At 69.3% G+C, this 227,498-nt stretch carries 193 protein-coding genes, 1 tRNA gene and 42 pseudogenes; 97 read left to right on the plus strand and 139 right to left on the minus strand.

Translation table 11 applies throughout. From position 1 onward, the window contains the following. Nucleotides 1-335: 335 nt before the first annotated feature. From O7595_RS00005 to O7595_RS00030, 6 genes are all read left to right on the plus strand, one after another. A complete protein-coding gene (locus tag O7595_RS00005) occupies nucleotides 336-677 on the plus strand; it encodes a hypothetical protein (protein ID WP_269726661.1) in 342 nt (113 codons plus the stop codon). A gap of 223 nt (nucleotides 678-900) precedes the next feature. Further along, nucleotides 901-1,380 (plus strand): hypothetical protein, encoded by a 480-nt coding sequence (locus O7595_RS00010; RefSeq protein WP_269726662.1) that lies wholly within the window; start codon nucleotides 901-903, stop codon nucleotides 1,378-1,380. 78 nt (nucleotides 1,381-1,458) lie between these two features. Continuing rightward, nucleotides 1,459-4,005 carry a DEAD/DEAH box helicase gene (locus O7595_RS00015; RefSeq protein WP_269726663.1) on the plus strand — a complete coding sequence of 849 codons (2,547 nt, stop codon included), beginning with the start codon at nucleotides 1,459-1,461 and terminating at the stop codon, nucleotides 4,003-4,005. A 335-nt stretch (nucleotides 4,006-4,340) separates the two neighbouring features. Continuing rightward, nucleotides 4,341-5,249: a nucleotidyltransferase domain-containing protein gene (locus O7595_RS00020; protein ID WP_269726664.1), complete on the plus strand. Its 909-nt coding sequence runs from the start codon at nucleotides 4,341-4,343 to the stop codon at nucleotides 5,247-5,249. A gap of 2 nt (nucleotides 5,250-5,251) precedes the next feature. Beyond that, nucleotides 5,252-5,890, plus strand: coding sequence for a hypothetical protein (locus O7595_RS00025; RefSeq protein WP_269726665.1), 639 nt, complete (start codon nucleotides 5,252-5,254; stop codon nucleotides 5,888-5,890). 351 nt (nucleotides 5,891-6,241) lie between these two features. Next, entirely contained in the window at nucleotides 6,242-7,171 is a 930-nt protein-coding gene (locus O7595_RS00030; protein WP_269726666.1) for a DUF4238 domain-containing protein, read from the plus strand. 1,359 nt (nucleotides 7,172-8,530) lie between these two features. On the opposite strand, the gene O7595_RS00035 is transcribed toward O7595_RS00030, so the two are convergent. The 4 genes and pseudogenes from O7595_RS00035 to O7595_RS00050 all read right to left on the minus strand — a co-directional run. Then, entirely contained in the window at nucleotides 8,531-8,896 is a 366-nt protein-coding gene (locus O7595_RS00035; protein ID WP_269726667.1) for a hypothetical protein, read from the minus strand. A 615-nt stretch (nucleotides 8,897-9,511) separates the two neighbouring features. Further along, entirely contained in the window at nucleotides 9,512-10,144 is a 633-nt protein-coding gene (locus tag O7595_RS00040) for an RNA polymerase sigma factor (protein ID WP_269726668.1), read from the minus strand. Nucleotides 10,145-10,652: 508 nt separating this feature from the next. After that, complete coding sequence (locus O7595_RS00045) at nucleotides 10,653-11,183, minus strand: DUF6119 family protein (protein WP_269732315.1); 531 nt, start codon at nucleotides 11,181-11,183, stop codon at nucleotides 10,653-10,655. 64 nt (nucleotides 11,184-11,247) lie between these two features. Continuing rightward, nucleotides 11,248-12,249: pseudogene (locus O7595_RS00050) on the minus strand (DUF6119 family protein); the annotation flags it as partial. 145 nt (nucleotides 12,250-12,394) lie between these two features. Between O7595_RS00050 and O7595_RS00055 the strand changes: the two are divergent. Next, complete coding sequence (locus O7595_RS00055; RefSeq protein ID WP_269726669.1) at nucleotides 12,395-13,243, plus strand: hypothetical protein; 849 nt, start codon at nucleotides 12,395-12,397, stop codon at nucleotides 13,241-13,243. Here O7595_RS00055 and O7595_RS00060 read toward each other — a convergent pair. The 3 genes from O7595_RS00060 to O7595_RS00070 form a co-directional block, all read right to left on the minus strand. Next, nucleotides 13,231-14,088 (minus strand): aldo/keto reductase, encoded by an 858-nt coding sequence (locus O7595_RS00060; RefSeq protein ID WP_269726670.1) that lies wholly within the window; start codon nucleotides 14,086-14,088, stop codon nucleotides 13,231-13,233. The two genes, O7595_RS00055 and O7595_RS00060, sit on opposite strands and share 13 nt — an antisense overlap. Further along, entirely contained in the window at nucleotides 14,022-15,218 is a 1,197-nt protein-coding gene (locus tag O7595_RS00065; protein WP_269726671.1) for a JmjC domain-containing protein, read from the minus strand. Before O7595_RS00065 ends, O7595_RS00060 begins: the two co-directional genes overlap by 67 nt. Nucleotides 15,219-15,303: 85 nt before the next feature. Next, the gene (locus O7595_RS00070; RefSeq protein ID WP_269726672.1) at nucleotides 15,304-15,471 is read right to left on the minus strand and encodes a hypothetical protein; all 168 of its coding nucleotides are present in this window, start codon (nucleotides 15,469-15,471) and stop codon (nucleotides 15,304-15,306) included. Between the two features lie 530 nt (nucleotides 15,472-16,001). Here O7595_RS00070 and O7595_RS00075 point away from each other — a divergent pair. Next, nucleotides 16,002-17,051 (plus strand): AAA family ATPase, encoded by a 1,050-nt coding sequence (locus tag O7595_RS00075; RefSeq protein ID WP_269726673.1) that lies wholly within the window; start codon nucleotides 16,002-16,004, stop codon nucleotides 17,049-17,051. Continuing rightward, a complete protein-coding gene (locus O7595_RS00080) occupies nucleotides 17,051-17,602 on the plus strand; it encodes a guanylate kinase (RefSeq protein ID WP_269726674.1) in 552 nt (183 codons plus the stop codon). Before O7595_RS00075 ends, O7595_RS00080 begins: the two co-directional genes overlap by 1 nt. Here the strand turns inward: O7595_RS00080 and O7595_RS00085 are convergent. The 4 genes from O7595_RS00085 to O7595_RS00100 form a co-directional block, all read right to left on the minus strand. Beyond that, complete coding sequence (locus O7595_RS00085; protein ID WP_269726675.1) at nucleotides 17,586-18,458, minus strand: NAD(P)-dependent oxidoreductase; 873 nt, start codon at nucleotides 18,456-18,458, stop codon at nucleotides 17,586-17,588. The genes O7595_RS00080 and O7595_RS00085 overlap by 17 nt on opposite strands. Further along, nucleotides 18,455-19,120 carry an HAD family hydrolase gene (locus O7595_RS00090; protein WP_269726676.1) on the minus strand — a complete coding sequence of 222 codons (666 nt, stop codon included), beginning with the start codon at nucleotides 19,118-19,120 and terminating at the stop codon, nucleotides 18,455-18,457. Before O7595_RS00090 ends, O7595_RS00085 begins: the two co-directional genes overlap by 4 nt. A gap of 294 nt (nucleotides 19,121-19,414) precedes the next feature. Next, nucleotides 19,415-20,752: a DUF2399 domain-containing protein gene (locus O7595_RS33735; protein WP_443071539.1), complete on the minus strand. Its 1,338-nt coding sequence runs from the start codon at nucleotides 20,750-20,752 to the stop codon at nucleotides 19,415-19,417. Continuing rightward, on the minus strand, nucleotides 20,749-21,417 hold the full coding sequence (locus tag O7595_RS00100) for an SbcC/MukB-like Walker B domain-containing protein (protein WP_269726678.1): 669 nt from the start codon (nucleotides 21,415-21,417) through the stop codon (nucleotides 20,749-20,751). Before O7595_RS00100 ends, O7595_RS33735 begins: the two co-directional genes overlap by 4 nt. 213 nt (nucleotides 21,418-21,630) lie before the next feature. Between O7595_RS00100 and O7595_RS00105 the strand changes: the two genes are divergently transcribed. Continuing rightward, complete coding sequence (locus O7595_RS00105; RefSeq protein WP_269726679.1) at nucleotides 21,631-22,110, plus strand: diadenosine tetraphosphate hydrolase; 480 nt, start codon at nucleotides 21,631-21,633, stop codon at nucleotides 22,108-22,110. A 63-nt stretch (nucleotides 22,111-22,173) separates the two neighbouring features. Here the strand turns inward: O7595_RS00105 and O7595_RS00110 are convergent, their stop codons facing one another. From O7595_RS00110 to O7595_RS00120, 3 genes are read right to left on the minus strand one after another with little or no spacing between them, the layout of a single operon-like run. Continuing rightward, nucleotides 22,174-22,668 (minus strand): hypothetical protein, encoded by a 495-nt coding sequence (locus tag O7595_RS00110; protein ID WP_269726680.1) that lies wholly within the window; start codon nucleotides 22,666-22,668, stop codon nucleotides 22,174-22,176. Further along, nucleotides 22,658-23,467 carry an IS21-like element helper ATPase IstB gene (gene istB, locus O7595_RS00115; RefSeq protein ID WP_026244149.1) on the minus strand — a complete coding sequence of 270 codons (810 nt, stop codon included), beginning with the start codon at nucleotides 23,465-23,467 and terminating at the stop codon, nucleotides 22,658-22,660. The genes O7595_RS00110 and istB overlap by 11 nt, the downstream gene beginning before the upstream one ends. Beyond that, nucleotides 23,464-24,804: a Mu transposase domain-containing protein gene (locus O7595_RS00120; protein ID WP_269726681.1), complete on the minus strand. Its 1,341-nt coding sequence runs from the start codon at nucleotides 24,802-24,804 to the stop codon at nucleotides 23,464-23,466. Before O7595_RS00120 ends, istB begins: the two co-directional genes overlap by 4 nt. Nucleotides 24,805-25,334: 530 nt before the next feature. Between O7595_RS00120 and O7595_RS00125 the strand changes: the two are divergent. Next, nucleotides 25,335-26,522 (plus strand): annotated as a pseudogene (locus O7595_RS00125) (IS256 family transposase); the annotation flags it as partial. A 94-nt stretch (nucleotides 26,523-26,616) separates the two neighbouring features. Here the strand turns inward: O7595_RS00125 and O7595_RS00130 are convergent. The 4 genes from O7595_RS00130 to O7595_RS00145 all read right to left on the minus strand — a co-directional run bounded on the left by O7595_RS00130 (nucleotide 26,617) and on the right by O7595_RS00145 (nucleotide 29,413). Continuing rightward, nucleotides 26,617-27,219, minus strand: coding sequence for a group II intron maturase-specific domain-containing protein (locus O7595_RS00130; RefSeq protein WP_269732316.1), 603 nt, complete (start codon nucleotides 27,217-27,219; stop codon nucleotides 26,617-26,619). A 64-nt stretch (nucleotides 27,220-27,283) separates the two neighbouring features. Then, nucleotides 27,284-28,204: an IS3 family transposase gene (locus O7595_RS00135; RefSeq protein WP_269726683.1), complete on the minus strand. Its 921-nt coding sequence runs from the start codon at nucleotides 28,202-28,204 to the stop codon at nucleotides 27,284-27,286. Further along, entirely contained in the window at nucleotides 28,192-28,479 is a 288-nt protein-coding gene (locus O7595_RS00140; protein WP_269726684.1) for a transposase, read from the minus strand. The genes O7595_RS00135 and O7595_RS00140 overlap by 13 nt, the downstream gene beginning before the upstream one ends. Beyond that, entirely contained in the window at nucleotides 28,439-29,413 is a 975-nt protein-coding gene (locus O7595_RS00145) for a reverse transcriptase domain-containing protein (protein ID WP_443071540.1), read from the minus strand. Before O7595_RS00145 ends, O7595_RS00140 begins: the two co-directional genes overlap by 41 nt. Nucleotides 29,414-29,987: 574 nt before the next feature. On the opposite strand from O7595_RS00145, the gene O7595_RS00150 reads away from it, so the two are divergent. Continuing rightward, on the plus strand, nucleotides 29,988-31,229 hold the full coding sequence (locus O7595_RS00150) for an IS256 family transposase (RefSeq protein WP_269726685.1): 1,242 nt from the start codon (nucleotides 29,988-29,990) through the stop codon (nucleotides 31,227-31,229). Between the two features lie 464 nt (nucleotides 31,230-31,693). Here the strand turns inward: O7595_RS00150 and O7595_RS00155 are convergent, their stop codons facing one another. From O7595_RS00155 to O7595_RS00170, 5 genes are all read right to left on the minus strand, one after another. Then, entirely contained in the window at nucleotides 31,694-32,449 is a 756-nt protein-coding gene (locus tag O7595_RS00155) for a hypothetical protein (RefSeq protein ID WP_269726686.1), read from the minus strand. A gap of 77 nt (nucleotides 32,450-32,526) precedes the next feature. Beyond that, nucleotides 32,527-33,006, minus strand: coding sequence for an ATP-binding protein (locus O7595_RS33740; protein ID WP_443071541.1), 480 nt, complete (start codon nucleotides 33,004-33,006; stop codon nucleotides 32,527-32,529). Between the two features lie 306 nt (nucleotides 33,007-33,312). Next, nucleotides 33,313-34,413, minus strand: a complete 1,101-nt coding sequence (locus O7595_RS00160; protein WP_269726687.1) for a DUF917 domain-containing protein — start codon at nucleotides 34,411-34,413, stop codon at nucleotides 33,313-33,315. 22 nt (nucleotides 34,414-34,435) lie between these two features. Continuing rightward, nucleotides 34,436-35,983, minus strand: coding sequence for a hydantoinase/oxoprolinase family protein (locus O7595_RS00165; protein ID WP_269726688.1), 1,548 nt, complete (start codon nucleotides 35,981-35,983; stop codon nucleotides 34,436-34,438). A gap of 26 nt (nucleotides 35,984-36,009) precedes the next feature. After that, nucleotides 36,010-37,335: a purine-cytosine permease family protein gene (locus O7595_RS00170; protein WP_269726689.1), complete on the minus strand. Its 1,326-nt coding sequence runs from the start codon at nucleotides 37,333-37,335 to the stop codon at nucleotides 36,010-36,012. Nucleotides 37,336-37,481: 146 nt separating this feature from the next. Here O7595_RS00170 and O7595_RS00175 point away from each other — a divergent pair, with 146 nt between their 5' ends. From O7595_RS00175 to O7595_RS00195, 5 genes and pseudogenes are all read left to right on the plus strand, one after another. Next, entirely contained in the window at nucleotides 37,482-38,498 is a 1,017-nt protein-coding gene (locus tag O7595_RS00175; RefSeq protein WP_269726690.1) for a DUF917 domain-containing protein, read from the plus strand. A gap of 26 nt (nucleotides 38,499-38,524) precedes the next feature. Next, complete coding sequence (locus tag O7595_RS00180) at nucleotides 38,525-40,018, plus strand: helix-turn-helix domain-containing protein (RefSeq protein ID WP_269726691.1); 1,494 nt, start codon at nucleotides 38,525-38,527, stop codon at nucleotides 40,016-40,018. Between the two features lie 336 nt (nucleotides 40,019-40,354). Continuing rightward, entirely contained in the window at nucleotides 40,355-40,768 is a 414-nt protein-coding gene (locus tag O7595_RS00185; protein WP_269726692.1) for a hypothetical protein, read from the plus strand. Nucleotides 40,769-41,174: 406 nt separating this feature from the next. Then, nucleotides 41,175-41,938 (plus strand): annotated as a pseudogene (locus tag O7595_RS00190) (transposase family protein). 47 nt (nucleotides 41,939-41,985) lie between these two features. Continuing rightward, nucleotides 41,986-42,186: pseudogene (locus O7595_RS00195) on the plus strand (hypothetical protein); the annotation flags it as partial. Nucleotides 42,187-42,207: 21 nt separating this feature from the next. On the opposite strand, the gene O7595_RS00200 reads toward O7595_RS00195, so the two are convergent. The 8 genes from O7595_RS00200 to O7595_RS00235 all read right to left on the minus strand — a co-directional run bounded on the left by O7595_RS00200 (nucleotide 42,208) and on the right by O7595_RS00235 (nucleotide 50,545). Further along, nucleotides 42,208-43,434, minus strand: coding sequence for an IS256 family transposase (locus O7595_RS00200; RefSeq protein WP_269726693.1), 1,227 nt, complete (start codon nucleotides 43,432-43,434; stop codon nucleotides 42,208-42,210). Between the two features lie 171 nt (nucleotides 43,435-43,605). After that, nucleotides 43,606-44,844, minus strand: coding sequence for an IS256 family transposase (locus O7595_RS00205; protein WP_269726694.1), 1,239 nt, complete (start codon nucleotides 44,842-44,844; stop codon nucleotides 43,606-43,608). 96 nt (nucleotides 44,845-44,940) lie between these two features. Next, entirely contained in the window at nucleotides 44,941-45,687 is a 747-nt protein-coding gene (locus tag O7595_RS00210; protein WP_269726695.1) for a transposase, read from the minus strand. 232 nt (nucleotides 45,688-45,919) lie between these two features. Continuing rightward, entirely contained in the window at nucleotides 45,920-46,231 is a 312-nt protein-coding gene (locus O7595_RS00215; protein WP_269726696.1) for a hypothetical protein, read from the minus strand. Between the two features lie 29 nt (nucleotides 46,232-46,260). After that, on the minus strand, nucleotides 46,261-47,301 hold the full coding sequence (locus O7595_RS00220; RefSeq protein WP_269726697.1) for a hypothetical protein: 1,041 nt from the start codon (nucleotides 47,299-47,301) through the stop codon (nucleotides 46,261-46,263). A gap of 231 nt (nucleotides 47,302-47,532) precedes the next feature. Then, complete coding sequence (locus O7595_RS00225; protein ID WP_269726698.1) at nucleotides 47,533-47,829, minus strand: hypothetical protein; 297 nt, start codon at nucleotides 47,827-47,829, stop codon at nucleotides 47,533-47,535. 884 nt (nucleotides 47,830-48,713) lie between these two features. Beyond that, entirely contained in the window at nucleotides 48,714-49,364 is a 651-nt protein-coding gene (locus tag O7595_RS00230) for a response regulator (protein ID WP_269726699.1), read from the minus strand. Beyond that, entirely contained in the window at nucleotides 49,361-50,545 is a 1,185-nt protein-coding gene (locus tag O7595_RS00235; RefSeq protein WP_269726700.1) for a sensor histidine kinase, read from the minus strand. The genes O7595_RS00230 and O7595_RS00235 overlap by 4 nt, the downstream gene beginning before the upstream one ends. 291 nt (nucleotides 50,546-50,836) lie before the next feature. Here O7595_RS00235 and O7595_RS00240 point away from each other — a divergent pair, with 291 nt between their 5' ends. From O7595_RS00240 to O7595_RS00290, 11 genes are all read left to right on the plus strand, one after another. Then, complete coding sequence (locus O7595_RS00240) at nucleotides 50,837-51,598, plus strand: polysaccharide deacetylase family protein (RefSeq protein WP_269726701.1); 762 nt, start codon at nucleotides 50,837-50,839, stop codon at nucleotides 51,596-51,598. A 281-nt stretch (nucleotides 51,599-51,879) separates the two neighbouring features. Then, nucleotides 51,880-52,221, plus strand: a complete 342-nt coding sequence (locus O7595_RS00245) for a PadR family transcriptional regulator (protein WP_269726702.1) — start codon at nucleotides 51,880-51,882, stop codon at nucleotides 52,219-52,221. After that, nucleotides 52,218-53,225, plus strand: coding sequence for a hypothetical protein (locus tag O7595_RS00250; RefSeq protein ID WP_269726703.1), 1,008 nt, complete (start codon nucleotides 52,218-52,220; stop codon nucleotides 53,223-53,225). The genes O7595_RS00245 and O7595_RS00250 overlap by 4 nt, the downstream gene beginning before the upstream one ends. 424 nt (nucleotides 53,226-53,649) lie before the next feature. Continuing rightward, a complete protein-coding gene (locus tag O7595_RS00255) occupies nucleotides 53,650-54,885 on the plus strand; it encodes a cytochrome P450, cyclodipeptide synthase-associated (protein ID WP_269726704.1) in 1,236 nt (411 codons plus the stop codon). Between the two features lie 107 nt (nucleotides 54,886-54,992). Then, nucleotides 54,993-55,385: a nuclear transport factor 2 family protein gene (locus tag O7595_RS00260; RefSeq protein ID WP_269726705.1), complete on the plus strand. Its 393-nt coding sequence runs from the start codon at nucleotides 54,993-54,995 to the stop codon at nucleotides 55,383-55,385. A gap of 388 nt (nucleotides 55,386-55,773) precedes the next feature. Then, complete coding sequence (locus tag O7595_RS00265) at nucleotides 55,774-57,813, plus strand: AAA family ATPase (protein WP_269726706.1); 2,040 nt, start codon at nucleotides 55,774-55,776, stop codon at nucleotides 57,811-57,813. A 341-nt stretch (nucleotides 57,814-58,154) separates the two neighbouring features. Then, nucleotides 58,155-59,654: an MFS transporter gene (locus tag O7595_RS00270; RefSeq protein WP_269726707.1), complete on the plus strand. Its 1,500-nt coding sequence runs from the start codon at nucleotides 58,155-58,157 to the stop codon at nucleotides 59,652-59,654. A 51-nt stretch (nucleotides 59,655-59,705) separates the two neighbouring features. Then, on the plus strand, nucleotides 59,706-60,146 hold the full coding sequence (locus tag O7595_RS00275) for an SRPBCC family protein (RefSeq protein WP_269726708.1): 441 nt from the start codon (nucleotides 59,706-59,708) through the stop codon (nucleotides 60,144-60,146). Nucleotides 60,147-60,197: 51 nt separating this feature from the next. After that, nucleotides 60,198-61,559: a carotenoid oxygenase family protein gene (locus O7595_RS00280; RefSeq protein ID WP_269726709.1), complete on the plus strand. Its 1,362-nt coding sequence runs from the start codon at nucleotides 60,198-60,200 to the stop codon at nucleotides 61,557-61,559. 197 nt (nucleotides 61,560-61,756) lie between these two features. Beyond that, nucleotides 61,757-62,386: an ABC transporter permease gene (locus O7595_RS00285; protein WP_269726710.1), complete on the plus strand. Its 630-nt coding sequence runs from the start codon at nucleotides 61,757-61,759 to the stop codon at nucleotides 62,384-62,386. A 977-nt stretch (nucleotides 62,387-63,363) separates the two neighbouring features. Then, a complete protein-coding gene (locus O7595_RS00290; RefSeq protein ID WP_269726711.1) occupies nucleotides 63,364-63,834 on the plus strand; it encodes a YunG family protein in 471 nt (156 codons plus the stop codon). On the opposite strand, the gene O7595_RS00295 is transcribed toward O7595_RS00290, so the two are convergent. Together O7595_RS00295 and O7595_RS00300 are read right to left on the minus strand one after the other, a co-directional pair. After that, nucleotides 63,812-64,732 carry an IS3 family transposase gene (locus tag O7595_RS00295; protein ID WP_269726683.1) on the minus strand — a complete coding sequence of 307 codons (921 nt, stop codon included), beginning with the start codon at nucleotides 64,730-64,732 and terminating at the stop codon, nucleotides 63,812-63,814. The genes O7595_RS00290 and O7595_RS00295 overlap by 23 nt on opposite strands. Next, nucleotides 64,720-65,007: a transposase gene (locus O7595_RS00300; RefSeq protein ID WP_269726684.1), complete on the minus strand. Its 288-nt coding sequence runs from the start codon at nucleotides 65,005-65,007 to the stop codon at nucleotides 64,720-64,722. Before O7595_RS00300 ends, O7595_RS00295 begins: the two co-directional genes overlap by 13 nt. A 93-nt stretch (nucleotides 65,008-65,100) precedes the next feature. Between O7595_RS00300 and O7595_RS00305 the strand changes: the two genes are divergently transcribed. Continuing rightward, the gene (locus O7595_RS00305) at nucleotides 65,101-65,304 is read left to right on the plus strand and encodes a hypothetical protein (RefSeq protein ID WP_269726712.1); all 204 of its coding nucleotides are present in this window, start codon (nucleotides 65,101-65,103) and stop codon (nucleotides 65,302-65,304) included. 123 nt (nucleotides 65,305-65,427) lie between these two features. On the opposite strand, the pseudogene O7595_RS33745 reads toward O7595_RS00305, so the two are convergent. Next, a pseudogene (locus tag O7595_RS33745) lies at nucleotides 65,428-65,568 on the minus strand (helicase associated domain-containing protein); the annotation flags it as partial. 826 nt (nucleotides 65,569-66,394) lie between these two features. On the opposite strand from O7595_RS33745, the pseudogene O7595_RS00315 reads away from it, so the two are divergent. From O7595_RS00315 to O7595_RS00325, 3 pseudogenes are all read left to right on the plus strand, one after another. After that, nucleotides 66,395-67,345: pseudogene (locus tag O7595_RS00315) on the plus strand (TerC family protein); the annotation flags it as partial. Between the two features lie 484 nt (nucleotides 67,346-67,829). Further along, a pseudogene (locus O7595_RS00320) lies at nucleotides 67,830-67,985 on the plus strand (IS110 family transposase); the annotation flags it as partial. 35 nt (nucleotides 67,986-68,020) lie between these two features. Continuing rightward, nucleotides 68,021-68,212: pseudogene (locus tag O7595_RS00325) on the plus strand (L-threonylcarbamoyladenylate synthase); the annotation flags it as partial. 7 nt (nucleotides 68,213-68,219) lie between these two features. Here O7595_RS00325 and O7595_RS00330 read toward each other — a convergent pair. The 9 genes from O7595_RS00330 to O7595_RS00370 form a co-directional block, all read right to left on the minus strand. Further along, on the minus strand, nucleotides 68,220-68,861 hold the full coding sequence (locus tag O7595_RS00330; RefSeq protein ID WP_269726713.1) for a carbonic anhydrase: 642 nt from the start codon (nucleotides 68,859-68,861) through the stop codon (nucleotides 68,220-68,222). 83 nt (nucleotides 68,862-68,944) lie between these two features. Beyond that, nucleotides 68,945-69,829: a cytochrome c biogenesis CcdA family protein gene (locus O7595_RS00335; RefSeq protein WP_269726714.1), complete on the minus strand. Its 885-nt coding sequence runs from the start codon at nucleotides 69,827-69,829 to the stop codon at nucleotides 68,945-68,947. Nucleotides 69,830-69,835: 6 nt separating this feature from the next. Further along, the gene (locus O7595_RS00340) at nucleotides 69,836-70,429 is read right to left on the minus strand and encodes a redoxin domain-containing protein (RefSeq protein ID WP_269726715.1); all 594 of its coding nucleotides are present in this window, start codon (nucleotides 70,427-70,429) and stop codon (nucleotides 69,836-69,838) included. Nucleotides 70,430-70,528: 99 nt separating this feature from the next. Continuing rightward, nucleotides 70,529-71,245 (minus strand): Crp/Fnr family transcriptional regulator, encoded by a 717-nt coding sequence (locus O7595_RS00345; RefSeq protein WP_269726716.1) that lies wholly within the window; start codon nucleotides 71,243-71,245, stop codon nucleotides 70,529-70,531. Nucleotides 71,246-71,436: 191 nt separating this feature from the next. Then, a complete protein-coding gene (locus O7595_RS00350; protein ID WP_269726717.1) occupies nucleotides 71,437-71,922 on the minus strand; it encodes a hypothetical protein in 486 nt (161 codons plus the stop codon). A 115-nt stretch (nucleotides 71,923-72,037) separates the two neighbouring features. Then, on the minus strand, nucleotides 72,038-72,829 hold the full coding sequence (locus O7595_RS00355; protein ID WP_269726718.1) for a class I SAM-dependent methyltransferase: 792 nt from the start codon (nucleotides 72,827-72,829) through the stop codon (nucleotides 72,038-72,040). Next, nucleotides 72,826-74,394 carry a radical SAM protein gene (locus O7595_RS00360; protein ID WP_269726719.1) on the minus strand — a complete coding sequence of 523 codons (1,569 nt, stop codon included), beginning with the start codon at nucleotides 74,392-74,394 and terminating at the stop codon, nucleotides 72,826-72,828. Before O7595_RS00360 ends, O7595_RS00355 begins: the two co-directional genes overlap by 4 nt. Nucleotides 74,395-74,424: 30 nt before the next feature. Continuing rightward, the gene (locus O7595_RS00365; RefSeq protein ID WP_269726720.1) at nucleotides 74,425-74,736 is read right to left on the minus strand and encodes a hypothetical protein; all 312 of its coding nucleotides are present in this window, start codon (nucleotides 74,734-74,736) and stop codon (nucleotides 74,425-74,427) included. Further along, nucleotides 74,717-75,175, minus strand: coding sequence for a MauE/DoxX family redox-associated membrane protein (locus tag O7595_RS00370; protein WP_269726721.1), 459 nt, complete (start codon nucleotides 75,173-75,175; stop codon nucleotides 74,717-74,719). The genes O7595_RS00365 and O7595_RS00370 overlap by 20 nt, the downstream gene beginning before the upstream one ends. A 307-nt stretch (nucleotides 75,176-75,482) precedes the next feature. Between O7595_RS00370 and O7595_RS33750 the strand changes: the two are divergent. Together O7595_RS33750 and O7595_RS33595 are read left to right on the plus strand one after the other, a co-directional pair. Further along, nucleotides 75,483-75,900: pseudogene (locus O7595_RS33750) on the plus strand (DUF3179 domain-containing (seleno)protein); the annotation flags it as partial. A 121-nt stretch (nucleotides 75,901-76,021) separates the two neighbouring features. Then, nucleotides 76,022-76,255 carry a DUF3179 domain-containing (seleno)protein gene (locus tag O7595_RS33595; RefSeq protein ID WP_332328340.1) on the plus strand — a complete coding sequence of 78 codons (234 nt, stop codon included), beginning with the start codon at nucleotides 76,022-76,024 and terminating at the stop codon, nucleotides 76,253-76,255. 85 nt (nucleotides 76,256-76,340) lie between these two features. Here the strand turns inward: O7595_RS33595 and O7595_RS00380 are convergent, their stop codons facing one another. The 3 genes and pseudogenes from O7595_RS00380 to O7595_RS33755 all read right to left on the minus strand — a co-directional run. Beyond that, a complete protein-coding gene (locus O7595_RS00380) occupies nucleotides 76,341-76,532 on the minus strand; it encodes a hypothetical protein (RefSeq protein ID WP_269726722.1) in 192 nt (63 codons plus the stop codon). A gap of 391 nt (nucleotides 76,533-76,923) precedes the next feature. Further along, nucleotides 76,924-77,664, minus strand: a complete 741-nt coding sequence (locus O7595_RS00385) for a TetR/AcrR family transcriptional regulator (protein WP_443071800.1) — start codon at nucleotides 77,662-77,664, stop codon at nucleotides 76,924-76,926. Continuing rightward, nucleotides 77,665-78,293 (minus strand): annotated as a pseudogene (locus O7595_RS33755) (Tn3 family transposase); the annotation flags it as partial. It abuts the gene before it with no gap. Between O7595_RS33755 and O7595_RS00395 the strand changes: the two are divergent. Together O7595_RS00395 and O7595_RS00400 are read left to right on the plus strand one after the other, a co-directional pair. Beyond that, nucleotides 78,207-78,515: pseudogene (locus O7595_RS00395) on the plus strand (IS30 family transposase); the annotation flags it as partial. The pseudogenes O7595_RS33755 and O7595_RS00395 sit on opposite strands and share 87 nt — an antisense overlap. Nucleotides 78,516-78,522: 7 nt before the next feature. Beyond that, a pseudogene (locus O7595_RS00400) lies at nucleotides 78,523-78,813 on the plus strand (integrase core domain-containing protein); the annotation flags it as partial. 187 nt (nucleotides 78,814-79,000) lie between these two features. Here O7595_RS00400 and O7595_RS00405 read toward each other — a convergent pair. Then, the gene (locus O7595_RS00405; protein WP_269726725.1) at nucleotides 79,001-79,702 is read right to left on the minus strand and encodes an HD domain-containing protein; all 702 of its coding nucleotides are present in this window, start codon (nucleotides 79,700-79,702) and stop codon (nucleotides 79,001-79,003) included. Nucleotides 79,703-79,799: 97 nt separating this feature from the next. On the opposite strand from O7595_RS00405, the gene O7595_RS00410 reads away from it, so the two are divergent. Further along, the gene (locus tag O7595_RS00410; protein ID WP_269726726.1) at nucleotides 79,800-80,756 is read left to right on the plus strand and encodes a GlxA family transcriptional regulator; all 957 of its coding nucleotides are present in this window, start codon (nucleotides 79,800-79,802) and stop codon (nucleotides 80,754-80,756) included. A 277-nt stretch (nucleotides 80,757-81,033) separates the two neighbouring features. Here O7595_RS00410 and O7595_RS00415 read toward each other — a convergent pair. The 3 genes and pseudogenes from O7595_RS00415 to O7595_RS00425 all read right to left on the minus strand — a co-directional run. Beyond that, a pseudogene (locus O7595_RS00415) lies at nucleotides 81,034-81,639 on the minus strand (transposase family protein); the annotation flags it as partial. A 5-nt stretch (nucleotides 81,640-81,644) separates the two neighbouring features. Then, a complete protein-coding gene (locus tag O7595_RS00420; protein ID WP_269726693.1) occupies nucleotides 81,645-82,871 on the minus strand; it encodes an IS256 family transposase in 1,227 nt (408 codons plus the stop codon). A 111-nt stretch (nucleotides 82,872-82,982) separates the two neighbouring features. Then, nucleotides 82,983-83,144, minus strand: a pseudogene (locus tag O7595_RS00425) (IS5/IS1182 family transposase); the annotation flags it as partial. Nucleotides 83,145-83,328: 184 nt separating this feature from the next. On the opposite strand from O7595_RS00425, the pseudogene O7595_RS00430 reads away from it, so the two are divergent. After that, nucleotides 83,329-84,147, plus strand: a pseudogene (locus O7595_RS00430) (IS5 family transposase). Nucleotides 84,148-84,302: 155 nt separating this feature from the next. Here O7595_RS00430 and O7595_RS33600 read toward each other — a convergent pair. Next, a complete protein-coding gene (locus O7595_RS33600; protein ID WP_443071877.1) occupies nucleotides 84,303-84,722 on the minus strand; it encodes a hypothetical protein in 420 nt (139 codons plus the stop codon). Continuing rightward, nucleotides 84,699-84,888, minus strand: a pseudogene (locus O7595_RS33760) (MurR/RpiR family transcriptional regulator); the annotation flags it as partial. The gene O7595_RS33600 and the pseudogene O7595_RS33760, both read right to left, overlap by 24 nt. Here O7595_RS33760 and O7595_RS00445 point away from each other — a divergent pair. Then, a pseudogene (locus O7595_RS00445) lies at nucleotides 84,885-85,106 on the plus strand (MurR/RpiR family transcriptional regulator); the annotation flags it as partial. The pseudogenes O7595_RS33760 and O7595_RS00445 overlap by 4 nt on opposite strands. Before the next feature lie 87 nt (nucleotides 85,107-85,193). Here O7595_RS00445 and O7595_RS00450 read toward each other — a convergent pair. From O7595_RS00450 to O7595_RS00500, 11 genes are all read right to left on the minus strand, one after another. Continuing rightward, nucleotides 85,194-86,150, minus strand: a complete 957-nt coding sequence (locus O7595_RS00450; RefSeq protein WP_269726728.1) for an ABC transporter permease — start codon at nucleotides 86,148-86,150, stop codon at nucleotides 85,194-85,196. Further along, nucleotides 86,137-86,946, minus strand: coding sequence for an ABC transporter ATP-binding protein (locus tag O7595_RS00455; RefSeq protein WP_269726729.1), 810 nt, complete (start codon nucleotides 86,944-86,946; stop codon nucleotides 86,137-86,139). Before O7595_RS00455 ends, O7595_RS00450 begins: the two co-directional genes overlap by 14 nt. A gap of 31 nt (nucleotides 86,947-86,977) precedes the next feature. Next, nucleotides 86,978-88,030: an aliphatic sulfonate ABC transporter substrate-binding protein gene (locus O7595_RS00460; protein ID WP_269726730.1), complete on the minus strand. Its 1,053-nt coding sequence runs from the start codon at nucleotides 88,028-88,030 to the stop codon at nucleotides 86,978-86,980. 116 nt (nucleotides 88,031-88,146) lie between these two features. After that, nucleotides 88,147-89,511: a sulfate adenylyltransferase subunit 1 gene (locus O7595_RS00465; RefSeq protein ID WP_269726731.1), complete on the minus strand. Its 1,365-nt coding sequence runs from the start codon at nucleotides 89,509-89,511 to the stop codon at nucleotides 88,147-88,149. Nucleotides 89,512-89,513: 2 nt separating this feature from the next. After that, on the minus strand, nucleotides 89,514-90,464 hold the full coding sequence (gene cysD / locus O7595_RS00470) for a sulfate adenylyltransferase subunit CysD (RefSeq protein ID WP_443071542.1): 951 nt from the start codon (nucleotides 90,462-90,464) through the stop codon (nucleotides 89,514-89,516). Next, nucleotides 90,461-90,994 (minus strand): adenylyl-sulfate kinase, encoded by a 534-nt coding sequence (gene cysC / locus O7595_RS00475; protein WP_269726732.1) that lies wholly within the window; start codon nucleotides 90,992-90,994, stop codon nucleotides 90,461-90,463. The genes cysD and cysC overlap by 4 nt, the downstream gene beginning before the upstream one ends. Nucleotides 90,995-90,996: 2 nt before the next feature. Continuing rightward, nucleotides 90,997-91,854, minus strand: coding sequence for a glycosyltransferase family 2 protein (locus O7595_RS00480; protein ID WP_269726733.1), 858 nt, complete (start codon nucleotides 91,852-91,854; stop codon nucleotides 90,997-90,999). A gap of 49 nt (nucleotides 91,855-91,903) precedes the next feature. Beyond that, nucleotides 91,904-93,208, minus strand: a complete 1,305-nt coding sequence (locus O7595_RS00485) for an ATP-grasp domain-containing protein (protein ID WP_269726734.1) — start codon at nucleotides 93,206-93,208, stop codon at nucleotides 91,904-91,906. A gap of 5 nt (nucleotides 93,209-93,213) precedes the next feature. Beyond that, nucleotides 93,214-94,044 carry a sulfotransferase gene (locus O7595_RS00490; RefSeq protein ID WP_269726735.1) on the minus strand — a complete coding sequence of 277 codons (831 nt, stop codon included), beginning with the start codon at nucleotides 94,042-94,044 and terminating at the stop codon, nucleotides 93,214-93,216. After that, on the minus strand, nucleotides 94,041-94,916 hold the full coding sequence (locus O7595_RS00495; RefSeq protein ID WP_269726736.1) for a sugar phosphate isomerase/epimerase family protein: 876 nt from the start codon (nucleotides 94,914-94,916) through the stop codon (nucleotides 94,041-94,043). The genes O7595_RS00490 and O7595_RS00495 overlap by 4 nt, the downstream gene beginning before the upstream one ends. Next, the gene (locus O7595_RS00500; RefSeq protein ID WP_269726737.1) at nucleotides 94,894-95,697 is read right to left on the minus strand and encodes a hypothetical protein; all 804 of its coding nucleotides are present in this window, start codon (nucleotides 95,695-95,697) and stop codon (nucleotides 94,894-94,896) included. The genes O7595_RS00495 and O7595_RS00500 overlap by 23 nt, the downstream gene beginning before the upstream one ends. Before the next feature lie 239 nt (nucleotides 95,698-95,936). Between O7595_RS00500 and O7595_RS00505 the strand changes: the two genes are divergently transcribed. Both O7595_RS00505 and O7595_RS00510 read left to right on the plus strand, forming a co-directional pair. After that, nucleotides 95,937-96,098, plus strand: coding sequence for an IS110 family transposase (locus O7595_RS00505; RefSeq protein ID WP_269726738.1), 162 nt, complete (start codon nucleotides 95,937-95,939; stop codon nucleotides 96,096-96,098). Continuing rightward, nucleotides 96,098-97,159 (plus strand): IS110 family transposase, encoded by a 1,062-nt coding sequence (locus O7595_RS00510; RefSeq protein ID WP_269726739.1) that lies wholly within the window; start codon nucleotides 96,098-96,100, stop codon nucleotides 97,157-97,159. The genes O7595_RS00505 and O7595_RS00510 overlap by 1 nt, the downstream gene beginning before the upstream one ends. 10 nt (nucleotides 97,160-97,169) lie before the next feature. On the opposite strand, the gene O7595_RS00515 is transcribed toward O7595_RS00510, so the two are convergent. From O7595_RS00515 to O7595_RS00570, 12 genes and pseudogenes are all read right to left on the minus strand, one after another. Next, on the minus strand, nucleotides 97,170-98,105 hold the full coding sequence (locus O7595_RS00515) for a Gfo/Idh/MocA family protein (RefSeq protein WP_269726740.1): 936 nt from the start codon (nucleotides 98,103-98,105) through the stop codon (nucleotides 97,170-97,172). Beyond that, the gene (locus O7595_RS00520) at nucleotides 98,102-99,661 is read right to left on the minus strand and encodes an Ldh family oxidoreductase (protein ID WP_269726741.1); all 1,560 of its coding nucleotides are present in this window, start codon (nucleotides 99,659-99,661) and stop codon (nucleotides 98,102-98,104) included. The genes O7595_RS00515 and O7595_RS00520 overlap by 4 nt, the downstream gene beginning before the upstream one ends. A gap of 67 nt (nucleotides 99,662-99,728) precedes the next feature. After that, nucleotides 99,729-100,139, minus strand: a complete 411-nt coding sequence (locus O7595_RS00525) for a glyoxalase (protein WP_269726742.1) — start codon at nucleotides 100,137-100,139, stop codon at nucleotides 99,729-99,731. A gap of 70 nt (nucleotides 100,140-100,209) precedes the next feature. Further along, the gene (locus tag O7595_RS00530; RefSeq protein WP_269726743.1) at nucleotides 100,210-101,502 is read right to left on the minus strand and encodes an ATP-grasp domain-containing protein; all 1,293 of its coding nucleotides are present in this window, start codon (nucleotides 101,500-101,502) and stop codon (nucleotides 100,210-100,212) included. Nucleotides 101,503-101,527: 25 nt separating this feature from the next. Further along, nucleotides 101,528-102,829 (minus strand): MFS transporter, encoded by a 1,302-nt coding sequence (locus O7595_RS00535; protein ID WP_269726744.1) that lies wholly within the window; start codon nucleotides 102,827-102,829, stop codon nucleotides 101,528-101,530. After that, entirely contained in the window at nucleotides 102,826-103,635 is an 810-nt protein-coding gene (locus O7595_RS00540) for a polysaccharide deacetylase family protein (protein ID WP_269726745.1), read from the minus strand. The genes O7595_RS00535 and O7595_RS00540 overlap by 4 nt, the downstream gene beginning before the upstream one ends. Then, nucleotides 103,632-106,790, minus strand: coding sequence for an amino acid adenylation domain-containing protein (locus O7595_RS00545; RefSeq protein WP_269726746.1), 3,159 nt, complete (start codon nucleotides 106,788-106,790; stop codon nucleotides 103,632-103,634). Before O7595_RS00545 ends, O7595_RS00540 begins: the two co-directional genes overlap by 4 nt. Continuing rightward, nucleotides 106,787-107,581, minus strand: a complete 795-nt coding sequence (locus O7595_RS00550; protein ID WP_269726747.1) for a nucleotide sugar dehydrogenase — start codon at nucleotides 107,579-107,581, stop codon at nucleotides 106,787-106,789. Before O7595_RS00550 ends, O7595_RS00545 begins: the two co-directional genes overlap by 4 nt. Before the next feature lie 106 nt (nucleotides 107,582-107,687). Continuing rightward, a pseudogene (locus O7595_RS00555) lies at nucleotides 107,688-108,110 on the minus strand (hypothetical protein); the annotation flags it as partial. A 61-nt stretch (nucleotides 108,111-108,171) separates the two neighbouring features. Next, nucleotides 108,172-108,357 carry a hypothetical protein gene (locus O7595_RS00560; protein ID WP_269726748.1) on the minus strand — a complete coding sequence of 62 codons (186 nt, stop codon included), beginning with the start codon at nucleotides 108,355-108,357 and terminating at the stop codon, nucleotides 108,172-108,174. Nucleotides 108,358-108,635: 278 nt separating this feature from the next. Then, nucleotides 108,636-109,631 (minus strand): helix-turn-helix transcriptional regulator, encoded by a 996-nt coding sequence (locus O7595_RS00565; RefSeq protein WP_269726749.1) that lies wholly within the window; start codon nucleotides 109,629-109,631, stop codon nucleotides 108,636-108,638. 172 nt (nucleotides 109,632-109,803) lie between these two features. Next, the gene (locus O7595_RS00570; protein WP_443071543.1) at nucleotides 109,804-111,339 is read right to left on the minus strand and encodes an ISL3 family transposase; all 1,536 of its coding nucleotides are present in this window, start codon (nucleotides 111,337-111,339) and stop codon (nucleotides 109,804-109,806) included. Between the two features lie 295 nt (nucleotides 111,340-111,634). Between O7595_RS00570 and O7595_RS00575 the strand changes: the two genes are divergently transcribed. Beyond that, the gene (locus O7595_RS00575; protein WP_269726750.1) at nucleotides 111,635-112,252 is read left to right on the plus strand and encodes a hypothetical protein; all 618 of its coding nucleotides are present in this window, start codon (nucleotides 111,635-111,637) and stop codon (nucleotides 112,250-112,252) included. A 73-nt stretch (nucleotides 112,253-112,325) separates the two neighbouring features. Here the strand turns inward: O7595_RS00575 and O7595_RS00580 are convergent. Beyond that, nucleotides 112,326-112,532: pseudogene (locus tag O7595_RS00580) on the minus strand (transposase); the annotation flags it as partial. Between the two features lie 18 nt (nucleotides 112,533-112,550). After that, nucleotides 112,551-113,489, minus strand: coding sequence for a GlxA family transcriptional regulator (locus tag O7595_RS00585; RefSeq protein WP_269726751.1), 939 nt, complete (start codon nucleotides 113,487-113,489; stop codon nucleotides 112,551-112,553). A 196-nt stretch (nucleotides 113,490-113,685) separates the two neighbouring features. Between O7595_RS00585 and O7595_RS00590 the strand changes: the two genes are divergently transcribed. The 4 genes from O7595_RS00590 to O7595_RS00605 all read left to right on the plus strand — a co-directional run bounded on the left by O7595_RS00590 (nucleotide 113,686) and on the right by O7595_RS00605 (nucleotide 115,512). Continuing rightward, complete coding sequence (locus O7595_RS00590; RefSeq protein WP_269726752.1) at nucleotides 113,686-114,375, plus strand: DJ-1/PfpI family protein; 690 nt, start codon at nucleotides 113,686-113,688, stop codon at nucleotides 114,373-114,375. Nucleotides 114,376-114,446: 71 nt separating this feature from the next. Then, complete coding sequence (locus O7595_RS00595) at nucleotides 114,447-114,767, plus strand: hypothetical protein (protein ID WP_269726753.1); 321 nt, start codon at nucleotides 114,447-114,449, stop codon at nucleotides 114,765-114,767. Beyond that, nucleotides 114,764-115,231 carry a DUF2269 family protein gene (locus O7595_RS00600; protein WP_269726754.1) on the plus strand — a complete coding sequence of 156 codons (468 nt, stop codon included), beginning with the start codon at nucleotides 114,764-114,766 and terminating at the stop codon, nucleotides 115,229-115,231. Before O7595_RS00595 ends, O7595_RS00600 begins: the two co-directional genes overlap by 4 nt. A 2-nt stretch (nucleotides 115,232-115,233) precedes the next feature. Further along, nucleotides 115,234-115,512 (plus strand): DUF3817 domain-containing protein, encoded by a 279-nt coding sequence (locus O7595_RS00605; protein ID WP_332328341.1) that lies wholly within the window; start codon nucleotides 115,234-115,236, stop codon nucleotides 115,510-115,512. A gap of 138 nt (nucleotides 115,513-115,650) precedes the next feature. Here O7595_RS00605 and O7595_RS00610 read toward each other — a convergent pair. Continuing rightward, nucleotides 115,651-116,414, minus strand: a pseudogene (locus O7595_RS00610) (transposase family protein). A gap of 838 nt (nucleotides 116,415-117,252) precedes the next feature. On the opposite strand from O7595_RS00610, the pseudogene O7595_RS00615 reads away from it, so the two are divergent. Together O7595_RS00615 and O7595_RS00620 are read left to right on the plus strand one after the other, a co-directional pair. After that, nucleotides 117,253-117,435, plus strand: a pseudogene (locus tag O7595_RS00615) (transposase); the annotation flags it as partial. A gap of 52 nt (nucleotides 117,436-117,487) precedes the next feature. Next, on the plus strand, nucleotides 117,488-119,557 hold the full coding sequence (locus tag O7595_RS00620) for an ISAzo13 family transposase (RefSeq protein ID WP_443071544.1): 2,070 nt from the start codon (nucleotides 117,488-117,490) through the stop codon (nucleotides 119,555-119,557). Here O7595_RS00620 and O7595_RS00625 read toward each other — a convergent pair. The 3 genes and pseudogenes from O7595_RS00625 to O7595_RS00635 all read right to left on the minus strand — a co-directional run. Next, nucleotides 119,443-119,859 (minus strand): annotated as a pseudogene (locus tag O7595_RS00625) (transposase); the annotation flags it as partial. The gene O7595_RS00620 and the pseudogene O7595_RS00625 sit on opposite strands and share 115 nt — an antisense overlap. A gap of 162 nt (nucleotides 119,860-120,021) precedes the next feature. Further along, nucleotides 120,022-120,192: pseudogene (locus O7595_RS00630) on the minus strand (transposase); the annotation flags it as partial. A gap of 101 nt (nucleotides 120,193-120,293) precedes the next feature. Continuing rightward, nucleotides 120,294-121,223 carry a helix-turn-helix transcriptional regulator gene (locus O7595_RS00635; protein ID WP_443071545.1) on the minus strand — a complete coding sequence of 310 codons (930 nt, stop codon included), beginning with the start codon at nucleotides 121,221-121,223 and terminating at the stop codon, nucleotides 120,294-120,296. Nucleotides 121,224-121,430: 207 nt separating this feature from the next. Between O7595_RS00635 and O7595_RS00640 the strand changes: the two genes are divergently transcribed. Both O7595_RS00640 and O7595_RS00645 read left to right on the plus strand, forming a co-directional pair. After that, entirely contained in the window at nucleotides 121,431-122,375 is a 945-nt protein-coding gene (locus tag O7595_RS00640; protein ID WP_269732319.1) for an alpha/beta fold hydrolase, read from the plus strand. Further along, on the plus strand, nucleotides 122,365-122,652 hold the full coding sequence (locus O7595_RS00645; protein ID WP_269726758.1) for a hypothetical protein: 288 nt from the start codon (nucleotides 122,365-122,367) through the stop codon (nucleotides 122,650-122,652). The genes O7595_RS00640 and O7595_RS00645 overlap by 11 nt, the downstream gene beginning before the upstream one ends. Before the next feature lie 73 nt (nucleotides 122,653-122,725). Here O7595_RS00645 and O7595_RS00650 read toward each other — a convergent pair. Next, nucleotides 122,726-123,418, minus strand: a pseudogene (locus tag O7595_RS00650) (transposase family protein); the annotation flags it as partial. A 50-nt stretch (nucleotides 123,419-123,468) separates the two neighbouring features. On the opposite strand from O7595_RS00650, the gene O7595_RS00655 reads away from it, so the two are divergent. Together O7595_RS00655 and O7595_RS00660 are read left to right on the plus strand one after the other, a co-directional pair. After that, complete coding sequence (locus tag O7595_RS00655; protein WP_269726684.1) at nucleotides 123,469-123,756, plus strand: transposase; 288 nt, start codon at nucleotides 123,469-123,471, stop codon at nucleotides 123,754-123,756. Beyond that, nucleotides 123,744-124,664: an IS3 family transposase gene (locus tag O7595_RS00660; protein WP_269726683.1), complete on the plus strand. Its 921-nt coding sequence runs from the start codon at nucleotides 123,744-123,746 to the stop codon at nucleotides 124,662-124,664. The genes O7595_RS00655 and O7595_RS00660 overlap by 13 nt, the downstream gene beginning before the upstream one ends. A 93-nt stretch (nucleotides 124,665-124,757) precedes the next feature. Here the strand turns inward: O7595_RS00660 and O7595_RS00665 are convergent, their stop codons facing one another. The 7 genes from O7595_RS00665 to O7595_RS00695 all read right to left on the minus strand — a co-directional run bounded on the left by O7595_RS00665 (nucleotide 124,758) and on the right by O7595_RS00695 (nucleotide 134,848). Beyond that, nucleotides 124,758-125,246: a hypothetical protein gene (locus O7595_RS00665; RefSeq protein ID WP_269726759.1), complete on the minus strand. Its 489-nt coding sequence runs from the start codon at nucleotides 125,244-125,246 to the stop codon at nucleotides 124,758-124,760. 343 nt (nucleotides 125,247-125,589) lie between these two features. Further along, complete coding sequence (locus tag O7595_RS00670) at nucleotides 125,590-125,880, minus strand: barstar family protein (RefSeq protein WP_269732320.1); 291 nt, start codon at nucleotides 125,878-125,880, stop codon at nucleotides 125,590-125,592. A 5-nt stretch (nucleotides 125,881-125,885) separates the two neighbouring features. Next, the gene (locus O7595_RS00675; protein ID WP_269732321.1) at nucleotides 125,886-130,217 is read right to left on the minus strand and encodes a polymorphic toxin-type HINT domain-containing protein; all 4,332 of its coding nucleotides are present in this window, start codon (nucleotides 130,215-130,217) and stop codon (nucleotides 125,886-125,888) included. 454 nt (nucleotides 130,218-130,671) lie between these two features. Then, complete coding sequence (locus O7595_RS00680) at nucleotides 130,672-131,763, minus strand: hypothetical protein (RefSeq protein WP_269726760.1); 1,092 nt, start codon at nucleotides 131,761-131,763, stop codon at nucleotides 130,672-130,674. Between the two features lie 146 nt (nucleotides 131,764-131,909). After that, the gene (locus O7595_RS00685) at nucleotides 131,910-132,536 is read right to left on the minus strand and encodes an RICIN domain-containing protein (protein WP_269726761.1); all 627 of its coding nucleotides are present in this window, start codon (nucleotides 132,534-132,536) and stop codon (nucleotides 131,910-131,912) included. Between the two features lie 32 nt (nucleotides 132,537-132,568). Further along, nucleotides 132,569-133,201 (minus strand): RICIN domain-containing protein, encoded by a 633-nt coding sequence (locus O7595_RS00690; protein ID WP_269726762.1) that lies wholly within the window; start codon nucleotides 133,199-133,201, stop codon nucleotides 132,569-132,571. A gap of 66 nt (nucleotides 133,202-133,267) precedes the next feature. Next, nucleotides 133,268-134,848, minus strand: coding sequence for an AbfB domain-containing protein (locus tag O7595_RS00695; RefSeq protein WP_269726763.1), 1,581 nt, complete (start codon nucleotides 134,846-134,848; stop codon nucleotides 133,268-133,270). Nucleotides 134,849-135,339: 491 nt separating this feature from the next. Here O7595_RS00695 and O7595_RS00700 point away from each other — a divergent pair, with 491 nt between their 5' ends. Further along, on the plus strand, nucleotides 135,340-136,212 hold the full coding sequence (locus O7595_RS00700) for a hypothetical protein (protein ID WP_269726764.1): 873 nt from the start codon (nucleotides 135,340-135,342) through the stop codon (nucleotides 136,210-136,212). A 67-nt stretch (nucleotides 136,213-136,279) separates the two neighbouring features. Here the strand turns inward: O7595_RS00700 and O7595_RS00705 are convergent, their stop codons facing one another. Together O7595_RS00705 and O7595_RS00710 are read right to left on the minus strand one after the other, a co-directional pair. Beyond that, nucleotides 136,280-136,657: a fic family toxin-antitoxin system, toxin component gene (locus O7595_RS00705; RefSeq protein WP_269726765.1), complete on the minus strand. Its 378-nt coding sequence runs from the start codon at nucleotides 136,655-136,657 to the stop codon at nucleotides 136,280-136,282. Further along, on the minus strand, nucleotides 136,657-136,896 hold the full coding sequence (locus tag O7595_RS00710) for a hypothetical protein (protein WP_269726766.1): 240 nt from the start codon (nucleotides 136,894-136,896) through the stop codon (nucleotides 136,657-136,659). The genes O7595_RS00705 and O7595_RS00710 overlap by 1 nt, the downstream gene beginning before the upstream one ends. Before the next feature lie 107 nt (nucleotides 136,897-137,003). Here O7595_RS00710 and O7595_RS00715 point away from each other — a divergent pair, with 107 nt between their 5' ends. Continuing rightward, nucleotides 137,004-137,552, plus strand: a complete 549-nt coding sequence (locus tag O7595_RS00715; protein WP_269726767.1) for a hypothetical protein — start codon at nucleotides 137,004-137,006, stop codon at nucleotides 137,550-137,552. 75 nt (nucleotides 137,553-137,627) lie between these two features. Here O7595_RS00715 and O7595_RS33765 read toward each other — a convergent pair whose 3' ends face one another. The 3 genes and pseudogenes from O7595_RS33765 to O7595_RS00725 form a co-directional block, all read right to left on the minus strand. Continuing rightward, nucleotides 137,628-137,927: a hypothetical protein gene (locus O7595_RS33765; RefSeq protein WP_443071878.1), complete on the minus strand. Its 300-nt coding sequence runs from the start codon at nucleotides 137,925-137,927 to the stop codon at nucleotides 137,628-137,630. A 16-nt stretch (nucleotides 137,928-137,943) separates the two neighbouring features. Then, nucleotides 137,944-138,713, minus strand: a pseudogene (locus tag O7595_RS00720) (transposase); the annotation flags it as partial. A 618-nt stretch (nucleotides 138,714-139,331) separates the two neighbouring features. Continuing rightward, entirely contained in the window at nucleotides 139,332-140,306 is a 975-nt protein-coding gene (locus O7595_RS00725) for a threonine ammonia-lyase (protein ID WP_269726768.1), read from the minus strand. Nucleotides 140,307-140,380: 74 nt separating this feature from the next. On the opposite strand from O7595_RS00725, the gene O7595_RS00730 reads away from it, so the two are divergent. From O7595_RS00730 to O7595_RS00740, 3 genes and pseudogenes are all read left to right on the plus strand, one after another. Next, nucleotides 140,381-141,283, plus strand: coding sequence for a LysR family transcriptional regulator (locus tag O7595_RS00730; protein ID WP_269726769.1), 903 nt, complete (start codon nucleotides 140,381-140,383; stop codon nucleotides 141,281-141,283). A 387-nt stretch (nucleotides 141,284-141,670) separates the two neighbouring features. Beyond that, nucleotides 141,671-142,058 (plus strand): annotated as a pseudogene (locus O7595_RS00735) (transposase); the annotation flags it as partial. Nucleotides 142,059-142,288: 230 nt separating this feature from the next. Then, entirely contained in the window at nucleotides 142,289-142,855 is a 567-nt protein-coding gene (locus O7595_RS00740) for a hypothetical protein (RefSeq protein WP_269726770.1), read from the plus strand. Here the strand turns inward: O7595_RS00740 and O7595_RS00745 are convergent. The 3 genes from O7595_RS00745 to O7595_RS00755 form a co-directional block, all read right to left on the minus strand. Beyond that, complete coding sequence (locus O7595_RS00745; RefSeq protein WP_269726771.1) at nucleotides 142,773-143,603, minus strand: IS5 family transposase; 831 nt, start codon at nucleotides 143,601-143,603, stop codon at nucleotides 142,773-142,775. The two genes, O7595_RS00740 and O7595_RS00745, sit on opposite strands and share 83 nt — an antisense overlap. Nucleotides 143,604-143,787: 184 nt before the next feature. Then, nucleotides 143,788-144,009, minus strand: a complete 222-nt coding sequence (locus tag O7595_RS00750; protein WP_269732322.1) for an Lsr2 family DNA-binding protein — start codon at nucleotides 144,007-144,009, stop codon at nucleotides 143,788-143,790. Nucleotides 144,010-144,315: 306 nt separating this feature from the next. Beyond that, nucleotides 144,316-145,508 (minus strand): IS3 family transposase gene (locus O7595_RS00755; protein WP_443071546.1). Its coding sequence is split into 2 segments (ribosomal slippage): nucleotides 144,316-145,244 and nucleotides 145,244-145,508, totalling 1,194 coding nucleotides; the frame shifts between segments, so codons are not numbered across the junction. A gap of 153 nt (nucleotides 145,509-145,661) precedes the next feature. Here O7595_RS00755 and O7595_RS00760 point away from each other — a divergent pair. The 8 genes and pseudogenes from O7595_RS00760 (at nucleotide 145,662) to O7595_RS00795 (ending at nucleotide 156,204) form a co-directional block, all read left to right on the plus strand. Beyond that, entirely contained in the window at nucleotides 145,662-146,192 is a 531-nt protein-coding gene (locus tag O7595_RS00760; protein WP_269726773.1) for a DUF6584 family protein, read from the plus strand. A gap of 102 nt (nucleotides 146,193-146,294) precedes the next feature. After that, nucleotides 146,295-146,841, plus strand: a pseudogene (locus O7595_RS00765) (transposase family protein); the annotation flags it as partial. A 482-nt stretch (nucleotides 146,842-147,323) separates the two neighbouring features. After that, on the plus strand, nucleotides 147,324-151,013 hold the full coding sequence (locus O7595_RS00770; protein ID WP_269726774.1) for an ALF repeat-containing protein: 3,690 nt from the start codon (nucleotides 147,324-147,326) through the stop codon (nucleotides 151,011-151,013). Further along, nucleotides 151,013-151,450 carry a hypothetical protein gene (locus O7595_RS00775; RefSeq protein WP_269726775.1) on the plus strand — a complete coding sequence of 146 codons (438 nt, stop codon included), beginning with the start codon at nucleotides 151,013-151,015 and terminating at the stop codon, nucleotides 151,448-151,450. Before O7595_RS00770 ends, O7595_RS00775 begins: the two co-directional genes overlap by 1 nt. 387 nt (nucleotides 151,451-151,837) lie before the next feature. Further along, complete coding sequence (locus tag O7595_RS00780) at nucleotides 151,838-152,338, plus strand: hypothetical protein (RefSeq protein WP_269726776.1); 501 nt, start codon at nucleotides 151,838-151,840, stop codon at nucleotides 152,336-152,338. Between the two features lie 86 nt (nucleotides 152,339-152,424). Further along, the gene (locus O7595_RS00785) at nucleotides 152,425-154,638 is read left to right on the plus strand and encodes a S1 family peptidase (protein WP_269726777.1); all 2,214 of its coding nucleotides are present in this window, start codon (nucleotides 152,425-152,427) and stop codon (nucleotides 154,636-154,638) included. A gap of 90 nt (nucleotides 154,639-154,728) precedes the next feature. Further along, a pseudogene (locus tag O7595_RS00790) lies at nucleotides 154,729-155,154 on the plus strand (NF041680 family putative transposase); the annotation flags it as partial. 489 nt (nucleotides 155,155-155,643) lie between these two features. Beyond that, on the plus strand, nucleotides 155,644-156,204 hold the full coding sequence (locus tag O7595_RS00795; protein ID WP_269726778.1) for a CinA family protein: 561 nt from the start codon (nucleotides 155,644-155,646) through the stop codon (nucleotides 156,202-156,204). A 51-nt stretch (nucleotides 156,205-156,255) separates the two neighbouring features. Here O7595_RS00795 and O7595_RS00800 read toward each other — a convergent pair whose 3' ends face one another. Then, nucleotides 156,256-156,639, minus strand: coding sequence for a hypothetical protein (locus O7595_RS00800; protein ID WP_269726779.1), 384 nt, complete (start codon nucleotides 156,637-156,639; stop codon nucleotides 156,256-156,258). A gap of 297 nt (nucleotides 156,640-156,936) precedes the next feature. Between O7595_RS00800 and O7595_RS00805 the strand changes: the two genes are divergently transcribed. Further along, complete coding sequence (locus O7595_RS00805; protein ID WP_269726780.1) at nucleotides 156,937-157,593, plus strand: HAD family hydrolase; 657 nt, start codon at nucleotides 156,937-156,939, stop codon at nucleotides 157,591-157,593. A 727-nt stretch (nucleotides 157,594-158,320) separates the two neighbouring features. Here O7595_RS00805 and O7595_RS00810 read toward each other — a convergent pair. Together O7595_RS00810 and O7595_RS33770 are read right to left on the minus strand one after the other, a co-directional pair. Next, entirely contained in the window at nucleotides 158,321-158,587 is a 267-nt protein-coding gene (locus O7595_RS00810) for a SapC family protein (protein WP_332328342.1), read from the minus strand. A gap of 79 nt (nucleotides 158,588-158,666) precedes the next feature. After that, nucleotides 158,667-159,005, minus strand: a pseudogene (locus O7595_RS33770) (SapC family protein); the annotation flags it as partial. A gap of 48 nt (nucleotides 159,006-159,053) precedes the next feature. Between O7595_RS33770 and O7595_RS00815 the strand changes: the two are divergent. The 3 genes and pseudogenes from O7595_RS00815 to O7595_RS33775 all read left to right on the plus strand — a co-directional run. Continuing rightward, on the plus strand, nucleotides 159,054-159,932 hold the full coding sequence (locus O7595_RS00815) for an alpha/beta fold hydrolase (protein WP_269726781.1): 879 nt from the start codon (nucleotides 159,054-159,056) through the stop codon (nucleotides 159,930-159,932). Nucleotides 159,933-160,533: 601 nt separating this feature from the next. Continuing rightward, on the plus strand, nucleotides 160,534-162,096 hold the full coding sequence (locus O7595_RS00820) for a right-handed parallel beta-helix repeat-containing protein (RefSeq protein ID WP_269726782.1): 1,563 nt from the start codon (nucleotides 160,534-160,536) through the stop codon (nucleotides 162,094-162,096). Nucleotides 162,097-162,205: 109 nt separating this feature from the next. Continuing rightward, a pseudogene (locus O7595_RS33775) lies at nucleotides 162,206-162,590 on the plus strand (helix-turn-helix domain-containing protein); the annotation flags it as partial. Here the strand turns inward: O7595_RS33775 and O7595_RS00825 are convergent. From O7595_RS00825 to O7595_RS33780, 4 genes and pseudogenes are all read right to left on the minus strand, one after another. Continuing rightward, nucleotides 162,567-163,656 (minus strand): annotated as a pseudogene (locus O7595_RS00825) (IS701 family transposase); the annotation flags it as partial. The pseudogenes O7595_RS33775 and O7595_RS00825 sit on opposite strands and share 24 nt — an antisense overlap. Nucleotides 163,657-163,777: 121 nt before the next feature. Further along, nucleotides 163,778-165,664, minus strand: coding sequence for an AMP-dependent synthetase/ligase (locus O7595_RS00830; protein WP_269726784.1), 1,887 nt, complete (start codon nucleotides 165,662-165,664; stop codon nucleotides 163,778-163,780). A 144-nt stretch (nucleotides 165,665-165,808) separates the two neighbouring features. Continuing rightward, a complete protein-coding gene (locus O7595_RS00835) occupies nucleotides 165,809-165,991 on the minus strand; it encodes a zinc-binding dehydrogenase (RefSeq protein ID WP_332328343.1) in 183 nt (60 codons plus the stop codon). Nucleotides 165,992-166,164: 173 nt separating this feature from the next. Beyond that, nucleotides 166,165-166,839: a transposase gene (locus tag O7595_RS33780; RefSeq protein WP_443071801.1), complete on the minus strand. Its 675-nt coding sequence runs from the start codon at nucleotides 166,837-166,839 to the stop codon at nucleotides 166,165-166,167. A 244-nt stretch (nucleotides 166,840-167,083) separates the two neighbouring features. Here O7595_RS33780 and O7595_RS00850 point away from each other — a divergent pair, with 244 nt between their 5' ends. Beyond that, the gene (locus O7595_RS00850) at nucleotides 167,084-167,305 is read left to right on the plus strand and encodes an IS3 family transposase (RefSeq protein WP_269726785.1); all 222 of its coding nucleotides are present in this window, start codon (nucleotides 167,084-167,086) and stop codon (nucleotides 167,303-167,305) included. A gap of 51 nt (nucleotides 167,306-167,356) precedes the next feature. On the opposite strand, the gene O7595_RS00855 is transcribed toward O7595_RS00850, so the two are convergent. After that, on the minus strand, nucleotides 167,357-168,007 hold the full coding sequence (locus O7595_RS00855) for a hypothetical protein (RefSeq protein WP_269726786.1): 651 nt from the start codon (nucleotides 168,005-168,007) through the stop codon (nucleotides 167,357-167,359). 1,133 nt (nucleotides 168,008-169,140) lie between these two features. Here O7595_RS00855 and O7595_RS00860 point away from each other — a divergent pair. The 4 genes from O7595_RS00860 to O7595_RS00875 all read left to right on the plus strand — a co-directional run bounded on the left by O7595_RS00860 (nucleotide 169,141) and on the right by O7595_RS00875 (nucleotide 172,339). Continuing rightward, nucleotides 169,141-170,106 carry a hypothetical protein gene (locus O7595_RS00860; RefSeq protein ID WP_269726787.1) on the plus strand — a complete coding sequence of 322 codons (966 nt, stop codon included), beginning with the start codon at nucleotides 169,141-169,143 and terminating at the stop codon, nucleotides 170,104-170,106. Between the two features lie 5 nt (nucleotides 170,107-170,111). Continuing rightward, nucleotides 170,112-171,248: a sensor histidine kinase gene (locus O7595_RS00865; protein ID WP_269726788.1), complete on the plus strand. Its 1,137-nt coding sequence runs from the start codon at nucleotides 170,112-170,114 to the stop codon at nucleotides 171,246-171,248. Continuing rightward, the gene (locus O7595_RS00870; RefSeq protein WP_269726789.1) at nucleotides 171,245-171,922 is read left to right on the plus strand and encodes a response regulator; all 678 of its coding nucleotides are present in this window, start codon (nucleotides 171,245-171,247) and stop codon (nucleotides 171,920-171,922) included. The genes O7595_RS00865 and O7595_RS00870 overlap by 4 nt, the downstream gene beginning before the upstream one ends. 153 nt (nucleotides 171,923-172,075) lie before the next feature. Then, a complete protein-coding gene (locus tag O7595_RS00875) occupies nucleotides 172,076-172,339 on the plus strand; it encodes a hypothetical protein (RefSeq protein WP_269726790.1) in 264 nt (87 codons plus the stop codon). A gap of 440 nt (nucleotides 172,340-172,779) precedes the next feature. Here O7595_RS00875 and O7595_RS00880 read toward each other — a convergent pair whose 3' ends face one another. Together O7595_RS00880 and O7595_RS00885 are read right to left on the minus strand one after the other, a co-directional pair. Continuing rightward, entirely contained in the window at nucleotides 172,780-174,006 is a 1,227-nt protein-coding gene (locus tag O7595_RS00880) for an IS256 family transposase (protein WP_269726693.1), read from the minus strand. A gap of 371 nt (nucleotides 174,007-174,377) precedes the next feature. After that, the gene (locus O7595_RS00885; protein WP_269726791.1) at nucleotides 174,378-174,734 is read right to left on the minus strand and encodes a DUF1877 family protein; all 357 of its coding nucleotides are present in this window, start codon (nucleotides 174,732-174,734) and stop codon (nucleotides 174,378-174,380) included. A 406-nt stretch (nucleotides 174,735-175,140) separates the two neighbouring features. Between O7595_RS00885 and O7595_RS00890 the strand changes: the two genes are divergently transcribed. Next, entirely contained in the window at nucleotides 175,141-175,410 is a 270-nt protein-coding gene (locus O7595_RS00890) for a hypothetical protein (protein ID WP_269732716.1), read from the plus strand. A gap of 135 nt (nucleotides 175,411-175,545) precedes the next feature. Here O7595_RS00890 and O7595_RS00895 read toward each other — a convergent pair. Further along, nucleotides 175,546-175,934, minus strand: a pseudogene (locus tag O7595_RS00895) (NUDIX hydrolase). A 466-nt stretch (nucleotides 175,935-176,400) separates the two neighbouring features. Here O7595_RS00895 and O7595_RS00900 point away from each other — a divergent pair. The 3 genes and pseudogenes from O7595_RS00900 to O7595_RS00910 form a co-directional block, all read left to right on the plus strand. Further along, on the plus strand, nucleotides 176,401-177,618 hold the full coding sequence (locus O7595_RS00900; protein WP_332328344.1) for a CoA transferase: 1,218 nt from the start codon (nucleotides 176,401-176,403) through the stop codon (nucleotides 177,616-177,618). Nucleotides 177,619-177,761: 143 nt separating this feature from the next. Next, nucleotides 177,762-178,247 (plus strand): annotated as a pseudogene (locus O7595_RS00905) (GNAT family N-acetyltransferase); the annotation flags it as partial. A gap of 146 nt (nucleotides 178,248-178,393) precedes the next feature. Next, nucleotides 178,394-178,694: pseudogene (locus O7595_RS00910) on the plus strand (transposase); the annotation flags it as partial. Between the two features lie 110 nt (nucleotides 178,695-178,804). Here O7595_RS00910 and O7595_RS00915 read toward each other — a convergent pair. From O7595_RS00915 to O7595_RS00935, 5 genes and pseudogenes are all read right to left on the minus strand, one after another. Further along, nucleotides 178,805-179,038 (minus strand): hypothetical protein, encoded by a 234-nt coding sequence (locus tag O7595_RS00915; protein ID WP_269726793.1) that lies wholly within the window; start codon nucleotides 179,036-179,038, stop codon nucleotides 178,805-178,807. A gap of 145 nt (nucleotides 179,039-179,183) precedes the next feature. Next, nucleotides 179,184-179,471: pseudogene (locus tag O7595_RS00920) on the minus strand (transposase); the annotation flags it as partial. Continuing rightward, nucleotides 179,472-179,616, minus strand: a pseudogene (locus tag O7595_RS00925) (transposase); the annotation flags it as partial. It abuts the pseudogene before it with no gap. A gap of 310 nt (nucleotides 179,617-179,926) precedes the next feature. Then, nucleotides 179,927-180,643 (minus strand): Crp/Fnr family transcriptional regulator, encoded by a 717-nt coding sequence (locus tag O7595_RS00930; protein ID WP_269726794.1) that lies wholly within the window; start codon nucleotides 180,641-180,643, stop codon nucleotides 179,927-179,929. A gap of 188 nt (nucleotides 180,644-180,831) precedes the next feature. Further along, nucleotides 180,832-181,317, minus strand: coding sequence for a hypothetical protein (locus O7595_RS00935; RefSeq protein ID WP_269726795.1), 486 nt, complete (start codon nucleotides 181,315-181,317; stop codon nucleotides 180,832-180,834). Nucleotides 181,318-181,448: 131 nt separating this feature from the next. Here O7595_RS00935 and O7595_RS00940 point away from each other — a divergent pair. Both O7595_RS00940 and O7595_RS00945 read left to right on the plus strand, forming a co-directional pair. Next, nucleotides 181,449-181,871: pseudogene (locus tag O7595_RS00940) on the plus strand (hypothetical protein); the annotation flags it as partial. Nucleotides 181,872-181,992: 121 nt separating this feature from the next. Then, nucleotides 181,993-182,244: a hypothetical protein gene (locus tag O7595_RS00945; RefSeq protein ID WP_269726796.1), complete on the plus strand. Its 252-nt coding sequence runs from the start codon at nucleotides 181,993-181,995 to the stop codon at nucleotides 182,242-182,244. A gap of 135 nt (nucleotides 182,245-182,379) precedes the next feature. On the opposite strand, the gene O7595_RS00950 is transcribed toward O7595_RS00945, so the two are convergent. Then, a complete protein-coding gene (locus tag O7595_RS00950) occupies nucleotides 182,380-183,120 on the minus strand; it encodes a class I SAM-dependent DNA methyltransferase (RefSeq protein ID WP_269726797.1) in 741 nt (246 codons plus the stop codon). Between the two features lie 258 nt (nucleotides 183,121-183,378). Here O7595_RS00950 and O7595_RS00955 point away from each other — a divergent pair. After that, nucleotides 183,379-183,465, plus strand: a pseudogene (locus O7595_RS00955) (IS5/IS1182 family transposase); the annotation flags it as partial. 1,563 nt (nucleotides 183,466-185,028) lie between these two features. Here the strand turns inward: O7595_RS00955 and O7595_RS00960 are convergent. Continuing rightward, entirely contained in the window at nucleotides 185,029-186,060 is a 1,032-nt protein-coding gene (locus O7595_RS00960; protein WP_269726798.1) for a medium chain dehydrogenase/reductase family protein, read from the minus strand. Nucleotides 186,061-186,234: 174 nt separating this feature from the next. Between O7595_RS00960 and O7595_RS00965 the strand changes: the two genes are divergently transcribed. After that, complete coding sequence (locus O7595_RS00965) at nucleotides 186,235-186,900, plus strand: TetR/AcrR family transcriptional regulator (RefSeq protein ID WP_269732325.1); 666 nt, start codon at nucleotides 186,235-186,237, stop codon at nucleotides 186,898-186,900. 631 nt (nucleotides 186,901-187,531) lie between these two features. Then, nucleotides 187,532-188,413, plus strand: coding sequence for a serine hydrolase (locus O7595_RS00970; RefSeq protein ID WP_269726799.1), 882 nt, complete (start codon nucleotides 187,532-187,534; stop codon nucleotides 188,411-188,413). 259 nt (nucleotides 188,414-188,672) lie between these two features. On the opposite strand, the gene O7595_RS00975 is transcribed toward O7595_RS00970, so the two are convergent. Continuing rightward, nucleotides 188,673-190,220 carry a CATRA conflict system CASPASE/TPR repeat-associated protein gene (locus O7595_RS00975; RefSeq protein WP_269726800.1) on the minus strand — a complete coding sequence of 516 codons (1,548 nt, stop codon included), beginning with the start codon at nucleotides 190,218-190,220 and terminating at the stop codon, nucleotides 188,673-188,675. Continuing rightward, on the minus strand, nucleotides 190,210-190,575 hold the full coding sequence (locus O7595_RS00980) for a CATRA system-associated protein (RefSeq protein WP_269726801.1): 366 nt from the start codon (nucleotides 190,573-190,575) through the stop codon (nucleotides 190,210-190,212). Before O7595_RS00980 ends, O7595_RS00975 begins: the two co-directional genes overlap by 11 nt. Nucleotides 190,576-190,663: 88 nt before the next feature. On the opposite strand from O7595_RS00980, the gene O7595_RS00985 reads away from it, so the two are divergent. Then, nucleotides 190,664-193,435 (plus strand): CHAT domain-containing protein, encoded by a 2,772-nt coding sequence (locus tag O7595_RS00985; RefSeq protein WP_269726802.1) that lies wholly within the window; start codon nucleotides 190,664-190,666, stop codon nucleotides 193,433-193,435. A 299-nt stretch (nucleotides 193,436-193,734) separates the two neighbouring features. Here O7595_RS00985 and O7595_RS00990 read toward each other — a convergent pair whose 3' ends face one another. Together O7595_RS00990 and O7595_RS00995 are read right to left on the minus strand one after the other, a co-directional pair. Then, the gene (locus O7595_RS00990; RefSeq protein ID WP_332328097.1) at nucleotides 193,735-194,022 is read right to left on the minus strand and encodes a LysR substrate-binding domain-containing protein; all 288 of its coding nucleotides are present in this window, start codon (nucleotides 194,020-194,022) and stop codon (nucleotides 193,735-193,737) included. A gap of 121 nt (nucleotides 194,023-194,143) precedes the next feature. Continuing rightward, nucleotides 194,144-194,569, minus strand: coding sequence for a BrxA/BrxB family bacilliredoxin (locus O7595_RS00995; RefSeq protein ID WP_269726804.1), 426 nt, complete (start codon nucleotides 194,567-194,569; stop codon nucleotides 194,144-194,146). A gap of 333 nt (nucleotides 194,570-194,902) precedes the next feature. Between O7595_RS00995 and O7595_RS01000 the strand changes: the two genes are divergently transcribed. Further along, the gene (locus tag O7595_RS01000; protein ID WP_332328098.1) at nucleotides 194,903-195,145 is read left to right on the plus strand and encodes a helix-turn-helix domain-containing protein; all 243 of its coding nucleotides are present in this window, start codon (nucleotides 194,903-194,905) and stop codon (nucleotides 195,143-195,145) included. Nucleotides 195,146-195,428: 283 nt separating this feature from the next. On the opposite strand, the gene O7595_RS01005 is transcribed toward O7595_RS01000, so the two are convergent. Further along, a complete protein-coding gene (locus O7595_RS01005; protein ID WP_269726805.1) occupies nucleotides 195,429-195,755 on the minus strand; it encodes a plasmid stabilization protein in 327 nt (108 codons plus the stop codon). A 660-nt stretch (nucleotides 195,756-196,415) separates the two neighbouring features. Here O7595_RS01005 and O7595_RS01010 point away from each other — a divergent pair. The 3 genes from O7595_RS01010 to fdh all read left to right on the plus strand — a co-directional run bounded on the left by O7595_RS01010 (nucleotide 196,416) and on the right by fdh (nucleotide 201,942). Then, entirely contained in the window at nucleotides 196,416-197,462 is a 1,047-nt protein-coding gene (locus O7595_RS01010) for a 4Fe-4S dicluster domain-containing protein (RefSeq protein WP_269726806.1), read from the plus strand. After that, entirely contained in the window at nucleotides 197,459-198,505 is a 1,047-nt protein-coding gene (gene nrfD, locus O7595_RS01015) for an NrfD/PsrC family molybdoenzyme membrane anchor subunit (RefSeq protein ID WP_269726807.1), read from the plus strand. The genes O7595_RS01010 and nrfD overlap by 4 nt, the downstream gene beginning before the upstream one ends. 176 nt (nucleotides 198,506-198,681) lie before the next feature. After that, complete coding sequence (gene fdh / locus O7595_RS01020; protein ID WP_269726808.1) at nucleotides 198,682-201,942, plus strand: formate dehydrogenase; 3,261 nt, start codon at nucleotides 198,682-198,684, stop codon at nucleotides 201,940-201,942. Between the two features lie 7 nt (nucleotides 201,943-201,949). Here fdh and selD read toward each other — a convergent pair whose 3' ends face one another. Then, a complete protein-coding gene (selD, locus tag O7595_RS01025) occupies nucleotides 201,950-202,969 on the minus strand; it encodes a selenide, water dikinase SelD (RefSeq protein ID WP_269726809.1) in 1,020 nt (339 codons plus the stop codon). Between the two features lie 50 nt (nucleotides 202,970-203,019). Between selD and O7595_RS01030 the strand changes: the two genes are divergently transcribed. Then, nucleotides 203,020-203,112, plus strand: a tRNA-Sec gene (locus O7595_RS01030). Between the two features lie 35 nt (nucleotides 203,113-203,147). On the opposite strand, the pseudogene O7595_RS01035 reads toward O7595_RS01030, so the two are convergent. Together O7595_RS01035 and selA are read right to left on the minus strand one after the other, a co-directional pair. Beyond that, a pseudogene (locus O7595_RS01035) lies at nucleotides 203,148-205,007 on the minus strand (SelB domain-containing protein); the annotation flags it as partial. Continuing rightward, nucleotides 204,914-206,200: an L-seryl-tRNA(Sec) selenium transferase gene (selA, locus tag O7595_RS01040; RefSeq protein ID WP_269732326.1), complete on the minus strand. Its 1,287-nt coding sequence runs from the start codon at nucleotides 206,198-206,200 to the stop codon at nucleotides 204,914-204,916. The gene selA and the pseudogene O7595_RS01035, both read right to left, overlap by 94 nt. Before the next feature lie 478 nt (nucleotides 206,201-206,678). Here selA and O7595_RS01045 point away from each other — a divergent pair, with 478 nt between their 5' ends. Then, the gene (locus tag O7595_RS01045; protein ID WP_269726810.1) at nucleotides 206,679-207,149 is read left to right on the plus strand and encodes an ATP-binding protein; all 471 of its coding nucleotides are present in this window, start codon (nucleotides 206,679-206,681) and stop codon (nucleotides 207,147-207,149) included. 194 nt (nucleotides 207,150-207,343) lie between these two features. Here O7595_RS01045 and O7595_RS01050 read toward each other — a convergent pair whose 3' ends face one another. The 14 genes and pseudogenes from O7595_RS01050 to O7595_RS01115 all read right to left on the minus strand — a co-directional run bounded on the left by O7595_RS01050 (nucleotide 207,344) and on the right by O7595_RS01115 (nucleotide 217,414). Further along, complete coding sequence (locus tag O7595_RS01050) at nucleotides 207,344-208,555, minus strand: PP2C family protein-serine/threonine phosphatase (protein ID WP_269726811.1); 1,212 nt, start codon at nucleotides 208,553-208,555, stop codon at nucleotides 207,344-207,346. A 698-nt stretch (nucleotides 208,556-209,253) separates the two neighbouring features. Next, nucleotides 209,254-209,667, minus strand: coding sequence for a CBS domain-containing protein (locus O7595_RS01055; RefSeq protein ID WP_269726812.1), 414 nt, complete (start codon nucleotides 209,665-209,667; stop codon nucleotides 209,254-209,256). Nucleotides 209,668-209,958: 291 nt separating this feature from the next. Then, nucleotides 209,959-210,156: pseudogene (locus O7595_RS01060) on the minus strand (hypothetical protein); the annotation flags it as partial. Nucleotides 210,157-210,241: 85 nt separating this feature from the next. After that, on the minus strand, nucleotides 210,242-210,430 hold the full coding sequence (locus tag O7595_RS01065) for a hypothetical protein (protein WP_269726813.1): 189 nt from the start codon (nucleotides 210,428-210,430) through the stop codon (nucleotides 210,242-210,244). A gap of 57 nt (nucleotides 210,431-210,487) precedes the next feature. After that, nucleotides 210,488-210,738, minus strand: a pseudogene (locus O7595_RS01070) (IS5/IS1182 family transposase); the annotation flags it as partial. A 36-nt stretch (nucleotides 210,739-210,774) separates the two neighbouring features. After that, the gene (locus O7595_RS01075) at nucleotides 210,775-211,554 is read right to left on the minus strand and encodes a VOC family protein (protein WP_269726814.1); all 780 of its coding nucleotides are present in this window, start codon (nucleotides 211,552-211,554) and stop codon (nucleotides 210,775-210,777) included. Between the two features lie 56 nt (nucleotides 211,555-211,610). Then, nucleotides 211,611-212,840 carry a carboxylate-amine ligase gene (locus tag O7595_RS01080; RefSeq protein ID WP_269732327.1) on the minus strand — a complete coding sequence of 410 codons (1,230 nt, stop codon included), beginning with the start codon at nucleotides 212,838-212,840 and terminating at the stop codon, nucleotides 211,611-211,613. Nucleotides 212,841-213,346: 506 nt separating this feature from the next. Then, nucleotides 213,347-213,787 carry a PRC-barrel domain-containing protein gene (locus O7595_RS01085; protein ID WP_269726815.1) on the minus strand — a complete coding sequence of 147 codons (441 nt, stop codon included), beginning with the start codon at nucleotides 213,785-213,787 and terminating at the stop codon, nucleotides 213,347-213,349. Beyond that, nucleotides 213,784-214,353 carry a PRC-barrel domain-containing protein gene (locus O7595_RS01090; protein ID WP_269726816.1) on the minus strand — a complete coding sequence of 190 codons (570 nt, stop codon included), beginning with the start codon at nucleotides 214,351-214,353 and terminating at the stop codon, nucleotides 213,784-213,786. The genes O7595_RS01085 and O7595_RS01090 overlap by 4 nt, the downstream gene beginning before the upstream one ends. Beyond that, a complete protein-coding gene (locus O7595_RS01095) occupies nucleotides 214,350-214,496 on the minus strand; it encodes a hypothetical protein (protein WP_269726817.1) in 147 nt (48 codons plus the stop codon). The genes O7595_RS01090 and O7595_RS01095 overlap by 4 nt, the downstream gene beginning before the upstream one ends. A 106-nt stretch (nucleotides 214,497-214,602) precedes the next feature. Then, a complete protein-coding gene (locus tag O7595_RS01100; RefSeq protein WP_269726818.1) occupies nucleotides 214,603-214,803 on the minus strand; it encodes an SPW repeat domain-containing protein in 201 nt (66 codons plus the stop codon). Between the two features lie 650 nt (nucleotides 214,804-215,453). Next, complete coding sequence (locus O7595_RS01105; protein WP_269726819.1) at nucleotides 215,454-216,005, minus strand: copper chaperone PCu(A)C; 552 nt, start codon at nucleotides 216,003-216,005, stop codon at nucleotides 215,454-215,456. 219 nt (nucleotides 216,006-216,224) lie between these two features. Continuing rightward, a complete protein-coding gene (locus O7595_RS01110; protein ID WP_269726820.1) occupies nucleotides 216,225-217,196 on the minus strand; it encodes a TerC family protein in 972 nt (323 codons plus the stop codon). Between the two features lie 56 nt (nucleotides 217,197-217,252). Then, nucleotides 217,253-217,414, minus strand: a complete 162-nt coding sequence (locus O7595_RS01115) for a hypothetical protein (RefSeq protein WP_269726821.1) — start codon at nucleotides 217,412-217,414, stop codon at nucleotides 217,253-217,255. Nucleotides 217,415-218,001: 587 nt separating this feature from the next. On the opposite strand from O7595_RS01115, the gene O7595_RS01120 reads away from it, so the two are divergent. Then, nucleotides 218,002-218,883 (plus strand): universal stress protein, encoded by an 882-nt coding sequence (locus O7595_RS01120; protein WP_269726822.1) that lies wholly within the window; start codon nucleotides 218,002-218,004, stop codon nucleotides 218,881-218,883. 131 nt (nucleotides 218,884-219,014) lie between these two features. Here the strand turns inward: O7595_RS01120 and O7595_RS01125 are convergent, their stop codons facing one another. Then, the gene (locus O7595_RS01125) at nucleotides 219,015-219,290 is read right to left on the minus strand and encodes a DUF3040 domain-containing protein (protein WP_269726823.1); all 276 of its coding nucleotides are present in this window, start codon (nucleotides 219,288-219,290) and stop codon (nucleotides 219,015-219,017) included. Between the two features lie 95 nt (nucleotides 219,291-219,385). Here O7595_RS01125 and O7595_RS01130 point away from each other — a divergent pair, with 95 nt between their 5' ends. From O7595_RS01130 to O7595_RS01160, 5 genes and pseudogenes are all read left to right on the plus strand, one after another. Further along, a complete protein-coding gene (locus O7595_RS01130; protein WP_269726824.1) occupies nucleotides 219,386-219,679 on the plus strand; it encodes a DUF2180 family protein in 294 nt (97 codons plus the stop codon). A gap of 366 nt (nucleotides 219,680-220,045) precedes the next feature. Beyond that, entirely contained in the window at nucleotides 220,046-221,344 is a 1,299-nt protein-coding gene (locus tag O7595_RS01135; protein ID WP_269726825.1) for a cytochrome P450, read from the plus strand. Nucleotides 221,345-221,480: 136 nt separating this feature from the next. Further along, nucleotides 221,481-222,299: pseudogene (locus O7595_RS33605) on the plus strand (IS630 family transposase); the annotation flags it as partial. 218 nt (nucleotides 222,300-222,517) lie between these two features. Then, nucleotides 222,518-223,273 carry a hypothetical protein gene (locus O7595_RS01155; protein WP_269726829.1) on the plus strand — a complete coding sequence of 252 codons (756 nt, stop codon included), beginning with the start codon at nucleotides 222,518-222,520 and terminating at the stop codon, nucleotides 223,271-223,273. After that, nucleotides 223,270-225,006, plus strand: a complete 1,737-nt coding sequence (locus O7595_RS01160; protein ID WP_269726830.1) for a hypothetical protein — start codon at nucleotides 223,270-223,272, stop codon at nucleotides 225,004-225,006. Before O7595_RS01155 ends, O7595_RS01160 begins: the two co-directional genes overlap by 4 nt. Before the next feature lie 389 nt (nucleotides 225,007-225,395). On the opposite strand, the gene O7595_RS01170 is transcribed toward O7595_RS01160, so the two are convergent. Further along, the gene (locus O7595_RS01170) at nucleotides 225,396-225,866 is read right to left on the minus strand and encodes a hypothetical protein (protein ID WP_269726831.1); all 471 of its coding nucleotides are present in this window, start codon (nucleotides 225,864-225,866) and stop codon (nucleotides 225,396-225,398) included. A 764-nt stretch (nucleotides 225,867-226,630) separates the two neighbouring features. Between O7595_RS01170 and O7595_RS01175 the strand changes: the two genes are divergently transcribed. Then, nucleotides 226,631-227,437: an alpha/beta fold hydrolase gene (locus O7595_RS01175; RefSeq protein WP_269726832.1), complete on the plus strand. Its 807-nt coding sequence runs from the start codon at nucleotides 226,631-226,633 to the stop codon at nucleotides 227,435-227,437. Nucleotides 227,438-227,498 lie beyond the last annotated feature (61 nt).

Consider the following 227,498-nt stretch of genomic DNA (forward strand, 5'->3'; position numbering starts at 1 on the left):
GCGGGTACCACATCGCTGCGCGATGTGCAAGCGAACCACCTTGCTTCGCAAGGTGGTTCGCAACCCGCTTCGCGGGTTGCGAACTCCCCGGCTTCGCCGGGGAGTTGCGGTTCGCTTCGCTCACCGCGTCTCGGCTTCGCCGAGGGTCGGCCCTTCCGCTTCGCTTCAGGGCCAATACGGCCCGCGTTGCGGGCCGTTGGGGGCGGGTCCGCTGCGCTCCCCCGCTCCTGGGTCCTTCCGGCTTCGCCTCCAGGCCCCTGGGAGTCCGCTGACGCGGCCTCAGGCTGGCTAGAGGGGCAGGGGGTGCTCGTTCGTGTCAGCTGAAGAGTCTGCGGATGGTCTTTCCCACGCTTTCTCGTGGTCCCACGACCCGCTCCTTCGAGTGGATGAGCGCTGAAGAGTCTGCGGATGGTCTTTCCCACGCTTTCTCGTGGTCCCACGACCCGCTCCTTCGAGTGGATGAGCTCGGCCACGGTGATGCGGAGGCGGTGCTCCCCTTCGTAGCGGCCGTCGTCGAGGGTGACCAGGTACGCGCCGTCGCTGGATTGGAAGACGGCTCTGCCGGGGCGGTCCTCGGGGCGGCTGGGTCTTTGCATCTTTGCTGGTATGTAGTGGAAGGCCAGATCCTTGGCAGCCTGCTCGGCTTCTTGCCTGTCCCCTTCGATGTGCCGGCTTGAGGTCGGCCTCCACTGGTGGAGCTCGAGCACTGTGTGGGTCTCGATGCGCTTCGATTCGACGGTGTGCTCTTCCAGCAGCACGTACCAGGAGTGTGTCATGACGGGAGCATACGGCAGATAGGTGCTTCAAAATAGAGAGCAGATATAGTCTGGAGTTGATGGCACTCACCGATTGAGGAGTGTTGGAGTGCGCTTCGGGGATCCGCGGAGATGGCAGCAGGACATGGAGCGCCTCGCGACCGAGTTCGTGTCTGGCTTCGAGGCAGTGCATGGGTACCCGCCCGATGAGCACACGGTGTGCCTCGCCCCGGCGGGAGAGGGTGCGGTACTGAGGGAAGCTTTGGCCCGCCAAGGCGTGGCCGGTCCGCTCCTGGAGTACTACGGGCATCTCGGTGCGGTGGAGCTGCCCGACCTCGACAACGGGATCTGGATCGATGACGGTCCGTCATTCATTGCCCAAATCGAGACAGGCAACTATCCCAACCGGCTTACCAGCGCGGTTGATGACACGGTGTCGGTGTTCGCCACGGACGGAGGTGGAGGCATGTACGCCCTCAGCCACACCACAGGGCGCATCTACCACCTCACGGCCGGCGCCCTCATCCAGACACCTACGCCCTCGACGAGACCGGCTACGCCGTCGTCGCCGAAGGCTTCTGGGACTTCCTCGAGCAACTGCGGGTCCGCCTCGCCGTGGCCGTGAGAGAGCAGCGGGGCACGCTGAGGAAGGCGCACGGCCGGTAGCAGCGGACAGCAGTCTTGGAGGAAAAGGGACGTCTTGATGGTAAAGAAGAAACTCCGCCCTCATCAGAGAGAGGCCGTCGACGCGGTTGTCCGAGCGCTCGAATTGCCTGCAAGATCACTCGCGCCCGGGCGGGGGCTCCGGACCCAGGTGATCATGGCGACCGGATCCGGGAAGAGCCTTGTCGCCGTGCGCAGCGCGGAGGAGCTCCACGCGGGCTGTGTCCTTGTCCTCGTACCCTCACTGGACCTGCTCGCCCAAACCGAAGCCGCATGGCGCGAGGGAGGCCGTACGGACCCGGTGATCGGGGTCTCCTCCCTGCGGGGGGAGGACGTGCCGTTCCCCAACACCACGGACGTGGACGAGCTCGTGGAGTGGGTGAGGCCGTTCGACAGGGTCACCGTGTTCGCCACGTACGCCTCGCTCGGGCTGGGCACGCTTGAGCGGGCGCACGCCGCCGGCCTGCCGGCCTGGGACCTGATCGTGGTCGACGAGGCGCACCGGACATCCGGCCGGATCGGCAAGCCCTGGGCGGTCGTCCACGACAACACCCGCATCCCCGCCTTGCGCCGCCTGTACATGACTGCCACACCCCGGCTGTGGCAGCTGGACGAGGCCGGAGGTCAGGAACAGGAGCAGCCGGGCGCGGGCGTGCCCGGTGAGCTGGTGGCCTCGATGGAAGACCGCCCCGACTCGCCGTTCGGCAGTCGCTGCTACACGCTGACGCTCTCGGAGGCCATCGACCGGGGCATCTGCGCCCCCTACCAAGTCGTGTGCGTCGATGTCACCGACACACAGCTCCAGGCCGCCCAGCTCCTCGGCGCCGAAGGCCGGACAGACGAGATGCGCGGGGCCCGGCTCGCCGCCCTGCAGACCGCCCTGCTCAAGGCGTCCTCAGAGGAAGGCTTTAGGCGCACGCTTGTCTTCCACCACGTGGTGAAAGAGGCCGAGGCGTTCGCCGTCGGCCTCCCTCACGTGGCAGCGCAGCTGCACGACGCCGACCCGGAGCTGTACCCGGCGACGGTGTGGGCCGACTGGCTGTGCGGGGAGCACAAGCCCAGCCACCGCCGCCGCGTGCTGAACGGGTTCGCCGACGGAATCACCACCGACGGCACCGTGGTGGAGAAGGCGTTCCTCGGCTCGGTGAAGGTCCTCGGGGAAGGCATCGACACCCGAGACTGTGACTCCGTCTACTGGGCGGACGTACGCGGCTCCATGCCCGACCTCGTCCAAGCCGTCGGACGGGCACTACGCATCCAGCCAGGCGAAGGCAAGACGGCGTCGCTCGTGGTGCCCGTCCTGCTCGGGCCTGGAGAGACGCCGGACAACATGCTCACATCCAGGGCGTACGGCGGGCTGGCAAAGCTGTTGGAAGCCCTCCGGGCGCACGACACCCGCGTCGTGGAACAACTGGCCGAGCCGCAGGCCCAAAGCCGGTCCAGAGGCGTTCAGACACGTTCCAGCGGCGAAGAGGGTGAGGGAGCCGAGGATGGAGAAGAGCAGCGTGGGCTGTCGGCGGCGGCCCGGGCTCTGCTGAAGTTCTCCACCCCGCGCGACCCGGCGCAGCTGGCGGCTTTCATCAACCTGCGCGTCCTCAACCCCGAGCACGAGCACTGGCGACGCGGCATCGAAGCCGCCGCTATCTACGCCCGCGAGCACGGCGACCTGAAGGTCCCGTTCACGTACCGCGTCCCCAAGGGCGAGGAGCCCGAAGGGGGCGGGTGGCCGGCCTCGCTCGCCAACTTCCCCCTCGGACAGTGGACCGCCGACAACCGGCGCTTCTACGCCCGCGGCAGCATGGACGAGGACCGCACCGAACAGCTGGAGAAGCTGGGCATGGTCTGGTCACACTTCGACGTCGCGTGGGACGAAGGCCTCGTCGCCGCACGCGGGTGGGCAGCCGAGGCCGGCCACCTCCTCGCCCCGCTGGACGCCACCCACCAGGGCTACAAGGTGGGCATCTGGCTGAAAAACGCACGGGCCGCCGCCCGGAAGGCTGCCGAGATCGAGCAGCGGCGTGCCGAGGGCCTGCCGGTGGAATCGTCGGCCGGCGCACTGTCGGAAAACCGGCGCGAGCAACTGGACGAGATCGACCCCTCCTGGTGCCCCACCTGGCCCGTGGAATGGCAACGCGCCTTCCACCTCACCCGGCTCCACCTGAAGGCCGACGGCGCGCTGCCGATGGAGCCGGGCACCGTTGTCCACCAGAGCGAGGACTTGGGACGGTGGGTGCGGTCGGTGCGGCTCGGCTGGGACAAGCTCACCACCGTGCAGCAGTGGATGTGCGAGCAGGTCCTCGGGATCGAGCCCGCCAGCGAGGACGAGAAACCCAAACCCCGCACCAGCCAGGCCGACAAATGGGCCATGCACCTCACCGCCGCCCGGCAGTACTACCAGCGCGAGGGACACCTCCGCGTGCCCCGCAAACACGTCGAGACCATCGTGGTCGGCGGCAGTGAGGACCAGGAGCAGCAAGACGTGCCGCTGAAGCTCGGAGCATGGGTCGGGAACCAGCGGAGCAGGGCCGCGTCGCTGACCCCGGAACGGGTAGAGCAACTGTCCAAGGTCGGAATGCGGTGGGCGTAGACGTACGCGTGGGAGGCAGGCCCGCTGTCGTCGGGGATCAGCCAGCCGGACTCGCTCACGAAAACGAGGTCCTGGCAGCCGGTCACCACCAGCCCCAGTCTCAACCAACCTGATCAGCCCAGACCAATCCAGCAAACCCTGATCAAAAAAACCACTCCTGGACAGCACCATGCTGGCCTCGGGCAGGAATGGGCGGTGGCGAGCCGTCAGCCATTCGCGGACCGCCACCTCCCGAGGTCTCGGGAGGTGGCGGTCCGCCATGGGTCATTTTGTCGTACCCCGCCCGTAAGCTTCTGCCAGCGACGCGCGCACGATCGCGATTCGGGGAGGGGTTCATGGCACGGCAGCTGACGTACGCACAGCGGCTCGATCTGATCAGCAAATGGAAGAACCCTCCTGGGCCTTCTGAGCAGACCAGGCTGGAGAGGGCTGAACGCATGGTCAAGGGTGCGGTCAACCGGCACGAGTCGTTCCGGGGGCTCGACATCACGGTCGCGGCGAAGGGTTCCTACCCCAACAAGACCAACGTTCGCGGCGACAGTGACGTAGACATCATGGTGAAGCTCAACGACCCCTTCCACACCGAGGGCATGGCGTCGTGGTGGTTTGGCCAACCAGCTCGGTACACGGGCCCGTGGACCAAGGACAAACTTCGCCAGGAGGTCCACGCTGCACTCACCAACCACTTCGGGTGGGTCGACGCGGACCACAACATCGCCTTCTACGTCCCGGAGGTCGCCGGCAGTCGTCCGAGCATCGACGTGGTGCCGTGCTTCAAGTGGGTGGTCTACGACGTCACGGTCCCGGGAGGTAAGTACGAGGGAAGCATCGTCTACGGGCGCAACGGCAAGAAGGTCATCAACTGGCCCGAACTCCAGCTGGACAACGGCCGCGCGAAGAACACCAACACCAACCGGCGGTACAAGTTCGTCGTGCGAGTCCTGAAGAACGTGGAGAACGACCTCACGGCCCTGGGAGTGATCAAGGCCCTGCCGTCCTACTTCTCCGAGTGCCTGATCTACAACGTCCCAGATCGTGTCTTCCTCTCTGGCGACTTCGACGACGCAGTCCGCGAAAGCCTGCAAGAGGTCCACCGGCAGCTCACTAATACCTGGTTCGGCACCCAGCGCATGGTCGAGCCGAACGGGATCAAGAAGGTCTTCGGCGAAGGCCAGAAGTGGACCGAGAAGGACGCACGCGAGCTGATCGAGGGCGCTTGGCACTACCTCGGCTACGGAGACTGACGATGAACACGGCCGCCACTATCCGCACCGGCGCCACCATCGCCGCCACCCTCTACACGATCGTCCTGCTCGTCCTGGGCCTGTATCCGTCCGAGTTCCGGTACCTGTTCGCGTACATCCCGGCCATCGCGGGCTACGGCGTGCTCGTCTTCGACAAGTGGGCCTGGCACTGGCCCGTCATCCACCGCCTCACCGGCCGCCCCTGGGTCACCGGTACCTGGCGCGCGATCCTGTCCCCGAGCCCAGACAGCCACATCCCCGAAGGGGGAAACCGGGGCCCGATCACCACGTATATGACAATCGAGCAGACCTTCTGGAGCCTGCACGCCACGCTCCGCACGAAGGAGAGCACCTCGCGGTCGAGCAACGCGACTATCGGGGCCCCCGAGAACTCCGGCACCGCCGAGATCGGGTTCCTGTACGACAACACGCCCCGTGTAGAGCACCAGCACCGCAGCCCACGGCACGAGGGGGCCTGCCGCATTACGGTCACCGGGCTCAAGCCCAAGGCCGCCACCGGGCACTACTACACCAGCCGGTTCACCGCCGGCGACATGGACTTCACCCTGCTCGACCGCTCCACCGGCTACGGCACCTTCACCGAGGCCCAGGCCGCCGACCCGGAACACACCGCCGGCTGAGCGCGGCCACCGACACTTCCGGGAAGGGTGGTGAGGCGGGGGGGGCGGCTCCGGCTGCACTGCGCGACATCCGAAGGCACTCGCCGTACGACTGCCCGACGGACGTGTCGCGCTGCAGCGCGCTCGCCTCCGTCGTCGGCCCGCGCCTTGTCCCCCAGGCCGGGCGAGCGTTCACGAAGGCTGGCGACTCCTTCACGCCCACCGCCGGTGATGTAGGGGTGGAGGTCGTGGCGGGCACGACCCGGCAAACGCGGTCGTCACCGTGGTGCGGCTGCGCTGACAGGTGACGACGCCGGTCAGCGGTCTGGAAACCCGTGGCGGCTGGAGGGGGCACTTGGCAGAATCCACCGTGTGGCAACGGCACAGCAGACATCACGGCAGCACCTCGTCTCCCAGGTCCTGCTCAAGCAGTTCACGATGTCCGGGCCAAAAGGCAGCCGCTGGCAGTTGCTCCCGTTCGACCTGCACAATCCTGGACGCGTGCGCAAGCTGACAGGCACCGGCGCATGCGGGCGCGCCGAGAACTTCGTTGCCTTCGATTCCCCATCTGCCGAAGCGCTGTGGTGCGACGTGGAGAGGAGCGTGCCTGCGGCGCTCGCCGCCGTGCACGCCGGCACTCCGTTCGCCGACCCGCTTCACGTGGCCGCGCTGCGTGACCTGGTCGTGCTCCACTACGTCCGGTCGCTCCACTACCGCCACGTGCACACCGACGCGCTCGAGCGGGCCCGCACGCGCCTGGTCGCCAAGGTGATCAGCCAGTATCCGGAGCAGCTGCGCCGCGATGCACTGCGCGAGACGGGCCTGCATCTGTCCGGCCCGGCTTCCCTGGGCGCCTTTGCCGAACGTCTCATCGAACGGTCCTCGGTCATGCGCGACCACGAGAGTGGCAAGCTCTTCCGCACCAGCATCGAGGACACCTTCTACAAGATGCGGAACCTGGCGTCGACGCGGCGGCTGGAGGTGATCATGCCCGAAGCGGGCCAGTTCCTGATCGGCGACAACCCGGCCCTGACCCTGTCCGTGGAGGGAAGCAGCACTACGTACGGCATGGCATTTGGTGACGCTCAGACCCTCGTACTTCCCATCACCCCAAGGCACATGCTGTCCTTGGGCCCCGAGGACGTCATGCTCACCGTCCCCCAGTCCTTCGTCGACCGACTCAACGCCGTGCAGATCCACGCCGCCGACCGCTACGTGTATATGCACCCCGAGAGCGGCTTGGAGCCGTTCGTGGAACGCGCCGCACAGCGACGACCGGCCGGGGACCGCACCCCCACCTGACAGCCACCGGCCAGCCCCGACCACCGCAGCCGCAACCCGCCAACCAACCCGCACACACCCAGTCCACAGGCCCAAGCCACCCACCGCATCAACGGCCGGTCACAGGCGCGAGAGCCATCCTGGCCACCCGCCTCGCCAATGGCCGACAGGTGTACCGACATTGCAGCGCCGGCGTTGTCAGTGGAGGGAGTACCGTCGATTAGTTAGGCGACTGGCAGCGTGGCCGGTCGCCGACCGGAGGCGAACCACCGTCTCCCGCACGGCTGGAGGTTCCATGGCCCTGGACAGACGCCGAGTGCAGACCGCAGTGCTCGGCCACGCCGATTCCGAGCTCCCCGTGGTCCTTCCGATGGAAGCGATAGAGCTCGATGGCTTCAGGGCCCGCCATACCGGCCAAACTTACTGGTGCGGCGTGTGGTTGGGAGGGAGCGGCCAGCAGCTGACGACCAGGTTGTACACGGACCGGGCGTGTCACTTCGCCCATCACCCGCACACCACCACAGTGTCCGTGTGCCGGCGAAAGGCTGGGTGGGACGGCGCGCCTCCGCCGCTCACCGTAGCCGCCGCCGGACGCCTTCCCCGACCGCAACATCGACAGAGCCCGCTCCGCGTCGGGCAGGGCCCCAGGGGCTTCCGGCATGTCTGCACAGCGGCCGCGTCGTTGTCCGTAGGGACGCGTGCAGCATCCGCCCCACGGAAAGCGCGCCGGTGGCCCCGACCGCGCCCGGCCGGGGCCACCCCTCTCTCCCCACTCGGTCTCGCGGCAGCTCGGGCCGGTTACGCCTGCTCGATAGGCCCTGGTACCGGTCGGCGGCGCGAGCCCGCCACCGGGCCATGATCCCCGTACGCTCCCGCTCCTGCGCGGCTTCGCGTTCGGCCTCCAGCTCGCGGCGAGCCTGCTCGCACACGTGGCACAGGCCGCCCTCTTCGGGCCGGTAGCCCTCCTGGTCTGTGTGGTCGGGGTCGACGTCTCTCCCGCACGACGGACACGTCCACGACGCCGCCTTCCATGCTTCGAAGTTGCGCCGGCGCTGCTCGCGTTCCCGCTCGCGTTGGGCGTCCTCGATGGCGCGGCGCTGGTCGTCACGCTTGAGGTACTCGGCCTGGGTGTCGTGTTGGTCAGCGCGTCGGTCAGGGTCTGCCACTGGTTGCGGCCGAAGCGCCACCACACAGGCCCGTGTGGGCCCGTGGCCCGGAGCTGGTCGAGGTGGGTGGCGATAACCGGGACCGCGCCGGTGAAGGCGATCAGCACGGTACGCCGAAAGGACCATCAGCACGCTGTTCCGTGTGGTCGTTCACGCAGAACGCCCCCGCCGAAATCCGACGAAGGCGTCGATTACAGGGCGAACCGTTCGCAAGTCAGCCGCTGAAGATCTTCAGCGCGCAGGCGCCGCCCCATGAGGCCGCTGCCACGGCGAAGAGGTCCCGGGCCGTAGTCGAGTCCCCCACGCCCAGGAAGAAGACGCCGGCGGCGACGAACGCGACGGCGCCGACCACGACGAGCGCCGCGGAGCCGGTCCTGCCGATGAAGCGCACGACGCGCGCCCGAAGGGGCTGCTGCCGCCTCCGCTGCCGGCGGATCCGCCGACGCAGGGCACGGGCCTCGCGACGACGGCCCGCGGCCTCTCGCTCGACCTGGCTGAGGAAGTCCTCGAGCGTGCTGTTCAACACCACCGAGAACGGAAGATCCTGGCCCTCGTCGCCGCCGAGGTGCATCGTGGTCATAAGGCGTTCCTCCGTGAGTGCCTGCCCGCCGCCTGGGTTCGTCGCCTGACGGCGGCGGGCGCCGCGCGTTCGCGTCGGCACCTGACAACAGTCAGGCCGGGCCACCACTGTGAGTGGTGACCCGGCCCGGGTTGAGCGGGGATGCTATTCAACCGTCGCCGGAACCTCCGCCCTTAGCCCTGCCCGTGCCTGAGCGTTCCGGTACCACCGAGACGGCCGGGCGGGCGGCCGGGCGGCCAGGCGTGCCGGCAGGATCAAGAGAAGCGACTCAAAGGTGTTCCGCACCCAGGTCGCAGCGGCCAGCAAGGACGTGAGCACCTCAGCCACTAGGACGTGTGCCTTGATCGCAATCGTTTCCATGTAAGGTCCCCCGACTCCTTTCCGAAGTCTGTGCGTGTGCGCTCGGACGCGAACTTGGACTGGCAAGTCGCAGACCGCGTTCGAGATGGGCCGGGAGCGCCACTCCCGGACTTTGGGCACTCGTGCAACCCCCTTCTTGATCGTTTCGTCACCGTCCACCCCGTGTTGGGACGGTGTGGCAGACCGAGTAGCCGCCACTCGAAGCCGCGGGCCGCTCCATCGTCGGTGCGGGCGGCCCGTGCCTTCTGGAAGCGCCTACTCCTCCGCGAGAACACCGAGACGGACACCGACTCGGTGGGAGCGGAGCTTGGCCCGCGCGTGCCGGAGCGCATCGCGCACAGACGCATTCGTGACGGTCCCGCCCAGAAGCTCGGCGATCACCGGTGCCTTCAGGTCGTACGCCTCTGAGAGCACGAACACCTTCAGCTGGAGGTCGCTTAACTCGTCCGCCAGAACCCTCATCGCCGGAGCGAGGTCGACGAGCGCCTCCGCCTCAGCGCTGGGGTGCACCTCCTGGTTCTCCAGCAGGTACAGGTCGTCGCCGACGAAGTCCTCCGCCCGCTTGCGCAGTTCCTTCAGGTACGAGTGCGACTTCTCCCGCACCACCGCCCAGAGGTACGACTTGAGCTTGCCGAACCGGCCGTCGTCCAGCGGGCCCGAGTTCTTGAAACGGACGAAGATCGCTTCCCAGACCCTCGCCTCGACCTCGTCCACCGTCTCCCGGGAGCCGGTCAAGGTATAGATCAGCTTCCGCACCGAGGGGGCCAACTGGTGCATGAGGTCCCACTGGCGCTGCGCCTCGGGGCAGAGTGCCTCCGGAGGGTGCACTGCTTCACGCGTGCCGCGCGGATGCGGGATCCTCCTCTCCTTCTTGTCGCTGCCGCTCATCCTTGCCCTCTCGCGTGCTCGGGGTCCGACGGGAACGTGGCGATCCCGCTCGAGGACCTCCAGAGGTCCATCAGTCCCGCCGCGCTGAAGGTGTGAGAGGAAAAGCGGGAAATTCTTCGAAGCTGGGTGCAGCACCGCTTACCCGTGACCCCGATGGGGCCCTCCGGGCAGCGGAAGGCCCCCGCCCGGCAGGAGAACTGACGGAACGGGGGCCGCTCGCTACTGGGCTATCCGGCCCGCACGATGTCGAGCACGTACAGGTACTCGCGCGCCTGGTTGATGAAGTACACGGCCGTCAACGGACGGACGTCTCAGCGCTTGGGGAGCAGGGAGTTGAGCCACCACCTGGCTCGACGACCAGCTCACCCCGTAGCCAGGCCCCCTCCCCACTCTCCACCATCGACATCCGCCCCGGACAGAACCGACAACGGCGTTCTTCGACCGCGCCTTCGTGCCACCGACCGACTGCTACTCAGCAGCATGCAGGCGAGGGTGCAGGCCCCCTGCGTCAGCGGCGGATAGCGACGACTTCGACTTCCGCGTTCATCGCGCGCAGCCGCCTGACTGCCTGGAGCAGCGAGACCTGGGCGAATGCGAAGAGCGAGTCGACACGGATGTCCTGGCCGTCCTTCAGAAGGATCCCGAAAACCACCCGGAGCGTGCCGAAGTCGTTGAGCAGGCGGTGGTCCGGCGTGTGCGCGACGACCTGGTCAAGGAATTTGGTCCGTACTTCAAGGTCGCTGCGCAGCGTCTCGACGGCGACCACGCCCTGGGCGAAGAGGTGGTTGAGGGGGGCCGTGCTGACGGGTGCCTTCTTGATGCAGATCAATTGGTTCTCGGGGCCGAGAACGTCGCAAATCTCCAGGCCTCCTCCCCTGAACTTCCCCGTGACGATGTCTTTCTTGTCAAAGAGTAGATACCCGTCCGGCTTTGCCGCTTGGTGGTTGAACCAGTCCTCGTCGTGAGAGTCGCGGCCTTTGGAATCGAGTGGGCCTTTGGTCCAGCGCGGGAGGGTGACCGTCTGCGGCTGGGTGAACAGGGCGGTAAGTCTCTCTCCCGTTGGTGGTGACGCTGGCCGGGGTCAGGAAGTCGTCGTCGCTGAACATGGTGACCCGTACGTCGCCGAGGGCTTTGAGCCGTTCTCCCTCAGGCTTGTCCTGTACGAACTGCAGCAGGTGGTGCAGTTCCAGGTCGTTCGTCTCGATCGTGCGGGTGCCTCGTCTGGCGCGGAACGCCTGGGCAGCGCTGTAGCTTTCCTGGCACGAGTCAGGAATCCCAATGATCAGACGGGGACTGTCTGGGTCCGTAAGGTGCCTCTCCAGGATAGCCTGGGCCTGCACCGCCTTGTGGCTGCGGCTGTCGAGGGTGTGGACCCTGCTGACAAAACGCAGTTGCGGCAGCGGATCAGGTCTTGCACACACGTCCTCAATAGCCTGCAGGTCGCTCAGGAACTGTTCCACGGTGGTGGCAAGGGGAAGCTTGATGGTGGCCTGTGAGCACTCGACGCGGACCTGTCGTGTCCTGCCGGCCTGCAGGGAAGTCAGTGACAGCCCGCTGACAGTGCCACAGATTCGGCGGACGACGGCACCGAAGCGGTCCAGACCAAAGTCGTCGATCCGCTCGCCCCGTGACACCGAGTACTCATCGACCCGACCTCTGCCGTCCATGATCTGGTTGCGGATTTTGATGACCCCGTCGTCATCGAGGCAGCGGGTTGCGAACTCCAATCCGAACTCGTCGTCACGGAAATAGGGGTCCAGCATGTGCTGCCCCACCCCGTAGCTCAGCGCGTAGGTGCCGCGGCCGGTGCGTATGAGAATGACTCCCGCCGCGGCGCGGCTGCGCTCATTGACTTCCAGTCCGGTGATGGATTCCACCGCGCTGCACCAGTCGGCGCGCTCCCGAGGAACGCCTCCGGTGATCAGCAAGCCCTCCATCCCCTGACGGGTGAACTCCCTAGCCTGGTAGTCCTCACTGTCGAGGTATCTCTCGCGGACGAACGTGCGCAGTTCCGGGGTGGGGCCCTCGGAGGGCCTGAGCCGGTGGAGGGTGGACTTACGGGTGGCGGATCGGGATGTGCGGCTACTACCCAAGACGGCCTCCACACGCGCGAAGCAGTTGAAGACACTACGAAAGCAGACAGGGCGCCGTCTTCAACACCGAATGGAGCTATCCGTCCCCAAGTGACGCCAGCCTGTGGGGCCCAGATCTTGCTACGGTCCCGACTACAGCCCCGAAGGAGTCCACACAATGCCCTCTCCGACCACTGCGGTTGACCTTCGCGTCGAACCCGTCGAGGCGGTACTGGACCGCGTCGAAAGATCGCTCCAAGTGACGTTGGACCGGGACTCGGTCATCCGCAAGCGCCGCACAGTCGGGGCACCTACAGATCGTGATACCTGGGTACGGATCGAACGGCGCCGCATCGATCGGACCGAGGGGCAGGGATGGAATGGTACTGAGACGACCGCATTACTGGATGGTGTGGCTCTGCCCGAATGGCGCGAGTGCGTCGTATGGCGGGACGCAGATGGTCAGGTGATGTGGCGAGCAGATGAGACGGCCCTTCTGCCCGCTCAGCCGATCGGCACAAGTGTCCTCGCCGAGGATCCGCAGCTGCCGGAGGCATGGTGGCAGTCGCTCAGTTCTTCGCTCGATGCGCTCGCCGTGCAGCGCACGAGGCGGATCGCAACCCCGGATACCGTCACCATCACGCAGGCCGTCGTCACCGAGACCATCCTCAGTGTCTTCCCCGGAGACTTCGAAACCACGGTTCAGGGCTGGGTCCCGGCGCACGCGGATCTGAACTGGGCGAACATGACCTCACCTGAGTTCTGTCTCTTTGACTGGGAGGACTGGGGAAATGCCCCTCGGGGGTTGGACTCAGCGTCTTTGTGGGGAAGCTCGCTTGCCGTCCCGGCGCTGGCTGACCGTGTACGCCAGGAGCGGCGCCACGACTTCGAGAGCCGGGACGGCAAGCTGATGACCTTGTTCGTCTGTTCCAAGATCCTCGGCCCGTATGCCCATCCGGAGGACCCCCGACTGGGCCCAGCGCGGCGTATGGCTGAGCTCATCGTGGCGGAACTTCAAACAAGCTGAGGGGGCTGGCGGTCTCGCAGGAGGTTTCGGTAGGCGTCGACGGCGTGCTCGTTGAGGGGCAGGTCCAGGGCGTCGAGCAGTTTGCTGAGGTGTGCGGGGTCGTCGGACCCGACGGCAATGGTGCTGACGCGAGGAAGGCCGTAGGCAGCGCGGAAGGCCGCCTGCGCCGTAGAAGGCTCAGGGTCTGCAGGCTGCAGGAAGACTCGCGGATCGGCCCTGCCCCACACAGGGTCCCTCGGGTTGCCTCCGAATGGGCTCATTCCCCATCGTGCCCGTGGGCTCAGGCCCCATGCGTCGGCAGCTGCGCCAGCGGCCTCCAGGGTTCTGACACCCACCAGCAGTCCGGCGCGCACCATGAGCACGGACGGCGTGGGCATGCTCTTGTCGATCAGGCCGGGCAGGCTCGACGGATCCCAGGACGCGACACCCCAAGCCTTGCACATTCCGTTCGCGGCGGCTTCGGCCAGGGTGGCGCACGCCTGCGCCAGCATGTCCCGGGGGCAGCGGGCAGCCCGTAGCGAGTGTTCCGGGTTGTGCAGGAACACAAGATCGGGCGGACGTCCGAGGTCGCGGTTCGTTTGTTCCAGGGCGGAGCGAAGCCTGGTGGGCTCGATTGAACGTTCTACCCGGTTCGGCCCGAGGAAGTAGCCGACCTTCGTCGACACGGTGAAGTGCGGGAGGAGATCGCTGCCGATCTGGGCAAGTGTCTTGTGGGACGTGAAGCCGTGGTAGTTGAAGCTGGTGTCGAGTGCGTGGATGCCGACGTCCAGGGCGCCGGTCAGGAGGTGGCGTTGGTGACGAGACCGGTGTAGCCCGAGGACAATTCGGGGGTCAGCGGTGCGCATATCTCTTCCTCCACCAGGATCTCGGCAACTTTGGTCGCTTCGGCGCCGGCTATGGCGGTGGCCTGGTTGAGGTGGACGGGCTGGCCGCTCAGCAGCAGGCGTAGCGCGGGCAGGGTCTCGGCTGCGAAGGTGAGCTTCTTCCCGGAGGTCACGATGTCGACGGTCGCGCTGTTCTCTTCGATCTGGGGAGGGAAGTGCGTGGTACACACCGCGGCATCGAGTGCTCCGAGGGTGTCCACGTAGGGCACGTGCCGGCCAGGGATCGTCTCCCGCTCGTAGGCGGCCAGGTAGCTGGCCGGGGGCCGTTCGCCGATGAGGCGGGCGGCAGCGTCGGTCAGGGCCTGTACGTCGGTCCTGTCGCGGCGGTCCAGGTCGTGGCGGAAGATCTCGTGTTCCCGGGACCAGTCGGCCAGCCAGGTCAACCAGCCTGCCCCGGTGCGCTTGGTGATCCCGAAGGTGACGTGCAGGCTCTTCCCCGTGCCGCTGCCGGTGCGGGTGGCCTGGTGCCAATGGCCGCGGGGAATGTGCATGACGTCGCCGGGGGTCATGGTGCCTGCCCACAGGATGTCTTCGCTTGGTGAGTTGTTGGGGTCGGCGTCCCGGTACATGGGGACGTTCCTTGAGGTGCCGCGGACTTCCCATTCCTTTTCGCCGGCGAGCTGGACAATCAGGACGTCGTGGTCGTCCCAGTGGAGGGGGAAGCCGGCGGCGTCATTGGTCGTCAGGTAGGCGTTGACCTGGACGCGCTCGTGCGCCCACCACTGCAGGGCGCGGCAGGCCACTTCCATGGTCGGGTCGAAGACGTTGACCTGGTCCATGATGAGCGTCGCCCCGTCGCACAGGAGGTCTCCGAGGCGGTGCATGTTGACCATGGGAATGCTCTGGCCCCGGGGGCTGACGCTGTCGTTGTAGTAGATGGCCGGGTGGACTTCCTCTCCGTTGCGGAAGCACCGGAACTGCGGCCGGTTCAGGCTCCTGCGCATGGCGATGTCGAGGAGGCGGTTCGGGGTCAGTATGCGGGAGAGGAGTGCGGGGTCATCCACCCTGCCCCGGACGAAGCCCCTTCCCAACTCGCTGGGTCCGTTCCAGCCAAGCGCCGTTTCGATAGCGCTGATCAATCGGTGTTCCACCACAGCCCTCCCTCATGGATGCGACTACGCGATACGGCGAGCCGGGGGCCACGCAGGAGTGCGCGGGCCCCCAGCCGTCTGGGGGTTACTCGATGTCGTTCAGGTTGCCGTCGCCGCCCGGCCACGGTGCGTCGCCGGAGCTTCCTGCGTTGTCGGACCGCAGGCTGTCGTACCGGTCATGGACGGCGGCCAGCTCTTCCACCGCGAACAGCAGCCTGTTCTGGGGCGGTTGCGGCGTGGTGTCTTGTGCCACGTCGTGCTCCCTTCTCTTCGGTTCTCCCATCCGGTCTGGGACGGGAAGGCGTGCAGATTCAGGGCGTGCCTGGGTGGTTTGAGGAGCCCCGGGCTCGGCGCTGTGCGATCCTCAGCTGCCCGGGCCAGAGGCTCAGTGCCTGGACGGCCGGTGCAGTTGCTGGGTGCGGCAGGGCGCCTCGTCGTGCGCAGCGGCACCAGAGCGGTCAGCCCATTGCCCCGGGAGCGCGGACGCGGCGGCCCATCAGCTTCGTGGCCGTGCTGACGCAGAGCCGAGGTGCCCCGAATCCTTTTCGACGAGAGCCATCGTGTGAGGTTCTCCTTCTCGTACGGCACGTCGCTGAGACACCCGTGCAGGAGGCCCGTTGACGCTTGGGATCCGGGATCGGGTGGCCGTGCTGACCATCACACAGCAGGGAAAGGCCGCCTGGTATCACGTTCCGTTAGCCAGTCTGTTCGCCGTTCAGTCGCGCGCCTTTTCAACATCCGCTTTCACACGCGTTCATGAAGGGCAGACTTACGCTCGAGATCATGACGAGGGTGGGACGGGCGGTAGGAGACGTGGGTAAGGTCCGCGCGGGCTGGCGGCCGGAGAGGCTCCGGGAGCAGCGGGAAGCCCACGGGCTGACCCTGGAAGGTGCCGGAGAGCGGCTGCGTGAGGTGGCGAGGGTAGCCGGGGTGGCCGTTCCCGCGGCGAACTTCCAGACCTTGTGGCAGCACGAGCAGGGCGAGGTCTATCCGGGTCCGCACTACCGGCGTGCGTACTGCCTGCTGTACCGGGCCACCGAGCCCGAACTCGGCTTCCGCCACAGCCTGCCGGGTGAGAAGACGCAGATTCAGTTCACCCCGTCCAGTGGCTCGGATGCCGAGCCGCGCAACGGAACGCACCTCCTTGCTGTCGAGCGCGCGCTGCTGCAGATCAAGCCGGGCACCGAGGACACCGACAGCAAGATGCTGCACCAGCGCATCCTGGATGCCTGGAAGCGTCGGCACACGGGCGGGGATCCGAACCGCCCCACTCTGATACTGGTCGGCGGCTACGCCGGCAGCGGCAAGTCCGAGTTCGCGCGGTTCCTCTCCCAGCTCACCGGCTGGCCGGTCCTCGACAAGGACCCGCTCACACGGCCACTGGTGGAGCGACTGCTCACTGCCCTCGGCAGCGACCCGAACGACCGCCACACCGAGCTGTACCGGGAACAGGTGCGGCCGCTCGAGTACCAGTGCCTGCTCGAGGCCGCGTACGCGAACGTGGACTGCGCGATCAGCACGGTGGTCACCGCGCCCTTCGTCACCGAGCTCACGGACGAGCGCTGGCTGCAACGGCTGGTCAACCGGTGCGAGGCCCGAGGGGTTTCGGTCTCTCCCATCTGGATCCAGTGCGACGTCGAGACGATGCATGAGTATGTGAGCTTCCGTTCCGCCGCCCGCGACTCCTGGAAGCTCCAGCACTGGGGGGACTATGTGGCCGGCATCGATCCAGACCTTCGGCCGGTCATGCCCCACCTGGTCGTCGACAACCGTCTCGGTGCCGCGATATCGCTCACGGATCAGGTCCGCCAGGTCTTCGGGACGGTGTTCTGATGGAGCAGGGAATCCTCCTCTACGGGCCACCCGCGTCAGGCAAGGACACCATCACCTCGCTCCTCACGGATCTGGACCGCAGGTACGTCCCCTTCACCCGGCTGAAGATCGGCACCGGCCGCACCCACGGGTACCGGATGGCATCACGAGAGCGACTGCGGGAGCTGGAAGAGCGCGGCGAGGTCGTCTACCGCAACGACCGGTACGGAAACACGTACGTCGTGGACCAGCCGGGCCTTCGGGAGGCCACCTCCGAAGGCCGGGTCCCGGTGGTCCATCTCGGTCAGATCACCGGGGTCCGTGCAGTGGCCGACGGCTTCCCCGCCCGATGGTGGCGAGTGCTGCTGTGGTGCCCGCGCGCGACCACCGAGGAGCGCTCCCTCGGGCGAGGTGACGCGGACACGACCTCGCGGCTCGCAGCGTGGGACGCCACGGAGCGCGACGTCGTGGATAATCCGGGCATGGAATGGGACCTCCTCGTGCACACCGATGGCGTGTCCCCCCAGGTAGCAGCCGAGCGGATCCACGCGATGGTCACTGCGGCGGGATGACCGGCCCGCCGCTTCGTTCCCGGAGCCGGTCGAGCGCCTCCTCGATGCTCAGGTCGGCGTCGCGTGCCTCCTCCCAGCGGGAGAGGATGGCGGCCGTGGCGCGCAGCAGGTCGTCCGGCAGGCTGGCGTCTGCGATCAGCTGTGCTGCCTCTTCCATCTCCGGGGCCCAGCGCCAGGCGCGGGCGGCGGTCTTGGGGATGTAGCCCGGTTCTGTGAGATAGCTGTCCGAACGCTGCCCGGCGATATCCAGGAGCTCGTCGGCAACCCCGTGGGCTTCCGCTGCTCCGTAGGCGACGGCCGCGAGAACGCGGGAGGCCTTCTGGTAACTGGTGTAGGCGAGCTTGAGAGCGGATGCCTTGCCGATCTCCTCGCCCAGTGGATGGACCCGTACGTCGGTCCCGGCGAAGAGCTCGTTCAGGCGATCGATGGCCTGGGACGGGCCGGATGTGTAGAGGCGTGGCTGCTTGCCTCCGACAGGCGGTGAGCCGACCACGGCGGCGTCGACGACCCCGGTGCCCGGCAGGGCGTGCGCGATGCGCCGGACGCACTGGGGAGAGACGGCGTTCGCCTCGACGTAAACGATACCCTCGGGATGGTGGCCGGCAACCTCCCTGGCGATGTCCTCGGCAGCTGCCGGCGGGCAGAGGGAGATCACCACATCGCAGCGGGCGACCAGCTCCGCCATACCGTCGGCCGCCGTCAGCCCAGCCTCCCGCGCGCGCCGGATCGTGGCCGAGCTGCGACCAGTGGGGTCCCACAGCACCTGCGTCCCCGCGCGACGCAGCTGAGCCGCCACCGCGGCCCCCATGCTGCCCGGATGCAGAACTCCCACGGTCGTGCCGGTCGTCGGCTTCATGTTTCGCTTTTCCTCGGTCCGAGTGACTTCAGCAACTCGATGGCGGTGCGGGCGTCGGGAACCTGATGGTCCGGTTCGGCCAGCGTCTCCGGCCACGTGTCGCGGTCGACCCACACGGTGCGCAGCCCAGCAGCTTGCCCGCCGCCGATGTCGTTCACCGCGCTGTCGCCGACCATCCACGCGCGGTCGCCGTCGCGAAGACCGCCGCAGCGCCGTACCGCTTCAAAGAACAGAGCAGGATCCGGCTTGCGTACTCCCGCCTCCTCCGAGATACACACCGCATCAACGCGGTCCGCGATCCCAGTGGCACGCAGCTTGGCCCACTGGATGTCCGCGGCACCATTCGTCGCTACCCCGATCCGCCAGCCGACGGCTCTCAACTCCTCAAGGCCAGCCAGTACGCCGGGCGGGCAGGACACCGCAGCAGCGATGTCCGTGCAGTACCGGTCCCACAAGACATCGGCCGGCTCGCTCAGTCGAAACCGTACACGGACCGCCTCGAAGTGCTCGGGGGCAGCCCGCTCGGCCAGCAGATTCGCCAGCCATGCTCCGTCCTCCTGGCTGAAGCCGTAGCGGCCTCGGAAGGAAGCGGCCCAGTGAACCAGCGCGAGCTGCCGGTCCACCAAGGTGTTGTCCAAATCGAAGAGCACCACAGGCTGCACGCACCGATCCTAGGCGGAACGAATCGGCAGTTAGACAGAGCCAGGCCTTGCATGCCCTAGCGCATAACCGGCGTAGGTCTCCGGCCAGCCTGGGAAGGGTCCCCTGACGTCGCCGCTTCCCGGCTCACCGCCGCCCCAGGAAGATGCGCGTCGTCGCGGTACCAGTGACGCTGAGCAGGATGTGGCACATTGATTGTGCGGACCTGGCCTTCGTACGCGGGAGCCCCGGGTCTAGCTTTCTCAGGCCCGGCCAGTGTGCCGGGCCTTTGTGCTGTGATCTATCGGCAGACCCGCTTACCGGCCGTCGTTCCGCTCCCGCCGAGCCGTGCAGAGAAGCATGCCCGCCGCTGGATGCAGACCTGCGGATGTGTTTGGCGCACCAACCGCGATGTCAGTGAGCAGCATTGGGAGGAGATCCTCCTCATACACGTGTGCGGAGTGTTCCTTCATCGTCGGCACCAGGTGAGGGTCCCAAGGGGCGTCCGATTCCTGCAGGCGCAGATCGATGGTGCCGTGCTGGGCGGCGGACTCGTAGTCGGCTGCGTTCATCCGCCACGGGACTGCCCCTGGGGAAGCAGCGAGGAGGGCGCGCATGTGCGCCAGACCGGCTGGGTCGAAGTCCGCGCGGATGGCTACGCGCCAGCCGGCGTCGGACAGTGCGCCGATTGCTGCGCATTCGACCTGGGAGGGCGTACCGGCGGTGCATATCACTCGTGGCGTCGCAGCTGTGTCGTCCAGGAGGGCTTGGCTGCGTGCCGCGGATAGGACTGATGGGTTTTCTGTGACGAAGACCCACGTGTCTGCTGCTGGAGGAGGCTCCCATGCGATGTCGGCCAGTTCTCTCGGTGGGAGGGTGAACGTGGCGCTGGGAGGGACCCCCCAGCCGCTGGGGGTGACTCCGGTGATGATGAGTCCGCCGAGCAGGTCGTCGCAGTCCACCCCGAGGCGCGCCCAGGCCGAGCGAGGCGTGTTGCCAGAGCTTTTGGTGAGTGCGAGCACGAGTGCGGGCAGAGGTCCGCCGTCGAGTGCGTGAGGGTCTCCGGGGACGAGTGTGCGGCGGTCGATGCGGTGACCGGGCCGCGGCAGGCGTCCGACTACCTCCATCGCCTGATCCAGTAGTGCAGCGGGATCGGGCGCGTTGAGGATACGGGCGACCCATCCGAGACTGTGCAGCCGGGTGAAAGCGGTCGTGGGCTCCACAAGTTCGCGTACATGCTCGGGCAAGTCGACTGCGCGCGCCTCAATTTGGACACGGAGACGGTCGGCAGAGGCCATATGTTCGGCGCGGGCACGGGCTCTTTCCGCAAGGCGTCGGCCGCAGGCATGCGCAGCAACGGCGCCAGGGGTGAGCGCCGGCCCCCGGATGGTCAATGCGGTTGTGAGTTCGTTCAGATCGAGGCGGCGACGCTGGCCTGGCGCCAGTGCTCGTCCGCCGATCAGGCCTGCTGCTGCGGCGCGCTGCGCCGGTGAAGCGGGGATGGTCACGGTGACCGCGGGCCCGTCTGTGAGGGCTTCGTCTCCGCGTCGGTCAGCTGCTGCTGCAAGTGCTTCCCACAGCCAGGTGAGCTCAGGGGTGAGCAATGCGGTCAGGTCGGCTCCGGAGCATGCTCCGGAGCACAGGTGGCAGGTCATGCCGGCCTCCCTGCCGGGGGTGTGAGACTGGTGTCGCCGGGGAGTGGTGGCAGACCGCGGATCAGCATGGGGAAGGCGACGACGGTTCCGTCTGCGCCTGCTTCGAGGTCGTGGGCGTCGATGCCGTCCCATGCGCCGGGTGCGCCGTCCCACAGATAGGAGGTGCACAGGATGTCCAGGTCGAGTGCAGCGAGGTAGCGTGCCAGGCCTTCGCGGCCGCGCTCGTCGACTTCGGCGGGAACTTCGTCGAGGGGGACGAGGCGCAGGCCGGTGTCGGTGAAGCGATCGTAGTTGGCTGCGATGGCGGCAAGCATGGGTGCCAGTACGACCAGGCGTCGCTCGCCGCCGGACAGGCCGGTTCGTGATCCCCATCGTCGGGTGATGGGCGTGCCGTCGGGTCCGGGGCGCTCGACGAGGTAGTGGACGTCGACCCAGTCGCGGATGTCGACGGCTGCGGCAAGGCGTTCGGTCATGGTGGAGCCGTCGGCGGCGGCCAGCAGCGACTGCAGTGCGTGCCCGACTTGTTCTTTTTGCGTTTCGGTGCGCACGGCGTCGCTCACCTGGCAGGAGAGCTCATAGACAGTGCGGGTGGCGGCGTCGAGATCATCACGCAGCCCGATGTGGACTTGGACGCCGACTCCGGAGGATGCCTGGGCTGCTCGCATCTTGGTGTTGACGGACTTCTTCCAGTCCGTCAGGGCGGTCCACGCGGTGCCGATGGCGGCAGGCAGACGGCCGATGACGAAGTCTTGCAGGGCTGATGGGGATCTTTGAAAACGGCCGGGGTCGCTCCTGGCCTCACTTGCTTGTTCCTTGAACTGTGTGAGGAGATGGGGATCGAAGAGCGGCCCTTGATCACCGGAATGTAGGTTTTGGCCATGACTGGTGACTGGCGGAGGGACCGGATCGGGACTGCACTGAGGGGTGAGAACCCGACTGTGCTGCGACGGCTGACGTCGGGGTTCGCGGTGATCGGGGACGTGCAGTTCCTGCCTGGCTACTCGGTCCTGCTCGTGGACGAGCCGGATGTGCAGCGGCTGTCGGACCTGCCGAGGGCGAAGCGGCTGTCGTTCCTGTCCGACATGGACCAGCTCGGCGAATCGGTCGAGCGTGTCTGTCGGCGGCTGGACCCGGCTTTCCGGCGGGTCAACCTGGAGATCCTGGGGAACACGGACCCGTTCTTGCATGCGCATGTCTGGCCGCGGTTCGAGTGGGAGCCGACCGATGTGGTGGGTGCTCCGGTGTGGCTCTATCCGCGTGAGCGGTGGAGCGACGAGCGGTTCAGGCTCGGTCCGCAGCATGACGTGCTGCGGGATGCGATCAGCGGCGAACTGGACCAACTGCGCTCGGCAGCCTGAGTGTTGTGGGCCCGCCGACCGTCAGGTCGGCGGGCCCGGTGATCGGTGACGGTCAGCCGAAGCTCACTGGAGGCGTCTGAGCGGGGCGATGTCGGTGACGCGGTTGGTGATCGTGGGACGGGCGGCTTCCTGGGTGGCGAGCAGGGCGACGATCGTGACGGGCTGGTCGCAGTGCGGGCAGTTTCGGACGGCTGTCGGTGCCAGTGGGTCGATGGGGCCGGGGGTTGCCGGCTGCGGGGCGGGGAGGGCTCGGGGGTGTTCGCCGAGGCGGCGTGCCCGCTCTTCGTCCCGGGTGCGGTTGCGTTGTCTTTCCGACTCGCGACGGCATTCGGGCGAGCAGTAGATCTGACGGAGTCGGGGGTTGGCGGTGAACATGCCCTCGCAGACTGGGCAGGTGTGTGCGGCCAGGCTGGCGGGAGTGCGTCGGTGGGCGGCGCTCTTGCAGCGGGGAGAGCAGTAGATCTGTCTGGGGCTCGGCATGAACTCGCCGTGGCAGACTGGGCAGTTGGTGGACCTGGGGGTGAGCTGTTCGTCGTTGTGGGTGGGGTCAGGAGACACGTGCGTTGACTCCCTTGCGCATGGCGTCGGCCTGGTTCTGGTGGCCGCGGAGCCGGTAGGAGGGTCCGTCGATGCCGGCGACGGCAGCCCGGTGCAGGAGCCGGTCGAGCATGGCGGCGGCGACGGTGGCGTCGCCGAAGGCTCCGGCCCAGTCGGCGATCCCGACGTTGGTCGTCAGGATCGTGCTGGACTTGAGATACCTCTGGTTGATCACCTGGAACAAGGCCGAGGCGCCGTCCTCGGGTAGCGGCAGATACCCGAGCTCGTCGATGATCAAAAGCTTCGGACCTGCGAAGAAGCGCATGCAAGTCTTCCAGCGGCCTTCGAGGGCGGCCTTGTGGCACTTGGCGGCGAGTTCCGCGGCGGTGGTGAAGTAGACACGGTGACCGGCGTCGACGGCTGCTCGTCCGAGAGCGACGGACAGCATGGTCTTGCCCACTCCGGGAGGGCCGACGAACAGCACGTTGGAGGCGTCGTCGAGGAAGCGCAAGGTGGCCAGGTCGCGGATCAGCTTCTCGTCGACGCCGGGCTGGGCGGCGAAGTCGAAGTCGGCCAGGGTCCAGGGCTCGGGCAGGCAGGCGAACCGTTCCCGGGCGGCGAGCTTGCGGGCTTCGGTGGCCTCGACCTCGATCTCCAGGAGCCGTTCCAGGGCTGCGGTCAGTGACATTCGCTCGGTGCGGGCTTGGTCCAGGACCCGGTTCAACGCCTCAGCTGCGTCGTTGAGTTTGAGGTAGGACAGGTGGCCTCTGAGCTGCTGGAAGCGGCGGGCTTCGCTCACCTGCATCGGTGACGTACTCACTCCGGACTCTCCTCCTGCTTCGATGAGGGGACACTCCGCAGCCGGTCGGCCACGGCGGCATAGTGGGTCAGGTCGATCACGACCCGTTCGGCTGAACTGCCGGCGGCCGGTCCTTCGCGCAGACGCTCGGCTTCGGCCAGGGCTGCGGCTGACGGCGGTTTGCGGACCTTGGTCTTGCAGGGAGCCCGGTCGGAGAAGGAGGACAGCACCGCCCTCTCCAGGGCGATGACATGTCCGTCGTCCCGAATGGTCTGCCCGGCGCCTCGCGGGGCCCGGCGGTGGCAGGCGACGACGGCCCGGCCTGCGGTGACGATCCGCAGGTCGTCCTCGCCGAGCCGGTGCAGGACTTTGACCGTGACGCCGGGCAGGCCGGGCGGAACGGAGTAGAAGTTACCGTCGAAGCCGACCAGACTCTGCGGGCTGACGGTCCGCTCGACCTCCAGCTCGGCCGGGAACGGCCGCACCGGGATGTCGAGCAACGGTTCGGCCGCGGCGAGCTCGCCGACGGTGGTGACCGCTCCGTCGATCCGCCGGCGCCGGTCATCCATCCGGAGCGAGAGCTTGTCGACACCGGACTGGGCCTGCACGACCGTGAGCCCGTCGGGAACCGTGCGCCACCATCGTTGCGCGGCCGAGTGATTGGCCTTCTCCACCACTCCCTTGCGGTTGCCGCGACGGGGCGGGCAAATGTCCACCCCAGCCCCGTAGTACTTGGCGACGGCGGCGAACGCCGCAGTGACCTGGCCGCTGGAGGGATAGCAGACGGTGGCCATCCGGTCGAAGCGCCACCGACGGGCGGTTCCGCCCAGCTTGCGCACAACATCGTCCAGGGCCTGGACCAGATGGGGGAAGTCCTCCGACTCCGCCAGCACCGCCCTCCACCGGCCCGAATGCGCGAGAGCTCCGACGAGTAGATGCGCGTGCGCACCCACCCCCCATCCGTCAGGCGGATCGGGCAGCTCCAGCCAGTCGAACTGGATCTCCTCGCCGGGTGGATGCGCGATCACCGCGACGTTGCGACCGGTGGAGGCATGACAGGGCTCGCAGTGCGGCCGGACGCGATAGCGGCGAAGGGCGCGGGTGAACGTCGAGTACGCACCCTCGTAGCCGAGCCCCACCACCTCGTCGAACAGGGTGGACGCCCACAGGTGCGGGTCGTCGGCGAGGCGCTGGCGGCAGTACGGAAGGAACGGCACGAACGCGTCAGGCGCCTGACGCCGCGGGCCGGCGGTCCGCTCACCGTTCAGATAGGCCCGGATCGTCTTGCGGTCCCGGCCCAGATGCCGGGCGATCGCTGAGATCGTCCAACCCTGCCGACGCAGTGCATGAGCATCCACGTCTTCCTCCCGCGTAAGCATCCAGGCCCCCGGACAGGCCGAACTTGCGCACGCAGGCTTTCCGGATCAACCGCCAGATACGACGACACACCGGGCAAGATCACACAATGGGTGGGGAGATCAACAGAGCAGGTTTGCCCCACCCCTTAGCAGCAAGTGGGGAGATTCAAGAAGCGCCATCAACCCCCCGCTCCCGCATCGTCATCGAGGTCGACGGTGTACAGCACTACGGCCCGCCCCAACCCGCCCGACGCACAGGGACAGGTCAGATACACCGCCGCGCCTCGGCTGTACTCGGAGATGGTCGCCGAAGACCGGCGGCTGCGCCTGGCCGGGGAGTGTCATGAATCAGGTGGGCACTTGCTCAGAAGGGACCCCTGATGGGCACGGAGAACGGTCACCTGATCGAGGACGCTGACGGCGTGTCGGTTGCGGTGTTTGACAGGGACGTTGACGGTTCCGGTGTGACACCGAAGACGACGGCGGCGAGCCGGGAAGCGGCGGCCGCGCACGGGCTGAGCCCGAGGCTGATGGACGAGCTGGCCGAGCTCGCCGCGGACAAGGTCCGCGACGGCGGGCTCAGGCTGATGGGCGAGGGCGGCCTGCTGGTCGAGCTCACCCGGCACCTGATGCAGGCCGCCGTCGAGGCGGAGATGGACCTGCACCTGGCCGAGGAGGCCGGCCGCACCGGCGGCCGGGGCTCCCGGTCGGGGGGCAACGCCCGCAACGGTTACCGGAACCGGAAGGTGATGACGGAGGTCGGCAGCGTGACGGTGCAGGTCCCCCGGGACCGGCTTGGCACCTTCACCTCCGGCCTGCTGCCGAAGTACGCACGCCGCACCGGCGGCCTGGAGGAGATGGTCCTCTCGCTGACCGCGAAGGGGCTCACCTCCGGGGAGATCGTCGCGCATCTCGCCGAGACGTACGGCATGGAGACCTCCAAGGAGACGGTCTCCACCATCACCGACAAGGCCCTGGACGCCATGGCCGACTGGCGCACGCGCCCGCTCGATCCGGTCTACCCGGTCCTGTTCGTGGACTGCGTGAACGTGAAGATCAGAGACGGTGCGGTGGCGAACCGCCCCATCTACGTGGTGCTCGCGGTCACCTGCGACGGCCACCGCGAGATTCTCGGACTGTGGGCCGGGGACGGCGGCGAGGGCGCCAAATACTGGCAGAACGTCCTCGCCGAGCTGCAGAACCGCGGCGTCCGCGACGTGCTCATGCTCGTCTGTGACGGCCTGAAGGGCCTGCCCGAGGCGGTCAGCACCGTCTTCCCCGCCACGGTGGTCCAGCTCTGCATCGTTCACCTCATCCGCACCACGCTGAAGTACATCTCGCGCGCCGACTGGGACAAGGCCGCCCGCGACCTGCGACCCATCTACACCGCTGCCAACGAGGACGAGGCCCTCGCCCGGCTGGCCGAGTTCAGCGAGAAGTGGGAGGCCAAATACCCGGCCGCGGTCCGTGCCTGGGAACGGTCCTGGAGCGAGGTGGTGCCCTTCCTGGGCTTCCCGCCGCCGATCCGGAAGATCATCTCGACCACGAATGCGATCGAGAGCCTGAACGCGCGCTACCGGCGCTCGGTCAACGCCTGCGGGCATTTCCCGAACGAGACCGCTGCCCTCAAGCGTCTCTACCTCACCACGCTCGCCCTCGACCCGACCGGGAAAGGCCGCAAGCGGTGGACCAGCCGCTGGTTGAGTCGGCCCGGAGCGCGGTGCTGGTGTTGCCACCGGTCCGTTTCTCCGGGCCGCTCGCCGAACCCGGCGTGCGCCTCTCGACGCACCGGGCTCTCCACGGCCTCTGCCGTCAGGCGTGGTTCGCCTTCGCCCAGGGGGTCGGGATCGTGCCTCTGTAGCGGTAACGGGTGACCGTCACCGACGAGGGGTCGAACAACTCGATCCCGCCCATGCCGACCGGCCGCCATCTCCCGGAGGGGGTGACGAAGTGGCGGCGGAGCTGCTTCCAGCGCAGACGGTGCAGTTTTCTCAGCCACCGGAAGATTCGCCACTGGACGAAGTGCCTCAGGTTGCTGAGGGTGTGCTTGCACACCGCGTAGCGGAAGTAGTTCGTCCATCCTCGCAGGATCTGATTGATCCTGGTCAGGATGGTCCTGGGGTCGGCCTGCGACACCCTGTGGGTCATGGCACGTATCTTCGCCTTCACTGCCTTGAGGGGCTTCTCGGCGATGAAGGTGTAGACGTACCACTGGTCCGTGCCTCGCTTGCGGCGCCACTGGATGTGGAACCCCAGGAAGTCGAATCCGTCGCGCATGTGCACCACCCGCGTCTTGGCCGGCGACAAGCGCAGACCGAGCGGGGCGAGCATGCGGGCGACGTCATCGCGCAGATCCTCGACGTCGGATTTCTGGCCGTGCACGAGCACGACGAAGTCGTCCGCGTAACGGACGATCCGCCAGGTCGGCTGGCCCTTCTTCCGACATGCGTGTCAATCCCCCGGTTTCGTGGAGACCTTCCTATGCAGCCAGCTCCCCGGTGAAGCCGGCCCAGTAGTCGTGTTCGTAGTCGATCGGGCTCTTCCAGCCGCACACGCTGTGTAGTCGTCGAGCGTTGTAGAAGTCGGTGATCCAGGTCGCGATCCGGATCCGGGCCTCGGTGCGGGTGGCGAAGGTCCGGCGATGGACGTACTCGACCTTCAGCACGCTGTTGAACGCCTCGCTGACGGCGTTGTCGAAACATGATCCGACCCGGCCCATGGACTGGGTGACGCCCAGCTTCCGGCAGGCCCGGCGGAACTTCCGCGAGCCGTACTCGCTTCCGCGATCGCTGTGGAAGATCACACCGCGGACGTCCCCGCCGCGGGTGGCGGCGGCCATGTGGAGGGCAGCGACGACCAGGTCGGCATCGTGGCGGGCGCCCATCGCATAGCCGAGCAGGCGGCGGGAGAACAGGTCTATGACCGTGGCCAGATAGAGCTTGCCCTCGCCGGCGTCGATCTCGGTCATGTCTCCGCACCAGACCAGGTCGGGCGCCTCGGCGGTGAAGTCGCGGCGCACGAAGTCCGGGGCGGCCAGCCGTTTCCCCGGCCGGGTCAGCCCCCGCCGTCTTCGTACCTTCCGCGCGACCAGGCCGAACTCCGACATGATCTTCGCGACGGTGTTCACGGAGACCCGCCAGCCCTGCCTCACCAGCCTGATCCAGATCTTCGGCGAGCCGTAGGTGCCGCCGGAGTCGTCGAACTCCTCCTTCACCGCTTCGATCAGACGCTGTCTGCGCAGCTCACGCCGGGTGGGCCGACGGGTGCGGTGCTTGTAGAACCATGCCTCGCTCACGCCCAGAGCGCGGCAGGAGACACGGTGCGAAATGCCGTGCTCGGTCCTGAAGTCGCTGATCACCCCGACGACGGACGCCGGGTCCGCCACGGCTACTTCACCCACAGGACCATGCAGCGTTTGAGGACATCACGCTCCATGACCAGTTCCTTCTTCTCCCGCTTGAGCTGGGCGACCTCACGCCGCAGACGCTCCAGCTCGTCACTCCCGCCGGCCGGTGCGATCCCTGCCCGACGGGCGCGGGAGACCCAACTCGCCAGAGTGGTCTCGTTGATCCCCAGGTCTTCGGCGACCTCGGCGATCGTCTTGCCGGTCTCCGTCACGATCCGTACGGCCCCCTCACGGAACTCCGGATCGAACTTCCGTCGCTTCTCCGCCATGACTCCCAACTTCCCCTGCAGTCACGGTCTTCACGCTACGAGGGGAGGGACATGCGTGACGGCGGTAGGTGGTGCCCATGCTCCCGTCCGGCCGCCACGGCGCCATCACCTGCTCGTCAAGCACGGTCAGGGCGATGTTGGCCAGCAGGGGCGAGAGGATTCCGCCCTGTGGGGTGCCGGTGTCGGACTCCTTCAGCCCGGACTGCTCGGTGAGCACCCCGGCCTTCCGGAAGGCTTTCACCAGCGCGAGCACGCGCTTGTCCTTCACCCGGAGCCGCACCCGGTCCATCAGGGCCGTGTGATCGATCCGGTCGAAGCACGCCTCGATGTCCGCGTCCAGCACCCATTGATAGCCCCGGGAGCCGAACATGTGGATCTCGGCGATCGCGTCGTGCGGCCGCCGCCCGGGCCGGAAGCCGTAGGAGACCGGCAAGAAGTCGGCCTCGAAGATCGGTTCCAGCACGAGCTTCAGCGCCGCCTGGACCACCCGGTCGGCGATCGTGGGAATGCCCAACTTGCGGACCTTCCCCGAGCCGCCCGGCTTGGGAATCGCGCGCTCACGCACCGGCAAAGGACGGAACGTCCCCGCCTTCAGCGCGATGCGCAGATCGTCCAGGAACCCGGGCGCCCCGATGCGCTCCTCGACAGCGGCGGCCGTCAGGCCGTCCACGCCGGGAGTGTTCGCACCGCGGTTGCCCGCGACCCGGTCGAACGCCACGATCAGCGTCGCCGGGTCGTGCACGAAGTTGAACAGGTCGTCGAACCGGCGGCCAGGATCGGCCACCGCCCAACGGTGAAGCTTGGCCTGCATCTCCGATACCCGCTGACGCGGCCCGATGGGCAGCCCAGTCGGGGCACCGGCGTTCACCAGTGCGTCTTTCGGTCTTGCAGCATCCTCATCTCCTCGATACCGCTGCCGCCCTTCCCCATGCACCGGGCTCTCCCCGGTTCGGAGTACTACGGCGGCTCCGCCCCGCCCCTGGCCGCTCGGCCGACGACGGACCCAGCCCGTTCCACCGTGCTGGACACACGGCAGCGGGCAGACCAGGGACGGTTCCCGTGTCCACTGTGATTCGCTCGTCGAAGGAGGAGCCCGACTCTGCCCCAACGGCCTCGCTGCGAGTACGCCGCAGACCTTCCCCGCAGCCTCCCGGTCACCGGCTTCACGACTTCCGGGAGTTCCCCGTCCGCAACGGACGAGGACGCGCCGTTCCCGGCCCATATCCACCAGGTTCGAGCCAGTACGAGTGTTGAGGGGCGTTATGGCACCGGTTCCTCTCGTACTCCTCTCCGACCTGCTCACCGGACCTACGGCATCTGGCAGTTCTGCCGCACCCCGGCTTTGTCAGGACTGCTCCCACCGATGGCGTCCCTTGACGTGGTGTAGCCGATCACGGTTAGGGAGTGCGCCGGGGGCGTGCGCTGACAGCGATTCCGCTCCCTGCCCAGCAGGCGGGCCACCTGCAACTCTCCTTGGTGAACGGCCAGTTCAACCCGGGAGGTGCACGGTGGCCCTGTCCCAGTCTGACCTACTACGCCTGCTGGAGTCACTACGTTCGGCGGACGGGCTTGAACTCGTCCGCGGCGTGGCCGAGCGGATGCTCCAGGAGCTGATCGAGGCCGAGGCCACGGCCCGGATCGGCGCGGAGTGGAATGAGCGCACGGAGACGCGCACCGCGCTTCGCAACGGCCACCGCGACAAGACGGTCAGCACGCAGGCCGGCGACCTGGACCTTGCGATCCCCAAGCTCCGGTCGGGGAGCTTCTTCCCCGCGCTGCTGGAGCGACGCCGCCGCATCGACCAGGCCCTCTACGCGGTCATCATGGAGGCATACGTCCACGGCGTCTCCACGCGGTCGGTCGACGACCTGGTCAAGGCCCTCGGCGCGGACACCGGGATATCCAAGAGCGAGGTCTCACGGATCTGCCAGGACCTGGACGGCCAGCTGACCGCGTTCCGTGCCCGGACCCTGGACCACGTCCGCTTCCCGTACATCTACCTGGACGCCACCTACTGCAAGGCGAGGGTCGATCACCAGATCGTGTCGAGGGCAGTGGTGATCGCCACCGGGATCACCGAGGACGGCGGCCGCGAGGTGCTGGGCGTGATGGTAGGCGACAGCGAGACCGAGATGTTCTGGACCGAGTTCCTGCGTCACCTGCGCGAACGCGGTCTGACCGGGGTCCGGCTCGTGATCGGAGACCACCACTTGGGGCTGGTCAAGGCCATCCGCAAGGTCATGCTCGGAGCCGCCTACCAGCGCTGTCGCGTTCACTTCCTGCGCAACGTGTTCAGCGTGATCAAGAAGGAAGCGGCGGAGATGGTCGCCGCGACGATCCGCACGATCTTCGCCCAGCCCACAGCCGACGCGGTCCGCACCCAGCTCGACACCGTCGCCGACATGCTCGGCAAGCAGTTCCCGAAGGTCAGGGAGATGCTGCTGGACGCGAAGGACGATCTGACCGCCTTCGCCGCCTTCCCGGAGCGACATGGGAAGAAGATCCAGTCCACCAATCCACTGGAGCGGATCAACCGCGAGGTCAAGCGCCGCACCGACGTCGTCCAGGTCTTCCCCAACGATGACGCGCTCCTACGGCTGGTCACCGCCGTGCTCTTCGAACTGCACGACGAATGGATCGCCTTCCCCCGCCGCTACCTGCCCGAAGGAAGCATGGACCAGCTCTACCCCGCCGAGCGCTCCGAAAGCGCCCCCGCGCTACCCGACACCACCAACACGACCGCCGGATGATCGGCTACACCACGAGAAGGGACACGACCCTCCCACCCGCCCCGGCGTCTCCCGGGACAGGCTGTCCTCAGCTCCTACCGGACCACTGCGACGGCCCGGCGACGGTGGTCTCTCACCCCCATACGAATCAACAGCGCCTCACGGCGCACGAAAGAAGCCATGAACGCGTTCGACATCGCCTTCGGCGGCCGCCTCTCGGCCGAACGAGCGTGAGCCAACCAGACCAACGAGAAACCTCTACGCCAACGGAGTGGTGAACACCGCTTCGCGTGCCTCGAATGCCGGTGAACGCACTCTGAGAACGGGGACTGCTTGAGTCACTACGCTCGGCACATGGTCTTGAACTCGTCCGCGAGATCGCTGAGCGGCTGCTGCAGGAACTGATCGAGGCCGAGGCCACCGCCCGGATCGGTGCGGAGTGGGGCGAGCTCCGAGACCGCCCGTCCTTCGGTCGCCGTTGGGGTTCAAGGGCTCCATGTCATGCGGCCACTTGCTGCACCGAGCAGGAGGCCTAGGCTGCGCCCGGCGGCTGGTCGCGGGGCAGCAGCCGCTTCCGCCTCGTGCATCTCAACACCTTCGGGACGCTCTGATTGATCCTGGCATGCGGCATCCGGGGCTCGGATGAGGTATGCATCTGCGTCTTGTTGATACAGCTGGTGAGCCAAGTACCAGGCGAAGCGGGCCAGATCGTCCTCATTCTCGGTTAGCGCGTGAGCAAGCAGTGGTCGCTCCAGCTGAGGCCATTGGGTCAGCATGACGCCTCGTAGGGCAGCCGCGCGTATGGAGGGTTGCGGGGCGAAAAGGGCTGAGGTGAGTACTTCTCCCACGTCGGGACGGTAGCGATCGGAAGCTGATGCGGCGACGGCCGTGAGGACTGGCGCTTTGGCCTCAGAGCTCGTGGAGCGTAGCAAACTCAGGGCTTCCACTGCTGTGAAGCAGCGGAAGGCGCGGCGCACCATGGCTTCGGCCTCGGCCATGGCCCGTTGATGGACCTCCGGCTCGTCGGCGCTCACTTCCGCGATGGCCACGGAGACCGCATCTTCCGGATAGACGCGAATGACGGCGCCGTCGAGGCTGTACCACGTGGGCGTGGGGCCGAACCATTCGCTCTCCACTCGGCCGGCGTACGTCCAGCCGGTGCGCGCCGCGAAGCTGCCGAATGCTTTTTCGTCCAGGGCGTCTTTGAAAGGGATCCTGCGCCATCGCCACCAGTTGGCCATTGCGTTCCTTTCTGTTGAGCTCACGGTCGACGGGGGGGCACCGCTGCTGGTGGCGGAGCGGACACAGCAGCTGCGCGCTAGGACGCCAGTCGACGGTCTTCGCCTCGATCCGGATCCCAGCGCGCTTGTACGGCCTCCTCATGTCGCAGGAGCTCGCACCAGATGCGTTTGCCATGTGTGAGTGGGTCCTGGCCCCATCGGTCTGCCAGTGTTTGCACGAGCTCCAGCCCTCTCCCGTGCTCGTCCTGTTCCGTCGGGTTGCTTCGGCGGGCCAGCCTGGTCGAGGTGTCGGTGACTTCGACGCGCAGGACTAGGCGCCCCGCGCACCGGATGCGGAGGAGCAAGAGCCCGACCGGACCCTCCGCGTGCGTCACAGCGTTGGTGACCAGTTCGCTGACGAGCAGTTGTGCGGTTTCCAGGACATCATGGGGAATCAACCATTCGGCGAGTGTGTGTCGCACGAGTTGCCGGGCGTGGCAGGGGGCTCGATCTGCAGTAGGCAACTGGAAGTTCCTGCACCGTTTTTCGGTGTCGATGGGGTGGAGCGATGTCGTCATGGTTCTACCGATCGACGAGAGGAGGTGTCTCGCGGATCAAGCCTGGGACCGCGGCGTCGGTTGGGCGCTCAGCCGAGGGATTTGATCGCGTATCTGCAAGGGGGATGCGTATGGATCCCGTAGGAAAGCGAGGCACAGGGTGCGTTGTGTGTGGTGTGAGGGTGGATCATTGGCGATAGCCTTTGGGGTCGGGTGCAGGTGGTCGTGCCGTCGCTGGGTGTGTGTCCCCGCGCCTGTAGCGTAAGAGAGTTGATGTGCTGGCGCCGCGCTGCGGTCCCGAGGAGGACCGCAGCGCGTGACACTGCTTCAGTACGCGATATGTTCCAGGGGTTGCCATTGCTGGGTCAGGCCGAAGGCGGCCGGGCCGAAGACTTCGAGGGCGGCGGAAGTACGCATGATCGGCGGTGTGGAGATGCCGAAGACACGAACGCGCATCCCGTAGCGCAGGGTTTCAGTCGTGATTGGCATCGCCGTGTCAGCGTCGAGCAAGGTGATGAGGTCCGGCACGATCGCCACGACTTGGTTGTCCACGGTGGCCAACAGGTTCTCGTTGCGGAACTCCACGCGCATCGTGGCGGTGCCATCGCCGAACTCCTCGACGAGGGCGTGCCCCTGGGTGAACCCGTCGCTGACCTGTCGTACGACGTCGATCACCTTGCCGGTGAACAGCACTCGTCCGTGCTCGTAGGGGGTCTGCCGCAGCGTGTCGACGAGCGCGTCGAAGGGATCTTCGTGGCGGTGCTTGGCCTCGCGAATCGCCCTGCCCAGCGTGAGCGCCAATTGGAGTGTCCTGGGGATGGCAGTACGTTTGACCTGTTCTCCGGTCATAGGGTATTCGGCGATGTGGGCCGATCCTCCCATGCGGATGGTCAGCCCGCGTGCGTACCATTCGGTCCGCTGGTTGTCGGCGCCCGTCGTGACAATCGCCGTGTGGCCTCGCTCGTCCGCAATGGCCAGCGGGGACGCCGGTACCCCGTACACGCTGAAGGTCTCCATCTGCAGTTCGGGGAACGCTCGTCCCATTCCATCGGCGTCGATCACCGGTAGATCCGCGCGGGCGGCGACAACGAGCGGGATCATCGAGTTCAGCCCGCCGCATTCCATCGGGATGATCGCGTCCGCCTTCCGCCCGAGGTGCTCCTCGAGTCTGCGGAGCGCGGCGAGTGCCTCCCGGCCGTTGGGAATCTTCTCCAGCACCACCGTCGGTGCTCCCATCATCGCCGAGGCGATGACCAGCATGTCGTCGTCGAGTTCGGCGGGATCGAGGACGTGAATTCTGCAGCCGTCGGCCAGCGCTTGCTCAACCAAGAGTCGCCCGATCAGCGGGTCTCCTCCGCCGCCGGTGCCGAGTAGTGCGGCACCGGTCGCGAGATCGACCAGGTCTTCCTTCGTCAGTTCGTAAGCCACGACGGCTCCTTTTCGTGGGTCGTCAGGAAATGGCAGCGAGGTCGCCGACGGCTTTCACCCGGATGCGGGTAGCGTTGCCGGGCAGGTAGGCCAGCGGCACCTCGTCGACGTCGACGATGTGAACCGTGGAGGGATCGGCGCCCGCCGCGACTGCTTTGGCCACGGCTTCCTGGCGTGCCTGGTCCAGAACGGCGTCGCGGGTGCCGGGAGCAACGGAGAACACGCGGTCCACTTCCCCTCCGATCTGGGCCATCGCGGCACCGATGGCGTTTGCCACGGCGAAGTGCTCGGGCCTTAGCACCTTGCTCGCACCAGCGAGTTCGTCGGGGACGAGGATGCTGCCACCGCCCACCGCGACCACGGGCACCGGAGCCGGGCTCGTACGCATCCGGTCGACGACGTCCTGGACGCCGTCGGCGATGTGTTCGAGTGCTGTGCGCACCAGTGTCTTGTCCAGGTGGGCGACGAGGGAGCGGTCTCCGATGTCAGCGCGCCCCGCAGCCACTGCGATGTCGGTGGCCGTGAGGGTGTCCCCACCGAAGACGAGGGCCTGTCGAGTCACCTGGTAGCCCACGCTGTCCGGCCCCACCGTCACCGGTCCGTTCCGGCGCACGCGGCTGCCACCGCCGATGCCGATGGAGAGGACGTCAGGCATTCGGAAGTTGGTTCGCACGCCGGCGACTTCCACCTCGGTGGCTGCTTCTCGCGGGAACCCGGACTGAAGCATTCCCACGTCCGTGGTCGTCCCCCCGATGTCGACCACCACGCACTGGTCCGCGCCAGAGAGATATGCGGCGCCACGCATCGAGTTCGTCGGCCCGGAGGCGAAGGTCGCCACGGGGTAGCGGCGGGTGAAGCCGATATCCATCAACGTACCGTCGTTCTGGCTCAGGAACAGCGGCGCGGAGATGCCGGCCCGGTTCAGGGCGTCGCCCAGTGCCGTGCAGACGTGCTCAGCGACATCGCGAAGGCATCCGTTGATCACCGTTGCGTTTTCCCGCTCCAGCAGCCCCATCCGGCCGATCTCGTGGGACAGACTCACGTGGAGTCCCGCAAACCTTCCGGCGATCAGTTCCTCGGCCTGCCGTTCGAACTCGGCGTTCACCGGTGAGAACACCGAGGAGATCGCGATACTGCGGATGCCGTTCTCGACCGCGTCCTCGACCGCGGCCACCACTTCGGCCTCGTCGAACGGGGAGATGGTGCGCCCGTCAAACTCGTGTCCCCCGTGGCACAGATAGGATCTGCCCGCAATGGCCTTGACCAGACGGTCGGGCCAAGCCACCAGTGGTGGCAGTCCGGAGGTAGCGGGCAGTCCGAACCGGATCGCCGCCGTCGGCGCCAGCCCCTTCGCCTCGACGAGCGCGTTGACGAAGTGTGTGGTCCCGATCATGACGGCTTGGATACTCGCCGGGTCGAACTGAGCCTGCTGGCGCAGCATGTCGATGGCCCGCGAGATTCCGGTGGTGACGTCCGGTGTCGTGGAGGTCTTCGCCGTGGACCGCACCTGGCTACCTTCTGTGAGGACAGCATCGGTGTTGGTACCGCCGACATCGATCCCGATCCGCATTGCGGTTTCCTTCTCTTGGGAGTTGTTCACGTCGTTGCCAGTGCTTTCGGCGCCTCTATGGCGGTCGGCTGGGTGGAGATCGGCCGGACCAGCCCGGCCTTGCCGGCGAGTGTGTAGAGCACGATCGAGACGACGAGCGAGTTGAGGGCCCCGATCCCGATCGGGGCGTACCAGCCGATCAGAGCGGAAGCCAGCCAGACGGCCAGAGTGGCAGGCACCCAGGTGGGCTCAGTGGCGGGAAGAGACGTCCCGGCGGCTTCGAGCTCACCGCGGAAGCGCTTGACGATGAAGTACTCGGCGACCATGATCCCCGCGATCGGCGGGAAGGCGACCCCGAGCAGGATGAGGAACTCGATAAAGTGTCCGAGGATCCCCGCAGCCGCCAGCGCGCTGCCCACCAGTCCGACGCACGCGGTGACGACTCTACGATTGAGTGCACGTCCGGTCATGGTCGAGACGAAATTGACGACTCCGAGGGATCCGGAGTACAGATTCCAGTCGTTTATCTTGAGCGTCCCGGCGATGAGGATCAGTGTGCCGACCCAGCCAGTGGTCGAAGTGATGATGTTGACGATGTCGCTTGTCTTCAGGGCGTGAGCGAGGAGGACACCTGCCAGCGCCACCATGTACTCCCCCAGTGTCACTCCCACTAGCGTCTGCTTGACGACGTCGCTGGGCTTGCGGTTGAAGCGGGTCATGTCCGGGGTTATCACCATGCCGACCATGAAGCCGCCGGCGACGAGGGTGGTCCCGGCAGCCAGACTCAGGACCTCGCCGGGTGGGCCCTCAGTGACGAGTGCGCCGATGTCATGCCGTGACAGTTCGGAGACGATCGACCACCCAGCCAGCGCGAGGAAGGCGGGAACGGTCAGGTAGGCGGTCCAGGCCATCGAATGGAAGCCGAAGATCACCACTGCCGTGACCACGAGGCCGAAGAGGAGCGACAGCGCCCACACCGGCAGCCCCGGTATGAACTGGTGCAGCCCCTGAGCGGATACGGCACTCTGCACACCGAACCAGCCAATCAGGCTCAGCGCGATGACCAAGCCGATGAGGCTCGAGCCATACCGGCCGAAGCCCGTCCATCGAGCGAGCACCGATGTGCTCAGCCCCTCCTTCTGCCCGATCAGGCCGGTGCAGATCGCCACCACCTCGAGAATCACCGAGCCCAGCGTGATGGCCAGCAGGGCATGCCAGAACGTCATGCCGAATCCGAGCGCCGCACCGAGCAGGAACTGCGACAGAGCGGAGATCTGACCGAACCGCTGGACCGCGACGGTCCACCAGGAGTAGCGGGCACTTTCAGGGACACGTTCGAGCACATAGTCGTCCCCGGCCTGTCTTTGTTCCATGGAACACCTCTGTTCAAATCAGGATGAACTGGACCACTGCGGTTGTCTCCGACGCTAGGTCTTGAACGGGTGACTGTCAGTGGGCAGACTGTCCATCAATCCCAATTCAGGTGGGCAAAGTGCCCTCTCTGGTGAGGTGGCAAGCCATGAGCTGGAGTCTTGACACGGTCGATCTGCGGCCGCTGGCCATCGGTGCTGCGGTACTGGGCTCAGGCGGCGCCGGAGACCCCACCCTCTTCGAACTACTGGCCAGGGAAGTGCTCGCCACGCACGGGCCGGTCACCGTCTACGAACACGCCGACCTGCCGGACGAAGGCATACTGATCAGCACCGGCCTGGTCGGGTCCGTCACCGCATTCAGCGAGAAACCGAGCAACGGCTACGAGTGCACCCACGCGTTCACCCGCCTACGCGACGCACTCGCCCCGTCTCCTCCCGTGTACGTCTGCGGCTACGAAACTGCCGGCGTGAACGCCTTCCTCCCCCTGATCGTCGCCGCGCAGACGCAAACCCCCTTGGTCGACGTCGACTGCATGGGGCGAGGGCTGTCCTGGCTGGACCAGACCACCTATGACGCGGTCGGCATCCCGATCGCGCCGTTCACCCTCACCGACTCCCTCGGTCACACCATCCTCGCCGAGGCCATCACGGGACACGAAGCCGAGCGGTACATCCGCACCCTCACGGTGACCATGGGTGGCTGGTCGGCATTCGCCGGCTACCCGGTCGACGCCACTGCAGCAGGAACCGCGGGCGTCCACGGGGCTCTCGCCCGCGCGATGCGGCTCGGCCGCTCCCTGGACGCCGAGCCGAGCCGCCACCTCGGATCCGGACGTGTCAGCGAGGTGACGTGGCAACCCGGAGTCGAAGCCGCGCACGGCAGCATCGTCGTATGGCTGGGGCCACCCGACGACCGCCCACTGCGCATCGAAACCCGCAACGAGTTCCTCATGGTCCTCGACCGCGGCCAGATCGTCGCCACAGCACCGGACATCATCTGCCTCCTCGATCAGCGCACCAGGACGCCGCTGCTCACGGAGACGGTCACCACCGGCTACCAGGTCGACGTGCTCGTCTACCCCGCCCCCAGCCGATGGAACGAGCCGGCATTCTCCCCTCTCGCCTCACCCGCGGCATTCGGATACAGCTGGGCAGAGACGTGAACGGCCACCCCACAGTCCATCAGCTCATGGCCAGCCCAGTGCTCGACGGAGCCTCCCTGATCGGCGGCGCAGGCGGCCTTGAACAAACCGTGGCCGACGTACATGTCTGTGCCCCGACCGAACCGGACCTGGCACAATTCAGTGCTCATGCGGCCCTGATCCTCGATACCCCAAGCGGGTACCAACTCGAGACCATACTGCCCCGGGCCCGCGCATCCCAGGCGAGCGTGCTGATCGTGCGAACCGGACCGGCAGCGGTCCTCAGCTCGACCAGGTGGCTGGCCGATCGACTGGCGCTGCCTCTCATCGCCATGCCCGAAGCCACGCCTCTAGGCCTCGCGCAACGCCTGCACGCCCTGGTACACGGCGCCGAAACACACCGCGGACTCACCTGCGCTCGGCTCGCCGCTCAACTCAGTCGACGCCCCGCCAGCCCAGCAAGCACCGTGCGCGCCCTGAACACACTTCTACCCGCCCACTGCGCAATCCTGAGCTCCGAGGGAACCCCCCTGGCCGGCGACCCTCCGACCCGACAGCTCGATGACACCCTGCGCACAGCAGTTCCCGCGACGATCCGAGACGAAGCCGGTGTGCTCATCGCACTCCCGGCCGGCGCAACAGCCAGGCGCGGAGCACCACTCTGGCTGATCGCCGAAACCGCCGGGATGACCGACACCGAACTCCACACCATCAAAGCTGCCCTGGATATCGCCGCATGGGCCGTCACAGCCTGGTCGACAACCAACCAACTCGAAGCCGCACACAACGCCGCCTTCCAGGCCTCGGTGCTCACCGAGCTACTGACCGCTGGCGATCAGGTCACTCCCCAAACCGTCGAGCAGGCCCTGGAGGCAGGCTGGACCCTGGACGGCTGGCACATCGGCGTACGCATCCGCCCCACCGACACAACCGCTCGGCGGAGCCAAGCCACTACCACCCGTCTCCACCACGCACTGAAAGCCCACCAGCTCCCCGCTCCCCTGGTAGAACTCGGCGGCAGTTGGGCCGCGTGGCTAAGCGAACCGGACGAGCCCACCCCCAACCGATTCTCCGCCGTCATCGCCGCAGTCCGCCGCTCACTCACCTCCATGCCCGGCACCGCGCTGGTGGCAGGAATCGGCAGGGCACAACCAGGACCCACGGGACTGGCCAAGTCACTCACCGAAGCCTGGGAACTCGCCCAGATCGCCGGCTTCTCCCCCGGCCGGCACCGAATCGAGCACGCCGGCACGACCGACCCCCGGCGCCTCATCCTAGCCGTCGTGTCGGGCAACGAAACCGTACGCCGGAGCCACCTCCTACTCGGCGCGCTTCTGGCACCTGCCAACAAGACGCTCCTGGACACCCTGGAGACGTATCTGACCCTGGAGTCCTCAGCCTCCGCCACCGCCAAGAGCCTCCACGTCCACCGCAACACCGTACTCAAACGACTCGACCGGATCGAGAAACTACTCGACATGCGACTGGAAGACCCGGCCATCCGATTCGCCCTGCGCATCGCCTGCAGTGCCGCCCGCTGAGCTCGTTCATACGTGGTGGTGTCCCTCTTCGCGGTGCAGCCGATCAAACACTCGCAATACGCCGGGCATCGCCACATCGACGCAGCTTGAGGCCGCCCTTGACACTGACTGGTCGGTCAGCCGCCCGCGACGCGGGAGCCGCGCAGCACGAGGGGTGCCCGACGCCCGGCATGCCGCAGCGCCTCGAACAAGGTCACCTACACCACAACACGACACACAACCATCCATCGAGTCGCACAGGACCGACGAAGCGGGCAAGGGCGTACGCGTCCACCCGCAGCACTTCAGGTACCCCCTACGGAGAGCCGGTGCCCACGTGATGAGGGAATAGTGGGCATGACAGATTTCATCCGGGACGGACGGCTCTTCAGAGTCACCGGCTTCAACCCCTCGCATCGTCAGCTCTTTCTGACCAGTGAGGCCCTACTCATGGACCGGACCACGACGAGGATCGAGGTCTACATCGGGCATGTGGAACTGATGTTCCTCAAGCCCCTCTACCCGCACGGGCTCCACATCCGGCGGGCGACCGCCGCGGAATTCGCTGTGCTCCACGAACGGCACGGCATCCCGGCGCAGGACGCCACCTACACCTGGATGCTGGAGCGGGACGGCGACAGCTTCGTCGTCGGAGGCCACCCGTCCTGGCGGGAGGCCGAGTACGAGCTAATGGCCGACCGGACCTCGTTGTACGACGCGAGCAAGCCCTGGCCGCCGGAATTCCCGGTAGAATCGGGGCACGTCAGCTGAGCACCCGTCGGCCGCAACCGCCGAGGGCAGTGCCGCGCTATGGCGCGCCGCCACCCCTGCCCGGGACCTTCCGACATCCGCGTGACTCATCCCGTACAGCGCCGCCGGCCCCCTCCCAGCACCTCGAGCCAGCGATCCTCCGACCTGGGAATGGCGGACGACAACCTCCCCGACATCGAAGGTCGAGGAGGCCGCCGTCGAGTGCGGAGAGGCGGACTGTCAGGTGCGCTCGCCGACGACCGGCAATTGTCGACGCCTTCGACTCCGAGACGGCCGCCGAGACCCGCGGCGAACAGTGAGCCCTTTCCAACTTGCGGCAACAGCGAGCCAGTTGGGGTGACAACGTGGTGAAGCCCCTGGTAGATGGGTTTTCGACCAAGAGAACCGTCTCCACCAGAGGCTTCGCATGCTTGTCTACCCTTCGGGCGTCGACGTGTCCAGCTCTGCCCTGCGCTTCCTGTCCGCCCGTCTGCGGCAGCACCGTCGCGCGATCGGCTCCCGCTGGAGGCGTCTGAACCCCGGCCGCCAGGCCTGCTCGCACTCGCCCACCTGCGGATGGGAAACACGTATGCCCAGCTCGCGGCCGGATTCGGTATCGGAACCACGACCGCCTACCGGTATGCCACCGAGGCTGTCGAACTCCTGGCAGGCCTCGCGCCCACCCTGGCCGACGCGATCCGGGTCGCGTCGACGAAGGCGTTCGTAATCCTCGACGGCACACTCCTGCCGACCGACCGCATCGCCGCGGACCGGCCCTTCTACTCCGGGAAACACAAGAAACACGGGATGAACCTGCAGGTCCTCACGGATCCCTTCGGCCGGCTGCTGTGGGCCTCGCCGGCACTGCCCGGCGCCGTCCACGATGTCCGCGCGGCCCGCGAGCACGGCATCGTCGACGCCCTTGCCGCAGCCGACATCAAGTGCTGGGCGGACAAGGCATATCGGGGCGCCGGCGGGACCGTTCGAACCCCCTACTGGGGCCGCTGGGAAACCCCTTCCACCGGCCAGCAGGCCGTCAACCGGTCCCACGCGAAGATTCGCGCACTCGTCGAGCAGGCCATGGCCACCCTCAAATCCTGGCGGCTCCTCCGCAGGCTCCGGTGCTCGACCACCCGCGTCACCAGCCTCGTCCAGGCCGTCCTCGCCCTGCATCTGGCCAGCTCAGAGTGAGGATGGAAAAGGCTCACTGCTTTGACTATCCATAAGCGCAGTGTGATTGGGCGATGGAGCGCACCTTCTCCTGGCTCACCGCCCACCGCCGCCTCGCCCGGGACTACGAGACCATTCCGGCCCGGTCCGAGACCGTGATCCGCTGGGCGATGATCGGCATCATGGTCCGCCGACTCACCCGCGGCCGACCGGCGACGCGGCCGGGCCCGCAGCCGCTCGTACGCACAGCAACCGGACAGGCTGTTTGACTCAACTGAGCGATTCGAGGGTCATGTCCCCTGTGGTGGTGTAGCCGGACCGATCTGGTCGTTGTTGGGGTAGATCTTGTCCATACTGCCTTCGGGGAGGTAGCGGCGGGGGAAGGCGATCCACTCGTCGTGCATCTCGATGAGCACGGCGGTGGTGAGGCGTTCGAGGGCGTCGGGGTTGGGGAAGATCTGCACGACGTCGGTCCGGCGTTTGATCTCGCGGTTGATCCGCTCCAGCGGATTGGTCGACTGGATCTTCTTCCAGTGCCGATCAGGGAAGTCCGCGAACGCGGTCAAGTCCTCCTTCGCTTCCAGGAGCATGGACCTGACCTTGGGGAACTGGCGGCCGAGCATGTCGGCGACGGTGTCGAGCTGGGCCCGGACGGCTGCGGCGTCGGGCTGGGCGAAGACCGTGCGGATGGTGGCCGCCACCATCTCCGCGGAATCCTTCGGGATCACCGCGAAGACGTTGCGCAGGAAATGAACGCGGCACCTTTGGTAGCCGGCGCCGAGCATGACCTTGCGCACGGCCTTGACCAGACCGCTGTGGTGGTCGGCGATGACCAGGCGGACCCCGGACAGACCGCGCTCGCGCAGGGAGCGCAGGAACTCGCTCCAGAACGCCTCGGTCTCGCTGTCCCCGACCATCAGGCCCAGCACTTCGCGTCCGCCGTCCTCGGTGATGCCGGTGGCGATGACTACGGCCTGGGACACGATCTGATGGTTCACGCGGGCCTTGCAGTACGTCGCGTCCAGGTAGATGTAGGGGAAACGGGTGTGATCCAGCGGCCGGGTGCGGAAGACGGTGAGTTCGGCGTCCAGCCCGGTGCAGAGCCGGGACACCTCGCTCTTGGAGATGCCGCTGTCAGCACCCAGTGCCCTGACCAGGTCGTCGACGCTGCGGGTGGACACTCCGTGGACGTATGCCTCGACGATGACGGCGTAGAGGGCCTGGTCGATGCGGCGACGGCGTTCCAGCAGGCTGGGGAAGAAGCTGCCGGTGCGGACCTTGGGGATGGCCAGGTCCAGGTCCCCGGCCTGCGTGGTCAGTACTTTGTCGCGGTGACCGTTGCGCCAGGTCGTACGGGTGTCGGCGTGCTCGCCGGGCTCCGCGCCGATGTGGGCGGTGGCCTCGGCCTCGATGAGTTCCTGCAGGATCCGCTGGGCCAGGACCCTGATCAACTCGATTCCGTCCGCCGTACGCAGTGACTCCATCAGCCGAAGTAAGTCATGCTGGGACAAGGCCATCGTGTCACCTCTCTCAACGAGCTTCGCTACTCGGAGAGTTGCGCGATGGCCGCCTCATGACCAGGGGCTATGCGGAGATCGCTGCTACACCACTCGGCGGGACACCATCGATTCGGGTCACGTCCGCTGGAGTGGTGTATCGACGGCCACTCGGTGATCTCGTTTTTGAGGCTATGCGGTGAGTTCGGTGGGCACGACGGTCTCGTCGGTTTCTGACCCGATCGGGTGGAGGCGGGCCTTGGCGAGGAGCTCGCGGCCCATGTAGCGGCGAGCCTCGGTCCACTCATCGTTCTGTTCGGCCAGGACAGCGCCGACGAGCCGGATCACGGCGGTGCGGTCGGGGAAGATGCCGACCACATCGGTGCGACGCCGGATCTCCTTGTTCAGTCGCTCCTGCGGATTGTTCGACCAGATCTGCCGCCAGATCTCACGCGGGAACGCGGTGAAGGCCAGCAGGTCGTGCTGAGCTGCGTCCAAGTGGGCTGCCGCTTTGGGGAACTTGGCCTCCAGCGCGTCCAGGACGTGCCGCATCTGGGCCTTCACGGCATCGGTGTCGGGCTGTTCGAAGACCGTCCGCAGCAGGGTGGCCACCCATGGCTGGGCCGATTTCGGAACCTGGGTCAGCAAATTTCGGGCGTAATGGGTGCGGCATCGCTGCCAGGACGCGCCCGGCAGGACCGCGCCGATCGCGTTCACCAGGCCGGTGTGGGCGTCGGAGACGACCAGCTGGACACCGGACAGGCCACGGGCGGTCAGCGAGCGCAGGAAGGCGAGCCAGCCCGCGCCGTCCTCGGCGGTGGCGACGTCGATGCCGAGGATCTCCCGGTGTCCGTCTGCGTTGACGCCGACCGCGATCAGGGCGTGGACGTTGATGATGCGGCCGCCCTCGCGGACCTTCTGGGTGAGCGCATCGACCCAGACGAACGCATAGGGGCCGGCGTCCAGAGGCCGGTTGCGGAATGCGGCAACCTGCTCGTCCAGGTGTTTGGCCATCGCGCTGACCTGGGACTTCGACAGCTGGGTGACGCCGAGGGACTCGGCGAGTTTCTCGACTCTGCGGGTGGAGACGCCGAGAAGGTAGGCGGTGGCGACGACCGAGATGAGGGCCTGTTCGGCCCGTCGGCGCCGTTCGAGGAGCCAGTGCGGGAAGTAGCTGCCCTGCCGCAGCTTGGGGACGGCGAGTTCGACCGTCCCCGCGCGGGTGTCCCACTCGCGCGGGCGGTAGCCGTTGCGGTGGTTGACGCGTTCGTCGCTGACCTGCCCGTATTCGGCGTTGCAGAGCGCGTCGGCCTCCGCGGACATGAGCGCGTCGGCGAACGTCTTGACCATCGCGCGCAGCAGATCGGGACTCGCCGCGGCGAGGTTGTCCTCCGCGAGGGCGTGCAGGGGCAGACTGTCTGGTGCGGTCATCGTGCTGATCTCCTTCGAGGCTTCGACACTTCGAAGATCAGCCGGTGGCCGTTCATCTATGCGGGCACCATCCCAACGCCGGAGCAAACCCCCGGATCAGGTCGAACCCGTACACCACTTCCCTGGACGCAACCACGTCATGCGGTTGGGGCTGCAGCGGGATCTGCGGAAGATCCGCCAGGACTTCAGGCGGGCGACGCCGCGTTCGACGGGTGCTCGTGCCGCGGCCAGGGCTCGGTTGCGGGTCTTTTCGGTGGGGGTGAGTTCCTGGAGGGGCTTGCGCTTGATGCCGGTGGTCAGCCATGGGCCGGCGCCCTGGTAGGCGAGATCGGCCACGATCGGAACGCCCTGGCGCTCGCAGATGCGGATGATCCGGTGGGTGCGTGCGGCGGTCAGGTCGTGGGTGCGGCCCGGCAGGGCGGGCGAGAGCCATAACAGCTGGCCGCCGGGATCGGTGACGACCTGCACGTTCACGCCGTGGCGCCGGTGTTTGTGGGAGTAGTCGGCCCGGCCGTCGCCGACCCGGTCGCACTCGGCGAGGGTGCCGTCGAGTAGGACGAAGTCGGGTTCGTGCTCGCGCAGTGTCTTCAGCAGACCCGGCGCACGCGCGGCGAGCAGGTCGACGACCGCGCTGGTGTAGGCGTGGGCGGTGGACTCGCTGATCCCGAACCCGGCGGCGATCTTCGCCAGAGTGGTGTGTTCGCGCAGGTACACCAGTGCCACCATCGCGCGCTGCGACGGACGGAGCTTGCAGCGTCGGTCGCCCTCACGGGTGACGATCAGTATGGTGACCCACTCCACGAGTGCATGCGGCAGGTCGAGTGCGGCAGGATGGATGACCAACGAGGCCCCCGAGCAACGTGATTGAGACGTCAGACATCTCGATCAACAGCCCGGGGGCCTCGCTTGTTGCGTCACGGACCATCACCCGATCGGTGGCGACCTCGAAGAAGCTCAATGAGTGGGCGGAGAAGCGTGATAGGCAACCAGGTCTCGTCAGGGCGGTCAAGGGTGGTTGAATGTGCGGCAGCTCGGGCTGATGCTGACCGCCGTGATGCGGCGGCTCCGGCCGTGTTCAGCGGGGCGGCTCGAGGAGGTCCACGGTGGCCAGGCCGGTTTCGCCGTCGACGAGTTGGAGGGCGACCTCGGCGCGGGCGGCAAGGTCGAGCGGGTCGAGTCCTTCGGTGTAGGAGGCGTGGACGATGCGGTCAAGTCCGGCGCCCAGGAGGGGTGCGGCTGTCCGCAGGGAGGCGTCCAGTGCTACGCCTTGGGTGGCACCGCCGTGGAGGATGATGTTGCGGGTGCGGTAGAGGCGACGCATCGCGATGCGGAACGCGTGGTTGACCTCGGCGAGCTGCTTGCCCGGATTCTGTACGAGTGCGGCCATGCGCTGGGCGGCGGCGGTGTCGGTGTACTTCAGAGAGAGGGCCTCGGGCCCTCCGGCCCGGAGGGCGTCGGCGACGAGCCGGGCACGCTCGCGGTTGGCGGTGCAGGCGGCGATGGCCTCGGAGAGGGCGTCCGGCTGTCGACCTTGTAGAGGTGGCCCTCGTAGACGAGGGAGAGGACGTCGACGCCGCGGGCCGGGGGCTCGAGCGGTACGGGGGTGTCGTACCCGGCGACCCAGATGAACGGCAGCGGCAACACGCCTCCGCGGCGGCCGCGCAGGAACTCCGAGCGGGCGGTCATGCGGTCCAGGAGCTGGCGGGCCTGGTCGGCCGCGCCGAGAGGATCGAGCGCCTGGAGCTGGTAGACGAAACCCCCGCCGGAGCGGAAACCCGCGGTGCTGTGACCGTGTTCCCGGAGCCAGGCACCGACCTTGCCCTTGTCGAGCCAGTTCGGCAGCGACTCGGCGAGTTCGCGGTGGGGCACCTTGTCGAGAGCCACCAGGACGTCGAAGGCCTGCGTGCGGGAACGGGCGAGTTCCGCCGCGCTCTCAGCGATGTCGGTGGCCGTCAGCCGCGCGGTCCTGAGGCCGCGAGCCCAGTCGCGCAGGTGGAGGCCGCTGTAGCCGAGGTCCAACAGGTGGGTGGCCACGCTCCGGGAGAACCGCTCGGGCTTGACCCGCTTGGCTTCCTCGACGGCGATCGCCGTTACCCACCGGTCCAGATATCCGGGGCGCAGGTGCCCGATGACCTCCTTCAGCCGGCGCCGCTCCGGGCTGGGGTCGAGAAGGGGCTTGCTGAGCAGGTTCGTGACCTCCTTGCGGAGGTCTTTGTCGCCGAGACCGGCGTCCCGGCCGAGGATGGCCTTGAGCTCATGGCGCTGCCAGTCGCACGCGGAGGCGGAGAGCATGTTATGGGCCTGCCAGTGGCCGGCCTCCCACAGTTCCTCCAGCGCGAGGACGGAGCCTATGTCCCACAGCCGGCGGGGCCAGGGCGTACGCTCGTCGGCGAAGAAGTCCGACATACGCGCGAGGACATGGCGTGCGTAGGGGTCCTGGACTGCGGTGGAGACCATTCGGGCACCCTATCGGAGCCTGACCAGCAGAAACTGGCGAACAGGTCTGCCATGCTGCAATCGGTGCAGACTTGAAGGGGCACTCGCCATTTATGGCCACTGCCCCTCTTTTCTTTTGGTCCGCACACCGGTCGGCGTGCGGACCATTTGCTTTGCCGGGTCCTGGCGCCGGCGGACCACACGAGGCCCCGGAGCAGTTCCTGGTCCGGGGCCTCGTGGTTGCCGGGGCGGTCAGGCTCCGGTGCGCAGGTGTTCCTGCCGGGCCTGGACCATGCGGCGCCATGCGGAGCGGACGTGTTCTTCGCTCTCGGTCCAGCGGATGGCAGAGGGCCCCGGCAGGGGCAGGCCGGCCATGAAGTACGCGAAGTCGCCGCTGGCGGTGAGTTCGCGCAGGCGGTCGATGGTCGAGGTGGAGTGCTGGGCGGCAACGTCGGGGATGAGGCGCTTGTTCGCGCGGTCGCGCAGCATCAGGCAGGTGTTCACCAACCTCACGGCCGCCAGCGGCGGAGTGTGCTGCCTGTTCGACACCCGCGGCCCCGAGCAAGTGTGTTGGCTCAACGGTGAGACCACCCAGGAGATGGTCTCCGGTCCCGTTTTCCAGTTCGGCGAGCACTCGTGGCGACTTCGCCCGACCCCGAGATGTGAGCACAGGTATGATGTACCGCACCCTCTTCCGCCCCGGCCCGCTGGACGCCAACTACGCTCGAGCACTCGCGGACACGGCCCTGACGTGGTTGACGCCCCGGCGCAACAGCGCCATGTGAATCCTTGGCGCTGCGCGCGGGCCCAGGTCGGTCCGGTCGGGTTCAGGCGTGCCGCGACGCGGTGCACCTCACTGAAGGACGGCGACGAACGGACGGGGCTCCAGCTCACGGCCTGACATGCCGCGGGTGACGGCACGGCGGGCACAGGGCTGAGGCTGATTCCCTGGAGTTGACACCCTGACAATGGATCTTGCGGTCCAGGAAGGGGTGCCCAGGTGGTGCACCAGTCTCCGTACCCGTAGGAGTTCCGGAGGGACGCCGTCGAGCTCCCTCGCGCGGGCGGCGGCAGGCGCCGGCCTCATCTCCACCACGGCGCCGACTGGCGGCAAGCGCTGTGCCGGGTTCCGGGCGGCTCCTCCTCTGTCGCCGCCGCCAGGCCACCGAAGCGGCCCGCGCCGAACGCGCCCCGGGTGGTCGCCGAGATCCGCGGCATCCACGCGCCGAGCGCGGGGGACGCCTACGGCGTGCCGCTCGTTCGTGCCGACTGAGGGTCCGGAGACGGAGACCAACCGTGAACGCGTGGTCCACGGTTCGCCCTGCTGCCTGGCCGCCGCGATGGCCGCTCACCCACGCTCACGCCCGATCGCCACGGCCGATCTGCCAGGTCGTGGTCTCGCGCCTCGGACCGCCGGCCACGCGGGCCCGGGCTCAGAGTCCCGCGTCATGGACGAGGACGGCGATCTGGACGCGATTGCCGAGGCCGAGCCTGGTGAGGATGGTGGAGACATGCGCCTTCACCGTGGCGACGCTGATGAACAGTTCGGCTGCGATCTCGGCGTTCGTCCCGCCCCGCGCCACGGCCATCGCCACCTCCCGCTCCCGTTCGCGGAGGATGCCGAGGCGTGCTCGCGCCTCGCGGCGTCTGTCGTCGCCGGTGTCGGAGGTCAGCGTGGTGATCAACTGTTGGATCACCGTCGGCGAGAGCACCGGATCCCCCGTCACGACCTTGCGAACCGCTTCGACTATCTCTCGTGGCGGTGTGTCCTTGAGGAGGAAGCCGGCCGCCCCGGACCGCAGTGCCCGCAGGACGTATTCGTCGGAGTGGAACGTGGTCAGCATCATGATCTCGGGCGAGGTCGCGCCGCCGCTCCGCAGCGCCCGGGTCGCGGCCAGCCCGTCCATCTCGGGCATCCGGATGTCCATGAGCACCAGGTCGGGGGTGTGCTCCCTGACGAGCGGCAGTACCTCGCGGCCGTCGGCCGCTTCGGCGACGATCTCGATGTCTGGAGCACCGGCGAACAGCAGGCGCAGGCCCGAGCGGACCAGGGGATCGTCGTCGGCGAGCAGGATGCGGATCATGCGGACCACGGTAGCCAGGCCCGCAGCTCGAAGTGCTTCCCGCTGCGGCCGTGTTCCAGTCGCCCCCCGGCGAGCGCCGTGCGTTCGGCCAGACCGATCAGGCCCTGGCCGCTGCCGGGTATGGACGGCCGTGCCCCGGGCCGGGGGGCGCGGTTGCGGACCTCCACCGTCACGCCGTCTCCCGGACCGCCGCCGATCTCGAGCTGTACGGGGACACCCGGGGCGTGCTTGCGCGCGTTCGTCAGCCCCTCCTGGGCGATGCGGTAGACGGTTCTTCCGGTGAGCTCCGGGACAGCGTCCGGCTGCGCGATCCGCTGCTCGAGCTGCACGCACATGCCTGCCTGCCGCGATTCCTGCGCCAGCCTCGTGAGGTCCGCCAGCGCGGGCTGGGGACGGGGGGCGCCCGTCTCCTCGGCCGTGGGGGCCCGTAGCACGCCGATGACGGTACGCAGGTCCTGCAGTGCCCTGTGCGCGCTCTCCCGGATCACCCCGGCGGCGTGTTCGACTTCGTGCTCCGGGGCCCCCGGATGAAACTCGAGGGCCCCCGCGTGCACGCTCAGCAGGGACAGCCGGTGCGCCAGCACGTCGTGCATCTCGCGCGCTATCTCCTCGCGGGCCGCCCGCTGTGCCCGCTCGGCACGCAGGGCCGCCTCGGCCTCCGCCCGCTCGGCACGCTCGTGCAGGGCGCGGACGAATAGCCCCCACCCGACCACCACCGCCACCAGGGCCACGGACACCAGCCCGGGGATCAGCGTGTCGAGGCTCAGGAAGGGCCAGGCCCGGTACACGACCCCGGTGTAGAAGAGGGGCGCAGGGGCCAGAGCGAGAACCGCGACCCGGACCGTGGTCTGCGGCGGCCGGTGGACGGCAACCGAGAACAGCGCCACCATCGCCGGGACGGCGAGCGGGAGGAACGCGCCGGCCACGATCAGTCCGACGGCCAGTGGGGTCGGCCGTCGGTGCCGCCACAACAGGGCCAGGCAGGCGAGCACCGCGACCGCTTCCTGGACGGGCATGCGCGAGAGCTCCAGCATGTCGAGCGAGGTGCCGAGCGGCCCGAACGTGAGTTGCGGAAACAGTTCGTAGCCGCGGACGGTCAACTGAACCGCGACGACGGACGCCGATGCCGCGAGCAGGACCGTGAGCGCGTCGAGGACTCTCGCGGGGATGGGGAAGCGCATGCGTACAAGGTAGGCGACCCGTGCGCCACCGAACGCGTTCGAGCGGCGGTTGCGACTTTGGTAGGGGTCCGGCCCTCTGAGAACCCTACTTTCCGCGATCAGTTCCCGGTCTTATCGCCGATGTTCCGGCCTGCTCGTGCACCTAGCGTCGAGGTCCTCGACAGGGTTCGGCGCCGTCGGTGAACCGGCCTGGCTCGCCGAGGTGCCCGCCGCCGAGCGGACTGCCCGCTCGCACCCATCGCCCGAACGCTCCGCGTTCGGCGCCCCCCTGAAAGGAACGGGAACTTCGTCATGTCCCGGAACAGGAAGGCCGTCCTGCTGAGTGCGGTGGCCGCCCTCGCCGCTGTGATCGCCCTCACCGCGACAGTCCTCTGGCCCGATCGCATCTCGCCCTGGGATGCGAGGGTCCGCGCCTCGGTCCGCGAGCTCCCCTCCGGTGCCGTCGACTGCCGGGAGGCCAAGTGCATAGCCCTCACCTTCGACGCCGGCCCCGGCAAGGACACCCCGCGTCTGCTGGACGTTCTCAAGAAGGAGAACGTGCCGGCGACCTTCTTCCTCCTCGGCAAGAACCACGTGGTGCGACACCCGGGCACAGTGCGGCGTATCGCCGCCGAGGGCCATGAGGTCGCCAACCACACCTGGTCCCATGAGATCCTCACCGACCGGGACGCCGATGTGATACGCCGGGAGCTCTCCCTGACCCAGGAGGCCGTCGAGAGGATCACCGGACACCGGCCCACCCTGATGCGTCCGCCGCAGGGGCGTACGAACGCTGAAGTGGCCCGGATCTGCAAGGAGCTGGGTTTGGCGCAGGTGCTGTGGAGCGCCACCGCGAAGGACTACTCCACGACGGACTCGGCACTCATCACCCGCCGGATCCTGGACGCCGCCGAGCGCGACGGCATCATCCTGCTGCACGACATCTACGACGGGACCGTCCCGGCCGTGCCGGGCATCATCACGGAGCTGAAGGAGCGGGGCTACACCTTCGTGACCGTGCCGCAGCTCCTGGCACCGGGCGTCGCCGAGCCGGGCGAGGTCTACAAGCCGTGAGCAACTCCGGCCCCACTGCTCGGTGCGTTCGCCCAGCTCGGCCGCCGCCCAAGCCTCGCCGGCGCCGCCTCGGCCGGGAGACCGGGCTGAGGCGGCGCCGGCCGTTCGCCGCGTCGGAGACGGACACGGTCTGGCCGGCGTCGCGGGGATCTCCCGGCTGCGGCCGGCGAAGATCGGCGATGCTGGCCCCCAGCGGCCGTTGACATGGTGTCGGCATGTGGTTCACTCGTATGAGAACGAACTAGTCCAACTCTTCGAGTAGAAAGCAGAGTTGACTATCGATGGTCGCTGTGGAGCCCGGCTGGTTGCGTGGGGTGCTGCCACTGGCGCTCGCTGCCGTGCTCGCCGAAGGGGACCGGCACGGATATGCGCTGGTGCAGGAGCTGACTGTCCGTGGATTCGGCACGGTCCGCGGCGGCGCCCTTTATCCGGTGCTCGGCAGGCTCGAGTCCGAAGGAGTGGTGGAGGCGCGGTGGGAGCCGGGTGAGGGCGGGCCGGGACGCAAGGTCTACCGGCTCACCGATGTGGGACGAGCCCGGCTGCGTGAAGAGACCTCCGGCTGGAAGCAGTTCTCCTGCGCTATGGACCAACTCCTGGCCCGGGACGCGGAGGAGTTGCCGTGACGGATGAGATCGCCCGGTGGAGCGCGTGGGTTCGTCTGGGACTGGCTGCTCACTCGGTGGACAGCGCCCTCGCCGAGGAGGTACTGGAAGAGGTCGCACAGCACTGTGCGAACAGCGGTGAGAGTCCTGAGCACGCCTTCGGCATGCCGGAGGCGTACGCCGCCGCTGTGGTCGGCGAGCGCGTTCCACCCGAGGAGCGTCTCCGCCACCGGGATGGCCGGACACCCGAGGCGACGGCCCGCGCCGCACTCGCCCCGATCGGTACGGCGGCCCTGGTCGCCGGGGCCTGTCTGTGGGTCGCAGACGGATTCACGCTGGCTCTGACCCCTGCTGGACTGGTCGGCTCACCGTTCATCGCCGTGGCTCTGACGGCAGGTCATTTCGCGGCGTACACCGCGCGACCCCGACGGCGGGCCGCGGGATGGGTGCTCGTGGCCACCGCAACGGTGCTCGGTGCGACGGCTTTCACCGCCCTCCCCGACCTGGCCCTCGGCCACCTGCCCGCCCCTGTTCTGTGCCTGCTGGGCCTCGTGCTGCTCGGGTGGGCCATACAAGACACACGAATCGCTGACCCTGCAGGAGTCACCATGAAACCTCGGACGGACGCTCATACCGCAGTCGGGAGTGAGCAATGGCTCCGGCAACTGACCAAGCGGCTCGAAGAGCGCCACGCCGTGCCCCGCGCACGCGTCGCTGAGCTGACCAGGGAAGCAGCCGACCACCTCGCCGCCACCGAGCGCGCGCCGGACGACGAGTTCGGGCCCGTGGAACTGTACGCGCTGCGACTGTCCGAGGAGGAGTCCCCCCGCGCACGGTGGTGGCTGCGCAGCGACATCCAGAACGCGACCCTCGTTGTGATCTTCACCGGCTATCTGGCGGCCAACGTCGCCTCCGGCGGCCCGTTCTGGCAGACCGTCCTCGCGTCCGGCGCGCTCGCCGTGAGCCTGGCGCTCCTTGCCATCCCCCTGGTGCGCAGGCGACGCCGGAGCGCGCCCGGGCGATGACCGTGCCACCGGTGCGTGGGCTCGATGGCGGCTCAACTGACGGAGAAGCCCCGCCGACCGGTCCGCCTCGGACCCACGACTTCCGTGCAACGGTGCCCGGTGTCGAACCGGGGAGCGGGGGCCGCCGTGGTGTCCGGGGAGAGGGAGCGGGCAGCGCGAGAGCCCGACACCCCGCTTGCCGGGACGGCGAAATCGCGCACTCCCCGCGGCGCACCGACGCCGCTGGATGCGCCACCCGCCCGCCCGCCGCGTCGCGCGGTGGCTCACGCAGCGGCCGACGCGGCTGACGACGTGGACTCGGAGTTCACCGAAGCAGCCGTCCCTCCTGTCAGCCCCCGAGGTTCCCGACGCCCCGCCCCCCGGAAAGAGAATTCGCGAGCAGGCACTGTCCCCTCCTTGCCCCATCCCCTGAGAGATTCCCTGCATGTCCAGAACCGAGTCCGGCTTCAGCGTCCTGTCCGACGACTTCGCCGCCGCCCCCTACCGCTACTTCGCCGGACTGAGGGAACGCGCGCCGGTGCACTACGAGCCGGCGATCGACAGCTACTTCCTCTCCCGCTACCAGGACGTGAAGCGGGTGCTCACCGACCATGAGACGTTCAGCACCGAGACACTGCAAGTACGGGCCGAACCGGTGATGCGCGGACCGGTCCTCGCCCAGATGACCGGGGCCGAGCACACCGCCAAACGAAGAATCGTCGTCCGGGGCTTCACCGGGCAGGCCCTGCAAGAGCAGATGCGCGCCATCCACGTCAACGCCGCCGGACTCATCGGGCCCTTCCTTCCCCGTGGCCGGGTGGACCTCGTCAACGACTTCGGCAAACCCCTCGCCGTCCATGTGACGCTCGACGTCCTCGGCCTGGACAAGAAGGACTGGCAGCAGGTCGCCGCCTGGCACAGTGGGATCGCCGAGTTCATCACCAGCATCACCCTCACTCCAGAACGCCGCCGGCACTGCCTCGACTGCGCGGAGCGGATGGAGGCATACCTCGTACCCATCATCGAGCAGCGGCGCCGCCACCCCGGCGAAGACCTCGTATCGAAGCTGTGCACGGCCGAGGTCGACGGCATCGCCATGAGTAATCGCGATGTCACCGCACTGATCATCAACGTGATGGCAGCCGCTACCGAGCCCGCCGACAAGACCCTGGCCCTGCTCTTCAAGCACCTGATCGACAACACCGAGCAGATGGCCCAGGTCCGCCGGGACCCGTCCCTGCTGTCCGCCGCCATCGCCGAGACCCTGCGCTACACCCCGCCGGTCCAGCTCATTCCCCGCCGGTCGGAGAAGGACGTTGTGCTCGCCGGCACCACCGTTCCGGCAGGTGCCACCGTCTTCTGCATGATCGGCGCGGCGAACCGCGACCCGGACGCCTTCGCCGCACCGGACACCTTCGACATCCACCGCCTGGGCACCGCCCGCTCCTTCACCGCCGCCGCCCAGCACCTGGCCTTCGGTACCGGACTCCACCAGTGCGTCGGCACGGCCTTCGCCCGCGCCGAGATCGAAATCGTCGCCGCGATGCTCATCCCCCTGCTCGACCAGGTCCGTTACAGTCCCGGCTTCCGCTACCGGGAGACCGGCCTGTACACCCGCGGCCCCGCATCCCTGTCCCTCGACTTCACCCCCGTCCACGACGGCGTCCCGGTGCCCGACTGACAACGGGCACGCCTCGCCCCAGCCTCCAGCAGGCCTGCCGGGGTGACCATCCCCGGCTCCGCAGCAGGGGCCGTCCTGTCCCCGCACCCCTCCCGGAAGGGACCTCAGTGACACCGACCGACATCACCCGAGCCGTCAACGACCTGCTGTTCACCCCGGGCCTCAGCCTCGCCGAAGCCCTCGACCGGCATTTCACCCCCGACTACCGTCAGCGCACCGACGGCGTGTGGAGCGACCGCGCCGCCTTCGCCCAGCACATGACACGCCTCCGCTCCCTGGTGCGAAGCGGTCATATCGAGGTCCACGACGAGTTCCGGGACGGATTGCGTTACGCCGACCGCCACACCGTCACCCTCACCCAGCACAACGGCCGTACCTCCCGCACCGAGGTGTACCTCTTCGGCCAGCACGCCCCTGACGGGCGCTTTCAACGCGTGGAAGAAACCACCCTCCTGCTCACCGGCCACCCCGACGACCGGAACCTGGGAGTCATCGGCTGATGCCTGGCAGCTGCGGAAGGGTTCGGCAAGTGTGAACCCTGACCCGGCTCCGTCTCCGGGGCGGCGATCCGAGCCTTCTGCCAGCAGCCGGTACCCTCCCGAACCGCTGCGCAGGCGCAAGGTCCGGCCGGTGGCAGGTGCGACGCCCTTGTTAGGATCGCTAAAGGAGCGGCGGCCCTCCATCGACGGCGACCCTCCGACATGCCGTGGCGCGGTGCCGCGTCGACGACGGGCGAGGAACGACCGTCGTTCGTCGGGAGCGTGGCGGAGAGAGGGAGGGACCGGGGTCCGCCACCATCCATGCCTCGTCCCCGTGCCTGACGCCGCCAGACTCGGTGGATAACGCCCGGCATGACCGTCCGGTGCGGATACGGAGAGGGGAGCCGTCATGGGGTCCGTGGGGGAGAGACTGAGCAGCGCGCGAGTGCGGGCTTTCATCGGTCGGGAGGAGGAACTCGATCGCTTCGAGGAGGCGTTGACGGGCGATCCGCAGGCGCCCCTCGTGTTCTACGCGCACGGGCCGGGTGGCATCGGCAAGTCGACTCTGGTGCGGCGTCTGGCGGACCAGGCCCGTGCGGCGGATCGGTTGCCCGTCGAACTCGACGGACGTTTCGTCAGCCGCGACCCCGCCGACTTCGAGCGCGCGGCCGCCCCATTCGTGGATGTCCCCGGCACGGTCCTGTTCGTCGATTCCTTCGAGCACTGCCAGTGGCTCGAGAGCTGGCTTTGGCAGCACTTCCTCCCGCGCGCGGCGGACGGCGCCCTTGCTGTTCTGGCCGGCCGTCTCGCACCGCAGGCGCAGTGGAGCGCCGACCCCGCGTGGGCCGGGGTCCTGCACGTCACCGAACTGAAGCCGCTCGCCGAGGAACAGTCGCGCAGTCTGCTGGCCGCGGCGCGGCTCCGGCCCGAACTGCGGGACCGGGTGCTCCGCTTCGCCGGTGGCAACCCGCTGGCCCTGTCCCTCGCGGCCGCCGCAGGAGCAGGATCGGCGGGCTGGAGCAAGGAGGAGATCTGGGCTCCCTCGGCCGACGTCCTGCGATCCCTGCTGGTGGGTCTGATCGGCGAGGTGCCCACCGCTGCCCACCGCCGAGCCCTGGAGGTGGCGGCACAAGCACACTCCACGTCCGAGGAACTGCTGTCCTCGGTACTGCCCGAGGAGGATGCCCACCTGCTCTTCTCCTGGCTGAGGGACCTGCCCTTCATGGAGTCCACACACCGAGGGCTCCATCCGCACGACGCCGCACGCGGGACGCTGGCCGCCGACCTGCGCTGGCGAGCGCCGCATGCTTTCGCGACGATGCGCCGGCGATTGGCGGAGGAGTACCTGCGCATGCTGCGGGAGGCCCCCGAGGAGTACGTGTGGACCGTCACCGACGAACTCTTCTACCTCTTCAAGGAGGTGGAGACCCTGGCGCGTGTGCGCACCTGGTCTCGCGAGGACGAGGTGCACGACCGTCCCCTGCAGCCGGGAAACCTCGACGTCGTGATCCGGATGGCCGAGCAGACCGAAGGCAGGGCCTCCGCGGAGCTCGTCCGCTACTGGGCGCAACGCCAACCGCAGGCATTCAGCGTCTACCGTCTCGTGAGCACGGGCCGGATCGTGGCGTTCACGGCTCGACTCGTCCTGTCGGCCCCGCCGGATCCCCAGGACCTGGCCACCGATCCCGTCGTCGCGGCAGCCTGGCGGCACACCGACGCCACCGGGCCCGTGAACCCCGGCGAGCACATCGGCATAAGCCGCTTCTCGATCTACCCCGAGCGATACCAGATCCCCTCGCGCGTCATCGACCTGAGCAGTTCCCGGGCTCAGGCCGAAGCCGCCCGCGCTCGCAGACGCGCGTACGGCTTCGCCGTCTACCAGGACGCCGACGCCTGGGCAGTCCGCGTCAAGGGTTCCCTCGAGGACACCGGTGCGCGACCGCGAGTGGGTGAGCACACCTACGGTCTGTTCAGCGTCGACTGGCGCCAGGTGCCCGTCGAGACCTGGCTCCGCCGCTTCATATCAGCAGGTGACGCGCCCGCGAAGTCCGGACCTCCGGGCTTCCCCCGCGCCGCGTTCGACCAGGGCGTACGCGAAGCACTGGCGCACTGGCGCGATGCGGGTGCCTTCGGGGCCTGCGCGCTGATGCGCGCCCGCCTCGCTGCCGACCTCGCCGACCCCGTCGGGGAGTTGCGCGCCCTGCTGCGCCAGGCCGTCGACGAACTCGCCCGCGACCCGCGTGGAGTACGGGCCCGCGAAGCCCTGACCGCGGCGTACTTCTCCGGTGCGCCCACCCAGGAAGCCGCCGCCCGCCGTCTCGGCATGCCCTACGGCACCTACCGTCGCCACCTGCGCCAAGGCCTTGACCTGCTCTGCGAGACCCTGTGGCAACGGGAGCTGCATGGCCCCGACGAGAACCACGCGCGCACGACGTCGACGCACGAGTGAGAGCCGGGCCGGCGGCATCCCCCAAGGCCTCGGCCTCGGTCACGTCGGCGGTGACGCGTGCGACCGTGTCGGTGCGCAGGCGGGGCCCTGCGGTGCGCCGGTCGCCCTGTCCGCCAACCGGCAATGCGGCGGCGGAGGCGGAGGAAGCCGGACCGTCCCGTCGTCCGAAGTCGTTCGCGACCGCACGCCTGGATCTTCAGCCGTAGCGGAACGAGCACTCGGAGTGGTCCGGCAGTACCCCCACGGCAGTGCTCCTCGTGGACAGGTGTGGACAGCACTGGACAGTCAACGTCCCTGACGGGCATGGAAAGTGGACACCGCCCGGCGCAAAGCTGTGCGCCATGAACCTTGCACGTACGCAGGACCAGGCACCCCCCACCCGACAACCGGGAGCCGCGCTCGCGGCGCTCGCCGCCGCGCAGTTCACCGTCATGCTCGCCACCTCGATCGTGAATGTGGCGCTGCCGCAGATCCGTGCCGGGGCGAACCTGCCGGCCGACGGCGCCACCTGGGTGATCAACGCCTACGCCCTGGCGTTCGGGGCACTGCTCCTGGCCGGAGGGCGGGCGGCCGACCTCCTCGGCCGCCGCCGGGTGCTGATCGCCGGCCTCGCACTGTTCGCGGGGGCCTCGTTGGTAGCAGGACTCGCCGCCTCCGGTGGCGTCCTGATCGCCGCCCGCGCCGTTCAGGGACTCGGTGCCGCCGCCATCGCACCAGCCGCGCTCGCCCTGGCGATGGACGTGTTCCCGTCCGGCCCCGGACGCGGCAGAGCCCTGGGAGTGTGGGGCGCGGTCTCCGGCGCGGGAGGAGCGGGGGGCGTCCTCCTTGGCGGCCTGCTCACCCAGGCATGGGGCTGGCCCTGGATCTTCCACTCCGTTGCGCTCGGGGCGGTGCTGGTCCTCATCGCCGTGGCGGCCCTCGTACCACGGACGGCCGGTCGAGAGTACGCCCGATTCGACCTCCTGGGCACCGCCACCGTCACAGTCGCTCTGACCTGCCTGGTGTGGGGTCTGACCGCCGCACGCGGCACCGGCTGGACAGATGTGAGAGTCCTCGGCGCCCTCGCCGCTGCCGGCACGTTACTGGGGGTCTTCGGCGTGATCGAGATCCGCCGGCCGCACGCGCTGATCCCCCCGCGGCTGATGACCACCGGCCGCGTAGCCGCGGGAAACCTGCTGATGGCCCTCCTGGGGTCCGTGTGGATCGCCCTGTTCTTCTTCCTGCCGCTCTACCAGCAGCAGGTCCTCGGAATGGGCCCCTTGGCCACCGGAGCGGGCCAACTCCCACTCGCTGTGGCCAATATGCTCGGCGCCGCCGTCGCACCTCGCATCTCCGGTCGTATCGGCGGCACCGCAACGGTGATCGCGGCCTTGCTCACCGAGGCTGCCGGACTGCTGTGGCTGTCCCGGCTCAGCGCCGACGGAAACTACCTCGCCGACGTCCTCGGCCCGAGCGTCCTCGTCGGGCTCGGCCTGGGCATCGCCTTCGTCATGCTCACCGCACTCGCCGTGGACGGTGTTCCGCCGCAGGACGCGGGTCTGGCCGGCGGGCTGGTGAACACCACCCGCCAGGTCGGCGGCGCGATCGGTCTCGCAGCCCTGGCCACCCTGGCCGGTTCCGTCACTGCCCACGCATCCACCCACCAGCCCCCCACGGAGGCGCTCAGCGCCGGATACCGAGCCGCCTTCACTGTGTCGTCCGCGGTTCTGGCATTCGGCGCGGTCGTCGCCCTGACGCTCACCCGCCGCAGCCTTACTACCCGTGGCGTCCTCCCGCCCACCGCCGCCTCCACGACGTCCAGCGGACAGGGCCAGGCAGCCCGTTGCACACCCACCGGCTGACCAAGCCCACCCGCCGAACCAACCCCTCCATCCCATCGAGAAGGAAACCGCATGCACACCATCGACTCCACAGCCCCCGTCGTCGTCAGCCTGACGACGACCATCGAGGCCCCGCTGGCCACCGTCTGGTCGCTGCACACCGACGTCGACAACTGGCCGGCGTGGAACCCCGGCATCGAACAGGCCCGGCTCAGTGGGCCGGCGGCGGTCGGCTCCGACTTCTCCTGGCGCACCCACGGGATGAACATCACCTCCACCATCCACGAAATCGTCCCCGAACGGCGGATCGTCTGGGGCGGGACCGTCGAGGGAATCGTCGGCATCCACGCATGGACCTTCGAGCGGAACGGCGACCACGTCGTCGTCCACACCGAGGAGTCCTGGAGCGGAGATGCCGTCGACGCCGCGGTCGACGAACTCACCGCGGCCCTGAAGGCCTCCCTGGAGAGCTGGCTCGACTGCCTGAAGTCCCACGCCGAGCAGACGGCCTGAGGCCGGGTACCACCACACACCACGCACAACGATGAAATCCGAGGACCGACCATGACGAGCAAGCCCTATCTGACCGGCCACTACACCCCTGTCGCCGACGAGATCACCGCCACCGGTCTCACCGTCGAGGGCTCCCTGCCCCCCGAACTGACCGGCCGCCTGATCCGCAACAGCCACAACCCCAAGCCGGGCGTCACCCCCACCCACTGGTTCAAGGGCAGTGGCATGGTCCACGGCATCCGTCTCCGCGAGGGTCGCGCCCACTGGTACCGCAACCGCTGGGTGCACACTCCCGCCCTCGACGGTGCCCCGTATATGACCGCGCACGGCCCGGACCTGACCGCGAGCACGGCGGGAACCCATGTCATCGAGCATGCCGGACGACTGCTCGCGCTGTGCGAGGCGAACCTCCCCTTCGAACTCACCCCGGACCTGGATACGGTCGGTGCCCATGACTTCAACGGCCGGCTGCGTACGGCCATGACGGCACATCCCAAGGAGGACCCGGCGACGGGGGAGCTCCACTTCTTCGGCTCCTCGCCGTTCCCGCCCCACCTCGTGTACCACGTCTGCGACGCCAAGGGGGAGATCGTCCACAGCGCCGAGATCCCGGGCGCGACCGCCTCGCTCAAGCACGACTTCGCCATCACCCGCCGCCACGTCGTGTTCATCGAAGGCAACGTGACCTTCGACCCCGCCGAGCACTCCGGCATCCCCTACGGCTGGAGCGACCAGCAGCCCTCCCGGATCGGGGTCATGCCCCGTACGGGCGATGGTGCCCGACAGATCCGCTGGCTCTCCATTGAACCCGGCAACATGCTGCACGTCGCCAACGCCTACGAGGACGGGCAGGGCCGCATCGTCCTGGAAGGCCCCACCATGGACCGAGAAGGGTTCCAGCTCTCCTGGAACTGGTGGGTCGGAGCGCCCGGGCGGGGCGCTGAACCCAACACCCGCTCCTACACCCGCCGATGGGTGATCGACACCGGGGCCGGCACCGTCGACGAGCAGATCATCGACGACCTCGCAGTGGAGTTCCCGACCCTCAACGAGGACTACCTCGGGGCCGAGCACCGCTACCAGTACGCGGTGTCCTTCCCCGACCAGGAGGGTCTGGGGGGCTACGGCGTCGTCAAGTACGACCGCACCACCGGCGCTCGCCGCATCCACCAGGTCGGCGACGCCAGGCTGCCCAGCGAAGCGGTCTTCGTCCCTGCAGCCGGAGCCACCAGCGAGGACGACGGTTACCTGCTCACCGTCATCTCAGACCTCAAACAGGACGCCTCACAACTGCTGGTCCTGGACGCCGCAGGGCTGGACCGGGTCGCCACCGTCCACCTTCCGCGCCGCGTGACTGCCGGAATCCACGGCTCCTGGATTCCCGACAGCGCCCTGGACAACGGCGAGGACTGACCCACACGGCTCCGGAGCGCGACGGCCTCCAGTGGGCGGCTCCGGGCTGACGCTCCCGGAGCCGCCACCACCCCTTCGGGGCGGCACTGTCGGGTCAGGTCATCGCCCCGCGCGGTCCGGCCGCGCACACCGACACGAGTCGCCCGTGTCGTTCCCGAACCCCTCACACATCCGCAACCCACTCTGGAAGGCTCCTCATGGCCATCGCAGCTCCCGAAGCCCCGGTTGACCCGGGCGCCAGTGACACCCCGAGTCCTCTCGTGAACGAGGTCGACAACCGCGCGGCTTACGTCAGCTTCGGACTCGCCTATCTGTTCGGACACGGCGCCGCCGCAATCTCCCAGGGAGACAGCCCCTTGCTCGGCCTGCCGGGCTGGTTGCCCACCACACTCCTCGGCATCGGACTGGCAACCGGCATCACCCAGGCCACCGTCGCCGCCCTGCGAGCCCAGCGCGGAGCCACCGGGCCGGACGTTCTTTCATACAAGCTGCTCGGCGCCTCCTGGGTCGCCGCCTTCGCCGCCCTCTTCCTCGCCATCACCGGCCTGACGTCCGCCTTCGACATGCCGGAACTGCAGTCCGTCCTCTGGCCCGCCGGTTCCGGCCTCATCGTCGGCATGCTCTACCTCGCCGAAGGCGCCGCACGTCGCAACCTGCTGCACTACGGCCTCGGCGTCTGGCTGGCTCTGACCTCCTGCACCGCGCTCTTCCTCGGTACCCCCGGCCTCTACTGGGTCCTTGCGGTTGCAGGCGGCGGCGCCTACACCCTCGCCGGGGCCCTCGAACGCCGACGCCTCGCACAGCATGCAGGGCGTTCCCGGCACTGACGGCCCCACTCGCCCAAGGCGTCCTGGCGGCCGAGTCAACCGGTCCGCCAGGACGGTCGGCTGCATCCGCCCTGAGCCGTCCGGGGTTCGTTGGAGGTCCCAGTCGGCGGTTCCGACCTGCTGTTTGGCGGCTGCTCGTTGGTGTGCTGCTTCGTGCTCGACGAGTGGGATGTGGCCGACTCCACCGTGGATACGGCTGCGGTTGTGGCCGTCGACCCACTCGGCGGTGGGCAGCTCGATGTGCGAGAGCGTCCTCACGGCCGCCCGAGCCTGCTCCAGCTACGTACTGAACAGGCCGGTCGTGGACTCCACGAGCGCGCTGTCGTACGCGTCGCCCACCGAGCCCACCGAGGCGGCGATGTCGGCCCGGTCGAGGTTTTCGGTGAGCCGGAACCACCTCGCGATCCCGCGTCGGAATGGTGTGTCAGCCAGTCCGGGACGGGTGGCGGGCCGGCGGAGCCCGCTGCCACAGCGCCGTCGCCGTGCGCCGGTCCGCTTCCGCAGAGCGGCGCACGGCGACCGCCCTGGGACGGCGTGCGCGACGCACAACGTCGCGCATCAGCCGCTCGATGGTGCACGCCGGTGCCTATCAAGGACGTCCGAAACTTCGTCGCCGTCGCCGCGTCCGTCGACAGCCCGTGGTCCGCCCCTGTGCCACTGCCCGGCCACGGCGTCGGCACGTCCCACTTCCACGACACCGGACCTGAGGCGACGGACGCAGCCGGCTGCTGTGGGTCGACCGGGACCACCGACCCGGTGCCACTTGGGACGATTTCAAGCGCTCGCAGCCGCCTGAGCAACGCGATTTGGCCTCGAACGAGTCAATTGGCCCCACGGGAACGAGTCTTCTGGCCCCAGACAGCGATCTTCGAGGCTCCTCGTGAACGAGTCGATTGGCCCCGGTGGCTTTGATCGTGTCCGCCGACGGCGCTCGTCGATCCGGGCCGTTGTCAGTGTCGGCTGGAAGGATCACCGGCATGACACCGTTGCTTCTCACCGACATCGAGCGAGCCGTTCGCAGCAGTTGGAGTGCCGAGACGTGCACGCCTGAGTTCCGATCGCGCTGGAGCCCGGACAACCCGGCTCGGGACCAGTGCGGTGTGACGGCCATGGTGCTCAATGACCTGCTGGGAGGTGAGCTGATCCGGGGAGAAGTACACGTCAACGGCGAGCGTGTGGACTACCACTGGTGGAACCGCCTGGGCCTGGGCCTTGAGATCGACCTCACCCGCGAGCAGTTCGGGCCGGAGGAGACTGTCACCGAGGGTGTTGTCATTCCCCGACCGCCCGTGACCGAATGGCGCAGACTTCGTGAGGAGTACGAGCTTCTCCGCGATCGTGTCATGGACAAGCTCAACCGGCAGCAGTCGAGGATCTCCGGCGATACGTCTTGTCTGTCAATCCCCCGGTTTCGTGGAGACCTTCCTATGCAGCCAGCTCCCCGGTGAAGCCGGCCCAGTAGTCGTGTTCGTAGTCGATCGGGCTCTTCCAGCCGCACACGCTGTGTAGTCGTCGAGCGTTGTAGAAGTCGGTGATCCAGGTCGCGATCCGGATCCGGGCCTCGGTGCGGGTGGCGAAGGTCCGGCGATGGACGTACTCGACCTTCAGCACGCTGTTGAACGCCTCGCTGACGGCGTTGTCGAAACATGATCCGACCCGGCCCATGGACTGGGTGACGCCCAGCTTCCGGCAGGCCCGGCGGAACTTCCGCGAGCCGTACTCGCTTCCGCGATCGCTGTGGAAGATCACACCGCGGACGTCCCCGCCGCGGGTGGCGGCGGCCATGTGGAGGGCAGCGACGACCAGGTCGGCATCGTGGCGGGCGCCCATCGCATAGCCGAGCAGGCGGCGGGAGAACAGGTCTATGACCGTGGCCAGATAGAGCTTGCCCTCGCCGGCGTCGATCTCGGTCATGTCTCCGCACCAGACCAGGTCGGGCGCCTCGGCGGTGAAGTCGCGGCGCACGAAGTCCGGGGCGGCCAGCCGTTTCCCCGGCCGGGTCAGCCCCCGCCGTCTTCGTACCTTCCGCGCGACCAGGCCGAACTCCGACATGATCTTCGCGACGGTGTTCACGGAGACCCGCCAGCCCTGCCTCACCAGCCTGATCCAGATCTTCGGCGAGCCGTAGGTGCCGCCGGAGTCGTCGAACTCCTCCTTCACCGCTTCGATCAGACGCTGTCTGCGCAGCTCACGCCGGGTGGGCCGACGGGTGCGGTGCTTGTAGAACCATGCCTCGCTCACGCCCAGAGCGCGGCAGGAGACACGGTGCGAAATGCCGTGCTCGGTCCTGAAGTCGCTGATCACCCCGACGACGGACGCCGGGTCCGCCACGGCTACTTCACCCACAGGACCATGCAGCGTTTGAGGACATCACGCTCCATGACCAGTTCCTTCTTCTCCCGCTTGAGCTGGGCGACCTCACGCCGCAGACGCTCCAGCTCGTCACTCCCGCCGGCCGGTGCGATCCCTGCCCGACGGGCGCGGGAGACCCAACTCGCCAGAGTGGTCTCGTTGATCCCCAGGTCTTCGGCGACCTCGGCGATCGTCTTGCCGGTCTCCGTCACGATCCGTACGGCCCCCTCACGGAACTCCGGATCGAACTTCCGTCGCTTCTCCGCCATGACTCCCAACTTCCCCTGCAGTCACGGTCTTCACGCTACGAGGGGAGGGACACCCTCAACAGCTCCGGCGGCCTGGACGTCAAGCGCCTGCAGATGACGACCGGCGACTACAACGGCGACGGCCGCGACGACCTCGCCATCTTGAACCACCAGACCGACAACGCCGTCAAGATGTGGACCTGGACCGCCCGGCCCGACGCCCTCTTCAACGGTGGCCAGGCCGGCTGGGCATCCAACCCCGGCGCCTGGGCCTACACCTCCACCACGCTCGTCAACACCTACCACACCGGCAACTGACCATCTGTTCAGTGTGGGGTGCCCGGCCGATCAACGCGGCCGGACACCCCACACTCGCGGGCCCCAGGCCTGGACGAGGCCGGACAGACCCCTGGCCCGGCGCCGCTGTTCGTTCGTACGGGGTTATGTCCAGCGCATCCCGATTGCGGACAGCAGCTCCATCCGCTCCGGCGTCAGGGTCGCGGCCCGGCTGCGCTGGTTGCCGATCCAGGCCCCCAGCTTGTGCTCCCGCTCCTCCTGGTCTTCGCCGACGACGATCCGTTCGACGTGCTTCCTCGGGACCCGAAGGTGCCCCTCGCGCTCGTAGAACTGCTTGGCGGCGTTCGTAGTTCATCGCCCATTTGTCAGCCTGTGTACGGCGCGGCTGCGGCTTCTCCTCCTCGCTGGCGGGCTCGATCCCGAGGACCTGCTCGCACATCCACTGCTGCACGGTCGTGAGCTGGTCCCAGCCGAGCCGCACCGACTGCACCCACCGCCCGAGATCCTCGCCCTGGCGCACGACGTCGCCCGCCGTGGTGGGCAGCGCCTCACCGGCGTCCAGGTGCATCCGGACCAGGTGGAAGCACCGCTGCCATTCCGCCGGAGCCCCCAGTCCTCATCGACAAGCCCGTCCAGCAGGTGAGGAGAGATGCCGGCGACACGCACCCATATCGCCGTCGTACCACCCGGGTTGCTCGCCCGCGCGACCTGCGCAGTCAGAGGCGGGACTCGCTCACCGGAACGGGGGCGGAGGGACAACGGGCACCTCGACAGCTGCATCGGTCATCGGAACTACCCGAGCATGCCCGTTGACCATGCTGCCGCACCGGGAAACTCCAAGATCCCCGACAGAGTCAAGCTGAAGGATGCGCGGCCTCTCCGCGCCAGGGCCCTCCTTCTCCCCTCCCTGTTGATCCCGGCCGCACAGCGCGGTACTCCGGGCCCCGGGCGTGATCCCCACGCTCATTGACTCGCCAGCACAGGCGAAGGACATACCGGCGTGCAAGGGCGCTGTCGGCGGGTACACTGACGCGCCACGTCGAGCCGAATGCCGCACACTCATGTAGAAGGGCCGGTGCACCTCGCACCGGCCGTGGTGGAAGTGGCCGCTGTGCTCGAGGTCCCGGTCTGGCTGTGGGTGGCGTTCGCCGCGACGGTGGTCGTGTCGCTGGCGATCGACCTTCTGGCGCACCGAACCGCGCACGTCATCGGGTTCAAGGAAGCCGCCGCCTGGAGCGGACTGTGGGTGGGTCTCGCGCTCGTCTTCGGCGCCGTCGTCTTCCTCGTCCTGGGCACGACCGCGGGAACCGAGTACACGACCGCCTGGCTGCTGGAGAAGAGCCTGTCGGTCGACAACCTCTTCGTCTTCGCCGTGATCTTCTCCTACTTCAAGGTCCCCCGCGCCTACCAGCACCGCGTGCTGTTCTTCGGCGTCATCGGGGCACTGGTCTTCCGCGGCATCTTCCTCTCCCTCGGCGTGGCCGTGGTCAGCCGCTTCACCGCCGTGCTGTTCGCCTTCGCGGCCGTCCTCTTCTACAGCACCTACAAACTCCTCAAGGACGAGGAGGAAAGCTTCGACCCCGGACAGAGCTTCGCCGTACGCACGCTGCGCAAGATCATCCCAGTGCGGGATGAGTACGCGGGGACGAAGTTCTTCGTCAAAGAGGCCGGCAAGCGCGTGGCCACCCCGCTGCTTGCAGTCGTCACGGCGATCGAGGCCGCCGACCTGATCTTCGCCGTCGACAGCGTCCCGGCCGTCCTCGCCGTCAGCGACGACGCCTTCATCGTCTATACCAGCAACGCCTTCGCGATCCTGGGCCTGCGGGCCCTCTACTTCATGCTCGCCGGCCTGCTCGACCGCTTCCACTACCTCAACCGGGGCCTCGCGATCATCCTGTCCTTCATCGGCATCAAGCTCATCCTCCAGGCATCCCACAAGACGATCAGCCCCAGCGTCCCGGAGATCCCCTCACCGGTCAGCCTTGCCGTGATCGTCCTCGTGCTGGCTGGCTCGATCGTCCTCAGCCTGACCAGACCCATCAAGCACCCCGAAGCCATACCCGAACCGGGTCTTACGCCCGGCACGGAAGCCGGGGCCAGCCAGAACCCCATGTCGGACGGCGGCGCACCGGAGCAACTCCAGCCACTTCCCGACTCTCCAGTACGGGCATATCGTAAAAAAATGGTCAAGGAAGCGCGCGACACCGATACGCATGTGTGCCCAGCTTGTCAGCAGCCCGTCACCGCAGAGATCACACGCCACAAGACGCTGGGCGTCTTCGTACCCGTATGGGGGCCGGGGCCATGCCATAACCCTGACTGCTCAGAGTACGTGCCCAAGCCGCGCCACAGACCGCACCCCACCTCCCGGTGACTCATACGGTTTCACCGGCCAGGGGCCAGCGCCATCCCTACGTACGCCGTTCTTGCATCAGCTGCGTGATCCGTACGGGGCGATGCCTGCTGAGTACGGGGCAGCGCCCGGATACTGGACTGCGAGGCCAGCGCCTCCCGGAGCCGTTGGATCTCGAGCTGCTGGGCGGCGATCCTCCCGCACCTACTACGACCGTTGCCGGGCCCGCGGCAAAACCCACACCCAGGCCCTCCTCCGCCTCGCCCGCCACCGCATCAGCGTCCTGTTCGCCATGCTCCGCGACGGCACCTTCTACGAGTCACGCCTACCCGAGGCAGCCGCCGCATGACCACCTCGGGCTTGACGAAGGACATAGAGGCACCCCCCCATGACTGCGACGCAGCCCAGAACATGCTCGGACAGGCGGTCGCCGTGTATCTCGACGGGGGACCGACCCCGGCCGCCGTCCCTTCCTCGATCGTGGACATCACAGGCGACGCCCCGCTCCTGCTGCGCGCGGGCTCGATCGGCGCGGATCAACTACGGAAGGTCGTGCCGGAACTGCGGGAACGCTGACAAGGCGTCATGGCGCGGAGGCGACGGGCGTGTCAAGGCCGCGGGTGGTGACCAGCTGGGCGATGCCGTCGGCGAGCCGATAGGACAGGCCCACGACCGCGGCGTCGTCGGCTTCGACGGCGTCCGCGAGGATGCGGGAGCGGTCCAGCAACAGGTCCACCGTGTGCCGGATGTGCTCGGTGATGAAGTCGGTGTCCTCGGTGTGTCCGGCGGCGCGCGCCGCCAGCACGCTGGGGGTCACGCGTTCGATGACGTCCCGCACGTAGCCTCCGGCTGTTGTGCCGTCCTGGACGGCGGAGCGGGTGGCCGCGACCGCGCCGCAGGCGTCGTGGCCGAGCACGACGACCAGCGGCGATCCGAGGACGCTGACCGCGTACTCGATGCTGCCGAGCACTTCCGGCCCCATGACGTGCCCTGCAGTGCGCACCACGAACAGGTCGCCCAGCCCGCGGTCGAAGATGATCTCAGCGGCCAGCCGGGAGTCGGAGCATCCGAAGATCACCGCGAATGGGTTCTGGGCGGGGACGACCTCGGTGCGGCGGGCAGCGTCCTGGTTCGGGTGGTCCGGTGAGCCGGCGACGAAGCGCTGGTTGCCGGCCAGGAGCGTCTCGAAGGCTTCACGGGGCGTCGGAGTCTGGGCGTCGGTCATGGCCGCAGATTACGTCCCGCACGCGCGGGACGCTCGAGCGGCCTCTTGCCCGGAGTGTCTTGGTGCCAGGGCCACCTGGGTCCTCATCGGACTTCCGGGGTGCGCTGTGGTCCGGTGTCGGAGAGGTCGGTGTGGCGCGCTCGGCGGCGGATCAACAGTGCCGCGATGAACAGGAGCACGACGAGGATGGCGATGGAGGCTGGACCGAGGGCATCCACGCCGTCCGCGATGGCGCGTTGGAGGGTGCCGGCCGCGTCGATGACCGGGTCAGTCATGGACGGGGCGTCTTGGAGCCGGATCTCGTACCAGCCGTAGTAGCCGACGTAGGCGCCGACCAGGAGGAGCAGGCCGCCGCCGAGGCGGGGTGCGATCGCGCCGAGGCGGCGCAGTCGGGTGACGGCGGTGGTGCGGGTGAGGGCGACGGTCAGGGAGGCGGCGCCGACGATCAGGCCCATGCCGGCGGCGTAGGCGGTGAACAGGGCGACGCCTTCGCCGGTGGAGCCGGTGCGGAAGGCGGAGACGACGATGGCGAGGAAGGGGGCGATGGTGCAGCCCAGGGAGGCCGTGGCGTACGCCATGCCGAACAGTGCCATCGAGGGCAGGGAGCGGGTCACCTTCGGTGCCCGCCGGAGCTTCGGTGTAAGGGTCGGCAGCTGGCGGCCGGCGAGCAGCCATCCGCCCGCGGTGGCTATGAGAACGCCGAAGGCGATGGTGAACCAGGGCAGGTGCTGCTGCACCTGCCCCGCGACCGGCTGGATCGCCAGGCCGAACACACCGAAGAGAGCGGCGAATCCGAGAGTGATCGCGGCAGTTGCGGCCAGGGCCCGGCCGACGGCGGCGGTGCGGCTGGGGGTGTCGTCGCCGAGGACGAGGAGCGAGAGGTAGGCGGGGAGCAGGGCGAAGCCACAGGGGTTGACGGCGGCGAGCATCCCGGCGCCGAGTGCGAGGGCGAGAGGCAGGTCGGACATGGCGGTTCAGCCGGTGAGCCCGGCGACCTTGTCGGCCAGACCCTTGCCGGCCGGCAGCACGCCTTCATAGACGGTGGTGCCGTCCTTGTCGAGGATCACGTACCGGCTCTGCTCGGTGACCTTGAACCGCTTCCACACCTCACCCTTCTCATCCGAGAGCTGCGGGAAGGAGCCGGTGCCCGTGGCGGAGACGAAGTCCTTCATCGCGGCGTTCTTGTCGAGGCCGGCGACGCCGACGACGTTCGCCTTGCCTGCGTTGTCCGCGGCGACCTTGGCCGTCTCGGCCGCCTGGGCCTTGCACTTGGGGCACCACGGTGCCCAGAACCACAGGACGGTCGGCTTGCCCGCGAGCGTCCTCGCGTCGAACGGCTTGCCGTCCACCGTGGTGGCAGTGAAGTCCAGCGCCGCGGGCACCTTGGCCCCGCCCGCCCCGGTACCGCTCCCGTCCGAGCCGGCGGAAGGCTGGGCGGGGGACGATGCCGTCGACGGGGAGACTGCCCCCGCGTCACCGGCGGAATCCGAGCCGCCGTTCGCACCGCACCCGGTGAGAGCGAGCAGCGCAGCGGCGACGGTGGCCGGAATGACGGTGCGGGGACGCATTGATGACTCCTGTATGTCGGGGACCGGAGGGGAGAGTAGACCGCTTCCTCGGGTCGTGGGGGTGCTGATGGCCTTACGGTTCGGTGACGCATACGCGGATCAGCCCGCTGAGTCCTGGAGCCGCTCTCGGTCGAGCACGGTGATACGCCCGCGGGCGAGCCGGAGCATCCCGTCGTCGGCAAGACCGCGCAGCACTTTGGTGCAGGTCTCGCGGGAGGTACCGGCGAGCGCCGCGAGCTGCTCGTGGGTGAGGGCGATCTGCGGGTGGCGTCCGCCTGGCAGCAGCGGACTGCCCGGCGGCTGGGCGGTGCTCAACGTGACCAGGGTGGTCGCCACGCGCTGGGCGACGGTCTTGAAGACGCTGTCGGACAATCGCTGTTCGAGGTCGGACAGCCGGCGGCCGAGGATCGCGGTGATCCGGGCGGCGATCCGGGCGTCCGACAAGAGGAATTTGTGCACGTCGGCGCGGCTCATGACGCAGACGACGGTGTCGTCGAGTGCTTCGGCGTAGTTGTCGTACATGTGCTGTCCGAGCAGGACCATCTCGCCGAAGATCGTGCCCGGGGAGATGATCGCGGTCGTGAGCGCCCGTCCGTCGGCGGAGACACGGAAGATGCGAACCCGGCCCTTTTTCAGGATGAACAGGACTTCGGAGGGCTGGGTGGGCGAGTAGAGGATCTCGCCCGCGTGGTAGGTCTTCATCGGTGCCGCGGCGGCGATGGCTTCCATCTCCTGCTCGGAGAGGTCGCAGAAGATGTCGACCTCGGCCAGGCACCAGGTCCGCTCGGCGTAGTCGTCCGATACGGCGTGGTTCATGTGGTGCGTCTCCTCGCGTCTTCCCGGTGCCCATGGCGGTGGGGCTACGCCCCACGCCGGGCTGGCCAGCGCCTCGGCGCTGCTGGCCAGACAGTAGGGCACCGCACCTCCGTCGACGGCCATGCGGCGCGGTGCCGCGCCCGGCGGTAGGGCCGTGGGTTTGCTGGGGGTGGACGCGGCAGCCTCGCGGTTCATCGGCGGGCCGGGCCGCCGTGCCTGCCCGCCGCCTGGGCGATGGACGCGAACGTCGTTCCTGCCAGGAGCCCGAAGACAAGGTGGGCGCCGAGGCTGGAGGCGGTGACATCGTTCCAGGCGAAGACAGGCATGCCCATGTTGGCAGGCATGATCCACAGAGCGCCGACCGTCCACCACACGGCGCCGTAGACGAGTCCGAGGACGATCGCGGGGGCGATGCGCTGGGCGAACCGACCCAGGACGACGCCGAAGGCGACGCCGGCGAAGGTGGCGATCCCGAGGTGGATCAGCCAGCCGGCGAAGGCGTTGGTGGAGCCCAGGAGCCCCGCGACCATGGTGATCATCGCCGTGTCCATCATCGGCCGGGACACCGACATCCAGATGCCCATCCCGATGCCGCCGACCAGCCCGGCCGCGGCGCCCCACACCGCGTACACCGGGATAGCGGCCGTCTTGGGAGATGCCTGCACGGTAGTGGCCATGGTGATCGCCCTCCTATGTGCGACTGAGTTTCCTCTCTCGTCGCTGACGCTAGGACGCAGGGCACATGCAGGTATGTGAGGGCGCTTACGTACCCGGCGGTAGACCGCCGGGCCGTCAGGGCGATGGCTTCACGGCGGTCAGCAGGGCGTAGCCGAGAACGCCGTCGGTGACGGCGGCGCGGGCAGCGTCCAGCACGGCCGGGGCCGCGCCCACGTCGACGCCCGCGTCGGCGAGGCGGGTCGGGGCGGTGATACGGAGCAGGTCGAGGCGGGCCTGGATCTGGTCGATCATGCGAATCATCGCCTCGTCGTGCCGCTCCGTGGTGAGGGTGCGCAGCCCGGCAGCGGCGAGGAGCTCGGCGTAGTCGTCGAGCGGGCGGGCGTCGGCGATGCAGGCGATGCGGGCGGTCAGCCCGCGCAGTTCGGGCCGGAGGCGGTCGGTGTCGGCGGTGACGTCGGTGAGGCCGAGGCTTCCGCCGGGTTTCAGCACGCGGGCGACTTCGGCTGCTGCCCTGGGCTTGTCGGGAAAGGTGCACAGCGCGCACTCGGACACCACCGCGTCGAAGATGCCGTCGTCGTAAGGGAGATGCTCGGCGTCGCCGGTGGTGAAGGCGGCCCGGTCGGTGAGCCCTGCGGCTTCGGCGGCTCCCTGGGCGAGGGCGGTGTTGGCCGGTGCGTAGTTGACGCCGTCGGCCCTGACTCCGTAGACATCCGCGAGCAGGAGCGCGGTGGTGCCGCGGCCTGATGCGACGTCGAGGACCCGCAGGCCGGGAGTGAGCGCGAGCCGGTCGGCGAGGCGGCGGGTCAGCGCGGTGCCGCCGGGATGGTAGGAGTCCCCGAGCAGCATCGCGACGATGTCCTTCGAGTACGCGTCCGCGCAGCAGGACTTGATCTCCTCGTGGTTCACGGCCGGCGCTCCTCGCTCCCAATGCGGGTGGTCTTCGAGCCGTACGGGGTCGTCGTCAGCCGTCCCTCGAGGGGCAGCGCGTTCGGGGCCACCGGAGCGACGGGGACGCCGGACATCTCGGCGCGGACCTGTTCGCGGTAGCCGACGGAGTTGTAGGCGCAGAACGGGATGAGCCGGCCGTCGGGGGTGATCTCCTCGACGCAGCACTTCATCAGCTGCTTGACGTTGAGGGTGTAGGGGTCCTGGAAGTCCTGCACGACGATCATGAACGCCTTGTCGTTCAACTGCTTCACCGCCTCCGGCAGGTCGATGCCGCAGGCGTCCGCGCAGTCCAGAGCCTCGGCGGTCGCGCGGAGCTTGTCCTCGGTCGTCTCGGTCCCCATGAACGCGGAGGCCGACCACAGTTTCTCCAGGGCCTCGCGGATGCCGGCATCGGGCATGACGCGGTTGGTGACGTAATCGAGATAGTCCTCCACGTTCAGCAGCCGCGGGACGGGCACGACGGTGCGGTTGCCCGGTTCGCCGTCCACCAGGAGGTAGGTGATGGAGCGGCAGGTGGGGAAGCAGCACGGTACGGGGAAGAAGTCGCCCTTCCGGAACCAGGGGGGCCGTTGTGCGTTGATCAGCCGGATGACGTCCGGGTTGGTGAGCCTCTCCAACGGGTCGAACTCCACGTGCCGTCCGGAGTGGGTGACCGGCTGGAAGGCCACGGACCGTACGGCGGGGTGGTCGATGCCGTACTCGATGATCGCTCCGAGCTCGTGCTCATTCAGGCCGCGCTCCACGGCCGCGACTAGGGTGACGGTCAGCCCGGCCTCGGCGCAGTTGTCCAGCGCCCGCTGCTTGAACGTGCGCAGGTCCCGGCCGCGGATCTCCAGATGGGTGCGCTCGTCGAAGCCGTCGAACTGGAGGTAGACGTTCACCGACCTGCCGGGGACCTGGTTGCGTTTGCCGAGCTCGGCCACGAAGTTCTTGTCGGTGGCCAGGCGGATGCCGTTGGTGTTGAGGTTGACGTTCTTGATCGGGCGAGCCTGGGCGAGGTCGATGAAGTCGAGGATGTGCTTGTGGATGGTGGGCTCGCCGCCGGAGAACATCACCACCTCCGGCTCGCCCTCGGAGGCGACGAAGGCGTCGAGCATCCGCTCGCACTGCTCAAGGGTGATCGAGTAGCCGTCGCTCTGGTGCCCGGAGTCGGCGAAGCAGATCGGGCAGTCAAGGTTGCAGCCGGTATTCACCTCGATGACGCCCAGGCAGGCGTGCTGCTTGTGCTCCGGGCACAGCCCGCAGTCGGACGGGCAGCCGTCCTTCACCTCGGTCTGGAAGGTCAGGGGGATCGTGCCGGGCTTGTTGAACCGCGCCGAGGACAGGTACTCCTCCGCGTCCCCGTACACCAGCGCCTCGAACTCGCCGTGCTCACGGCAGCGTTTGCGCAGATACACCTTTTCCGCGCGGATGTTGACCTGCGCGTCGATGGGTGTCTTGCACAGCGGACAGATCGACTTGGTGAACTCCACGAACACCTCGTCCCGGTCCGCCTTGCGCCTCGGCGCCGGTGCCTGGGTCATCGCAGAACTCCTCTTCCATGGGGGATTGGTTCAGCGGACGTCGCCGCCCGGATCGACTTCTTCGTGTGGCTGGGGGCTGGCCGGGACGGTCATGCAGCACTCCTCCGGCCCGGCGCCCAGGCGGCGACGCGCTCGGCAGCGCAGGGCGTAGCCGGCGCCGGCGAGCAGCACGACCGCGCCGACGGTGATCAGCCACGGGTTGGCCAGGGCCCCTCCGACGGCGCCCATTGCTCCGCCGGCCACGAGCAGCGGACCCGCGCAGCACACCACCATCAGCAGCCCGGCACCTACGACGGTCGCGAAGCCGCCGAGACCGGACCGTTCACGGGATGCGGACTTCACGGCTCGTCTCCTCCCCCTCGTCGGAGGGCAGCGGGGCGGGCGACCGGCGGGCGGAGTGGATCAGGATGCCCGCGTAGAGCAGGGTCAGGGCGTCCTGGACGAGAACGAACCAGCTCAGCCGCTGCGTGAGGTAGAGGCCGAAGCAGCCGCAGTTGTCCACCGCTAGCCCCCGCGCGAACGCCTGCGCGGCCAGCACCGTCCACACCACCGATACACCCGTGTACACCCACACCGGCGCCAGGGCCTTCGAGCGAGGGCGGGCCAGGAAGCAGACGCCAGCCACCAGCTCGCCCGCGATCAGTGCCACGGCCAGCGCGGTCGCCCCGGCGCCGTCCACCAGCCCGTACGCGGCCAGAATCCCGGGCATGTGCCCGAGGGAGGCGAGCTGGCCGATCGCCATCGCCGTGTACACCGTCCCGAGCACGATCCGCAGCACCATGATCCGACCGTAGGCCGCCAAGGAGGGCGAGAACTGTAAGCGCGCTCACCGAAGCGCCGCCCGACACAGGGCACGATCGGCAGTACGAATCCCATCGGGTTCGGGAGGTGCCAGGTGACCGGCCAGTACGATCGGAAACCCCCTCGCCCGTCGCGGCGACAGGCGGGCCGTGGTCTGCGCCATCAGCCTGGTGCTCGCGGGCGGGGAGATCCTCGGCGGGAAACTGGCCTCAGACGGGCCCTCCGACCCGGTGACGGCCGTACAGCCGGGCCAGGACCCGTCACTGGAGGCGCTCGCCGGGCCCGCCGTGTCCGGCGGGCCCGGCAAGGACGGCATCCCCTCCATCGACAAGCCCCGGTTCATCCCTGCGAGCAAGGCCGGCTTCCTCGACGACGATCCGGTCTTCGGCCTGGAGTACCAAGGTGAGGTGAGGGCCTATCCGCAGCTGGTGCTGGTGTGGCACGAGATCGTCAACGACACCGTCGGCGGCGAACCCCGCGCGGTCACCTACTGCCCGCTGACCGGCACGGTCATCGCCTTCTCCGCCCTGCCCGGCGTCCAGGACCTGACGTTCGGTACCACCGGCAAGCTCGTCAACTCCAACCTGCTGATGTACGACCGGCAGACCGGATCGCAGTGGCCGCAACTGCTCGGACAGGGTCAGCGGCCCGCTCAAGGGCACGAAGCTGGACACCGTCCCGCTGGTGTGGACGACGTGGAAGCAGTGGCGGACCGCGCACCCCGACACCGAGGTGCTGTCCACGGACACCGGGGCGCTGCGCCAAGGGCCGGCCGATCTTCCCCGTACTCGCCTCCAGCGACCGGCTCGCCGACAAGGACGTCGTCATCGGCGTCCGCGTTGGCAAGGAGCGCCTCGCCATCGACAAGGACCTCGTCCGCACGCACCGGACCGTGCGCGCCGAGGTAGGCGGCACACGAGTGGAGGCCCGCTGGGACGACCAGCTCGGCACCGCCCACGTCTTCCAGCAAGAGGGTGAGCGGTGGGAGCCGGCGGACTGTCTGGACGCCATGTGGTTCGCCTGGTACGCGTTCTATCCAGGCGGCCAGGTGCGGACATGAGCAGGCTGCTGACCGCACTCGGGGTATCGAGATGCGGGTCAAAGGGGCAATGAGTTGATCTTGAAGCTTTTGACGGGCATCGGGATCACTCGGCGCTGTCGGTGTCCTCGGCGAGGATGCGGTAGACGGTGGCGACCGAGGGGCGCTTGCCCTGGTTCTTGCCCGAGGTGATGACGAGTTTGCGAGCGATCTCGGGGACGGGGACGCCGTTGGCTCGCAGGCTGCGGGCGTAGTCGGCCATATCGTCCGCCCTGCTGGGCGGTACTGCACCGGGCATACCCCACCTTCGTGGGCTTCGTGGTGGCCTCGGGCGCGGCGGCGTCGATCTCCGGGCCCAGCTCCCACGCGCGGCCGGGGCCGCGGTCGGCGGGGGTGCATGAAGCGGGGGGTGTGGTACTTGGGGGCGACCTTGCCGCCGCGGGTGCGGCAGGTGCTTCCGGCGGGCACCTCACAGGTGGGGCAGTCGAACTGTTCGATGATGGTGGCCGGTTCGGGGGGGCTCTGGCATGTCGCAGAACCGCTTCTGAGAGCACGGAGCGTGACTGCATTCACTAGAGGTGATCAGGGGGCTGGGTCGCTCGGTGGGTGAGCGGCGACGACGCGGCGGAAGAGGGCTTGGACGGCTCCGGTGACGTCGGTGTCGGTCTGGGTGTGGTGGCAGGGGCCGGTTAGGCGTGGGCGAGGAAGTCCGCGGTGAGTTCGGGGTCGGGCACGTCGAACTCACCCGCCACGTGGCCTTCCGTGAGGAGGGTGACGAGCAGGTCGCGGGCGGCGGTGGCGGGTTCCTCGCCGGTGGCGCCGCCGGGTTCGTGGAAGAGCTGATGGTAGAGCTCGTGGTGGTTCTGTTCGGCGGCGATCCAGGCGGCGACGAGTCCGTCGAGACGTTCGGTCCAGGTCAGGCCGGGCCGTTCCAGGAGGGCGGCGGGCCGCTGGAGCATGCGGTCCCACATCTCGGCCTGGAGGGCGGCCAGGAGTTCCTGTTTGGAGTCGAAGTAGAGGTAGACCGTGCCTTTGGCGACCCCGGCGCGGGCGGCGACCTTGCTGATCGTCAGGGCCTCGTAGCCGTCGTCCAGGAGCAGGGCGGACGTGGCGTCGAGGATCTGGCGGCGGCGGACATCCGGGGGCTGGAAGCGGCCGGTGGGCTGGGCGATCGCGGAGCTGGGGTGAAGTCGACGTCCAGTTTCGGGTCGTACGCGTCGGGCTGGACGCCGAGCTCGTGTGTGGAGTACTCGCCGAACCGGTTGATGTGCTCGGTCAGGTACGGCGAGATGCGGGCCAGGTCCTCCGGCTCGATCTCCCAGTCTTCCTCCAACAGCTGCCGGACGATCTCCGCGATGTCCAGGGCGTTGTGCCTTCTCCTGCTCGACCGGGTCGTTGTCCGCGATGACCCCTCGGTTGCCGAAGCCGATCCGCTGCGAGAAGCCGTTGAACGTTTCGGTCTTGTTCGTCGCCGCGGTCACCCGCCGGCGAAGCGCCGGATCGGAGAGGTACCGCAGTAGTTGCACGGTGCGGATCACGCGGCCGACCTCGCGGAAGGCGGCGTAGGTGGCGTTCTTCTTGGAGCCCGAGCGCAGCCGCTTGAGCAGCGTGGACGAGGAGATCGCTCCCTCCCGTACGGAGACGGCGACCTTCATCAGGTGCCGGAACTGGGACTCGATCAGGTCCCAGTCGATGACGTTCTTCCCCACCTCGCCGAACAGGGCGTCGATGTGCACGTACTCGCTGGTCTTGGCCGGCCGGTAGAAGGTCAGGCCCTTCCAGTTCCTGATTTGGGCATGAGGTCGAAGCCCAGGAGGTGCGCGAGCGCGAACACCGGCTGGGACTGCCCCTGGGTGTCCGCGTGCACGGTGGTCGGCTTCACCTCGGAGGAGTTCTTGAGCAGACCCTCGATGATGTAGACGGCCTCCCACACCCCGCACGGGAAAGCGCGCGGGTTCGCAGAATCTTGCCGCTGACCTGGGATCGCGGCAAGGAGATGTCGGCCCATGCGCAGTTCAGAGTCGAGACAGGCATTCCCGATTTCTCCGCCGATCCGCATAGTCCGTGGCAGCGTGGCACGAACGAGAACACCAACGGGCTCTTGCGCCAGTACTTCCCGAAAGGCACCGATCTCTCGAGATGGTCCGCCGAGGAAGTCGAGGCCGTCGCTCACACTCTCAACAGCAGACCCCGCAAGACGCTCGGTTGGAAGACACCCGCCGAGGCGTTCAACGAGCAGCTACAGTTGCTTCAACAAGCTGGTGTTGCAACGACCGGTTGAATACGGTCAATTCAGGTCCCGGAAGTTCGTCCGGGCGCTCGACCGCCACCGGATGGACGGATCGATAGGGAGGGTCGGGGCAGCCGGCGACAACGCGGCCATGGAGTCCTTCTTCAGCCTGCTGCAGAAGAACGTCCTCGACCGCAGGAAGTGAGCCACCTGCGAGGAACTACGGATCGCCATCGTGACCTGGATCGAGCGGACCTACCACCGCCGTCGCCGGCAAGCCGCACTCGGCCGACTGACCCCCGTCGAATTCGAGACCGTCATGACCACACCGGCCCTCCAGGCCGCGTGACTCAACCTGTCACCCGAACCAGCATCAGACCCGCCCGAGCCAAGACGACGAAGCGATCGCATCGAAGACGGCAACCAGCGAGTCTATTCGAACACGGGAGTTGGTCAGGCACTTGAGTAACAGCTACTCGTGATCGATCTTGAGTGAGTGGCCCCTGGGCTCACACGTGTCCATCCCGGAGACGGCGTCATGGGGTTGTCCCGGCACCCGCCGCTTTCCCCGCAGGCTGGTCACCCCATGCTGAGTGGGCGATCAGGTCGTGCCAGTCGGGCAGTGTGCCTTCCGGCAGATGGCGGCGCAGTACCTGGCCGGGGAAGCTCAAAGGGCTGGCCTTGGCCGGGTTCTCCAGGGCCTGCGCGACGATCGCGTCGGTGATCGCATAGGCCAGGTCGTCCCGGGGGAATGCGGCGTGGACACGGTCCGCGAAGCCTGGCGGCAGTTGCTCCCCGCCGCGTCCCAGCACGTCAACGGCGGCGCCTGCCTGGGTCAGCGCGACTTCCGGACCCTTGCGGTGCGCGATCCCGTCCGATGTGTGCAGCGCGATGGCGTCCCACACCACCGCGACCCGCGCCTCGTCTGCCCCGTGTTCCCGCAGGAACCGGGCGGCCAGGTCGGCCCCGTCCACCTCGAACCGCTGGCCTCCGTTGCCCTGCTCGCACAGGCCCAGATCGTGCAGGACGCAGCCCAGGAACACCACCTCGTCGTCGTAGTCGGCGCCGGGCCGCAGTCCCTGCAGGTCGGCCAGGGTGCGGGCGAACAGATAGCTGCGCACGCTGTGCCGGTACAGGAAGCCGGGCTCGGCGTCCGCGACGAACCGCAGCGCACGTGAGGTCAGCTCGGTACGCGGCAGGTCGAAGTCCGCACACGGGTCGGGGAGGGAAAGGTCCACAGTGGGCTCCTCAGCAGATCGGGGTTGCTCCGATCCTGCGGCAGCTCCAGCCCCCGGGAACAGTGGCTGGAATGCCAGCATGCGCTAACTTCTAGCCATGACGGTCATCGCCATCCTCGCTCTCGACGGCGTCCTGCCCTTCGAGCTGTCCGTACCCGGCCAGGTCTTCGGCACGGCCAACGAGGTCGCCGCCACCCGGCACTACCAGCTGCGGGTGTGTGCCCCCCACCCGACCGTCACCACCTCACCGGAACACGGAGCGTTTCAGATCCAGGTGCCGTACCGGCTGGACGCCCTCACGGAGGCGGACACCGTCATCGTCCCCGCCCACGCCGGTTTCCTCGACCCTCCGCCCGGCCCCGTGGTGACGGCCCTGCGCGACGCGGCAGCCCGCGGCGCCCGCATGGCCTCGGTGTGCGTCGGCGCGTTCACACTCGCCGCCACCGGTCTACTCGACGGGCACAAGGCCACCACCCACTGGCAGTACGCGGACGAACTCACCCGCCGCCATCCGCGCGTGGCCGTGGACAGCGGTGTCCTGTTCGTCGACAACGGCGACCTGATCACGTCGGCCGGCGTCGCCGCAGCGCTGGACCTGTGCTTGCACCTGGTCCACCGCGACCTGGGCGCGGACTGTGCGGCGGCTACCGCACGCCGCACCGTGATGCCGTTGCAACGCGACGGTGGGCAGGCCCAGTTCATCGAGCCGTCCCAGACTGCGGCGACCGGCACCACCCTGCTGGGCCCGACACTGCACTGGATGGCCGGCAACCTGCACCGCCCGCTCACACTGGCAGATATCGCGGGTCACGCGGCGATGAGCGTGCGCAGCCTCAACCGGCACTTCCGCGCGCAGACGGGCACCACGCCGAAGCAGTGGCTGCTGCGCGCTCGCGTCCGCCGCGCCCAGCAACTCCTGGAGACGACCGACCTCCCGGTCGAGCGCATCGCCGACGCGAGCGGATTCGGCTCCGCAGTGACGCTGCGACACCATTTCGCCCGCGTGGCAGGCACGTCACCGCACGCGTACCGCACTGCGTTCCAAGCACGGTGACGCCCAACGCGAACAAGTGAACCGCCGACTTGTATGGGGGTAGCGGGACGCGGTCGGGTTGGCCGCTCGTAGCGTGCCGTAGGACACCGTGCCGGGTGACTCGTGAACCGTCTGCCGCCCTCAAGGGCTGGCTCTCCCGGGGTATGTCGCCGGTCCGGTGTCCGTCCGCGGTCTGACTCAACAGAGGCGTGTCCCGGCCAGTTGGTTCCAGAAGTCGGCGTGTCGGCCGTGGATGCCCTGTCGTCCGACCGTGAGGAACACTGAGCCTTTTCCATCCTCACTCTGAGCTGGCCAGATGCAGGGCGAGGACGGCCCGGACGAGGCTGGTGACGCGGGTGGTCGAGCACCGGAGCCTGCGGAGGAGCCGCCAGGATTTGAGGGTGGCCATGGCCTGCTCGACGAGTGCGCGAATCTTCGCGTGGGACCGGTTGACGGCCTGCTGGCCGGTGGAAAGGGTTTCCCAGCGGCCCCAGTAGGGGGTTCGAACGTTCCCGCCGGCGCCCCGATATGCCTTGTCCGCCCAGCACTTGATGTCGGCTGCGGCAAGGGTGTCGACGATGCCGTGCTCGCGGGCCGCGCGGACATCGTGGACGGCGCCGGGCAGTGCCGGCGAGGCCCACAGCAGCCGGCCGAAGGGATCCGTGAGGACCTGCAGGTTCATCCCGTGTTTCTTGTGTTTCCCGGAGTAGAAGGGCGGGTCCGCGGCGATGCGGTCGGTCGGCAGGAGTGTGCCGTCGAGGATTACGAACGCCTTCGTCGACGCGACCCGGATCGCGTCGGCCAGGGTGGGCGCGAGGCCTGCCAGGAGTTCGACAGCCTCGGTGGCATACCGATAGGCGGTCGTGGTTCCGATACCGAATCCGGCCGCGAGCTGGGCATACGTGTTGGTCATGTCCCCTGTGGTGGTGTAGCCGGACCGATCTGATCGTTGTTGGGGTAGATTTTGTCCATACTGCCTTCGGGGAGGTAGCGGCGGGGGAAGGCGATCCACTCGTCGTGCATCTCGATGAGCACGGCGGTGGTGAGGCGTTCGAGGGCGTCGGGGTTGGGGAAGATCTGCACGACGTCGGTCCGGCGTTTGATCTCGCGGTTGATCCGCTCCAGCGGATTGGTCGACTGGATCTTCTTCCAGTGCCGATCAGGGAAGTCCGCGAACGCGGTCAAGTCCTCCTTCGCTTCCAGGAGCATGGACCTGACCTTGGGGAACTGGCGGCCGAGCATGTCGGCGACGGTGTCGAGCTGGGCCCGGACGGCTGCGGCGTCGGGCTGGGCGAAGACCGTGCGGATGGTGGCCGCCACCATCTCCGCGGAATCCTTCGGGATCACCGCGAAGACGTTGCGCAGGAAATGAACGCGGCACCTTTGGTAGCCGGCGCCGAGCATGACCTTGCGCACGGCCTTGACCAGACCGCTGTGGTGGTCGGCGATGACCAGGCGGACCCCGGACAGACCGCGCTCGCGCAGGGAGCGCAGGAACTCGCTCCAGAACGCCTCGGTCTCGCTGTCCCCGACCATCAGGCCCAGCACTTCGCGTCCGCCGTCCTCGGTGATGCCGGTGGCGATGACTACGGCCTGGGACACGATCTGATGGTTCACGCGGGCCTTGCAGTACGTCGCGTCCAGGTAGATGTAGGGGAAACGGGTGTGATCCAGCGGCCGGGTGCGGAAGACGGTGAGTTCGGCGTCCAGCCCGGTGCAGAGCCGGGACACCTCGCTCTTGGAGATGCCGCTGTCAGCACCCAGTGCCCTGACCAGGTCGTCGACGCTGCGGGTGGACACTCCGTGGACGTATGCCTCGACGATGACGGCGTAGAGGGCCTGGTCGATGCGGCGACGGCGTTCCAGCAGGCTGGGGAAGAAGCTGCCGGTGCGGACCTTGGGGATGGCCAGGTCCAGGTCCCCGGCCTGCGTGGTCAGTACTTTGTCGCGGTGACCGTTGCGCCAGGTCGTACGGGTGTCGGCGTGCTCGCCGGGCTCCGCGCCGATGTGGGCGGTGGCCTCGGCCTCGATGAGTTCCTGCAGGATCCGCTGGGCCAGGACCCTGATCAACTCGATTCCGTCCGCCGTACGCAGTGACTCCATCAGCCGAAGTAAGTCATGCTGGGACAAGGCCATCGTGTCACCTCTCTCAACGAGCTTCGCTACTCGGAGAGTTGCGCGATGGCCGCCTCATGACCAGGGGCTATGCGGAGATCGCTGCTACACCACTCGGCGGGACACCATCTACGTGTTTCCCATCCGCAGGTGGGCGAGTGCGAGCAGGGCCTGGCGGCCGGGGTTCAGACGCCTCCAGCGGGAGCCGATCGCGCGACGGTGCTGCCGCAGACGGGCGGACAGGAAGCGCAGGGCAGAGCTGGACACGTCGACGCCCGAAGGGTAGACAAGCATGCGAAGCCTCTGGTGGAGACGGTTCTCTTGGTCGAAAACCCATCTACCAGGGGCTTCACCACGTTGTCACCCCAACTGGCTCGCTGTTGCCGCAAGTTGGAAAGGGCTCACTGTCCCGTGATATTGCTCGGTGTCGACCCCCATAAGACCGTGTCCTATGTGGTGACGGCTCGTTGGATGGTTCATGGGGCGGGGTACGTGGAGTTGGATTGTTCCGGACGGGTTGTGGGAGATCGCGAAGCCGCTGATCCCGTTGTCGAAGGTACGGCCGCAGGGCGGCGGGGACGCAGGACACACCAGACGAGACGCTGTTCGCTGCGATCGTCTACGTATTGGTCAGCGGCTGTGCCTGGCGGGCTCTGCCGCCGTGCTTCGGCATCTCCAAGTCCACCGCTCATCGTCGGTTCATGATCTGGTCCAGGGCCGGCGTCTGGGGACGGTTGCACGAAGCGGTCCTCGACAGGATCGACGAGTGCGGCCTGCTGGACCTGTCCCGCACGGTCCTCGACTCTGCCCACGTGCGGGCCAAAAAGGGGGCGAACTCACAGGTCCGAGCCCCGTGGACCGGGGCAAGGCGGGTTCCAAGATGCACGTCCTGTCGGACGGACACGGACTGCCCCTCATCGTCGGCGTCTCCGCAGCCAACACGCACGACAGTCTCGGACTGAAGCCCATGGTGGCCGGTCTCCTATCGAGACACGACCCCCACCGCGGCTGGCACTACAAGCCCCGAAAACTGCACGCCGACAAGGCATACGACATACCTGAACTGCGGAAATGGTTACGCGGCAAGCGCATCGCAGTCCGGATCGCCCGCAAAGGCATCGAGTCCAGCGAACGACTCGGCCGACGTCGCTGGGTCATCGAACGCACCATGTCCTGGCTCACCGGCTACCGCAGACTCAACCACCGCTACGAGCGCCATCCCCGCAACTACCTGGCCTTCCTCGGCCTCGCCGCCGCCCTCTGCTGCTACAAACGACTCATCCGCCTCACCACATAGGACACGGTCTTAAGAGACGTAAAACGCCGGTTCCTCGCGTACTCCTCTCCACCACGCTTGCCGGACCCGCCCCATCTGGCAGTACTGGACACGTCCCGGCGTTGTCAGGGCCGCTCTCGCCCTCCCCGGCATCACCCGGATCAGGCTGCCCTCAGCTACAACCCCACTGCTGCGACAGCGGGTTGGTGCAGGTCTTCCACCCCCACTCGAACCAACAGCGCCTCACGGCGCAAACGGAAAGCGAGCCAGAACCCTTTGAAGTGCACGAAGCCAGCCGTGACGGCTACCAGTGACCGCTCGGCGGCGAGGTCGTTGGCGTACGCCTCGCGCTGATCGGCCGTCCACTGCCACGCCCCGGAGGACCACGACTCCTCCAAGGGAACCATGTGATCAACGTCGTAGTAGGAGACCCACTCACCCCCCGACAGCTTGCAGCCATCCCCCCGCTCGGGCTGTTTCACCGCCTCGGCGAGCATCAGCTCCTCCCGGGTATCGCACCCGTCATCGGCCTGCACCCCGCCGTTCCAGTGCTTGAACAACTTCCGGTCGTAGCCGCCCTCGTCCAGCAGCCGCACATCCGGGGTGCACCTTGGCGGCGAAGTACGCCAAACCGCGCGCCTGCGAGGAGGCGGCGCGCAGCCCGAGGACGGGCAGCGGCCGGGAGGCGGCGAGCAGCCGGCCGGCCCGCTCCACCGGCTCGGGTTCGGCGAGCATCGCCGCGAGGTGCCGGAGGTTCTCGAGGCATCGCGCACAGCATGGTCCGCAGGGCGGGTGACGTGCCCTTCCTGTCGAGTGTGGAGCTGGCCGGGGTCAGCCAGCCGTCCGTGACCCGGTTCGCCGTCGACCTCGGCTTCGACGGCTATCCGGCGCTGCGCCGGCATCTGCGCGAGGTCGCCCCGCCGGAGGCCGCCGTGCCCGACGAGGACACGCCCAACGAGTACCGGCAGGCCGTGCGGGCCGGGAAGATGAGCGACAGCCCGGCCGCACAGCTGCAAGCGCTCTTCGAGGGGCACCGGCTCACGCACGACGGTGGGCGCCTGCGGTTGTCAGCCCTTGACGAGGAGGCCGCGGCTGCGGAGGACCCATCGCTCCAGCGGGCTGAAGATCAGGAGGTCGATGGCGATGCCGACGGTGAGGATGAGGAGGATGGCGAGGAAGATGCCGGGTATGTCGAAGTTGTTGCGGCCGTTCTCCAGTAGTTGGCCCAGGCCCAGGCCGAGGTCGGGGGAGGAGGCGATGATCTCGGCGGCCATGAGGGAGCGCCAGGAGAAGGCCCACCCCTGTTTGAGGCCGGAGAGGTAGCCGGGCAGGGCGGCGGGCATCACGATGTGCCGGGCGCCGCGGAGTCCGGTGGCGCCCATGGTGCGGCCGGCGCGGAGGAACAGAGGTGGGACGTGGTCGATGCCGGACACCAGGCCGTTGGCGATGGAGGGGACGGCGCCGAGGAGGATGACGGTGAACATCATGGTGTCGTTGAGGCCGAACCAAAGCACGGCCGGTGGGATCCAGGCCACCGAGGGCAGGGACTGGAGTCCGGAGAGGATCGGGCCGATCGCGGCGCGCACGAACTTCACGCGGGCGACGAGGAGTCCGAGAGGGGTGCCGATGGCGAGGGCGAGGAGGAAGCCGAGCAGTCCGCGGGACACGCTCGTCCAGACGACTTCCAGGAGGGTGCCCTGTGCCCACATGGTGGTGAGGCTGTCCCAGACGGCGGACGGCGGCGGGAGTTTGTAGCTGTCGGTGGCCTCGGCGGTGACCAGGAGTTGCCAGACCGCCAGCACCAGGATCACGGCGGTGACCGGGGGCAGGATCTTCTGCAGCAGGATCTGGCGCAGTGGTGTGCGGGTGTTCTGGACGGTGTCGAGGGCGTCGAGCCCGGCCTCCAGGCCCGCGAGGTCGTCGGCGGGTGAGGCGCCCTTCGCGGACGGATTCCCGGACGCGGGGCCGCCGGTCCCGGTCCCGGCCTTGGTCACGGCCGGGTCGGTCGTGTCAGTGCTGGCCATGGCGGCGGATCTCCCCACGCAGTTCCTCGGTGATCTCGACGGACAGCTCCGCGACGGCGGTGTCCTCGATACGGCGCGGCTGGTGGATGCCGACGGTCCATTCACGGGCGACGCGGCCCGGGCGGGAGGAGAGCAGGACCACGCGCTGGGCGAGGCGGACGGCTTCGCGCACGTTGTGGGTGACGAACAGGACGGAGAGGGAGGTCTCGTTCCAGATCCGGGTCAGCTCGTCGTGGAGGACGTCCCGGGTGATGGCGTCCAGGGCGGCGAACGGCTCGTCCATCAGCAGGAGGTCGCTGTCCTGGGCCAGGGCGCGGGCCAGGGCGACGCGCTGGCGCATGCCGCCGGACAGTTCGTGGACCCGCTTGCGGTGGGCGCCGCCGAGGCGGACCAGTTCGAGGAGGCGTTCGGCCTCCTGACGGCGTTCGGCCTTGGGCACACCGCGGAGTTTGAGGGCGAGTTCGATGTTGCGTCCCGCCGTGAGCCAGGGCAGCAGGGCGTGTTCCTGGAACATCAGGGCGGGCCGGCCGCCGGGGGTCTCGATGGTGCCCGAGGTCGGGCGGTCGAGTCCGGCGACCAGGTTGAGCAGAGTGGACTTACCGCAGCCGGAGGCCCCCAGGAGGGTGACGAACTCGCCCCGGCCGACATCGAGGGTGATGTCGTCGAGGACGAGCTGCCGCCCGGCGGGTCCGGCGAAGGACTTCGAGACGTGCTCGAGGCGGGCGGCGGGGGCCGCCGTGCTGCCGGCGAACCGGTCGGCTCCGGCGGCGGCCTCGGTGGTGGTCGTGATGGCCATGATCGTCACCTCCTGGGGGTCGCTGGGGTGGTTACTTCACGCCGAGGCCGGCGTCGGAGACCTCGGGCCTGCCCTCGGCCTTCAGGATCTTGTTGAGGACGCTCAGGTCGTAGATGCCGTCGAGGTCCGCCTTCGGGAGCAGCTTCGACTCGACCGCCCACTCGGACTGGGTCTTCAGGGTCTCGGCCAGCGGGTCGTCGGTGATCCGGATCGACGGCCACGCCGGGTCGAGGACCTCGGCGGGCAGCGGCTTGCCGGACAGCTTCTCCAGCGCCTTGTTCGCGGACGCCTTGGCCTCGTCCGGGTTGGCGTTGATCCACGCGTTGGTCCTCACCGTGCCGCGCAGCACCGCCTCGACCGCGTCCGGGTGCTCCTTGAGGAACTTCTGGGACACGATGATGTTGGTGATGACGAACTTCCTCTCGGGCCAGATGCTCGTCTCGTCGAGGAGGACCTTGCCGCCCAGGGTGACCAGTTTGGAGGCGGTCGGCTCGGGCACCCAGGCGCCGTCGATGGAGCCGGACGTGAAGGCGTCGGGGGTGACCTTGTTGTCGGAGCGGACCACGGACACGTCGCCCTTGCCGGACTCGGTGTCGACCTTCCAGCCCTTCTCGTTGATCCAGTTGATCAGCGCGACGTCCTGGGTGTTGCCCTTCTGGGGCGTGGCGATCTTCTTGCCCTTGAGGTCGTCCAGCGTCTTGATCTTCTTCGGGTCGACTACGAGCTTCACACCGCCGGAGGCCGAACCGCCGATGATGCGCAGGTTCTGGCCGTTCGACTTGGTGAAGCCGTTGATGGACGGCGAGGGGCCGATGAAGCCGATGTCGATGCTGCCCGCGTTGAGGGCCTCGATCCCGGAGGGGCCGGCGTTGAAGGTGCTGGTCTTCAGCGCGGTGCCGCCCAGCTCCTTCTGGATGTGGCCGGCCTGGACGCCGATCAGGGCGGTGGCGTGGGTGAGGTTCGGGAAGTAGCCGAGCCTCACCTCGCCCACGGAGAGCTTCCTGCCGCCGGCGGCGGGAGCGACCTCGTCGTCCTTCTCGGCCTCGGCACCGTAACCGCAGGCGGTGAGCACCACGGCGAACAACGGCAGAACAGCCGCCGCGGAGAGACGGCGACGAAACGTGGTGCGAGTCCGCGGGCGCGGACGGCACCGTCGGGGGAAGCCAGCGTGCGGTGCGGCACCCGTGGCACTGTCGGTCATCAGAAGTCCCAGCCCTCGTCGTCGGGTTGGGGGTTCGGGGCGGTCGGGGCGGCGAACGCGTCGCCGGCCATGCCGGCCGCGAGGGTGGTGCCGTCTGCGGGGTCGATCAGCAGGAAGGAGCCGGTGCGGCGGGAGTGCGCGTAGGAGTCCATGGCCAGCGGCTCGGCGGTGCGGACCCGCACCCGGCCGATGTCGTTGGCCACCAGTTCCCCGGGCTCGGGGTGCTGGGACAGGTCGGCCAGGGTGAGGCGGGAGGGGATCTCCTTGACGATCGCCTTCACCGTGCGGGTGGTGTGCTTCAGCAGCACCCGCTGCCCCACGGTGAGCGGCTGGTCCGCGACATGGCAGACCGTCGCCTCCACGTCCTGGCTGGTGGCCGGGGCGTCGTCGCTGGGCACGATGATGTCGCCGCGGGAGATGTCGATGTCGTCCGCGAGGAGCAGCGTCGCCGACTGCGGCGTCCACGCCGCCTCCACCGGCACACCCAGCAGATCGATCCCGGCGATCAGTGACTGCCGACCGGACGGCAGGACGGTCACCCGCTCGCCTACCCAGAAGGTCCCCGCCGCGATCTGCCCCGCGTAGCCCCGGTAGTCCGGGTGCTCCTCCGTCTGCGGCCGGATCACGTACTGCACCGGAAAACGCGCAGGAGACAAGGAGTCACCCACTCCGGGTGCCGGACCGCTTCGGGCCTCCGGGACGGTCTCCAGGTGCTCCAGCACCGTCGGGCCGCCGTACCAGTCCATCCGCGCGGACGGCTCCACCACGTTGTCCCCGGCCAGCGCGGAGATCGGGACGGCCGTGATCTCGGGGACGCCCAGCTCGGTGGCGTACGCCGTGAACTCCTCGGCGATCGCGGCGAAGACACTCTCCGCGTAACCGACGAGGTCCATCTTGTTCACCGCGAGGACCACGTGCGGCACCCGCAGCAGGGCCGCGATCGCCGCGTGCCGGCGGGTCTGCTCGACCACCCCGTTGCGGGCGTCGACCAGGACGACCGTCAGCTCGGCGGTCGACGCGCCCGTCACCATGTTCCGGGTGTACTGCACATGCCCGGGGGTGTCCGCGAGGATGAACCGCCGCCGCGCGGTGGCGAAGTACCGGTACGCCACATCGATGGTGATGCCCTGCTCCCGCTCGGCCCGCAGGCCGTCGGTCAGCAGCGCCAGGTCCGGCGCCTCCTGGCCCCGGCTGCGCGAGGCGTGCTCCACGGCCTCCAGCTGGTCCGCCAGGACCGACTTCGAGTCGTGCAGCAGCCGCCCCACCAGGGTCGACTTGCCGTCGTCCACGGAACCCGCGGTCGCGAAGCGCAGCAGCGTCGTCTGCTCCGACAGCCCGGCGAGTTGCTCGGTGGTGCTCGTCATCTCTAGAAGTACCCTTCGCGCTTGCGGTCTTCCATCGCCGCCTCGGACAGCTTGTCGTCCGCGCGGGTCGCCCCCCGCTCGGTCAGCCGGGACGCCGCGATCTCCGCGATCACCGCCTCCAGGGTGGTGGCATCCGAGTCCACCGCCCCCGTGCAGGACATGTCCCCGACCGTGCGGTAGCGCACCAGGCGCCTCTCCGGCGTCTCCGACTCCTTCGGGCCGCCCCACTCGCCCGCGGTCAGCCACATCCCGGACCGCCGGAACACCTCCCGCTCATGGGCGAAGTAGATCTCCGGCAGCTCGATACGCTCCCGCCGGATGTACTGCCACACATCCAGCTCGGTCCAGTTCGACAACGGGAAGACCCGCACATGCTCACCCGGCGCGTGCCGGCCGTTGTAGAGCTGCCACAGCTCCGGGCGCTGCCGGCGCGGGTCCCACTGGGAGAACTCGTCCCGCAGCGAGAACACCCGCTCCTTGGCCCGCGCCTTCTCCTCGTCCCGCCGCCCGCCGCCGAACACCGCGTCGAAACGGTGCTCCTGGATGGCCTCCGTCAGCGGCACCGTCTGCAGCGGGTTGCGTGTCCCGTCGGGGCGCTCCCGCAGCTTGCCCGCGTCGATGTACTCCTGCACCGAGGCGACGCGCAGCCGCAGCCCGTGCCGCTCGACCGTCCGGTCCCGGTACGCGATGACCTCCGGGAAGTTGTGCCCGGTGTCCACGTGCAGCAGGGAGAACGGCACCGCCGCCGGCGCGAACGCCTTCAGCGCCAGGTGCAGCATCACGATCGAGTCCTTGCCGCCGGAGAACAGGATCACCGGCCGCTCGAACTCACCCGCCACCTCGCGGAAGATGTGCACCGCCTCGGACTCCAGAGCGTCCAGATGCGACAGCGCGTACGAACCGTCCGCACCCTGTCGTGTCGTCCCCACGGTGGTGGTCGTGGTGGTGGTCACAGCAAACCCCTCTCGGCCAGCAGCACACGGACCGCCTCGGCGGACTCGGCCACGCTCTGGTTCTGGGACTCGATCCGCAGATCGGGCGCCTTCGGCGCCTCATAAGGATCATCGACACCGGTCAGGCCGCTGATCTCACCGGCCGCCTGCTTGGCGTACAGGCCCTTCACATCACGCACCGCACACACCTCGACCGGAGTCGCGACATGCACCTCCACATAAGCGGTCCCCTCCCGCTGATGCCGCTTGCGCACCGCCTCCCGGCTGTCCGCGTACGGCGCGATCACCGGGGCCAGCACCAAAACACCGTGCGAGGCGAGGAGTTCGGCGACGAAACCGATCCGCCTTACATTGGTGTGCCGGTCCTCACGGCTGAAACCCAGACCCGCGGACAGGTACTCACGGATCTCGTCACCGTCGAGCAACTGGACCCGACGCCCCTCCGCCTCCAGCCGCGCCGCCAGCTCGCGGGCGATCGTGGTCTTGCCAGCACTCGGCAGACCCGTGAGCCAGATCGTGGCTCCGGTCACCTTCAGCTCGCAGGCAGGGCCGTGGCCAGGGAGTTGGCCGCCTGGAGCCCGAGGTTGAGCCCGGCAGCAGCCGGGTCATCGGCCCACGGCTGTACCCGGGCCGTCGCGGTGAGGCGCCGCAACGCGGCGGCCGAGCTGCTCCGGGGCGCTAACCGTCCTGCCCGCCACGCCTCCCGGAAGGCGATGCCCGCACCCTTGCTGTTGCGGTGGGCGACGCGCAGCGCGGGCACGAAGAAGACATGGCGTCCCGACCGCGACAGACGCTCGACGAGCCCGTTGTCGCTCGCGGTGACGACATCGGGGAAGCCTCCCGCCTCCAGGAAGACATCGGTCCAGACCGCCGAATTGCCTCCGGCGAAGAACGTCACGACGCTGTTCGGCGCGTGCTGCGCGTAGCGCACTTCGTACCGGTACTGGCGGGCTCGCGCCACCACACCGCTGTCGAAGGGCAGCACCCGGCCGGTCACGGCGGCGCGGTCGTCGGCCAGTGCGGAGCCCAGCACGTGGAACCAGTCGGGCAGCGGACGGGCGTCGTCGTCGAGGAAAGCGAGGACGTTCCCGGTCGCCGACTCCGCCGCCCTGTTCCGGCTCGCGGCGGCGCCCTTCCGCCGGTCGTTCCGCAGCACCCGTACGGGGACCCGGTGGTCCGCCCTCAAGCGCAGTGGTGTGTCCGACGCGTCGTCCACGAGCAGGACCTCGTGGACGAGCCCGGTGTCACCGGCCTCGATCGCGGCCAGCAGATGCCGGACGTCGTCGGGACGGTTCCGGGTGGCGATCACCACGGACACCCGCTTGGGGCGCGGTCGCCCCGGGGCAGCCGCCGGTGCCGGAACCGTTCCGGTGCGCTGTGCCGTCGTCACTTCGCTGCTCCTTGCCTCGCTGCTTGCGGATGGCTGTCTGTCGCACGTGTCACGCGGCGGCACCCCCGGAGGAGACGCCCCCGGCGGCCGTGAACGGGTCGAGGACCTCGTCCACCTCGTCCAGCAGGTGCGCCAGCGTCACGTCGGGCGCCCGGGCGGTGGCGTCCTCGGCCGGGGCGGTGCGGATGACAATGCGGGCGGCGGCCTCGCGGGCCAGCCGCACTGCGGTGGCGGTGTCCTCGGCGCGAGCCATCACATAGCCGCAGCGATCCTCGGACCAGCGCAGGTCGTGCACGGTGTCGCCCAATTCCACCTGCACGTCGACGTCGATCACACCAGGCGCCGCGGCGGCCTCGGCGGTTCCCGTCACCGAGGTGACCACGCCGGGTTCGGCGACGAGGAACCGGATGGCGGCCGCACCGTCGGCGGCCGGGACCGACGGCAGGGGGTTCCCGCCCTCGGCGAGGCGGTAGCAGGTCTCCTCCAGGTCGACGCCGTGGACGAGGCGGACGAGTTCATTGATACGGTCCCCGCCGCGACGGCTGTGGGACTCGACGACCCGTGGCCCGTCGGCCGTGAGGATCAGCTCGGTGTGGGCGGGCCCGTCCACGAAACCGACCGCGTCGAGGAGCTCCCGGACGGTGTCGCACACGGCGCCGTGGGCGCGCTTCGACAGCGCGGCGGGAACGACGTGCCCGACCTCGACCACCCCGCCCCCGGTCTCCTTGCCGGTGACGGCGACGATCTCGTGGCGGCCGGCGACAGAGAAGGTCTCCACGCTCAGTTCCTCGCCGACCAGGAGCTGTTCGACCATGAACTCGTCCAGGCCGAAGCGTTCACGCCAGGCCCACGCCTCATCGGTCTGGTCCGGGGAGGTGATCAGGCGGACGCCGAGGCTGCCGGAGCCCATGGTCGGTTTCAGGACAGCCCCGCCGTGCATCTGCACGAAGTCCCGCAGCTCCACCAGGGAGGGACGGACCAGGACCGGGACGGCCCCCGTGCCACACTCGTTGAGGAGCGCGCGCAGGGCGGGCTTGTCGTGCATCAGGCGGGTGGTGCGGGCGCCGTTACCCGGGGTGCCGAGCACGTCGGTGAGATGCCCCGCCACCGCCTGGGCGGCCTCGGCCTGGGTGAACACCCGCACGAAGGGCTGCCGTTCGTGCAGCGCGCGCACCAGGGCGGTGACGAGAGACACGTCCTGGTAGTCCACGAGCAGGAGCTGTGTGCAGTGCTCGACCACGGCGGGATCGAACGCGGACGGCTTCTGGACGTGTACGACCTCGAAGCCGAGTGCGGCAGCCTTCCGGACAATGCCGGACTTGCCGCCGATGACGAGGACACGGGGTGCGGACACGGAGGTCACCTCTGCGGGATGGTCGTGAGTACGGATTCCGGTGCGGAGGAGGCAGCTCGGGCCGCCTCCTGGAGTTCCTGCCACACCGCTGCGGTGTCCGCGGGGAGGCTGTCCTCGGAGGAGGCGGCAGGAGAGCGGGGCGTAAGCCCCGCCAGATAGGGGCGGAGGGCCAGGCCGACGAAGTCCGAAAGGCGGTCGGTGGCCTCTCCGCGGCACAGCGCCCGGTAGTCGATCACCAGGCGCCGGTGTTCCGGAACGGACGGCGCGAAGGCGAGCCAGTGGCGGTACCAGGCGGTCCACTTCGCCAGCGCCGAAGACTCGGTGACCGGCAGCCAGGGCCGGTCCCCCGTCCACCGGAGCATCGACCGCGCTGCCTCCAGCGGGTGGCGTACCAGGACCACGTAGCGGGCGTCCGGCAGGGCGGCGTCGAGCCAGGGCAGATGGAGGAGGTACTCGTTGTACTTGTCCCCCCAGCACGGAAGGTCCCTGGCGCTCTCGGCGAGGACGCGGCGGGCCAGGACGGCGGGGTCGTTGCCAGCCACGCCCTCGGCCACCTCTCGGGCGGCCGTTCGCAGGCTCTGCTCGACGCGGGCGCGCCAATGCTCGACGCCAGCGCCGTCCGGGGGCCGGCGAGCGAGCGCGTGCAGGATCTCGTCGGTGCGCAGGTGCCGGTCGGCGAGGTCGTCGGCGGTCAGCCAGCGGTGCAGCAGATACGGGAGCTTGCCGTTGACCGTGAAGTGGCCGCCCGCATCGTGGAAGGCGAGGTTCATGGCGTAGGCGAAGGCGGTCGTGCCGCAACGCTGCCCGCCGAGAAGGATCAAGGGTGATGTGGTCATGCGTGGGCCTTCGGGGTGGGTGTCGCACCGACGGCACGGGCCATCTCGCGCAGCGAGCTCATACAGATCGAGCTGGCCTCCAGGCCGCCCGAGGTGAACTCCTCTCCCCACGGCTCGTCGCGCTGCCGCTGGGTGAGGGTGCGTCCGATGCGCCAGTGGGTCTCCAACGAGATCCAGCCCTCGTAGCCGTCCTCCGCCAGCCGGGCGAGGATCGCGGGCCACGGCAGGTCGCCGTCGCCCAAGCGCACATAGGCGGTGCGGCCGTCGGGGTCCTTCACATGGACGTGGCGGATGCGGTCCCGGCCCAGCGCGTAGTCCTGCGGGAACGGCTCGGGGTCCCAGCCGCTGAAGACGCTGTTGCCCGGGTCCCACAGGATCCCGAGGCGGTCGTCGCCGAGTGCGTCGAGAAAGTCCAGGGTGTGGCGCATCGTGGGGCTGTTGGTCCGCATGCCCGTCTCCACCAGCAGCGGCACCCGGTCGGCGGGGACACCATCCAGGACCTCGTGGGCCGCCTTCGCCGCCCCACGGGGATCCGGGTCGCCCTCACGGTAGAAGGTGAAGACGCGGACGAAGGGGGCGCCGAGGATCTCGGCCCGCCGCACGGCGTCCACGACCAGGTCCCGCACGGCGGCGGTCTCCGCGTCGTCGCGCGGCACCCGGCACTTGAGTGCGGGAGGATCGAACCCGGCGACGCGCAGTCCCTGACTGGTCGTCATATCACGAACGACCCTGAGCTGGTCGTCAGTCATCCGGTGGGGCGGAACACCGCCGGAGGACCGGATCTCCAGCCCCCCGAAGCCGTGGCCGGCCGCCTCGGCCGCCGCGACGTGGATGTCCTGCGACACCTCGTCATTGATGACGGCGAGTTTCATGGGAGATCTCCTCTTCGGGAACTGGGTCGGCGGTGAGGCCGGTCTCGGCCGGTTCACGGTCGGGGGCGAACCATTGCCGGAGAAGGGCCGTGTCCTCCGGGAGCGAGGGGGCCCTGCTCTCCACCGTGACGGTGCGCAGGGCTCCGACGGCCGAGAGCAGCGGACGAGTGGGCATAGCGGACGGCGCGGCCAGCGGGAGATGGCGGGACGTGCTCGCCTCGCCCCGGGTGAAGCCCTTGACCTGGGCGTGCGTCGTCCACGGGGCGAGCAGGCCGGCGGCGGACAGCGGATCCGGGGCGATACGCGCGAGGCCCAGGGTGTCCAGCAGCACGGCGGTCCCGGCTTGCCGGCAGAGTTCGGCGAGTTCACCGACCGGTGCGTAGCCTTGGTGGGTCTCGACCAGGACGAGTCCGGGGTCACCCGTGCGTTCCGCCAGCGCCCCGATCTGGGCGAGTGTCAGGTCGATACGTCCGGGGGCCGTGCAGCCGTCGGCCGCGAAGACCTTCACCGGCAGTCCCTGCTCCAGCCACGGCAGCGCGGCGCAGTCGGCGGGCGGGTGGGCGGCGTCGCCGAGGACCGTGCTCACGCCGACGAAGCAGACGTCGGCGCCGGCCGCGCGCATCGCGTCGAGGCCACCGGTGTCCTCCCAGGCGTGTCCCTTCCCCGCGCGGACATCGACGACGGTTCCGCCCAACCGCAGGGTGAGGGCGGCGAGTTCGGCGGCGCCGAGGGCGGGGGCGGAGCCGGAGGAGAGCCCGATGAGCGGGGCGGGAATGCTCATCAGAGGACCATCCCTTCTGCAGCCCTCTTCGGTAGGGTTGTGACCTCTCGGTCCCAGTGGGTGCATGGCCAGTAGTGCGAGCCGTTCGACGGCCAGCATGAGTTCCGCCAGCCCCGCCGGGCCGAGGTTGTCTGATCGGCTTCAGGGACACGCCCCGCACAGGGCCGATTAATGAGCTCCCGGCAGACGACCTCACCACCGGGCAGGTGCTCTGTCGAAGTCACAGGAGTACGACCTTCGTGTTCATCGGCTGGGACTGGTCGACCGAGCCCCATGACGTGACCGTCATGGACGACGCCGGAAAGCGCATCGACCGGTGGGAACTGGCCCACACCGAGGAAGGGTTCGCCAAAACCCTGGCGAGGCTGGGAAGCGCGGCATCCCGGCAGATCTGCCCGTGATGATCGAGTCCAGCCGCGGCCTGGCCGTGGACCGGCTGCTCGCCGCCGGCCACCCGGTGGTGCCCGTGCACCCCAACGTCTTCCACGCCATGTGCCTGCGCTGGGGCGCCTCCAAGGCCAAGACCGACGCGGGCGACAGCATGAAGCTCGCCGACTACCTGCGCACCGACGGCGACCTGCTGCCCCGCCTGGAGCCCACCGAGCAGACCACCCTCGATCTCCAGGCCCTCACCCGGACCCGCGCCGGCCACGTCGAGGCCCGCGTCAGCGCCGTCAACCAGCTCGCCGCACTGCTGGATGCACACTGGCCCGGCGGCAAGGCGGTCTTCGCCAACCTCGACAGCGACATCGCGATGGCCTTCCTGGAGCGATACCCCACCCCGGCCTCCGCTGCCAAGCTCACCGCCGGCCGCCTCGAAGCCTGGTGCAAACGTCGCGGCTACTCCGGCAAGAAGCCCGGCAGCATCCAGATCGAGCGTCTGCGCGCCGCCCCGCAGGCGGCCTCCCGCATCAGCGAGGCAGCCGTCGAGCAGCTGGTCCAGGTCCAGCTGGTCCAGGGCATACGCACGACCATCCGCACGCTGGACAAGGCCATCGCGGAAGCGGTCGAAACCCACCCCTACGCGCCACTGTTCGCGACCATGCCGCGGATCGGCAAGGTCAGCCTCGGCCAGATCATCGGCGAGATCGGCCCGCTCCTGGAACGAGCCCGCACCAGCGAACAGCTCATCGCCGAGGCGGGCGTCGTTCCCGTGACCCGCGCGTCGGGCAAATCCCGCACGGTCGCCTTCCGCTTCGCGACCAACCGCAGAGCCCGCATCGCCCTGACCACCTTCGCCGACAACAGCCGACACAGCAGCGACTGGGCCGCCAAGATCTACAACGACGCCAGAGCCCGCAAGAAGCGACACCCCCCCCCCGCCATCCGCATCCTGGCCCGCGCCTGGCTGCGCGTGATGTGGGCCTGCTGGCGTGACGGCACCTGCTGCGACCCCGTGATCCACCAAGCCAACAACAAGATCGACACGGCCGCCGAGGCGCCCTTGCGGCATAGAGGTTGACTCAGGAAACTCATGCGACGGCCTCCGGTTCCCGAGCGACGGCTGTGAGGATCTCGGTGACGGCACGGGCGCCCTCCAGGTGGCACCGGAGGGGTGCGCACCCGGTGGCGACGGCTTCGGCCATCTCCTGGTAGACCATCCGGCGCAGTACGGCGGTGGGCACCCCGGGTAGTGTCCGCTCCGTGTCGCCGATCTGCGTGGTGACGAGCCCGTCTGCGACGCAGACCCCGCCGGCCGGCCCGAGGACCTGGAGCCGCTCGCTGCGTACGGCCGACTCCGCCGTGACGGTCAGCGCGAGGGTCGCCCCGCCCCGGAACACGATGTGGCCGGTGACCCGGGTGTCGATGCCGGGGGCGAACTCCCGGCTGGGCGCGAGCCGTACGGCCTCCGGGCGGCCGAGCAACTGGCAGGCGAGGTCGAGGTAGTGGACGCCGAGATGGGCAGCGATGCCGCCCAGGGCGGAGGCCGGGTCACCGCGCCAGCCGGCCCGGCGGTAGTGGGCGGGCGGGCGGAACCGCGACACCTCCAGGACACTCGTGACCGCAGGGTCGGCCCAGTTCGCCGTGAGGGCGGAGGCGGGCAGGCGCATGCGGTGCTGGAGCATCACGCCGACCGGCCGGGCGGACCGCCGCGCGGCTTCGGCGATCAGGTCGATCTCGGCGACGGAAACCGCCGGGGGCTTCTCCAGCAGCACCGCCTTGCCCGCCTCCAGGGCGTCGACGGCGAGAGCGGCCCTGCCGCCCGGCGGGAGGCACAGGGCGACCATGTCGATCTCGGGGTCGGCCAGCAGTCGCGACCAAGAGGCCGCCCGGGGCAGTCCCGCAGTGTCGACGGCGGGATCCTGTTCGAGGACCGCCACGGCATGGGCCTCGACGAGGCCCTCCATTGCCGTGGCGTGCTGGCGTCCGGCGGATCCGAAGCCGACGATGCCCACTCCCACGCTCATCGTGCGCCTCCTACGGCGGTCGCCGTGCGGTCGGCGGTCCATCCGAGGCTCTCCACCACGCGGGCGGGCACCGGTATCCCGTGTTCGCGCGCGGCCGCCTCGGCCGACTCCTCCTGCTGCTCGGGGAGATGCACGCGTGGCGCCCCCTGCGGATAGCCGTCCGCCACCGCCGCCGACAGCACCCGAAGCAGTTCGTCCACCGGCGGGTCACCGAAGGCGGAGGGCGAGAGGGCAAGGAACAACTGGGAGCAGTCCATCGCCCGATCGGGCTCTGCGCGCTGCTTGTGGACCAGGGGGCTCACGGTTCCGCCGGCCAGGATCCCGGCGAGGACCTCGGTGATCACGGCGACGCCGAGTCCCTTGTGACCGCCGAAGACGGGCACCGCGCCGCCGCGGTCCAGCTCCTCCGGGTCGGTCGTGGGCCGCCCCTGGCGGTCGACCAGCCAGGTCGGGGGAACGGGCTCCCCGCGGTGGGCGGCGTGGCGGATCTTGCCGCTGGCGACCGTGCCGGTCGCGAAGTCGACGACGAGCGGGCGCCCTTCGGCCCGGGGGACGACCATGCACACCGCGTCGTTGCCGAGCGTCGGGCGTCCCGCTCCGGGGGCGGCCACGCTCGGTCCGGAGATGTTCAGGACGAGCCCCACCACGCCGTGCCTGACGAAGTGGTCGCGGTAGGCAGCGAGCATCCCGATGTGGTTGTTGCCCCGGACGGCGACCGCCGCGATGCCGTGTTCGGTCGCCCGGCGGGCACAGTGCTCCGCCGCCGCGTCCGCCGCGACCTGGCCGAAGCCGCCCCGGGCGTCGAGGACCGCAACGACGCTGTCCCGGGAGATCCACTCGGGCTCGGCGGCCAGGTCGATCCCCCCGCGTGCCAACCGGTCGAGGTACATCGGGAGCAGCCCGACACCGTGCGAGAAGTGGCCCCGGAGGTCGGCGTCCACGAGGACGCGCGAGACCAGCGCGGCCCGCTGGGGGGCGACGCCCGCCGAGGTGAGGGAGCCCAGCACGGCGGCCGTAAGCGCCTCTGCGGAGAAGCGTTCCGCCTCGGCCGGAGGTTCGGGGCGGGTCGGTGGCTGCGGGGGGCGGTTGAGGTGGACGACCCGGTCGGCGACAGCCGCCGTCTCCGGGTCGTCCGTCACGAGCAGCACGGCGCTGCCCGCCCGGGCCGCGCCCCTGGCGGACGAGGCCACTGTGTCGCCCGCCCGGGGCTCGGGGTGGACGGCGTCGACGACGACCGCCGGCCGGGCGCCGATGCCGGGCAACCACTGTCCCGGGCGTACGACCGAGAGGCCCGCTGGGACGGCCGGCCCGACGTGCCTGCGCCGGGCGCTGCCGGACACCGCGATGGATCCGTACTGGGCGCGCCGCCGTCCGGCTAGCACCCCGACCAGCGCCTCGGCCGGCGCCCGGCCGTCGGCGAGCACAGCAACGATCTCGCCCGCGGCCACGCCGACGGTCAACCCTGCGATCAGAATGCGCTCGGCCCCTTCGGGGCCTTCCGCGACGATCAGGTCCACCACACGGAAGGCCGGCGGCCTGCCCGCTGCTTCGGTCATTGCTGGCTCCTCATGGAGTGCCGGTCGGATGTCGGTCGGCGGCACGTCCCGCCGTCGGTGCCTCGGGTCAGGACGTCTGGGGCTCCAGGAACTCCAGCCGGTTACCGAGCTTGTCAAACGCGTAGAAGCGGTCGTGGCCGGGGAAGTTGTCGTCCCATGTCACCTCGTGCCCGCCCGCCTCCAGTCGCTTGGCCAGGCTGTGCAGCGAGCGGACGAGGATGCCGGGGTGTGCCTTGCGGGCCGGGGCGAAGTCCTTCTCCACACCCAGGTGGACCTCCAGGCCGCCGCCGCGGAACCAGCAGCCGCCGCGCGCGGCGAGCACCGGGGGCTTCTGCAGTTCGGTCATCCCGAGCACATCGCCCCAGAACTGGCGGCACAGGTCCTCGGCACCCGGCGGGATGGCGAGCTGGACGTGGTGGAGCCCACCGAAGGCGTAATCGGTCTTCTCCTGGGCGGGGTTGGTGTTCTCGGCGGTCATGCCTCTTCCTTGTCTCTGGTCGTCCGACACGGTTCGCGTGTCACTGTTCGCTTGTCGCGGCCGACGGGTGTCAGCCGGAGTGCTCGGCAAGAATCTCGTGGCGCTCGGCCATACCGCTGCTGCGCACAGTGAAGGAGATCTTCCGCACACCTTCCCGAGCCCGCAGCAACGCCTCCTCCTGCGTGGCCCCCACGGCACAGACATGGGCGCCCCGTGCGAAGGACCCGGTCACTCCCTTGAGCCGCTTGCCGGGCTCACGCAGGACCTCGACGTCCACCACGCCGTTGAGCGCACGCGCCTCGTCCGTACCGGTCACCTCGACGATCTCGCCGACGGCGTCCGGGCAGGCGTACCAGATGGCCGCGGCCCCCGGCCGGTCCCCGGGGGCGCCGAGGGCGGCGCGCACGTCGTCGAGGACCTTGCGACCGACCGCCTGGCGGGCAACGACCTCGATCAGGTCGACGCCGGTCGTGCGGGCCCACAACTCCGGGATCTCGTCGCCGGCCGGGCGGAGGTGCGTCTCGACGATGTGGACGGTCTCCGGTGCGACTATCACCTCGGTGTGGGTGACGCCCTGCCGTACGCCGAGGGCCTCCAGGGCCGTCCGGACCGCGGCACCGATGCGTTCCGCGTCCTCGGTGGGCAGGGGCGCGGGGACCACATGGCCGACCTCGACGAAGTGGACGGGCTCGGAGATCTTCCGGGTGACGCCGACGACCAGGTGCTCGCCGTCCTCGCTGACGGCCTCGACGCTGTACTCCTCCCCGGTGAGGAAGGGCTCGACCATCAGCTCCGGCGAGTCCAGGTCCCCCGCGCCGGTGGCCCCCCAGGCGAGGGCCCGTTCGATGTCCGCGGGACCGTCGATGCGGGTCACGCCCTTGCTGGCGACGCCGCGGACAGGCTTGCAGATCAGCGGGTAGCCGGTCCGTTCGCCGACCTTGAGCACGCCCTCCACGTCGTGCACCACCTCGGCCACGACGTCGCCGAGCCCGGCGGAAGCGAGGCGCCGGCGCATCTCGGCCTTGTCGGCGACCGCGCGAACGGTCTCGGTGCTGTGCCAGGTCAGCCCGAGTGCGGCGCCGATCGCTGCGGTCTTCTCGGTGTCCTTCTCGGTGAAGTTGGTGAGCCGGTCGACGGGGTCCACGGCGTGCACGAAACGGGCGGCTGCCACCCACTCGTCCTCGGGTGCGTCCTCGCGCAGCACGATCAGCCGCTGGATCTTCTCACGGCTGCGCAGCCTCGGCACCACTTCCGGGCGGCAGATGACGGTGGTGCGCAGTCCCGCGGAGGCGTCGCGGGCACGGTCGGGCAGGTCGCGTCCGCCGCTGACAATCAGCAGGTGCAGGGGTTGCGAGTCGGCCATGGAGATCCTCCGTCGGTACGGGTGGTCAGGAACCGGTGGCGTTGGCCACGGTGGGAGTGTCGGAACCGGACGGCTCGGCCGCGCTCGCCGGGCGCGCCCGGGTACCCGTCCAGCTCAGCGCCGCTGCCAGAGGGAAGGCCACGGCCAGCACGAGCCAGCCGAGGGGGCCACTGGTGCTGAGCAACCACAGCACCACGGCGGGTCCAGCGATCTCGGCAGCGGAGAAACCCACATTGAAGAAGGCGAGGTAGCGCCCCTGTGCGGCGTCGGGGGACATCGCGAAGGAGATCTCCCAGGACGACGCGGAGTGCAGGAGTTCGCCGGCCGTCAGCAGGAGTACCGCCGCGGCGAGCGCGGCCACGGTCCAGCCCGGCGCGTCGGCCACGCCGCTGGCGGCGAAGGCGAGGCAGGCCAGGGACATCAGGCCGGCGGAGTGGTTGGTGGCCCGTGTCGCCGAGTCAAGGTCCTGGATGTGCCGGGTCACCCGCACCTGCGCCAGCACCGTGATGACCGTGTTGGCCGTCACCAAGACGGTGATCATCCAGATCGGCGAGCGTGTGTGCTCGGCGATCCACAGCGGCAGGACGACGGTGAGGATCGCGTCGTGCAGGAAGAGGACGCCGTTCGCCGCGGTGGCGGCCACGAATCGTGCGTCGCGCAACGGTGGGACGACCGGCCCCCCGGGCTTCTCCTTCCCCTCGCCGCCGGTCGCGGGGGCGGCTGCGCGGACGTCGGGCAGCAGCCAGAGGAAGACGAAGATCACCAGGAAGCTGAGGGCGTTGCCGACGAACAGGAGCCGGAAACCGGTCGCGGTCCCTGCCGTGAGGGCGATGCCTCCCACCGCGAAGCCGACGGTGAAACCGACGTTGCGCAGGGCCCGGATGAAGCCCATGGTCCGGTTGCGTTCGGTGCCGGTGATCAGCCGTCCGACCAGGGCCTGGTTCAGCGGCTGGCCCGCCCGGTCGACGACGTAGAGGAGGCTGGCCGTGATGACGAACTCGGTGAATCCGTCGACGTTGAGGAAGGCGAGATAGCCGACGGCCCGCCACACGCAGGCGAAGAGCAGGACGTTCCGCGGCCCGAACCGGTCGGCCAGCCGGCCCATGGGGACGGTCGTGGCGATGCCGACGATGCCGGCGATGGCCAGGCCGAGGCCGAGCTGGATGTGGGTCAGCCCGGCGAATCGGGTGAAGTAGAGCGCGGATCCGGCGAGGAACATGCCGGTTCCGGTCGATCCCACCAGGGCGTTGGCCGCGATGATCCTCGACTCACGGGTCGCGGGCAGGGCGCTGGTGAGCCGGGTGCGCCAGGGGGTGCGATCACTCATGACGGATCCTTCGCCGGGTGGGACGGGACGTCGCGCTCGGCCGTTTCCCGGGGCGCGCCGGTCTCCCACTGGTCGCGCCAGTGGGAGACCAGGCCGTCCCACTGGCCCGTCGCGCCGGAGGGCAGGTAGGTGCGCCGCACCGCGTGCGGGCGGCTAGTCCAGGGGGCCGCGGGTGAGCGGACCGTCCCGAAGGCCAGCACGTCGGCGGGGAGCGCGGCGAAGGGGGCGGGAATGCCGCCGTACGGGTAGGCGAACAGCCGGGCGGGGCCCGGCCCGTAGCGGTCCCCGATGTCGGCGAGTGATGCGAGAGTCTCCTCCCGCGCACGGTCCGCGGGGATCCGGTCGAGGTGCGGGTGGGTGCGCGTGTGGGCGGCGATCAGGTGTCCGTCCGCCGCCAGGCGGTCGCACTCCCGGTGGCTCAGGTGGTCACGGCGCGGCTCGGTGCTGCGCTTCCCCAGCAGGCCGGTGCAGACGAAGAACACGGCCCGCACACCGAGCCGGTCGAGGACCGGGCGCGCGTGGACGGCGTTGTCGCGGTAGCCATCGTCGAAAGTGACGAGCACGGTGGGACGGTCGGGGCGGACCGGACCACCGTCCGCGAGCAGGCTGGACGGGTCGTAGGGGCGGAAGTCCTCCAGGACGCGTTCCAGTCCGTGCGCGAAGTCGGCCGGTGTGAGAGCGGTGTAGTGCCGCACCTCGGGGTGGACGTGGTGGAAGTAGAGGACGAGCGGCCAGCCGGGGGCGCTGCCCAGGGCGGGCTGGTGCTCCTCGGCCACGCCGTCGACGTGCAGGGCGACGGGGGTCATCGGACGCCTCCGGTCGGGGCGTCACCGGTGTCGGCCAGAGCCGTCCGCATGACCCCCTCGACGGCGGTGGCGAGGTCCCCGATCCGTTCCTGGCTCCAGCGGCCGGTGGAGTACTTGATGCTCGTTTCCAGCTCTCCGTCCACGATGTCCCCTTCCACCATCAGCAGATAGCGCTCCCGCTGGAGCGGGGAGCGGTGCGCTCCGAAGCTCTCGCCGGCGGGCCGGAGGGCGGCGCCCGGGTTCCGCCGCTCCAGCCGCAGCAGGTGTCCCCGGAAGTTCAGCCGGACGGTGGGGCGCGGGCAGGCGCTCAGGGCCTCCCGTTCGCCCGGGACGGGCGAATCGAACCGGAGGGCGTCGAAGCCGAAGCGGCGCTCGGGTAGTTCACCGAGGGGGGCGAGGGCCCTTTCCAGCGCGGCGATGCCGCTTCCCTCCCAGCGCAGTACGGCGGGAAAGGTGCTCTGCACATAGCCGACGGTGCGGGAGAGGTCGAGGTCGCCGACGGAGACGTCCCGGCTGTGCGCGTACACGTCGACGCCGAACACCGAGTCCCCGGTCCAGTCCGCCAGGCCGCCGACGAGGGAGCCGAGCACGAAGTCGTGCGGGGCGACGCCCCGGTTCGGAAGGACGTGGGTGACGAGCCGGGTCGCCTCCGCGGGGAGGCGGAAGCGGTGGGTGCTCAGCGTGGGCAGGCGGTCGTCGCCGTCCCATTCGGGGCGCAGCGGTGCGAAGCCGCGCGTGCGTTCGGTCCACCGGGAGGCGTCCGCGCGGGCCTCCGGGGAGGCTGCCCATGAGCGCATCGCCTCGCCGACGGCGCGGGGACCGATCACGGGCGGCTGCCCGGCGCCGCCGGTGAGCAGCGCTTCGAGATCGTCGACAAGCAGGCCCATCGACACCCCGTCGAGGACGAAGTGATGGACGGTGAGCAGCAGTCGGGCGGTGCCGTCGCCCAGCTCTGCGTGGAGGAGCTGGAACACCCGCCCCTCGGTGAGCGACATCGACCGCTGCGCGGCGGCGAGTTCCGCCTCCAGCCGGTCTCTGGTCCCGCTCCCGGGGACGCCGGTGAGGTCGACCTGCCGGACGACCGCCGCCCCGTCGGGTTCGGCGAGGGCCGCCGTGCCGTCCGGGCGCAGCACGGTGCGCAGGGCCGGGTGGCGCCGCTGGAGTGCTTCCGCGATCCGCGCCAGCCGTGCGGCCGCCTCCGGGCCGGGGTCGACGGTAAACAGCGCGTTGAGGCAGAAGTGGTCCCGTTCGGGCAGTTCGCCGTCGTACAGCCACCGTTGCTGGGCAGGCAGGAGGTCGAGCGGCCCTGCGGGCTCTTCCGACGGCGTCACGACCGGCGCGGTGCGCCCGGACGCCGCGGCGAAGGCAGCGCGGGCGGTACGGCCGCCGAGGAGGTCGGCCGGACGCATGGGAACGCCCAGCGCCCGCATCCGCGCGCAGACCCGCATGGCCATCAGGGAGTCCCCGCCGAGCACAAGGAAGTCGTCGTCGGGGCCGAGCCGGTCGTTCTGGAGGAGCACGCGCAACAGCGCGGCGACCGTGTCCGCGGAGACATCTCCGGGGGCCTCCCGCTGCTCCGGGTCGTTGAGGGCCCGGGCAGTGACGTCCGTGCGGTCCGTGACGTCGGCGAGCGAGGCGGCGGCACGTGCGGCGGCACGTCGGTCGATCTTCCCCGAGGTGGTGAGCGGCATCCGGTCGAGCACGACGATCCGTCCGGGGACCAGATACGCGGGCACGCGTTGCCGCAGACTCGTACGGACCGCCTCCGGGTCCGGCGTCCCGGCGCTGCCGGTCAGCGCGGCCGCCAGTGCCTGCCCGCCGGACCCGTCGTCCAGAGTGAAGGCGGCTGCGGCCGCCACCCCGGGGGTGGCGAGCAGATGCCCGTCCACCTCGTCGAGTTCGACGCGGTGTCCGCGTATCTTCACCTGGTTGTCGGCGCGGCCGAGGAACTCGAGGTGTCCGTCTGCACGTCGCACCACGATGTCCCCGGTGCGGTACACGCGGGCCTCGGGGTCGCCCGAGGAGGCGTCCGGCACGAACCGCTCCGCCGTCCGCTCCGAGTCATGGAGATACCCCTCGGCCAGGAGGGCACCGCCCACCCAGAGTTCACCGCTCTGCCCGGGCGCGACCGGGGAGCCGTCCTCGCCGAGGACGTGCAGCACCCGATCGCCGACGGGGGCTCCGATGGGCAGTCCGCCGGTGCCGGGCACCGGCACCTCGGGCGGCAGGACGAGCGCGGTCGCGGTGACGACCGACTCCGTCGGGCCGTATCCGTTGATCAGGGTGGTGTGCGCGAGAGGGGTACGCCGGTGCGTGCGGACGTCGTCGGCGGCGGCGTTCTCCCCGCCGATGACGACGGTGCGCACCCCGGCGAACGCGGATCCGGAGGCTCCGTCGAGTTCGGCGCAGAGCATCCGCCAGTAGGCGGTCGGGAGCTGGAGGATCGTCACGCCAAGGCCGGAAGCGAGGTCCGCGAGAGCTGCGGCGTCGGGGAGGCCCCCGCCATGGAAAGCGAGGGTGCCACCCGCGGCGAGGGTGGGCCAGATCTCCTCCTGGGCCACGTCGAACCCGAGGCTGGCGAACTGGAGCACCGTGTCGTGCTCGCTCAGCCCGAAGAGGTCGGCGGCGGCGGCGACATGCCCGCCGAGGGCGGTGTGGCCAACCAGCACGCCTTTGGGAGCTCCGGTGGAACCGGAGGTGTAGATGACGTAGGCGGGGCCGGTGGTGGCGAACCGCGCCTCCGGCCCCTGCTCCGGGGGCGGCGGGTCCACGCGGCGCGGGTGGGGCCAGGACGCGGCATCGAGCAGGGCGGCGGCGCGGGAGCGGCGCACCAGTTCGTCGCGGCGTTCCACCGGGGCCGCCGCGTCGATCGGCAGGAACGCGGCGCCGGCGAGCCAAGTCCCGAGCATCGCGACCACCGCTTCCGGTCCCGAGGGCAACGACAGGGCGACGACACCCCCCACGGGCACTCCCAGGCGGGTCAGCCGGCCGGCCGTCTCGACGGCCCGCTCCCACAGTTCGGCGTATTCGACCTGTGCGCCGGCCGTCCGCAGGGCGATCGCGGCCGGTGTCCGCTCGACGCGGGCGCGGACCATCCGGACCGTCTCCGGGTGCCCGGCGCCATGGGCGTCGGCTCGCATGCTGGACCTGGTCATGTCCGGTCGGCCTCCGTCCCGGTGGCGGGCCCGCTGGGGTCGAGGAGAAGCCGCGCCGTACCGAGCAGTTCCCGGCCGTATATACGGTGGCGCTGCACCACCACGGTCAGGTCCGCCCCGGCGAGATCGGCGCGGACGTCACGGCTGGAGGTGAGCTGCCGGCCGCGGGCGCGGAACGCGTCCACATAGGGATCGTGGAAGACGACCTCGGCACCGGCGCCCAGGAGTTCGGTGGCCAGCGGTTCGGCGGGCGAGTGGCGGGTGTCCGCCACGTCGGGCTTGTACGTGACGCCGAGGAGCAGGATCCGCGCCTCCCGCACGGCGGTACCGGCCGTGGTGAGCATCTCGCGGGCGCGGGAGGCGACCCACACGGGCATCGACTCGTTGATCCGCTGCGCCTGTTCGGCCATCCGGAACGGTGCGCCCGCCTGGACTGCCCGGTGGACCATGTACAACGGGTCGACCGGGATGCAGTGCCCGCCGACACCCGCTCCGGGCCGGAAGGGCGTGAAGCCGAAGGGCTTGGTCGACGCGGCCTCGATGGTGTCCCACACATCGACGTCCAGCCGGTGGCAGATCTGCGCGAACTCGTTGACCAGCGCGAGGTTCACCTGGCGGTACGTGTTCTCCAGGATCTTCGCCGCCTCGGCCTCGCGGGGCGAACGGGTGACATGGACGCGCTCCGTCAGCCGGCCGTAGAACTCGGCCGCCCGCGCCCCGCACTCGGCTGTCAGCCCACCGACCACCTTCGGCGTGTTGTGGAATCCGTAGGTGGTGTTCCCCGGATCCACCCGCTCGGGCGAGAACGCGAGGCCGAAGTCCCGCCCCCCCCACCAGCCCCGACTCCTCCAGGACGTCTCGCACGACCCCCTCGGTGGTACCGGGGTACGTGGTCGACTCGACGATCACCAGTTGTCCCGGGACAAGATGCTGACGGACGGTGCGCACGGCGGAGAGCAGGGCGTCGAGGTCCGGGACTCCGTGGTCGTCCACCGGTGTGGGCACGCACAGCGCCACCACCGAGCACTCCCGCAGATAGGACGGATCGGTTGTGGCATCCAGCACCCCCGCGACCGCGCTCAGTTGGGCGGCCGTGACCGTGTCGACGGGCGGCCGTCCTATGTTGACCTGAGCCACCAGGAAGTCGTTCAGGTCGAGACCGCGGGTGCGGTATCCGGCGGTGGCCGCCGCGACCGCCAGCGGAAGACCGGCGTAGCCGATCCCGATGACGGCGATGTCGACGGTGCGGGACGGGTCATCCGCGCGCCCCGGAAGCTCCGGAAGCGGTACGGCGGGTGGCGCGTCGGCGATGGCATCCATGGGTGCTGCTCCTCGGAAGGCGGACTCGTTGGCGGTCGGATCGGCGCGGTGAGGAGGTCCGTCACCACCAGCCGTTGTCGTCCTGGGGGAGCGCGAGCACTGTGCCGGCGGCCACGAACACGCCGGTCCGCGTGGCGCCCGCGTCCGCGGCGCCGTCCGGCTCGGTGGCGGTAACGGCGGCGGCCCCGGCGAAGAGGGCGAGAGCGAGCGGAGCGGTACAGAAGAAGGCACGGACAGCCGCAGACATGTGAATCCCCCCGTGGTGTCTGTAACAAATGCGTGAAGCCTCTGGCCGGGATGTTTGGGCCGGCCGGTTCGCTCCCACATCGTGATCTTCCACGAGGATCCCGTTCAAGCGTTCGAGGCGGCGTGATCCCGACATGGCAGCCAGACGTCACCCTTCGATCGCATCTCACATAGTGAGACAGGGAGCCATGGAAAGGTAAAATCCCAGGCCCTGGGCGACCTGTGACGTGCACACGCGGGCGCACCACCGGGACCGGTGGTGCGCCCGCGTGCCGACCGTCAGTCCATGAGACCTAACTCGGCTATACGTAAGGCCGCCTGAAAACGCGTCTGGACTCCCAGCCGCTCCATGAGCGCCGAGATCGTTCTGCTGAGGGTCCGCGACGAGATCCCGAGATGGCGAGCGATCGCCTCGTCCTTGACCCCGTCGGCGAGCATCCGCACCACGACCAGATCCTGCCCGTCGAGGGTCACGTGTTCGCCGGCCCGGGCGAGCACGGACGGCGAGGGCGCGGCGTTCCGCCAGCAGTAGTCGTAGAGCGCGTGCAGGGAAGCCACCAGCGATCTGCCGTGGATCGCGTAGGCACCCTCGCTGCTGTCCGCTGGATTGACCGGCAGCACCGCCCGGTCGTCGTCGAACAGGATCATGCGCAGGGGCAGGTACTCGGCGATCCGCGCCTCCCGCCCCGGTCGCACCGCGTCCGCCAGATAGGCCGCCATGTACGGCACCTCCGCCGTGCGACGCGGATAGAGCGCGTCCACCCGGATGCCGCGGCCCTCCATCTCCTTGTCCCGCAGCAGCATCTCGTCAATCAGCTCCTCCGGCGGCGGCCCGCCGGGGTGCATCGACCGCATACGGACCCGCGCGGCGCTGCCCGCCTGTTCCAGAAACGCGTTCACCACCGCAGGCGTCGGCAGCGTCTGCACGTCGACGACCTCCCGCCGTTCCTCCGACAGCAGCGGGAGGTCGCACACCAGGGTCGAAATGGCCGTGCGGATCCGCGAGACCAGTTGGAGGTGCGCCGTGGTCTGCCGCTCCTCGGCCGAGAAGAGTCGGGTCAGAGCGACTTCCGGAGTCACCGTCACATAGCCGCTGGGCGAGGCGGAGGCGGGTGTCAACAGCCCCAGCAGACCGAGTTCGTCACACATCTCCTCGGCCTCGGCGCGTGAGCACCCGACCTCCGCCGCCATCTCCTCCAGGGTCCAGCCGGGGTTCCTGGAGATGAGTCCATAGATTCTTCTGCGCGCGTCATTGCTCTCCGCGTTCTCCCCCATAAGGCGTAAGCCTCCTTGTTCGACGTCGTCGATCTCAGCACATCCGATAGTCGCCGACCGGTTCGACTCGACTGTCCGCGAACTCCATGAGTACCTCCCCCGCCACCGGCCGGACTCCGGGTCTGTCAAACGAGCGGCCCTGTCTCACTTTCGGTGGTGACGGAGCGTGCCCCTATCCGAGGAGGATGCGGTGGCGAAGCAGGGTGAAGCCTGCTCGTCCGTGCATCTGGCGTGCGATCCGCTTGGTCTTGGTGTTGACACCCTCGGTGGGGCCGTTGCTGTACGGAAGCGTGAGTGCGGCGTTGACGGCGTCGCGGTCTCGTTCCAGCCCCCGTGTGAAGGCATGCAGGTGGGGCAGGTCGGCGTCGCGGACCTGGGTGGCCCAGCGCGTGAGCGCGTCGGCATTGTCGGTGCGAGGTGTAAGGAGCGGGGCGAAGTCCCTTATGTGTGCAGCCAGTTGGGTCATCTCGCGCCAGGCGGCGGTGAGCTTGGCCAGGAGCTCGTGTTGTTCGGCCTTGAGGTTGTCGGGCCTGGTCAGCAGCATGCGGGCGAGCCGGCGCGGGGAGATATGGCTGCGGTCGGCGTCCGCACGGCCTTGGTTGATGTACTTGTGCAGGAGGTTCAGGCAGCCCGTGAAGCCGAGGGCTTTGATCTCTTCGTAGAGGTGCTTGACGGGGATGCCGGGGTCTTCGGCTCGGCGTCTGCGCAGGTGCTCGCGGTAGGGATCGACCAGGCTGGCACGGCACTTGGGGACGCGGAGCATGCGCTCGGGCCGGTCGGCGCGGGCGTAGCGTTTGACGGTGTTCAGGGCCAGTTGCAGGCGGCGGGCGCACTCGAGCAGGCCCACGCCCTGGTCGAGCAGGCCGTGGACCTGGTGCCAGCGTTCGAGGGTGGTCTGGGCGCGGGGCCCGTCGTAGATGGGCGCGTCCAGTACGGCGGCCCAGCAGGTGCTGTGCGCTTTGACCTCGCTCAGGGCTGCTTCGCACAGGTTGTGCCACAGATGCCACCGGTCGGCGACTTGGACCGCGTCGGGCAGGGCGCGGCGGATGGCCTCGGCGTAGGTGGCGGAGCCGTCGCGGCACACGACCTCGACGCCTGGATGGTCGAGCAGCCACGTCTCGAGCGTGTCGGCCGTGCGGTCGGGCAGCACGTCGATCCGCTCATGGGTCTCGGCGTTGATGATCACGGTGGCGTAGCGGTGACGCCGGCGCAGAGCGAAGTCGTCGACGCCGATCACACGGGGCACCCGCCCGACGGGCAGCGGGATCCGCAGCAGCGTGCGCAGAGCCGTGTGACGCGACAGGCTCACCGCGAGTATCGCCAGCAAACGCGTCCCGGCCCGGCCCGCTAACTCCTTGACCACGGCCTTGACTTGCCTGGTCAGGCGGACGGTTCGCCGCTGATATCGGTCCAGCACTCCGGGCACCTGCTCGCGGAAGGTGTGGCGGCAGCCGCGCGTGGGACACACCAGGCGCCGCACCCGCACACGGACCACCACCCGTCGTTCATCGACCGGCACGTCGGCCACTGTCCGCCAGTGATAGCCGTGCACGCGTTCCGACGAAGCCCCGCACACCGGGCAGACCGCAGTGTCCCGCGGAGTCCGTGCCCGCACCATGATCCGCTCGTCTTCGTCGACCACATCCTCGATGACCAGCGGCGACAGGCCCGAGAACACCGTCTGCACGAGCTCGTTGACATCCTTCACGCGAGGGTCAACGACGCTCACGACTCTCCGTCACCACCGAATGTGAGACAGGGCCGCTCGTTTGACAGTCCCCGAAGACTCCAAGATCTAGGGTCAAGGCCCGCCCTCCGACGTCCACCGCCTTGCGGACGCACAGGCGCCTCGGGCATCACGCGAAGGAAAAGCTCCCACAACCTGTCTTGCACCAGCTGCCGTACCATCTCCATGCCATGACAACAAGGACCCCGGCCAGCCGTCGACAGGAAGGGTGCTCGATGCTGGCACGAACGATTCCCGGCAAGCATCTTCGAGAGGCATGACCGCCATGACCGACTACCTTCAGGCCGTCTTCGCGATGCTGGGCCCCGGAGAGGAACGCTACGCCGCCCCTGCAGCCTGGCTCAGCCTGGAGGAGGAACTCGGCAGGACGTTTCCGGGGGACTACAAACAGATCGTCGACGCGTATGCACCAGTGCAGATCAACGAACACCTCACCCTGTCCCACCCTGCGTCAAGCTGGTGGAACTTGGGCGAGGAGATCCGCTCGGCATCAGAAGCCTGGGCTGATAGCAAATGGGAGTCCTACATCACTGGGCCGGATGACGATCCTCGCGTCTTCTGCCAACTCCCCCAGCTCAGCTTCGGAACCACCGACGGTCTCATACCCATCGCCGCCACCGATCAAGGAGCTGCGGTCTTCGTAGCCTCGTCGGTCCACGGGTTCTCCGACGGTGTGGTGGTGCAAGGGGCAGAGGGCGACTGGGCCGGACACCCCATGACCTTCGCCGAGTGGTTGTACCGCTACCTCGTCGGTGAGGAGATGACCGGCTGGGACAGCGCAGCCTTCTACCCCGGCCCCGTGCGGCTGGAGTACCCACCTGCAGGACCAGGCCAGCCCACTCGCGAGGCATACGGCCCAGACCGCGGAATGTGATCCCGCACCAACTGAACGGCCCTTGGACTCACCGGATGAACACGGACAAAACCTGATCACGCAACGGACCCTGGGTTGTGGCCTGCCTGCCCTCGGCCGAGGGCGGGCCTGCTTTCGCCCGGCAGGTGCTGTGCGCGGCCACTTCTTTGCGGACGGCCTCGGCGAGGTTGTGCCACAGGTGCCAGCGGTCGCTGATCTGGACCGCGTCGGGCAGGGCACGGCGAACCGCCTCGGCGTAGGTGGCCGATCCGTCCCGGCATACGGCCTCGATGCCCGGATGCCCGCATAGCGTCACGGGTCAGCTGAAGGTGCGCCGGTAGGTTTGCGGGCTGACGCCGGTGGTGCGCTTGAAGCGGTCGCGGAAGGTGGTGGGCGAGCCGAATCCGACCTGGTGGCCGATGCGCTCGACGGAGTGCTCGGTGGTCTCCAGCAGGTGCTGTGCCTGGCGGATGCGGGCTCGGTGGAGCCACTGGAGCGGGGTGGTGCCGGTCTGGGTGCGAAAGCGTCGGATCAGGGTGCGGGTGCTGGTTCCGCACTGCGCGGCGATGTCGCCCAGGGTGAGGTCGCGGGCGAGGTTCTCCCGCAGCCAGGCCAGCAGCGTCTCCAACTCGGACCCCTGCGGGGGGAGGGCATGGTCGTAGACGATGAACTGAGCCTGTCCGCCTTCGCGTTCGAGAGGCATCACGGAAAGACGGGCGGCATCGGCGGCGACGGCCGAGCCGTAGTCACGACGGATCATGTGCAGGCACAGGTCCATGCCGGCGGCAGCGCCTGCCGAGGTGAGGAACTGGCCGTTGTCGACATAGAGGACGTCCGCGTCGACGGTGACGTCCGGGTGCAGGGCGGCCAGTAGGTCTGCCGCACGCCAATGGGTCGTAACGCGCAGCCCGTCGAGGAGACCGGTGGCCGCGAGGGGAAACGTGCCCACGCACAGCGAGGCGATCCGCGTCCCGGCCGCGGCGGCCGACCTCAGAGCATCGCGTACGGCAGGAGGGAGCGGGGCCGTGGGGTCGGCGATTCCCGGCACGACGATCGTATCCGCGTTCTTCAAACCCTCCAGGTTCCACGGCGCGCGCAGGGTGAAGGCGCCGGCGTCGATCTCGTCGCGTTCTGCGCAGACCCGCAGCTGGTAGCCGGGCCGCCCGTCGGGCAGGCGGGTCCGAGCAAAGACCTCGATGGGCGTGGACAAGTCGAACGGGATCACCTGGTCCAGCGCAAGGACGGCGATGGTGTGCATGGCGGAACCTACCTGTTCGGAACACGGCGAACCCCGGACCAAGATGCCAGTGTGCCCATGTGACAGCAGCTTTGATGCCCGTAAAAGGGTATGGCAATTTCCCGTTGGAATATGTCATTCATGCCACTAGGCGATGGAGTCCGCAGCCGGTTGGCTTCACCACGACGCAGCAAACCCGAGCCCGGAGGAACGACCCATGCACGTCCAGATCAGCCTGTTCGACGGCTTCGACCCGCTCGATGTCATCGCCCCCTACGAGGTGCTGTACGCCGGTGGCACAGCCTCGGAGGGCGCAGTGAGCGTGGAACTGGCCTCCGCGGAGGGGCCTCGCGAGGTGATCAGCGGTACCGGGGGGCTGGTACTGCGCGCCACTGCCGCACTCGACCCGGAACGTGCGGACATGATCCTGGTGCCCGGAGCCTCCGGCCGCGTCGGCGAACCCGGCGAGGTCCCGGAGGAGGAAGCGGGGACCGGGGAGTGGAAGCAGAGCGAGTTCATCCCCGTGCTGCTCGGCCGCACGCTGACCACCGAGCTGCCCGCGCTCCTGAAGCGGGCGATGGACGCCCCGGACGTGATCGTCGCCACCGTCTGCGGCGGCTCGCTCGTCCTGGCCATGGCCGGCTTGCTGGAGGAGCGACACGCCACCACGCACCACATGGGCCTGGACATGCTGGACGCCACCGGAGCACACGCGGTACGCGCCCGTGTCGTCGACGACGGCGACCTGATCACCGGCGCCGGCGTCACATCCGGACTCGACCTCGGCCTGCACCTGCTGGAACGCGAGGTCGGCCCACGCATCGCGCACGCCGTCGAGGAACTCTTCGCCTACGAGCGACGCGGCACCGTCTGGCGCGCCACGGGCCCCACTCCCGCCACCTTCTGAGCCCCCGGCCCGCACCCACCGCCGCTGGCCGCCCCTCACGCCTGTATCGCATCACAAGAAGGAGCATCAGCATGTCCGTTGAAGGCAACTGGAACCTGTCCATCTCCACCCCCATCGGCAAGATCAAGGCCGTGGTGGAACTGCGCAGGCAGAAGGACGGCACCCTGACCGGCGTCGCTCACGGAACCGGCGAGGAGGTACCACTCAGCGACATCGCCCTCGACGGCGGCCGGCTCACCTGGAAGCAGGCCATCACCAAGCCCATGCGGCTCAACCTGGCCTTCGACGTGACCGTGGACGGCGACACGCTCAACGGCACCGCCAAGGCCGGTCGCCTCCCGGCCTCGATGGTCACCGGCGAGCGCCGGGCGGCCGTGGAGCACCAGGCGTGACCAAGATTCTGCTGTCCCTGCACGTCCTGGCCGCCATCCTGGCCGTCGGCCCCGTCGCCGTCGCTGCCAGCATGTTCCCCCGGACGCTGCGCCGTACGGCCAGCGACCGGGACGGCACCCGCACGACCCTGCAGACACTGCACCGCATTTGCAAGGTCTATGCCGGCATCGGCATCGCGGTCCCCATCTTCGGCCTCGCCACAGCCAGCAGCCTCGGTGTCCTCGGCGACGCCTGGCTGATCACCTCGATCGTGCTGACCGCAGCGGCCGTCGGCGTCCTGATCCTGCTGATCCTGCCCGGCCAGGACCGTGCCCTGACCGACACGGCGAGCCCGGCCGAAACGCCGTCGCCGGCGCACGAAACTGCGAGCCGTCTCGCCCTGGCCACCGGCATCTTCAACCTCCTCTGGGCGACTGTCACCGTCCTGATGATCATCCGCCCCGGCTCGACCACAGGAGCGTGACCATGCGTCCGCGTTCACCACGCCACCTGTGCATCGCAGCTCATGCCGAGCTGATCTCTCTGATCGTGATGCTGGCCAACGTGTTCACCATCCATCTCAAGCCCATCTCGTCCGTGATGGGCCCCACACACGGCTGCGCGTACCTGTTCGTAGTGATCGCAACATGGCGCCTCAAGCCTGCCCCGGCCGTCAACATCGCGGCCCTCGTGCCGGGCGTCGGGGGGCTGCTCGCGCTGCGGCTGCTCGACCGCGGCGATGCGGCCGTAGGCCAGGAGATATAATTGCGAGTTGAACATCTGTCGCTACAGTTCCTCACACGGCAGACCACGACTGCCGCGCTCACGCAGGACACCAGCACCGTTTCGGCGCTCTGCGCCAACAGCCCCGCTGTAATCACGATCATTGAGCCTTTTCCATCCTCACTCTGAGCTGGCCAGATGCAGGGCGAGGACGGCCCGGACGAGGCTGGTGACGCGGGTGGTCGAGCACCGGAGCCTGCGGAGGAGCCGCCAGGATTTGAGGGTGGCCATGGCCTGCTCGACGAGTGCGCGAATCTTCGCGTGGGACCGGTTGACGGCCTGCTGGCCGGTGGAAAGGGTTTCCCAGCGGCCCCAGTAGGGGGTTCGAACGTTCCCGCCGGCACCCCGATATGCCTTGTCCGCCCAGCACTTGATGTCGGCTGCGGCAAGGGCGTCGACGATGCCGTGCTCGCGGGCCGCGCGGACATCGTGGACGGCGCCGGGCAGTGCCGGCGAGGCCCACAGCAGCCGGCCGAAGGGATCCGTGAGGACCTGCAGGTTCATCCCGTGTTTCTTGTGTTTCCCGGAGTAGAAGGGCCGGTCCGCGGCGATGCGGTCGGTCGGCAGGAGTGTGCCGTCGAGGATTACGAACGCCTTCGTCGACGCGACCCGGATCGCGTCGGCCAGGGTGGGCGCGAGGCCTGCCAGGAGTTCGACAGCCTCGGTGGCATACCGATAGGCGGTCGTGGTTCCGATACCGAATCCGGCCGCGAGCTGGGCATACGTGTTTCCCATCCGCAGGTGGGCGAGTGCGAGCAGGCCTGGCGGCCGGGGTTCAGACGCCTCCAGCGGGAGCCGATCGCGCGACGGTGCTGCCGCAGACGGGCGGACAGGAAGCGCAGGGCAGAGCTGGACACGTCGACGCCCGAAGGGTAGACAAGCATGCGAAGCCTCTGGTGGAGACGGTTCTCTTGGTCGAAAACCCATCTACCAGGGGCTTCACCACGTTGTCACCCCAACTGGCTCGCTGTTGCCGCAAGTTGGAAAGGGCTCATTGTCTCGACGCGCCACGCCGACCATCCACGAGCTCGTTTGAAAGGCCTCACTTTGCTCTCCGCGATCGAGTGCACTGCTGGGCGGCAGGGCAGGGGATATACGCGGGGAACTCCCACGTGACAACCAGGAGACCTCAGAGTGCTCCGAAGTCAGAGCTCCGGTACGCAGTGCCCGCCCAGGCCCATACTGCCGGGACCGTGGCGAGCGGTATGCGAATCACCGTCGACGAGGTCGAACGAGCCACGGCAGCCGGGTGGTGATCGGAGATGTCACGCGCCGTCGATGATGTCGAGGACGGCGCGCACCGGTTCGGCTGCCTGGTAGTCCGCGCTCAATTCCCGTGCCCGGCGTCGGAACGCCGACTCGTCAAGCACCCGCCGGACGGCCTGCCCAACCGCGGCGGCCTCCGGTCGGCCGGCGCGCAGGTCGACACCGACGCCGAAGTGGGCACCCCGGGCGCGGCCACCGCGGGCTTGTCTCGCTGCCGCCTGCCACGACGAGCGGCACGCCGTGGTGGAGAGCGAGCTGCACGCCGCCGTACCCACCGTTGGTGACCAGGACGTCGGCCAGCGGGAACAGCGCGGCGGAAGGGATGAAGGACTCGATGTACACGTTCGATGGCACGCGCAGGTCACCGCAGACGAGGGCGACGGCTCGCAGCGCAGCGGTGTCAGTAGCTTCCATGCCACCCGGCTACCCCGCGCCGGGCACGCCGTATCGGCGGCACTCATCGCGATCACCGAGGGTCTGCGCGAGTCCACCGAGTCCTGGGCGGACCTGCTGCGCGACTGTCGGCGGCGCGGGATGCGCGACCCGATGCTGGTGGTCGGCGACGGTGCGATGGGCCTGTGGAGAACGCTGGCGGAGGTGTTTCCGCAGGCCAGGCACCAGAGGTGCTGGGTTCACAGAAGCCGTAAAGAATCAAGGTGCTGCTTTACAGATACTGGCTCGTTGTCAGGGTATGGCGGTTCCGGAGGAGATCTGTTCCCAACTTCAGGGCAGGTTCTCGGCGTTGTTGCCTCACCTGAACGAGCGGCAGCGGCGTCTGGCCCTGGCTACCGAGGCCCAGCTGAACGGGCATGGCGGCATACGGACAGTGGCACGGATCGCCCAGGTCAGCGAGACGACCGTGCGTCGTGGGGTGTCGGAGCTGGAAGCGGGGACCGGGCCTCTGCCGGACGGCCGGGTGCGTGCACCTGGCGGAGGCCGCAAGCGGGCCGAAGCCAACGATCCCGTCCTGCTCAAGGCGTTGTTGGGGCTGGTCGAGCCGGACCAGCGGGGTGATCCGGAGTCTCCACTGCGGTGGACGACGAAGTCGCTGCGGAACCTGGCCGAAGAGCTGACCCGCCAGGGACACCCGGTGTCCGCGCCGACGGTGAGCCGGCTGCTCAGGCAGGAGGGCTTCAGTCTGCAGGCGAACGTCAAGACCCTCGAGGGTGCCCAGCACCCCGACCGGGATGCCCAGTTCCGCTACATCAACAAGCAGGTCAAACAGCACCAGGGCGACGATGAGCCGGTGATCAGCGTGGACACCAAGAAGCGGGAGCGGATCGGACGGCTGCCCATGGCCGGCCGCGAGTGGCGCCCCAGGGGCGAGCCGGTCGAGGTGGAGGATCATCACTTCTTCTTCAGCGGCCCGGACGTTCAGCAGGCGATCCCGTACGGGATCGATGACATCGCCCGCAACACCGGCTGGGTCAACGTCGGTGTCGACCACGACACGTCGGTCTTCGCGGTCGAGTCGATCCACCGCTGGTGGCGCTGTCGCGGCAGCCTGGACTACCCGAAGGCGTCACGGCTGCTGATCACATCAGACGCGGGCGGCTCCAACGGCTACCGCTATCGGGTCTGGAAGAGCGAACTGGCCGCCCTGGCAGCCGAAACCGGACTGACGATCACGGTGTGTCAGTTTCCTCCGGGCACAAGTAAATGGAACAAAATCGAGCACCGACTGTTCTCCCACATCACCCACAACTGGCGCGGCAGGCCGCTGACCAGCCACGACGTCGTCATCGAAACAATCGCAGCCACCCGCACCCGGGCCGGTCTGCGCGTCGAGGCCCACCTCGATCCCGGCGACTACCCCACCGGCATCGCGATCAGCAAGGACCGCTTCGCCGCGCTGCCACTGGTCCGGCACGAAGTCCATGGCCAGTGGAACTACACCCTGCTGCCCGAATCCTCCGCGCCGCAGGCCCTGCCCGCCAGCGAGACGCGCGGCGTCGCCGACCGGCGCCGTGAACTTCTGGCCCGCCTGGCAGACCCTCGCCTGACCGGCATGAGTAGTACGGAACCCGCTGACCAGTGCACCGAGTTGGCGCCGCTGCAGGCCGCCCGGTCCCAGGAACGCTACAGCGAGCAGCGAGGTGGACGGGCCCGGCGGGCCACCGGCAACCAGCGGGCCAAGCCGCTGTTCGACGACGCCGCCCGGGTGATGCTCACCCTCCTCTACCAGCGGCAGGTGTGCTCGATGCAGCTGCTGGGCGACATGCTGGAGGTGACCCCCACCTGCATCGGCCACCTCGTCGCCGAGACTCGCCGGGTCCTGGAGGACCACGGTCATCAGCCCGGTTACGCCTCCAGCCGGTTCACCACGGCGGACGCGCTGATGGCCTTCCTCGACACCGACCAGACCCCGACGCGCACCCGAATCATGCAGGCCTGTCCCATCCACGGCTTACCGGCATGTCCCGCGCAGAGCTCGATGAGCTCACTCGCCGTCTCACCCCACGCCAGGCCGCCCAGGCCGCCCAGGCCGAACGTGCCTCCTACCAGCGCCGGGGCGCCGATCGCCAGGCAGCCGCGGCGGCATCTTCCCTCAAAAGCTCGCCGACCGAGAACGCGTCGTGATCGCCATCCTCTACCTGCGGAAACTGTGCACCCTGGACGTCCTTGCCGATGCGCTGGGGGACGTGAGCAGGTCCTCGATCGGGAACTTCGCCCGCGAGATCCGGCCCCTGCTGCTTTGACCAGGTCGTCGACCGAGTGGGTGGAGTCGCCGTGGACGTACGCCTCCATGACGACCGCGTAGAGGGCCTGGTCGATCCGGCGCCGACGCTCGACCAGGCTCGGGAAGAAGCTCCCGGTCCGCAGTTTCGGGATCGCGAGCTCCAGGTCGCCGGCCTGCGTGGTCACGGTCTTCTCCCGGTGCCCGTTGCGCCAGGTGGTGCGGGTGCCGGTCCTCTCACCCCACTCCGCACCGATCCTGGCGGTGGCCTCGGCCTCGATCAGTTCCTGCAGCAGCCGCTCAGCGACCTCGCGGACGAGTTCAAGACCATCTGCCGAACGTAGCGACTCAAGCAGGCGAAGTAGGTCATGCTGGGACAAGGCCACCGGGCACCCCCTTGGATCGAACTGGCAGTTCACCAAGGACAGTTGCACGATGGCCTGCCCCGTTCTCAGGGAGCGTTCACCGGCAGTCGAGGCACGCGAGGGCACGGAAACGGCGCACTTCCTAGCCAAGATCCGTTACACCACTCCGTGGGACGCCATCCAGCCCGTCCGGTTCTGGTAAAAGATCGCGTTCACGACCTCCCGCAGGTCGCAGGACCCGGGATCCCTGGTCGCCGACCGCGCCACCCGACCCTGCTTCCAGGCCGTGATCATTGGCTCGATCAACGCCCACTGCTCATCCGATAAGTCGCTCGGATGCGGTCTTCGATCCATACCCGCATCCCGGCATGCACATGACCAACAGGCCGCCCGTGCGGCGATCAGTACCACGATCGAGCGATCACGAACCGGGGAAGATCGGACTTGACGTCCTCTCAGCTGTATCGCTCGATGAGCGCGTTGCCGATCAAGGTGAGGTGGTCCCGCACGCCAGGTGGGTCGGTCACTTCGAGCCATTCGACCAGTCCGGCGAGTTCGCCCGCGAGCGCGTGCTCGTTGTAGCCGCGGATCACGACCTCGATGCGGCCGTCGATCGTGGAACCTCCAACCTCGAGCCGGTCCCCGAGCCCCATTCGGAGCTTGCCGATCCCTTCGGGAGTGCACACGGCCTGGACTTCGAGGGGTGTTCGCTTTCGGTCGACTTCGTCGGCGACCTCCCTCCAGCTGTCAGCGAGGTCGAACCCCTCGGGTCGGTGCACGGGATCGTCGGTCGGCTCGACGGATGACACGCGGTCGATCCGGAACGTCCGTCGACCGGCGTCAGTGTTGGCGACGAGGTACCACGTCGGTCCTTTGGCGACGACGCCGAGCGGGTGGACGATCCGCTCGGTTCCGGAGCCGTCGCCGTCGACGTAGCCAAGCCGGATCTGGACGCCACGGATCACCGCGTCTTGGACGTCGTCGAGGAACGGCGGGGTTGTGTGCTCGACCCGGCTCACACCCCATCGATGAGGATCCACCAGCATCGACGACGCTGCTGCCTGTGCTTGTACTCGGAAGGGCTCCGGCAAGGCTTGGACGAGCTTGCGCAGAGCGGCCTTCGCGGCCGGGTTCGCCGACGACGCCGGGCCGGCCACCAGGAACAGTGCCCTGGCCTCCCGAGCAGTCAACCCGGTCAGGTCGGTGCGGGCACCGCCCACGAGGCGCCAGCCACCTCCTCGGCCCTGCGCGGAGTACACGGGGACCCCTGCCATGGCCAGAGCGTCGAGGTCACGGCGGGCGGTGCTCTCGGAGACCTCCAGCTCTCGGGCGACCTCCGCTGCTGTCACCAGCTCGCGCTGTTGCAGTAGGAGGAGGATGGCCACCAGCCGGTCTGCTCGCATGCCGACGAGACTTTCACATCAAACCGATCAGGAGATGACCTGTTTCGGTCGTGATGATGGCGACGTGACTCCAACAACGAGCCCCTCGACCGCGCCGACCCAAGGTCGATCAGGGGTCCGCAGCGCCATCTTCGGGGCTCCGCGGTCACCTTCCGTCACCTAACCCGAACAGACAAAGAGGACGTGCAAGTGTTCAACCCAAACGATTTCCCCAAGCCCACCCGAATTCCAGTCAACGGGGTGGAACTCGAAGTCTTCGAGGCCGGACGGCGAAGTTCAGAAAAGCCAATTGTCCTCTGTCACGGCTGGCCGGAGCACGCCTTTTCCTGGCGCCATCAGATGTCCGCCCTCGCCGCAGCCGGCTACCACGTCATCGTCCCAAACCAGCGGGGCTACGGCAATTCATCACGTCCCAGCGATGTCTCCGACTACGACGTCGAACATCTGTCGGGCGATCTCATCGCACTTCTCGATCACTATGGGTACGAAGACGCCACCTTCGTAGGTCATGACTGGGGAGCATTTGTGGTGTGGGGACTGACTCTCCTGCATCCCAGCAGGGTGAACAAAGTGGTCGCGCTCAGCTTGCCCTATCTCGAGCGCGGAGAGCAACCGTGGCTGGAATTCATGGAGACCACGCTTGGTCAAGACTTCTACTTTGTCCACTTCAATCGACGGCCAGGCGTCGCGGACGCGGTGCTCGAAGAACACACGTTCCAGTTTCTTCGCAACATGTACCGGAAGAACGAACCGGCGAGCGAGCCTCAGCCAGGAATGGCGATGATCAACCTCGCCAGAGCAGGAACACCGCTCGGTGAGCCTCTCATGAGCGACAGCGAGCTGGCCGTCTTCGTCTCGGCCTTCGAATCAACAGGATTCACGGCGAGCATCAACTGGTACCGGAACCTTGACCGCAACTGGCACCTTCTGGCGGACGTGGACCCGATCATCCGACAGCCCGCACTCATGATCTATGGCGACAGGGATTTGGTCGCACGAGGTGAGAACCTGGCGGAGTTCGTGCCCAACGTGGAGGTGGTCAGCCTTGATTGCGGTCACTGGATCCAGCAAGAGAAGCCGGAAGAAACGAACCAAGCGATTTTGACGTGGCTGGAACGGCAGGATGCCACCTGACCGCAGCGATATTGGACTGGTTGCCTTGTTCTACCTTGCCGCTGCGCTCGTGCTGTCCCAAGCAGGTCTTCTGGTCACCTGGGCCATTGGTTGGCGTCCTCGTGATCCAGGGGGGATCTATACCGGCAGCGAGGAGCACCGCAGAGCACGTGCATCAGTTGATGACGGCATGGCATTCGATCTCGGGTACTGGCGAACGATGAGCACAGCTGAACAAGCCGAGTTCGACGAACAGCAGTTGGCGTTCAACGACGCTGAGGTTGAAAGTGAGGGGTGACAGCGGGCGTTGGCATCGATTCGGGTCGTGCGCCGCGTCGTGCTGTCTGCGTACTCGTCTGAGTGAGCCTCTTTCATCCTGAATAGTCGCAGGTCAGTAGTGTGTGGACGGCCTGGACGACGGTGCCGATCCGGCGGGTGGAGCATCTGGCTCGCCGTAGTAGCCGCCAGGACTTCAGCTGTGCGAAGGCCCGTTCTCCTGGAGCTCTCAGCCGAGCATGGTCGCGGTTGAACTGCTGGTAGTGCTCGGGTTGTTCGCGGTGATTCTTGTACGGGGTTCGGACAGTGGCGCCGGCGCCCTGGTAGGCGCGGTCCGCGAGGACGAGGATCTGTCGGGTGAGGCAGGCCTGGACGATGCCGTGGGCGCGGGCCGCGGTCAGGTCGTGGGTGCGGCCCGGTGTCGCGCGGGAGAACCACAGCGGTGTGCCGTCGGATCGGGCGATGACCTGCACGTTCATGCCGTGCTTGCGGTGCTTCATGGAGTAGTACGGCTCGTCCGCGCGGATCCGGTCGATGGGAATCAGGGTGCCGTCAACGATGACGTGGTCGCTTTCACCAAGGCCGGTCAGAGCTTCATGAAGGCCGGGCGCCCAGGAAGCCAGAACGTCCAAGGCCTCGTCCACGTACCGCCAGGCGGTGGCCTGGGATATCCCGAAACCGGCTCCGAGCTGCGAGAACGTCTCGTTCTTGCGCAGATGGACCAGGGTGAGCAGCGCCTGCTTGAAGCAACCGAGCTTGCGCCAGCGGACGTTGCGGGCCCGGCGGTGTCCCTCCCCTCGTAGCGTGAAGACCGTGACTGCAGGGGAAGTTGGGAGTCATGGCGGAGAAGCGACGGAAGTTCGATCCGGAGTTCCGTGAGGGGGCCGTACGGATCGTGACGGAGACCGGCAAGACGATCGCCGAGGTCGCCGAAGACCTGGGGATCAACGAGACCACTCTGGCGAGTTGGGTCTCCCGCGCCCGTCGGGCAGGGATCGCACCGGCCGGCGGGAGTGACGAGCTGGAGCGTCTGCGGCGTGAGGTCGCCCAGCTCAAGCGGGAGAAGAAGGAACTGGTCATGGAGCGTGATGTCCTCAAACGCTGCATGGTCCTGTGGGTGAAGTAGCCGTGGCGGACCCGGCGTCCGTCGTCGGGGTGATCAGCGACTTCAGGACCGAGCACGGCATTTCGCACCGTGTCTCCTGCCGCGCTCTGGGCGTGAGCGAGGCATGGTTCTACAAGCACCGCACCCGTCGGCCCACCCGGCGTGAGCTGCGCAGACAGCGTCTGATCGAAGCGGTGAAGGAGGAGTTCGACGACTCCGGCGGCACCTACGGCTCGCCGAAGATCTGGATCAGGCTGGTGAGGCAGGGCTGGCGGGTCTCCGTGAACACCGTCGCGAAGATCATGTCGGAGTTCGGCCTGGTCGCGCGGAAGGTACGAAGACGGCGGGGGCTGACCCGGCCGGGGAAACGGCTGGCCGCCCCGGACTTCGTGCGCCGCGACTTCACCGCCGAGGCGCCCGACCTGGTCTGGTGCGGAGACATGACCGAGATCGACGCCGGCGAGGGCAAGCTCTATCTGGCCACGGTCATAGACCTGTTCTCCCGCCGCCTGCTCGGCTATGCGATGGGCGCCCGCCACGATGCCGACCTGGTCGTCGCTGCCCTCCACATGGCCGCCGCCACCCGCGGCGGGGACGTCCGCGGTGTGATCTTCCACAGCGATCGCGGAAGCGAGTACGGCTCGCGGAAGTTCCGCCGGGCCTGCCGGAAGCTGGGCGTCACCCAGTCCATGGGCCGGGTCGGATCATGTTTCGACAACGCCGTCAGCGAGGCGTTCAACAGCGTGCTGAAGGTCGAGTACGTCCATCGCCGGACCTTCGCCACCCGCACCGAGGCCCGGATCCGGATCGCGACCTGGATCACCGACTTCTACAACGCTCGACGACTACACAGCGTGTGCGGCTGGAAGAGCCCGATCGACTACGAACACGACTACTGGGCCGGCTTCACCGGGGAGCTGGCTGCATAGGAAGGTCTCCACGAAACCGGGGGATTGACACCCACACTCGCAGTCCGGACCGGCCGAACTCGGTGCGCAGCGGACGCTGGAACGCGTCGTACGTCACGTTGTTGACCAACGGACCGGCCAGGTTGCTTGTACCGACGGCCTGGTCGTACGGAGCGAGGTGGAGTAGCGGTGGCTGACCCGTTCGGCTGCCTGGCCGCCGAACGCGGGATGGCGGGTCCACTCCGTGATGATCCGGCCAATACCGGTGCCGGACGGCGCCTGGGTCTCGCGCTCGCGCAGCAGACCGTCGTAGAGGATGTACTCGCTCCGGTAGTCACCAGTGTGGCGCAGGATCTTCGTGGTCACCACGGTGGGCGCCGTACGCGAGACCGCGTACGTGTACTCCTTGCTGGGCGCCGTCGGGTTCTCGACCTCGGACCAGCCGGTTCCCCAGACCTTGACGATCCGGCCCAGTCCGTCCCGTATCGCGTCGGTGCGACCTTCGCCGGCGGCGAGAACAAAGTCGAGGCGATGGCCCAGGGCTGCATCTCTGCGGCCTGATCGAACCCATCCCTTCACCTGACTGGCCCCGCCCGCTGCCATGCCCCCAGGGGTGGGAATCTCGCTCGCCAGCAGTGGCGCGCCGGCGCCGCTGCGCCGCGACCTCGACCAGGACGCCGTGTCCGGCGAACGCATCGTCTGACGGCCTGCCCACGGCGACCCGGGGGTGATCCTCCCATGGCACCCGGGGCGCGCGCAGGCAGGTGCAATCAACGGAGTACGGCGCGCCGTGACACATCACGCTTTCGGTTTCGGAATTCCACTTACGGCCGCCGGGCATCACCCGCCCGGTTCCGCTGACGAAATCCCCTCCCGCTGGACAGGCGAAAGCCCCGCAGAACGGGACTGCGGGGCTTTCACCGTTGTTCTGGCCGTCACATGGGCGTCAGTCGAACGTCACGGAGAAGCGCTTCGACTCGTCATTCGCCTCGTCCTGCTCCTGCACCCGCAGGAGCAGGTCGCGGATCTGGTCGAAAACGGCCGAGCCGAGCGCCTTCCTGCTGAGCTCCGCGTCCTTCCAGACCAGTTCCACCGGGCGTTCGACGTCCGTCGTCAGCCGATCCCACAAGGCACTCAAGTTCGCCCCGTAGTACGGGCCGAAATCCAGAGTCCGGGCGAGGAACCCGTGGAGGTCCGACACGGTGCGGAGGGTTGCGCCCTCGATGACGACCTTCATGAATCTCACTTCCAGTTGGGGAGCAGGACGAAGCTCTTGTAATGGTCGAACGTCACGTAGGCGAGTCCGTCGTCCGAGTAGACGAGCCGGGTACCCGGCTGCTTGGAGCGCTTCATCGTATTGGTGATTCCGATGTCGGCTTCGTACCATGTCCGCCCGGGGTAGTCGGGCAGAAGCCCATCCTCGTTCCTGAAGACGTCACCGCCGATCTGACCGTCCTTGAGGTGGTTGCCGAGAGCTTTGCCCTCCTCCCAGCCAGCGGCCTTGGCCTGGTCCTTGGTCACGTAGTGGCCGGGCAGCCTGCCCGTCTTCTTGAGGCTCTCGATCAGCTCGTTCGCCATCTCGGCGGTCTTCAGGGCGGCGCCGTAGAGCTTGCAGGTGGAGTTGTGCGCGAGGACCGGAGCTCCGCCCGCCAGCACGTAGTACGTGTGCAGATCGTCGATCGTCAGGTTGTGGACGCGCAGCGGCTCGTCCCAGGCGCGGATCGTCAGGAGTTCCCGCGTCGTACCGTCCGGAGTGCGCAACAGGTCACCGGCCACCAGGTCGGCGGCGTCCACCCAGGCGTGCCGGTTGACCACCCAGAAGGGGTGCCCGTCCGTGGTGGTGAGCGTGCCGGTGGCCTTACCGGCCGCGCCGTCCGTGTCGACCGTGTCGACCGTGATCTCCCGAAGGGCCTTGCGGCCCTCGCCGGTGATCAGTCGGGTGACTGCGCGCGCACCGGTCTCCCCGGTGACGGGATCGGTCGCGAGGACTCTTTCCCCGACTTGTACGTCCTTGATCTCCTTGTACGTGCCGTTGGACATCAGCACCCGTGTGGCCGGCGTGAAGCTGTTGTCCGGGTCGGGGCACGGGGGATTCTTACGGAACTTGTCGATCAGCTCCTTGCTCTGCGAGATGAGCTTCTTCGCCGCGGCGGACTTGTCGAGGAAGTCGTCGAGCCCGCCGACGATCTTGACCAGCGCCTTGGTGATCGCCGGCGTCGCCTTGATGACCTGCAGCGCCTTGCCCCACGGCAGTGCGCCGACCACGGCCCAGAAGCAGCTCTCGAAGTTGCCCTCGGTGAAGCATTTCTTGATGTCCTCGAAGAGAAGGTCGACGATGATCTGGCCACCGTTCTCGACCAGGAAGTCGAGGATGTCCTTGTCCGCGAGGGCGCGCGCCTTCTCGTAGTCCTCCAGCGAGATTCCCGCGGCCTTGAGCGCCTCGGTCTCCCACGGAGTGAGCTTGGGCGAGCCGCCCTTCTGCTCCGCCGCCTTCGCGGCCGCCTCGCGGGCCTTGCGCTTCTGTTCGCGCTGGTACTCCTCCGCCTTCTTCGCGGCCTCGTCCGCCTCGCGGGCGTAGGTGTTGGCGTTCTTCGCCGCCGCCTCCGCCGACTTGGCGTGGCCCTCGGCCGACTCGGCGAACCTGTTCGCGTCGGCGGCGTCCTTCTCCGCCTGGGCGGCGGCGCCTTGGGCGACACTCGCCTCCTTCTCCGCCAGGCCGGCCGCGCTGTCGGCCGCCACCGCGTGGCTGTCGGCCTCGGCGGCGGCGCCCCGGGCGCGGGCCGCCTCGGCCTCGGCCTGGTTCGCGGCGTCACGGGCGGCGGTGGCGTCGGCGTACGCCTGGCTGGCGGCCGAGCGGGCGAGCTTCGCGTCGGCCTGGGCCTGGGCGTCGGCCTGGTGCGCGCGGGCCGCGGCGGCCCGGGCCTTGGCGCCCTCCTCGGCGGCCTGCGCGGCCGACTTCATCGCCGCGGCGGCGGAGCGCGCGGCGTTCGCGGCCGATCGCGCGGCGTCCGCGGCGGCCTTGAAGGCCGGGGCGACCTGGGCGTTGGCCCGCTTGGCGGCGGCCTCGGCGGCCTCAGCGGCCTTCACCGCCTCCGCCGCTTTGGCCTCCGCCGAGGCGACCTGCTCGGCACCCATCTTCTCCGCCGCGGCGGCGACCTCGGCGGCGAAGTCGGCGTCCGCGTCCTTGCCGGCGAACGGAGCGGTCAGCGCGATGGCGGTGTCGGCCGGTTCGGCGATGCCGGCGGCGGTGCTGCGGGCGGCGGCGGCCGCGGTCACGGCGACGGTCGCCTGGACGCGGGCCATGGCCGCCTCACGGACGGCACCCTGGGCCTCCTCCTTGGTGCGGTTGGCGGCCTGGAGGGAGTTGTTGGCCTCCATGGCGGCCAGTCCGGCGAGCCGCGCGGACTCGTGCGCGGCGATACCGGCGCGCGCCTCCTGCGCGGTGGCCTCGGCGGCCTTCTCGTCGGCGCGCCGGGCGGCCGCGCGCGTCAGGGCGGCCTCGGCCTCGGCCTTGTTCGCCGCGGCGTTCGCTGCGGCGGCTGCGGCCTCGGCCTTGTTCGCCGCGGCGTTGGCCCGCGCGGCGTGCGCGGTGGCCTCGGCGGCGGCGGCCCGGGCCCGGGCGGCGGCGCCCGCGGCCTCCGTGGCGGCGGACCGCGCCCGTACGGCCGCACCGCTCGCGGTGTCGGCGGCGCTGCGCGCCTGGCCGGCCGCGGCGCTCGCCGTGTCGGCGTCGGCACGGGCCGCGTCCGCGGCGGCACGGGCCACACCCGCGTCGACGGTGCCGCGGCCGGCGGCGGCGAGTGCCGCGGTGGCCTTGGCGCGGGCCTCCTTGGCCTGGTGGTTCTGTTCCGCCTTGAAGGCGGCGTCACGGGCGTTGCGGACGGTGGTCTCCTCGGCCCGCGCCCGGCGGTCGGCCTCGGCGGCGATGCCGTCCTGGTGGGCGGCGTCGGCGCGCGCGGAGGCGGCCGTCGCGGCGGCGGCCTGGGCCTGCGCGCGGGCGGCGGCGGCGGTACGTGCCTCGGCCTCGGCCCGCGCGCGTGCGGCGGCGGCGATGTCCCGCTCGCGTTCGGCACGTGCCCGGGCGGCGGCGGCGAGGTCGCGTTCCCGCTCGGCGATCTTGCGCTGCTCGGCGGCGATCGTGGCCTGGCGCTGCGCCTCGACGCGGGCCTCACGGGTCTTGCGGGCGTGCTCCCACGCGTCCTTCTCGGCCTGCTCGGCGGCCACCCGGGCCTGCTTGGCCTTGTCGGCGGCGGTCGCGGCGACCTGGGCCTGCTTGGCGGCGGTGTCGGCGAGCCGGGCCGCGGCCCTGGCGTGCTCCTCGGCGTTGGCACGCCACTTGGCGGCTTGCTGGGCGTGCAGCTCCGCCTGGTTCTTGGCGTTCAGACCGGCTGCGTCGGCGGCGGTGGCGTCCACCGCGTGCCGCGCGGTCGCCGCGGCCTTGGCCGCCGCGTCCGCCGCGCCCGCGATGCCCGTGGCGACCTCGGACCACTGGACGCCGTGCTCCAGCCCGGTGCCCACGAGGACGTCGGCCTGCACCTTCGCCTGGGCGGCGGCGACCTGGGCGGCCTTGGCGGCATCCTCGGCGTACCCGACCTGGCGGGCCACCTCGGTCTTGACCGCGGTGTAGTCCGACAGGCGCTTGCCGGCCCGGTCGGCCGCCAGCATCCGGTCCGCCTCGCGCGAGGCCGACGCGGCCGACGACATGGCGTTGGACGCGTTCTTCAGCGCCTTGACCGCGTCACCGTGCGCGGAGATGAGCTTGGTACGCGCCTCGGCGGCGACGGCGGCCTTGCGGGCCAGCTCCCGGAGACGTTCTGCGGCCTCCTGGGCCTCCTTCTGCGCCTTCTCGTGCGCGGCCCGGTCATCGGCGTCCTGCCGCGCGGCGACCTGGTAGCCCTTCTCCAGGAACTCGGCGATCACGGCGGCGTCCTTGGACTCCAGCACCGCCAGCGCGGCCCGCCTGACAGCGGGCCCGCCGACCGACGCCAGCATCTCGACGCGCTTGCGGTTCTCCTCCGCCCGCTTGGCGGCGTTCTGCTTGTCCGCCTCGTCCCGCTGTTCGGCGATGCCGGCGCCGAACGCCAGGAAGTCGGCGCGGTCCTGCGCCGTGCCCTTCAGGACGCGCTCGACCTCGGCGTTGAAGAACGGGCCGCCGGTGCCGCGCAGCCCCTCGATCCGGCGGCGGTTCGCCGTGTCGACGCCGGCACGCTTGTCCTTGGCGCGCTGGCGCGCCTCGGCCTCACCGCGCTCCAGGAAGACGCGGATGGCGTCCGGATCGGTGCTCTCCAGCGCCTTCCTGGCAGCCTCGCGGACCTCTTCCTCCTGATCGAACTCCGCGAAGTCCTCGACCAGTTGCCGGTCGCGCTCATCGCTGATGCGGTCGAGTTCGGACGTGGCGGCAGGGGCCGGGGCGGGGTCGCTCTTCGGCTTCACCGCCGCCGCGAGCCGGTCCAGCGACTGGAGCGTCCGCGTCAGCGACGCCTGCTCGGCGCGTACGGAGGTCGCGGCGGCGGCCTCACCGGTGACGGTGCCCAGCACCGCCACGGCGATCGCCGCGGACACGGCCTTCCGCATCTGCACGGCCACGCCTGCGCGCAGCCCTCCGGCTCTGGGCCGGAATCTTCCCCTCACGGGAATCCCCCTCGACGAGTGGATGGAAGAACCCCGGCCCGGTCGTGGGGCGGGGTGGTCGGTGTGCCGTCCGGTCGGCCCTGGTCATGGGCCGGCCGGACGCCCGGAGCAATTGAGCCGGTGCCGCCACCGGATCTCCGGGCGGTGCCGGGCCGGGGCCGGATTTCCGGACCCCGGCCCGGCCCGACGGGTATTCCCCGGCCGTACGCCCCCGGGCGCGTAGCCGGTCACAGGGCACCGCGAACTGCCCGGCCCCGCCCCGCTCATGGGCGCCACGAACTGCCCGACTCCGCCCCGGATACGGGCTGGGCCGGCCGTCGCCCCGGCCGCGGGGCGGGGCCGGCCGTACGCCCTGGTTCAGCCCCGGTCGCGGGCGGAGCCGGTCATTCGCCCCGGTTCAGCCCCGGGTGCGGTTCTCGCCGTCCCGGGCGCGGTCGAACATGGCCTTCCAGAACGCGGCCGCCTCGTCCGCCGCCGTCCGCTCCCCGGACCAGGCGGCCTCCTGGTCGTCGGCGGTGCCGGAGATCGCATGCCAGAGGCGCTCGACGGACTCGCGGGAGAGCTGGGCGACGAGCCGCCAGTTCTCCGCTTGGGCGGCCGCGGCGGCCTGTTCGGCCTGCCAGGCGCGCTGTGCCGCGCCGGCGTGCTCGGACACCGCCTGCCAGGCTCGTTCCGCTTCCGCACGCGCGCGTGCGGCATCGGCCGCGCCGTCCACCGCCGCCTCGGCCGCCGTGGCCGCGGCGATCAGGCGGGTCAGCGTGTGGTGGCGTACCGCCTCGGCGTCGGCCACCCGGGTGCGGTACGCGGTCAGGTCCAGCGTGGCGCCGGTGGCCCAGCCGTATCCGAAGAACTCCGCCACGTCGGCGTCCGTGGCTCCCGGCCGCAGCGCCCACTGGGCGGCGACGCGCACCTGCTCGCCCGGGTCCTGGGTGCCGAGGGCGCGGACGAACTCGCGGTCGGCCGCGGCGACGTCCAGCCGCTGCTGCTCACCGGCCTCGCGGGCGGCGCGGTCGCGGCGCTGCGCCTCGGCGTAGCCGGTTGCGACGAACGCGGCCTGTTCGGCGGCGCCGCCCTTCAGGGCGCGGGTCGCGGCGGCCCGCACCTGCGGGGAGAACGCCGCCGTGTGGGTGGCGATCACCCGCTCGCAGAACGCCTTGTTGCGGGCGCGGGTGTCCCGGGCGCGCTGCTTGGCGCCGTCGAAGCCGCCGCCGGGGGCCAGCCACTCCAGGAGCGCCTGGTTCCCCCGGGTGCTGCGCAGGGCGTTCCACGCCGAGGTCCGCACCTCGGCGGCCGGGTGGGTCTTCGCCATCGACGTCACCCGCTTGCGGGCCTCCTCGACGGCGGCTGCCGACTCCGGCGACAGCGTCTGCTGCTGTATCTGCTGTGACGACACGGCCGATACGGCGACGGGGGCGGCGCCGGCGCTCGCCCACGCCGGTGCGCCGCCCATGAGGGCGATCGCGCCGGCCAGCGCGCCGGCAGTCACCACCCGCGCGCATCTCCACTGACGGCTCAACTCAGGGTCCCCCTCGGGAAAGAAGATTGGGTGCACGGCCGCCGGGGCGGGGCCGTACGCACGGCCCCGCCCTTCGCGGTGTTCGACGGGCACACGCCCGTGCGTGCCGTCCGGCCGGTTCACGCGACCGGCCGGACCTGCCACAGCTGCGCGACGGTGCGATTGCAGGTGTAGAGCTGGGTGTCTATGCCGTTGTCCTGCTTCTGGCCGGGCACGTCGACGCACATCCCCTCGGCGTGCGCGGGCTGGAGCTCGTACCGCTTGCGCACGGGGTCGACCAGCATCATCCGCCAGCGCTGGTGGTCCCCCTGGCCGCAGGCGAACTGCTGGACCGCCGCGCCGGTCTTGACGCTCTTGCCCTGGATCTCCAGGCACTTGCCGCTCTTGGCGTTGCGGAGCTCGAAGGTTCCGCCGCGCGTGGCGATGGCGTTCCACTTCTGGGAGTCGGTGCCGTTGCAGTCGTACTGCTGGACGTTGATGCCGTCCGTGGTCTTGCCGCCCTCGATCTCCAGGCACTTGCCGCTGTGGGCCGCGGTGAAGGTGACGGCCTGCTGCGGGGCCTGGGCACGGGCGACGGCCTCCGCGCGGGCCGCCGCGGCGACTGCCGCGGCCTGGCGAGCCGCCTCGGCGGCGTCCTGGGCGGTGGCCCCGGTGGGGTCTTCGTCGGCCTGGACGGCGGTGGCCGTGCCGGCGAGGACGGCGACGGCCGCCCCCGCGATCAGGAGGGCCCGGATGGTCCGAGACATGGGAAGTTCCGTTTCTCTCGCGGGTACGGGGCTCAGGCGGCCGTGACCGGGTGGATGCGCCACTGCTGGGCGGGCGTGCCGTTGCAGGCCCACAGCCGGGCGACCGCGCCGTCCGTCTTGCTCGCGGACTCGATGTCCACGCAGAGGTTCGAGGTGAGGGGGGCGTGGGCGGGCCTCAGCTCGTACGCCTCCTTGGCGATGTCGACCATCACCATGCGCCAGCGCTGGTTCTGCGCTCCGACGCACCACCACTGCTGGACGGCCGTGCCGCTCTTGGTACCGGCGCCCTCCGCGTCGAGGCACTTGCCGCTGTGCCCGAAGCGCAGCTCGAAGGTGCCGGCGCCGGTGGGCACCAGGTCGATGCGCTGGTTCTCGGCGTCCGCGACGCAGGTCGACTGGACGCTGTTGACGCCGTTGCGGAGGCTGGCCTTGGGAGTGGTGAGGCACTTGTCGCTGTGCACGGCCCTGAGCTGAACGGCCGAGGACGCCGAGGCCGCGACCGCGGCGGCACGGGCGTCGGCGGCGTCCACTGCGGACGTGGCCACGGCGATGGGGGCGGGGGTCGGCTCGGGTCGGGCCTCGTCGGCGACGGCGACGGTCACGGTGCCGGCGAGCGCGGCAACACCGGCCGCGACGGCCAGGGCGGATCGGACGATCCGGGACATGGGTGATTCCGTTCTTCTCAAGTCTGAAGGGAGAGGGCGCGGGCGGGGTGGTCACCGCCCGCGCGGTCAGCGCGCGAGCGGGGTGACGATCTTCCAGGACGCGTCCTGGGCGAAGTCCTTCTCGACATCGAAACGGTTCTTGGCGGTCTTGTTGGCGACGTACAGGTCGCCGTAGTACTCGCGCAGGTAGCGGCCGGGCTGGGCGGACGACTCGAAGGAGGTGCCGGAGCCACTCAGGCCCTTCTTGGCGCACCAGGTGGCGTCCTTGCGGAACTGCGCGCCGTTGTCGCTCGCGGCCATCCGGACCCGCAGGTCCTTGTGGGTGAGGTAGTGGCCCGCCTTGCGGGAGGACTCGAAGGAGTAGCAGCCCGGCTTGCCGTCGAGGGCGGGGACGACCACCCAGGTGCCGTCCTCGCGTTCGGTCTGCTTGGACACGGCGGACAGGGGGGCGAGAAACGCCTCCCCGGCGTCGGGCGCGGACTGGCGGATGTAGAAGCCCGCCGGCTTGCCGCTCGCCGGCTGGAACGACTGGCGCTTGGCCCGGTACTGGCTGTCGGCCTTGAGGAAGGTGGCGACGTCCTCGTCGGTGCCGGCCAGGGCCTTCTTGGCGGTGGCGACCAGGTGGGGGTGGACGCCGGTCTTCTCGGCGGCGGCCTGGACCTGGAGCGCGAGCCGGCGGTTGGCCTCGGCGATCTGCTTGCGGCGCGCCTCGTCGTCCTTCTTGTACGCCTCTTCGGCACCGGTGTGGATGTACTGCTTCCACGCGGCCGGGTCGGGGCTGAGGACGGCGCGCTGCGCTGCCGCGTAGAGCTCGCTGCCCTTGGCGTCGGCCGGGGCGACACGCAACAGTTCGCGGATGAAGTTGTCGTCGCTGAGGGCGAGCATGGCCTCGGAGGGCGTGATACGGAAGAAGGCGGCCGCGTTGGTGCGGGCGGCGAGCTCCTTGCGGCGCTCGGCCTCCGCGCGGTCCTTCTCCTCCAGCTCCTTCAGCTCGTTGGCGATGTCGCGCTGGTGGGCCTCGCGGGCGCCGTTGGAGATGAACTGCTGCCAGCGGGCCGGGTCCCCGGCGAGGGCCGTCGCGGCGGCGGAGCGGACCTCGGGCCCGGCGGCCTCGTGACGCATCACGGCGCGGATGAAGTTGTCGTCGCTCAGGTCGAGCAGTTCGGGGCTGTTGGGGATGCCGAGGGCGATCAGCGCCTGGGACTTGGCGAGCCGGGCGGCACGCTCGGCGTCGGCCTTGTCCTTCTCGCGCTGCTTGTCGGCGACGTACGCCTCGTGGATGCCGGTGACGATGAACTGCACGTGGTCGTCGGCCGATTCGCTCATCATGGCGGCCTCGGCGGCCTGCCGCACCGCGTCGTAGGTGTCCCCGCCATCGCGGGCCTTCTGCCAGAGGGCGTGGATGAAGTCGTGGTCGCTGAGTAGCAGGACGTCCGGGCTCGGGTCCAGGCGCACCACGGCGGCGGCGTCGACCCGCTGGGTGTCGGTGGTGCCGATGCCGGCCGCGGCGGCCGGGCCGGCCGGCGGGGCGGCGATGGCGGCCTGCGGCGCGGCCGCGGCCGTCACGGAGGCGAGCGCGGTGGCGGTCACCAGTCCGCGGGTGACGGCTCTCCGCACACGGGCGGAGTTCGGGTTGCTCTTCTTCATGCTGTTTCCGGTCCCCCTGTCAGGTCCGCACGCGGTTCCCGAACGCGTGCCGTGGTCGGGGCGCAGTCTTGGAGATCACCCAGGGGTAGTCAAAGTGGAATTGATAGCTCCTGTACGATCACTCACTGATATCGCCTTTCAATGCACACCTTGAGGCCAAATTCTGACTGAAAGCCGACTTGCGGGAAGCATCGGGCAACTCGCCAGTAACACGGAGCACTTCATTCCGAATGAGGCACCAGCAGGCAGTACTGCCACTGGGTCACTCCTCCGACACGCTTCCACCCCCGGCGGCACACGGCACTCGGGGCCTGGGATGCGGCCGGATTCCCACGGTTCACTTCCGTGCGGGAGGAGTGAGGAAAAAATGTGGGCCGGTACACATCATCCGGAGCACTCCTTCTGATGCCGTATCATCTGCCGGCCCCAACGACCGATGACACGGGCGGAACCCGGGGCGCGAAGGACGCAGCGGAAGGAGCCGAGGTGCGGTGGCGGCCGGCCAGACGGCCCCGCAGACCGCGACGGAGGTGGAGGTGGTCTTCCTCGACGGCCGTCAGTTCACCACCTCCTACCCGGGCACGCTGCGCCGCCTGGGACGCGGAAGCATCGGCCGCTCCGTCGACGCGGAACTGGTCGGCGGCTGCATGCAGCCGAACCCCGATCATGCGGAGGCCCCGGCGGGGCTTGAGCCGGCTGCCGCTCTGCGCCCTGCTGCGCATCCACCAGCGCATCGTGGTCGGCGGCGCTTTCAGGTCCGTACCCGCGCAGGCGTCATCGGCGGCGGCGACCTGTCGGCCAAGCCCGAAGCAGCGCGACAGGAAGCCGCGGCGCGGCGCCGCTACCTCGAGGACCTCGCAGCGGACCAGCGCCCCTGCGAGCAGCGCTTTCCCATACCGGCCGAGCTCCCGGCCGTCGAGCGGACCGCGCTGCGCATGGCGCGCCTCCTCATCCACGGACACTGCGTGATCTCCCCCTACCTGCCCCAAGGACGCTTCACCCTCAACGACCAGGACTCCCCCGTCCTGCGGGCCCTGCTCAGCGGCGAACCCCACGCCGTGCGAGGCGAGTGCGACGAGTTCGCCATCCACTCGCCGGGCAGCGCCTGGACCTTGGCCCCGTGCTCTTCTTCCACCCCCGCGTCACCACCGACGACGCCCAGCAGGCCCTCGCCGCCCTCGATGCCGGACGCGGCCACAGCCAGGTCGTCACCGTGCGGCCCGCCGACGAAGAGCACTTCCGGCTCCAACGGCAATCCGCTACCACCCGCGACGAACCCGTCCCCGTACCGCTGGCACTGCCCCCTCCCCCGAATCCCGCTGTCGTCCCAGGGCTGTCGCAGGGAGCGATGTGCGTTCCGGTGATGTCATGACGCTCAGCGCTACCCCGCCCGGCGCCCCAGGAAAGCAGCGCCATGCCTGCCAGCGTGGGTCAGGTGGCGGTGGGCCAGGTCCGCAGCAGGGCGGCGATCTTCCCGGCGGTACAGGCGGGGTCGAGGAGCAGGTCCTTGAGGGCGTTGGCGTCCTCGCGGGTGGGCTTGACGGGGATTCCGGCGGCTTCCAGGTACATGACGCCAGTAGCGGCGGCGACGGCCAGGTTGGAACGTTCCAGCCAGCGGCACCGACCCAGCGTGTGGACGAGGGCGGCGGCCTTGGCGTAGAGGCCGTCGTAGACGGGCTGCTCGAACAGCTCGGCCCGATGGCGGGCGACAGCGGCCACGGGCACGCCGTAGTCGTCGGGGGCGGGATCGTTGGCGCCGGCGGCTTCGGCGACCTGCAGGATCCAGGGGACGTCGATGTGCACTTCCATCAGGCGGCGCGCGCTCCCCGTGGCGTCTGCTGGGCGTCCTCGGCTTCGTCGAAGACGTCCTGGTGCTCGGCGAGGAAGCGGGCGGCCGCGTCCACCGCACGGGCACGCAGTCCGCTGGCGTCATCCTGGACGAGGCGGGCGAGGTAGTCCCCGATACTCAAGCCCAGGTCGGCGGCGCGCTTCTTCGCGAGTTCCGCGACGTCCGCATCGACGCGTGCACCCAGCTGTGTCTTGGCCATACCACGAATGATAACAGCTGTTACCGGCCTGTCCAGTATGACCGAAAGGTTCGCCGGAAGCTCGCGGTGTTCGGCATGGACGGGCCTCGCCGACCCTCCGTAGGCTGGTGATCGCCTACGAAGGGGGCGGGGTGAACGGCAATCCGCTGTACCACTGGATAGTGCTGGCGGTGTCCACGGCGCTCATGCTGCCGGTGCCGGTGGCGATACTGGCGGGGTGGACACCGCCGTGGCTGCGGAAGCGACAGGCCGGGTTACGGCTTCGCGCCTACGGCATTCTGTGCATCTACGCTTTCATGCTCGTCAACGGCATCCCCCGGATCGCCGATGCCTCGTTCGAGACGGTCATGGTCTGCATGATCGTCGGGCTCGGCTTCACCGCCGCCGCTGCGGCCCTGTTCCTGCTCTCGGCACGCAAGGATTCAGGCGCCCATACCGTACTTGTTCCGGCAGTTGCTCGTAGGCGTCGTGAAGTCGTAACCGGTGGTGTTGAAGCGGACGTCCGCCTCACGCAGGTCGTTCCTGACGCCGGTCATGGGCCAGGCGCAGGAGCAGGCCGCCGCAACGACACCGGACTCGAGGCCGCCCGCGTCCCAGGTGCTCAGTCCGTCCCGGTCGGTGCACTGAGCTTCTTCAGCGTCGCAGCTCCAGTGTGAGCACCGCCTTTGCGATTGACGTCATGCGGTTGGGGCACAGCAGCCGGCCTCCGGGACCGGTGACGGCCTGCACGTTCACGCCGTGGCGCCGAGGTCGCCACCGATCGGGTGATGGGCCGTGGAGTCGAGGATCCACAGGTAAGGCGTGCCGGTGGCGGCCAGACGCGTGCTCAGCGCCGCACGGGCCGCCGCGGCCGGGGCATCGGGTCCGACGAGTTCCAGACGGCGGGCGATGGCCGTGATCCGGTCGTCCACGAGGGCGGCCACCCGCAGCGGGTCCCGGGAGCCGTCGAGGTGGGAGCCGAGACCCCCGAGGACGAACACGCCGCTCGGATGGTCTTCGGCGAACAGCCGCCCGTACTGTTCCGCGAGCATCGTCTTGCGTTCCGCCCCAGGAGTCGGTACGAATCAGCGTCCGGCGTCCACGCCGGTACTTCTTCGGCAACTGGGCCGGGGCGAGCCGGACCGTGGTGATGTGATCGGCGGCGGTGTTGCTGCCCGCGTTGCCCGGCCTGAGCCAGCCGGCCACCGGCTCCCCACTGCCGCCGCTTCCGTGATCGACGAAGGCCATCAGCGGATGGTGTCCGAAGGTCTTCTTGCAGGTCGCGGCGGCGTCCTGCTTCTCGGAGTGGGCCAGCACGAGTACCCCGTCCAGGTCCACGGTCACCTTCCCTGCGACGTCCGAAGCCGCGTTCTTGGCCATGTTCCAGACGCGCTCGCGGGCTTCGGCCCGCGCGGCCCGTATCGCGGAGAGGGCCTTCGGTCCAGCCGTGGCGAGAGTGTCGATGAGCCGGGAGACGTTTGGGCCGGAGGCGACCGGCCCGAACACGCCGGCTCGGCCCGCAGCATCCCGACATCCGAGAGGCAGTCCCCGCCCAGCGCGACCGCGAGGGCCACATCCAGCAGGATCTTGCCCGGATCGTGCACCGCCCTCGGCCGCCGCCACGGCGCAAGCGCCACCGATATCGCCTGGTCCAACCCGGCCTTGCGGACGGTCTCGACCAGAAGCACCGCCCCAGCCTGGGACACCACCCCGCGGCCACCGCCCTCGATGCGGACGCGTGGATAGGACCCGATACGCTTCTTCACCTGAGAAGTGCCTCCGACGGTGGCAGGAACAAGGACACCTCGACAATCCTCATTCTCGCTGGTCAGGGGCACTTTTCGCTCACCTGACCACCCGTCGGACAGCCCACTTCATGAAAGCGCGAGACTAACGTCCGGACCACGTGAGTTTGGCCCCCGCCTACTCAGCCTGGAGCCGGACGCCGCCACACCCACGGCACGACCCGGCCCCCAGCCACTGCCGCACCGCGCCCGCGTACACCCCGGAGCAGCGACCAGAACTCGCCGAAGGCGCCCGGCCCACGCCTGCGAGCGCGGAGGCGACGTCGCCGGTTCATCGCCGCCCCGGGCACTGATCGGACGATCCCCGGGCGCAATGACCGGCAGGCCATCGTCAACGGCCGGCCCATGGGATGAACCCCGCGCGCGGACGCCGGGTGCCGTGAAGACCATCGGGGAAGACTCTCGTCGCCTGCCGGCGTTCCCCCCGACCCAAGTCCGGGAGGGCCTCGAAAGCGACGGACGCGTAAGGGAGTTGGTGCCACGAATGGGAAGAGAGTCATCATCGTCGACTACCCGAAGCGGTACGCAGGAGGCGCATCCGCCGGGAACCGCCTCGTCCTGCGCCAGTCGGCGCTCCGGGGTGGGATTGCTGCATCACCACGGTGGCGCGGAGGCAGGCCACCGTGCTCGACCACGGCACGAACTCGTTCATCAGCCTGAGGTTGCGGCGGTGAGGCAGGCCCGCAGTTCGGCTTCGCCGGCGTTGCCGCCGGTGCACATGACCGCCACTCGCCGGCCTGCGAGGCCGTCGCGCACCGCGAGGAGTGCGGCCAGCGGTGCGGCGGCGGCCGACTCGGCCACCGTACGGGCATCGCGCATGAGCAACCACTGAGCCCACCGGATGTCGTCATCGTCGACCAGTACGAAGTCCGCGAGGTCGTCGCGCAACAGACGCTGCGTCAACTCGAAACCCGACCCGGTGGCCAGGCCCTCCGCCCGCGTGTTGTTCGGACGCTCGACACAGCGGCCTGCGCGCCAGGAGTCGTGCGCGGCCGGTGAGTCACGGGATTGCACCGCGATGACGCGACATCGCGGGCTGATCGCTGCCGCCACCATGCAAGCGGCGGCGGCGCCGCTGCCGCCGCCGACCGGCACGATGATCGTGTCGAGGTCAGGTCTCTGCTCGAGGATCTCCAGATATGCGGTGGCCACGCCCGCGATCAGGTCCGGTTCGTTCGCCGCGCTGACCAGTCGCATCCCACGCCGAAGGGCGAGCTGTTCGGCGTGGCGGCGGGCCGCGTCGAAGTCGGCGCCGGATTCGACCAATTCGGCACCGAGACGCCGCACGGCCTCGGCCTTCAGAGGATTCGGGTTCTCCGGCATGACGATGGTGCACGGGACGTGGAAGAGCGCCGCGGCATAGGCGAGGGACTGCGCGTGGTTGCCGGTGGAGTACCCGAGAACACCCCGCGCACGCTCGTCCGGGTCCATTGCGGCCAGCAGGGTGACGCCTCCTCGGACCTTGAAGGCGCCGGTCGGTTGCAGATTCTCGTGTTTGACCAGCACACGGACACTGGCGCCAACGGCGGCGTCGAGGGCCGGATAGGAGAGCAATGGGGTCGGTGACAGGTGCGCGCGCTGCAGACGACGCGCACGAAAGACATCGGAGATCGTCGGACTGTGCATGACGTCATGCTGGGCGCCGGGCGACCCATAGGACAAATGCCAGTTTCCAATGTGTCCATTGATATGGTCGATGAATGTTCGACGAGAACCGGCTCCGGGTCTTCGCCGCCATCGCTCGCGAGGGTTCGGTGACGGCTGCCGCCACCGCGCTGCACTATGCGCAGCCGTCGGTCAGCCACCACCTCGCCAGGCTCGAAGCCGAAGCCGGCGTGCCGCTCGTTCAGCGGGCAGGCCGTGGAATCCGGCTGACAGAGGCCGGCCGGCTGCTGGCCGATCGCGCGGAGGAGATTCTCGGCCGCATAGAGTCGGCCCGGACCGAACTGGCCGCCCACGCCGGGCTCAGCACCGGACGGGTGCGCCTCGCGGCGTTCCCTTCCGCGCTCGCCACTGTCGTACCGACGGTGGCCGCTGCCTTCGGCGTCGCGTACCCGGACATCGAACTGGCACTTACCGAAGCAGAGCCTCCGGAAGCGCTGACAGCCCTGCGGCGCGGCGAAGTCGATGTTGCCTTCACCTTCCATCACGGTGACGGTCCACCCGGTGACCGCGAGGGCCACACCGTGACGTCGATCCTGCACGAACCGATCTACATCGTCAGCCGGGCTGGCGGATCCTGGCCTGGTCCACGCAACAACCTTGACACCTACCGGGGACAGCGATGGATCGCCGGCTGCAAGCGGTGCCGCACGCACCTTCTGTCGGCTTGCGCAAAGCGCGGCTTCACTCCTGCGATCGCCTTCGAGACCGACGACTACGTCGCAGTCCAGGCACTCGTCGCCGCCGGCCTCGGCGTCAGTACGCTGCCCGGCCTCGCCCTGCGCGCTCATCTCCACCCCAGCGTGAGGATCGACCGCCTAAGGGACGACCACCGCTTCGTCGACGCCGTCGTCTATGGCGCACCACCGGCTCCGGCTCCGGTCGAAGCCTTCGTGAAAGTTCTCAAGGAGACCGTCGTCCAGCCCGCGCAATGGCCCTGAAGGCCAGCCATGACCTGCCAGCACACTCACCAGAGCCAGGTGCTGCCCCAGAGCCTGCCCGATAAGCCCGGCGCGGTGTCGCGTTCGACCGGGGCGACGAGCCGATTGCACTTCTCGCGCGGCCCACGAGCCGGCGGTGCCCCGGTCCTCCTGGCGGTGTGCGCAGGCCCGGCGCCTGGCCTCGGCCTCCCGCTCGGCGGCAGCCGCCTTGCCCCCGTTACGTTTTCTGCGGCTCCGCAACGGGGCCGCTGGCTTCCGGGCCCGGCATGACTGGTGCCCCCTGTCGAAGCATGACCTGGGGGGTGGTGTCACCGGGTCCGGGGTGTTCGTCGGAGACGCTGGGGCAAGACCACTCACCACGGTCATGGGCTCACCCCGGGCGGGAAGCGCCGGCTCGCCCGGATGATCCTCACCAGGTCCGACAACCTCAAGACCGAACATCACGATCTTCTGGCACGGCTCACCGCCGCCTGCCCCGAGATGAAACAACTGGCCGCCGTCGTCCGGAGCTTCGTCAAACTCCTGACGCCTTGCGCAGGAAACGCCGACGGGCTCTCAACGCTGGATCGTCGAGGTTCGCTCAGCCGATCTGCCCCATCTGCACGCCTTCACCCGGGGCCTGGACCGAGACCGCAACGCCGTGGACGCTGCACTCACACTTCCGTACAGCAACGGCCCCACCGAAGGTGTCAACACCAAGACCACGCGGGTCGCACGCCAGATGCACGGCCGAGCAGGCTTCTCCCTCCTCCGCCACCGCATCCTCCTCGGATAGCCACACGCTCCGTCACCACCGAAAGTGAGACACGGCCGTTCATTTCAGACCCTATTGAGGTCCTCGATGCCGGAACATGTTCACTGAGGGTTGGCCTGTTCCCAGGCTTTAGTGCGTTGTGGCAAAGGGAGTCCCTGTTCGATGAGCAGGGGCTTCTTCGTGTGCGGGGCGTGATTGCGTCGGGGTAGGGGCAGGCAGCGGACGGCTTGTTGTGGATCGAGGAGGGTGCGATGCCGTCGGTGCTGGGGTTGATGGAACAGCGTGAGGCGCGGGCGAGGCAGGATCTGGAGTCTTGGACCGAAGTCCTGGAGCAGGCTCAGGTCGAGGTGGATGCCGCGCGGGAGCGAGTCGAGCGGGCCCGGGTGGGGCGTGAGGAGCTCATGGCGGTACTGGCTGGGGAGAGCCCGGTGAATGCGCCGGTTTCCGTGCCGTCTGGTGATGAGATGGCTGCCGTTGTGGGATCGGGTGGCCCCGGTGCGGGGCATGGCGAGCGGCCGCCGGTGTGGCGGTCGGGCATGGGTGAGGAGGTGCTCAGGGGGCTGTATCGGGAGGTGTTCGCCGCGGTGGTGGCCGCTTCGGGGCCGGTGAATGGGGTGGAGCTGACGCGGGCGGTGGGCGGGGAAGCGGAGATCAAGAACGAGGTGGAGAAGATCCGTCACCGTGCCTATGTGCTGGAGAAGCGGGGCTGGCTGGTACGGGCGGGGGACGGACGGTTCATGCCTGCGCCCGGAGCAGTCGCTCGGGACGCTTCTCCGGCCAGCGCGGAGCGTCCCCGGCCAGACGCCGGGACAGCCTGATCACGGCGGCCCACCACACCATCTGGGCATGGTGGTCGAGGCGGCGTTCGTGGTCCCGGTTGAGGCGGCGTGAGCGCGAGAGCCAGCTCAGCGTGCGTTCCACCACCCACCTGCGGGCCAGTACGACGAAGCCGCGTTGTCCGTCGGATCGGCGCACGACCTCGACGCGCACTCCGTGACGGGCGAACGCCTCGGCCAGTGCGGGGCCCTGGTAGGCGCTGTCGACCCACACCAGTTTCAGCAGCTGGCCAGGCTGGTCCATGAACGTCTCCAGCAGCGCGGGGGCGGCCTTGGAGTCGTGCACATCGGCCGTGGTCACGGTCACCTCCAGGAGCAGGCCCTCGGTATCGGTCAGGATGTGGCGCTTGCGCCCGTCGCGTGACTTGCCGCCGTCGTATCCGCGGCTGTCCTCGGCGACGGTCTCGGAGGCGTCCACCGACTGACTGTCGATGACTCCCGCGCTGGGCTCAGTGTTGCGCCCTGAGCGTTGTCTCGCCGCGCGGCGCAGGCGTTCGTGCAGTTCACGCACGTAGTCGCAGGCCCGCCAGCGGCGGAAGAAGTCGTAGACCGCCCGCCAGTACGGGAAGTCGACCGGCATGGCCATCCACTTCACGCCGTTGTCGACCAGGTAGCGCACAGCGTCGAGCATCTCGCGGTGGCAGTACGCCTCCGGACGCCCGCCCCGCTTCAGGAGCCAGGCCGGCACCGGCATCGCGGAGCGGACCTCGGCCCACTCCGCATCCGTCATGTCACTCGGATAGCAGCCTGCCCGCTGTCCCCGAGCGATCGAACCGAACCGGTGCACGTAGCAGTCACACCCAGGGGTGACCGCAGTGGACGCAGCCACAGTGGTACTGCTCAACTGATCAGGCAACGGGCTTCCTTGGTCGTGCTGGTGTCGTAACCGCGTCACTACCAAGGGGTCCGTTCTCTCATGCCCGCGGCCGCACCCGAACCTCAGTCCGGACGATCACCTGCTGCCGCTCGAACAAGATTCGGTTTGCCACAACGCACTTAATGATCTCAATGGGGATGCGTCCACGATCGGGGAGGTCATAGCCGTTGGCCCTGGCCCATTCCCGGATCGCGTGGGTGCTGACAGACGCCCGGGGGGCGGTCGGGGGCCACCCGTCACCACCCGCTCGGCACGGCAGCCCCTACCCTGAATTGCACCGGGTTGGAAACCCAGCACAGGGACCGGCCACATGATCGCGGAGCCGCAGCTGCCCACCGGCCGGACCACCGCCGGCAGCCCCGGGCCCGCCAACGAGGCCAGGTTCAAATGCGCGCGCCCAAGCCCAGCGTGCCCTACGCCGACGGCGCAAGCAGACCCGTGTCGCCTTCCTAGCGTCACGCTTCCTCGGCGAACGGGCACAGGCACGTCGCCGGTCATGGGCCCACAAGACGGTGAAGGCATCAGCTGAGCTGCCCCGAGTTTCGTAGAGTCCGGTGATCTTGTTTCAAGCGGACTGCGGGGTTTGCTCCTGGCTCTGCCAGAAGGCTTCCTCGTACTCGGCGGGCTGTACGTAGTCGAGCGCGGAGTGCAGGCGTTCCTCGTTGTACCACGTGACCCACCGGAAGATGGCCCGCTCGAGCTGGTCCGCGTCCTTCCAGGGGCCCTGCATCTCGATCAGCTCGGCCTTGAATGTGCCGTTCAGGGCCTCGGCCATCGCGTTGTCATAGCTGTCCGCGACGGATCCGACCGACGCCGCGGCGCCGATGTCGGCGAGCCGGTCGGTGTACCGAATTGACACGTATTGCGACCCGCGGTCGCTGTGGTGAATGAGGCCGGAGTCCTTCTTGATCCTGCGTCTCCACAGGGCCATCTCCAGCGCATCCAGCGGGAGTTCGGTCCGCATGTGGCGGGCGACCTGCCAACCGACGATCATCCGCGAGTACACGTCCAGGACGAACGCCACGTACGCCCAGCCCGACCAGGTGCGCACATACGTCATGTCCGCCACCCACAACTGGTCCGGGCGCGAGGCGGTGAAATCGCGGTCGACCAGGTCCGGCGGGCGGGGCGCCGACGGCTCGGGCACCGTGGTGCGGCGCCGCTGACCGCGGATGACGCCCTCGATGCCCAGCTCACGCATCAGCCGCTCGATGGTGCACCGGGCCACGTCGATGCCCTTGCGCCGCAGGGCACGGGTGATCCGCCGGGCCCCATAAGTGGCCCCGGACTCCGCGTGGATCTCCTCGATCAGCGGCATGAGCTGCTCGTCGCGGAGCCGGCGGGCCGACTTCGGACGCTTCTTGCGGGCGAAGTACGTCGACGGCGACAGGTCCAGCACCCGGCAGACGGGATCGACCCCGAGGCCACGTTCGCGCAGGTGGTCGATCACTTGCTCGGCCTCGTCCGGGGACGGTCGATCTCCTGGGCAAAAAACACGCTGGCGGCTTTCAGGATCTCGTTCGCCCGCTTCAACTCCGCGTTCTCTTTGCGGAGTTGCTTCAGCTCGTCGCGCTCGGCGGTGGTCAGCCGGTCGTCGCGTTCGCCGGTGTCGGCCTCGGCTTGGCGCACCCACTGCCGCAGGGCTTCTTTGTGGATGCCGAGGTCCCGGGCGACATGCGCGACCGGGCGGCCGGTGGTGCGGACCTCGCGGACGGCCCGCTCGCGGAGCTCGTCCGGGTACTTACGTGGTGCTGGCACAGCTCGTGGTTCTCCTTCGGACCAGGATCATAAGCCTGGCTTCAGGGACTCCACGAAACGGGGTGCAGCTCATCAGCTATGCCTTGGGAGCGAGCAGGTGCTGGGCAAACAACCAGGTCGACGGGGATCAGTGCGATACCCGATCATGTGCTCATGCCCCTGAGAGAGACGCTTGCCCGAGTTGACGCAGACCTGGCCGCCGGACGGGTGCCTGTTGCGCGCCAGCGTTTGCGCGGTCTCGTCTCATCCTTCCCGTACGACCTGACGCTCCGCCGGCGTCTGGCCGAGGTGTACCGGCTCTATGGCGATGCAGCCGAGGCCGGGCGGTGGATGTACCTCGAAGAGGACCGCAACGCCGACGAGACCGTCGCCTTCGAGGCGCGGTATGGGTCTCCCGCGTGGCGGATGAAGGCCCTCGCTTGGCGCAGTCCCGAGGCGATGGCTGCCACCTCCTTCGCGGAGGAGCAGCTGGTCGCCGTGCGGACCGCCTGCGCCGAGGAGCTGGGGCACCCTGTCGACTGGGACGACCCCGCCTCCTACCAGGACGGCCCGCAGGACAAGTACGAGGAGGCGCCATCCGAGCCGTGGACGGTCGGCGGTGTGCTGGCGGGCGGCGGCTGCCTGGTGGGGGCCCTCGCGTTCCTCGCGATCTGGGCATACGGAGTCGTTGCCCTCTTCGACTGACCCAGGTCACCAAGGGGGCGGTGGGGAGCGCCGCTCAGGTTCGGTAGGGCGTCGATGACTGCCGTGAGCGGGACACCCGGCTACGAGTGCAATGATCTCGCGATGTCTGCTGTGATTACGGCGTCGCAGCCGTTCTGGATAGCTCCGTTCACCGGGTTGAGCCCTCATTGTTCCGGCACGCTGGTGGCTCAGCTGCGGCGCGAGGCTGACGCGGTCCGCGGAGGGCGGCCGTGGAGCCTGCCACTGTAGGACCGGGTGCTGCTGGTCACCGCCTACTGGCACACCAACTTGACGCTGCGCCAGCTCGCCCCGCTGATCGGCGTCTCGAAGTCCGCAGCGGACCGCATCATCAGCCACCCCGGCCCCCCTGCTCGCGATCAAGCCCCGCAAGCGATTCCGCAAGAGCACCGTCCGCATCGTGGACGGAACCTGGTTCCCACCCGCGACCACACCGTGGCCGAGCGTCGAAGAACTACCGCTACTCCACCAACCATCAAATCGTCATCGACGCCGACACCCGACGCGTCGTCGTGGTCGGCCGAACCTTGGCCGGCGCAACCGCAACGACTGCAAGGCCTGGGCACCGTCCGGGGCCAAGGGCGCCGTCGGCCGCACCACCGTGATCGCCGACGGCGGCTACCGGGGCACTCGCCGCTCCACTGCCTGACGACGTCCGCGATGACCGCGGGTCCGGGCCGACTCCGGCGATGACGCCGGACCAGACGGCCGCACCGATGCCATAGGGATCACTGCCTCGACGGCCGCGGCGTGCGCCTGCCACCGGACTACACAGGGCTGACGGGCCGTCAGCATGAGATCATCGTCGACACGGCGGCCGCGTCGGCCGACACATCACCGCCCCACGGGCTCCCGCACCTCACCAAGGAACAAGGCCGCTTCCCGCACCCGCAGGGGCGTCTCCACCCTCGCCCCGCCGCGTCCTGCCGCGGCCGCGAAGCAGCGAGCACGGTCCCGGAGTGACAGCGCACCCGGATAGAGTGATCTTAGGCATGCACCGGACAAGAATTGTCGGCCAGTAGCCGGAAGCGCCGTGACGCCCGGCACAGGCATGCCAGATCCGAAGTATGGCCCGCGGCGGGCCAGACATGGCAGCGCATTGGAGAACAACAGGTGAAGAGACACGCGGGGGGCGGGCGTCTGGCACGCTCCGCCCTGGTGGGGCTCACCGCCCTCACCCTGGCCATGGGATTGGTGGGAACGACAGCACCCGCATACGCCACCGTTCCTGCGAGCACGTCCACAGAGGCCGTGTCGTCCGAGGCCACCACCACGCCGCTCACCGAACGGGGCCAGGTCCTCGCGGCCTGGGACAACGGCGACCGCGCCACCCGGGAGGCGGCCGAGCAAGCACTTGTCGGGACCGACGCCGAGGTGCGAGCGTTCCTCGACACGGGCCTGCGCACAGCCTCCGAGGAGGACGACCGGCTGAAGGTCCTCCGCATGGTCAACACATACGGCCCTGGCGTCCGCCAGGCCGCGCAGACGGCCCTGTCCGGGTCGGCGGACGACATCAGGGCGTTCCTCCACTCCGGCTGGCAGGCCCCGCACGCGGACGACCAGCGCGTCGCCGTCCTGCGGGAGGTGAGCACCGGGGGTCGCGCCGTACAGACCGCGGGGCAGGCCGCCCTGAACGCCGGCACCACCGAGGCTCTGGTCGCGTTCCTCTCCAGCGGGCTGCAGACGGCCACTGAGGAGGACCAGCGGGTCGAGACGATGACCATCATGCAGGTCGGCGGGCCCCAGGTGAAGCAGGCCGCCGGTGAGGCCCTCAGCGGTACCGCCGCGGACATTCGCGAGTTCCTGGAGACCGGGCAGCACACCGCCCGCGCCCGCGACCAGGAGATGATGACGGTCGCCGAACTCGCCACGGTCGCCCAGCATGCGGGCAAGCGGGCGAAGAGCGAGACCGAGAAGGCCAAGGAAGCGTCGGAGCGCGCGGTGCAGGCCTCCCTCCTCGCCAAGCAGGCCGCGGAGAAGGCCGCCGCCGAGACGGCCGCCGCCAAGGAGTCGTCCGAGAAGGCGTCGAAGGCGGCCGGCCGTGCCGCCGACGCCGCGAACGCCGCCGCGGACGCGGCCCGTACCGCGATCCAGGCCGCCAACACCGCGACCTCTGCGGCGCGAACGGCCGCCACCGCCGCCAGCGCGGCCGCCGCCGCCGCTGCCGCCGCGGGCGAAGCCGCAGCCCGCGCGTACAACTCGGCGACCGCCGCCTCCAAGGACGCCGGGCAGGCCGCCGCCGCCAGCGCGGCCGCCAAGGAGGCGCGCAACGCCGCGTCCCGGGCCCGTTCCGGTGCCGCTGCCGCCCTCAAGGCAGCGGACGCCGTCGCGGAGGCGGTGACCGCCGCCCGCGCCGCGGCGAGCGCGGGTGCCAACGCCGCCGCAGCCGCCACCGCCGCCGCCGAGGCCGGGGCACAGTCGAACGTGGCCGACGCCGAGGCCCGCCGGGCAGCGGACGCGGCGGCCCGCGCGCGGGCCGCCGCGGACACCGCGAACCGCGCGGCGAACACCGCCGAAGCGCTCGCCACCCAGGCGGCCGCGGCGGCCCGCGCGGCACACGCCGCGGCCAACGACGCGGCCACACACGCCGACAACGCCGCCAAGGCCGCCGATGAGGCCGTCGCGTACGCGGGCAAGGCCATCGACTACGCCAACAAGTCGACCGCACACGCCAATGCCGCCCTCGCCGCCGCCACCTTGGCCACCGGCGCCGTCACCCAAGCTCAGAAGGTGTTCGACGCGGCCCGCGCGGCCGAGGCCAACCGGCTGCGGGACGAACGGGACGAGGGCATCCTCTCCGCCGGGGAGACCAAGCGGCAGGAGGACGCCGAACAGGCCAGGCTCGACTGGGAACAGATCGAGGAGCAGCAGCGCGACGAGGAGGCGAAGAAGCTGCTCGCCGAGGCCACCGCGCCCGGCGTCGAGCCCGCCGTGGCCGCCGTGAAGGGACGCAAGGCCGCGCTGCGCCTGTTCACCACCGGCGGCCCCTGGACCGTCAGGGTCGCCCGGGAGGCGCTGGCCGGCGCCGACGGGGACGTCCTCGCCTGGCTGGAGTCCGGCCGTGCCCTCGCCCAGGAGCAGGACGATCGCGCCCGCGTCGCCCGCCTCGCCGAGAGCGGCATCACGGGCATGGAGGCACCGGCCGAGGCGTCCCTCGCCGGAACCCACACGGACGTCACCGCCTTCCTCACCACCGGACAGCACGAGGTGCAGGCGGACGACTACCGGGTGAGGGTCCTGGCCATCTCCGAGAACGGCGGCCCGGCCGTGAAGCAGGCCGCCGACGCGGCCGTCACGGACGGGAGCACCCCGGCGCTGCTCGGCTTCCTCTCCACCGGGCAGTACGACGCCCGTGACGAGGACAACCGCGCCGAGACCTTGCGTCTGCTGAACGTGGGCGGGCCCCATGTCAAGGCCGCGGCCGAGGTCGCCCTCGCCGGCCCGACCTGGATGCTCGACGAGTTCGTCACCACCGTGCAGTACCGTACGGCCAAGCTCGACCACGACAGTGCCACGCACGTCTACGGCGTCCAGCGCCTCATCGCCAATGCCGCCCGGACGGCGAAGCTCGCCAACAAGAACGCCGCCTTGGCCGCCGAGGCCGCCGCCAGGGCCCGCGACGCCGCCGACGAAGCCGCCGGGTACGCACAGCAGGCCCAGACGTCCGCCGCCGAGGCCCAGGGCTACGCCGACGACGCCGCCGAGTACGCGCGTCAGGCCGACGCCTCCGCGCAGAGCGCCGCACAGTCGGCGCAGGTGGCCAGGGACGCCGCCGACCGGGCCAATGCCGCGGCTGCCGCCGCCGGCCAGTCCGCCCAGCAGGCAGCCGCCTCCGCGGCGCAGGCACGCAACCACGCGGTGGTGGCGTACGCGTCCGCCGAGCGCGCCCGCGCGTCAGCCATCGCGGCCGGTAAGAGCTCGCTGGAAGCGGCGAAGGCCGCGATGGAGGCACTCGTGATCGCGGCCGTGAAGATGCGTGAGACGGAGCAGTCACGGCTGGAGAACAACACCCCGCCGGCCGGCAAGGATGCCGGCGCCGTCGACGCCCTGCAGGAGTACGAGAACGGAGTCTTCCTCCTCGACTTCAACGGAACCTGCTTCCTCAACGGCGTCCCCCTGCCCGCCGACCTGGGCATCGGCTCCTGCAAGACCCTTGCCTCCGACTTCGACAAGTGGATCGGCGACTGGGCCGGCAACATCCTCTGGGACGGCCTCAAGAACCGTGAGGACGCGGCCGCGATGCTGCTCGCCGCCTACTGCAACTATGAGGACGACCGGCCCTTCTTCGGCTCCAGCAACAAGGGCAAGTGCGGCCCAGAGCTGCTGGCGCAGCTCAAGGACGTCCACCCGGCGATGTACTACCGCGAGTCGGGCGTCGGATCGGGGCTCGCCAAGCTCTTCGGGAAGAACAAGTACCTGAAGAAGCTGGGCCAGAAGCTGGGCATCGGGACGGTCAGGCCGATGAACCAGTTGGCCGCCAACCGGGCGGTGTTCGAGAAGTACAAGGACATCCTCCGCGAGGAGATGGCCAAGCCCTTCGTCAAGGACCCCAAACTCGCCGAACACGTGAACTACCTCTACCGGGAGAACGCGAAGATCGGCAGCGGAAGCACCGCGGCGGCGGTCCGCTACGAGCTGGCCAACAACGCCACCGTGGGTGGGGCGAGCCACTCCCAGAAGGCGAAGGACTCGATCACCTTCCTGACAAACTGGCTGAAGAACAATCCCAATGCGGCCGCCGGTGACCGGGCTGCCGCGGAAAACCTCATCCGCGACATGCAGAACGCACTGAATGGACTGTGATGGCAACACCTGACTGGTACCGGGAGCTCGTCGCGGTCAGTGACGCCCTGGCCGAGACCGACCGGGCCGAGCTCGCCGACTGGCACGGCGAGGCCGGTGCCGACCTCGACGGGACGGCTCCCGCCGACGAGGACAACGTACCGCCCCTCACCATGCGGCTGGCGTCCCTCGGGACGGCCTTCGCACGGAGGTCGGCCGAGCTGACCCCCGAACAGTCGGGCCGAGTGCTGCGGATCCTGGAGGACGTCCAGACGTCCGGCAGCGAGTACGACCGCACGGCGGTCGCGACGGGCTTCCTCGAAGCGCTGCTCAACGCCTGGGACAAGGGCTACGACCTTCGGGCGGTGTGGCACCTCGCGGGCCCGCGCACCCGGGCGTACTGCCGCGCCTGGAACGAGTTCACCGGCATCCCCACCCCGGACTGGATGACCGAGTGAGCTGATACGGCACACCTCGCCGACCCGCCGGCAGTGACAGCCCACCGGCTGTCACTGCCGGCGCCAGGCAACCCTCACACCCGAACTTCCTTACAGGGCTGGCCTTTCAAGCACACACCCAGCCACCGAATGTGAACTCGTTTACGGGCGTGACGGGGTGGCAACTATGATCATGCCAATCTGACTGATCGTGGAACCGGATCGCGACCAATGCAACGAGTGGAGTTGACAATCCATTTCCGGACATTCCCGAAGCACCTCTTTCACGGGCTTCGCCAGACCGGTTCCGTGTGCGCCGAACTTCTGAGGCGCAGCTTCCGCGTGGGGTTCCCCCATGGAGTCCCCCATGCGCTCTTCCCCTCTCACAGACATACGGAAAAGAGACCCATGAGGTTGATCTCTCGTCTTCTCGCCGCGGGAGCGGTCGCCGCTGCAGCGGTGCTCGCCCATGCGACCGGCGTCACCGGCGGCGGCACCGACGCGCCGGCCGTCGCCCCGGTGGCCGACGCGGCCCCGGGCTACGCGGTGGAGGACTTCAACTACCCGCAGGCCGACAAGATCCTCGCCGAGCAGGGCTTCCTGCTCAAGCGCGGTGACGGCCACATCGTCCTCGCTACCTGCGGAAGCGAGCCCGACCTCCTCGAGGTGTGGGCGCGCAGCAAGGAGAAGGTCTGCTTCCGCTTCACCGGCAACAAGGGCTACCTGAGCCTTGAGCTGCCCTCCGTCTACGGCATCAAGGGCAACGACTACAACACCGACGTCACGATGACCGTGGAGAACGAGGAGAAGTCCTTCAAGGTCGACAAGAACAGCTGGACCCCGGTCGGCGAAAGCGCCGATCCGGAGGGGCGCGAACACATGCTCGTGGAGATCATCGCCTCCAAGTAGCCAGTCCCCTCCGTCCCTTGAGGGCCACCGCGCGCGCCGGCACCGGCCGCCGACCGCCGCCCTCAGCCTGTACCAAGGAAATGGTCATGCACCGTCCACACCTCGCCCGCTACGCCGGGCTCGCCGCGCTCACCGCGGCCCTGATCGCGGCGCCGCTCGCCGCGCCCGCCGTCGCCGTCACCGGCACGGCCCAGGCAGAAGGCTCCCTGACGTTCACCGCGCGCCTCGACATCGGCGGCGGCCAGCGCGGCTGCTCCGCCGCCCTGGTCGACCGCGAGTGGCTGCTCACCGCCGCCAGCTGCTTCGCCGACGACCCGGCCGCAAGCCTCACCGTTCCCGCGGGCTCCCCCCGGCTGAAGACCACCGCCACCATCGGCCGTACGGACCTCACCACGACCACCGGTGAGGTGCGCAACGTCGTCGAGGTCGTCGGCCACCCGTCCCGTGACGTGGCCCTGGTCCGGCTCAACCGCCCGGTCACCACCGTCGCCCCCGTCGCCCTCAGCGCCACGGCGGCCGCGGCGGGCGAGCAGCTGCAGGTCGCCGGATACGGCCGTACGAAGACCGAGTGGGCGCCGCTCAAGCTGCACAGCGGGACCTTCACCGTCGACGCGGTGAATGCCTCCGAGGCCACCATGACCGGCCAGAACGGCGCAGCCGTCTGCATGGGCGACACCGGCGGCCCGGCCCTGCGCGTGGTCAACGGCCAGCCCGAGCTGGTCGCCGTCAACAGCCGTTCCTCCTCGGGCGGTTGCTTCGGCATCGACCCGGCCGTCACCAGCAGCACCGCCATCGACAGCCGCGTCGACGACCTGCGTGCCTGGGTCGACGGCAAGGTCGCTGCGCCGCGCTTCACCGACTTCAACTGCGACGGCGCCGAGGACATCGCCATCGGCGACCCCAAAGCCACCGTCGGCAGTGACACCAACGCCGGTGTCGTCCGCGTCATCTACGGCGGCGGCAAGGGCACCGTCGAGCTGAACCAGGACCAGGCGTACGTCCCGGGCGGTTCCGAGGCCAGCGACTGGTACGGCGAGACCCTCGACACCTTCGACCACAACGAGGACGGCTGCACCGACCTCGTCGTCGGCGTCCCGGCCGAGGACATAACCGTCAGCGGTACCACCTACGCGGACGCCGGTTCGGTGCAGATCCTCTACGGTGCCAAGGGCGGCATCGGCACCGGCCGGGCGGCCGTCGACTTCGTCCAGGGCACGGGCGTCGGCGCCATCGCGGCCTCCGCCCCCGAGGCGAGCGACCGCTTCGGTCACGCCGTGGCCGCCGGGCACACCGCCGAGGGTGAGCCGTACCTGGTGATCGGCGTCCCGGGCGAGGACCTGGGCAGCGTCGCCGACGCGGGTAATGTCCACTACCTGCGCGGCAGCATCAACGTCAGCGTGCACCAGGACAAGCCGGGCGTGGCGGGCACCGCAGAGGCGAACGACAAGTTCGGCAACGCCGTCGCCGCCTCCGCGAACCACATCGTGATCGGCTCTCCGGGCGAGTACATCGGCACCGAGGCCAACGCCGGCGGTGTGCAGATCCTCAAGCACGTTCTGAACACCGACAGCATCCCGGCGCCGGTGATGGGCTTCGACCAGGACGATGCCTTCATCAGCGGCGGCGCCGAGCCGGGCGACCTGTTCGGCGCGTCGGTCACCGCGGTGGAGTACCGCCCGTCCGGCGCGGCCACCGCGACCGACACGATCGTCGCCCTCGGCTCCCCCGGTGAAGACATCACCGTTGACACCAGCAACAAGGCCGACGCGGGCCAGGTCCACACCATCCGCGTCGCCGCCTCCGGCGCGATCACCCAGGCGTCCGTCATCCAGCAGGAGATCACCGACGTGGCCGGCGCCGCCGAGACCGGCGACAAGTTCGGCTCCAAGGTCGTTCTAGCCAACCTCGCGCCGCGCTCGGTCAACTCGGCGTCGACCGTCGCCCTCGCGGTCGGTATCCCGGGTGAGGCTGTCGGCTCCACCTCGGGCGCCGGTGCGATCCAGACCTTCTACCCGTTCGGCGCGGCCGGTGGAAACGACTACTGGATCGAGGCGGGCAACGCTTCCGGGCTGCCCGGCACCCCGACCGCGGGCCACGCCGTCGGCAGCTACCTCGGTGCCACTGCCACCCAGCTGTACGCCGGTGTCCCGAACACCGCCCCGTACGGTGCCGCCTACGCCCTGCCCTGGGCGAATGCGACCGGCGGCCGCACCGGTGCGACCGGCACCGTGACCACCCACAAGCCGGGCACGAACGGTCTGCCCGCAACAGGCGGTGCGTTCGGCCGCGCCTTCGGCTGATCGAACCCCCACCACACAGGCCGGCCCTGAGAGGAACGTTCCTCCCAGGGCCGGCCCCTCTTTTCGGGCATCTCAGGTGGGCACCCGTAGGCGATGGCCTGGGACGGCATCCACCCCCGCCTCACCACCCGCTCCGCGTGGATCGACCACGACGCTGAGCTCCCGGCCATCGAAGGAACGCTGATCCGGCTGAAGGTCGACCACCTGCCCGGCGACCGTGAGCCTCTGCCCTTGTGGCTGTGGTCCTCCAAGACCGGGATGACCAGCGAAGACGTCGATCTGCGCTGGCAAGCCTTCCTCCGCCGCTTCGATCTGGAACAGATCCTCCGCTTTGAGAAGCAGACGCTCGGCTGGACGCGTCCCAAGCTCCGTACTCCCGAGGCGGCGGACCGGTGGACATGGATCGTCATCGCCGCCCACACCCAGCTCCGCCTCACCCGCGAGGCCGCAGCTGACCTCCGCCGGCCCTGGGAGAAGCCGGTCGAGCCCGCACGCCTCACCCCGGCCCGCGTCCGCTGAGTCACGTTCCGCGCCTGATGGGTGGTCTACTCGGCTGGGTGAGGGGGCACCGTGGGTTTCGGGTGCCGGGGTCGCCGCTGCGGGGCCGTGTGTTGCGGGGCCCCGGCGCCGACGACCCAAGGGGTGGGCGGTCGGCACCGGGGCGTAGGGCACGTGGGTGTGGTGGTTACTGACCTTCGAGGCGGGATGTCGTTGGGGGCTGACAGGGTGTGATCGTCACGGTATGCCGGTTGTATGGGGTATCCGCAGGGTGGTGGGCTGACGCCCGCCTGGCACGGCAGGCGTTGAGGGCCGGCTACATGAATCGAAAAACTCAAGGCCAGCCCCGCCGAGGACCAGCTCGCCCACTCGGAAGCCGGGCGGCGCGGCAGTGGCGGTGCGCCCCCTACGGGGGGATCGTGGAGGTGGAGCACTCGCCAGGTGTGTGGGGTTCGGGCTTGGTCGTCGCACAGCCACACTCGGTACGTGAGCGGGAGCACGTCGCAAATGGATGGTACCCACGTCTCCAGCAGTGCGGACTCGGCAGATTCCGGCCGTGGGCTCGATCGGGTGGAGTTGCTCGCGCGACAGTTGCACGCCGCTCTGGACGCGGCGGGGCACACAGTCGCTGTCGCCGAGTCGCTCACCGCGGGTCGACTCGGCGCCGCATTCGCGGAAGCTCCCGGAGCTTCCCGCACATTCCTGGGTGGGGTCATCGCCTACCAGACGGAGACCAAGGCGGCCGTGCTCGGTGTCGACCGCTGCTTGCTTGCGGCCGAAGGAGCCGTGCACCCGAATGTGGCGGTGCAGATGGCCATGGGCGTCCGGCGGCTCATGGACGCCTCCTACGGCCTGGCCACCACCGGGGTCGCCGGCCCCGACAGACAGGACGGTGAACAGGTCGGCACCCTGTACGTCGCCCTCAGCGGGCCACACGGAACGGTCGTCGCCGAACCGGAAGCCGGCGAGGGCATGAATCGAGAGGCGATCCAGCAAGCGGCGGTCGTGGCGGCACTGGAACTGCTGCGCGACCACCTTCGCCCGTCGCCACAGGGGGGCAGGGATTAGGGCGAGGCCTCCGCCCGCCTGCTTGTCGGCCCATCACAGCGCGGCGCGAACTCAGCGTCCTGAGTGGGAGGTGTCCGGGTCCTGGGGATCCACGCCGGTGAAGGCCGACGAGCTCTTCGCACCGCTCGGCCGCTGCGACTTCCCGCGGGGGCCTGTGTCGCGCACGCCCTTCCGACCGTGCTTGCCGCCCTGGTCCTCGCCCCTGCGGCTGTCGCTCTCGACGGTCGTGCCCTTCAGGGACGCTGCCTTCTCCTCCTCCGTCGGACGCCGGCTCTTCTTCGAGTCCCCCGCATACGTATCCGGGTGGAAGGAGCGGTGACCGCTGGGGTTGTCCTGGGCGGTGTCGTCGACGTCCTCCGCCCAGCCGTGCTGGTCCCGGCCCTCGAACCTGCTGGGGCCCGCGCCATTCGACGGTTCTTGCGACTTCTTCGACATGATCACGCCTTCCACTTGTGCATATTTGAAGATTTATAAGCGCTTCATGGCTTGTGCCCAAATAGGTGGCATCGACTCAGCGGCCGGAAAATGATCACGAGAGGGGCGGGCGGTGCAACGCTCCACGGACTGTCGCCTGCCAGGCCGGGTACCCGCCCCCCCTGACCGGCGCCCAACCGCACCGGCCACCGCGCCCCGAGCGGTCGCGACGGACATGGACGGCAGGACGGACCGGACCGCGTGGAGCGACGACACGACGCGGCCCGACCGCGCGGGGGACGCAAGAAAGAGGGAGACATGACACGGGCAGCGCTCTTCGATGTCGACGGCACCCTCGTCGACACCAACCACCTGCACACGGTCACCTGGTGGGAGGCCTTCCGTCAGGGCGGTCATCGGGTGACGATGCACGCGGTCCACCGGGCCGTGGGCCTCGGTTCCACGGACCTCATCGCCCACATCCTCGGCGAGGACCGGAACCGGGACGAGGACGAGGCTCTCAGTGACGCCCACCGAACTCTGTACGGGACGTACTTCGAACGCCTTGCGGCGTTCGAGTCCGCGGGCGATCTGCTGCGCACGCTCGCCGGACGGGGCTGGAGGATCGTCCTGGTGACCTCGGCCAGTGGCGCCGAACTCGGGGCGCTACGCCGCGCCATCGACGCCGACGAGGCCGTCCTGACCACGACCAGCGCCGACGACGTCTCCTCCGGCAAGCCCGCCCCGGAGCCCGTGCTGCAGGCACTGGAGCTCGCGCAGGCCCGCGCGGAGGACTCGGTGTTCGTGGGCGACACCGTCTGGGACATGGCGGCGGGCACGCGGGCCGGAGTCACCTGTGTCGGGCTGCTGAGCGGCGGAATCCCCAGGGCGGCACTGGAAGCCGCCGGGGCCACGGCACTGTACCGCGACGCGGCCGAACTGCTGGGGTCGCTGGACGGCAGTCCCCTGGGTTGAGGAGCAACACGACAACCTCCGCGTCCGAGCGCCATTCGCCAAAGCGCATCATGCCTTCCTGGTGGCTGCCCGCAGGGGACTTGGGCTCAAGCCCCGCCGTCGTTCGGCTCCGCCGTGCCTCGTGAAGATCCAAGTCGGATCGCGGCTCTGCGATCTCGCGTTCCGTGGGCTCGGGGAAGCGAGGGCCGTTGCGGATCAGGTGCGGGGGCGACCCGTGCTCCTTGATGGTGAGCAGGTGTAGCCTCCTGGCATCCTGGCGCCCGGGCCGCCGACCGGGATCGCGGAGCTGCCTCTGGGGCAGCTGACCGATCTGCGCGATCCGGTGCAGCGTGCACTGGACGCGGCGGCGCGGCAGGCCCCGCTGCCCGACCCGGTAGGCATCCGTCTCCACGCTCTCGCCGCGCGCGCTCCGGTGACCTTCCATGTCGACGCCGCCGGCCAGCTCACGGAGCAGGAGGCCGGCGGCCCGGTCGTCGCGGCGGTGGCGCGGCAGGCGCTCGTACTGGCCGCCGGACCGGAGCGGGTGAGGCTACGGTGCTGTCACGCGCCCGACTGCGGCATGTTTCTCCTCGCCCGCAGGCGGACCCAGGCGTGGTGCCCGGTCGGCTGCGGCAACCGGGCGAGAGCACGGGCCGCCCGCCGGGGTGGCCGACCCGCGGACCGGTCCGTCACTCGCGGCCCCGGCCGCCCCTCACCGGACCACGCCGCCGACCGCCGAGTGTCGCGGTCAGCCGTCGGCCGGTTCGGCCACGAGCCTCTTCATGTGGTGCAGGGAGAAGAGGTGGGCGTGGATCAGGCTCAGGTAGGCATCCTCGTGGAGACGGGCCGGCTCGGCGAGGTCGAGCGTCCGCAGCCTCTCCTCGTCCACCGCCCAGAAGTCGTCGAGGATGCGGACGGTGCCGTCGGTGTGCCTCACCTGTACCCGGTCCCGCCGCAGTAGGCCGAGGTCCATGAGTGTGTCGACGAAGTCGCGGGTACGCGCCAGCGCGGCCAGCCCCTCGCCAGGAAGTCCATCGTCTGGGCAAGCCCGGGTGTGTCACTTCCATCGGCCTCGAACAGGGGGCGCCCTCCGTCGCGCTCCAGCCTGCGAAGTCCTTGTAGATGTAGATGTCAATGGTTCCGTGCCCGTTGTCCAGAGGCAGGAACGGATACATGCGGATGGCGGCCGGCACAAACACACCCGGCAGCCAGTGCCCGTTCGGCATGAGGTACTGGTTGCGGCCCTGATCGAGGCCCAGGAGGGCGCAGGGGCCGGGGCGTCCGTTGTTGTCCGCGAAGACGATCGGGTACGTCGGCGCGGCATCGGCGAACTCGGCCGTGGTGAGCGTGGCGATGTGGGTCGTCTCCGTGAACTCCATGGTCTCCCTTCCGACCAGGCGCAGTGACGCGTGGTCGGCCCTGTTCAGTGGCACCGGCCCCCATCAGTTCCTCCACCCTGATTCACGGATTAGACTCCTTGAATGCGTGATTCAACCTACCAGTCGATCGACCCGGGGTGGGATGCCCCGGCGCGTCGGAAGGCCGAGCATGATGGGCCGACGAGCGACAACGGCACCCCGACCGCGGTGCTCCTGCACGGCTGGCCCGTCACGACCGGGCACTGGCGCTTCCTTGTCCCCGCGCTCGGCACCGCAGGCATCACCGCGGTTCCCGTCACGCTCCCCGGACTCGGCGCCGCTCCCGCCCCCGAGGTGACCGACTTCCGCAAGGAGGCCCTCGCCGATCTGGTCCGGGCGCAGCTGGCACGGGACGGCGTCACCCGGTACGCGGTCGTCGGTCACGACTGGGGGGCGACAGTCGGATACCTCATGGCCGCCGCCGCACCGGACTCGGTCACCGCGCTCGTGGTCGAGGAGGAGATCCTCCCCGGCGTCGACATAGAGATCCCCCCGGCCGGCCGCGACCACTACCCGACGTGGCACGGCCCCTTCAACCGGGCAGCCGGCCTCGCGGAGCAACTCGTGCCCGGGCGGGAGGCGGCCTACTACGGCACCTTGCTGGAACAGAGCGCGGGGCCGAGCGGCCTCGATCCGACCGCCCTTCACGCCTACGTCGAGGCTTACAGCGCTCCGGGTGTCCTGGAGAGCGGGCTCGCGTACTACCGCACCCGGTGCCAGGACATCGACGACGTCCGAGCACTCGCCGACCGACCGATCGCCACGCCCGTCCTGGCGATCGGGGGCCGGTACGCGATGGGCAATGCCGTCGCGGGCGGACTGACCGCCCTCGCGACCGACGTCACCCGACTCGTCGCCGAGCAGTCCGGCCACTACCCGGCGGAGCAGGAACCGGACGTAGTGAACCAGGCGATCGTCCGGTTCCTTCAGCAGCACTGCTGACCACCGGTACCGCGTGGCACCCGTGGGGCCCGAGGCGGCGACACCGCGGTCGGCGGGGATCCGCGGTGGCGGACCAAGCGGCGCGACTTCGCCGCGCTGACGTCGCCGGGCCGGCTGCTGGAGACCGCGCGCCGAGTTCGCCGTCGCGCTCGCTCTCTCCTGCACCGACGTCCCATACCGCCCGGGGGGCGCACCACCCGGTCCAACCCCGACTTCCTGCTCCAACGCCGGCGGCACTGTGGAGGTGGAAGTGAACGCGCGGGCGCCGCAGGGTATCGACGAACTCGTCGATCGCGTCGAGGACGAACGCGCCGCCCACGACGGGCCCGGGGCCCCACCTGGTCTTCAGAGCCGGTACCCCAGCCGTCTTCATCCCGGCCTCGTGGCCGACGTCGTCGCCCAGTCCCCGGCCAGGCCCCGCGCCGTGAGCAGCCGGGGGGTCGAGGCCTGCCGGACCGGCTGAGGGTCGAGGACTCCCACCCCTCAGCCGACACACCGAATCGCCGCATTTATCCGATTTTCCGATTTTCTGTGATTCGATATGGCATCTTTCGGCTCCGAGATCGATGTGACGGTCCGTCATACAGAAGGAGGCCCCGACATGCCCGAGACGCCCCCCGTATACGAACCACGTCCCGCGAAGAAGTCAACGCTCAGCTGCCACTGGAAACTGGCGGTGTGCACAGCGGCCGGCATCGCGACCGTCACCGCCGGAGTCACCCTGGCCGACAGGGAAGCCAATCCCCCCGCCACCCAGGCGAGCCCGGCGACCTCCGACTCCCCCGCCGACCACGGTGGCGCGACCACCCCCACGAGTGCCGGCGAGAACGGCGACGTCGCCTACTGGGCGGAGCACGCCGGGAACCACGGTTCCCCGAGGGAAGAAGGCACGGAGGGCAAGCACCCCGGCGCCCACGACGGCAAGGGCGAGGAGGACGACTCCGGCCATGAAGACTCGGACGGGAAGCACGACGGCGGCCACGAGCACGAAGGCGGCCACGACAAGACGCACGTGGATTGCGACCCCAACGACCTCATCCAAGCCGTCACCGCCGCCAACCAGCTCCGAGGGCCCGACCACCTCACTCTGGCCGGGAACTGCACCTACACCCTCACCACGAACCAGGACGGCAACGGATTCCCCGTCATCACCCAGCCGATCACCATCGACGGCAACGGTGCCACCCTCGCCCGCGCCGCCAACGCCGCGGACTTCCGCTTCTTCGAAGTGGGAGCGGGCGGCGACCTGAAACTGCGCAACCTCACCCTCACCCGCGGCAAGGCCCCCGAAGGCGAGGACGGCGGGGCGATCCTCGTGCGACCGGCGGGGCGGCTGGACCTCAAGGACACCGAGTTCACCCACAACTCCGTCACCGAGGGCGAGGGGGGCGCCCTCTACAACGAAGGCGTCGCCACCATCCGCCAGAGCACCCTCAGCCGCAACAGCGCCTCCGACGAGGCCGAGGGCGGCGCCATCACGAATGAGGGCGATCTGAACATCAGCCAGTCCACGATCTCCCACAACACCGCGAGCGGCGCCGTCGGCGGTGGCATCAGCAATGAGACGACCATGAGGATCGGCAAGAGCCTGATCAGCCACAACTTCTCCAGCGATCAGGGCGGCGGCATCCAGACCGACGGCCTTGCCGAGATCGAGCAGAGCACCCTCAGCCACAACACCGCCCGTAGCGGCGGTGGCATCCACCACGGTTCGTCGGAGGGTACGGGCGCGCTGTACGCCCGCGGCAACACCATCAGCGGCAACACCGCCACCGAAAGCGGCGGCGGACTCCACGCCGAGCTCAGCGCAGTGATCGAGGACAACGACATCAAGGACAACAGGGCCGTCAGCGGCAACGGCGGCGGCGTCGAGATCGAGAGCATCGACTTCGACCTCGAGGTCGCGATCCGCGACTCCAAGGTCAGCGGCAACCAGGCACCCGCCGGGGTCGGCGGCGGCATCATCATCGATGCGGATCCGCTCGTAGCCGCCGATCTCGCCCTGACCGACGTCAAGGTGACCAGGAACCTCTCCGACGAGCCGGCCGGTGGCATCCACAACGACGGCGGCACCGTCACCACGTACGGCAGGATCCACATCGTCGACAACGTCCCCACCAACTGCGCGGGCAGCCCCAGCCCCGTTCCGCACTGCTTCGGCTGATCCCGGGCGTCCCCCGAGACCCACACCGCCAAGGACCGGTGGCCCCGCCTCTCTGCAGTTCCAGTGGTCGGTGCAGCACCCCAGTTCAAGGGGTGCGACGGACCGCGAGATCCGCAACAGGAAGCCCCAGGGGTCCCGGGCCGTTGATCCGTGAGCGGGCCGCATACTTCCAGCTCATAGAGCAGAGCCACAGCACCCGGGAGGCGGCCCGGATCGTCGGCGTCAATCAGCGTACGAGCAGGAAGCGGCGCAACGGCCACCACGCGCCCGAAAAGGGCCGCAAAGCGGTCCCCCCCGACCCATCAAAACATCGGGCAGACGTCCGAACACCAGCTAGATCCGGGGGGACCGCCCTCTGGGCCGTCGCGGTACGTGCAGGAGCACGGCCGCATCCGCATCGGCGACCGGCTGCGCGAGAAGACGTCCGTTCGGCAGACCGCGGCCGAGGTGGGCCGCAGCCCTCCACCGTCAGCCGCGAGATGCGCCGCAACCGGCCGGTACCAGCCGACGTAGCGCCGGACCTCGTATTGCTCCAGGCCGCACTCGTTCTTCGCGGCCCGGAAGCACTCCTCGATCGCCCAGCGAGTGCCCGGCCACGCGGACCGACTCGGCAACGGCCGCCTCCTGCGGGGCGTAGGCGAGGTAGTAGGCGATCTCTTCGGGGCGGATCAGACTGCGGCGGGCCAGGACCCAGCGGTGGTGCGTGGACGGGGCACCGTCGACATCCTCGGTCACAGGCAGTCGCGCTGCCGCCCAGTCGTAGATCCGTGGGCCCTTCGCCCCGTCTCCGCAGGAGATCCGTTCCCAGGGGTCGTCCGGAGCGCCGGCCAGGACGTGATCGATACGCCGGCTCCCCGCGGCCGTCTTGACCTGCTGTGACGTGGGCACCGCCAGGACGTAGCCCACGCCAGCCTCTTCCAGTGTCCGCCGAAAACGCCCTTCCTGCCCGTAGGCCGCATCAGCGGTCACCCAGGCGATGGGCAGCGCGGAGTCCAACGCCAGCTGGACCGTTGTCCGCGCAAGTTCAGGCTTTGTCGCGAAGGCTTTGGCCTCAGGGACCCTCGCCGTCCGGCACCGATCCCGGTCATCGGTCCAGGACTTGGGCAGATACATCTCCCGGTCCACCAACACACGACCACGGGTCGAGGCATAGGCGGCGAACACACCGATCTGGCAATTCTCGGTGCGGCCCGCCGTCCCCGAGTACTGCCGTTGGACTCCGGCCGAGACGGTGCCCTTCTTGATGAACCCGGTGTCGTCCACGATCAGCACGCCGTCCGGCCAGCCGAGCCGCTCGGCCACGTAATTCGTCAGGTCGTCGCGGACCTCGTCCGGATCCCATTGGCATCAGGACAACAGCCGCTGCAGCCCGTACGGCGTGGGATGACCAGCGTGCTCAGCGAGCTGCCGGCTGTTCTTCCTGCCGACGGGGCCGAGCAGCCCACGCACATAGTCCAGCATCCGCCGCCGTGGCTCGATACGCCCGAACCGCTCGCCCACCCGGAGTAGAAACGAGTCCAGTTCCGCAGCCCACAGCCCTGTTTCGACGTCCGTCTCCATGACTGGCTCGACGCACCACGATCGGGTGAGTCACGAACCACCGTCATCCCGACGGCTTGTCAGGCGACTACGCTCGATACAGGCACCGTGGCCAGCGGAAACGGAGAACCGCACTGGAATATCAGGCCTCGCGGGCGCCCTCGTACATTTCGTCGATGACCCGGGCGTACTCGCGCTCCACGACGGGCCGTTTGACCTTGAGGCTCGGGGTGAGTTCGCCGTGCTCGATGTCGAGATCGCGCGGGAGCACAGCGAACTTCTTGATCGTCTGCCACCGCTGCAGGTCGCCGTTGACCCGCTGGACGAAGCCGTCGATCAGCTCGCGGACCTGCGGCGAGGAGACGGTCTCGGCATACGTGCGGTCGCCGTGGCCCTGGGACGCTGCCCACGACATGATCGCGGACTCGTCCAGGGCGATCAGGGCGGAGCAGAAGTTGCGGCCGTCGCCGATGACCAGGATATTGCTGACGAACGGGCAGATGGCCTTGATTCGGCCTTCGATCTCGGTGGGAGCCACGTACTTGCCGCCCGAGGTCTTGAACACGTCCTTCTTGCGGTCGGTGATCCGGACGTAACCGTCCTTGTCCACCTCCCCGATGTCGCCGGTGCGGAACCATCCGTCGCTCTCCAACACCTCCGCGGTCTTCTCCGGAAGGTTGTGGTAGCCACGCATGACACCGGGGCCTCGCAACAGGACCTCGCCGTCCTCGGCAATGCGGACCTCGGTACCGGGCAGCGGTCTGCCGACCGTGCCGACCCGGTAGTCGTCTACGGGGTTGACGGTGCAGGCCGCGCTGGTCTCCGTCAGGCCATAGCCCTCAAGGACGTGCACACCGGCACCGGCGAAGAAGTAGCCGATGTCCGGGGCGAGGGCGGCACTGCCCGACACGCTGCCGCGCAGGTTGCCCCCGAAGGCCGCGCGGATCTTGCCATACACCAGCCGGTCGGCGACGGCGTGCTGCACGGCGAGCGGCAGGGGCACCCTGCGCTGTCCGGTCGCCGCCCTGCTCTCCTGTTCCGTCCGGGCGTAGGCGCGGGCGACCTTCGCCGCCCAGAGGAAAATCTTGTACTTGGCACCGCCCTCGGCTCTCGCCTTTCCCGCGATGCCGTTGTAGACCTTTTCGAAGATCCGCGGCGCGGACGCCATCAGAGTGGGCCGGACAGCGGGCAGGTTGGTGATGATCCGGTCGATCCTCCCGTCCACCGCCAGCACATGGCCGGTCCTGACCTGACCGGAGATCAGGGCCTTGCCGAAAACATGGGACAGCGGCAGCCACAGGAACTGCACGTCGTCGGAGCGAAGCAACCCGCTGGCCTCCTGAGCGACCCCCTGGTATGACCAGCAGTCGTGCACCAGGCGTACGCCCTTGGGGCGGCCCGTCGTGCCCGAGGTGTAGATCAGGGTGGCGAGCTGTTCCCGCTCGATGGACCGGACCGTCTCCTCGACCGCATCCGGATGCTGATCCAGGTACGCCGTACCCCGCTTCTCCAGCTCGGCGAGGGAGAGCACCTCCAGCCCCTCCACCCGGGGGAGGTCCGCCCCGGGGTCGAAGAGGATCGCGTGGCCGAGCCCGGGCAGGCGTTCGATGTCGGAGGCGATCTTGTCCAGCTGGACCACGTTCTCGACGAAAATCGCTCGACTGCCGGAGTCGGCGAGGATGTACACCGTCTCGTCGGCATGGGTACTGGGGTAAACGGCGGTGGTGGCGGCGCCCGCGCACATCGCCCCCAGGTCGGCCAGGATCCACTCGACCCGGGTGGAGGAGGAGATCGCCACCCGCTCCTCGGGCCGCATCCCCAGGGCCAACAGGCCGGCTGCGATCGCCCTGACGCGTTCGGCGGTCTGCGCCCAGGTCAGCGAGTGCCACTGCTCGGCGTCGGCAGCGCCGTCGCTGGCCGGCACGGGATAGCGGTATGCCTCCCGGTCGGGTGTGGCTTCGACTCGTGAGAGGAAGAGATGCGCCACGGAAACCGGGCGGTTGTCGACAAGGGACTGCGCGGAACTCATATTGACCTCCGGGCCCGGGGGCACCGTCTTCGAGGGGTTTACTAACAGGTAACTCGCAAGCGATGGTCACACTATGGGGAAGTCCGCCCGCGCGTAAGGGGCTGGGAGCCGGCCGGATCGCGGCCGGGGTCGCTACGATCCCGGTCAGAGGCTGAGCACGAGCTTGCCGCGGACCTGGCCGGTCCTGCTGATCAGCTGCGCTTCGGCGGCCTTCTCCAGAGGCAGGACGTCCTGGACCTCGACGCTGACTGCTCCTGAGTCGATGAGCTGCCCGATGCGGCGCAGCGCCTCGCCGTCCGGAGCGACGATATCGACGCGATCGCCCAGCCCGAGATCCTCGCGGGCGCCCTTGAGCTGTTCGCCAGTATCTCCATGAGGGAGGCCAGCGCGGCAGTCATGATCGGTGGCGACGCCATCTGCCTCACGGGTATCGGTTGCCTGGCCGGAGCACCGGCGATCGCCGTCTCACTGGTCGGTCTCGGTGGCGGGGCCTACGGCGCCTACGACGGCATCATGCGGATGAACCGGGGCGTCGAGAAGGCCGTCAACTCCACCACCCACCTGCGCGGCAGCACCATGAACCCCGCCGTGTCATCGATACGTTTGACGATCTCAAGGGTGAGCCGGAGCTTGTCGCCGGCCCAGCCGACCAGACTCCCGGTGTATCCGCCTTCCGCCCAGACGAGACGGACGGAGAAGTACTGCCGTCGTAGCCGCTCGAGCAGGGGAACGGCGGCGTCGCGGTCCTGCATGCTGGCCGCGGTCACCACCACGGGCCAGGACCAGGCCGAGGCAGTCCACCACCAGGTGCCGCTTGCGGTCGCCCGCCTTCTTCCCGCCGTCGCAGCCGGAGGTGGAGCGCGGGATGTTCGCCGCGGCCCGCACCGACTGCGAGTCCACGATGGTGGCCGTCGGATCCCGCGCACGGCCCTCCTTCCGGCGGACCTTGTCGTGCAGCCGGTCGTGGAGCTCGGCGAGCAGACCTGCCAGCGGCGGGCGAAGGCATGCACCCGCCGATGCGTCGGGAAGTCCTCAGGCGGGTTGGCCCACTTGACGCCGTTGTCGGCCACATATCCCACCGCGTCGATCATCTGCCGGTGGCAGAAGCCCTCCGACCGCCCGCCGCGGCCTTCCTGCCGGGCCGGAACCGGCAGCTGCCACCCCGCCTCCGTCATGTCAGAGACGTAGCACGCCGTGCCGTCCGGCCGGTCTGCCGCGTTGCCGAACCTGTGCGCGAGGCAGTCACACGACAGGGACGGCGAGTTGGACTCCACGCACGCGAGCACGAAAGACTGCGGCAACAGAGCCTCCTAATGATCGGTTTGGTTCGCACCCCCGAACTACCATGAGGCCCCGCTGTCATGCGCCGGCACCCGCGCGATCACCCGATCAGGAACCCTGTTCGACCAGACCAACTTCGTGATCGATAAGCGGATGGCGTCTGAGAGCTTCTGGCAGGGGCTGAAGAGGGAGACGATGCACCACCGGCTGTTCTCGACGATGCACCAGGCGTGGCTGGAGATCTTCCAGTGGCTCACCTACTACAACGCCCGCAGACGCCACAGCGCCCTCAACGACCTCTCACCCGCCGAATTCGAACAGCAACAGCAGAGAGCACGTACACTGACACTCGCAGCATGAACCTCCGTGTCCGCGCTCCGGGGGACGCCTCACCCTGCCTCTGTCACCCGATCAGGGACCACGCTGAAAGCGCTCAGTGTCGACCGGCTGGGTGCCGTCAGAAGTTGCCAACTGTCGCTCGTCGAACTCGGCCTGTTCTGTGGTGCTCATCACCCGCCAGTACTTGAGATTGAATGCCGTGCCATCGTCGACCGACGCCAGTGCTTCGCGGTACTCCTCGCTGCCGGGATAAACCTCTGGAACACGACGCCGCCGATCGATAGCCCAGGCAACCAGGAAACCTGCTTGGGCCAGCCAGAGCGCAGCAGCGAAGTAAATCAAATTCGACCAGTCGAAGATTACGTCGAAGGCCGGCTTCTGGTTGAAGTGCGACGCTTCCCCGCGCCACCGCTGCATCGTGATCAAGGCGACCTCGACGACGGAGCCGGTGCCGAGGAGCGAGGCCGGCAACCACCCCCACCGCCGGACGGGAAGCTGGCGCATCACCCACACCGCTGACCAGGACAAGACGCCGAACGACATTCCGAACACCACCGGCTTGCGCCACGACACCGCGCCCGACCACGGCGCCCAATCCAGCGCTGCGACCACCGCATGAACCGCGCCGGACGCCAGCAGCAGCGCCCCGCACCACCACAGAAACCGTTGCTGCGCGGTCACCGGACGGACCGCCGACCACACCTGCCGAAGAACCACATACATGGCCGACGACGCTATGGCCGAACCGGACAACGGGCGTCCCCCCAGCGAGGTCACTCACCGTACCCCGAGGGGGGTACGGCTCCAAGTGCCGGCGGCAAGCAGCCCGCCACGCGCCCCGAGGCGCCGTCCGGAGTGCATCTCCCCTCCCGGGTGGTGGCGGAGGCGACCTCGAGCTCCTGGAAGCCCTTCTTCCTCCTCCTCGAAGCGAGGAGGCTGGAATGCTGGCTGGTAAACGCCGCGACGCGAAGAAGGTCCCTGGACGGGCGAAGCCCGACAAGCTGGATTGGGTGCGACCAAGCTCGCCGAACGCGGCATGCTCCGGGCCTCGTTCGTGCCGCCGAACCGGTCCGCGAGCTACGGGACCTGACCCGTTCCCGGGCGGTCCTCACGCATGAGCGCACCCGGCACAAGCAGCGAGCGGAGAAGCTGCTGGAGGACGCGCAGATCGAGCTGTCCTCGGTGATCTCCGACATCTTCGAAGTCTCCTGCCTCGCGATGCTCGATGCCCTGATCGCGGGCGAGCGCACTCCCCGGGCCCTCGTGGCCCGGCGCACGGCACCATCAAGGCCGGCCCCGCCGCGGTGGAGGAGACCCTGGCCGGAGGGTTCAAAGAACACCACGCGTTCTTGCTGCGGATGCTGCCGACTACCTCACCGTGCAGATCGACAAGCCCACCCCCCGCATCACCACCCGCCTGACCGACATGTCCACCACCGAGACCGGCGACAGGGACGACGACCAGCCCGGACAGGGCAAGCTGATGCCCCTGACCGACACCGAGCGCCGGAGCGAGATCCTCGGAGCCGGCCCGGCCACCGCTCAGGTCTTCCTCGCCGAAATCGGCACCGACATGTCTGTCTTCCCCACCGCCAGTCATCTGACTCCTGGGCCCGCCTGTCCCCCGCACCTTCCAATCCGGCCCGAAGAACGCCTCCGGGCCCGCCGGCAAGGGCAACCCAGGCTCCGCGGAGCACGCGACGAGGCCGCCGCTCCGCGGCCCGCGCCGAACCCCGGTCACTCTCACTCTGACGAGCCGAAGCCAGTAACAGCTACACTCCGGACGGCGCCTCGGGGCGCGTGGCGGGCTGCTTGCCGCCGGCACTTGGAGCCGTACCCCCCTCGGGGTACGGTGAGTGACCTCGCTGGGGGGACGCCCGTTGTCCGGTTCGGCCATAGCGTCGTCGGCCATGTATGTGGTTCTTCGGCAGGTGTGGTCGGCGGTCCGTCCGGTGACCGCGCAGCAACGGTTTCTGTGGTGGTGCGGGGCGCTGCTGCTGGCGTCCGGCGCGGTTCATGCGGTGGTCGCAGCGCTGGATTGGGCGCCGTGGTCGGGCGCGGTGTCGTGGCGCAAGCCGGTGGTGTTCGGAATGTCGTTCGGCGTCTTGTCCTGGTCAGCGGTGTGGGTGATGCGCCAGCTTCCCGTCCGGCGGTGGGGGTGGTTGCCGGCCTCGCTCCTCGGCACCGGCTCCGTCGTCGAGGTCGCCTTGATCACGATGCAGCGGTGGCGCGGGGAAGCGTCGCACTTCAACCAGAAGCCGGCCTTCGACTCGGCGGTCTGGTCCGTGATGGGCAGTGTGGTGATCCTCGTGGCATTCGCCGTTGCCCTGTTCCTGGTGTGGTCGCTGGTGCGGTTCGAGGGCACGCCCGCTGCCAGGATCGCTGTCGTGGCAGGTCTGCTCGCCATCCTGGTGAGCGGATACATCGGGTTCGGTATGGCCGGGGAGGGTGAGGCCGTGGTGGATGCCACCGGTCGGGTGCCCGACACGGTGGTGTTCGGGGCCGAGGGCAGCGCCAAGCTGGCGCACGCCGTCGGCATGCACGGGCTGCAGGTGCTGGGACTGCTGGCCGTCGGTCTCGGCCTGCGGCTGCCATCCGCCCGCGCCCAGGTCCGTTTGATGTTCCTGGCAGTCGTCGGCTACGGGGCGTTGTTCGCCTCGGTGGCCACCACCGCATACGCCGGACTGCCGTGGACTGCACCCAACCGGTGGCCGGCGCTGATCGGCTTGGCCGGGGCCGCTGCCGTGGTGGCAGTGTTCGTTGTCGTGGCGCGGCGGTTGCCGTTGGGCATTGAGCGGCACCGTACCGCCGTGATGAGGTAGCCCGCATGAACCGGCTCGCCCTGATCGTCTCGTGGGGCAACGGCCTTCCGGCCCGGACCGTGGACGCCGCCCTGGCGGCCGTCGCGGTGGCGGTGGTGGTCAGCGAGCGGCTGACCACCACGCCGTCGCTTGGCGCGCGGCTGCTGTCGGAAGTGGTGCCGGCAGTGGTGATCGGCGGCAGCCTTGCCGCCCGGCGGCGCATGCCGGTGACGGCGTACGCGGCGGGTACGGCGGCGCTCGCAGTGGACGCTCTGTGGGTGACCCCTGGCGCGCTGGCGCCGATGGCGAATCTGATCGGCCTCTACTCAGTCGGCTACTACGCCACCCCACGGCAGACACTGTGGGGACCGGTGATCGCGCTGCCGGGCATCGCGGCGTACTTCGTCGGCGAAGAAGCTTCGCCGCCCCCCGTCGTGCCTGCCGCGGTCGTGGTCGTTTGGCTGCTCACCTGGGCCGTCGGCTATGCCGGTGGCCGTCGGCAGGAGCGGCAGGCGAACGATCGGCGGCTGATGGGCCGGGACGCCGTCATCGACGAGCGGAATCGGATCGCCCGCGAACTGCACGACCTGGTGGGGCACACCATGAGCGTCATGCTGGTTCAGTCCGGCGCGGCCCGCGTAGTGCTTGACGACGACCCGGAGAAGGCACGCGAGATCCTGGCCGGTGTGGAGCGGGCTGGGCGGGAGGCTTTCGACGAGTTGGACCGCGTGCTGGGCCTGCTGCGCCGCGACGACGGCGTCGGCCTGCACCCCGGCCTTGCCGAGCTGCCCCGATTGGTACAGCGGACGGCGGAAACGGGGTTGGACGTGACGGTGCGAGTGGATCCGCCGCAGCCGCGCCTGCCGGCCAGCATCGACCTGTCGGCCTACCGGATTGTGCAGGAGGCGCTGACCAACGCCTTCCGGCACGGCAACGCGGCCTCGGCCACCGTCGCCGTGCGGTGCGGCGGGCGGAGCGTGGAAGTGGAAGTCCAGGACGACGGGCGCGGCCCGCTTCCGGGCTACCAGCCGGGCCGGGGGCTTCTGGGGATCTCGGAGCGGGTGGCCGTGTTCGGCGGCCGTGTGGAACACGGGAGAGGCGACGGCGGCGGATTCCGCATACGGGCCGTGCTACCTCTGCCCCGTTCCGGGGAGCCGGCATGACCCTCCGGGTGCTGCTCGCCGACGACGACGCCCTTCTGCGAGCCGGCCTCGGCGTCATCCTCGGCAATGCCGGTGGCATCGAGGTGGTCGATGAAGCCGCCGACGGCATCCGGGCCATCGAGCTGTGCCGGATGCTGGCGCCTGACGTGGTGCTCATGGACGTACGGATGCCCGGCATCGACGGCATCGAGGCCACCCGGCGGATCGTCGCCGACGGGCTTCCGACGAAGGTGCTGGTCCTGACCACCTTCCAGCACGACGAGTACGTGTGGGGCGCGCTGCGCGGCGGCGCAAGCGGATTCCTTCTCAAGCGCTCCTCACCCGAGCGGCTGGTGGACGCCGTGCGTACGGTGGCGTCCGGCGAGACCCTGCTGGACCCGGCGGTCACCCGCGATCTCGTCGAACACTTCGTGCTGCGTGCCGGTGGCGGGCACGACTTCGCGGCCGCCGGGGAGCGACGACGGCTCGCGGGGCTCACGCAGCGGGAGGCTCAGGTCCTGAGCCTGGTTGCGCAGGGGCTGTCGAACGAGGAGATCGCGGACCTGCTCGTCATCGCCGAGTCCACCGCGAAGACCCATGTGAAGCGGATACTGGCGAAGATCGGCGCCAGGGATCGGGCACAAGCCGTCGTCCTCGCGTATCGGGCCGGTTTGGTCAGGCCCGGCGAGCGCTGACACCAGCACTCCCACAGGCGCATACCCCACACACAGGCCCCACACCAACGACGTACTCGCGATGGTGGGGACGCCATCGAGGGTCGGCCGCACGCCGTCACCGGCAGCGCCGACAAGTCCGTTCGACTGTGGGACCTTCTCACAGGAACGCAGGTGGGGGAGCCTCTCATCGGCCACACCCGTTCCGTGCGCGCGGTGGCGGTGACCGAGTCCCCGGGACGGCACCCGCCTGGAGCCGGTGACCGAGGCGATGCGCGCGGCCCTGGAAGAGCTCGCCCGCACGCTGCGCAGGAGCTCGCCGGGCTGATCGCCGAGGAGTGGGGCAAGCGTTACAGCCGCCCGGTGCGCCTGGGCAAGAACCCGACCCACCCCAGGGCCAGGATCAACACCACCGGAGCCGACCGCACCTGCTGCTGACGCACCTTCACGGGCGTCCAGTCCTCTTTCGTGCCGGGCCGAAGGTCAAGGCCCTGCGGGGGGCCTCACGCAGATTTGCCTGATCGACGAGCACGGCCGACTGCGCTGGCGCACCCCGAGGACGGGTGGCTGCCCCGGCCCGGGACCGACGATCGTCTCCCCCTACGACCCCCGAGCCCGCTCCAGCCGACGCGGGCACACCACCCGCTCGAAGCGGATACGACACACGTCACCGAGACCTGCGACGAGGACGGGACCAACGTGAACCTGCTCGACCTGCACAGACGCGCCCGCACAGAGCACGACAGCCTCGACCGGCGCCGGACCTACGCGCTCAGGTCGGCGTGGAAGGCACGATCAACGAGCTCGCACACGGCCACGAGATGCGTAGGTGCCGGTACCGCGGCCTCGACGGAACCCATGTCCAGCACGTCCTCAGGTCATGTCCCCTGTGGTGGTGTAGCCGGACCGATCTGGTCGTTGTTGGGGTAGATCTTGTCCATACTGCCTTCGGGGAGGTAGCGGCGGGGGAAGGCGATCCACTCGTCGTGCATCTCGATGAGCACGGCGGTGGTGAGGCGTTCGAGGGCGTCGGGGTTGGGGAAGATCTGCACGACGTCGGTCCGGCGTTTGATCTCGCGGTTGATCCGCTCCAGCGGATTGGTCGACTGGATCTTCTTCCAGTGCCGATCAGGGAAGTCCGCGAACGCGGTCAAGTCCTCCTTCGCTTCCAGGAGCATGGACCTGACCTTGGGGAACTGGCGGCCGAGCATGTCGGCGACGGTGTCGAGCTGGGCCCGGACGGCTGCGGCGTCGGGCTGGGCGAAGACCGTGCGGATGGTGGCCGCCACCATCTCCGCGGAATCCTTCGGGATCACCGCGAAGACGTTGCGCAGGAAATGAACGCGGCACCTTTGGTAGCCGGCGCCGAGCATGACCTTGCGCACGGCCTTGACCAGACCGCTGTGGTGGTCGGCGATGACCAGGCGGACCCCGGACAGACCGCGCTCGCGCAGGGAGCGCAGGAACTCGCTCCAGAACGCCTCGGTCTCGCTGTCCCCGACCATCAGGCCCAGCACTTCGCGTCCGCCGTCCTCGGTGATGCCGGTGGCGATGACTACGGCCTGGGACACGATCTGATGGTTCACGCGGGCCTTGCAGTACGTCGCGTCCAGGTAGATGTAGGGGAAACGGGTGTGATCCAGCGGCCGGGTGCGGAAGACGGTGAGTTCGGCGTCCAGCCCGGTGCAGAGCCGGGACACCTCGCTCTTGGAGATGCCGCTGTCAGCACCCAGTGCCCTGACCAGGTCGTCGACGCTGCGGGTGGACACTCCGTGGACGTATGCCTCGACGATGACGGCGTAGAGGGCCTGGTCGATGCGGCGACGGCGTTCCAGCAGGCTGGGGAAGAAGCTGCCGGTGCGGACCTTGGGGATGGCCAGGTCCAGGTCCCCGGCCTGCGTGGTCAGTACTTTGTCGCGGTGACCGTTGCGCCAGGTCGTACGGGTGTCGGCGTGCTCGCCGGGCTCCGCGCCGATGTGGGCGGTGGCCTCGGCCTCGATGAGTTCCTGCAGGATCCGCTGGGCCAGGACCCTGATCAACTCGATTCCGTCCGCCGTACGCAGTGACTCCATCAGCCGAAGTAAGTCATGCTGGGACAAGGCCATCGTGTCACCTCTCTCAACGAGCTTCGCTACTCGGAGAGTTGCGCGATGGCCGCCTCATGACCAGGGGCTATGCGGAGATCGCTGCTACACCACTCGGCGGGACACCATCCGTCCTCACGCGGTGAACGTCGAACGCCTCTCCGGACAGCTCACGTCCGAAGAACCGCCACCACCCCGACCGGCGACCGCGTTCCAGACCTACCTCGACCAGCACGGCATACCCCGGCCCCAGTCCTGGGCGCTTCGTCGGCGACTGAAGCCGACCTTCAAGATCCCCGTGGCAGAGGCAAGCCAAGCGTTCCCAACAGAATGACTGTCCGGCTCCCAGGCGCCGCGGCCTGCGATCTGGCAGTGTGCCTTTTCGCGGCCCATCAGTCATGAACGACGAGAACACATTCATTCAGCTCGGCGGCAAGCCGATACAGCCGCGCGTACTGCGGCAACAGGTCGAGGATCTGGTCGCGATCCCACGGCGACTTGTAGACGCCGGCGGCCGTCATCGCCTCGGTGTCGAACACGTCCCGAGCACTGTCGAACATGCTCTCCACGGACGCGGCAGTAGCAGCTGCCGTCGCCGGCCGGACGAATCGGAGGGGAATCCCCTGCACGGCGGTGGCTCCACAGGGGAACGGCTCCGCTCCGAACACCGCGATCTCGGCCAGATCGTCCGGATCCCGCTCTTCCTCCTCCCCCGGTTCCGTGCCAGCAGCCAGTAAGTGGCGTCCCACGCTTGCGTCGAGAATGTCCTGTCCAGGATTCCGGGCCGGTCGCGTACCACTTGGTGGACGACCGGGGCAAGCTCGCGCCAGGTCGGGTCACCTCGGGACCGAGAGTCGGCGGCATGGGCCGCCGCCAGCTCAGGGAAGAACTGCATGGCCTCGGCAGCCTCGCGATCGACCATCGCGCGCGCCACCAACGGCTCGTAGGGAACCGCCTGATACTGAGCGTTGACAGACATCTCAAGAACTACATCGATCCGGGTAGCCGGACGCCATTGCGTTGGCACTCCAGCAGAACTTTGACGTTTTCCCTGTTCAGGGGAGGTTTGGGCGAGTGTGGCGGGCTGGGCCGCAGGTCTCGGTGTTCCTGTGCGCTGTGGCGTTGGGCGGGACCGGCGCGGATGTCACTGCACAGGTGCTGGCTGCGGTGCACGCCGTCACCGTGGTGGTGGTGGCGTTGCGGTGGCCCGCGCCGGCATGGTGGCTGGCCATGGCCATGACGGTCGTCGTCGTGGTGGGGCATCCGCCCACGCCCGACAACTGGCTGTGGGTGTGGGCGGTGGCCCCTGCCCAGTCGCCCACCGCACGCCGTGCAGTGGCGGTCTCGATCATGGACGGTGGCACGGCGTACTCACGGACGCGCTGCCACATCAGCAATCGGGGCGGAATCCCGTTCGCGAGGTGATGTGCCATCAGCACTCACCCTGAGCGAACGATGCCCCCAATCCGAATGAGGAGGAGTTCTTCATCGCGGGCATCGTAGACACACCGCTCGTGTTCTGTCACTCCTTTGTCGCGTGATCGTCCGCGTCCATGGCGATCACGGAAGCGGAGTCGCGTCGAGGTACTCCCGCACCGGCCCGAAACGGTCCGTAGGGCGCGTACTGCGGGATCTCCCCCAGGGTGACGCGGACGAGCTCGGACAGCTCCCGCGTGTCCGCGTCATGAGCGCTGCCGCCCACCACCTCGCACGCCGTGCAGGACATCATCCGGCCGGTCTGCGTGTGCACCCGTTCGCCCAACTGCGCCACGGCGACCACGACCAGACCCGTTTCCTCGCGCTTTCCCCCACTGCTGCGACTTCGCGTGACTCACCGGGCTCCACCGCTCCGGCGGAGAACTGCCAGAAAGGCTGCCCTCGCCGACCCGCCGGCGAACCATCAGCCCAACGGCGACAGCGACAGGACTCCTCGATCCGGCGCCGAGCATCCAACCGCGTCGCGCTCAGCAGGACATGCCCGACGACCCGGACGCCGACGACAGCGACAAAGGACGCCGGCGCCAATGCAGCCCCTGCAGCGCGAAATGCCTCCACGAGCTCCGGGAACCCGATCGCTGTCACCTCCGCCGGCGTGCACCACTTCGGCGCCGGTCAGACGAACAGGCCACTCGCGCACCGTGTTCCACCAATGCGGGGAGTCCCGCCGCCACTTCGACGAAGAGCACCCTCACATGCCGTCACTGACCGACTCCCCCGACATCAACCCGGCACATCGCTCGCCTGGTTGTCGTGCACAATGAGCGGATGACGGACATCGGTGACGCGGCCACCATGCACGCCTGGGCAGCCCTGGAGGGCCAGGACCGACTGCTTCGGCGCGTGTCCTTCGAGGGAGCGGGCACTGTCCTGCCCTCGCGCCTGCCGGTGAGGGAACTGGCGCGGGCCAGCGTGGCAGTGGCCTCACTGGCGGCAGCGGAACTGCTGGCGCTGCGCAACGGCGTGCCGGTGCCCGCGGTGCGGGTGATCGAGGGAGCAGTGGCCACCGCGTTCGTCAGCGAACGTCATCTGCGGATCGACGGCCGGACTCCGACGTCCTTCGCCCCACTGTCCGGGTTCTGGCAGACGGCCGACGGATGGGTGCGCACGCACGCCAACTACCCGCACCACCGTGCCCGGCTGCTCGGCGCCCTGGGTATCGCGGACACCGGAGAGGACCAGGCGCTGGCGGAGGTGCTCGCGGGGGAACTGGCATCGCGTTCTGCCCGCCACGTCCAGGAGACCGTGTACGCGGCGGGCGGCCTGGCCGTGGCTGTAGCTCCCGCACCCAGTGCGCCCGGCCCCGCTCTGGTCGGGGCACGTCGCACGGACCGGGGCACCCCCCGACTGCTGACGCCCGCGTCGAAGCCGGCGCAGGGGGTCCGGGTACTGGACCTGACCCGCGTCATCGCCGGCCCCGTCGGCACCCGCACACTGGCGCTGCTGGGCGCCGACGTGCTGCGCGTGGATACCCCCCGGCTCCCCGAGGATGCAGATTCCCACGCCGACACCGGCGTGGGAAAACGCTCCACACTGCTGGACCTCACCAGCCCTGGCGACCGGCATGCGTTCGAGGAACTCCTCAGCCAGGCAGACGTCGTGGTGACCGGCTATCGCCCCGGTGCCCTGGACCGGCACGGACTGGCCCCCGATGCGCTGCTGTCCCGGCATCCAGACCTGATCGTCGCCCAACTGTCCGCTTGGGGCTGGTCCGGCCCTTGGGCCGAGCGCCGCGGCTTCGACAGCCTGGTCCAAGCCGGTACCGGTATCGCTGCAATCGAGGCCGCGGCCGACGGCCGCCCGGGTGCACTGCCCGCGCAGGCCCTGGACCACGGAACCGGGTACCTGCTCGCCGCCGCCGTTCTACGGGCACTGAGCGACCGCCAGGCAACCGGCGGCGGGCGGCAGCTTCGTCTCTCCCTGGCAGGCACGGCGTCCTGGCTGCTGCACGACATCCGCCCCACCCCCGTACAAGGCGAAGCCGACCTCTACGACCCCGGGTTCTGGCTCACCGAGACCGAATCCCCCTACGGTCTGCTCCGTCATGCCCTCCCCCCGGTCCGCTACGACGGCGCACCCACGAACTGGAATCATGCGCCGACCAAGTGGGGCACCGATCTGCCGAACTGGGTTTAGTACTCCAGCAGGATTCTGCTGTCTGACCTGGTCTTTCGCCGGGTTGCATACTCCAGCCGTAGATCGTTGTGTGCCTTGCTCGAGGCTGTCTGCCGCTGGAGAAACCAGGTGGCCTCGGCGCACCATCCGGGTAGAGTCGGCCAATGCCCGAGTTGCAGCGGCTGCATGCCGGTCATGCCCCGGCGGTCCTGGCCTTCGAACTGGCGAACCGCGCCTACTTCGCCGCCTCGGTCCCCGATCGCGGCAACGACTTCTTCGACCAGTTCACCGACCGGTACAGCGCTTTGTTGGCTGAGCAGGAGGCTGGCATCTGCGTCTTCCACGTGCTGGTCGCCGAGGACGGCTCGGTACTCGGCAGGTTCAACCTGGTCGACATCGAAGACCGCACCGCGGAACTCGGCTACCGCGTCGCGCAGCACGTCGCCGGCCGAGGCGTGGCGACCACAACCGTCCGCGAGCTGTGCCGACTGGCGGCGGCCCAGTACCGGTTGCGCACACTTCGAGCGGCCGTCGTCCGCCGGAATGCCGCGTCCCGAAAGGTGCTGACCAAAGCCGGGTTCGTCCCCGTCGGACCCGCCGACCAGGCCCACCTCGGCGGCAAGCCAGGCACCTGGTATCGGCGCGATCTGGTGCACGCGATCTTGCCGGGGGCCTGCTGCGGAAAGGCCGCGGCCACCGCTGATCATCGGTGTGTGAAGACTGAAGATCATGCGGTGGCCGCTGGTCACAGCGTGGACCCTGCCCGCCGGCAGGAAGCGTTCGAGGTCCTGATGGGCTGGAATGGCTGGACAGCGCGCGGGCGGAACTCCGGCGCCGGGTAGAAGACCTCGTGCGAGGGCTGCTGTCGGACCTGCCGCACAAGTACTGCTGAACCATCGCCGAATGGGCCGGTGAGGCCACTCCGGACGGCATCCGGCACCTGCTCGGCCGGGCCCGGTGGGACGCCGACCATGTGCGCGAGTACATCCTGGAGCATCTGCGTGACGAGGATGCAGTCCTGGTGGTCGACGAGACCGGCGACGTGAAGAAGCACGCACACCGCCGGTGTCCAGCACCAGTACACCGGCACCGCCGGGCCTGGCCTGTCGAGCAGCTACCGGTGACGTCCAGCATCTCCTGGAGCCAGACTGTCCAAGATCTCCAGGGACCTCACACTCCGGGGAGAACGAACTGGCCGTTGACAGCCCTATGAGCCCACCGGCACCACGTGGATGTCGCCACCGTTTGCCTCGACCCTGGCGATGTCCAGAACCCGCGAATCCGGCAGGATCATCTTCACTGTCGGACTGGGGCCGCCGCCGGGCTTCCCCTCGCCGCTACAGGCCGCGTTGCCGCCGCCGGCCTGGACGTCTCCTCCGGCCTCCCAGACTTGATTCGCCGCATCATCCAACTTCTGCTTCATCGTGTCGTGGTCCATCACTCTTGGTGCCTTCCTTGCGACCGTGCTTCCTCCATCACCTTCCTGATATCGACCTCGTCCCGCATCTGAAGAACAGCCATGCGAGTGCCGGCACCCGCCGGCTCCCAGGCCGTGTATCGAAAGTGGATCTCGAGCGATGAATGATCACGAGCGCCTTGCAGTAGGTCGCGTCCAGGTAGATGTACGGAAAGCGGACGTGGTCCAGGGGCCGGGCACGGAACGCGGTCAGCCGGCCGTCCAGGTCCTGGCAGATCCGCGAGACCTCGCTCTTGGATATCCCGGTGTCCGCGCCGAGGGCCTTGACCAGGTCGTCCACCGACCGCGTGGAGACGCCGTGGTCATATGCCTCCATGACGACCGCGTACAGGGCCTGGTCGATGCGGCGGCATCGCTCCAGCAGCAGCGCGGGGAAGGAGCTCCCCGACCGCAGCTTGTTGGCGATGGTGAACTGCCGCAGCGGTCCGAAGTGGGCCTCGATCGGGTTGGCCCAGGACGCATAGGTCGGGGGTGAAGCACAGCTCGACGCGGTTCTTCCTGGTGGCCCAGCGTCGGATCTGCTCGACCTTGTGGGCGGAGAGGCGCAGCTCGGACCGCATGTGGACACCGGGATAAAGCTCGTCGCTGTCAGTGAATCGTGTCCCCGGGACGGCGGCGGCTCAACCAGCCCGGGACGACGCTGATGGGGAGATCGCGCCCGCGTCGTCGGCGGCGTCGGAGCCGCTTGAACCACACCCGGTGAGGGCCAGCAAAGCGGCGGAGACGGTGGCCGGAAGGACTGTGCGGGCGCGCATGGAAGACTCCTGTGCGTCGGGAACCGGAGGCGAGATCGGATCGCTTCCTCGGGCGCGGGCGTGGTGGTGACCTACGGTTTGGTGACGCTTGGCCGGGTCAGCCTGCCGCGTCCTGGAGCCGCTCACGGTCGAGCACGGTGATGCGGCCGCGGGCGAGCCGGAGGAGCCCTCGCTCCTCCATGTCACGCAGCACCTTCGTGCAGGTTTCGCGGGAGGTCCCGGCGAGTGCGGCAAGCTGCTCGTGGGTGAGGGCGATCTGCGGGTGGCGTCCGCCCGGCCGTAGCGCGCTGCCGGACGGCTGGGCCGTGCTCAGGGTGGTCAGGGTGGTCGCCACACGCTGGGCGACGGTCTTGAACACACTGTCGGACAAACGCTGTTCGAGGTCGGACAGCCGCCGGCCGAGGATCGCGGTGATCCGCGCGGCGATCCGGGCGTCCGACAACAAGTACTTGTGTACGTCCGAGCGGCTCATGACGCACACGACGGTGTCGTCCAGGGCTTCGGCATAGTTGTCGTACATGTGCTGTCCGAGCAGGACCATCTCGCCGAAGATGGTGTTCGGTGAGATGATCGCGGTCGTGAGCGCGCGGCCGTCGGCGGAGACACGGAAGATGCGAACCCGGCCCTTTTTCAGAATGAACAGGACTTCGGATGGCTGGGTGGGCGAGTAGAGGATCTCGCCCGCGTGGTAGGTCTTCATCGGAGCCGCGGCCGCGATGGCTTCCATCTCGTGCTCGGAGAGGTCGCAGAAGATGTCGACCTCGGCCAGGCACCAAGTCCGCTCGGCGTCGTCGTCCGATGCGGTGTGGTTCATGTGGTGCGTCTCCTCGCGTCGTCCCGGTGCCCATGGTGGTGGGGCGGCGCCCCATGCCGGTCTGGCCAGCGCCTCGGCGTTGCTGGCCAGACAGTAGGGCACCGCACCTCCGTAGACGGCCATGCGGCGCGGTGCCACGCCCGGCGGTAGGGCCGCGGGGCTGGGGGTTGACGCGGCAGCCTCGCGGTTCATTGACGGGCCGGGCCGACGTGCCTACCCGCCGCTTGAGCGATGCACGCGAACGTCGCTCCGGCCAGAAGCCCGAAGACAAGGTGGGCGCCGAGGCTGGAGGCGGTGACATCGTTCCATGCGAAGACGGGCATGCCCATATTGGCGGGCATGATCCACAGAGCGCCTACGGTCCACCACACCGCACCGTAGGCGAGGCCGAGGACTACGGCGGGGGCGATGCGCTGGGCGAACTGCCCAAGCACCACGCCGAAGGCAATGCCGGCGAAAGTGGCGATGGCCAGATGTACCAGCCAGCCGGCGAAGGCGTTGGTGGAGCCGAGGAGCCCCGCGACCATGGTGATCATCGCCGTGTCCATCATCGGCCGGGACACCGACATCCAGATGCCCATCCCGATGCCGCCGGCCAGTCCTGCCACGGCACCCCACACCGCGAACGCCGGGATCGCAGCCGCCTTCGGAGAAGCTTGCGCAGTGGTGACCATGGCGACCTCCTCCCTCATTCGGTCACATTCTGTTCTCGTCGCTGACGCTAGGACCCAGGGCACAGGCAGGTATGTGACGGCGCTTACGTACCCGACAGTAGATCGCCGGGCCGCCTGGGTGGCCTGCGGTCACCGCGGACGTCGAGTCCGGCACCGCCGCCACCTCCGTGGTGTACGACGTACCGCTGACCGGCGGCGCTGCCCCGTACGCGATGGGGACGGCGAACGTGAAGGCCTGGAGCCGGCTCGGCGCCCCGACCGACGCCACCGCCGTCTTCCCGGCGGACGCGGTCCCTGCCCCGCACGGCGGCTCCTCGCCGGGCTCGGGCGACTACGCCCGCGCCTCGGTGCACTACCTCGCCGTCTCCGGCCACGAGGTCAGTTCCTCCTCTCCCGGCGGTCATGTCACCACCACCGAGTACGACCGCTTCGGCAACACCGTGCGCGAGCTCTCGGCGGCCGACCGCGCGTTGGCTCTCGGCCTGACCGCCGCCGACCGGACCACCCAGTCGGAACGGGGCATCGCCCATTTCGCCTCCACCGAGCGGGCCGACGCGACCCGACCGGCGGGACCATCACCGAGGCGTTCGACAAGCTCGGCCGCCTGATCTCGTACACCGACGCCGACGGCGGCGCCACCAACACCGAGTACGGCTGCTCAGCCGTCCGGTCAAGGTGTCCGACAACGCGCCCCTGCTGCAGGCGGTACTGCCGGTGCGGGGCAAGCGCGACCGGCCCCGGCACCGCCTGGACGGGGTGCTGGGCGAACGCTGCTACGACCACGACAAGTACCGCCGCCTCGTCCGGGATCTCCGCGTAAAGCCGCTGATCGCCCGCCGGGGCACCGAGCATGGCTCCGGCCTGGGCACCCGACGCCGGGTCGTAGAGCGAGCATTCGCCCACCTGCACTGGTTCGCCGCCTGCTGATCCGCTGGGAGATACGCGACGACATCCACGAGGCCTTCCTCACCCTCGGATGCGCACCGATCTGCCGGCGACGCCTGGGCTCCCAGTAGAAGTCAAAGACAACCACGGCCTACGTCGACGGCCCGGCGGCCGACCTCAGGTCGGCTTGCGCCACACGGAGATGTGCTTCGCGGAGTCCTGGGTGAACGGCGCCCCGCCCCAGTCCGCGACGCGACGTTCCAGCTCGAGCCCAGCGATCCGTGCCATCAGGTCGAGCTCTGCCGGCCAGGCGTACCGGTGCCGGGAGTTGTCTCGGCGGTAACGGTCGTCTTCGCCGTCGCGGGTGAGGTGGTGCGAGACCAGTATCTGCTCGACCAGGTCGAAGGTGTCGAAGCCGAGATGCTGCTCGGAGACATCGAACGGCACCGCGACCTGGCCGGGCGGGAGGAACCGCAGTGGCGGCACACCCAGCTCGATGACGAATCGGCCGCCGGGCTCCAGATGCCGTGCGGCGTTGCGGAAGCACTCGACCTGCTCGTCCTGCGTGAGCAGGTTCGTGATGGTGTTGTAGACGAGATAGACCAGGGTGAACTCACCGGGAACAACGGTGGTAGCCATGTCCCCGATGGCCACCGGGAGCGTGTCCTCGTCGATCTTGCGCCGCAGCACCGCTGCCATGTGCTCGGACAGTTCGATGCCCACTACCGGCACGCCGCGTTCCCGGAGCGGGACTCCCACTCGTCCGGTTCCGATGGCGAACTCCAGTGCCCGGCCGTCTCCGGCGAGCTCGGCGAGGAAAGCGAGGGTCGGTCCGAGAACGGCAGCCGAGGACGCTTCGGTCTCCTCGGCGTCGTAGCGGTCGGCGGTCGCACGGGTCCACAGTTCACTGCTCGTCACGGACGGCCACTTTGCCGGGCGCCGAGGGGCGCTGTCGACGCATTTGCGTTCTCCGCGGCGCAGCGTGCACCGCCCACAGCTGGTCGTCGCCTTCCCGCGGCCCCGGCCGAACACCCCGCACCCCGGATCACCACTCAGGAGTGATCCAACCACCTTGGAGATCATTTCGTTGGGAATTCCTACAGCACCCAGTGCACCGAGCGCACGTACACCTTCGACGCGCGCACCAACCGGCAACTCGTCAGTTGTGGAGCCGTGTTGTTTCCTCATCGTGCCGTACTCGACCTGCCCCATGCACTCGTCGAGTGGCTCACGATGCTCATCGTCACCCGCGGCAGTGACCGCCTCGTTGACGTGCTTCACAAGAAGGTCGACGGCCTCACGACTCTCCGTCACCCCCAGGAGTGAGCCGGAGTCGCTGATGAGACACTCCCGATTGACGGGCCCTCAGCTGGCGTTGGCGCAGATGGCCCGGACGGTAACGCTGAATGAGGACCCGGTGGTGTTGCGGATGGTGCTTCTCCACGTGGTGTTGCTGATCGGTCCGGACTCATAGAGGTACACACCGCTACTGATAAAGGTGTTGGTGTTGAGGCCGCCGCCTGTGACCACCGTCCCAGGCGGACAGGCCGCGGTGAACGTGCAGAAGGCGTCGGCACCGCATGTCTGTGTGTTGGCGACCTGTTGGTAGCCGGACACTCCAGGCGGACCAGGCGGACCAGGCGGGCCGGGCGGGCCGGGCGGACCGGCTTTGCCCCTGCACTTGTCTCGGTCGCCGAGTGCAAGCGCGGGAGAGCCGTCGTAGGGGTGTCTGTCGCACCGGTCGTCTTCTGATACCGGCGCCGCGGGTGCCTGAGCCGCCGTCCCGTGAGCCGGAACGGCGGCCAGCGCCGGAGTGACCATGGTCAACAGAGCCGTCGAGACCAAGAGGCCACCGGTCAGTACTGTCGTACCTCGGGAGAGGGACCGGAGTCGGGGTCCAGCACACATGGCGGAGCTGCTTTCGTAGTCGGCGCATCCCCAGGCGCCACAGGGCACGTCCTCCGACGTCTTCCACGCTCATGGTCAGGCAATGGCGGTCACCGGCCAAGCGAGGCACGCTGAATCATCAGCTCAACGGCCCAACGTACGGTCGAATCGCGTCAGTAGCGCAACACAGGCTGGAGAGGTGAAGTTCCCCTCTGAACCCGGACAGATACCGGGAGGGACGGGCGGAGAAGGCAGTCCTCGGTTGTGAGCAAGAAGCACAACACCAGCAAGCGGTATACGCCCGAGCTCAAACGGGACGCGATCGCGTTGGTCCGGACCTCCGGGCGTGACGAAGATCGACCGGGAGATCGGCATGAATGCCGAGAGCCTGCGGAACTGGAGGAAGGACAGCGCGGTCGGTCGGAGTACGAGTCAGGAGCCGCGAGAACCTCCGAACGCCATGTGCACCCATCCCGTCCGGGTGCGGGCATAGGACATGTCGGCCGCCAACAGCCGGTCGGGCCGGCTCGCGGTGGAGTCACGGTCGACCAGGTCCGGCGGCCTGGGCGCCGACGGCTCCGGCACGGTGGTGCGGCGCTGCCGGCCGCGGATGACCTTCGAGACCCGGCTCGGTCGTCAGCCGCTCGACGGTGCGGCGGGCCACTTGCACGCCTGTCGATCGGCCGGTGGCAGGACCTCGCGGACGGCCCGCTCGCCGCGATCCGGACACAACCGACCTGTGGACCTGGATGGTCATCGCCGCACCCGACTCCGCCTTGCCCGGCACCTCGCCGAGGATCTTCGCCGGCCCTGGAAACGGCCGGCGCAGCGCGGAGTCTGGGCACGGGGCTGTCTCCCGAGAGCCTTCGCGCCGGCGGCGCGGGGTGAAGGGACCGTGCGGGGACGGGGCACGCGGGTGCGTCGTTCTCGCGGTCGGCGTCAGGCGTGCAGGACGACCTTTCCGGCGACGGTGCCGGACTCGGCCAGCCGCATCGCCTCGGCGACCTGGGTGAGGGGCAGTTCGGCGGCGATCTGCGCGGTGATCTCGCCGCGCCGCAGCGCTTCGAAGACCTTGGTGAGGTCGGCGCGCAGCCTGGCCTGGAAGCGGCTGCGGCTGAGGGCCCGGCCCGCCCAGACGTTGAAGAAGTGGGCGTGGCGGCGGTTGGGCAAACTGTTCCACAGCCATACCCGGCCGAGCAGCTTGAGCACGGGCCACTGCTTGGAGCCCTCGTCGTCGCGGGTGGAGGCGCTGCCGTAGGAGACGAGCGTGCCGCCAGGGGCGAGCAGGTGCCAGGAGGTGACGACGCTGCGGCCGCCGACGTGGTCGAAGACGGCGTCGACGCCGCCGGGGGCGAGTTCGCGGACGCGGGCGGGGATGTTCTCGGTGCGGTAGTCGATCGGGGTCACCCCCTCAGCGCGCAGGGCGTCGTGGTGGCGGGCGGACGCTGTGCCGATCACCTTCGCGCCCGCGGCGTGGGCGAGTTGGACCAGGACCGAGCCGACTCCCCCGTTGGCGCCGTGGACCAGGACGGTTTGGCCGGCACGGACGCGGGCCCTGCGGTGCAGCATCTGCCAGGCCGTGACGCCGTTGATCACCAGGGTCTCCGCCTCGGCCGCGCCGATCCCGTCGGGCACCGGCACCACGTCGCCGGCGTCGACGACCACGTGGCTGGCCCAGCCGCCGACCTTCAGCAGCGCGGCCACCCGGGTGCCGACGAGGTCGGTGCTGACACCGTCCCCGGTCGCCACGACGGTGCCGACCAGGTCGTAACCGGGCACGAAGGGGAAGGGCGGCTGGTCGTAGTAGCGGCCGCGGCGCATCTGCTGCTCGGCGAACGAGACACCGGTCGCCTCCATGCGGACGAGGACCTCTCCCGGCCCGGCGACCGGAACGGCACCCCGGCGTATCTGAAGCCCCTCCGGCTCGACCCTGCCCGGCAGCACGATCTCCATCATTTCTCCGACGCTCATGACCACCCCTTCCACTTCCACCAGCCCCGTTAGCCGGTGACGCGTTCGTTAGAGGCTATAACTCCATCGGGTGACGGTCAAGAGCGTTTGTAATAGGGTCTAACTCAGGGCTCGTGCCGAGCGGCTCGTCCGGCTTCCAGTCAGCCGGTGACCACCAGGGGAAGGGACGTCCACATGACCGTCGCCGGCAAGGGGACACCACGCGAGCGCTACCGGGCCCAGCTACGCGCCGAGATCAAGGAACGCGCTCGGGAACAGATCGCCGCCGCCGGGGCACCGGGACTGTCCCTCAACGCCATCGCCAAGCAGATGGGCATGAGCGGACCCGCCCTCTACCGTTACTTCGCCAGCCGGGACGAGTTGATCACCGAACTGATCCGCGACGCCTACCGCAGTCTCGCCGAGACCATCCGCACCGCCGCCACGACGGAAACCGACCTGGCCGCACCGGGACGCGCACTGCGCACCTGGGCACTGGAGGACCCGCAGCGCTACTTCCTCGTCTACGGCACACCCGTCCCCGGCTACCACGCACCCGACGACGTCACCACGATCGCCTCAGAGATCATGGACGCCCTCCTCGACGCCGCCCACCCGACCGGCACAGCCGTGCGAAGCCCGGACGACGACCACCCCGACGCACACCTGGAAGCCCACCTCGCCGGACACCGCCGATGGGCCGCCGACCACCCCGCAGCACCGGCCGCCCTACGCCGCGCCCTGCTCTTCTGGACCCGCCTGCACGGCATCCTCTCCCTCGAACTCGCCGGCCACTTCACCGGAATGGGCCTGGATGCGGCCGAACTGTACGAGAGCGAACTGCGCCACCTGACCCGGTGAGTGGCCCGCTCCGGCAGCCCCACCCCCTCACCCCACGGCCTTCGGGCCTCGCATGACGGGTACCGCACCGCAGCCCTCGTCGAACCGGGCCGTCGCCGGGAGCGGAGGGCTCGTGCCACAGGGCCCCCGGGCCTCGCCCTGTCGGTGCAGCCGACGCCGCACCAGGGCCACGTCGCGCCTGCAGGGCCCCGGGCACGTGACGAGACGGAGGGTCCTGAGCGGTTGGACCTGCAGCAGTTCCAGCAAGCCGGCAGCCACGGCAGGGGGCGGCCCGGAACAGCGGGACAGCACGGAGACGCCGGCTCCGGCGAGCGGCGGCAGGCTCTTCCCGCACCCCACGCCCCCGCCCGTCGTGCGGCTGACACTCCGCGACGGCGCGGAGACTCGGAGCGGCCGTACCTGGCCGCGAGCGTGATGCGTTCTTCGTCACAGCCGGGCCGTGCCGCGACCGGCAGGGCCGGGAAGGCGTGGCCCGGGACGGAACCGCGTAGGGCGGTCCGAAGGCACCCGACACGAGGGTCGCGACCATGGCCACCCAGCTCCTCCGTGGCCGAGATCACACCCCATCGCATGTCTCCATCGCCAACACTGGTCAGGCAAATCGGTCGACATCAGGAAGAGGTGGAACGATTTGGTGCGTATACGAACCTCCCGGCGCGTCCTGGCCGCCGCGGTCGTCGCCGGAACGGCCGTTCCCCTGCTCGTGGGGGCCGGGGCGGCGGACGCCGTCGCGGCGGCACCGAGGGTGAAGTGCAGCTCGGAGAAGGCCGGGCTGGCCGCCAAGCTGCAGCGGGACATCACGTCCGCGCTCAGAGGCAGCACGGCCATCACTGCCGTGTCACTGCACGATCGCACGACGAACACGGTGTGCACGCTGCGGGCGGACCAGAAGTTCGACTCCGCCAGCACCGTCAAGGTCACCGTCCTGGCGACGCTGCTGTGGGACGGGAACAGGCACAACCGCCACCTCACCACGCGTGAGACCGACCTCGCCACCGCGATGATCACGAAGTCGGACAACGACGCGACGACCGCGCTGTGGCAGCAGCTCGGAGTGCCGAAGATCAAGAACTTTCTGTCCGCGGCAGACATGACCCGGACGGTGCCGGGCAACGACGGCCACTGGGGCCTGACCCAGATCACGGCCGGTGACAAGCAGAAGCTGATGAACCTGATCACCGGCAGCAACAACGTGCTCAGCGACAAGGCCCGCGCCTACGCCCTCAAGCTGATGAACAAGGTCGTCGCCTCACAGCGCTGGGGTACACCCGCAGGCGCGCCGAGCTCCGCGGTGCTTCACGTCAAGAACGGCTGGCTGTCACGCGCCACACACGGCTGGCGGGTGCACGGCCTGGGCGCCTTCACCGGCCACGGCCACGACTACACCATCACCGTACTCACCCACGACAACAAGACCATGGCAGCAGGAATCGCCACCACCGAAGCGGTGGCCCGCGCGATCCACAAAGGCCTCGACACCACGAGGAACGCCGTGGACACCCGTACAAGCTGACCGAACCACCCGGCCGCCCAGACGACCGCCCGGGAGTGTCCGATCAACGACCCCGTCCCACTTTCGCTGGTGACGGAGCGTGCCGCTGTCCGAGGCGGACACGGTGGCAAAGCAGGATGGAACCCCTCGTCCGCGCATCCGGCGTGCGATCCGCTTGGTACTGGCGTTGACGCCCGCACGGTGCATGGCAGTCGTGACCACACCGGCCCTCCAGGCCGCGTGACCGAACCTGTCATCCGAACTTGCATCAGACGCCGCCTCAGTTTCCCGATGTCTGGCGCTCGCGCAGACGTCTGAAGATTGTCGCGGCAACGGCCGCTGCGGCGAAGCCGACGAGGCAGGCGCCGGCCGTCGTTCCTGGACCCGCAGCAGAACTGCCGCCGGCAGAGGTGCTCCAAGCCACGGCAACCCAGGTCAGAGTCCCGACCCAAACGGCGAACGTGAACACGGTCACAAGCTGTACTCGCCGTCTGCCGGGCAGCGTCAGCCGTAGCACCAAAGTGGACAGCCACAGCGCCAAAGAGGTCAGTGCGGCAATGACAGCGGGCTGCACCGGCCCGGGAATGGGAACCCGGTAGGAGAACGCCTGAATGGCCGCGAGTGCCAGCAGTACCGTTCCGACGACCGCCGCCTGCACCAGGTTGATCCGTTCGCGACGGAGTTGGTCCTGCTGCTCCGCAACCCGCTGCCGCTCCTGTGCGGCCCGCTGGTCGTCACGTTGCTGCTCGAGCAGTCGACGTTGCTCCTCCTGGGCCCGCAGCAACCGTCGCTGCACAGCGGCATCGGCGAGAGTGTCCACCTCGTGGGCTCGTTGCCGGGCGGCATCGAGGTAGGCGGCGTCATCATCGAGCTGCATGACGAACCAGTCAAGCATGTCGTGGTCGTCTCCGAACGGTCCGTCGAGGGACGGCACCGCCCTGGACATGTTGGCCCGGGCAATCTGGACCGTCCTCCGCATCTCCCGCAATCGGCTGGAGACCATGACCAACCGTGCGCGATGCGTCTGCGCTTCGGTAACCTCCTGCTCGGCGTCAGCCGACTCCGGTTGACGCAGAAGCTCCAGCAGCCGGTCCAGAGCCGCGTCGACCTGGAGCCGCACGGCATGGAAGTCCTGGCCTCCCTGCCACACCCGCAGCTCGTACCTGACCTTCGCCGCGTGCTGCAAATAGCGAGCCAGCGGGACGAGACTGCCCTCGCGATCCCCGCTGTTCCACGCCCAGCTGCTCATCTCTTCGTCGGCCGGTGCCGGGCCGACCACCAGAAGCCTCCGTACCGCCCTGCGGTCGTCGGCACCGCCCGTTTCCCACACCGCCATGTCCTGGTGGACCGCGACACCGCCCAACCGTTCGCCACCGGGCGTTTCCGCACGGACGGCGGCGACAAGCTCCCGAGACGGCGCGGCGCGGTCGGCCTCGTCCCGCAGCCTGGCGAGAAAGACCAGGGCGACGCCGATAACGGCGTCCGGCGGAGGCAATACGGCCGTCCATCGTTCCTCCAGCTCCGCCCAGTTCGTCGGATGAGCCGGCTCGAGCAGGACCGACAGGGTGAGGACGTCGTGGTCGCGACGCAGCAGCGCCTGATTCAACCCGTGCTGTGGCAGGCCCGTGCGTGCCGCAATCGTTCCGGTGCCGTCCGGCAACCGTAGGGGCAACTCCGCAGGCACTCCGGTTCCGATGACCGGCAGGCGCATGCCGAGTTCCTCGGCACAGGCCCGCCAGACGACCCGCAGGTACTCTTCGGCGACGGCTTGCTCCGGCCCACCTACCGGAACGAACAAATGCACCACGAGCGAGTGGTCAGTCAGCATGGGAGCCTTCGCCGTCCGACCGGGGTTCGCTCTGCCGCCCTGTGACTGCCTCATCCAGGACATGCACGGTAACGTTGATCCGCTCCCGCAACGGGGCCGGCACGGGGCGCACATCGTCGTCCCCTGAAGCGGAGTCGCGGGACCCGAGCCCCACACCGAGCAACGGTGCGTAGTCCTCGACCTCGAACATCGCAACGCGGACGGCCTCGTGGTCGCCGATCCGAGCGCCGTCCGCGATCGCGTCGACCAGCCGTTCCACATCGCTCCATCCCTGTGTCCGTAGTTGCCAGGAGTCCGCAACCGCGTGTAGCAGTGTGATGGCGTCCTCGAAAACGACACGATCCTGTTCAGCCATAAACATGACGGTAGTAGCGGAGTCATCCGCTCCCCCGCATCTCATCCGATACTGTGACGGATCCGTTGCTCACCGCTCGGGGGATCGAATGTCCGCTGCTGACTCCAACTCGCCCAGTGAACGGGGCGGAAACACCACAGCCGCGTCTCTCCGGGGATCGGCGTCCCGAACGACCGCGGCCCGGGAACTGCTCGAAGAGGTCCGGGACACGGTGCACCGCGACGGGGAAATCCGCCCGGTGGCAGCCTTGCGCGAACTCGCAGAGCGGCTGGAACGTGCTCTGGGCCAGCAGGTCGAGGACCCACGGACAGAGGCAGGGCTGCGCACCGCCCTGCCAGCGGTGTACGGGCTTCTGCTGGAGGCGGAGGGCGAGCACTCTGACTTACTGACTCGGGCGATTGAGGCGGCACGACGTGCTGGTGGCCCGTCGGCCTCACACGAGCACCGCGCCGATGCGGCATGCAACCTTGCGGCGCTGCTCGTGCGGCGGGCGATCCGCGAGCCGACCGACGCACACCTGCACGCAGCAGTGGACGCCAGCCGTGGGGCGATCACTGCGGCCAAGCACGGCACGCTGGATCACCAGGCACGGGCGCGGGGTAACTTCTCCTATGCACTCCGGGTCAGGTATGAGATGCAGGCTGACCGAGGCGACCTGCTCGACGCAGTGAAGTACGGCGAGCAGGCCGTCCGCATCCTTCCCTCCGGTGATCCGTCTCTCCCCGGAGCCGGTGTGAACTGGATCGCCGCACTGGCGCGGCTCGCTCATGACGAGCCGTCCGAACCGAACGTCGATGCAGCGGTCGAGGCCGGAAAGACCGTTCTGGCAAGAACGCCGGAGGACCATCCGCTGCTGTACAAGATCTACTCCGGCTTTGCCGGCGCCCTGATGACCCGGTTCAGGTTCCGTGGCACACGGACCAGCCTGGAGCAGGCCCGCATCGCCTATGGGAGGGCATACACCACCTATGAGAGGGATGCCCCCACTGCCGGGAGCGATCCCGCGATGCGCGCGTCTATCCAGGCCTCGCTGTGCGACACCCTGATCGAACTCTTCAAGCTGGCACTCGCCGAACGGAATGAGACCCAAGCCCGCGTGCTGTCCAGGCAGGCCGTGGAGGCCGGGGAGCTCGGACGAGCGGATGTGGACCCGGCCGATCCGCGTTGGTCGGTCGGCACGTTCAATCTGGCCATGGCCCATCTGGCCGCGGCCTCGACCTCGAGGACAGAGGCAGAGGCCGAAGGCCACGGTTCCACTGCGCTGGAACTGCTCCGCGCCCTCTTCGACAACCCCGCAGTCGCGATACCAGTCCGGCTGCGGGGAGCCCGCTGGCTCATCGATCTGGCCATCGACCTGCGGCAGCCGGAGCCGGTGTCACAGGCCTACCGGACCTGTGTGGAGCTCCTGTCCGAACTGGCCTTTCCCGGTATGAACAGGTCCAGCCAGGAACGATTGCTGGCGACCTGGGGGGCGTTGACGGGCGACGCCTTCGGCTGGGCAGCCGGTCAGGAATGGGACTGGAAGGAGGCACTCACGTTGGCGGAACAGGGTCGGACAGTGCTGTGGAGGTCCCTCGCCGAACTGCGCTCGCCTCTGGAGACACTGCGGGAGGAACATCCTCTCCTGGCCCAGGAGGTCCAGGACGTCAGGGCTACGCTGGACACCGGCACGGCTGCCTTCCACTCTCCCGACACGGCTGTCTCCGTGACCCCTGACGGCCTGCGACGCGCCGCGAGTCGGTGGCAGGAACTGCGTCGGCATCCGTCCGTTGCCGCGCTGCTCGCACTGCCCGACATCACAGCGCTGCGGGAGAGGCTGGGCAACCAGACGGTCATCTACCTCTCTGCGAACCGGCACCGGAGCACAGCCCTGGTCATCACGAGGGAGAACGTCCGTCCCATCGTCTTCGACGATCTGAAACCCGAAGAAGTGCACGAGCGCGCCACCGGTCTCGCCGTGGCCGTCGAGGAGTTCCGCACCTCAACTCCCGGGCCAGAGTCGGCTGAGGCATTCGCCCGACACCTACGCGGCCTACTGGAATGGGAGTGGGATGCCGTAGTACGACGGATCGTCACGAGTCTTGAGCTGACCGGAAGTCCCTGGATCACCGCGGCAGAGGCGGAGCAGCGGGCCAGATCGCTGGACCGGATCGTGTGGTGCCCGATCGGAGCATTCGCCCTGCTGCCGCTCCATGCCGCCGGCCTGTACGGTCCTGATGGGCCGGTACCCGGCCAGAACCTCCTCGAACGGAGCGTCTCCTCCTACACCTCTACTCTGCAGGCGCTGACCCGTCCACCAGTACGGCGTGGGAAGGCTCGGAGCCTTCTGGTCGAGTACGGGCTGCCACCCACCGACCGCCGCCTCATCGGTGCGCCCAAGGTCCTGTCCGATTCGCAGGCCACCGTTGCGGCCGTTGCCGAAGCCCTGGGCCGGTTTGACACCGTGCACTTCGCCTGCCACGGCACTCAGCAGCAGGACGTGCCATCCGAGGCGGCGCTGCTTCTCGCGGACGGCCCACTGCGGCTGCTGGACATCCCCCACACCTCGGCACCGCGAGACTTCGCCTTCCTGGCTGCGTGCAGCACATCCCAGGGAGGTCCGCTGCTCCCCGACGAGGTGCTGACCATGGCCAGCGCCTTCCAGCATGCCGGATGGCGCCGTGTGGTGGGCACCCTTTGGCCGGTGCAGCGCTGGGCCTCTGATGCCGTCGTGCGGTCCTTCTACGGCCATCCGGGCAGTGCCACAGCCGCGACGGCCGATGCCCTGAGCAGCGCTGTGCTAAAAGCCTGCCGGGCCCGGCCTGATCGCCCGGATCGGTGGGCCGGGTACGTCCACGTCGGCCCGGTCGGCACCCCTTGACGTGATCCGGGGCTCCGCGGACGGGCGCGTCAGCGAGCGGGCGCGTGCATCGGCCGTGCACACGCCACGACTGCGCAGAGCGGGCTGTTCCAGGTCGCCCTCCCGCACGGAAGCCGAAATGACCCGCACCGGCTCGGGCCCTCGGACCGGACGAACCACGACACCGAGCTGCCGCCCCGCAACCCCAGCCGCGGCATCAGACCGGCCACCGGACCGGCCGCGACGCATCCTGCGCGTGGCGTAGTCATCACCGCGGACTACGAAGTCGGGACTGAAACCGGCCGCCACGCAGGACTCGATCACCGGCTCCAGGCAAGGACCGGCGGCTCGCTGCCGACCCACGGCTCACCGGCGAGCCCGTTCAGATCGACGACCTCCCCGCGAGCGAGCGGACGGTCCCGGGGCAGCACGGCGGCAGAAGAGTCGTCCAGGAGAAGAACGGTACGCACACCGCGACCGGCCCGCACCGGCGCCAGGTCCGTCCGACCCCGCGCCACCTCCGCGAACGGGTCATCCAGATCGCAGAGTTCGAGGTCGACAGGCACGCCCGGACGCTCGGTGCGGAGCCTGGCCACCGCAGGCGTCACCAACGTCGAGCCGGTCGTGGGGAAGTCAGTGAAAGGGCTGCACCCACGCGGTCGTCGACGGGAGCCCCGACGTGTTGCGGAGCCGCGTGGACCGGGTCCGGTCCACGCGGCGGTCGGGCCGTTACTGGCCGAACTCGTTGAAGGCGGCTTCGAGGTCGGCGGCGAGGCTCTGGGCGTCTCGGCCTTCGATGCGGTGGCGGGGGATGAAGTGGACGAGTTCGCCGTCCTTGAAGAGGGCGAAGGAGGGGTGAGACGGGGGGATGTCCGCGAAGTAGGAACGCATCCGGGCGGTGGCTTCGACGTCCTGCTCGTCGAAGACGGTGAGCAGCCGGTCAGGTCGCTTGGCGTCGCCTGAGAGGGCGAGCCGGACACCAGGCCGGGCCATACCGGCAGCGCAGCCGGTGACGGAGTTGATGGCCACCAAGGTCATGCCGGTGCCGGCGTCCTTCATGGCGCGGTCGACGTCGTCGGCGGTCAGCAGTTCGACGAAGCCGACGCTGGTCAGCTCTTCCCGCATGGGCTTGATCAGCAGTGGAGAGTACGGCATTACCAATCCTCACTGAGGGCTACGAACACTCACTCAGAGTACTGACACCTGTGCTGCGCGTGCAGCATTTCCCACATCCAGCCCGGCCCAGGAGTGCACCGCGGCCGGATCCGCCCGGATCGGGCCTGACGGAGGATTCAGCCCGAGCTCGCCGTCAGGGTGAACGAGTGGCCGAAAAGTGCCGTGATACGCCGGACGACGGCCCCTGCCATACAGCTCACGGTCCGCAACGGACGCCTGCATCCCCGATCGAACCACTTCCCCTGTCTGGCTCAAAACCAACTACTCGTGAGTTCGTTTAGCGGGCAGGACAGAGCCGGAGGTACTTCTGTGGTGCATGCGACCAGGCCCCCCGACCAGCGCCTCCAACTGGGGGCCGCACTCCGCGCACTACGGCAGGCCAAAGGCATGACAACGACCCAGGCAGCGGCCTCCCTGCTGGTCTCCCAACCGAAAATCTCCAGCATGGAAAACGGCCGGCGGCGCATCAGCCCGCGCGACGTCCGCGACCTCTGCAAGATCTACGGAGTACAGGACCAGCGCACCGTCGACGTCCTCATCGGGATGGCCGGATGAGGCCCCGGAGGCCTGCTGTTCCCTTCCTCCGGTGGCGTCCCGCCATGCGGTGCAGCCGATCAGGGCATCGGAATTCGCAGGTCGGCGACGGTGGTTCCGGCAGACCGCGGGTTCAACGCACTTCGGCCGGTAGCCGTCCTGTCCCGTCAGCAGGGGGTCCGCGTCCCGGCCGCACGACGGACACGTCCAGAACCCGGCTTGCCTCGCTCCCCCCTGCACGACAGCCGGCACGAGCACGGACGGTGACCGACTGCCGCGTGGTGTCCGCCGGGTGGCGAGCGCGTCAGCGGCCGAGGGCGTCGCGCAGCTGCTGCTTGTTCATGCTGGAGCGGCCCTCGATGTTCTTCTTCTTGGCCTCTTCGTAGAGCTGGTCCCTCGTGGGCCCCTGGGAGCCGGAGTGGGAGCGTTCCCCGCCCCGCTGGTAGGCGGACTTCGGATCACGCGTAGAGGTCCTGCTGGAGGACTTCGCCTCCCCCGACCGTGCCCGTTCCTTGTTGACCGTGCGTGCGGCGATCTCCTTCGCACGGCTCTCGGACGCGCCGCGCTGTTCGGCACCTTCCTTGATGTGCTCGTACTGACGCTCGCGCTTCTTGCTCGACCCTGCCGGCATGACGCCTCATTCCTTCCTGGTCCGGGCGGCTGCGTGACCCGGGTACCCGGCAGCGTCTCCCTCGACGCCGCCGTCGGCCCTTTCCCACTCCACACCGGTCGGCCACGGTCCGCTACCCGGACCCTCACGGTGCTCTCCCGACCCTCACCGCCCGGCCCGGAGACGCTGACGAACCAACTCACCGGCGCGCGCAGCTCACCCCCTGCACCGTCTGGGCTCCCAGGTCGGCCGATGGATGGTACGGCCCCGCAGCAGCGTCGTCCGCGACGCCCTGGAGGGACCTGCACGCCACGGCCCGGACTGGACCGCGATCGCCCGTCCGTGCCGTGTCGCTTCCTCGTTCGCGGCACGTCCGGGCCACGGCCGCGGGTCGCGCTCGACCGAGAAGGCACTCGAACGCGGCTTCAGCGACCCCCACGCCGTCGAACGGGTGCGCCCGGGTGCGAACGGCCGGCCGTCGACGTCTGCTGGAAGCAGGCGGCCTCGGACGGACCGCGCAGACCGGTGGGCGGCACTCACCGGTCGGCACGGGCACCGCGTGCGTGACGAGTCGCCGCCAGGGGCACACGGACAGGGGTACACGGTTCCGTGAGCACCGCCCGGGAACGCGTTCGGCCACGGCCAGGACGCCGGCGAGTCGTGAGCGAGGAGGTCGCCGGCATGACGGACGACAGCACCGCGGAAGGGGCCGGGACGGGCAAGGAGGCGGCCCATGACGGCCTGCTGTCCGGTCCGCAGCCCGACGTGGCGCGAGCGGCCGGGTACACCGGCCACCCGCCGCGCATGGGCTTCTTCACCGACAGCTCCGTGTGCATCGGGTGCAAGGCGTGCGAGGTGGCGTGCAAGGAGTGGAACGCGATCCCGGAGGACGGTCTGGAACTGACCGGCATGTCCTACGACAACACCCGGGGACTCGGCGCCGGCACCTGGCGGCATGTGGCCTTCGTCGAGCAGCGCAAGCCGCTGGGCGGTCAGGAGCCCGGCGTCGACCATGAGAACGTCGACGTCTTCACCGCCGCCACGAACCTGGGCCTCTCCCCCTCGTCCCCCGGCCCGGACGCCACGGCCCCGGAGCCCGGCTCCGCCCCTGCGGACGCGCCCGCAGGGGCGATCTCCCCCGTCGCGCCCGACGGACGCACCGAACTGCGCTGGCTGATGTCCTCCGACGTGTGCAAGCACTGCACACACGCGGCCTGCCTCGACGTCTGCCCGACCGGGTCGCTCTTCCGCACCGAGTTCGGCACGGTGGTCGTCCAGGAGGACATCTGCAACGGCTGCGGCTACTGCATTCCGGCCTGCCCGTACGGCGTGATCGACCAGCGCCCCGGCGACGGCCGCGCCTGGAAGTGCACCATGTGCTACGACCGCCTCGGCGTCGGCATGGAACCGGCCTGCGCCAAGGCGTGCCCCACCGACTCCATCCAGTTCGGCCCCCTGGACGAGTTGCGGGAGCGGGCGGCGGCCCGGGTCACGCACCTGCACGCGGCCGGCGTCACGGACGCACGTCTGTACGGCGAGGACCCGCGGGACGGCGTCGGCGGTGACGGCGCCTTCTTCCTGCTGCTGGACGAGCCCGAGGTCTACGGGCTGCCGCCCGACCCGGTCGTCACCACCCGCGATCTGCCCGCGATGTGGCGGCACGCGGCGGCAGCCGCCGCCTCGCTCGCCGCGATGGCCGCCGTCAGTTTCGCCAGGAGGCAGCGATGAGCGGGGCCGACGTCACCCGGAACGGGCTGGAAGGCGCGCGCCCCGGCCGCGACGCCCCGACGGGCGCCGATGCCGGGCGCCGGAGGCGGCGCCGTGGACACGGCGAGCGGGCGATGGTGCCCGACGTGGAGTTCTCCTCGTACTACGGCAGGCCGATCCTGAACCGGCCGACGTGGAAGCCGTTGGACGTCGCGGGCTATCTCTGCCTCGGCGGACTCGCGGGGGCGTCCTCCCTGCTGGCCGCAGGCGGCCACGTCACGGGCAGGCCGGGCCTGGCCCGCGCCGCGAAACTCGGCGCGGCCGGAGCGATCTCCGTGTCGCTGGCGGCGCTGGTGCACGACCTGGGGCGTCCCGCCCGCTTCCTGAACATGCTGCGCGTCTTCAAGCCCACCTCCCCCCTGAACCTGGGTTCGTGGCTGCTGGCCGGCTACGCCCCGCTCACGATGGCCGCCGCTGCCGCCGACGTAGCAGGCCGCCACCGGATCGTCGGTGGCGCCGCCACGGCGGGCGCCGCCGCCCTCGGCCCGGCCGTCGCCACCTACACCGCCGTGCTGCTGTCCGACACCGCGGTCCCGTCGTGGCACGAGGGGCACCGCGAGATGCCGTTCGTCTTCGCCGGCTCGGCCGCCACCGCGGCCGCCGGGCTCGCGCTGGCCTGCGCGCCATTGCGGGAGTCCGGCCCGGCGCGCCGGCTGGCGGTCCTCGGCGCGGGACTGGAACTGGGTGCGTTCCGGCTGATGAAACGGCGCATGGGCCTGGCCGCCGAGCCGTACGGACTGGGCAGGCAGCGATGGCAGTTGCGCTCGGCCGAGGTGCTCACCGCCGGCGGTGCCGTGCTGGCGGCGTACGCGGGCCGCCGGGACGGCGCGGACGGCCGGGCGCGGCTGCTCGCCGCGACGGCCGGCACGGCCCTGCTGGCCGGTTCGGCAGCCCTGCGGTTCGGCGTGTTCCATGCGGGCGTGGCCTCGGCCGAGGACCCGAAGTACACCGTCGTACCGCAGCGGGAACGTCTGGAGGCGCGGGCACGCCCCGACGGCCGCTGACCGGTCGGTTCGGCTCCTTGATTCGGCGTCGGCCTGTGGGGTACTCGCCGCGACCGGGCGTCGGCCTGCGGGGTACTCGCCGCGACCGTCGGACAGGCGCGAGCAGCGGATGCCGTGCCCACCCGGCTGCGGGAGAATCAGCCGAGAGGGGCGTGGAGGACGAAAGGGCAGACGACATGGGCGTGCGCACCTGGATCGACTCCTGGCCGGTCTACCGTCAGCTCAAGGGGACGGACCCCCTGGGCCGCGGGGCCGCCGCCAAGAGCGGCACCAGCGCGCGGCTCATTCCCCGGGTCGCCTCGGCGGACCGCGTGGTGAGGTCGATCTGCCCGTACTGCGCCGTGGGCTGCGGCCAGAACGTGTATGTCCAGGGCGAGCGGGTCACGCAGATCGAGGGCGACCCCGACTCCCCCATCTCCCGGGGCCGCCTGTGCCCCAAGGGCTCGGCCAGCCTCCAGCTGACCACCGGCGGCGCCCGCGAGCACCATGTCCTGTACCGGCGCCCGTGCGGCACCGAGTGGGAGCGGCTCGACCTCGACACGGCCATGGACATGATCGCCGACCGGGTCATCGAGGCGCGCCGGGCGGGCTGGCAGTGGGAGGTCGACGCAACCCGCACCCGGCGCACCCTCGGCATCGCGAGCCTGGGCGGGGCCACGCTGGACAACGAGGAGAACTACCTCATCAAGAAGCTGTTCACCGCCCTCGGAGCAGTGCAGATCGAGAACCAGGCGCGTGTTTGACACTCCTCCACCGTTCCCGGTCTGGGAACCTCGTTCGGCCGCGGCGGCGCGACCACCTTCCAGCAGGACCTGCAGAACTCCGACTGCATCGTCATCCAGGGCTCCAACATGGCCGAGTGCCATCCGGTCGGGTTCCAGTGGGTGATGGAGGCGAAGGCCCGGGGCGCGAAGGTGATCCACGTCGACCCGCGGTTCACCCGGACCAGCGCTCTGGCCGACGTCCACGTGCCGCTGCGCGCGGGCTCGGACATCGCCTTCCTCGGCGGGATCATCAATCATGTCCTGAGCAACGACCAGTACTTCCGTGACTACGTGGTGGCCTACACCAACGGCCCCGTCGTGCTGCGGGAGGACTTCCGCGACACCGAGGACCTCGACGGCGTCTTCTCCGGCCTCGACCTCGAGACCCGCAGCTACGACAACACCAGTTGGCAGTACGCCGGTGCGGAGGTCCAGGCGGCCTCGGGCGAGCGCGACCAGCTGTACGACAAACGCACCGGCGAGAGCAGTGCGGTGACGGAGGCGGCGCGCGGCGAGGCCCATGGCGCGGGCGGCGCGGACGCGGGCGAGGGCGCACCCGAACGCGACGAGACGCTCTCCCATCCGCGCTGCGTGTTCCAGGTCCTCAAGCGCCACTACGCCCGGTACACGCCCGAAATGGTGGAGGAGATCTGCGGCGTCCCACAGGAGCTGTTCCACCAGGTGTGTGAACTGGTCACCGGGAACTCCGGGCGCGATCGCACCACCGCGTTCGCCTACGCGGTCGGCTGGACGCAGCACACCGTCGGCGTCCAGTACATCCGCGCGGCCGCCGTCCTGCAGAGCCTGCTGGGCAACATCGGCCGGCCCGGCGGTGGCATCCTCGCCCTGCGCGGGCACGCCTCCATCCAGGGCTCGACGGACATCCCGACGCTGTTCAACCTGCTGCCCGGCTACATTCCGATGCCGCACGCCCACCACCAGCAGGACCTGGACTCCTTCGTGCGGGCCGACGCGGCCCACAAGGGCTACTGGGGCAACATGCGGACGTACCTGGTCAGCCTGCTCAAGGCCTACTGGGGTGAGGCCGCGACCGCGGAGAACGACTTCTGCTTCGACTACCTGCCGCGACTGACCGGCTCGCACTCCACCTACGAGACGGTGATGGCGCAACTCCACGGCACCTGCAAGGGCTACTTCCTCATGGGGGAGAACCCCGCGGTCGGGTCCGCCGACGCGAAGATGCAGCGCCTGGGCATGGCCAACCTGGACTGGCTCGTCGTACGGGACTTCTCCCTCATCGAGTCGGCCACCTGGTGGCGGGACGGCCCGGAGATCGAGACGGGCGAGCTGAGTACCGAGGACATCCGTACCGAGGTGTTCTTCCTGCCGGCCGCCGCGCACACCGAGAAGGACGGCAGCTTCACCAACACCCAGCGCCTGCTGCAATGGCACCACCAGGCCGTCGAGCCGTCGGGCGAGGCGCGCAGCGACCTGTGGTTCACCTACCACCTCGGACGGATCATCAGGCGGAAGCTGGCCGCGTCGACCGACCCCGTGGACCGGCCCGTGCTGGACCTCGTCTGGGACTATCCGACGAAGGGCGCACTCGCCGAGCCCGACGCCGAAGCCGTCCTCGCCGAGATCAACGGCCATGACGCCGAGGGCGAACCGCTGGCCTCGTACGAGGACCTGCGCGACGACGGCTCCACGGCCTGCGGCTGCTGGATCTACTGCGGCGTCTACGCCGGCGGCGTCAACCAGGCGGCCCGCCGCGAGCCGGGCGAGCAGCAGAACTGGGTGGCGAACGAGTGGGGATGGGCCTGGCCCGCCAACCGCCGCATCCTGTACAACCGCGCCTCCGCCGATCCGGACGGCAGGCCCTGGAGCGAACGCAAGGCACTGGTGTGGTGGGACGCGGAGCGGGGTGAATGGACCGGTCACGACATCGCCGACTTCAAGAAGGACACGTCGCCCGACCACCGGCCGCCGCGCGGCGCGACCGGGCCCGAGGCCCTGTCGGGCACCGACCCGTTCATCATGCAGGGCGACGGCAAGGCCTGGCTCTATGTGCCGTCCGGCCTCACGGACGGCCCGTTGCCCACGCACTACGAGCCGCAGGACTCGCCGTTCCCGAACCTGCTGTACGGCCGGCAGCGGAACCCGGTACGACATCTGCTGCCACCGCATCGGGACAACCGCTACCAGCCCAGCGGCACCGAGCCCGGCTCGGAGGTGTTCCCCTACGTGGCCACCACCTACCGGCTGACCGAACACCACACCGCGGGCGGCATGTCCCGCTGGCAGCCCTACCTGGCGGAACTGCAACCGGAGTTCTTCTGCGAGGTCTCCCCCGAACTCGCCGCCGAGCGCGGCCTGGAGCACACGGGCTGGGCGACGATCGTCAGCGCCCGCAACGTGATCGAGGCACGGGTGCTGGTCACGGATCGTGTGCCGCCCCTGACCGTGCACGGCCGCCCCCTGCACCAGGTCGGCCTGCCCTACCACTGGGGGCCGAACGGCTTCAGTACCGGAGACGCCGCCAACGAGTTGCTGCACATGGCCCTCGACCCCAACACCCAGATCCAGGAGTCCAAGGCGTTCGCCGTCGACATCCAGCCGGGGCGCCGGCCCAGGGGCCCGGCGGCGGTGCGGCTGGTGCGCGACTACCGGGACCGGGCCGGCATCGACGAACGCACGGGCACGGAGCCCTGACCGGACCTCAGGTGAGGACCACGGAGCGCTCCCGCAGCGGCACGAGTTCCCCGACCACCGGTGCTCCGGGGACCTCCCCGGCCACGAGCAGCCCGCCCGAGGTCTGCGCGTCGGCCAGGAGCAGCCGGGTGTCCTCGTCCGCGTGCCCGAAGTCCGTGAAGGGCGCGACCCAGTCCAGGTTCCGCCGGGTCCCTCCGCTGACGTAACCGTCCCGGACGGCTTCCCGTGCCCCGTCGAGGTACGGCACGGCGGCGGTGTCGACCACCGCGGTCACACCCGAGGCGCGGGCCAGCTTGTGCAGGTGGCCGAGGAAGCCGAAGCCGGTGACATCGGTGGCACAGGTCGCGCCCGCGCGCAGAGCCGCGGCCGACGCGTCGCGGTTGAGCGCCACCATCGTGGCCACCGCCTGTCCGAACCGTTCGCCGGTGGCCTTGTGACGGTTGTTCAGCACGCCCAGGCCCAGGGGCTTGGTCAGCGACAGCGGCATGCCCGGCCGGCCCGCGTCGTTGCGCAGCAGGCGCGCCGGATCGGCCAGACCGGTGACGGCCATGCCGTACTTGGGCTCCGGGTCGTCCACGCTGTGCCCGCCCCCCACATGGCAGCCCGCCTCGTCGGCGACGTCGAGCCCGCCGCGCAGCACCTCGCGGGCCAGGTCCAACGGCAGCACATCGCGCGGCCAGGCCAGGAGATTGACGGCGAGAAGCGGACGGCCGCCCATCGCGTACACGTCGGAGAGCGCGTTGGCCGCGGCGATGCGCCCCCAGTCGTACGGGTCGTCCACGACCGGGGTGAAGAAGTCCGCCGTGGAGACCACCACCCGGTCCGGCGCGCCGCCCGCGTCTGGCAGGGTGACGACGGCCGCGTCGTCACCGGTGGCCGGCCCGACCAGGAGGGTGCTGTCACCCGCGGTCGTCGTCGACCCGTCCAGCCCGCGCAGGACGTCCTCCAGCTCGCCGGGCGGGAGCTTGCACGCACAGCCGCCGCCGTGGGCGAACTGCGTCAGGCGCACGGGTGTTTCACGTGTCATGCCGTCCTCCGGTTGTGGGTCTGGCCCCTCCGGTAGCCTGGGCGGGCGATGGAGGCGTGTGGGCGCCTGGTGGCCCTCCCGGTCTTCAAAACCGAGGTGTCCGAGGATCTCGGGCAGGCGGGTTCGATTCCCGTCCGCCTCCGCTCTCCGCGTCCGGCCGACAACGCCGACGCTGGCCGTCCACGCGTTCGGTGTGCCCCTGGGCGTCCAGGAACTCCAGCAGCGGCACGGCAACCCGGCGCGTGGTGTCGAGGGCTCGGCGGGCCTCGCTGAGCGTGAACGGCTGCGGCAGTTGCCGCAGTACGACGGTCGCCCGTACGTCGGCGTCCGGGAGCAGCACGATTCCGTCGCCGACCCGCAGGAGGGCGCCCGCCGCGACCGCGGCGGCCAGGGTCTTGCGGGTCAGCCCCAGCTCGACCAGCCGGCCCGCCTCCGGGGCGCGGAACGGCGCCCGCGCCAGCTCCCGCCCCAGCGCCTGCACGGCTCTCCGGACGGGCGGCGGCAGCGTGGGCCGAAGGTCTCCGGGGCCGTACAACCGCCCCTGACTGCCGCGCAGTCTGCCCGATGTCCGGGCCAGGGCATCGACCAGGGACCTGTCGGGCAGGCCGAGCAACCGGCGGGCCGCCTCGGTGGGCAGACCGGGCTCCAGCGGGTGCTCGGTGCCATGGCGTTCGACCTCGGTCTCCAGGCGGTCCCGCAGTGCCGCCCAGTGGTCCGGGTCGGCCAGCCAGTCACCGGTGACCGGCGTATCGGGGGCGGGCACGCCCATCGCCGCCAGCTCGGAGCCGCGGACGAGTCCGCGCCGGCGCAGTTCCGCCGCGCCGTCCGGGCGGCCGGTCAGGTGCGCGAGCTCGGCCGCCCGGACGCGAGCCGCTCCCCGCCGGGTCAGCCTGGGCGGCCGTACGTCCAGAACGGTCGCCCCGCACGGCGTGCGCCCGCCGCCCGGATCCCGCAGAACGGACCGGTCGCCCACCCGCAGGGGCAGCGACCGGGTCAGGGTCAGCCTGGCCGTGTCCGGACCGACCGGGCGGACGGTCACCGGCACCGCGGCGGTCCCGACGTGCAGAGTGAGCGTCCGGGGCAGGTCCTCGGCCGGCGCTCCGCAGACCCGGACGTCGATCAGATCGGTGAGCAGCCAGCGGTCCGGTGTCAGCAGCACCTGCCCCCGGCGCAGCACACCGTCGGTGGTGCCGTGCACGTTGACCGCCACACGCGCCACGCCGCTCACGGCGCGGACGTCCTCGTGCAGGCACTGCAGGCCGCGCACTCTCAGCACGGTCGTGCCGCCCCCCGCGACCAGACGGTCGCCCACGCGCAGGGTGCCCGCGCCCAGGGTGCCGGTGACGACCGTGCCGTGACCGCGCACGGTGAAGGCGCGGTCCAGCCACAGCCGCACATCCGCGTCGGCCGGCGGGACGGGCAGTGCGTGGCTCAACTTGGCGAGTTCCCAACGGAGTCGGTCCAGTCCGGCTCCGGTCGGCGCGCTCACGGCGACGGACGGAACGGTGCCGAGCGAGGTGGCGGCCATGCGTGCGACGGCGTCCGCGCGCACCGGCTCGGGGTCGGCCAGGTCGCTGCGGCTCACCGCGAGCACGGCGTGCCGCACTGCGAGGGCGTCCAGGATCTCCAGGTGTTCCTGCGACTGCGGCTGCCAACCCTGGTCGGCCGCCACGACGAACAGCACGGCCGGCACGGGCCCGACACCTGCCAGCATGGTGGCGACGAACCGCTCGTGTCCGGGTACGTCCACGAAGGCGAGGTGCTCCCCGGCGGAGCCACCGGATGCGCTCGGGTCGAGCCGCGTCCATACGAACCCCAGGTCGAGGGTGAGCCCCCGGCGCCGCTCCTCCTCGAAACGGTCGGGTTCCATTCCGGTCAGCGCCCGCACCAGGGCGGACTTTCCGTGGTCGACGTGCCCTGCGGTGGCCAGTACCCGCACGTGGGTCACCTTTCCGCGGCCGGGTCCGTGACCGACCGCACGGCTGCGGCCAGCTGCTCGTCGTCCTCCGGCGGCACCGCCCGCAGGTCGAGCAGGCACCGGCCCGACTCCAGCCGTCCCAGCACGGGGACCGGGCCGGCCCGCAGAGCGGGCGCGTACCGCTCGGGAAGCGACAGTGCGGCGCTGGGCAGCGTCACACCGGGGGCACCGCCACCACCCACCGTCGCGGCGCTCTCGACGACCGCGATGTCGACGCCGTCGGCGTGCAGGGCAGAGGCGAGCCGCTCGGCACGGTCCGCGAGGCCCACCGCAGTGGCGGCCAGCGCCGCCGCGGTCGGCGTCTCGGGTCCGGCCAGCGTGGCCTCCAAGGCGGCCAGGGTGAGCTTGTCCACGCGCAACGCACGGGCGAGCGGGTGCTGGGACACCGTCCGCACCAGTGCCTCGTCTCCGAGGAGCAGGCCGCACTGCGGTCCGCCGAGGAGTTTGTCGCCGCTCGCGGTGACGAGGGAGGCACCGGCCCGGAGCTGGGTCTCGGCATCGGGTTCGTCCGGCAGCACGGGGTGCGGGCCGAGCAGGCCGGAGCCGATGTCGACGACCACCGGAACGCCGAGGGGCGTCAGGTCCCCGGCGTCGGCGGACCGGGTGAATCCGGTGATGCGGAAGTTGGAGGGGTGCACCTTCAGCACGAAGGCCGTCTCAGGACCGACCGCGGCGGCGTAGTCCGCGACGGTGGTGCGGTTCGTGGTGCCCACCTCGCGCAGCCGGGCTCCGGTGGACACCAGCAGGTCCGGGAGGCGGAAACCGTCCCCGATCTCCACCATCTCCCCCCGACTGATCACGATCTCCTTCCCGGCGGCGAGCGCGGTCGCCACCAGGACGAGGGCGGCGGCGCCGTTGTTCACGACATGCACGGCCGCGGCCGACGGCACCCGCTCGCGCAGTGCGGAGAGGGCCGTCCGGCCGCGGCGGGCACGGGCACCCGTGCGCAGGTCCAGTTCGACGTCCGTGGGACCGGCGGCCTCCTGCACCGCTTGGCGGGCCGCCGCGGACAGCGACGCCCGGCCGAGGTTGGTGTGCAGCACCACGCCGGTGGCGTTGATGACCGGCCGCAGCCCTCCTGCCGTGCGCGGCAGCAGGCCTACCGCCGTGTCCGCCACGTCCTGCGGCGCGACGGCGCCGGTGCGCGCCTGCTCCTGGGCCTGCCGGACGGCCGCCTTGACCACCGCGGTGCCCAGCCGGCGAGCCGCCTCCGACAGGCGTGTGTCTCGCATCAACGCGTCGGTACGGGGGATCCGCCGCCGTACGTCCGTCGTATCAGGGCCCCGGTGCGGGCCGGACCGGCCGGTCCCGCTCGCTTCGGGGTCGTTCGCGCTGCCGACTGGGTCAGCCGCCGCCCGCTGGTCCACGCGGCCCTCCCTCTCCGCTCGATTCCAGGGCTGCCGGAGGAACGCCCATCGTCTCCCAATGCCCCGCACCGGCGTCGCGACACGCCCGCCGGCTGTCGCCCGTCCCGGCGCACCGGCGTCGTCAGGCGCGGGCCGGCTCGGCGGCGCCGAACGAGACACCGAGGAGGGCCTGGACACCACCGCGGCCGCGGAGCCCGTACAGGGCCACGGGCCCTGGTCGGCTACGCGCTGGTCCCTCGCCCTCGGCGGCCGGGTCCACCCCTGCCCGATGGGGAACGTCGAGGAGTGGGAGCGTATGTGTGGTCGGTGCTGCCTGCGGGGTACCCGCTGTGTACGGGACTGCTGAGAAGTGGGACGAGGACCTATGGGCCAGGCAGCCGGAAACCAGAACTGGCCGGTGGACCACGGTCACGTATCCGTGTCCGAGACCTTTGAGGGCGGAGAGGGGATCGGAGCTGCGCGAGACCTGGCCCGCTCATTTCTCACTCGCCTGCAGGTCGCCCATGGAGTCCGAGTGTCGGGGCACACGATCGGCGCGGTGGAGCTGGTCGTCAGCGAACTGGTGACCAACGCCCGCAAATTCGCTCCCGGCCCCTGTCTGCTGTCCTTGGAGTACAAGCACCACGCCGTCCACGTCAGTGTGTGGGACGGCAACCCTTGCCTTCCCGTGATTCGGGGCCCTGATCCCGCCCGGGTCGGTCATCACGGGCTGGAGATCGTCATGGCTGTGAGCGAGAGCCTCCAGTTCCACGAGGACCCGGTGGGAAAACGGATCACCTCCACGATCACGCTGTCCGACGATCGACGAGACGACGGGGGCGATGGTCGAGCGTAGCCGCGCAGACGCCGCTCTGGTCTGACGCGCCCTGCGGCCCCTGACTCCCCTGCGCCGGGGGCAGGGGGCGCACGCAGAACAACGCCCCCGCTCCCGAGAGTGCCCGTACCCGCCGAGCCTGGTCCTGCGGGCCGTGCAGTTCAGGATCCCGCCCTCGGCTCGCAGACCCGTGCCCACAAGCGCGGTGGCTCCGTTCAGGGGCACCTGGGTCGGTCGGCTCCGGCGTGTGCGTGACGGCCGCTGGAGTCCGGTCCGTGCCAGTCGAGGCACAGGACGGTGGCGTCGTCCTGGAGATGTCCGGTGCAGGCGGCGGTCACCGCTGCGGTGAGCGTCCGTACGACCTCCCGGGGATGCCCGGATGCGGTGTCTTGGATGAGAGCCGCGAGGTCAACACTCTGGGCTTGGTGTTCCTGCATGCCGTCGGTGTAGAGCACGAGCCGGTCCCCGGGCTGGAGATCGAGATGCTGGGCCCGGTACGGGGCGGGTGAGGGAATGCCGAAGGGGAGGTGGGCCTCCAAGGGGACTGCCTCCACCGTGCCGTCGCGCAGGAGCAGTGGCCACGGATGTCCGGCGTTGATGAGTTGGGCGCTGCTGCCGTCGAGGGCGATGCGCAGCAGCTGGCCGGTGGCCAGGGAGCCTCGGCCGTGGTCGCAGAGGACCCGGTGAACTCGGTGGGCTTGTTCGGGGAGGTCGCATCCCGCCCGGCGGGCGCCGCGTGAGGCGTTGACGAGGAGGGTGGCCAGCAGGGCCGCTTCGATGTCGTGACCCATGGCGTCGGTGACGGACAGGTGCAGAGTGTCGGCGTCGAGGGTGTAGTCGTAGGTGTCGCCGGCGATGGAGTCGGCGGGCACGACAGCTCCGGCGAGGGCGAACTGGGCTGCCTCGCAGCAGGGGGCCGAGGGAAGGAGTTGTCGCTGGATCTCGGCTGCCAGCGTGAGGGTTGTGGTGCGCTGGCCCCAGTGGTAGAGGTCGGTGAAGCGGCGGTCGGCGAGGATGATGTATGCCAGCGCGTGTGCGGCCTCCTCCACCTGTTCCAGCACTTCCTCGCTGACGTGGGAAAGGGTCAGTTCCAGGACGCCGATGGTGTCGCCCCGGTTGGTGACCGGCGCGATCAGCCCATGGCCCTCGCCGCGGTCCGGTGTCTGCACCAAGTGCTGGGTGCGCAGGACCTGGTCGTAGACGCTGCCGACCAGGGGGATCAGGTCGGCGTGTCGGCCTCTCCGGGTGTCGGCTTCCTCGCTGACTCGCACCATTTGCTGGCCGACGATGTCGAGGAACAGGAACGACACGTACCGTGCACCGAAGCGCTCACGCAGGTTGCGGGCGACCACGTCGAGGGACTCCACCGGAGCCGCTTCCTCCGCCGCGGCGAGAACCCCGGCCAGACCGTTCTGCTCACGCGCCACGACAGCCTCCATGGAACTTCAGCACTCCCCGGGGTTCCCTCAGGTGCGCGCGTAGAGCGTGGAGGTGTTCGCCGTGTCGAACGCTGCCCGGGGACGTCACGGCGCGTACGGGGGAACGTCGTCGGGGAGCAGGTCGGCGCGGATCCGGTGTGCCCTGGAGTGGCGCCGGCGGCCGTGGTCGACGGGCGTATCGCCGAGGAAGGAGGGATACGCGGCGCTCGACGTAGGGCCGGGTCGTCATCTCGGTTCCGGCGTACTGCAGCAGGTCGAACGCGACCGGGTGGACGGTGGGGTACGGGAGCGCCGGCCAACACCGCCGGCCGGCGGTCCGGTCGGTGCCGCAGGGGGGCGAAGTCGAAGCGCCCTTCGGTGAAGAGCACGGCTTCGCGCTCGACGATGACGTCCTCGCTCAGCGCGGCGGCTGCCTCGGCGTGTCCTGGAAGACACGGTGAGGCCACGCGGAACCGCGGCATCATCGCGGCTGGTTGGACCGAGACCGGCAAGCCGGAGCGTCGTTCGACTCGAGGCCCTTCCCGCCCGGCAACTCCCCGCGCCGGCAGCCTCGGCACCGCGCGGGCCGGCATCGGCTCCGAGGGCGGTTCGATGCTCTCGTGGGGGTCTCTCGCGATCCGAGGCCGACGCCACGGGCATTCCTCCCGGCCACCCGGGGAGGACCGTGCGGGGTGGCCAGGAGTTCCTCATGCGGATATGGCCTCGAGGAGGTCGCCGACCTTGGGGTCGGGCAACGCGCGGGCGACGTCGGCCTGGGCCACGATGCCGACGAGAGTGTGGCCGTCGATCACCGGAAGGCGGCGGACCTTGTGCTCGCTCATGGTCCGCAGGATCTCTTCCGCGCCGTCATCGGCCCCGATGGTCACCGCTTCCCCCTGCGCGAGGTCCCCGGCCTTCACCTGAGCGGGGTCCTTGCCGGCTCCCAGGACCTTGACGACGATGTCTCGGTCGGTGAGCATCCCCTTCAGCCGTTCGTCCGTGCCGCAGATCGGCAGGGCACCCACGCCGAGGTCGGTCATCTTCCTCGCCGCGTCCAGCACCGATTCGTTCGCACCGATGCATGTGGCATCGGGTGTCATGATCTCGCGCGCGGTGGTCATGTCGCTCTCCTCCTCCGAGTTCCTCAAGCCTTGCCTCACGGCGCCTGCCCAGAGCCCAGCCACCTACGCGCCGCGGCAGCCGACACGGAGGATCGATCGCCCCGGGCGGCGGGCCGGGGCGATCGATCCTCCGTGTCGTGGCGCCTCCCGGGGCTGGCGGCTGAGAGGCCGCGGGGCGGCTCTGCGGAACACCTTTCCCTCCGTCCGGACAGGGCGATCTCCACTCGCCAGCTCCTCATGGCCGGTGACAAGGCGCAGAGCTGTGTGGTGTGACGGCGGGCAAGGCACCTACCGCAGGAGCGACAAGGAAGCCAGGGCCTGTTCCGGGCCGGGACCGGCAGCGTCGGGCCTCTTCCACTGGGCGCCGCGCAGAGCGGCGTCCATGGCTTGCAGGGCCGCCGCAGCGGCTAGGAACGAAGCCGGGCCGTGGGCGACCCTGCGGTTCTCCGGGAGGCGGGCGGCCGTTCCCCACTGGACCTGGGCTGCTATAGGGCGGCCCCTCGAAAGGGAAGCCGGCTCGGCTCCGGACTACGCGGGGCCCTTCGCCCGTGGCTTCGCTCTTCGGGGCCGGGAATCAGTTGTCGGGATGCGTCCGGGTCTGCAGCTGCCAGCGGCCTCCCGTGCAGTTGCTGGGCAGGGGCGGGAATCGGTGCCCTCTCACGTCGGTGCTCCAGTGATGCCGAGCGCCGCAGTCGCATTCGTAGATCCCACTGTCGGGCACGATCTCGCCGGGGTGGAACCAGTCCTTGCTTTCGTCGTCCATGTCTTCTGTCTACGGGGCAGGACGGCGGGACGCGACTCGTGGCCAGACCTTGCCTCCGTCGTCTCGGGCTTCGCAGCGGGTGCGTAAGCGGCGAGGTCCGTGGAGCCAGGCGATGGCGGACTCGGCGACCCATCGCACCCGGCCCGCCCGAGCCATGCGGCCGGCCGCGCCGAACGATCTCCGGGACGATGCCACGTTCACGCAGTCGGCGGCGGTGGGTGTCGTGGTCGTAGCCTCGGTCGGCATACGAGGTGCGGGGCTTGGGGCCGGCCCCGCATGCCCCGCATCGGCGGCAGGCCGTCGACCAGCCACCGTGTCGCAAGAAGATCATTCTGCAAGGCCCCCTAGGGAGCCGGCAGGGGAGCGGCCCCTGCCCGCAGGGGTGGGCGGGGCGCCTCTGGCCGGCGGATGCTGACGCTGAAGACTCCGCCGTCGGGATCCCGGAGGGTGGCCCAGGGGACGGCGGCGGAGGCCGACGTCGAAGACACGACACTGCCGCCCAGCCGGACGGCGGTGCGGACTGCTTTCTCGATGTCCGGCACGTAGAAGTACACGTGCCAGCACGGGCGGATACGGGGGTCGGGGGCCGCATCGACACGTCCACCGGTGATGCGTGCGACGGTGTGGACGTGCCGGCGCAGCACGACGTGGTCGTCCTCGTACGCGACCTGGCAGCAATCCTCCTGCTCGCACGCCCAGTCGAGGATCTCCGCGTAGAAGATGGCCGCGTCGAAGGCGTCCCGCGTGCGCAGTTCGAGCCAGGCGGGCGCGGAGTCCCGGCCCAGGCGCCAGTCGGGTATCGCCTTGCCCTGCCAGATCCCGAAGACTGCCCCGTCCCGGTCGGCCGCGAGGGCGGCGCGTCCGGTGCCGAACCTGAGCGGGCCCACCGCGACGGTGGCGCTGCGCTCGCGGATGCGATCGGCAGTCGCGTCCGCGTCGTCGACGGCGAAGTAGGGCGTCCACTCGACGGGCACCTGGAGGGCGCGTGAAAGTGCCCCGATGCCGGCGACCGGGGCACCCTCTGCGAAGGCCACGGAGAACTCGTCGCCGAGCCGGGTGGGCTGGAACTCCCAGCCGAGCACCGCCCCGTAGAACTTCTCCGCCGCCCGCAGGTCCTGGGTCATGAGGCTCACCCAGCAGGGGGCTCCGAACACCGTGTGGCTTGGCGTGGACACATCACTCACCGTTCCCAGCACCCACCGCGGGAGGGAGGAGTCGCCGGCGGCCCGTCGTCCCCGTACGCCTTCGGTCGGGCGTCCCCGCCGAGACCGTCACTCACCTGGATCCGACCGTGCGTCGCGTGACCGGTCAACGCCATGGGCGCTTCAGTGGCGGTGGCCAGTGCTGCCATCTGATCGACGACGCCACGCAGGCTTCTGCCTTGCCGGTAGCGGAGGCGCTGGCGGTCGGCGCCGGTGCCGAGCGCGAGGTGTCGGTCCAGGAGCCGTACGGCGAGTGCGAGATCACCGGCTGCCGCGAGTCCCGGCGCGGCGCGGGTGAGCAGGCGCTCGACCAGCGTGCGCATCGGGACCTCGGCGCCGGTGACGGGGTCGATCCCGGGTCCGCCGGTACCTACGCGTGCGGCGCGCCAGTGGGCGGCACGGAGCCGGCTCACCGGGACGTACGGCGGCGGACGGCCGTCCTCCGTCTCGTACAGCAGGGCCGTGCACAGGCCGCGGATCAGCGCGGCGAGCAGCACCGTGCAGTCCACGTCCGCGTTGACGTCGGCGATCCGGATCTCCAGCGTCGGTACGTGCTCCGAGGGCCGGGCGTGCCAGTAGATCATCCGGCGGTCGAGAAGCCTTCCCGAGGCGACGAGAGCGCGGGCCGTCGCCTCGTATCCGGCGGCATCGAGCACGGGTGCGGGCTCGACGGTGGGCCAGCGTGCCATCTCGACCGCCCGCCAGCCGGCGAAGCCGCTCTCGCGCCCGCTGCTCAGCGGGGAGTTGACGGCGAGCGCCTGGAGCACGGGCAGCCAGGGGCGTACGTGGTTGGCCAGAGCGAGGGCCTCGGCGCGGCGCAGGGTGCCGATGTGGACATGGCAGCCGCAGGTGACGCTGGACCCGCTGTCCACGACCGAGGCGTAACGGAACTCCAGCCGCCGGTAGCGCGGGCTGTCCGTGACCGGCAATGGACCGGGCGGCGGCACGACCGGGGTGCCCGAGGCCAGTAGCAGGCAGTCCGCGTCCCGTGCGGCCGCGGCGACCGTGGTACGCAACACGGCCAGTTCGTCCCTCAGGTCCGCGCACAGCAGCACCGGGCGCGTACAGACCTCCACCAGACAACGGAAGAACTCGGACTGCACCTGCTCGCCGAGATACGGCCTCAGCTGGGCGATCACCTGCGGCGCCCGGGCCACCGGGGCCCGGGTGCGACGGTCGACGAGGAAGAACTCCTCCTCCACCCCCATGGTGGGCACCACGGCACCGGCGGCGACGCCACTACGTCGCGCCGCACGCTCCCTCCGCAATGCCACACCCCTGGAGCCCACCGGGCCGGCTCGGGTCATGCACCGCCTCTACCCCGTGCGGCACCCGGCAACCGGGAATCCGCCGAGCCTCCCACGGATCGCGCTGTCCTTGCCCTGGACCGGATCCGGCACCCCGCCGCCGATGGGGAATCACCGGCGCCGACCAGAGGGCCGGTCCCACCGAGCACGAGACGGCTCGGTCGGGGCACAGGGCCCTGGCGGTGGCGGTGGCGGCCGGTCTGTGCCCCACTGCTTGGTGACGTGCCGTGCGCAGGCGGTCAGGTGACCCGGATCGCGCCGAGGAAGGTTCCAGCGGGGCGAACAGTCCGGCCCTGGATGCCGGGCAGGTGAGGACCTGCGAGCCGTGGCCGGGCCGGACGCCGCCCAGGTGCGCGCTACCGGCCCGCTCCCCGCGCAGTGGATCGGACCACCGGGGCGGGGTGGGGTCACTCGGGGTGGCTGATGATCAGGGCGAAGTTCCCGACACTCAGGAGCCGATCGCCCGGCAGCTGCCCGTCCGTGGTGATGAGCGTGTGGATGTGCCCGTTCTCCGAGTCGAAGTCGATGTCCTGAAGCGTTCCCTGGCTCTCGCCGGTCTCGGTGATGACGGGCTTGCCGACGGGGTCGTGGCTCTTGTGCGCCTCCTGGTCGGAGTCGACCTCCTTCTCCGGTTCCAGGCGGTCCGCCGAACGCACCGTGACGGCGTCCTTGCCGAAGGACTGCACGTCGCGCCAGGCCACGACGTGGCCGCTGTGGCCGCGGGTCTTCAGGCGAAGGGCCGAGACGCGCGGCGGCGAGGGTGCCACCGTGCACGCGGCGATGGTTCCGACGGTCTCAGCGGTCGAGACGGCGACGACACTGCGCCCTTGGGCGCTGCTGAACCTCATCGTTCCTCCTCCCGGGAACGGCGGCGCAGACCCTCTGCGGCGGCCGCCAGGCCGGCGAGGTCACCGGCCGTGAAGTCTGCGCAGTCGTCCGGCACGACGATCATTTCTCCCGAAACGGACTTCGGCCTGATCACCGGCAGGAACACCCTCCGTCCCGCCTCCGCGGCCGAGTCCACCTCGTAGCCGATGACCTTGGGGGTCCTGCCGGTCTCGATGATGACGTCAGTGACCGTGCCGAGACTGGTCCCTTCCTCGGTCAGCATGCGCGCGCCGAGGACGTTCCCCCCGCCTGGAGCGTCCAACTGCTCCCGCACGGCTTCTTCGTCGTCCTCGAGCGCTGTTTCATCGCGGATCATCACCGCGTCCGGGCCGAGTGCATGAACCTTCTTCCACAGGAGCGCACGCTTCAGCGGGCCGGCGAACAGTCCCCGGCCGTTGAGAGTGAAGCAGCTGATGCCGCCCTTGACCGGGTCGAAGACGATGTCCTTGACGTCGGCGACGTCCTCACCCCCGAGAGTGACCACGGGCTTCTTGCTGATCTCTCGTGCTCGCAGGTACCTGCTCATGTCCTCCCACCCCTCCTTCCGGCTTGCGGCTTCCCGCCGGCGATGACGCCGCCCCTGCGCCGCCGGGCCTGCAGCGCCACCGCTGACGAGGCGGCCACGGCCAGCACGGCGACGGCGATGATCAGCCAGATCCACCACTCCATGAGAATCCACCTCCACGTTCGTGATCACGGAGCCTGTGTTCGTGATGTCCGCGAGAATCCGCAGGATGCGGATTGGCACGGGCCGGTGGGTCACCCTCGGCGAGCCTCACCGGTCAGCGCGTTGCCGACCCCGGCTCTGCGTCCTGGCCGTCAACGCCAGTGACAGCGCGGCGAGGAGGACCAGCGTGCCCCCCACCGTGAGGTCGTTGACCCGGGCGGCGTCCGCCGCCTCCGTGTCGCCGTAGCCGAACAGGAAGGGAGCCACGATCAGCCACGCTCCGCCGACGAGCACGAGGAGGTCCGACACCCTTCCCCTCGGAATGGACCAAGCGGGCCACTGCCACGAGGAACACCACGACGCCGACGAGGATCTCCGTGAGATGGGCGTCTCCGGAGGGCTCGGTGAACGGGTAGCCGATGACCCAGGCGCCGACGAACAGCCAGAGAGACACGAGAAGCATGATGATGCTGATCAGACCGTTCCGAACCCCCCGGGCGTCCGGAGGGGCGGGACGGACCTGAGAGGGGGGCGAAGGTGACACGGAACCGCTGCTCCTGCGCATGGCGACCCTCCTTTCCGAAGACGCCCCGGCCCAGGCCGGCGCTCTGCGCGTGCCGCACGCCGCGCCGTCCGGCGAACGGGGACCGGTCACAACGGGGATGTGGACCCGGCCTGCGTCGGGCAGGTCACTTGTGCCACAACGGGCGAGCCTGACTCGCCTCCGCTTCTCCTTCGCGGCTACCCCGCTGCGCCCGCACAACACACCGGCGCCCGTTGCCGCGCGCGACCCGCCGGAGCGGTGTCCGCATTCGCCGTTCGGCTACACGCGGCCCTTCCTTCGAGCGGACCTCGGGACAGGGTGTCGGTGTCCTGCGCGGGGAGCATGGGCTGAAGGCAGGGATGCGACGCGCACCTGGTCCGCGCCGGTCCCTTTCCGGGTCGACCGCTCGCAGGTGTCATTCAGGCGACGGGGAGGTCAACCCCGGTACGCCGGTGACGTCGTCGTCCACGTAGGTGGGGATCTGGGAGTGCACCTGCAAGGCAATCTCGCCGGCGCGTTCGAAGCGCAGGGTGATCCACACGTAGTCACCTCCGCGGATCTGCCGGCGCAGACCTCGGAGCATCAGGTGGACGCGCCCATCCTCCAACTCGACGAGCTTGCCGGGGGGCAAGGTGACCGGCCCTCGCGCTGCGCCGTCGGCGTTCACGATGTCGACGGAGCCGGCGACCGTGGTCTCGGCGCCGAGCAGTCTGTCGGAGGTCTGTCCCTGGTTGAACAGCCACGTGTAGAAGGGGACGTCGTCCCCTTTCTCCCACGGGCCGTCGGGAGGTTGGGCGATGTGGGCATAACGGATCAGGACCTGTCCGACACGGGCGTTGGCACCCGGCGGGTTGTACTCATTGTCGTTGCCGCATCCCGCCACGCCCACCAGTGCCGTGAGACAGCCCAGAACGATGAGCGTGACGGCCCTGCGCCACGGACGGGCCGCACTCGGTTTCGTCTTCATCCATTCGCTCCCTGAGATTCCGGTACCAGCGGTCCGCCCCTCTCAGACATCCCCCACTCGGGAGTTCCGTTTCGGTTCTTCCGCCACTCGGCGGAACTTCCGGGGGGGGGAGGGGCCGGGCGAGCCGCGGCGGATGCTCTCGCCATCACCGCGGCCGGCACGGGACACGTCCTTGTCGCATCGGGTGCGGCAGGGCCGCGGTGGTGGCCTGCGATGCGTTCATCGCTCGTCGCGGCGCTGTGTGCGGGAGCCGCCGGACGGTGTGGGGCGCAGCACGCTGAGCACGACGGAGGTGATCAGCACGGCGGCGATCACTGCGAGGCTGACGAGCGCGTGCACCTCGGGAACGTCGAGACCGATGGTCTCGTGGGCGGCCTGAAGGGCCAGTTTGACAGCGATGAAGGCCAGGATCAGCGCCAGGCCCCTGCTGAGGTAATGGAAGCGGTTCAGCAGGTCGGCCAGCAGGAAGTACAGGGCTCGCAGCCCGAGGATGGCGAAGGCGTTGCTGGTGTAGACGATGAACACATCGCTGCTGACCCCCAGCACGGCGGGCACGCTGTCGATGGCGAACACCAGATCGGCGCCTTCCACCGCCGCGACGACGGCGAGCAGCGGGGTGGCGACGAGTCTGCCGTTCTCCCGGAGGAAGAACCGTTTCCCGGCGTAGTCGTCCCGGACCGGGACGAACTTGCGCAGGAGGCGTACGGCGACGCTCCTGCCTGGGTCGACGCTGTCCTCCCCCGTGGTGAGGATCTTGTACGAGCTGTAGAGCAGGAAGGCGGCGAAGACGAACATCATGGCGGCGAAGCGGTCGACGACCGCCACTCCGGCGGAGAGGAAGAGGCCGCGGAACACCAGGGCCCCCAGAACGCCGAGGAACAGCACGCGGTGCTGGTACTCCCGGGGCACCTGGAAGTAGCCGAAGATCAGGGCGAAGACGAAGAGGTTGTCGACCGACAGGCTCTTCTCCAGCAACCAAGCGGTCGTGTACTCCACACCGGCATTGGTGCCCACCACGAGGTAGACGACCACGCCGAACAGGATCGCCAGGCCCACCCAGATCGAGCTCCATAGGGCGGCCTCACGCACGCCGACGACGTGTGCCTTCCGGTTCATCAGCAGATCGACCGCCAAGGCCACCGCAACGGTGACGGCGAACACGACCCAGAGCCACAGCGGAACATCGTGCACGAGCTCAACCTCTCAGACGCGAGCGACCAGGCCCTCCTCCGACCGGAAGCGCCTCGTCACGGGGCGGAGATCTCGAGCACGCCCTCGTCGTAGTCGACGGTGATCGAACCGAAGCCGCTGAGCACATCCGAACCGAAGCAGCCCCTCGATGCCGTGACCTCCTCTCGGCGGCCCCCGGCCCCCGGGGCGAGACGATGGCGTACGGGGGCGGTACGCATCCGCCGGGGCTGGGCAGATGGTGCGCGCCACTTGCGGCCGCCACCACGTGCACGCGTCTGACACGTCCGCCGCCCCATGCCGATGGGCGATGGAGCGAGTCCCGTGTCAGTACCCGTCGCGGGCCGTCCCCTGCCCCTCGGCCCGCCCCTGCGGTGGGATAGGCAACCCGAGCGGATCCCGTACGACCGGATGCAAGTACCACTGGCCCATCGGATGGCAGGGGGTGAGGATGGCGTCCCGCTCTGCTGTTTCCCGCAGCACTTCCGCCCTACTGCCCTGCGTCATCGTGGCTCCCTTGCTTCCGCCGACCGACTCTGGACGAACCGCCGAGCACTCACCGTCGCAGGTCGGTTCGGGAAGGTGACGCCGACACGCTGCGGATGCCACCGGCTCGGAACCGAGCCCGCACAGCGCCGACCGTGACCGTGGCGAGGACGGGAGAGGTGGATCACGCCCCGTGCCTCTCGGCCCCGGCGATCACACGCTGTGGCACACGTGCCGGACCCGTGCTGAGCTTGTTCGGAGACCGGTCGGGTACCGGCGGACGAGTGAGCCCCCTGTCACGGGAACGGGAGAGGAGTCGGCGGTGCGCGATCCTGACGTGGCGGGTGCGGTGGTCGTCGGGGTGGCCGACACCGAGGGTCAGGCGGTGCTGGCCCATCGGGCCGCGGAGGAAGCGAACCATCGTGGAGCGCGCCTTTTCGTCATGCATGCGGCCGAGTGGCCGTCGTCTGCCGGATCTGCGGCACCCGACGACGAGCCCTATCTCCAGCGCATCGAACGTGTGACGGCACCCATCATCGAGTCGGTGCGCCGGGAACACCCCCAGCTGGATGTGGTGCCGGACCGAGTGATCGGTTCTCCCGCCTCGGCGCTCCTCGACCGGTCGGCAGATGCCTCGCTGATCGTCCTCGGTCACCGCGGCAGCGGCGGCTTTCCCCGCTTGCCACTCGGCTCGGTGAGCCTTCAGGTGGCCACGCACTCCCAGTGCCCGGTCCTCGTGCTGCGCCCCGGCGCTGTCGCCGATCGCGCGGACAGGCGTGTGGTCGTGGGCCTGGACGTCGAGGACGTGCAGCCGAGCGTGATGGAGTTCGCGCTGGAGTCGGCACTGCGCCGCGATGCCGTGCTCGAGGTCGTTCATGCGTCCCCGCTTCCAGGAATGCCGACCCCCGGCCCGAGCGGGCCACTGCTGGCGCGGTACGAAACAGTACCCAGCGAGGCCCAGGACACCCTCGAGGAGATACTCGCTTCGTACAGGTCGCTGCAGCCACGTCCGGAGATCAGGGCGCGCGCCGAGCGGGGCCGACCTGCGAGCCTCCTGGTCGAAGCCTCCCACCATGCACTTCTCGTGGTCGTCGGGGCACGTGGTCGAGCAGGCATGAAGCGGCTGCTGCTGGGGTCGGTGAGCGGAGAGGTCCTGCACTCCGCGGACTGCCCGGTCGCGGTGGTACCCACCGCGCACGACTGAGGTCGCGCCGACGAGCACGAGCCACGCCGCGCCCCCGCTCGCCGTACCCACGCAGGCCGACTGCTTCGAGCGGGTGCGGGATGCGGGATGCGGGATGCGGGATGCGGGATGCGGGATGCGAAGAGTAGCCCTCACCAGGCCGCGGCGCTCGTCGACGTCTCCACCCTGTCGGCCGGAGGAGGCGACGGGGAGCGGGCGGCTGCGAACGCCATCAAGCCGACGGTGAGCAGGCTGATGAGTACCAGGGCGAGCACGGACCAGTCCAGGTGCTTGCGCGGCCCGTGGTCGTCCGGGGGATCGCCGCAGAACTGCTGGTTGAGCAGATCGATGCGCGCGTCCAGGTCGGGATCCTCTCGCGCGAGGCATCGCTCGATCTCGGTCAGCATGTCGTGCTCGTGCGATTCCATGAGCATCGCCTCACGCATTGCCGAGGCCCGGCGGCGCCGGACTCGCAGGCCAGGTTTCTCCCGCCGGGCTGCGGGTACCCCGCAGGGCGTGACTCATGCTGGAAACGCTCTCCCGCCCGCTTGAACGGCTGGACCGGGTCGGCAGCGAGCGGGAGGCAGTGATCATCGGAGGCGTGATGAACTGCTTCGAATGCAGCAGAGATTCCGGCACGGTGGCGCCCGCGGAGGCAGTGTGCCGAAGTTGTGGAGCGGGGTTGTGTGCCGCACATGTCAGGGTCGAGACGCGCGAGGTGCAGCACCGGCGGGCCGGGCTCGGCAAGCGGACGCAGGAGCAGCCGGCGCGTCGCCTCCTCTGCCCCTCATGCGAAACGGCCGAGCACGGCGAGTAGACCGAGCGGTACGCGTTCCCAGCTCAGGAGCCTCATGCCGAGCGTGCTCACCGTTCTCGTCCGCCGCGGAGCAGACTTCGCGGCGGCCGAGGACCCGTGCAGGACGCTCCGGTCGAGGCGCTCCGGCTCTGCCTGATTCGTCGGAGCAGAAGCACCCAAGGGCCGGCTGTCCTGGAACGGCTCGCGTGCCGCGAACTCACCGGCGACCGTTCTTCGCTGCCTGTCCCCTCCTCGGCGCAGTCCGGCTCGGACAATCTTGGACATCTGCCTGCTCTGTCGATCGCCGAACGAAATCTGTGATCCCACGGATCAGACAGAACTTTCCAATCAGGCAGATGCGCTCCCGCACGGAGCTAGCTTTGGCCGATGCACACTCCCGCGCCGCCCGCGTCTCTCCTCCTGGCTCTCCGGCCCCGGACCCAGGAACGCCTCTACGACTTCTACGACGAGCTCAGGAGCGCAGCAGACCTCTTCTGGGACCGCCGCCTGGACGCCTGGGTCGCGACCGGTCACGCCGTGGTCAGCAGCGCCGCGGGAGACCCGCGACTGTCCTCGGTGCGCTATCCCGACATCGAGGCCGTCTCCGAGGAGCTGAGGCCGCTGGCCCGGGTCCTGAGCCGGCAAATGCTCTACAGTGACGCCCCCGACCATTCCCGGCTGCGTGCCCTGCTCAGCAAGGCCTTCACGCCCCGGGCCGTGGCCGTGCTCCGCGAGAAGATCTCCGGAGCTGTCGAGCAGATCATCACGCACGCGGCGCCGACCGGACGCATGGACATCGTCGCAGACCTCGCCCGCCCCCTGCCCCTGACCATCATCTGCGACCTCCTCGGCGTTCCGGAGCAGGACCGGGACACGCTGTCCTCCTGGTCCGGTCCCATCGCCGCAGCCATCGGCAGCTCCCGGCTCGACGCCGATGACAACCGCGCCGCCTCGCAGAGCATGACGCACACGCTCGCCTACCTCCGCGCACTCCTCACCCGCCAGGACACCCCGCCCCCACCCCACACACTGCGCGCGCTCCTGACCGCACACACCGAGAACACCGACCAGGACTTCGACGAACTCCTCGCCAACTGCGCCCTGCTCCTGATCGCCGGCCACGAGACCACCACCCACTTCATCGGCAACGCCGCGCTCGCCCTGCTCCGCCACCCCGACGCAGCCGACCAACTGCGCAGCCGGCCCGAACTCATACCGGCCGCGGTCGAGGAACTCCTTCGCTACGACAGCCCCGTACAGCTGATGCTGCGCCGCGCACGCCACGAACTGGAACTGGCGGGCCGCACCGTCGCTGCTGGGCAGGTGGTGCTCCTGCTGTGCGGGGCCGCCAACCGGGATCCGGCCGCTTTCCCGGATCCCGATGTGCTGGACTTCCAACGGCCCGGCGGGAGGCACGTCGCCTTCGGGTACGGGCCGCACTTCTGCCTCGGTGCGGCGCTGGCCCGGCTGGAAGGCGCGATCGTGCTGGAAGCACTCCTCACGAGGCTTCCCGCCCTGCGGCTCGAAGAGGCCCCGCTCCAGTGGCAGCGCAGCCTCAACTTCCGCGGGCTCACCCGCCTGGACGTCGCCTTCACCCCGCCCTCGGTCAATCACGACAGCGGCACTCTCACCATGGCGACCCACCGTCGCCCAGCCGGCCTCGGTCACGCCAGTAGCAGCACATGACCAGGCCAAGGTATTCAGCGACCGGGGATCTTCGGGCCGAACAAGGGGTTGGCCTCACCGATACTCCAGCTGTGGATCGCGATCCTGCTGTCCTTGCCGTCGCACCTCGAACGGATACCGCCGAAGTCCGATCGCCGTGGCTGACCGCGTACAAGTCCGAGAGGTCCATGACGACGAAGGGCAACGGCTGCTGCGGATCATCCGCAGGGGCACGGGTTCGGTAGTGACCTGGCGGCGGGCCCAGATCGTGCTCCTGTCCGCCCAGCGCATGCCCGTGGCGAGATCGCCGAGGTGACCTTCACCGGCGCGGAACGGGTGCGGGACGCGATCCACAACTGCAACACGGACGCTTTCGGCTCGCTCCACACGAGGTACGCGGATGGGCGGCCGAGGGCGTTCTCTCCGCCTGAGCGCCGAGAGATCAAGAAGATCACCAAGTCCAGACCGTTCGAGCACGGCCTGCCGTTCGCCACCTGGAGTCAGGCCAAGCCGGCGGACTTCCCGGTCGCCGAGGGGGGTCGACGACATCAGCCATGAGGGCCTTCGGGTCCTGCTCCGCGAGGAGGGCGTCTCGTTTCAACGCGTGAAGACCTGGAAGACCTCCCGTGATCCGGACTACGCCGCCAAGAAGGTCCGGGTCGAGCACCTCTACGCGATCGCCGACGGCGACGACATACCGGAGGACGGCGAGCCCGAAGTCATCGTCCGCCTGGACGAGTTCGGGCCGCTCGACCTGCAGCCCCACCCCGGACGGCAGAGGGCCGAACGCGGCGGAAGGCACAAGAACCCCGATCGCGAACGCGGGCCCCGACGGCGGGCGACCTACACCCGATCGCTCGGGGTCCGGCACCTGTTCGCCGCCTACGTCCTCGCCGAGGAGCAGCTGTACGGGCACATCACGATGACCAAGAACCGCTCCAAGTTCCTGGAGTTCTGCCGCTACCTGCGCTCACTCGTCACGAGGGCGAACGTTGCCCGATGAGTGCCCGTTTCCGATGCGGTCACGCATTCCCGGTTGGAGCTCCGCCCCGGAACGGCGTAATGCCCGTGTTAGCGCCTTGTTCTCCCTAACATGCGCAAAGAGGTCCTGCTGCTCATCCATGGATTCGCCTGGCGGGAGCGCATGGCCTGCACTGATCAGCTGAAACCACCGAGGTGCGGGAAGGCGGTTCCATGGGCGAGCGTCGCGGCTGGGAGCAGCTGGGTGCGGCGATCGGGTTGCTCGCGGTCGTCATGTTCGTGCTCGCGTTCATCATGTTCATGCAGACCGATCCCTCGGGTGGTACGCCGTACCCGTCGATCGAGAACGCGCAGACGGTGAACGATTTCTACTCCCAGAACGTGAATGCGGTCAGGCTGCAGATGCTGTTCACCACCCTGGGGATCGCGCTGTTCCTGTGGTTCCTGGGACCACTGTGGCGGGTTCTGAGGGAAGCGGAGGACGGGTCGGCGCGGGGGACGACGGTCGCGCTGGTGGGGGCGGGCGTCGGGTCGGCGCTGATGCTGGTGGGCCTGGCGCTGACGTACGCGGTCCTGCTCACGACGAGCCCGGCGCAGGCGGCAGCGGTGCCCGCGTTCTTCACCGTTTCGGCGGTGCTGTTCGCGCTCGGCGGCGGGGTGCTGTCGCTGTTCTTCTTCGCCGTGGGCAAGGTGATCCTGCACACCGGAGTGATGGGCCGCTGGCTGGGGTGGCTGGCACTGCTCGCCGCGGTGCTCTCGGTGCTCGCGTTCATCAGCCCCTTCTGGGTGAGCGGCATCCTCAACCCCGCCACCGGGGCACTCGGCCTGTGGGCCTGGTGGACGGCGTTCGTGGTCTGGCTGCTGCTCGCGAGCTCGATCCTGGCACTTCAGGAGTACCGGGAGGTCAAGGCGGCCCGCCGGGCGGAGCCGGGCCCATCGATGCCGGCGGCCGAGGAGGCAGGCAGGTGAAGAAGTTCCGGCACCGCGCCTGGCGCGTCCTGAAGCCGGTCCTCGAAGTGGCCGCGGCCGTCGTCGTACTCGCCGTGCTCATCGTTCTGCCGCTGATCAAGGGAGCGACTCCGCAGGTCAAGAACAGCCTCAGCGGCTTCGCCGAGAGCCCGGTGGCGAACACCGGGCCGCTCGTGGGGGATCTGAACGCGATCTCCAAAGAGGTCGCCTGTATGAAGTCCTACGCAGCCGACCCCGCCAACAACATGGTGAACTACCCGCCGGTGATCGGGGCACCGGAGCACACCGATTCCATCCACAGCGGCGTCTACCCGTGCGCCACGTGGACCGGTGACTCCAAAGGCCCCAACCAGGTCTTCATGTACAAGTCCGAGAGCAACTACCCCGGCGGCATCGTCTTCGTCACCTTCGGCGGACCCGACGACGCCTATCTCATCGGCGGGAGCAGCGGGCTGGAGGCGTACTCGCCGGGACCGTACGTGTCGAAGTTCAACCCCTCGACCGGCAAGGAGATCTGGCGCCGGCCCCTGCTGAACATCAACGTTGGCGGCCAGTTCAACCCGGCCCCCAGCATGGCCGTGGGCAAGGACGGCGTCTACGCGGCGTTCGGGGCCCACGTGTACCGGCTCGACCCCGCGTCGGGCGCGATGCTCGCCCACCAGGAAGTGCCCATCCTCGACGGGCCGGCGAGCGACGCCAACTTCGACGGATTCCACATCCTGCCCGACCCGCAAGGGCACATCCTGCTCAAGAGCCAGAACCGTGTGCCCGGATGCCTCACCTACGGCAACTACGCGCTTTCCTCGTGCCCCGGAGCCACGGCCGCCAACCCCAAGACCACCGTCGCCGTCCTCGATCCGGCCTCTCTCAAGGTCGTCGACGAGATCAAACTCAGCCAGGCCGTCGTGGCCCGCCCGATCGTGACGACCTGGAAGGACAACATCTACGCCTACCTCGACGGCACGGAGACCATCCTCCGCATCCGTTGGGATCCGCAGACGCGGAAACTCACCGAGGACACCACCTGGGCGCCCCAGTACCTGCTGGAGGGGCAGGGCGCGGGAGACGCTCCCGCCGTCATCGGCAAGTGGATCATCTCCAACGCCAACGCGGCCCCTTCCAAGAGTGTGCCCATCTGCGCGTTCGCCGTCAGCCAGGACGATCCCAACGACTCCAGCCGCCTGTGCCCCTGGGGCACCGAGCTGCCGGTCCGCGGCGCGAGTGTCAGCACGTCCGCCGCCGCCTTCTCCACCGACCCGGCGAACAGCCTGCTCTTCATGCAGGACTGGCTCGTCCCGGGAATCTGGGCCGTCCACATCGACCAGGACACCGGCGAGATGAAGGTCAAGTGGCAGCGTGACGACATCACCATGGGCGACTACTTCGCCGCGATCGGCCCGGCCGGAAAACGGGTCCTCCTGACCCAGAACGTCCTCGGCAACACGCCCGCCAAGTCCTTCGCCGAGGACTCCAACTACCAGGAAACCCTGATGTGGCTGGACGAGGCCACCGGAAAGACCCTCGCCCAGAGCGCTGCCCACCCCGCGACGACCACGGGAAGCCTGATCAACATCGGCTACGGCGGCCGCGTGTACATGATGGGAACCCAAGGCTCCCTCTTCATCTTTCAGGTCGCCCCCTGCAGCGGCGGCGTGTACGTCCCGGAATCCATCGGCGGGTCGACATGCCCGAAGTCCTCGACACCTTCGCCAACCCCGACACCGAGCGGCTAGCCAAGAGCGGGTGATCCTCTTGCCCGGCAGTCGTGCCCGCGCAGGCTTCGCCTGGAGGGCGGCTGTGCGACGGCAGCCGATGCGACCGGCCCGGTCGAGGTCGACTCACGCAAGCAGGTCTGCTGTCAGCGCGGCGGTCCCCGCTGCCAGTTCGAGGATTGGCCGAGGAGGGAGTGCCGCCGCCCGGGCGGTCAGGTCCTCGGCGAAGGGCCGGAGGACCACCGCACGAGGTACCGCTCATAGTCCGCGGGCATGGATTCGGACCATCGCCGATCGGCATCGGTTCCCGTCACCCTCATGACGGGAGCGCCCCTGGCGAACCCCCGGTGACTGGGCCCGTCCATCCGAGATCCGGGCTGGCACCGCGCCACCGGTGCGGTAGTCCCCGGTCAGTAACCGCGACGACGCCAGCTTTCGGCCAAGGTCGCGATCGTCGCCAGCGGCACGGTGCTCCAGTGCTCCCCGCGTCGGTGGGCCGCCGCCAGCCGCTCCGCTATCTCCGGTACGGAGGGAGCGTTGTCGAACGGGTCGAGCACCGCCGTCACGCGCAGGCAGACCTCCGACGGCATGCCCGACGCGGCCAGCAACTCACCTTCCAGAGCGAGGAGTTCGTCGCGGCTCTGATAGGTGGGGACCGTGACTTCCAGGCCCACTGTTTCCCCGGGCCCGGAGAAGTACAGGTGGTGGACGCGGTTCCCGTTCCGTCCGAGCCTGACGCAGGGCGGCTCCGGCGTGCGGACCGCATCCCGGAAGGCGCTCCGCAGGGCTTCGGGCACCATGCACTCGAGTGCCGCGCGATGCAACTCGTCATTCGGTCCGGTGAACCGCAGCCCCACGAAAGGTCGTTGTTCCAGTCCCATACCGCTCCCCCCGGAGACGACGCCGCCCCTCCACAAGGTACCCCGCACGACGCCGTGCCAGAGTCGGTATGGCCCCTTGCGACGGGAGATTTTCCGTTCCGGTGTCCCGTCCCGGTGAGGAGCCGGAGCGACGGCGGCATGATGGGGAGGACGAAAGTCGTCGCTCAGCTGTCCACCGTGATCGACCTCGCCTCACGCCCTGGCCGGCCGGGCGATCGCGGACCACAAGCGCGCCGAATCGTCGCGGACGCACTGGCCGCCGCCGAGCGGACCTCAGCCAGCCTCGCGGGGGCTGTCATGCGCACCGGCCACGGGTGCCACTACACGAGCCGGGTGCTCGCCGACGCCTGCCCCAAGGAGCATCCGCCGGAGTCCATGAGCACGACCCGACTCCAGCGCGGACGGCACGCCCGCCGAGTCCTCCAACACGACGTTCACACCTTCGCGGACCGAAACCGAGGCACTACGGGCGGACGCGCATGGTGAGGAGACTCCCGGTCACACAGAGAACGGAGCACCGCGAACCTTCTCGAGTGACGTGCCAGACTGCAGGTATGTCCGGAAGGACCGAGCCCCGGGCGGGGCGGCCGCCGCCACGAGGGCATCGATCGCTCACCAGCGCCGTCGCCGTAGCGGCCCTGTTCGCTCTCGCCGCGTGTGCAGCCCGGGCCGGCGTCCCTGGTGGTGGGAGTACGGGTCCGGTGGTGGGGACGCCCGCCGGTGTGACGGCTACCACGAGTGTGGGCCCCGGCGATTCCGCACGAATGGTTCCCCTCGGTGACGGACGCCGGATACATCTGGAGTGCCGCGGATCCGGATCTCCGACGGTAGTGCTCGTGTCCGGGGCGGGCGGTGCCTGGGACGAGTGGGCAAGCGTCACGGACCCGGCGAATCCCTCGGCGGAACCGGAACCAAGCGACTCCGCGGTGCTTCCGGCTGTCGCGTCCTTCACTCGGGTGTGTGCCTACGACCGCCCGGGCACGACGCGCGTCGACGGCGAGCTGAGCCCCTCGACCCTCGTGTCACAGCCCACTACGGCCGGAGCCGGCGTCGACGACCTGCGGGCGGTGCTCTCCGCTGCCGGTGAACGCGAGCCGTACGTGCTGGTCGGAGCCTCTTGGGGGGCGATGATCACAACTCTCTTCGCACAGACCGACTCCTCACGGGTCTCCGGTCTGGTCACGGTCGACGGCGCGTCGAAGTTCCTGAAGGAATCGCTGACACCGACACAGTGGTCGGACTGGATGCGCAAGATCGAGGCGACGAACTCGAAGAAGCGTCTCGAGGTGCCCGACTACGAGTCCAGCGTCGCCCAGATCCGCGCCGCACCGCGTTTGCCGCACCCGCTTCCCGCCGCCGTGCTCACCTCCGACCAGCCATGGGACCTGCGGGTCGGGAAGAGCGGATCGACGTGGCCCGCGTGGCTGGCCGCGCAGAAGAGCCTGGCCGACGAACTCCACGCCCACCACATCACTGACACCGGCAGCGGGCACGGCATCAGCGTGGAGCAACCACAGGTCGTCACCGACGCTGTACGGGAAGTGGTCACCCAGGCACGGACCATGCGCTGACCGCTCGGCACGAGGTGATCACCGAGCGTGCTGCCGAGCACAGGGACCTCGAACTGGACGA

The organism is Streptomyces sp. WMMC940 (assembly GCF_027460265.1).
Classification (GTDB): Bacteria; Actinomycetota; Actinomycetes; order Streptomycetales; family Streptomycetaceae; genus Streptomyces.

Bases quoted from the DNA above. Each gene is read 5' to 3' on its own strand.
- O7595_RS00005 (WP_269726661.1), top strand. From the start codon at position 336: ATGGTCTTTCCCACGCTTTCTCGTGGTCCCACGACCCGCTCCTTCGAG.
- O7595_RS00010 (WP_269726662.1), top strand. From the start codon at position 901: ATGGAGCGCCTCGCGACCGAGTTCGTGTCTGGCTTCGAGGCAGTGCAT.
- O7595_RS00015 (WP_269726663.1), top strand. From the start codon at position 1,459: ATGGTAAAGAAGAAACTCCGCCCTCATCAGAGAGAGGCCGTCGACGCG.
- O7595_RS00020 (WP_269726664.1), top strand. From the start codon at position 4,341: ATGGCACGGCAGCTGACGTACGCACAGCGGCTCGATCTGATCAGCAAA.
- O7595_RS00025 (WP_269726665.1), top strand. From the start codon at position 5,252: ATGAACACGGCCGCCACTATCCGCACCGGCGCCACCATCGCCGCCACC.
- O7595_RS00035 (WP_269726667.1), bottom strand. From the start codon at position 8,896: ATGACCACGATGCACCTCGGCGGCGACGAGGGCCAGGATCTTCCGTTC.
- O7595_RS00040 (WP_269726668.1), bottom strand. From the start codon at position 10,144: ATGAGCGGCAGCGACAAGAAGGAGAGGAGGATCCCGCATCCGCGCGGC.
- O7595_RS00055 (WP_269726669.1), top strand. From the start codon at position 12,395: ATGCCCTCTCCGACCACTGCGGTTGACCTTCGCGTCGAACCCGTCGAG.
- O7595_RS00060 (WP_269726670.1), bottom strand. From the start codon at position 14,088: ATGCGCACCGCTGACCCCCGAATTGTCCTCGGGCTACACCGGTCTCGT.
- O7595_RS00075 (WP_269726673.1), top strand. From the start codon at position 16,002: ATGACGAGGGTGGGACGGGCGGTAGGAGACGTGGGTAAGGTCCGCGCG.
- O7595_RS00080 (WP_269726674.1), top strand. From the start codon at position 17,051: ATGGAGCAGGGAATCCTCCTCTACGGGCCACCCGCGTCAGGCAAGGAC.
- O7595_RS00085 (WP_269726675.1), bottom strand. From the start codon at position 18,458: ATGAAGCCGACGACCGGCACGACCGTGGGAGTTCTGCATCCGGGCAGC.
- O7595_RS33735 (WP_443071539.1), bottom strand. From the start codon at position 20,752: ATGACCTGCCACCTGTGCTCCGGAGCATGCTCCGGAGCCGACCTGACC.
- O7595_RS00100 (WP_269726678.1), bottom strand. From the start codon at position 21,417: ATGCGAGCAGCCCAGGCATCCTCCGGAGTCGGCGTCCAAGTCCACATC.
- O7595_RS00105 (WP_269726679.1), top strand. From the start codon at position 21,631: ATGACTGGTGACTGGCGGAGGGACCGGATCGGGACTGCACTGAGGGGT.
- O7595_RS00140 (WP_269726684.1), bottom strand. From the start codon at position 28,479: ATGGCGGAGAAGCGACGGAAGTTCGATCCGGAGTTCCGTGAGGGGGCC.
- O7595_RS00155 (WP_269726686.1), bottom strand. From the start codon at position 32,449: ATGGCCAACTGGTGGCGATGGCGCAGGATCCCTTTCAAAGACGCCCTG.
- O7595_RS33740 (WP_443071541.1), bottom strand. From the start codon at position 33,006: ATGACGACATCGCTCCACCCCATCGACACCGAAAAACGGTGCAGGAAC.
- O7595_RS00165 (WP_269726688.1), bottom strand. From the start codon at position 35,983: ATGCGGATCGGGATCGATGTCGGCGGTACCAACACCGATGCTGTCCTC.
- O7595_RS00170 (WP_269726689.1), bottom strand. From the start codon at position 37,335: ATGGAACAAAGACAGGCCGGGGACGACTATGTGCTCGAACGTGTCCCT.
- O7595_RS00175 (WP_269726690.1), top strand. From the start codon at position 37,482: ATGAGCTGGAGTCTTGACACGGTCGATCTGCGGCCGCTGGCCATCGGT.
- O7595_RS00180 (WP_269726691.1), top strand. From the start codon at position 38,525: ATGGCCAGCCCAGTGCTCGACGGAGCCTCCCTGATCGGCGGCGCAGGC.
- O7595_RS00185 (WP_269726692.1), top strand. From the start codon at position 40,355: ATGACAGATTTCATCCGGGACGGACGGCTCTTCAGAGTCACCGGCTTC.
- O7595_RS00200 (WP_269726693.1), bottom strand. From the start codon at position 43,434: ATGGCCTTGTCCCAGCATGACTTACTTCGGCTGATGGAGTCACTGCGT.
- O7595_RS00205 (WP_269726694.1), bottom strand. From the start codon at position 44,844: ATGACCGCACCAGACAGTCTGCCCCTGCACGCCCTCGCGGAGGACAAC.
- O7595_RS00215 (WP_269726696.1), bottom strand. From the start codon at position 46,231: ATGGCCGCACTCGTACAGAATCCGGGCAAGCAGCTCGCCGAGGTCAAC.
- O7595_RS00220 (WP_269726697.1), bottom strand. From the start codon at position 47,301: ATGGTCTCCACCGCAGTCCAGGACCCCTACGCACGCCATGTCCTCGCG.
- O7595_RS00230 (WP_269726699.1), bottom strand. From the start codon at position 49,364: ATGATCCGCATCCTGCTCGCCGACGACGATCCCCTGGTCCGCTCGGGC.
- O7595_RS00235 (WP_269726700.1), bottom strand. From the start codon at position 50,545: ATGCGCTTCCCCATCCCCGCGAGAGTCCTCGACGCGCTCACGGTCCTG.
- O7595_RS00240 (WP_269726701.1), top strand. From the start codon at position 50,837: ATGTCCCGGAACAGGAAGGCCGTCCTGCTGAGTGCGGTGGCCGCCCTC.
- O7595_RS00245 (WP_269726702.1), top strand. From the start codon at position 51,880: ATGGTCGCTGTGGAGCCCGGCTGGTTGCGTGGGGTGCTGCCACTGGCG.
- O7595_RS00255 (WP_269726704.1), top strand. From the start codon at position 53,650: ATGTCCAGAACCGAGTCCGGCTTCAGCGTCCTGTCCGACGACTTCGCC.
- O7595_RS00265 (WP_269726706.1), top strand. From the start codon at position 55,774: ATGGGGTCCGTGGGGGAGAGACTGAGCAGCGCGCGAGTGCGGGCTTTC.
- O7595_RS00270 (WP_269726707.1), top strand. From the start codon at position 58,155: ATGAACCTTGCACGTACGCAGGACCAGGCACCCCCCACCCGACAACCG.
- O7595_RS00275 (WP_269726708.1), top strand. From the start codon at position 59,706: ATGCACACCATCGACTCCACAGCCCCCGTCGTCGTCAGCCTGACGACG.
- O7595_RS00280 (WP_269726709.1), top strand. From the start codon at position 60,198: ATGACGAGCAAGCCCTATCTGACCGGCCACTACACCCCTGTCGCCGAC.
- O7595_RS00285 (WP_269726710.1), top strand. From the start codon at position 61,757: ATGGCCATCGCAGCTCCCGAAGCCCCGGTTGACCCGGGCGCCAGTGAC.
- O7595_RS00290 (WP_269726711.1), top strand. From the start codon at position 63,364: ATGACACCGTTGCTTCTCACCGACATCGAGCGAGCCGTTCGCAGCAGT.
- O7595_RS00300 (WP_269726684.1), bottom strand. From the start codon at position 65,007: ATGGCGGAGAAGCGACGGAAGTTCGATCCGGAGTTCCGTGAGGGGGCC.
- O7595_RS00305 (WP_269726712.1), top strand. From the start codon at position 65,101: ATGACGACCGGCGACTACAACGGCGACGGCCGCGACGACCTCGCCATC.
- O7595_RS00330 (WP_269726713.1), bottom strand. From the start codon at position 68,861: ATGACCGACGCCCAGACTCCGACGCCCCGTGAAGCCTTCGAGACGCTC.
- O7595_RS00335 (WP_269726714.1), bottom strand. From the start codon at position 69,829: ATGTCCGACCTGCCTCTCGCCCTCGCACTCGGCGCCGGGATGCTCGCC.
- O7595_RS00340 (WP_269726715.1), bottom strand. From the start codon at position 70,429: ATGCGTCCCCGCACCGTCATTCCGGCCACCGTCGCCGCTGCGCTGCTC.
- O7595_RS00345 (WP_269726716.1), bottom strand. From the start codon at position 71,245: ATGAACCACGCCGTATCGGACGACTACGCCGAGCGGACCTGGTGCCTG.
- O7595_RS00350 (WP_269726717.1), bottom strand. From the start codon at position 71,922: ATGGCCACTACCGTGCAGGCATCTCCCAAGACGGCCGCTATCCCGGTG.
- O7595_RS00360 (WP_269726719.1), bottom strand. From the start codon at position 74,394: ATGACCCAGGCACCGGCGCCGAGGCGCAAGGCGGACCGGGACGAGGTG.
- O7595_RS00370 (WP_269726721.1), bottom strand. From the start codon at position 75,175: ATGGTGCTGCGGATCGTGCTCGGGACGGTGTACACGGCGATGGCGATC.
- O7595_RS00380 (WP_269726722.1), bottom strand. From the start codon at position 76,532: ATGCCCGGTGCAGTACCGCCCAGCAGGGCGGACGATATGGCCGACTAC.
- O7595_RS00410 (WP_269726726.1), top strand. From the start codon at position 79,800: ATGACGGTCATCGCCATCCTCGCTCTCGACGGCGTCCTGCCCTTCGAG.
- O7595_RS00420 (WP_269726693.1), bottom strand. From the start codon at position 82,871: ATGGCCTTGTCCCAGCATGACTTACTTCGGCTGATGGAGTCACTGCGT.
- O7595_RS00450 (WP_269726728.1), bottom strand. From the start codon at position 86,150: ATGGCCAGCACTGACACGACCGACCCGGCCGTGACCAAGGCCGGGACC.
- O7595_RS00455 (WP_269726729.1), bottom strand. From the start codon at position 86,946: ATGGCCATCACGACCACCACCGAGGCCGCCGCCGGAGCCGACCGGTTC.
- O7595_RS00465 (WP_269726731.1), bottom strand. From the start codon at position 89,511: ATGACGAGCACCACCGAGCAACTCGCCGGGCTGTCGGAGCAGACGACG.
- O7595_RS00490 (WP_269726735.1), bottom strand. From the start codon at position 94,044: ATGACCACATCACCCTTGATCCTTCTCGGCGGGCAGCGTTGCGGCACG.
- O7595_RS00495 (WP_269726736.1), bottom strand. From the start codon at position 94,916: ATGAAACTCGCCGTCATCAATGACGAGGTGTCGCAGGACATCCACGTC.
- O7595_RS00500 (WP_269726737.1), bottom strand. From the start codon at position 95,697: ATGAGCATTCCCGCCCCGCTCATCGGGCTCTCCTCCGGCTCCGCCCCC.
- O7595_RS00510 (WP_269726739.1), top strand. From the start codon at position 96,098: ATGATCGAGTCCAGCCGCGGCCTGGCCGTGGACCGGCTGCTCGCCGCC.
- O7595_RS00515 (WP_269726740.1), bottom strand. From the start codon at position 98,105: ATGAGCGTGGGAGTGGGCATCGTCGGCTTCGGATCCGCCGGACGCCAG.
- O7595_RS00520 (WP_269726741.1), bottom strand. From the start codon at position 99,661: ATGACCGAAGCAGCGGGCAGGCCGCCGGCCTTCCGTGTGGTGGACCTG.
- O7595_RS00525 (WP_269726742.1), bottom strand. From the start codon at position 100,139: ATGACCGCCGAGAACACCAACCCCGCCCAGGAGAAGACCGATTACGCC.
- O7595_RS00530 (WP_269726743.1), bottom strand. From the start codon at position 101,502: ATGGCCGACTCGCAACCCCTGCACCTGCTGATTGTCAGCGGCGGACGC.
- O7595_RS00535 (WP_269726744.1), bottom strand. From the start codon at position 102,829: ATGAGTGATCGCACCCCCTGGCGCACCCGGCTCACCAGCGCCCTGCCC.
- O7595_RS00540 (WP_269726745.1), bottom strand. From the start codon at position 103,635: ATGACCCCCGTCGCCCTGCACGTCGACGGCGTGGCCGAGGAGCACCAG.
- O7595_RS00545 (WP_269726746.1), bottom strand. From the start codon at position 106,790: ATGACCAGGTCCAGCATGCGAGCCGACGCCCATGGCGCCGGGCACCCG.
- O7595_RS00560 (WP_269726748.1), bottom strand. From the start codon at position 108,357: ATGTCTGCGGCTGTCCGTGCCTTCTTCTGTACCGCTCCGCTCGCTCTC.
- O7595_RS00565 (WP_269726749.1), bottom strand. From the start codon at position 109,631: ATGGGGGAGAACGCGGAGAGCAATGACGCGCGCAGAAGAATCTATGGA.
- O7595_RS00575 (WP_269726750.1), top strand. From the start codon at position 111,635: ATGACCGCCATGACCGACTACCTTCAGGCCGTCTTCGCGATGCTGGGC.
- O7595_RS00585 (WP_269726751.1), bottom strand. From the start codon at position 113,489: ATGCACACCATCGCCGTCCTTGCGCTGGACCAGGTGATCCCGTTCGAC.
- O7595_RS00590 (WP_269726752.1), top strand. From the start codon at position 113,686: ATGCACGTCCAGATCAGCCTGTTCGACGGCTTCGACCCGCTCGATGTC.
- O7595_RS00595 (WP_269726753.1), top strand. From the start codon at position 114,447: ATGTCCGTTGAAGGCAACTGGAACCTGTCCATCTCCACCCCCATCGGC.
- O7595_RS00605 (WP_332328341.1), top strand. From the start codon at position 115,234: ATGCGTCCGCGTTCACCACGCCACCTGTGCATCGCAGCTCATGCCGAG.
- O7595_RS00620 (WP_443071544.1), top strand. From the start codon at position 117,488: ATGGCGGTTCCGGAGGAGATCTGTTCCCAACTTCAGGGCAGGTTCTCG.
- O7595_RS00645 (WP_269726758.1), top strand. From the start codon at position 122,365: ATGCCACCTGACCGCAGCGATATTGGACTGGTTGCCTTGTTCTACCTT.
- O7595_RS00655 (WP_269726684.1), top strand. From the start codon at position 123,469: ATGGCGGAGAAGCGACGGAAGTTCGATCCGGAGTTCCGTGAGGGGGCC.
- O7595_RS00665 (WP_269726759.1), bottom strand. From the start codon at position 125,246: ATGGCAGCGGGCGGGGCCAGTCAGGTGAAGGGATGGGTTCGATCAGGC.
- O7595_RS00670 (WP_269732320.1), bottom strand. From the start codon at position 125,880: ATGAAGGTCGTCATCGAGGGCGCAACCCTCCGCACCGTGTCGGACCTC.
- O7595_RS00675 (WP_269732321.1), bottom strand. From the start codon at position 130,217: ATGCGGAAGGCCGTGTCCGCGGCGATCGCCGTGGCGGTGCTGGGCACC.
- O7595_RS00685 (WP_269726761.1), bottom strand. From the start codon at position 132,536: ATGTCTCGGACCATCCGGGCCCTCCTGATCGCGGGGGCGGCCGTCGCC.
- O7595_RS00690 (WP_269726762.1), bottom strand. From the start codon at position 133,201: ATGTCCCGGATCGTCCGATCCGCCCTGGCCGTCGCGGCCGGTGTTGCC.
- O7595_RS00695 (WP_269726763.1), bottom strand. From the start codon at position 134,848: ATGAAGAAGAGCAACCCGAACTCCGCCCGTGTGCGGAGAGCCGTCACC.
- O7595_RS00705 (WP_269726765.1), bottom strand. From the start codon at position 136,657: ATGGAAGTGCACATCGACGTCCCCTGGATCCTGCAGGTCGCCGAAGCC.
- O7595_RS00710 (WP_269726766.1), bottom strand. From the start codon at position 136,896: ATGGCCAAGACACAGCTGGGTGCACGCGTCGATGCGGACGTCGCGGAA.
- O7595_RS33765 (WP_443071878.1), bottom strand. From the start codon at position 137,927: ATGCTCGCGGAACAGTACGGGCGGCTGTTCGCCGAAGACCATCCGAGC.
- O7595_RS00725 (WP_269726768.1), bottom strand. From the start codon at position 140,306: ATGCACAGTCCGACGATCTCCGATGTCTTTCGTGCGCGTCGTCTGCAG.
- O7595_RS00730 (WP_269726769.1), top strand. From the start codon at position 140,381: ATGTTCGACGAGAACCGGCTCCGGGTCTTCGCCGCCATCGCTCGCGAG.
- O7595_RS00740 (WP_269726770.1), top strand. From the start codon at position 142,289: ATGCCGTCGGTGCTGGGGTTGATGGAACAGCGTGAGGCGCGGGCGAGG.
- O7595_RS00745 (WP_269726771.1), bottom strand. From the start codon at position 143,603: ATGACGGATGCGGAGTGGGCCGAGGTCCGCTCCGCGATGCCGGTGCCG.
- O7595_RS00760 (WP_269726773.1), top strand. From the start codon at position 145,662: ATGCCCCTGAGAGAGACGCTTGCCCGAGTTGACGCAGACCTGGCCGCC.
- O7595_RS00775 (WP_269726775.1), top strand. From the start codon at position 151,013: ATGGCAACACCTGACTGGTACCGGGAGCTCGTCGCGGTCAGTGACGCC.
- O7595_RS00780 (WP_269726776.1), top strand. From the start codon at position 151,838: ATGAGGTTGATCTCTCGTCTTCTCGCCGCGGGAGCGGTCGCCGCTGCA.
- O7595_RS00785 (WP_269726777.1), top strand. From the start codon at position 152,425: ATGCACCGTCCACACCTCGCCCGCTACGCCGGGCTCGCCGCGCTCACC.
- O7595_RS00795 (WP_269726778.1), top strand. From the start codon at position 155,644: ATGGATGGTACCCACGTCTCCAGCAGTGCGGACTCGGCAGATTCCGGC.
- O7595_RS00800 (WP_269726779.1), bottom strand. From the start codon at position 156,639: ATGTCGAAGAAGTCGCAAGAACCGTCGAATGGCGCGGGCCCCAGCAGG.
- O7595_RS00805 (WP_269726780.1), top strand. From the start codon at position 156,937: ATGACACGGGCAGCGCTCTTCGATGTCGACGGCACCCTCGTCGACACC.
- O7595_RS00815 (WP_269726781.1), top strand. From the start codon at position 159,054: ATGCGTGATTCAACCTACCAGTCGATCGACCCGGGGTGGGATGCCCCG.
- O7595_RS00820 (WP_269726782.1), top strand. From the start codon at position 160,534: ATGCCCGAGACGCCCCCCGTATACGAACCACGTCCCGCGAAGAAGTCA.
- O7595_RS00830 (WP_269726784.1), bottom strand. From the start codon at position 165,664: ATGAGTTCCGCGCAGTCCCTTGTCGACAACCGCCCGGTTTCCGTGGCG.
- O7595_RS33780 (WP_443071801.1), bottom strand. From the start codon at position 166,839: ATGACGGAGGCGGGGTGGCAGCTGCCGGTTCCGGCCCGGCAGGAAGGC.
- O7595_RS00855 (WP_269726786.1), bottom strand. From the start codon at position 168,007: ATGTATGTGGTTCTTCGGCAGGTGTGGTCGGCGGTCCGTCCGGTGACC.
- O7595_RS00865 (WP_269726788.1), top strand. From the start codon at position 170,112: ATGAACCGGCTCGCCCTGATCGTCTCGTGGGGCAACGGCCTTCCGGCC.
- O7595_RS00870 (WP_269726789.1), top strand. From the start codon at position 171,245: ATGACCCTCCGGGTGCTGCTCGCCGACGACGACGCCCTTCTGCGAGCC.
- O7595_RS00880 (WP_269726693.1), bottom strand. From the start codon at position 174,006: ATGGCCTTGTCCCAGCATGACTTACTTCGGCTGATGGAGTCACTGCGT.
- O7595_RS00930 (WP_269726794.1), bottom strand. From the start codon at position 180,643: ATGAACCACACCGCATCGGACGACGACGCCGAGCGGACTTGGTGCCTG.
- O7595_RS00935 (WP_269726795.1), bottom strand. From the start codon at position 181,317: ATGGTCACCACTGCGCAAGCTTCTCCGAAGGCGGCTGCGATCCCGGCG.
- O7595_RS00960 (WP_269726798.1), bottom strand. From the start codon at position 186,060: ATGAGCGTCGGAGAAATGATGGAGATCGTGCTGCCGGGCAGGGTCGAG.
- O7595_RS00965 (WP_269732325.1), top strand. From the start codon at position 186,235: ATGACCGTCGCCGGCAAGGGGACACCACGCGAGCGCTACCGGGCCCAG.
- O7595_RS00975 (WP_269726800.1), bottom strand. From the start codon at position 190,220: ATGCTGACTGACCACTCGCTCGTGGTGCATTTGTTCGTTCCGGTAGGT.
- O7595_RS00980 (WP_269726801.1), bottom strand. From the start codon at position 190,575: ATGGCTGAACAGGATCGTGTCGTTTTCGAGGACGCCATCACACTGCTA.
- O7595_RS00985 (WP_269726802.1), top strand. From the start codon at position 190,664: ATGTCCGCTGCTGACTCCAACTCGCCCAGTGAACGGGGCGGAAACACC.
- O7595_RS00995 (WP_269726804.1), bottom strand. From the start codon at position 194,569: ATGCCGTACTCTCCACTGCTGATCAAGCCCATGCGGGAAGAGCTGACC.
- O7595_RS01005 (WP_269726805.1), bottom strand. From the start codon at position 195,755: ATGCCGGCAGGGTCGAGCAAGAAGCGCGAGCGTCAGTACGAGCACATC.
- O7595_RS01010 (WP_269726806.1), top strand. From the start codon at position 196,416: ATGACGGACGACAGCACCGCGGAAGGGGCCGGGACGGGCAAGGAGGCG.
- nrfD (WP_269726807.1), top strand. From the start codon at position 197,459: ATGAGCGGGGCCGACGTCACCCGGAACGGGCTGGAAGGCGCGCGCCCC.
- selD (WP_269726809.1), bottom strand. From the start codon at position 202,969: ATGACACGTGAAACACCCGTGCGCCTGACGCAGTTCGCCCACGGCGGC.
- O7595_RS01045 (WP_269726810.1), top strand. From the start codon at position 206,679: ATGGGCCAGGCAGCCGGAAACCAGAACTGGCCGGTGGACCACGGTCAC.
- O7595_RS01055 (WP_269726812.1), bottom strand. From the start codon at position 209,667: ATGACCACCGCGCGCGAGATCATGACACCCGATGCCACATGCATCGGT.
- O7595_RS01065 (WP_269726813.1), bottom strand. From the start codon at position 210,430: ATGGACGACGAAAGCAAGGACTGGTTCCACCCCGGCGAGATCGTGCCC.
- O7595_RS01075 (WP_269726814.1), bottom strand. From the start codon at position 211,554: ATGACCCAGGACCTGCGGGCGGCGGAGAAGTTCTACGGGGCGGTGCTC.
- O7595_RS01080 (WP_269732327.1), bottom strand. From the start codon at position 212,840: ATGGGGGTGGAGGAGGAGTTCTTCCTCGTCGACCGTCGCACCCGGGCC.
- O7595_RS01085 (WP_269726815.1), bottom strand. From the start codon at position 213,787: ATGAGGTTCAGCAGCGCCCAAGGGCGCAGTGTCGTCGCCGTCTCGACC.
- O7595_RS01090 (WP_269726816.1), bottom strand. From the start codon at position 214,353: ATGAGCAGGTACCTGCGAGCACGAGAGATCAGCAAGAAGCCCGTGGTC.
- O7595_RS01095 (WP_269726817.1), bottom strand. From the start codon at position 214,496: ATGGAGTGGTGGATCTGGCTGATCATCGCCGTCGCCGTGCTGGCCGTG.
- O7595_RS01105 (WP_269726819.1), bottom strand. From the start codon at position 216,005: ATGAAGACGAAACCGAGTGCGGCCCGTCCGTGGCGCAGGGCCGTCACG.
- O7595_RS01115 (WP_269726821.1), bottom strand. From the start codon at position 217,414: ATGCGTACCGCCCCCGTACGCCATCGTCTCGCCCCGGGGGCCGGGGGC.
- O7595_RS01125 (WP_269726823.1), bottom strand. From the start codon at position 219,290: ATGGAATCGCACGAGCACGACATGCTGACCGAGATCGAGCGATGCCTC.
- O7595_RS01130 (WP_269726824.1), top strand. From the start codon at position 219,386: ATGCTGGAAACGCTCTCCCGCCCGCTTGAACGGCTGGACCGGGTCGGC.
- O7595_RS01135 (WP_269726825.1), top strand. From the start codon at position 220,046: ATGCACACTCCCGCGCCGCCCGCGTCTCTCCTCCTGGCTCTCCGGCCC.
- O7595_RS01155 (WP_269726829.1), top strand. From the start codon at position 222,518: ATGGGCGAGCGTCGCGGCTGGGAGCAGCTGGGTGCGGCGATCGGGTTG.
- O7595_RS01170 (WP_269726831.1), bottom strand. From the start codon at position 225,866: ATGGGACTGGAACAACGACCTTTCGTGGGGCTGCGGTTCACCGGACCG.
- O7595_RS01175 (WP_269726832.1), top strand. From the start codon at position 226,631: ATGGTTCCCCTCGGTGACGGACGCCGGATACATCTGGAGTGCCGCGGA.